174 protein-coding genes and 5 pseudogenes (2 of these 179 running past the window's edge) are annotated in these 230,686 nt (G+C 65.4%); 75 read left to right on the top strand and 104 right to left on the bottom strand.

What is annotated here, in order from left to right:
• The 5 genes and pseudogenes from ACQP1T_RS17205 to ACQP1T_RS17185 all read left to right on the top strand — a co-directional run.
• On the top strand, positions 1 to 8,945 hold the 3' portion of the coding sequence (locus ACQP1T_RS17205; RefSeq protein WP_433761467.1) for an amino acid adenylation domain-containing protein. 7,582 nt of this gene lie to the left of the window's left edge; 8,945 of the gene's 16,527 nt are visible here — the last part of the coding sequence; the start codon falls outside the window, past its left edge; the stop codon is at positions 8,943 to 8,945.
• 228 nt (positions 8,946 to 9,173) lie between these two features.
• Entirely contained in the window at positions 9,174 to 11,120 is a 1,947-nt protein-coding gene (locus ACQP1T_RS17200; protein ID WP_433761465.1) for a glycoside hydrolase family 15 protein, read from the top strand.
• Positions 11,121 to 11,415: 295 nt separating this feature from the next.
• On the top strand, positions 11,416 to 12,396 hold the full coding sequence (locus tag ACQP1T_RS17195) for a hypothetical protein (RefSeq protein WP_433761463.1): 981 nt from the start codon (positions 11,416 to 11,418) through the stop codon (positions 12,394 to 12,396).
• A 374-nt stretch (positions 12,397 to 12,770) separates the two neighbouring features.
• Positions 12,771 to 13,199, top strand: coding sequence for a hypothetical protein (locus ACQP1T_RS17190; protein ID WP_433761461.1), 429 nt, complete (start codon positions 12,771 to 12,773; stop codon positions 13,197 to 13,199).
• A gap of 150 nt (positions 13,200 to 13,349) precedes the next feature.
• Positions 13,350 to 17,666 (top strand): annotated as a pseudogene (locus tag ACQP1T_RS17185) (HAD-IC family P-type ATPase); the annotation flags it as partial.
• Here the strand turns inward: ACQP1T_RS17185 and ACQP1T_RS17180 are convergent.
• A pseudogene (locus ACQP1T_RS17180) lies at positions 17,558 to 17,818 on the bottom strand (hypothetical protein); the annotation flags it as partial. The pseudogenes ACQP1T_RS17185 and ACQP1T_RS17180 overlap by 109 nt on opposite strands.
• Here ACQP1T_RS17180 and ACQP1T_RS17175 point away from each other — a divergent pair.
• Complete coding sequence (locus ACQP1T_RS17175; protein WP_433761459.1) at positions 17,702 to 17,968, top strand: hypothetical protein; 267 nt, start codon at positions 17,702 to 17,704, stop codon at positions 17,966 to 17,968. The pseudogene ACQP1T_RS17180 and the gene ACQP1T_RS17175 sit on opposite strands and share 117 nt — an antisense overlap.
• A 70-nt stretch (positions 17,969 to 18,038) precedes the next feature.
• Here the strand turns inward: ACQP1T_RS17175 and ACQP1T_RS17170 are convergent, their stop codons facing one another.
• Positions 18,039 to 19,091: an endonuclease/exonuclease/phosphatase family protein gene (locus ACQP1T_RS17170; protein ID WP_433761458.1), complete on the bottom strand. Its 1,053-nt coding sequence runs from the start codon at positions 19,089 to 19,091 to the stop codon at positions 18,039 to 18,041.
• A gap of 319 nt (positions 19,092 to 19,410) precedes the next feature.
• Here ACQP1T_RS17170 and ACQP1T_RS17165 point away from each other — a divergent pair, with 319 nt between their 5' ends.
• Positions 19,411 to 19,815: a hypothetical protein gene (locus ACQP1T_RS17165; RefSeq protein WP_433761456.1), complete on the top strand. Its 405-nt coding sequence runs from the start codon at positions 19,411 to 19,413 to the stop codon at positions 19,813 to 19,815.
• A gap of 75 nt (positions 19,816 to 19,890) precedes the next feature.
• Here ACQP1T_RS17165 and ACQP1T_RS17160 read toward each other — a convergent pair whose 3' ends face one another.
• The 5 genes from ACQP1T_RS17160 to ACQP1T_RS17140 form a co-directional block, all read right to left on the bottom strand.
• On the bottom strand, positions 19,891 to 20,337 hold the full coding sequence (locus ACQP1T_RS17160; protein WP_433761455.1) for a hypothetical protein: 447 nt from the start codon (positions 20,335 to 20,337) through the stop codon (positions 19,891 to 19,893).
• Between the two features lie 21 nt (positions 20,338 to 20,358).
• Positions 20,359 to 20,736: a hypothetical protein gene (locus tag ACQP1T_RS17155; protein ID WP_433761453.1), complete on the bottom strand. Its 378-nt coding sequence runs from the start codon at positions 20,734 to 20,736 to the stop codon at positions 20,359 to 20,361.
• A 176-nt stretch (positions 20,737 to 20,912) separates the two neighbouring features.
• Positions 20,913 to 21,107 carry a hypothetical protein gene (locus ACQP1T_RS17150; RefSeq protein ID WP_433761452.1) on the bottom strand — a complete coding sequence of 65 codons (195 nt, stop codon included), beginning with the start codon at positions 21,105 to 21,107 and terminating at the stop codon, positions 20,913 to 20,915.
• A gap of 440 nt (positions 21,108 to 21,547) precedes the next feature.
• Positions 21,548 to 22,843: a cation:proton antiporter gene (locus ACQP1T_RS17145; protein WP_433761450.1), complete on the bottom strand. Its 1,296-nt coding sequence runs from the start codon at positions 22,841 to 22,843 to the stop codon at positions 21,548 to 21,550.
• A gap of 4 nt (positions 22,844 to 22,847) precedes the next feature.
• Positions 22,848 to 23,330 carry a cation:proton antiporter regulatory subunit gene (locus ACQP1T_RS17140; protein WP_433761449.1) on the bottom strand — a complete coding sequence of 161 codons (483 nt, stop codon included), beginning with the start codon at positions 23,328 to 23,330 and terminating at the stop codon, positions 22,848 to 22,850.
• Positions 23,331 to 24,026: 696 nt separating this feature from the next.
• Here ACQP1T_RS17140 and tal point away from each other — a divergent pair.
• The 8 genes from tal (at position 24,027) to ACQP1T_RS17100 (ending at position 31,043) form a co-directional block, all read left to right on the top strand.
• Positions 24,027 to 25,142, top strand: a complete 1,116-nt coding sequence (gene tal, locus ACQP1T_RS17135) for a transaldolase (protein ID WP_433761448.1) — start codon at positions 24,027 to 24,029, stop codon at positions 25,140 to 25,142.
• Between the two features lie 124 nt (positions 25,143 to 25,266).
• Positions 25,267 to 25,551: a hypothetical protein gene (locus tag ACQP1T_RS17130; RefSeq protein WP_433761446.1), complete on the top strand. Its 285-nt coding sequence runs from the start codon at positions 25,267 to 25,269 to the stop codon at positions 25,549 to 25,551.
• A gap of 79 nt (positions 25,552 to 25,630) precedes the next feature.
• The gene (locus tag ACQP1T_RS17125; protein ID WP_433761444.1) at positions 25,631 to 27,154 is read left to right on the top strand and encodes a PucR family transcriptional regulator; all 1,524 of its coding nucleotides are present in this window, start codon (positions 25,631 to 25,633) and stop codon (positions 27,152 to 27,154) included.
• A gap of 364 nt (positions 27,155 to 27,518) precedes the next feature.
• Positions 27,519 to 28,037 carry a GreA/GreB family elongation factor gene (locus ACQP1T_RS17120; protein WP_433761443.1) on the top strand — a complete coding sequence of 173 codons (519 nt, stop codon included), beginning with the start codon at positions 27,519 to 27,521 and terminating at the stop codon, positions 28,035 to 28,037.
• A gap of 15 nt (positions 28,038 to 28,052) precedes the next feature.
• On the top strand, positions 28,053 to 28,640 hold the full coding sequence (locus ACQP1T_RS17115; protein ID WP_433761441.1) for a CBS domain-containing protein: 588 nt from the start codon (positions 28,053 to 28,055) through the stop codon (positions 28,638 to 28,640).
• A 305-nt stretch (positions 28,641 to 28,945) separates the two neighbouring features.
• Positions 28,946 to 29,389 carry a TraR/DksA family transcriptional regulator gene (locus tag ACQP1T_RS17110; protein ID WP_433761440.1) on the top strand — a complete coding sequence of 148 codons (444 nt, stop codon included), beginning with the start codon at positions 28,946 to 28,948 and terminating at the stop codon, positions 29,387 to 29,389.
• 708 nt (positions 29,390 to 30,097) lie between these two features.
• Positions 30,098 to 30,304: a LuxR C-terminal-related transcriptional regulator gene (locus ACQP1T_RS17105; RefSeq protein WP_433762233.1), complete on the top strand. Its 207-nt coding sequence runs from the start codon at positions 30,098 to 30,100 to the stop codon at positions 30,302 to 30,304.
• The gene (locus tag ACQP1T_RS17100) at positions 30,279 to 31,043 is read left to right on the top strand and encodes a hypothetical protein (protein ID WP_433761438.1); all 765 of its coding nucleotides are present in this window, start codon (positions 30,279 to 30,281) and stop codon (positions 31,041 to 31,043) included. Before ACQP1T_RS17105 ends, ACQP1T_RS17100 begins: the two co-directional genes overlap by 26 nt.
• Before the next feature lie 318 nt (positions 31,044 to 31,361).
• Here the strand turns inward: ACQP1T_RS17100 and ACQP1T_RS17095 are convergent, their stop codons facing one another.
• On the bottom strand, positions 31,362 to 31,892 hold the full coding sequence (locus ACQP1T_RS17095; protein ID WP_433761437.1) for a dihydrofolate reductase family protein: 531 nt from the start codon (positions 31,890 to 31,892) through the stop codon (positions 31,362 to 31,364).
• Positions 31,893 to 32,120: 228 nt separating this feature from the next.
• Between ACQP1T_RS17095 and ACQP1T_RS17090 the strand changes: the two are divergent.
• Positions 32,121 to 32,758, top strand: a pseudogene (locus ACQP1T_RS17090) (IS5 family transposase); the annotation flags it as partial.
• Positions 32,759 to 33,951: 1,193 nt separating this feature from the next.
• On the opposite strand, the gene ACQP1T_RS17085 reads toward ACQP1T_RS17090, so the two are convergent.
• The 11 genes and pseudogenes from ACQP1T_RS17085 to ACQP1T_RS17035 form a co-directional block, all read right to left on the bottom strand.
• Positions 33,952 to 34,590, bottom strand: coding sequence for an NAD(P)-dependent oxidoreductase (locus tag ACQP1T_RS17085; protein ID WP_433761435.1), 639 nt, complete (start codon positions 34,588 to 34,590; stop codon positions 33,952 to 33,954).
• Positions 34,591 to 34,754: 164 nt separating this feature from the next.
• The gene (locus tag ACQP1T_RS17080; RefSeq protein ID WP_433761433.1) at positions 34,755 to 36,155 is read right to left on the bottom strand and encodes an MFS transporter; all 1,401 of its coding nucleotides are present in this window, start codon (positions 36,153 to 36,155) and stop codon (positions 34,755 to 34,757) included.
• 204 nt (positions 36,156 to 36,359) lie between these two features.
• Positions 36,360 to 36,527 carry a hypothetical protein gene (locus ACQP1T_RS17075; RefSeq protein ID WP_433761431.1) on the bottom strand — a complete coding sequence of 56 codons (168 nt, stop codon included), beginning with the start codon at positions 36,525 to 36,527 and terminating at the stop codon, positions 36,360 to 36,362.
• 408 nt (positions 36,528 to 36,935) lie between these two features.
• Positions 36,936 to 37,889, bottom strand: a complete 954-nt coding sequence (locus ACQP1T_RS17070) for a sigma-70 family RNA polymerase sigma factor (protein WP_433761430.1) — start codon at positions 37,887 to 37,889, stop codon at positions 36,936 to 36,938.
• A gap of 199 nt (positions 37,890 to 38,088) precedes the next feature.
• On the bottom strand, positions 38,089 to 38,796 hold the full coding sequence (locus ACQP1T_RS17065; protein WP_433761428.1) for a hypothetical protein: 708 nt from the start codon (positions 38,794 to 38,796) through the stop codon (positions 38,089 to 38,091).
• A 63-nt stretch (positions 38,797 to 38,859) separates the two neighbouring features.
• A complete protein-coding gene (locus ACQP1T_RS17060) occupies positions 38,860 to 39,654 on the bottom strand; it encodes an SDR family NAD(P)-dependent oxidoreductase (protein ID WP_433761426.1) in 795 nt (264 codons plus the stop codon).
• Positions 39,655 to 39,759: 105 nt separating this feature from the next.
• Entirely contained in the window at positions 39,760 to 40,518 is a 759-nt protein-coding gene (locus ACQP1T_RS17055; protein WP_433761425.1) for an SDR family oxidoreductase, read from the bottom strand.
• Between the two features lie 118 nt (positions 40,519 to 40,636).
• Positions 40,637 to 41,197 (bottom strand): TIGR03086 family metal-binding protein, encoded by a 561-nt coding sequence (locus ACQP1T_RS17050; RefSeq protein ID WP_433761423.1) that lies wholly within the window; start codon positions 41,195 to 41,197, stop codon positions 40,637 to 40,639.
• Positions 41,179 to 42,207 (bottom strand): sigma-70 family RNA polymerase sigma factor, encoded by a 1,029-nt coding sequence (locus tag ACQP1T_RS17045; protein ID WP_433761422.1) that lies wholly within the window; start codon positions 42,205 to 42,207, stop codon positions 41,179 to 41,181. Before ACQP1T_RS17045 ends, ACQP1T_RS17050 begins: the two co-directional genes overlap by 19 nt.
• Positions 42,208 to 42,588: 381 nt before the next feature.
• Positions 42,589 to 43,206, bottom strand: coding sequence for a DUF6461 domain-containing protein (locus ACQP1T_RS17040; protein WP_433762232.1), 618 nt, complete (start codon positions 43,204 to 43,206; stop codon positions 42,589 to 42,591).
• A 93-nt stretch (positions 43,207 to 43,299) separates the two neighbouring features.
• Positions 43,300 to 43,485, bottom strand: a pseudogene (locus tag ACQP1T_RS17035) (ATP-binding protein); the annotation flags it as partial.
• A gap of 294 nt (positions 43,486 to 43,779) precedes the next feature.
• Between ACQP1T_RS17035 and ACQP1T_RS17030 the strand changes: the two are divergent.
• A complete protein-coding gene (locus tag ACQP1T_RS17030; protein ID WP_433761421.1) occupies positions 43,780 to 44,124 on the top strand; it encodes a hypothetical protein in 345 nt (114 codons plus the stop codon).
• Between the two features lie 730 nt (positions 44,125 to 44,854).
• On the opposite strand, the gene ACQP1T_RS17025 is transcribed toward ACQP1T_RS17030, so the two are convergent.
• Complete coding sequence (locus ACQP1T_RS17025; RefSeq protein WP_433761419.1) at positions 44,855 to 45,931, bottom strand: hypothetical protein; 1,077 nt, start codon at positions 45,929 to 45,931, stop codon at positions 44,855 to 44,857.
• Positions 45,932 to 46,059: 128 nt separating this feature from the next.
• On the opposite strand from ACQP1T_RS17025, the gene ACQP1T_RS17020 reads away from it, so the two are divergent.
• Positions 46,060 to 46,422 carry a nuclear transport factor 2 family protein gene (locus tag ACQP1T_RS17020; protein ID WP_433761418.1) on the top strand — a complete coding sequence of 121 codons (363 nt, stop codon included), beginning with the start codon at positions 46,060 to 46,062 and terminating at the stop codon, positions 46,420 to 46,422.
• A gap of 784 nt (positions 46,423 to 47,206) precedes the next feature.
• Positions 47,207 to 48,478, top strand: a complete 1,272-nt coding sequence (locus ACQP1T_RS17015) for an SGNH/GDSL hydrolase family protein (protein WP_433761417.1) — start codon at positions 47,207 to 47,209, stop codon at positions 48,476 to 48,478.
• 51 nt (positions 48,479 to 48,529) lie between these two features.
• Here ACQP1T_RS17015 and ACQP1T_RS17010 read toward each other — a convergent pair whose 3' ends face one another.
• The 3 genes from ACQP1T_RS17010 to ACQP1T_RS17000 form a co-directional block, all read right to left on the bottom strand.
• Positions 48,530 to 48,787, bottom strand: coding sequence for a hypothetical protein (locus ACQP1T_RS17010; protein WP_433761415.1), 258 nt, complete (start codon positions 48,785 to 48,787; stop codon positions 48,530 to 48,532).
• Positions 48,788 to 49,050: 263 nt separating this feature from the next.
• Positions 49,051 to 49,575, bottom strand: a complete 525-nt coding sequence (locus ACQP1T_RS17005) for a hypothetical protein (protein WP_433761414.1) — start codon at positions 49,573 to 49,575, stop codon at positions 49,051 to 49,053.
• 537 nt (positions 49,576 to 50,112) lie between these two features.
• The gene (locus ACQP1T_RS17000) at positions 50,113 to 51,027 is read right to left on the bottom strand and encodes a LysR family transcriptional regulator (RefSeq protein ID WP_433761413.1); all 915 of its coding nucleotides are present in this window, start codon (positions 51,025 to 51,027) and stop codon (positions 50,113 to 50,115) included.
• A 128-nt stretch (positions 51,028 to 51,155) separates the two neighbouring features.
• Here ACQP1T_RS17000 and ACQP1T_RS16995 point away from each other — a divergent pair, with 128 nt between their 5' ends.
• Both ACQP1T_RS16995 and ACQP1T_RS16990 read left to right on the top strand, forming a co-directional pair.
• Positions 51,156 to 51,932, top strand: a complete 777-nt coding sequence (locus ACQP1T_RS16995) for an SDR family oxidoreductase (protein ID WP_433761412.1) — start codon at positions 51,156 to 51,158, stop codon at positions 51,930 to 51,932.
• A gap of 115 nt (positions 51,933 to 52,047) precedes the next feature.
• The gene (locus ACQP1T_RS16990; protein WP_433761410.1) at positions 52,048 to 53,238 is read left to right on the top strand and encodes an MFS transporter; all 1,191 of its coding nucleotides are present in this window, start codon (positions 52,048 to 52,050) and stop codon (positions 53,236 to 53,238) included.
• Positions 53,239 to 53,892: 654 nt separating this feature from the next.
• On the opposite strand, the gene ACQP1T_RS16985 is transcribed toward ACQP1T_RS16990, so the two are convergent.
• Complete coding sequence (locus tag ACQP1T_RS16985; protein WP_433761409.1) at positions 53,893 to 54,174, bottom strand: hypothetical protein; 282 nt, start codon at positions 54,172 to 54,174, stop codon at positions 53,893 to 53,895.
• An 8-nt stretch (positions 54,175 to 54,182) separates the two neighbouring features.
• Here ACQP1T_RS16985 and ACQP1T_RS16980 point away from each other — a divergent pair, with 8 nt between their 5' ends.
• Positions 54,183 to 54,932, top strand: a complete 750-nt coding sequence (locus ACQP1T_RS16980; RefSeq protein ID WP_433762231.1) for an alpha/beta fold hydrolase — start codon at positions 54,183 to 54,185, stop codon at positions 54,930 to 54,932.
• 107 nt (positions 54,933 to 55,039) lie between these two features.
• Here the strand turns inward: ACQP1T_RS16980 and ACQP1T_RS16975 are convergent, their stop codons facing one another.
• Together ACQP1T_RS16975 and ACQP1T_RS16970 are read right to left on the bottom strand one after the other, a co-directional pair.
• Positions 55,040 to 55,552, bottom strand: coding sequence for a hypothetical protein (locus ACQP1T_RS16975; protein WP_433761408.1), 513 nt, complete (start codon positions 55,550 to 55,552; stop codon positions 55,040 to 55,042).
• 230 nt (positions 55,553 to 55,782) lie between these two features.
• Positions 55,783 to 57,366, bottom strand: a complete 1,584-nt coding sequence (locus ACQP1T_RS16970) for a GAF domain-containing protein (RefSeq protein WP_433761407.1) — start codon at positions 57,364 to 57,366, stop codon at positions 55,783 to 55,785.
• A 296-nt stretch (positions 57,367 to 57,662) separates the two neighbouring features.
• Here ACQP1T_RS16970 and ACQP1T_RS16965 point away from each other — a divergent pair, with 296 nt between their 5' ends.
• Positions 57,663 to 58,181 (top strand): Dps family protein, encoded by a 519-nt coding sequence (locus ACQP1T_RS16965; protein WP_433761404.1) that lies wholly within the window; start codon positions 57,663 to 57,665, stop codon positions 58,179 to 58,181.
• Between the two features lie 112 nt (positions 58,182 to 58,293).
• The gene (locus ACQP1T_RS16960; protein ID WP_433761402.1) at positions 58,294 to 58,710 is read left to right on the top strand and encodes a response regulator; all 417 of its coding nucleotides are present in this window, start codon (positions 58,294 to 58,296) and stop codon (positions 58,708 to 58,710) included.
• Here the strand turns inward: ACQP1T_RS16960 and ACQP1T_RS16955 are convergent.
• The 5 genes and pseudogenes from ACQP1T_RS16955 to ACQP1T_RS16935 form a co-directional block, all read right to left on the bottom strand.
• Positions 58,688 to 59,335, bottom strand: coding sequence for a response regulator (locus tag ACQP1T_RS16955; RefSeq protein ID WP_433761400.1), 648 nt, complete (start codon positions 59,333 to 59,335; stop codon positions 58,688 to 58,690). The two genes, ACQP1T_RS16960 and ACQP1T_RS16955, sit on opposite strands and share 23 nt — an antisense overlap.
• Positions 59,336 to 59,805: 470 nt before the next feature.
• The gene (locus ACQP1T_RS16950; protein WP_433761399.1) at positions 59,806 to 60,027 is read right to left on the bottom strand and encodes a hypothetical protein; all 222 of its coding nucleotides are present in this window, start codon (positions 60,025 to 60,027) and stop codon (positions 59,806 to 59,808) included.
• 256 nt (positions 60,028 to 60,283) lie between these two features.
• Positions 60,284 to 60,486: pseudogene (locus ACQP1T_RS16945) on the bottom strand (IS3 family transposase); the annotation flags it as partial.
• Between the two features lie 27 nt (positions 60,487 to 60,513).
• Positions 60,514 to 61,491: an NAD(P)H-dependent flavin oxidoreductase gene (locus ACQP1T_RS16940; protein WP_433761397.1), complete on the bottom strand. Its 978-nt coding sequence runs from the start codon at positions 61,489 to 61,491 to the stop codon at positions 60,514 to 60,516.
• A gap of 510 nt (positions 61,492 to 62,001) precedes the next feature.
• Positions 62,002 to 62,865: a mycofactocin-coupled SDR family oxidoreductase gene (locus ACQP1T_RS16935; protein WP_433761395.1), complete on the bottom strand. Its 864-nt coding sequence runs from the start codon at positions 62,863 to 62,865 to the stop codon at positions 62,002 to 62,004.
• Positions 62,866 to 63,216: 351 nt separating this feature from the next.
• Here ACQP1T_RS16935 and ACQP1T_RS16930 point away from each other — a divergent pair, with 351 nt between their 5' ends.
• The 5 genes from ACQP1T_RS16930 to ACQP1T_RS16910 are packed head-to-tail and all read left to right on the top strand — an operon-like array spanning position 63,217 to position 65,791.
• Positions 63,217 to 64,365 carry an amidohydrolase family protein gene (locus tag ACQP1T_RS16930; protein ID WP_433761393.1) on the top strand — a complete coding sequence of 383 codons (1,149 nt, stop codon included), beginning with the start codon at positions 63,217 to 63,219 and terminating at the stop codon, positions 64,363 to 64,365.
• Complete coding sequence (locus tag ACQP1T_RS16925; protein ID WP_433761390.1) at positions 64,362 to 64,571, top strand: hypothetical protein; 210 nt, start codon at positions 64,362 to 64,364, stop codon at positions 64,569 to 64,571. The genes ACQP1T_RS16930 and ACQP1T_RS16925 overlap by 4 nt, the downstream gene beginning before the upstream one ends.
• A gap of 58 nt (positions 64,572 to 64,629) precedes the next feature.
• Positions 64,630 to 65,442, top strand: a complete 813-nt coding sequence (locus ACQP1T_RS16920; RefSeq protein ID WP_433761387.1) for a mycofactocin-coupled SDR family oxidoreductase — start codon at positions 64,630 to 64,632, stop codon at positions 65,440 to 65,442.
• Positions 65,439 to 65,606, top strand: a complete 168-nt coding sequence (locus ACQP1T_RS16915) for a hypothetical protein (RefSeq protein ID WP_433761385.1) — start codon at positions 65,439 to 65,441, stop codon at positions 65,604 to 65,606. The genes ACQP1T_RS16920 and ACQP1T_RS16915 overlap by 4 nt, the downstream gene beginning before the upstream one ends.
• Entirely contained in the window at positions 65,603 to 65,791 is a 189-nt protein-coding gene (locus ACQP1T_RS16910) for a ferredoxin (RefSeq protein ID WP_433761383.1), read from the top strand. The genes ACQP1T_RS16915 and ACQP1T_RS16910 overlap by 4 nt, the downstream gene beginning before the upstream one ends.
• A gap of 356 nt (positions 65,792 to 66,147) precedes the next feature.
• Here the strand turns inward: ACQP1T_RS16910 and ACQP1T_RS16905 are convergent, their stop codons facing one another.
• Genes ACQP1T_RS16905 through ACQP1T_RS16895 form a run of 3 tightly spaced genes read right to left on the bottom strand, consistent with a single transcriptional unit; the run spans position 66,148 to position 69,309 of the window.
• A complete protein-coding gene (locus ACQP1T_RS16905; RefSeq protein ID WP_433761381.1) occupies positions 66,148 to 67,353 on the bottom strand; it encodes an acyl-CoA dehydrogenase family protein in 1,206 nt (401 codons plus the stop codon).
• A gap of 29 nt (positions 67,354 to 67,382) precedes the next feature.
• Positions 67,383 to 68,150, bottom strand: coding sequence for an SDR family NAD(P)-dependent oxidoreductase (locus ACQP1T_RS16900; protein ID WP_433761379.1), 768 nt, complete (start codon positions 68,148 to 68,150; stop codon positions 67,383 to 67,385).
• Positions 68,151 to 68,160: 10 nt separating this feature from the next.
• Positions 68,161 to 69,309: an acyl-CoA dehydrogenase family protein gene (locus tag ACQP1T_RS16895; RefSeq protein ID WP_433761377.1), complete on the bottom strand. Its 1,149-nt coding sequence runs from the start codon at positions 69,307 to 69,309 to the stop codon at positions 68,161 to 68,163.
• A 154-nt stretch (positions 69,310 to 69,463) separates the two neighbouring features.
• On the opposite strand from ACQP1T_RS16895, the gene ACQP1T_RS16890 reads away from it, so the two are divergent.
• The 4 genes from ACQP1T_RS16890 to ACQP1T_RS16875 are packed head-to-tail and all read left to right on the top strand — an operon-like array spanning position 69,464 to position 74,243.
• On the top strand, positions 69,464 to 70,228 hold the full coding sequence (locus ACQP1T_RS16890; protein WP_433761375.1) for a crotonase/enoyl-CoA hydratase family protein: 765 nt from the start codon (positions 69,464 to 69,466) through the stop codon (positions 70,226 to 70,228).
• Positions 70,228 to 71,412 carry a CaiB/BaiF CoA transferase family protein gene (locus ACQP1T_RS16885; protein ID WP_433761373.1) on the top strand — a complete coding sequence of 395 codons (1,185 nt, stop codon included), beginning with the start codon at positions 70,228 to 70,230 and terminating at the stop codon, positions 71,410 to 71,412. The genes ACQP1T_RS16890 and ACQP1T_RS16885 overlap by 1 nt, the downstream gene beginning before the upstream one ends.
• Positions 71,413 to 71,423: 11 nt before the next feature.
• Positions 71,424 to 72,569, top strand: a complete 1,146-nt coding sequence (locus ACQP1T_RS16880; RefSeq protein ID WP_433762230.1) for a thiolase family protein — start codon at positions 71,424 to 71,426, stop codon at positions 72,567 to 72,569.
• 12 nt (positions 72,570 to 72,581) lie between these two features.
• A complete protein-coding gene (locus ACQP1T_RS16875; protein ID WP_433761372.1) occupies positions 72,582 to 74,243 on the top strand; it encodes a thiolase C-terminal domain-containing protein in 1,662 nt (553 codons plus the stop codon).
• 224 nt (positions 74,244 to 74,467) lie between these two features.
• Here the strand turns inward: ACQP1T_RS16875 and ACQP1T_RS16870 are convergent, their stop codons facing one another.
• Positions 74,468 to 75,667 carry an acyl-CoA dehydrogenase family protein gene (locus ACQP1T_RS16870; RefSeq protein ID WP_433761370.1) on the bottom strand — a complete coding sequence of 400 codons (1,200 nt, stop codon included), beginning with the start codon at positions 75,665 to 75,667 and terminating at the stop codon, positions 74,468 to 74,470.
• Positions 75,668 to 75,813: 146 nt separating this feature from the next.
• On the opposite strand from ACQP1T_RS16870, the gene ACQP1T_RS16865 reads away from it, so the two are divergent.
• Positions 75,814 to 76,221, top strand: coding sequence for an SDR family oxidoreductase (locus tag ACQP1T_RS16865; RefSeq protein WP_433761368.1), 408 nt, complete (start codon positions 75,814 to 75,816; stop codon positions 76,219 to 76,221).
• A 176-nt stretch (positions 76,222 to 76,397) separates the two neighbouring features.
• Positions 76,398 to 77,894, top strand: coding sequence for a FadR/GntR family transcriptional regulator (locus ACQP1T_RS16860; protein WP_433761366.1), 1,497 nt, complete (start codon positions 76,398 to 76,400; stop codon positions 77,892 to 77,894).
• Between the two features lie 195 nt (positions 77,895 to 78,089).
• On the opposite strand, the gene ACQP1T_RS16855 is transcribed toward ACQP1T_RS16860, so the two are convergent.
• The 4 genes from ACQP1T_RS16855 to ACQP1T_RS16840 form a co-directional block, all read right to left on the bottom strand.
• A complete protein-coding gene (locus tag ACQP1T_RS16855) occupies positions 78,090 to 79,343 on the bottom strand; it encodes an FAS1-like dehydratase domain-containing protein (RefSeq protein ID WP_433761364.1) in 1,254 nt (417 codons plus the stop codon).
• Positions 79,344 to 79,365: 22 nt separating this feature from the next.
• Positions 79,366 to 80,862: a class I adenylate-forming enzyme family protein gene (locus ACQP1T_RS16850; protein WP_433761363.1), complete on the bottom strand. Its 1,497-nt coding sequence runs from the start codon at positions 80,860 to 80,862 to the stop codon at positions 79,366 to 79,368.
• A gap of 759 nt (positions 80,863 to 81,621) precedes the next feature.
• Positions 81,622 to 82,737 carry an acyl-CoA dehydrogenase family protein gene (locus ACQP1T_RS16845; RefSeq protein ID WP_433761361.1) on the bottom strand — a complete coding sequence of 372 codons (1,116 nt, stop codon included), beginning with the start codon at positions 82,735 to 82,737 and terminating at the stop codon, positions 81,622 to 81,624.
• Positions 82,738 to 83,094: 357 nt separating this feature from the next.
• Positions 83,095 to 84,327, bottom strand: a complete 1,233-nt coding sequence (locus ACQP1T_RS16840) for a CaiB/BaiF CoA transferase family protein (protein WP_433761359.1) — start codon at positions 84,325 to 84,327, stop codon at positions 83,095 to 83,097.
• Between the two features lie 387 nt (positions 84,328 to 84,714).
• On the opposite strand from ACQP1T_RS16840, the gene ACQP1T_RS16835 reads away from it, so the two are divergent.
• The 4 genes from ACQP1T_RS16835 (at position 84,715) to hsaA (ending at position 89,519) form a co-directional block, all read left to right on the top strand.
• Positions 84,715 to 85,488: an enoyl-CoA hydratase/isomerase family protein gene (locus tag ACQP1T_RS16835; protein WP_433761357.1), complete on the top strand. Its 774-nt coding sequence runs from the start codon at positions 84,715 to 84,717 to the stop codon at positions 85,486 to 85,488.
• A 38-nt stretch (positions 85,489 to 85,526) separates the two neighbouring features.
• Positions 85,527 to 86,519, top strand: a complete 993-nt coding sequence (locus tag ACQP1T_RS16830; protein ID WP_433761355.1) for an LLM class flavin-dependent oxidoreductase — start codon at positions 85,527 to 85,529, stop codon at positions 86,517 to 86,519.
• Between the two features lie 281 nt (positions 86,520 to 86,800).
• On the top strand, positions 86,801 to 88,279 hold the full coding sequence (locus ACQP1T_RS16825) for an aldehyde dehydrogenase family protein (RefSeq protein WP_433761354.1): 1,479 nt from the start codon (positions 86,801 to 86,803) through the stop codon (positions 88,277 to 88,279).
• 79 nt (positions 88,280 to 88,358) lie between these two features.
• Positions 88,359 to 89,519: a 3-hydroxy-9,10-secoandrosta-1,3,5(10)-triene-9,17-dione monooxygenase oxygenase subunit gene (gene hsaA / locus ACQP1T_RS16820; protein ID WP_433761352.1), complete on the top strand. Its 1,161-nt coding sequence runs from the start codon at positions 88,359 to 88,361 to the stop codon at positions 89,517 to 89,519.
• Between the two features lie 18 nt (positions 89,520 to 89,537).
• Here hsaA and ACQP1T_RS16815 read toward each other — a convergent pair whose 3' ends face one another.
• The 6 genes from ACQP1T_RS16815 to ACQP1T_RS16790 form a co-directional block, all read right to left on the bottom strand.
• Entirely contained in the window at positions 89,538 to 90,077 is a 540-nt protein-coding gene (locus ACQP1T_RS16815; protein WP_433761350.1) for a flavin reductase family protein, read from the bottom strand.
• Positions 90,078 to 90,206: 129 nt separating this feature from the next.
• Positions 90,207 to 91,109 carry an IclR family transcriptional regulator gene (locus ACQP1T_RS16810; RefSeq protein ID WP_433761349.1) on the bottom strand — a complete coding sequence of 301 codons (903 nt, stop codon included), beginning with the start codon at positions 91,107 to 91,109 and terminating at the stop codon, positions 90,207 to 90,209.
• A gap of 80 nt (positions 91,110 to 91,189) precedes the next feature.
• Complete coding sequence (locus tag ACQP1T_RS16805; protein WP_433761347.1) at positions 91,190 to 92,017, bottom strand: NAD(P)-dependent oxidoreductase; 828 nt, start codon at positions 92,015 to 92,017, stop codon at positions 91,190 to 91,192.
• Positions 92,014 to 93,501 (bottom strand): class I adenylate-forming enzyme family protein, encoded by a 1,488-nt coding sequence (locus tag ACQP1T_RS16800; protein WP_433761345.1) that lies wholly within the window; start codon positions 93,499 to 93,501, stop codon positions 92,014 to 92,016. The genes ACQP1T_RS16805 and ACQP1T_RS16800 overlap by 4 nt, the downstream gene beginning before the upstream one ends.
• A gap of 39 nt (positions 93,502 to 93,540) precedes the next feature.
• Positions 93,541 to 94,734: a cytochrome P450 gene (locus ACQP1T_RS16795; protein ID WP_433761344.1), complete on the bottom strand. Its 1,194-nt coding sequence runs from the start codon at positions 94,732 to 94,734 to the stop codon at positions 93,541 to 93,543.
• A gap of 11 nt (positions 94,735 to 94,745) precedes the next feature.
• Entirely contained in the window at positions 94,746 to 95,741 is a 996-nt protein-coding gene (locus tag ACQP1T_RS16790; protein ID WP_433761342.1) for a VOC family protein, read from the bottom strand.
• A 353-nt stretch (positions 95,742 to 96,094) separates the two neighbouring features.
• Here ACQP1T_RS16790 and ACQP1T_RS16785 point away from each other — a divergent pair, with 353 nt between their 5' ends.
• The 3 genes from ACQP1T_RS16785 to ACQP1T_RS16775 all read left to right on the top strand — a co-directional run bounded on the left by ACQP1T_RS16785 (position 96,095) and on the right by ACQP1T_RS16775 (position 98,737).
• The gene (locus ACQP1T_RS16785; RefSeq protein ID WP_433761340.1) at positions 96,095 to 97,705 is read left to right on the top strand and encodes an FAD-dependent oxidoreductase; all 1,611 of its coding nucleotides are present in this window, start codon (positions 96,095 to 96,097) and stop codon (positions 97,703 to 97,705) included.
• A 30-nt stretch (positions 97,706 to 97,735) separates the two neighbouring features.
• On the top strand, positions 97,736 to 98,095 hold the full coding sequence (locus tag ACQP1T_RS16780; protein WP_433761338.1) for a hypothetical protein: 360 nt from the start codon (positions 97,736 to 97,738) through the stop codon (positions 98,093 to 98,095).
• Between the two features lie 123 nt (positions 98,096 to 98,218).
• Positions 98,219 to 98,737, top strand: coding sequence for a helix-turn-helix domain-containing protein (locus tag ACQP1T_RS16775; RefSeq protein ID WP_433761336.1), 519 nt, complete (start codon positions 98,219 to 98,221; stop codon positions 98,735 to 98,737).
• Positions 98,738 to 99,103: 366 nt separating this feature from the next.
• On the opposite strand, the gene ACQP1T_RS16770 is transcribed toward ACQP1T_RS16775, so the two are convergent.
• The 12 genes from ACQP1T_RS16770 to ACQP1T_RS16715 all read right to left on the bottom strand — a co-directional run bounded on the left by ACQP1T_RS16770 (position 99,104) and on the right by ACQP1T_RS16715 (position 112,564).
• A complete protein-coding gene (locus ACQP1T_RS16770; RefSeq protein ID WP_433761335.1) occupies positions 99,104 to 99,415 on the bottom strand; it encodes a hypothetical protein in 312 nt (103 codons plus the stop codon).
• A 12-nt stretch (positions 99,416 to 99,427) separates the two neighbouring features.
• Positions 99,428 to 100,882 carry a class I adenylate-forming enzyme family protein gene (locus tag ACQP1T_RS16765; protein ID WP_433761334.1) on the bottom strand — a complete coding sequence of 485 codons (1,455 nt, stop codon included), beginning with the start codon at positions 100,880 to 100,882 and terminating at the stop codon, positions 99,428 to 99,430.
• Positions 100,883 to 100,972: 90 nt separating this feature from the next.
• Positions 100,973 to 102,646: an FAD-binding protein gene (locus ACQP1T_RS16760; RefSeq protein ID WP_433761333.1), complete on the bottom strand. Its 1,674-nt coding sequence runs from the start codon at positions 102,644 to 102,646 to the stop codon at positions 100,973 to 100,975.
• Complete coding sequence (locus ACQP1T_RS16755; RefSeq protein ID WP_433761332.1) at positions 102,646 to 105,048, bottom strand: CaiB/BaiF CoA transferase family protein; 2,403 nt, start codon at positions 105,046 to 105,048, stop codon at positions 102,646 to 102,648. Before ACQP1T_RS16755 ends, ACQP1T_RS16760 begins: the two co-directional genes overlap by 1 nt.
• A 3-nt stretch (positions 105,049 to 105,051) precedes the next feature.
• The gene (locus ACQP1T_RS16750) at positions 105,052 to 106,008 is read right to left on the bottom strand and encodes an enoyl-CoA hydratase/isomerase family protein (RefSeq protein WP_433761331.1); all 957 of its coding nucleotides are present in this window, start codon (positions 106,006 to 106,008) and stop codon (positions 105,052 to 105,054) included.
• Positions 106,001 to 107,155, bottom strand: coding sequence for a M24 family metallopeptidase (locus ACQP1T_RS16745; RefSeq protein ID WP_433761329.1), 1,155 nt, complete (start codon positions 107,153 to 107,155; stop codon positions 106,001 to 106,003). Before ACQP1T_RS16745 ends, ACQP1T_RS16750 begins: the two co-directional genes overlap by 8 nt.
• Positions 107,145 to 108,380: a M24 family metallopeptidase gene (locus ACQP1T_RS16740; protein ID WP_433761327.1), complete on the bottom strand. Its 1,236-nt coding sequence runs from the start codon at positions 108,378 to 108,380 to the stop codon at positions 107,145 to 107,147. Before ACQP1T_RS16740 ends, ACQP1T_RS16745 begins: the two co-directional genes overlap by 11 nt.
• Complete coding sequence (locus ACQP1T_RS16735) at positions 108,377 to 109,549, bottom strand: amidohydrolase family protein (protein ID WP_433762229.1); 1,173 nt, start codon at positions 109,547 to 109,549, stop codon at positions 108,377 to 108,379. The genes ACQP1T_RS16740 and ACQP1T_RS16735 overlap by 4 nt, the downstream gene beginning before the upstream one ends.
• 31 nt (positions 109,550 to 109,580) lie before the next feature.
• Positions 109,581 to 110,819, bottom strand: coding sequence for a cytochrome P450 (locus ACQP1T_RS16730; protein WP_433761326.1), 1,239 nt, complete (start codon positions 110,817 to 110,819; stop codon positions 109,581 to 109,583).
• A 9-nt stretch (positions 110,820 to 110,828) separates the two neighbouring features.
• Positions 110,829 to 111,023, bottom strand: coding sequence for a ferredoxin (locus tag ACQP1T_RS16725; protein WP_433761324.1), 195 nt, complete (start codon positions 111,021 to 111,023; stop codon positions 110,829 to 110,831).
• Positions 111,020 to 111,829, bottom strand: coding sequence for an SDR family NAD(P)-dependent oxidoreductase (locus ACQP1T_RS16720; protein WP_433761322.1), 810 nt, complete (start codon positions 111,827 to 111,829; stop codon positions 111,020 to 111,022). The genes ACQP1T_RS16725 and ACQP1T_RS16720 overlap by 4 nt, the downstream gene beginning before the upstream one ends.
• A 222-nt stretch (positions 111,830 to 112,051) precedes the next feature.
• Complete coding sequence (locus ACQP1T_RS16715) at positions 112,052 to 112,564, bottom strand: hypothetical protein (RefSeq protein WP_433761321.1); 513 nt, start codon at positions 112,562 to 112,564, stop codon at positions 112,052 to 112,054.
• Positions 112,565 to 112,870: 306 nt separating this feature from the next.
• On the opposite strand from ACQP1T_RS16715, the gene ACQP1T_RS16710 reads away from it, so the two are divergent.
• A complete protein-coding gene (locus ACQP1T_RS16710) occupies positions 112,871 to 114,490 on the top strand; it encodes an MFS transporter (protein WP_433761319.1) in 1,620 nt (539 codons plus the stop codon).
• Positions 114,491 to 114,958: 468 nt separating this feature from the next.
• Entirely contained in the window at positions 114,959 to 116,554 is a 1,596-nt protein-coding gene (locus tag ACQP1T_RS16705) for a GMC oxidoreductase (protein WP_433761318.1), read from the top strand.
• Between the two features lie 166 nt (positions 116,555 to 116,720).
• Here the strand turns inward: ACQP1T_RS16705 and ACQP1T_RS16700 are convergent, their stop codons facing one another.
• Complete coding sequence (locus tag ACQP1T_RS16700) at positions 116,721 to 117,893, bottom strand: thiolase family protein (RefSeq protein ID WP_433761316.1); 1,173 nt, start codon at positions 117,891 to 117,893, stop codon at positions 116,721 to 116,723.
• 131 nt (positions 117,894 to 118,024) lie between these two features.
• On the opposite strand from ACQP1T_RS16700, the gene ACQP1T_RS16695 reads away from it, so the two are divergent.
• Together ACQP1T_RS16695 and ACQP1T_RS16690 are read left to right on the top strand one after the other, a co-directional pair.
• Positions 118,025 to 119,143, top strand: a complete 1,119-nt coding sequence (locus ACQP1T_RS16695; protein ID WP_433761315.1) for an acyl-CoA dehydrogenase family protein — start codon at positions 118,025 to 118,027, stop codon at positions 119,141 to 119,143.
• Positions 119,144 to 119,158: 15 nt separating this feature from the next.
• On the top strand, positions 119,159 to 119,929 hold the full coding sequence (locus ACQP1T_RS16690; RefSeq protein WP_433761313.1) for an SDR family NAD(P)-dependent oxidoreductase: 771 nt from the start codon (positions 119,159 to 119,161) through the stop codon (positions 119,927 to 119,929).
• Between the two features lie 79 nt (positions 119,930 to 120,008).
• Here ACQP1T_RS16690 and ACQP1T_RS16685 read toward each other — a convergent pair whose 3' ends face one another.
• From ACQP1T_RS16685 to ACQP1T_RS16660, 6 genes are all read right to left on the bottom strand, one after another.
• Positions 120,009 to 120,752 carry a hypothetical protein gene (locus ACQP1T_RS16685; protein WP_433761312.1) on the bottom strand — a complete coding sequence of 248 codons (744 nt, stop codon included), beginning with the start codon at positions 120,750 to 120,752 and terminating at the stop codon, positions 120,009 to 120,011.
• 392 nt (positions 120,753 to 121,144) lie between these two features.
• The gene (locus ACQP1T_RS16680; RefSeq protein ID WP_433761310.1) at positions 121,145 to 121,693 is read right to left on the bottom strand and encodes a flavin reductase family protein; all 549 of its coding nucleotides are present in this window, start codon (positions 121,691 to 121,693) and stop codon (positions 121,145 to 121,147) included.
• 25 nt (positions 121,694 to 121,718) lie between these two features.
• Positions 121,719 to 122,900 (bottom strand): hydroxylase, encoded by a 1,182-nt coding sequence (locus ACQP1T_RS16675; RefSeq protein WP_433761308.1) that lies wholly within the window; start codon positions 122,898 to 122,900, stop codon positions 121,719 to 121,721.
• A 164-nt stretch (positions 122,901 to 123,064) separates the two neighbouring features.
• Positions 123,065 to 123,910, bottom strand: coding sequence for an alpha/beta fold hydrolase (locus ACQP1T_RS16670; protein ID WP_433761307.1), 846 nt, complete (start codon positions 123,908 to 123,910; stop codon positions 123,065 to 123,067).
• Positions 123,907 to 124,908, bottom strand: a complete 1,002-nt coding sequence (locus ACQP1T_RS16665) for a VOC family protein (RefSeq protein ID WP_433761305.1) — start codon at positions 124,906 to 124,908, stop codon at positions 123,907 to 123,909. Before ACQP1T_RS16665 ends, ACQP1T_RS16670 begins: the two co-directional genes overlap by 4 nt.
• 312 nt (positions 124,909 to 125,220) lie before the next feature.
• Positions 125,221 to 125,727, bottom strand: a complete 507-nt coding sequence (locus tag ACQP1T_RS16660) for a DoxX family protein (RefSeq protein ID WP_433761303.1) — start codon at positions 125,725 to 125,727, stop codon at positions 125,221 to 125,223.
• 666 nt (positions 125,728 to 126,393) lie between these two features.
• Between ACQP1T_RS16660 and mftA the strand changes: the two genes are divergently transcribed.
• On the top strand, positions 126,394 to 126,438 hold the full coding sequence (mftA, locus tag ACQP1T_RS16655) for a mycofactocin precursor MftA (protein ID WP_433762228.1): 45 nt from the start codon (positions 126,394 to 126,396) through the stop codon (positions 126,436 to 126,438).
• Here the strand turns inward: mftA and ACQP1T_RS16650 are convergent.
• Genes ACQP1T_RS16650 through ACQP1T_RS16640 form a run of 3 tightly spaced genes read right to left on the bottom strand, consistent with a single transcriptional unit; the run spans position 126,432 to position 130,808 of the window.
• Positions 126,432 to 127,817 carry an amidohydrolase family protein gene (locus ACQP1T_RS16650; RefSeq protein ID WP_433761302.1) on the bottom strand — a complete coding sequence of 462 codons (1,386 nt, stop codon included), beginning with the start codon at positions 127,815 to 127,817 and terminating at the stop codon, positions 126,432 to 126,434. The genes mftA and ACQP1T_RS16650 overlap by 7 nt on opposite strands.
• 15 nt (positions 127,818 to 127,832) lie before the next feature.
• A complete protein-coding gene (locus tag ACQP1T_RS16645; RefSeq protein WP_433761301.1) occupies positions 127,833 to 129,725 on the bottom strand; it encodes a CoA transferase in 1,893 nt (630 codons plus the stop codon).
• A gap of 27 nt (positions 129,726 to 129,752) precedes the next feature.
• Positions 129,753 to 130,808: an enoyl-CoA hydratase/isomerase family protein gene (locus ACQP1T_RS16640; protein ID WP_433761300.1), complete on the bottom strand. Its 1,056-nt coding sequence runs from the start codon at positions 130,806 to 130,808 to the stop codon at positions 129,753 to 129,755.
• A 122-nt stretch (positions 130,809 to 130,930) separates the two neighbouring features.
• On the opposite strand from ACQP1T_RS16640, the gene ACQP1T_RS16635 reads away from it, so the two are divergent.
• The 3 genes from ACQP1T_RS16635 to ACQP1T_RS16625 all read left to right on the top strand — a co-directional run bounded on the left by ACQP1T_RS16635 (position 130,931) and on the right by ACQP1T_RS16625 (position 135,793).
• A complete protein-coding gene (locus ACQP1T_RS16635) occupies positions 130,931 to 131,707 on the top strand; it encodes an enoyl-CoA hydratase (protein WP_433761299.1) in 777 nt (258 codons plus the stop codon).
• 563 nt (positions 131,708 to 132,270) lie between these two features.
• The gene (locus ACQP1T_RS16630; RefSeq protein ID WP_433761297.1) at positions 132,271 to 133,899 is read left to right on the top strand and encodes an FAD-dependent oxidoreductase; all 1,629 of its coding nucleotides are present in this window, start codon (positions 132,271 to 132,273) and stop codon (positions 133,897 to 133,899) included.
• Positions 133,900 to 134,344: 445 nt separating this feature from the next.
• Positions 134,345 to 135,793 carry an aldehyde dehydrogenase family protein gene (locus ACQP1T_RS16625; protein ID WP_433761295.1) on the top strand — a complete coding sequence of 483 codons (1,449 nt, stop codon included), beginning with the start codon at positions 134,345 to 134,347 and terminating at the stop codon, positions 135,791 to 135,793.
• 145 nt (positions 135,794 to 135,938) lie between these two features.
• On the opposite strand, the gene ACQP1T_RS16620 is transcribed toward ACQP1T_RS16625, so the two are convergent.
• The 14 genes from ACQP1T_RS16620 to ACQP1T_RS16555 all read right to left on the bottom strand — a co-directional run bounded on the left by ACQP1T_RS16620 (position 135,939) and on the right by ACQP1T_RS16555 (position 149,998).
• Positions 135,939 to 136,943, bottom strand: a complete 1,005-nt coding sequence (locus ACQP1T_RS16620) for a LacI family DNA-binding transcriptional regulator (RefSeq protein ID WP_433761294.1) — start codon at positions 136,941 to 136,943, stop codon at positions 135,939 to 135,941.
• Between the two features lie 4 nt (positions 136,944 to 136,947).
• Positions 136,948 to 137,961 carry an NAD-dependent epimerase/dehydratase family protein gene (locus tag ACQP1T_RS16615; protein ID WP_433761293.1) on the bottom strand — a complete coding sequence of 338 codons (1,014 nt, stop codon included), beginning with the start codon at positions 137,959 to 137,961 and terminating at the stop codon, positions 136,948 to 136,950.
• Positions 137,962 to 137,975: 14 nt separating this feature from the next.
• Positions 137,976 to 138,812, bottom strand: coding sequence for a mycofactocin-coupled SDR family oxidoreductase (locus tag ACQP1T_RS16610; protein WP_433761291.1), 837 nt, complete (start codon positions 138,810 to 138,812; stop codon positions 137,976 to 137,978).
• Positions 138,813 to 138,844: 32 nt separating this feature from the next.
• Positions 138,845 to 140,047, bottom strand: a complete 1,203-nt coding sequence (locus ACQP1T_RS16605; RefSeq protein ID WP_433761288.1) for a cytochrome P450 — start codon at positions 140,045 to 140,047, stop codon at positions 138,845 to 138,847.
• Between the two features lie 67 nt (positions 140,048 to 140,114).
• Positions 140,115 to 140,873, bottom strand: a complete 759-nt coding sequence (locus ACQP1T_RS16600; protein WP_433761287.1) for a hypothetical protein — start codon at positions 140,871 to 140,873, stop codon at positions 140,115 to 140,117.
• Between the two features lie 38 nt (positions 140,874 to 140,911).
• Positions 140,912 to 142,174 (bottom strand): MlaD family protein, encoded by a 1,263-nt coding sequence (locus ACQP1T_RS16595; RefSeq protein WP_433761285.1) that lies wholly within the window; start codon positions 142,172 to 142,174, stop codon positions 140,912 to 140,914.
• The gene (locus ACQP1T_RS16590) at positions 142,171 to 143,292 is read right to left on the bottom strand and encodes an MlaD family protein (RefSeq protein ID WP_433761282.1); all 1,122 of its coding nucleotides are present in this window, start codon (positions 143,290 to 143,292) and stop codon (positions 142,171 to 142,173) included. Before ACQP1T_RS16590 ends, ACQP1T_RS16595 begins: the two co-directional genes overlap by 4 nt.
• A 16-nt stretch (positions 143,293 to 143,308) precedes the next feature.
• Positions 143,309 to 144,424, bottom strand: coding sequence for an MCE family protein (locus ACQP1T_RS16585; RefSeq protein WP_433761280.1), 1,116 nt, complete (start codon positions 144,422 to 144,424; stop codon positions 143,309 to 143,311).
• The gene (locus ACQP1T_RS16580) at positions 144,421 to 145,473 is read right to left on the bottom strand and encodes an MCE family protein (protein ID WP_433761278.1); all 1,053 of its coding nucleotides are present in this window, start codon (positions 145,471 to 145,473) and stop codon (positions 144,421 to 144,423) included. The genes ACQP1T_RS16585 and ACQP1T_RS16580 overlap by 4 nt, the downstream gene beginning before the upstream one ends.
• A gap of 7 nt (positions 145,474 to 145,480) precedes the next feature.
• A complete protein-coding gene (locus ACQP1T_RS16575) occupies positions 145,481 to 146,518 on the bottom strand; it encodes an MCE family protein (RefSeq protein ID WP_433761276.1) in 1,038 nt (345 codons plus the stop codon).
• Positions 146,515 to 147,822, bottom strand: a complete 1,308-nt coding sequence (locus tag ACQP1T_RS16570; protein ID WP_433761274.1) for an MlaD family protein — start codon at positions 147,820 to 147,822, stop codon at positions 146,515 to 146,517. Before ACQP1T_RS16570 ends, ACQP1T_RS16575 begins: the two co-directional genes overlap by 4 nt.
• Positions 147,823 to 147,825: 3 nt before the next feature.
• On the bottom strand, positions 147,826 to 148,680 hold the full coding sequence (locus ACQP1T_RS16565) for an ABC transporter permease (protein WP_433761272.1): 855 nt from the start codon (positions 148,678 to 148,680) through the stop codon (positions 147,826 to 147,828).
• Positions 148,680 to 149,537, bottom strand: a complete 858-nt coding sequence (locus tag ACQP1T_RS16560) for an MlaE family ABC transporter permease (RefSeq protein ID WP_433761271.1) — start codon at positions 149,535 to 149,537, stop codon at positions 148,680 to 148,682. The genes ACQP1T_RS16565 and ACQP1T_RS16560 overlap by 1 nt, the downstream gene beginning before the upstream one ends.
• A gap of 26 nt (positions 149,538 to 149,563) precedes the next feature.
• Positions 149,564 to 149,998 (bottom strand): nuclear transport factor 2 family protein, encoded by a 435-nt coding sequence (locus ACQP1T_RS16555; protein WP_433761269.1) that lies wholly within the window; start codon positions 149,996 to 149,998, stop codon positions 149,564 to 149,566.
• Positions 149,999 to 150,116: 118 nt separating this feature from the next.
• Between ACQP1T_RS16555 and ACQP1T_RS16550 the strand changes: the two genes are divergently transcribed.
• Positions 150,117 to 150,983: an IclR family transcriptional regulator gene (locus ACQP1T_RS16550; protein WP_433761267.1), complete on the top strand. Its 867-nt coding sequence runs from the start codon at positions 150,117 to 150,119 to the stop codon at positions 150,981 to 150,983.
• Between the two features lie 16 nt (positions 150,984 to 150,999).
• Here ACQP1T_RS16550 and ACQP1T_RS16545 read toward each other — a convergent pair whose 3' ends face one another.
• Positions 151,000 to 151,548, bottom strand: coding sequence for a nuclear transport factor 2 family protein (locus ACQP1T_RS16545; RefSeq protein WP_433761266.1), 549 nt, complete (start codon positions 151,546 to 151,548; stop codon positions 151,000 to 151,002).
• Complete coding sequence (locus ACQP1T_RS16540; protein WP_433761264.1) at positions 151,545 to 151,970, bottom strand: nuclear transport factor 2 family protein; 426 nt, start codon at positions 151,968 to 151,970, stop codon at positions 151,545 to 151,547. Before ACQP1T_RS16540 ends, ACQP1T_RS16545 begins: the two co-directional genes overlap by 4 nt.
• 866 nt (positions 151,971 to 152,836) lie before the next feature.
• Between ACQP1T_RS16540 and ACQP1T_RS16535 the strand changes: the two genes are divergently transcribed.
• From ACQP1T_RS16535 to ACQP1T_RS16515, 5 genes are all read left to right on the top strand, one after another.
• Positions 152,837 to 153,235, top strand: a complete 399-nt coding sequence (locus ACQP1T_RS16535) for a nuclear transport factor 2 family protein (protein WP_433761263.1) — start codon at positions 152,837 to 152,839, stop codon at positions 153,233 to 153,235.
• Complete coding sequence (locus ACQP1T_RS16530) at positions 153,232 to 153,828, top strand: nuclear transport factor 2 family protein (RefSeq protein WP_433761261.1); 597 nt, start codon at positions 153,232 to 153,234, stop codon at positions 153,826 to 153,828. The genes ACQP1T_RS16535 and ACQP1T_RS16530 overlap by 4 nt, the downstream gene beginning before the upstream one ends.
• A gap of 86 nt (positions 153,829 to 153,914) precedes the next feature.
• The gene (locus tag ACQP1T_RS16525; RefSeq protein WP_433761259.1) at positions 153,915 to 154,949 is read left to right on the top strand and encodes an NAD(P)H-dependent amine dehydrogenase family protein; all 1,035 of its coding nucleotides are present in this window, start codon (positions 153,915 to 153,917) and stop codon (positions 154,947 to 154,949) included.
• A 143-nt stretch (positions 154,950 to 155,092) separates the two neighbouring features.
• Positions 155,093 to 158,386, top strand: coding sequence for a protein kinase domain-containing protein (locus ACQP1T_RS16520; RefSeq protein WP_433761258.1), 3,294 nt, complete (start codon positions 155,093 to 155,095; stop codon positions 158,384 to 158,386).
• A gap of 696 nt (positions 158,387 to 159,082) precedes the next feature.
• Positions 159,083 to 159,664, top strand: coding sequence for a nuclear transport factor 2 family protein (locus ACQP1T_RS16515; RefSeq protein WP_433761256.1), 582 nt, complete (start codon positions 159,083 to 159,085; stop codon positions 159,662 to 159,664).
• Between the two features lie 98 nt (positions 159,665 to 159,762).
• On the opposite strand, the gene ACQP1T_RS16510 is transcribed toward ACQP1T_RS16515, so the two are convergent.
• Positions 159,763 to 162,372, bottom strand: coding sequence for a discoidin domain-containing protein (locus ACQP1T_RS16510; protein WP_433761254.1), 2,610 nt, complete (start codon positions 162,370 to 162,372; stop codon positions 159,763 to 159,765).
• A gap of 239 nt (positions 162,373 to 162,611) precedes the next feature.
• Between ACQP1T_RS16510 and ACQP1T_RS16505 the strand changes: the two genes are divergently transcribed.
• From ACQP1T_RS16505 to ACQP1T_RS16495, 3 genes are all read left to right on the top strand, one after another.
• Positions 162,612 to 163,289: a bifunctional DNA primase/polymerase gene (locus tag ACQP1T_RS16505; protein ID WP_433761252.1), complete on the top strand. Its 678-nt coding sequence runs from the start codon at positions 162,612 to 162,614 to the stop codon at positions 163,287 to 163,289.
• 603 nt (positions 163,290 to 163,892) lie between these two features.
• On the top strand, positions 163,893 to 164,474 hold the full coding sequence (locus ACQP1T_RS16500) for a nuclear transport factor 2 family protein (protein WP_433761250.1): 582 nt from the start codon (positions 163,893 to 163,895) through the stop codon (positions 164,472 to 164,474).
• Between the two features lie 466 nt (positions 164,475 to 164,940).
• Complete coding sequence (locus tag ACQP1T_RS16495) at positions 164,941 to 165,231, top strand: tyrosine-type recombinase/integrase (RefSeq protein ID WP_433761249.1); 291 nt, start codon at positions 164,941 to 164,943, stop codon at positions 165,229 to 165,231.
• Positions 165,232 to 165,501: 270 nt separating this feature from the next.
• Here the strand turns inward: ACQP1T_RS16495 and ACQP1T_RS16490 are convergent, their stop codons facing one another.
• The 6 genes from ACQP1T_RS16490 to ACQP1T_RS16465 form a co-directional block, all read right to left on the bottom strand.
• Positions 165,502 to 166,452 (bottom strand): helix-turn-helix transcriptional regulator, encoded by a 951-nt coding sequence (locus ACQP1T_RS16490; RefSeq protein ID WP_433761247.1) that lies wholly within the window; start codon positions 166,450 to 166,452, stop codon positions 165,502 to 165,504.
• A 117-nt stretch (positions 166,453 to 166,569) separates the two neighbouring features.
• Complete coding sequence (locus tag ACQP1T_RS16485) at positions 166,570 to 171,336, bottom strand: alpha/beta hydrolase (protein WP_433761245.1); 4,767 nt, start codon at positions 171,334 to 171,336, stop codon at positions 166,570 to 166,572.
• A 359-nt stretch (positions 171,337 to 171,695) separates the two neighbouring features.
• Positions 171,696 to 172,145, bottom strand: a complete 450-nt coding sequence (locus ACQP1T_RS16480; protein ID WP_433761244.1) for a hypothetical protein — start codon at positions 172,143 to 172,145, stop codon at positions 171,696 to 171,698.
• A gap of 290 nt (positions 172,146 to 172,435) precedes the next feature.
• Positions 172,436 to 190,378, bottom strand: coding sequence for a helix-turn-helix domain-containing protein (locus ACQP1T_RS16475; protein WP_433761243.1), 17,943 nt, complete (start codon positions 190,376 to 190,378; stop codon positions 172,436 to 172,438).
• A gap of 9 nt (positions 190,379 to 190,387) precedes the next feature.
• Positions 190,388 to 191,932, bottom strand: coding sequence for a hypothetical protein (locus tag ACQP1T_RS16470; protein ID WP_433761241.1), 1,545 nt, complete (start codon positions 191,930 to 191,932; stop codon positions 190,388 to 190,390).
• A 17-nt stretch (positions 191,933 to 191,949) separates the two neighbouring features.
• Positions 191,950 to 193,344 (bottom strand): hypothetical protein, encoded by a 1,395-nt coding sequence (locus tag ACQP1T_RS16465; protein ID WP_433761239.1) that lies wholly within the window; start codon positions 193,342 to 193,344, stop codon positions 191,950 to 191,952.
• 775 nt (positions 193,345 to 194,119) lie between these two features.
• Between ACQP1T_RS16465 and ACQP1T_RS16460 the strand changes: the two genes are divergently transcribed.
• From ACQP1T_RS16460 to ACQP1T_RS16445, 4 genes are all read left to right on the top strand, one after another.
• Positions 194,120 to 195,400, top strand: a complete 1,281-nt coding sequence (locus tag ACQP1T_RS16460; RefSeq protein ID WP_433761237.1) for a family 2 encapsulin nanocompartment cargo protein terpene cyclase — start codon at positions 194,120 to 194,122, stop codon at positions 195,398 to 195,400.
• 281 nt (positions 195,401 to 195,681) lie between these two features.
• Positions 195,682 to 196,575 (top strand): hypothetical protein, encoded by an 894-nt coding sequence (locus ACQP1T_RS16455; RefSeq protein WP_433761236.1) that lies wholly within the window; start codon positions 195,682 to 195,684, stop codon positions 196,573 to 196,575.
• Between the two features lie 182 nt (positions 196,576 to 196,757).
• Entirely contained in the window at positions 196,758 to 197,105 is a 348-nt protein-coding gene (imm45, locus tag ACQP1T_RS16450) for an Imm45 family immunity protein (protein ID WP_433761235.1), read from the top strand.
• Positions 197,106 to 198,420: 1,315 nt separating this feature from the next.
• The gene (locus tag ACQP1T_RS16445; protein WP_433761233.1) at positions 198,421 to 199,347 is read left to right on the top strand and encodes a hypothetical protein; all 927 of its coding nucleotides are present in this window, start codon (positions 198,421 to 198,423) and stop codon (positions 199,345 to 199,347) included.
• Positions 199,348 to 199,823: 476 nt separating this feature from the next.
• On the opposite strand, the gene ACQP1T_RS16440 is transcribed toward ACQP1T_RS16445, so the two are convergent.
• The 3 genes from ACQP1T_RS16440 to ACQP1T_RS16430 form a co-directional block, all read right to left on the bottom strand.
• On the bottom strand, positions 199,824 to 202,106 hold the full coding sequence (locus ACQP1T_RS16440) for a glycosyl hydrolase family 65 protein (RefSeq protein WP_433761231.1): 2,283 nt from the start codon (positions 202,104 to 202,106) through the stop codon (positions 199,824 to 199,826).
• 191 nt (positions 202,107 to 202,297) lie between these two features.
• Positions 202,298 to 203,341, bottom strand: coding sequence for an L-glyceraldehyde 3-phosphate reductase (gene mgrA, locus ACQP1T_RS16435; RefSeq protein WP_433761230.1), 1,044 nt, complete (start codon positions 203,339 to 203,341; stop codon positions 202,298 to 202,300).
• Between the two features lie 365 nt (positions 203,342 to 203,706).
• Positions 203,707 to 203,904 carry a hypothetical protein gene (locus tag ACQP1T_RS16430; RefSeq protein WP_433761229.1) on the bottom strand — a complete coding sequence of 66 codons (198 nt, stop codon included), beginning with the start codon at positions 203,902 to 203,904 and terminating at the stop codon, positions 203,707 to 203,709.
• Between the two features lie 320 nt (positions 203,905 to 204,224).
• Here ACQP1T_RS16430 and ACQP1T_RS16425 point away from each other — a divergent pair, with 320 nt between their 5' ends.
• Both ACQP1T_RS16425 and ACQP1T_RS16420 read left to right on the top strand, forming a co-directional pair.
• Positions 204,225 to 205,337, top strand: a complete 1,113-nt coding sequence (locus ACQP1T_RS16425) for a glycosyltransferase (protein WP_433761228.1) — start codon at positions 204,225 to 204,227, stop codon at positions 205,335 to 205,337.
• 215 nt (positions 205,338 to 205,552) lie between these two features.
• Entirely contained in the window at positions 205,553 to 205,726 is a 174-nt protein-coding gene (locus ACQP1T_RS16420; protein ID WP_433761226.1) for a hypothetical protein, read from the top strand.
• Positions 205,727 to 206,044: 318 nt separating this feature from the next.
• On the opposite strand, the gene ACQP1T_RS16415 is transcribed toward ACQP1T_RS16420, so the two are convergent.
• Together ACQP1T_RS16415 and ACQP1T_RS16410 are read right to left on the bottom strand one after the other, a co-directional pair.
• Positions 206,045 to 206,446, bottom strand: a complete 402-nt coding sequence (locus ACQP1T_RS16415) for a helix-turn-helix domain-containing protein (RefSeq protein WP_433761225.1) — start codon at positions 206,444 to 206,446, stop codon at positions 206,045 to 206,047.
• A 137-nt stretch (positions 206,447 to 206,583) separates the two neighbouring features.
• The gene (locus ACQP1T_RS16410; RefSeq protein WP_433761223.1) at positions 206,584 to 207,138 is read right to left on the bottom strand and encodes a hemerythrin domain-containing protein; all 555 of its coding nucleotides are present in this window, start codon (positions 207,136 to 207,138) and stop codon (positions 206,584 to 206,586) included.
• A gap of 119 nt (positions 207,139 to 207,257) precedes the next feature.
• Between ACQP1T_RS16410 and ACQP1T_RS16405 the strand changes: the two genes are divergently transcribed.
• Complete coding sequence (locus ACQP1T_RS16405) at positions 207,258 to 208,718, top strand: aminotransferase class I/II-fold pyridoxal phosphate-dependent enzyme (protein WP_433761221.1); 1,461 nt, start codon at positions 207,258 to 207,260, stop codon at positions 208,716 to 208,718.
• A gap of 9 nt (positions 208,719 to 208,727) precedes the next feature.
• On the opposite strand, the gene ACQP1T_RS16400 is transcribed toward ACQP1T_RS16405, so the two are convergent.
• Positions 208,728 to 210,197 carry a bifunctional phosphatase PAP2/diacylglycerol kinase family protein gene (locus ACQP1T_RS16400; RefSeq protein ID WP_433761219.1) on the bottom strand — a complete coding sequence of 490 codons (1,470 nt, stop codon included), beginning with the start codon at positions 210,195 to 210,197 and terminating at the stop codon, positions 208,728 to 208,730.
• A 190-nt stretch (positions 210,198 to 210,387) separates the two neighbouring features.
• Between ACQP1T_RS16400 and ACQP1T_RS16395 the strand changes: the two genes are divergently transcribed.
• From ACQP1T_RS16395 to ACQP1T_RS16385, 3 genes are read left to right on the top strand one after another with little or no spacing between them, the layout of a single operon-like run.
• Positions 210,388 to 211,866 (top strand): flavin-containing monooxygenase, encoded by a 1,479-nt coding sequence (locus ACQP1T_RS16395; RefSeq protein ID WP_433761218.1) that lies wholly within the window; start codon positions 210,388 to 210,390, stop codon positions 211,864 to 211,866.
• Positions 211,863 to 212,738 (top strand): SDR family oxidoreductase, encoded by an 876-nt coding sequence (locus ACQP1T_RS16390; RefSeq protein WP_433761215.1) that lies wholly within the window; start codon positions 211,863 to 211,865, stop codon positions 212,736 to 212,738. Before ACQP1T_RS16395 ends, ACQP1T_RS16390 begins: the two co-directional genes overlap by 4 nt.
• Before the next feature lie 13 nt (positions 212,739 to 212,751).
• A complete protein-coding gene (locus ACQP1T_RS16385) occupies positions 212,752 to 213,375 on the top strand; it encodes a TetR/AcrR family transcriptional regulator (protein WP_433761213.1) in 624 nt (207 codons plus the stop codon).
• On the opposite strand, the gene car is transcribed toward ACQP1T_RS16385, so the two are convergent.
• The gene (gene car / locus ACQP1T_RS16380; protein WP_433761212.1) at positions 213,376 to 216,855 is read right to left on the bottom strand and encodes a carboxylic acid reductase; all 3,480 of its coding nucleotides are present in this window, start codon (positions 216,853 to 216,855) and stop codon (positions 213,376 to 213,378) included. It abuts the gene before it with no gap.
• 161 nt (positions 216,856 to 217,016) lie between these two features.
• Between car and ACQP1T_RS16375 the strand changes: the two genes are divergently transcribed.
• From ACQP1T_RS16375 to ACQP1T_RS16360, 4 genes are all read left to right on the top strand, one after another.
• Positions 217,017 to 218,468: an MFS transporter gene (locus tag ACQP1T_RS16375; RefSeq protein ID WP_433761210.1), complete on the top strand. Its 1,452-nt coding sequence runs from the start codon at positions 217,017 to 217,019 to the stop codon at positions 218,466 to 218,468.
• 130 nt (positions 218,469 to 218,598) lie between these two features.
• A complete protein-coding gene (locus tag ACQP1T_RS16370; RefSeq protein ID WP_433761209.1) occupies positions 218,599 to 219,669 on the top strand; it encodes an LLM class flavin-dependent oxidoreductase in 1,071 nt (356 codons plus the stop codon).
• Positions 219,669 to 221,030 (top strand): NtaA/DmoA family FMN-dependent monooxygenase, encoded by a 1,362-nt coding sequence (locus tag ACQP1T_RS16365; protein WP_433761207.1) that lies wholly within the window; start codon positions 219,669 to 219,671, stop codon positions 221,028 to 221,030. The genes ACQP1T_RS16370 and ACQP1T_RS16365 overlap by 1 nt, the downstream gene beginning before the upstream one ends.
• Positions 221,031 to 221,136: 106 nt before the next feature.
• A complete protein-coding gene (locus tag ACQP1T_RS16360; protein ID WP_433761205.1) occupies positions 221,137 to 222,735 on the top strand; it encodes a GMC family oxidoreductase in 1,599 nt (532 codons plus the stop codon).
• Between the two features lie 300 nt (positions 222,736 to 223,035).
• Here the strand turns inward: ACQP1T_RS16360 and ACQP1T_RS16355 are convergent, their stop codons facing one another.
• Positions 223,036 to 223,383, bottom strand: coding sequence for a DoxX family protein (locus ACQP1T_RS16355; RefSeq protein WP_433761203.1), 348 nt, complete (start codon positions 223,381 to 223,383; stop codon positions 223,036 to 223,038).
• Positions 223,384 to 223,486: 103 nt separating this feature from the next.
• On the opposite strand from ACQP1T_RS16355, the gene ACQP1T_RS16350 reads away from it, so the two are divergent.
• Positions 223,487 to 224,371, top strand: a complete 885-nt coding sequence (locus tag ACQP1T_RS16350; RefSeq protein WP_433761200.1) for a sigma-70 family RNA polymerase sigma factor — start codon at positions 223,487 to 223,489, stop codon at positions 224,369 to 224,371.
• 283 nt (positions 224,372 to 224,654) lie between these two features.
• On the opposite strand, the gene ilvD is transcribed toward ACQP1T_RS16350, so the two are convergent.
• Both ilvD and ACQP1T_RS16340 read right to left on the bottom strand, forming a co-directional pair.
• A complete protein-coding gene (gene ilvD, locus ACQP1T_RS16345; RefSeq protein ID WP_433761198.1) occupies positions 224,655 to 226,361 on the bottom strand; it encodes a dihydroxy-acid dehydratase in 1,707 nt (568 codons plus the stop codon).
• Between the two features lie 78 nt (positions 226,362 to 226,439).
• Entirely contained in the window at positions 226,440 to 226,790 is a 351-nt protein-coding gene (locus tag ACQP1T_RS16340; RefSeq protein ID WP_433761196.1) for a winged helix-turn-helix transcriptional regulator, read from the bottom strand.
• Positions 226,791 to 226,889: 99 nt separating this feature from the next.
• Here ACQP1T_RS16340 and ACQP1T_RS16335 point away from each other — a divergent pair, with 99 nt between their 5' ends.
• Positions 226,890 to 227,765, top strand: coding sequence for an alpha/beta fold hydrolase (locus ACQP1T_RS16335; protein WP_433761194.1), 876 nt, complete (start codon positions 226,890 to 226,892; stop codon positions 227,763 to 227,765).
• Positions 227,766 to 227,783: 18 nt separating this feature from the next.
• Here ACQP1T_RS16335 and ACQP1T_RS16330 read toward each other — a convergent pair whose 3' ends face one another.
• From ACQP1T_RS16330 to ACQP1T_RS16315, 4 genes are all read right to left on the bottom strand, one after another.
• Positions 227,784 to 228,257 (bottom strand): HAD-IIIC family phosphatase, encoded by a 474-nt coding sequence (locus ACQP1T_RS16330; RefSeq protein ID WP_433761193.1) that lies wholly within the window; start codon positions 228,255 to 228,257, stop codon positions 227,784 to 227,786.
• A gap of 164 nt (positions 228,258 to 228,421) precedes the next feature.
• Positions 228,422 to 229,198: an SDR family NAD(P)-dependent oxidoreductase gene (locus ACQP1T_RS16325; protein WP_433761191.1), complete on the bottom strand. Its 777-nt coding sequence runs from the start codon at positions 229,196 to 229,198 to the stop codon at positions 228,422 to 228,424.
• The gene (locus ACQP1T_RS16320) at positions 229,195 to 230,127 is read right to left on the bottom strand and encodes a diacylglycerol/lipid kinase family protein (RefSeq protein ID WP_433761190.1); all 933 of its coding nucleotides are present in this window, start codon (positions 230,125 to 230,127) and stop codon (positions 229,195 to 229,197) included. The genes ACQP1T_RS16325 and ACQP1T_RS16320 overlap by 4 nt, the downstream gene beginning before the upstream one ends.
• Positions 230,112 to 230,686, bottom strand: partial view of an HAD family hydrolase gene (locus tag ACQP1T_RS16315; protein WP_433761188.1) — the 3' portion only. It continues 148 nt past the right edge of the window; the window shows 575 of its 723 coding nt (coding positions 149-723); its start codon lies off the right edge, out of view — the gene reads right to left on this strand; the stop codon is at positions 230,112 to 230,114. Before ACQP1T_RS16315 ends, ACQP1T_RS16320 begins: the two co-directional genes overlap by 16 nt.

The raw sequence follows: 230,686 nt of genomic DNA, 5'->3' as shown, positions 1-230,686 counted from the left end.
TGACCGATGGTGTGTCGTGGCGCATTCTGATCCCGGATCTGATGCTCGCGTGGGCACAGCGCAGCGCCGGGCAGCCGGTGGCACTGCCCACCGTCGGCACCTCCTTCCGACGCTGGGCGCACGCCTTGGTGGAAGCGGCCGCCACACCGGACCGCGCCGAGGAGCTCGGATATTGGCGGCGGGTGTTGGCGACCCCGGATCCGCTGCTCGGCGCCCGTGCCCTGGACCCGGTCGCCGATACCTTCCAGACCAGGGGTGTGTTCGATATCCGGGTTCCGGTCGAGGTCGCCGATGCGGTGCTCGGCAAGGTTCCCGCGCTGTACCAGGGCGGCGCCAACGACAGTCTGCTCGCCGCGCTCGCGATGGCGGTGCGGTCCTGGCGGGCGCGGCGCGGCGTCGATGCTCCGGTCACTCGGCTGCGGCTCGAGGGGCACGGTCGCGAGGAAGGCGCAGTGCCCGGCGCCGACCTGACCCGCACTGTCGGTTGGTTCACCAGCATCAGTCCGGTGACCATCGACCTGTCCGGGATCGACGCCGAAGCCGCCCTCGCCGGTGGCGAGGCGACCGCCGCGGTGCTGAAATCGGTGAAGGAGCAACTACTTTCGGTGCCGGATCGAGGCATCGGTTTCGGGCTGCTTCGGCAGCTGAATCCGGATACCGCCGACGCGCTTGCCGGTGATCTCGGACAGATCAGCTTCAATTACCTCGGCCGCGTCTCCGCGGGGGCGGTGCCCGACAGCGGGTCGGATGCCGGCTGGTTGCCGACCGCAGATCTGGGACCCGTTGCCGCAGAGCCGAATCCGGACCTGCCGCTGTCCGCGGTGATCGACATCAACACGATCGTCAGCGATACCGCGGACGGCCCGCGGATGGTGGCGTCGTTCGCCTTCGCCGCCGCGATTCTCGACGAGGCGGCGGTCCGGGAGTTGGCCGAGGACTGGCTGACCGCGCTCACCGCGATCGCCGACCACTCGAAGGATCCGGCTGCCGGTGGTCTGACCCCATCGGATGTTCCGCTGGTACGGGTCTCGCAGGTCGAGTTGGACCAGTGGCGGCGGAACTATCCCGGACTGTCGGATGTGCTGCCGCTGTCACCGCTGCAGGGCTCGTTGCGGGTACTCATCGAGCTACTGGACGATTCGGCCGAGGCCTACATCATCCAGCTGGCCGCCCAGCTGACCGGCGAGCTGGATATGGGCCGGTTGCGCCGAGCCGCGCAGACGATTCTGGACCGGCACGCGAACCTGCGGTCGGCCTTCGTCCCCACGGTCGACGGGACGTCGGTGCAGCTGGTGGTGAACGGGGTCGAGGTGCCGTGGCAGGTCGTCGACGGCGTGGCCGAGGCCGAGCTGCCGGAACTGCTGATCGCCGAGCGGCGACGCGGATTCGATCCGGCAGTGGCGCCGCTGCTGCGATTCACGGTGTACACCAATGACTCCGGGCAGCAAAAGCGTAACCACCTCGTGTTGACCGGTCACCACATCCTGCTCGACGGCTGGTCGATGCCGCTGTTGATGAAGGAGCTCCTGGTCCTGTACGCGACCGACGGTGACACGGCGCTGCTCGCACCCGTCCGGCCCTACCGCGACTACCTGCGGTGGCTCGCGCGACAAGACCGGGAGGCCGCGGTGCGCGCCTGGTCGGAGGCGTTGACCGACGCCACCGCGACCATGCTCGCCCCCGAACTGACCTGGCCAGCGGCGGTCGGCGACGGGTTCGGCGTCTGTGAATTCGATCTGTCGACCGCACAGACCTCGGCACTCACCGCCTACGCGGCGACGGCCGAGGTCACCGCCAATACGGTGGTACAGGCGGCGTGGGGTCTGGTCGTCGCCGGTAGCACCGGACGCGACGATGTCGTCTTCGGCGCGACCGTCTCCGGCAGACCGCCGCAGCTCGACGGTATCGGCGACATGATCGGCCTGTTCGTTGATGCCGTCCCGGTACGGATCCGATTCGATCGCGGCACGACGGTGCCTGCCCTGCTGACCGGTTTACAGGCCGAGCAGGCGTCGCTGTTGGATCATCACCACCTCGGATTGGCCGCGATCCAACGCGTAGTCGGTTCGTCCGTATCCACCACGCAAGCTCTGTCGGCTGCCATCCCGCTGTGCTCGCCCACCGCGCCGACTACGCAAGCTCCCGCGATCACCCATGACGAGCTTTTCGACACGATGCTGGTGTTCGAGTCCTACCCCGTCGACGCCGACGGGCTTCAGCAGGCCGGTGGCGCCATCGACGGGTTGCGGATCGAGCAAATGCGCGGGGCCGACTTCACGCACTACCCGATCACCGTTGTGGTCTTCCTCGATACCCGGACGCTGGTGCAGGTGAAATACCGGCGCGATATGGTCGCCGACGAGACGGCGCGGGCCGTGGCCGATCGGCTTCGCCGCGTGCTCGACGATCTGCCGACGAGCCCGGACCGTACCGCGGCCGAGATCGCGCGACTCTGCGACGCCGAATCGGACGACCCGATCACCAGATCTCGATACTGGCGCACGGCCTTGGCAGGCCTGCCCGATCGGCTGGAGCTGCCATCGGACCGCCCGCGCACGGCAGTGCGGTCCGACGTCCGTGGGCAAGTGGAGTTCTCGGTGCCGGACGAGGTACACCTGGGCCTACGACGGCTTGCGCACAAGGCGGGCGTGACATGGACCGCGGTGGTGCGCACGGCATTGGCGGTACTGCTCGCGCGACTATCCGGCTCCGACGACATAGCGATCGGCACGCCGACGCCAGGCGGTCGCCGTGCCGAACTGGTGCTGCGTACCCGCGTGGATCGGGCCGCGCGCTTCGCCGACCTCCTGCCGGAGGCACACCAGCGTGAACTCCAGGGATTCGCGCACGCCGGTATTCCGTTCGACGAGTTGGTCGATCTGGTGGGCGCGCGGCGGTCGCCGGGTCGGCATCCGCTATTCCAGGTGGCTCTGTCGTTCCAGAGTCCGCCGGATGCCGTTGGGGATCTGGCACTGGCGATCTCGACCGCGGATGGCGACTCGGATCGACTGTGCGGCGAGATGTCTTTCGCGCGTGATCTTTTCGATGACGGTACGGCACAGATATTCGCCCGCCGGTTCGTTCGAGTGCTGGCGGCGGTCGTGCACGAGCCAGCGGCGCGGGCAGGCGATCTGCCGCTCTTGGTCGAGGACGAGTACGCGCGGCTCACCGGGATGGGCGGCGGCGCCCCGGCAACCCTCGGGATGCTGCCGGATCTGCTGACCCGGGGAGTCGGTTTCGGGCGTGATCGAGTCGCGGTGCGCGACGCGGGGCGGGCCTATACCTACGGTGAGCTGGACGAGCTGTCGTCGCGGCTGGCGCGCGTACTGATCGATCGAGGTGTCGCGCCGGAGACGGTGGTGGCGCTGGCGATGCGACGTTCCTACGAGATGATCGCCGCGGTATGGGCGGTCGCCAAGGCGGGTGGCGCGTATCTGCCGGTCGATCCGAGCTATCCGGTGGACCGGGTGCGGCACATGGTGGCCGATTCCGGTGCGGTGCTCGGCATTACGGTCGCCGCGCAGACCGGTCTACCCGACACGGTGGAGTGGCTGGTGTTCGACGATCCCGCGATGCTCGCGCGCTGCGCCGCCCACTCGGCGGCCGCGGTGACCGACGCGGACCGTCGTGCGCCGCTGCGCATGTCGCATCCGGCCTATGTGATCTACACGTCGGGGTCCACGGGATCGCCCAAGGGTGTCACCGTCACCCACGCCGGACTCGGTGGACTCGTCGGCCACACCGTCGACATGCTCGGACTCGGGCCGCGACATCGGATGCTGCATGTGTGCTCGCCGAGTTTCGACCAATCGGTCGAGGAGTGGTCCAGCACCTTCTACAGCGGCGCCACCCTGGTGATCGCCGCACCGGATATCGTCGGCGGCACCGACCTGCATGACCTGCTGCGCGGCGAACGGGTGACGCATACGATCATCACCCCGGCGCTGCTGGGCACTGTCGATCCCGCCGGCCTGGACGACTTGCAGGTCGTGTCCGCAGGTGGCGAGGCCACCACCGCCGAACTGCTGGCCAAGTGGCAGCCGGGTCGCCGCTTCATCAACGGATACGGTCCGACCGAGGCGACGATCGGCGCCACCTATACGACTCTGCTTGCGGGACAACGGATAACGATCGGCCGTCCGGTACCAGGCGGGTGGGCAGCGGTGCTCGACGAGCGGTTGCGCCCGGTGCCGGCGGGCGTCACCGGTGAGCTGTATCTGGCGGGCCCGGCACTGGCCCGCGGCTATCACGGCCGTTCCGGCTCGACGTCGGAACGTTTCGTCGCGAATCCGTGGGGTGCGCCGGGCGACCGGATGTACCGGACCGGCGATCTGGTCCGCTGGGTCGAGGTACCGAATGCCGCGGCCACCGATTGGGAGTTGGAGTACCTGGGCCGCACGGACTTCCAAGTGAAGATCCGTGGCTTCCGCATCGAGCTCGGGGAGATCGATGCGGTGCTCGCCGCCCACCCCGACGTCGAATACGCGGTGACGCTCGGGCGCGAAAACCCGAGCGGGACCACGATTCTGGTGTCGTATGTGATGGGCCGGTCGCTGGATACGGACCAATTGGTGCGGTGGGCAGCGCGTAGCCTGCCGTCGCATATGGTTCCCGCGTCGGTCGTGGCGCTCGACGAGATTCCGTTGACCGCGGTCGGCAAGCTGGACCGAAATGCCCTCCCCGAACCGCAATTCGCGGCGCGCACCTACCGCGAACCGTCCACGGTCGCGGAACGGACCGTGGCCGGTGTCTTCGCCGATGTGCTCGGTATCGAGCGGATCGGCGCCGACGACAATTTCTTCGAGCTGGGCGGCAATTCACTGCTCGCCACGCGGGTGACAGCCCGCCTCGGCATGGCGGTGGATGCCCGCGTTCCAGTGCGTGTGCTGTTCGCCGCGCCCACCGTCGCGGGTTGTGCGCGGGAGGTGGCGAAGCTCACCGGTACCGGCAGTCGCCGCGCCCTGGTCGCGGGCGCACGGCCGGAACGTATTCCGCTGTCGCCCGCACAGCAACGGATGTGGTTTCTCAACCAGTTCGATACCGAGTCGACCGCATACAACATTCCCGTCGCGATCCGTTTGACCGGCGAGCTGGATATCGCCGCGCTGGTGCAGGCCTTCACCGATGTCGTTGTGCGCCATGAGATCCTGCGAACCGTTTATCCGCAGCCAGCGGTGGACGACTCGGAGGTAGCGGACCCGGTGCAGGTCATCCTGCCTCCCGCACACTCTGACGTGCCACGGCTGGAGGTCCGGACCGTCGATCCCGTCGAGGTGGAATCGGCTGTGCTGGAACTAATTTCGACGACCTTCGACGTTACTGCCGAGGTGCCCGTGCGGGCCGCGCTGTTCCGGGTCGCGGACGGCGAATTCGTGCTCGCCATGGTCGTCGCCCACATCGCCGGCGACGGCTACTCCGGTGGCCCGCTTACCCGCGATCTTGCCTCGGCATACGCCGCTCGTGCACTGGGGCGGGCCCCGGATTGGTCGCCGCTGGCCGTGCAGTACGCGGATTACACGTTGTGGCAACGTGCTTTGCTCGGTCATGCGGACCAGCCGGGGTCGATGGCCGCCGAGCAGATCACCTACTGGCGCCGGGCCCTTGCCGACCTACCGGATGAGCTGCGGTTGCCGAGAGACCGGCCGCGTCCGGCGGTGCAGTCCTTCGCCGGCGGCCGAGTGGAGTTGCGCATCGATGCGCGCACGCATGCGGCGCTGACGAGGTTGGCACGGGCCGAGGACGCCACGCTGTTCATGGTTGTGCACACCGCGTTGGCGGTGTTGCTGGCTCGCTTGTCGGGCACCGACGATATCGCTATCGGAACACCGATTGCGGGCCGGGGCGAGGCGGTGTTGGACGATCTGATCGGCATGTTCGTCAACACCCTGGTGTTCCGAACCCGAGTGGATGCGAGTGCGAGTTTCACGAACTTGCTTGCGCGGCAACGCGATATCGACGTCCAAGCGTTCGCCCATGCCGATGTGCCGTTCGAGCAATTGGTCGAAGTGCTGAATCCGGTGCGCTCGACGGCGCGGCATCCGCTGTTCCAGGTGGGGCTGTCGTTCCAGAATCTTGCCCCGGCCGGCATGGAGTTGCCGGGCTTGACGCTCACCGAGTTGGCAACGGATCGACAGCTGTCGCAGTTCGACCTGCATGTGATCATGGCCGACAGCTACGACGAGGACGGTGCGCCGAGGGGTATCGGCGGCTTCTTCACCTACGCCGCGGATCTGTTCGACGAGTCGACGGTGCGGAGTTTCGTGGACCGGTTCGTGCGCGTCCTCGATGCCGTGATCGCCGATCCGCACATGCCGGTCGGTACTATCGATCTGCTCGGGGCCGAGGAAAGTACACGGATCCTCACGGTATGGAACGACACCGCGCACCAAGTGAATACGGACACCACGTTGGTGTCGCTGCTCGATGGGACTGTCGCTGCCACACCGGAGTCCACGGCACTCGTCACCACCGACGGTATTCGGATTACCTACGGCGAGCTGGATCGACGCGTGAACAAACTCGCGCGGTATTTGATTTCGCGGGGTGTCGGCCCGGAGTCGCTGGTGGCGTTGGCCATTCGGCGTTCGGTGGATCTGGTCGTCGCGATGTATGCGGTGAGCAAGGCCGGTGGTGTGTATGTGCCGATCGATCCCGATCAACCCGCGCGGCGGACCGAGTACATGCTCGAGACGGCGGCACCGGTTTGTGTGCTGACGAATGCCGATGCGGATTTCGGGACCAGCGCTACGCCGGTGGTGCTGGTGGATCGACTTGACCTGTCCTCGGTGGACACGGCCCCGATCACCGACGCCGAGCGGATCGCGCCGTTACGCGCCGAGCATGCGGCCTATGTGATCTTCACGTCGGGTTCCACGGGTCGCCCGAAGGGGGTCGCGGTCTCACACGGTGCGATTGTCAACCAGTTGCTGTGGAAGACAGCGCAATTCGGATTGACCGTGGATGACGCGGTGTTGTTGAAGACGGCGGCGACGTTCGATCTGTCGGTGTGGGAATTCTGGTCGGCCGCGGTCTGCGGCGGCCGCCTGGTAATCGCAGCACCGGATGGCCACCGCGACCCGGCATACCTGAACGAACTGATGACACGTGCGGGCGTGACCACGCTGCACGCGGTGCCATCGATGCTGGACGCATTGCTGACGGGCCGGCCGCCGGATTCGTTGCGCCGGGTGCTGGCGATCGGTGAGACCCTGCCTGCCGCGCTGGCGCGCCGATTCGCGGCGGCGGCGCCCGATACGTCGCTGTACAACCTGTACGGCCCGACCGAGGCCGCGGTGTCGATCACCAGCCATCGGGTAGGCCGGTCCGATGAACCGGCCGTGCCGATCGGCGGACCGGCGTGGAACAGTCGGGTATACGTCCTGGATTCGCGGTTGCGCCCGGTCCCGGTCGGCGTCGCGGGTGAGTTGTACCTGGCCGGAGAACAGTTGGCGCGGGGCTACTTCGGTCGCGCTGACCTGACGGCAGATCGTTTCGTCGCCAACCCGTTCCAACCGGGTGCCCGGATGTATCGCACCGGCGATCTGGTGGCATGGAACCGCGACGGCGAGCTCGACTATCGAGGCCGTACCGATTTCCAGGTGAAGATCCGTGGCTTCCGAATCGAACTCGGCGAGATCGATGCGGTACTGGCCGCCCATGCGGACGTGGATTTCGCCGTCACGGTCGGCAGGGAGAATTCCGCTGGGGCAACGGTTCTGGTGTCGTACGTGGTGGCCGCCCGGGACCGGATGATCGATCCGGATCGGCTGATCCACTGGGCCGCACGGACTTTGCCGTCGCATATGGTTCCGACGGCGATCGTGGTCCTCGATGGTGTCCCGTTGACCCCGGTCGGCAAACTCGACCGCGCGGCACTGCCCGAACCCGAGCTCGGCACCCGCACCTACCGCGCACCGACGACCGCGCTCGAGACCATGGTCTGCGAAATTTTCGCGGATGTCCTGTGTCTGGATCGCATCGGATTGGATGACAACTTCTTCGAACTGGGCGGCAATTCACTGATCGCGACCAAGCTGACGGCTCGGTTGAGCGAGGCGATGGCCGAAACGATCCCGGTGATGTGGGCGTTCACCGCCCCCACCCCCGCGGGCATCGTCGCGGAATTGCGTGCGCGCGGCACAGAGGGTGCCGGTGCCGACGCGGCATTCGACGTACTGCTGCCACTGCGGACCTCCGGTACCGCCGAGCCGCTGTTCTGCATCCATCCGATCGGGGGCATCGCCTGGTCCTTCGCCGGGCTTGCCGCCCATCTCGAACCGGATCGGCCCATTTACGGACTCCAGTCACCGGCGCTGAGTTCGGCGGACCCACTGCCGGATTCCATCGAGGACTGGGCGCGGCACTACGTCAAGCACGTTCGTGCGGTGCAACCGGAGGGCCCCTACCACCTGCTCGGCTGGTCACTCGGCGGTGTGCTCGCGCATGCCATGGCCGTCCAACTCCAGGACGAAGGGGCGCAGGTGGCGCTGCTGGGCATGATGGACAGTCGGCTACTCGAGACCGCTGCCCGATCGCCCATCGCGGGGATCGAGGTTGCGGTGCCAGAACTGCTCGGTGGACTGCTCGGCGATAAAGCCACGGAATTCGGCCTGGACGAAACGGTGGAGTTGTCTCAACTGGCACAGCGATTGAGCACGCTCCCCGAGCCGTTCGCGTCCTTGGGGGCCGCGCGGATCGAACGGGTCGTGGCCGCGGCAATCGATTCGGCGACGCTCGACGCGGCATATCGTGCGCGCTCCTTCGACGGGGACCTCGTCTACTTCACTGCGGCACACGACGATCCGACGTGTTCGGTCGGCGCCGCGACCTGGACGGCCGCAGTGGCGGGTTCGGTGCACAACTACCCGGTAGCCACCACACACTGGCGGATGACCAGCGATGCGGCGCTCCGGCGTATCGCGGAGGTCCTGCACGAGCGGTTGTGACACGACCACTGATGAGTGGAAGTAGACTCGGACTGTGACGCCCGCCCAGCTTCGGGTCCACTCGACTGTGGTGCGGCTCGGCTCCGTCCATGCGGCGGCCAGAGCTGGGGATGTTCGACGCGGCTGTCTCGACGCACATCGCTCAGCTGCGCAAGGAACTCGACAACCGACTGTCCACCCGCGCGCCCTGCCGGATTTTCCAGCGCCGAGATGACGATGGAGCACCGCATGGACGACGACAGCGAACACACGCCACAACTCACGGCGTTCCCGCGCATCGACGACTACGGTTTCATCTCCGACTGCGAGGTCACCGCACTTATCGCGCCCAGCGGAGCCATCGAATGGATGTGTCTGCCCCGCATCGACTCCCCGAGTGTCTTCGCATCCATACTCGATCGTTCCGCCGGTTCGTTTCGGTTCGGCCCCGCCGACTTCATGGTGCCCACCGATCGCCGCTATGTCCCCGGCACGATGGTCATGGAAACGTGTTGGCGCAGTGGCGAAGGGTGGGCGACCGTTCGCGATGTGCTGCTGGTCGGGCCATGGCGGCACCAGACCCCCGGACGCAGCGCCCATCGCCGAACCCCCACCGACTACGACGCCGAGCACATTCTGCTTCGGACGGTGCACTGCGAGACCGGGCAAATCCAGTTCATGCTCGACTGCCAGCCGTCGTTCGACTACAGCAGGTATCGCGCTCATTGGGAGTACCTCGACAGTTATCACGTCGCGCAGGCCAGCGCCGACGAGATCGATCTGCGGCTGACGCTGAGCACCGACATGCGCTTGGGACTGGAAGGGACGCACGCGCTCGCTCGCACCTTGCTGCAGGCAGGCGACACCCGCTTTTGCGCGCTCTCCTGGGGTAGTTGCGATGGGCCCCGCGCCGCCGACGAGGCCGATGAACGGCTACTGCGGACAATCCACCATTGGCGGCACTGGCTGGCGGGTGGGCGGTTTCCGGACCACCCGTGGGCGGCCCAGCTCACCCGCAGCGCGCTGACTCTGAAGGGACTGACCTTCGCACCCACCGGCGCCATCAGTGCCGCCGCTACCACGTCACTGCCCGAAACCCCAGGCGGAGAACGCAATTGGGACTACCGCTACTCGTGGATACGCGACTCCGCCTTCGCGCTGTGGGGCCTGTACACACTGGGCTTCAGCTGGGAGGCGAACGACTTCTTCTCCTACATCATCAACTTGACCGAAGACGTCCGGGACATGCAGATCGTCTACGGCATCGGTGGCGAAAGCGACCTCACCGAGCAGACTCTCACCCACCTGCGCGGCTACGAAAATGCCAGCCCCGTGCGTATCGGCAACGACGCCTACCGGCAACGCCAGCATGATGTGTGGGGCGCCGCGCTGGACGCGGTCTATCTCTACGCGCGCAACCAAGACCAGATCGACGCCCGAGCATGGCTGGTACTGGGGCGGGCGGTCAAAAGCGCCCTCACCTATTGGCGCGAGCCCGACCATGGCATCTGGGAAGTACGGGGGGAACCACAACACTTCACCTCCAGCAAGGTGATGTGCTGGGTTGCCGCCGATCGCGGCGCTCGGTTGGCCCGCATCCACCAGGACTTCCAACGCGCGCATCGCTGGCAACAGGCCGCGGACGACATACATACCGACATCTGCACCCATGCGGTCGATTCGCGGAAGGTGTTCACCCAGTACTACGGCAGCACGGCGCTGGATGCTTCGACCCTGCTCATCCCGCTGGTTCGTTTCCTGCCTCCAGACGACGAGCGGGTACGCAACACGGTGTTGGCCATCGCCGACGAACTGACCGAGGACGGCCTCGTCTTGCGGTATCGCGTCGATGAAACCGACGATGGCTGCCCAGGGGAAGAAGGGGCATTCACGATCTGTTCGTTCTGGCTGGTCTCGGCGCTCTCGGAGATCGGCGAAAAGACACGAGCCAAACAGCTGTGCGAGAAACTGCTCGCCTACGCCAGCCCCCTCGGCCTCTATGCCGAGGAGATCGACCCCCGAACCGGGCGGCACTGGGGCAACTACCCCCAGGCGTTCACCCACCTCGCCCTGATCAATGCCGTAATGCACGTCATCCAGGACGAACAGGCCATACTGCGGCAGGCACTCGGCGGGGAATCGATCGCCCCACGACTGGACGATGCCTCATTCACACTGGGATACATGCACCGCTGACGCTGGTGCCGTCCACCAGGCTGCTCGACCGGATGCGTTCGACGCGATCTCGCGCCGAGCCGGTTCAGCTGGCGATGCCGATTATTTGCTAGCTTTCATCGCAGTGTCCGACCGACTTCTGGGCAATGATCGAATACATCGTCATGGCAAACGGATAGATTTCAGATTAGCTGGTAATCCTGGTTTTGCACGGCAGCCGCCTGCCGCGACCCGAAATCCGTTCGAGCGTCGCCACAAGTTTGCGCAATGGCCACGGCGCTAGATCGCCGACCTCACAACCGTTAGGAGACCATCCATGCTGCTGTCCAGTTTTCGCCGCGCATTCGCCGTCCCGGCGACCTGCGTCCTTGCCGTGACCGGCATGTACCTGGCCACCGGCTGGGGCAGCCAGCCCGGCGCCGACAGCACAGCGGACAACCATGCTTCGGCGCCTGCCGCGCCGGGACGGTCGGGCTTCACCTTCGCCAGCTCCGGGACGAGCGTTGCCGCCGACCAGGCCGGACATCAATGGGCACCCGCCGCCTCCGCTGCGATCACTCCCGGGATGCAGACCTATACCCACGGCGCGGTCCCATGCACGGCGAACTACGTCTTCGTCGATGACAGCGGCAACGTGTACATCGGCCAGGCTGCCCACTGCGCCACCACGGGACAGGTCATCGATACCAATGGCTGCACCGCCGGTAGCCAGCCCCTGGGAACCCCCGTGAGTTTCAACCCCAACGGCTCACCGATGTTCGGGGCAACGACCACCGCCACCGGTCAACTCGCGTACAGCAGCTGGCTGACCATGCGGGAAACCGGCGAGCAGGACCGCAATACCTGCGCCTACAACGACTTTGCTTTGGTGAAGCTCGCGCCGGAGGATGCCGTCAAAGTCAATCCGAGCCTGCCGCACTGGGGCGGCCCGGTCGGCATCAACACCAACGGAACGAATGCCGGGGACCACCTCTACAGCTACTGGAACTCCATTCTGCGTGGCGGAATCGCCAGCCTGTCCCCTCAGGTCGCGGAAAGCAAGATCGACGATGTCGCCGCCGGTGGCTGGACCCACGCATTCGTCGCGACGATTCCCGGCATCCCGGGCGACAGCGGCAGCGCCTTCCTCGACCACGACGGCTACGCGCTCGGCACACTGTCAACGCTCGCCGTTTCGCTTCCCATCGTCAACAACATCGGTGACATCAGCCGCGAATTGGCCTACGCCCGAGCACATTCCGGCATCTCGGGTCTGCGCCTGGTACTCGGCACCGAACCGTTCACGCCCAACCGTTGAGCGGATCCATTTCGGCCGGCTCGCAGGAACCGCGACAACAATCGCGGTCTTTGTGGCGTCCGCAGCCCCGACCCGTTCCGCAACTGGGACTTTCACGATTCCAAGGGATTTCGAATCGATCAGGGGAAGCCGGTTGCGAAGGGAAGTCAGGCGATCCACGACGCCAGTCGGCAGACACTTCCGCGTTCGGCATCATTTCCCAACTCGACGCCGATGCGAATGCGGTGAGGTTGCCGTCGCATATTGGAAGGCGCCATTTCCCTGTCGGCAGATTTGAAGATATGGAGCCTACCGTCGCACTCTGTCGACTTCTCGGGGAGTAAACTCCGGTTTGCTCGTAAGTGCCTATTCGGTGAACGCGACGGAGTGAATCTATGAACATTTCCGAAGGCGCGATACACATGGTCACCTGGACGGCCGACGCGACAGCGGCTGCGGCCGGGGCGGTGGGCGGGGCCGCCGTCAACGGTGTGATAGGCGGCGTACAGGGCGCCGCGGTCGGCGTGAAGAACGGGCTGAGCAGAGGCAGCCACTCCACACCGGCGGCCGCCCTGACCTTGGCGGCGATCGGCGCCACCGGATTGGTGGACTGGCCTGTTCTACTGGGCGTCGGAGGCGCCGCCCTGGTGGTCCGGCAGCTCGGTCGCCAGCCAGGCAGGTACTCGGCGCCCGATGCTGCCGGTCGTTCCGAACAGCTCGAGCCACCGCCGGACGGCGGTCGAACGCCCGACCGAGGCGACGAAGACATCGCCCCCACACCCCAGAGCGCGGCGCGGACGCGGCGCTCGCCGAGCAAGCGTTAGCTGGCGACGGTGGACCTCAGCCGACTAGTACGTACCTCCGTCGCATTGCCTCTGCGCGCCCTCGGCGCGGGTGTCCGCTCCACTGTGGTCGTCACCACCGCTGGCGTGGAATTCGCGACCTCGCCGGTGCGCGCGATAGCCTCCGACCGAATGGTCGGTGCGATCACCGAAGCCGCGACGGAACTGATCGGCGGTAAGCCCGCCCGGCGCCGTTGGCGCGGCGACAACCGCTGCTGGATCGAAGTACGCGGCCTCTCCGAGCGCGAGCCGGACGACGACATCGGCTCCGCGGTCCTTGCCGCACTGCGCGCGCATCGTGGTGTGCTCTCGGCGAGCCTCAACTACCCGCTGTCGCGCGTCATCGTCGAGGTGGACGAAACGACAACCGTCGACGAGCTGTGCGACGTGGTGGCCGAAGCCGAGAATCGACACCCCGATTCCGGGCATCCGCCGGTAGACCTGCCCGCCGACGGCATCATGCTGGCCTGCAACGTGGTCTCGGCAGCGATGAACACCGCTGGCATGGGTGTCGCGTTGGCTGGCCGGGTGGTCGGTCTGCGGCGATTCCCGGCAGGCCTCAACGCCGTTGTCGCGCTGGTCGATTACCAGCCACGGCTGCGTCGCGCCGCGGAACAGCGCCTCGGCACCGACGCCGCCGATACCGCGATCGCGCTTGCCACGGCGGCCGCGTACACCGTCACCCAATTACCGGCGTCGCTGGGCGTCGATTTGTTCATCCACCTGTCGAAGGCCGCCGAGACCCGCGCCGCGGCGACCATCTGGCAACGCCGCGAGCCCGAGTTCGCGCCGCATGCGGCGTGTATCGACCGTATCCGGCCCGGTGACCGGCCGGCGCCCCTGCCGCCGGGACCGGTTGAGCGCCACGGGGACCGCAGCGGACTGGCGCAGGCGGCTGCCGCACCGACGATCGGCCTTCTCAGCGCCGGCCTCGACGCCGCCGCCACTGCTGTCACGGTCGCCGCGCCCAGAGCAGCCCGAACCAGCCGGGAGTCGTTCGCCACGACACTCGCCCGCGGGCTGGCCGAACGGCACGGCGTGCTGCCCTTGCGGCCTCGCGTGTTCCGGCGCCTCGACCGGGTCGACGCCGTGGTCTTCGACCCTCGAGCACTGTGCTGCGACGAACTGCGGATTGCGCGCATCCGCGACGTGCCCGAGCACGAGCGCACGGCGGTATGGCAGTGGGCCCAGGACCAATTGGACTGCGGCGCATGGCAACCCGGGTGGCAGCCGGTGGCACGAGCGGTGACCGCCAGCGGTAGCGCGGTGCTGGTGCGGTACGCCCATCACCCGCTCGCGGCGGCGGTGCTCGGCGAAGTGCGCCGCAGCGGTGCCGAGGTGGTTTCGGTGGACGTCGACACGCTCGACGATCTGCGCCCGTCGTTCGATGACCTGGATCCGGTGCACGACTCCGTCGACGAAGCGCTCACCAGCACGGTGCACCGGTTGCAGCGGGAGGGCCGCACGGTCGCGGTGGTGTCGCGTTCCGCGGCACAGGCACTGGCCGACGCCGACCTCGCGATCGGTGTCACCGCGGGCGGGCCACCGCCGTGGCATGCCGACGTGCTCGTCGACGACCTGGACAACGTGTGGCGGATCGTGCACGCGTTGCCCGCAGCCCGCAAAGCAAGTGAACGCGGCGTCGAAATCGCCACCGGCGCTTCTCTTTTGGGTGCACTGCTGATGATTCCCGGGGTGCGGAGCCGAGGCTTGGCTCCGGTCACCGCCGGGGCCGCCGCCGGCGCATGGACGGGCTACCGGCTCGCCACCCGAGCGCTGAAGGTGCCACCACCGCCTGCCGCGAGCGTGCACGAGTGGCATGCCATGTCTGTCGAAAAGGTGCGTCGTGTGCTGCCGCAGCCGCGACCGGACCGAGCGCTCGAGCAGTCGCGGCTGGCATCGACTGCCCGCCCCGCGCGTTCGCTCATCGATCCGGCACGCCGGGCGGTATCGGATTTCGCGGGCGCGATGCGCGACGAACTGGCCGACCCGTTGATCCCGGTACTGGCGGTGGGATCGGCGGCAAGCGCAGTGCTCGGCTCGCCCGTCGACGCGATCCTGGTCGGGTCGGTGCTCGCCGGAAACGCGGTCCTGGCAGCCACCCAGCGGATCCGGGCCGAACGGCTGCTGCGACACCTGCTGGCCGCGCAGGACCCCCCGGCCCGTAAATTGCTCGGCGTCGATCGCTACGCGACGGTCCATGCCCTCGACCTGCGCCCCGGGGACGTCATCGAGGTGCGGCCCGGTGAAGTGGTGCCCGCCGACGCGCGGCTCATCCACGCCCTCGACGTGGAAGTCGACGAGTCGTCATTGACCGGGGAGTCGCTGCCGGTGGCCAAGCAGGTCGACGCGACACCGGCCGCGCCCGTCGCCGAGCGGGCCTGCATGCTGTTCGCCACCACGACCGTGGTCGCCGGTACCGCGGTCGCGATCGTCACCACCGTCGGTGCGCAGACGCAGGCGGGCGGCGCCGCGGCGGCCCCGCACCCAGACGGCTCCGCCGCGGGCCTGCAGACCCAGCTCAAAGATCTGACGAACAAGGCGTGGCCGTTCAGCCTCGTCGGCGGCGGATTGGTCACCGCGCTCGGGCTGTTGCGGCGCACCGGACTGCGGCAGGCCGTCAGCAGCGGTGTGGCCGTCAGCGTTGCCGCCGTTCCGGAAGGGCTGCCACTGGTCGCGACGCTGGCCCAACAGGCATCGGCGCGGCGACTGACCCGTGCGGGCGCGCTGGTGCGCAGTCCGCGGTCGGTCGAGGCGCTCGGCCGGGTCGACGTGGTGTGCTTCGACAAGACCGGGACGCTCAGCGAGAACCGGCTGCGCGTGACCAGGGTGTACGCGGCGAACGGATGGTCCGACGACGATGTGCTCGTCCACGCCCTCCGGGCGACGCCGCTGGCCAACGGCGAACCGCACGAACACGCGACCGACCGCGCGGTGGCCGAGGCCGGGCAACACCTGGACCGCGGCGGGTCGGCGGCGCATTTGCCGTTCCGGTCGGGTCGCCCGTTCTCGGCGTCGGTGTGCGGCGAACAGTTGTCGATGAAGGGGGCACCGGAGGTGGTGCTCGCGGCGTGCGCGGACGCCGACGACGAGGTGCAGCGGCAGGTGCGCAAGATGGCCGCCGAGGGGCTGCGGGTAATTGCCGTTGCCACCCGGCAGCTTTCGGCATCGCGGGCGCAATCGATACGTGACGAAGCCGACTTCTTCGCCGAATTGTCCAGCGGTGGACTGCGATTCGCCGGGTTGCTCGGTCTATCGGACACGCCACGCGCGGACGCGACCGAAGTGCTGGCCGAGTTGGCCGACCGCGGCATCGGGGTGCGACTGATCACCGGTGACCACCCCATAACGGCCACCGCGATCGCCGCCGAAGTGGGCCTGCCCCTCGACGACGACCAGGTGATCGACGGGCCCGAATGGGAGGCGCTGTCTCGGCGCGAACAGGAGCAGGCGGTGCAGAGCCGACGGGTGTTCGCCCGGATGTCACCCGAGCACAAGGTGCAGATCGTCGAGACGATCCAGCGGCTGGGTCACGTGTGCGCCATGGTCGGTGACGGCTCCAACGACGCGGCGGCCATCCGCACCGCAACCGTCGGCATCGGCGTTGTATCGCGTGGCAGTGAACCCGCCCGCGGCGCGGCGGACGTCATGCTGCTGGACGGGCGGATCCGCTCGCTGTTGGATGCCATCGATGAAGGTCGGCAACTGTGGCGGCGGGTGCAAGCGGCCGTGGCCGTGCTGCTCGGCGGCAATGCGGGCGAGGTGGCTTTTGCGATCGCTGGCACCGCACTCACCGGCCGGACGCCGCTGAATACCCGCCAATTGCTGCTGGTCAATATCCTCACCGATGCGCTGCCGGCCGCCGCCCTCGCGGTCAGTCCGCCGAGTGCCGCGCTGCGTTATACCGGCCGGGGACCCGACCGAGCCGCGTTGTGGCGGACGGTGGCAGTGCGCGGTGCGACGACTGCCTCCGCCGCGATGAGCGCATGGGTTTTGGCGAGGTTGACCGGTCGGCGGCGGCGCGCGTCGACGGTCGCGCTGGTGGCGTTGGTCGCGACCCAACTGGGACAGACACTCATCGACTCGCACAGTCCGCTGGTGGTGGGCACCGCGGTCGGCTCACTGTTGGTGCTCGGCGCGCTGATCAGCACGCCGGGGGTGAGCCAACTGCTCGGCAGCACGCCGCTGGGTCCGGTCGGCTGGTGCCAGGCGTTGTCGACGGCCGCCGTCGCAACCGCCGTCGCAGCCGTAGCTCCGCGTCTGTTCGCCGCGGGCGGTCGGCACCGGGATGATCAGTCGACGACCTCGATGACGCCCAAGCGCCACAGCACCGCGTACAACTCGCGCAACGGCACGGTCAGCACCTGCGTCAACGCACCCGTCAACGGATCCGAGCCGACACCTGCAGCAGTTCTCATCACGCCATCCACCGTGCGGAACCCAAGCGTCGAATTCGCGAAGACACCATGACCGGAAGGCAACAAATGGTCGAAAATTCGCCTACAAGCCACCGAAACGCCGTCGATCGGGTACTTGCGGCGCAGGGTTTCGCGGTGGACCTGCCGGTGATCGGCCGGGTCCGCCTCCCCCGCCCCGAACACCTGGCGTACTACGGTGCGCTCAGCGCGCTGGCCGCGGCCGAGATCATCGAATGGCCCGTCGCGCTGGCCCTCGCGGCCGGTCATTGGCTGGTGCAGGATCAGCACAATCGCGTCGCCCACGAAATCGGCGAAGCCCTCGAAGACGCTTAGACCAGCCAGCCGGAGTCCGCCCGGGCCCTACGACGTCGACCGGGCGGAGGCGCACACTCCGGCCGTTCAGTCAGTCGACGAGTTGGTATGTCGCGAAGATGCCTTTATGGTCGCTGCCCCACTGTGCTGGCGTGGCGAAGAAGTTGTCCTGGGTTGCTTCTTGCCGTCGGGTACCGCGCACGATGGACCCGCGCGGACCGATGATGCCGACGGCGGACAGCCGCAGCGCGGCACCACGAGCGAAGATGTAGTCGACGCGGTCGCGTTCGTCTGCTTCCGGAGCCCAAGCCAGCTCGGAGACATCCACATCGACATTGTCCGAGGGCCAAGTGAGTCCGGGATGGGTGGCCGGGTCCGGATACATCGACCGATACGCGTCGATGAAACCGGCTTCTTGCAGGCGTCGAGTGGTCTCCCACGCCGACACCACGCCGTTGTGGTCGAACAACGTCACTGTGGCGGGCGTCCAATCCAGCAGGGACGGCTCGTTCAGGTCGCCACCCATGATGACCGATGACCCGTCGGCGATCTCGGCTTGCGCGTCGGCGAGAAAGTCGCTGATGACCTCAGGGCGGCCCGAGGCCGCGTTGACGCGCTGGATCACGGCAGGGTCGGTCACTGGGCCGTGCGGCAGCTTGTTCCACTCGTGCTCGGCGAATTCCCCCGGCGCCGGAACCCCGGGCCCATACCCGCGGGGCAGGTTGCAGGCATACCACCGATACTCCAGATGCGCCGAGTACACGGTGAGGCGCTTTCCGTCGATGTTCAACCGCGCCTTGACCATCCATTGCAGATCGGCGCTGTCCTGAATCGGAAACACCGACAGAATTCCGGTGTCATGCGAGGGGACGGCATCGAACTGGCGCCCCCGCCGCGCCAATTCGGACGCGACGGCCGTGGTCGCTTCGGTGGCCTCCGAGAGCAGCACGACCGAGGCCTGTGTCGAGATGATGAGATCGGTGATCAGCTCAATACCCTTGGAGATCTTGCTGCCGCTGTGCCAGGTATTCAATGCCAGCACCCGGATCTCGCGTACCGCGGGTGCCGCAGCGGCGGAAATCTCCGAACCAGCCTCCAGCGCTCCGCCTGCCCTTGCCGCCCCCAAGTCATCGCTTCGCCTCATCAACCCATCATGGCCTCCATCGAAATGCCAACGATTGCGAGCAGCGTCCGCTGCAGCACGTCCAGGCTCAGACGCGGGCCTACCGGCGATCAGTCCCATTTCCAGCCCGCCGTCACCGCGCAGCGATGCGGATCGTCCGGCCCCCGCACGACGATGCCTGGGGCCACCGGTCACACACTGCGACGTGCTCGGCAGAGCGGTTTTCCCACCCGCGCAAGCCCGGAGGCTGCACCATGGATACATGCGGTACCGCGAGTCCCGCGTGCTCTTCCCGTTGTGTTCAGCGACTCATCCCGCCACACAGGAGGAACCAAGATCCATGACGACTACCCGGAATTGTCGGCGCACCACCTGCGTCGCGACCGTCTTCGCGGCGATCGCGACTGTCCTGGTCGTAACGGCTGCTCCCGCTCTCGCCACAGCGACCATCGACATCTCCCGCGCCGGACCGACCATAGTTCAAGTCACCTACAGCTGCGATAACTCCGACCAAGTGACCAGCATTCAGGCGATGATGGGCGAACCCACCGCTGACGGCCCCTCAGCCCAGGGCATTCAGAACGCCGTCACCTGCGACAACACCCAACACGACACAAGCATCCCGATGACAGAAACCCCCGGCCAGCGACCCGCGGTATCGGATCAAGTCCAGGTACGAGTCGCACTCGTCGACCGCAACAACACCGTTGTATCCGGACAGGCGAAGTTATTCTCGAGGCAATAGGGCCGCGCATGCTTTCGTCATGGCGTCGAAAGCTTCCTTCGCACTGAAGCCGAATCGTTTGCCGTATTGGGAATTTCACTGAATACTCGCTCCCGGTTCAGCATCGGGGTCGTGCGGATCTCGCGCGGCCAGCTGCTGCCACACCACGTCCGCGGCGTGGAACACCTGACAGTCGGAGTGCACGTGCAGCGTCGACCCCAGATTGGCCCCTAGGGCTTCGAAGGCGCACGCCTTGTACTCGACTTCGGTGAATTCCCCTGGCACGAAAAAGATCCCGGTGCGGGTCTCGGTATCGACCGCGATCAGATACCGCAGGTACGCGCCGGTGACCGGCTCGAGGTTCTGCCCCGCCGCGATCCGCGGCGCAAGCGCATTCCGTATGGAGCGACGGCACCGTCCGGTACCCGCAATGGCGCTTCGGCAAGCACGGCGGCAGCCACTACCTCGATGGAGAATCGAGGTAGTGGTCGGCCGCGCCGGACGGTATTTCGGCAGCTCGGATCTGTTTATCCTGAGCAACATTGATCGGAGTGCGAGCAGCGTTCACCCGACGATGTGGGACCAGTCGCTGAAACCAGACATATCAGCAAGGTTGACGAAGTTCCCACTGCCATCGAGTTCACCCGACGCGGCCGTGCGGCTCGCACGGTTGTAGAAGAACAGCCGCCCATCCACCGGCACGATATGGGTCCACTCGCTGAAACCAGACATATCAGCGAGATTGACGAAGTTCCCACTGCCATCGAGTTCACCCGACGCGGCCGTGCGGCTCGCACGGTTGTAGAAGAACAGCCGCCCATCCACCGACACGATATGGGTCCAGCGGCCAAAACCAGACATATCAGCGAGATTGACGAATTTTCCGCTGCCGTCGAGTTCGCCAGAAGCGGCCGTCCGGCTCGAGTCGTTGTAGAAGAACATGATGCCACCACCTGTTATCGGAGCTGATTTGGAAGGTCTCACCATCATCGAAGGCCGCAGGTGGTGCGCCTAGGGTAGTGCGCTACCCCAACTAGATGGAGCCCCATACGCACCGACCGATCCGGACAGTGGCCTGACACCGCGACCGGCAGTGTTCCCCGATCACGTTCAGCGAATTATGTGGAACATCCCATGGTTCTGCCCGGCCGTCGCGCACCGGCCCGGCCGCGCAGTGGGGTGATTGCCTGTGCTGCCTCGAGTTCCAGCACGTCCTCCGTTGAGCCGGCACCGCACACCTGTTCGGCGGCATGGAGTTCGAAACCACCGGCGAACACCGACGACCGGGCCCGCAACCGCTGGTCGACCGGCATGCACAACAGCGCCGGACCTCTTCTAACCCGGGCTTACCCTCCAGTGGTAGTCAGCGCCGCATGGACTCTGGCACAAAGCTTTTGGGGCCCTGCGTGACATAGTCGCTACGCCCGTCCGGCAGCAGATCACTGTCTCACCATCGGCGTTCGCCGCGGCCATCCGCGCGGTCACGCTGGACTCCAGCACGATCTTCGCTACCGCGTTGGTCCGCATGTACGGAACTCGCAAGAATGCATGGCCGCCCTCGTTCGACGGACGCCGCCCATTCCGGCATCATAACGAGCCGCACACCGGCCACCTTCGGCTTGCTCGCAGGCGCCGAGGCATGTGCCGCCGAGCGAATGCCATTGCGTGCGCGATCGGGGTGCCATTCGTAACCCTGGGATGCCTGCCCGTCGGCTGGGTCTTGGACCGGCTGAGATCGACGTGGACCAGTACTTCAACGACTTCGGTCTGGACTCGGTTGACCCGCTACGCCATTCGCGCCCGCCGCCTCATCGAACCGTCCTTCCACCGCGGCACCGGTATCAGGTGCAGCACCCGCACCGCTGGTGTCGGGCATGCGACCGGGTTTGTTGCTACGCCAGGCCATGATCGGTTCCACGACGCGCGCGGCGATGGGCCCCAGCACCGCCATCAGCAGCACATAGGTGGTTGCCATCGCGGCGAACTCGACCGGGACCGCGCCCGCAGTAACCGCCAACCCGGCAATGACGATGGAGAACTCACCGTGTGCGACCAGCGCCGTCCCCGCCCGCGCGCGCCCATAGCGCGACGCCCCAGCACGTTTGGCCGCCCACCAACCGGTGGCCACCTTCGTCGCTGTCGTCACCACCGCCAGCAGACACGCCCACCCCAGCACAGGGGGAATACTCGCCGGGTCGGTGCTCAACCCGAACAGCACGAAGAACAACGCCGCGAACAGATCCCGCAATGGCTCCAGCAGCTTGGTGGCATTGTGCGCGGTCGAGTCCGAGATCGCGATACCGAGCAGGAACGCCCCCACCGCTGCCGACACCTGCACCGCCGAGGCCACACCAGCCACCAGCAACGCCGACCCCAGCAGCTTCAACAGGAGGATCTCCCGGTCCTCGCTGTCGACGACCATCGACACATACTTGCCGTATCGCAGTGCCACCACGAGGACGACGGTGACCGCCGCCAACGCGATCCCCAACGTCTTCAACCCGGCCACGAACCCGACACCGGCCAGCACCGCGGTCAACACCGGCAGATACCCGGCCATGACCAGATCCTCGAACACCAGAATCGACAGAATCGTCGGCGTCTCCCGGTTGCCGAGTCTGCCGAGATCGTTCAATACCTTCGCCACAATGCCCGAGGAGGAGATATAGGTGACTCCGGCCATCGCGACCGCCCCGGTGAAACCCCAGCCCAAAGCGAGTGCGACCAGCACCCCTGGAGTCGCGTTGAGGACTATATCCAGCACACCCGCCGCCCAGGACATGCGCATACCGGTCACCAACTCGCTGGCGCTGTATTCCAGCCCGAGCAGCAGCAACAGCAACACCACACCGATCTCGCTGGCCAAATGGATGAACTCGTCAACCTGGTCCAACTCGACCAACCCGCCGGTGCCGAACACCAACCCGCCGATCAGATACAACGGGATCGGCGACAACCCGATCCGCGCCGCGACCCGCCCCAACAAACCCAACCCGAAAAGCACCGCACCCAGCTGAATCAACGCGAGCGCGGTCTCGTGAGCCACCATCGCCTCAGCCGTCCGTGAGCACTCTGGCAGCAGCCGCTAGACCGTCGGCGGTGCCGACCACAACCAGCACATCACCGGCCGTGAACACGAAGTCCGGCGCCGGCGAGGCGAACGCATGCCCTGCCCGCATCACCGCAACGATGGATGTCTTCGTGCGGGTACGCATCTGGGTCTCACCCAACAGCCGGCCGTCATACACCGATCCGCTGCGCACGGTCATCTGCTTGGTCGTGACCCCGTCCAGGTCGCGGTGCTCTTCCTCCAACTGCGCCACCAACTGCGGGGCACCAAGCAAGTTGGCCAGCAAGGCCGCCTCCCGCGGCGACAACGAGATCTGATCGGTCACATCCGGGTTGTCCGGTTTGCTGACGATCAAATCGATCGTGCCGTCCCGATGATCGATCACCCCCACCCGCCGACGAGATCCCCTCAACGGGAAGTCCTTGCGTACACCGATACCCGGCAAAGGCGTCACCTCAACATTCACCCGACCACCATAACCGGACAAAACGGACAGGCACTCGGGCTCGGTGACCCGTTCGCGCCCTGGGATGCTGGCTGGTGCTCGGCTGGATGCCGATGATCGGTGTACGGAACACCACGGCCGAGGCGCGAGAGGCTGGCACCCGGCCCGGTGGTGCGGGTCCCTGGTCAGGCGGTGCGTGGTACGTACATGATGATGACGAGACCGACCAGGCAGATCAGAGTGGGTCGAGGATGGGCCGGAGTTGACACCTTCTTAAGCGCCTCCGGACTGTGTATCCGTCATTATGGGATTCCGGCAGCGTCCGCGATGGTAAGACCAAAAGGGTTCTCGCCGATTGTCCGCTTCGGACCTGGTCAGCCAGCAGTATCCCAGTAATGCTGAACTGAAGAACTTGACAGGGAACTGTGCTCGTGCCCGCACCGCCAACGCTTGGGAGGCGGCCCGGTCATGGCCTGAGTCGGTTTTCCCGCCGAGAAGTTCACATGGACCGGCGAGGGTGGTGAACCCAAGCGGTATCGCACATTCATGATCCGAATCCCCGCCCCGCCAGCGCTAGGGGCCACCCGCTCTCGATGGCTCTGTCGCAACCACAGACGCTCACGAAATATAGGTGGCCTGCCCGGAGGATCGCGAACGAAACCGCCACCCCTGGTGATGATCTGGCCACCGGCGTAGTCGACAAACCTTTGGAAGGAGATGCTCATGTCCGACCCGTTGACCGCATTGACCGAGGCTGGGGTGTCGATCTGGCTCGACGACCTCAGCCGAGAGCGGCTGACCGACGGCAGCCTGGCTCGCCTGGTCGCTGACCAGCATTTGACCGGGGTGACGACCAACCCGGCCATCTTCGCCAAGGCCATCACCGGCAGCGACACCTACGCCGACCAGATACGACGCTTGGCGCTGCGCCGCGTCGATCTCGACACCGCATTACGGGAGCTGACCACCTATGACGTGCGCTTGGCGTGTGATGTGTTGCGCCCGGTCTACGACGCCACCGACGGGGTCGACGGGCGGGTGTCGATCGAGGTCGATCCACGGCTGGCACACGACACCGAACGCACTGTCGCCGAAGCCCACGCGCTGTGGTGGCTGGTGGACCGGCCCAACCTGTTCGTCAAGATCCCGGCCGCCAAGCAAGGACTACCGGCGATCACCGCCTGCCTAGCCGAGGGCATCGACATCAATGTCACCTTGATGTTCTCGCTGCACCGCTACCGGCAAGTGATCGAAGCATTCCTGGACGGGCTCGAACTCGCCCAAGCGAACGGCCATGACATCGCGCGAGTCCATTCGGTGGCATCGTTTTTCGTGTCCCGCGTGGACATCGAGGTCGACCAGCGGCTCGACAAGATCGGCACCGATCAGGCCGCGGCCCTGCGCGGCGCCGCGGCGATCGCCAACGCGCGGCTGGCGTACCAGCTCTACGAGCAATACTTCGACAGCGACCGCTGGCGGGCGCTGACGGGCTCGGGTGCACATCCGCAACGCCCCTTGTGGGCATCGACCGGGGTGAAGGATCCCCGGTACGACGACACCCGCTACGTCACCGACCTCGTCGCGCCCGGCGTGGTCAACACCATGCCCGAAGCCACCTTGCGCGCGGTCGCTGACCACGGCCACATCCCCCGCGACAGCATCCACGGCACCTACCCGCGGTCCCGGCAGGTGCTCGACGAGCTGGCCGCGCTCGGCATCGACTACGACGACGTCGTCACCACCCTGGAAGACGACGGGGTCGCTAAGTTCGACGCCAGCTGGGACCACCTCGCCACTGAGCTGTCGACCACCCTGACCGCGTCGCTGCGGTGACCGCCACGCCCGCACTCGGTAAGGCAATGATCACCGGTGCCGCTCTGACCGACCTCGCGGACCACTCAGTACGAACCCAACAGCCTCGACACCCGTACCCGACACCGATATGGAGCGCGATCGCATGCCCGAGCACCTCAGTGTCGAACCCGTGATCGACCACGAATACCGCGTCCGCATCGACGACCACGGCGACACCATAGAGTCCCAATTCGTCGTCGACGCCGACGTCCTCGCCGAACTCGGCTTCGACCCCGCCGACGAACAACGTATCGTCGAACACACCGCACGATTCCTCGCCGACCACCAACCCGTCATCGACTTCCCAACCCTGGTTTACCTCGACGAAGTCGCCGCCGCCTACAGCGACTACCCCGACGACCTACGCCGCAGACTCGGCATCCACTGAGAATCCTGGCTACCCCGACTTCCACGAACTCTGTACGCCGCCGGAACCCGCTGCACCGTCGATTCGACAGGAGCCGCTGATGGTGACATTGGACCGGCTGGCGAACGTACTGGGTGGCTACGGGATCCGCCTGCGGTTGGGTTCGGTTCCCCGTTCTACCCCATTGCGCACTGTGGTGATCCACGGCGCTGATGAGGACCCCACGGAAATCGGTGACGTGCTGCTGGGCATCGGGGCACGCTCGGTGTCGGAGCTGATGGACTGGGCGGTGTCGGCGCATGCTGTCGTCGCACTCATCCGTGGGGGCGAGGAGACCGCGGACGAGCCGGAGATCGAGGGTGTTGCGGTAATGGTGGTCGACCCAGAGGTGGCCTGGAGCGAAGCCGCCGCAGTGGTCTACGGGTTGGTGCTGGAAGGACGCGAGACCGAGGCCGGTCGCGGCCCGACCGACTTGTTCGCATTGGCCGACAGTCTGGCCGACGCGGTCGGGGGTGCGGTGACGATCGAGGACCGCCGATCTCGGGTGCTGGCGTATTCGAAGCTCCAGCAGCACCTCGACCCCGCACGGGTCGAGACGATCCTCGGCCGGGAGATGCCGCAGTGGTTGCGGAATGTGTTCGATGCCCGCGGTGTCTTCGCACATTTGGCGGTCTCGGATGAACCGTTGTTCGTTCCCGCGCAGGAAGAACCCGGTGTGACGGGACGGATGGTGGTGGCCATACGGGTGGGTCGGCAACTGCTGGGCTCGGTATGGGTATCGTGCCCAGCACCGCTACAGGGAACTCAACGCGTGGCCTTGGCCGACGGCGCGCGCACGGTGGCCCTGCATCTGTTGCGGTCGAGGGCCAGCGCGGATCTGGAACGTCAGGTGGAATCCGAACTGGTCATCGGCTTGTTGGAGGGCGCCGCGGACGCGGCGACGGTGGCCAGCAGGCTCGGGTTGGCGCTGCAGAGTTTGCGGGCAATCGCGCTGCGCGCACGGATCGCTGACGAGCCGCACGCCGCGCTGCTGCAGGTCTTCGAGCGGGCGACAACCGGATTCGGCTGGTCCCGTTCGAGCCGCAGCGCCCTGGTCGGGGACACCATTTACACCGTGCTGCCGGCCGATCAGGCGGCGACGGCACGTCGCTGGATAACCGAGCTACAGGCGGCATTACCGGCCCAGATGACGGTTTTGGCTGGGATCAGCGGTGTTGCCCAGGCCACGGAATTGGCGTTGGCGCGCCGAGAGGCCGACGAATGCCTAGCTCTGCACGAGACCCGCTCAGCGAAGGTAGCGCCGCCCGCCTATGACGAGTCGTGGGACGAGATCCTGCTGCAACGTTTGCGCACCGCAGGGCTCTCCGGCCGCATCCCAGCACGGGGCCCGGTGTCGGCGTTGCGACGCCACGACCGCGCGAACTCCACTCATTATGTGGCGACGCTGCGTGCCTGGTTACAGGCCCAAGGCGACCCTGCCGAGGCAGCCGCACAGCTGGGCGTGCACGAGAACACCATCCGCAACCGGCTGCGCAAGATGGCAGAAGTGACCAACCTCGGCTTGGACGACCCCCGTAAACGATTGGCGATGATGATCGAACTCGCCGTCACCGACGACGACTGATTGTGCTGTGCCATCGCCACAAATCTCGACACCTCGATTGTCGGATCAGCGCAACCAATCGCCGCTACAGCCAGCCAGTATGGAGTTGACAAAAGCCGCAGGTGGCAGGAGCGAAATGGTCAGTATCGATCGGTCCGATCACCGACCATAGCCCGCCAGTGCTGCTGAAGACACAGCCAGCCACGGATCTGACGCGCCGCGCGAATCCAATCCCATTCGGCACGAGCACCGCGATATCCGTAGGTCCCGGCGACTCCGGCCCGGCCCGACATCAGGGCTTGCGCGTTGTCAGGGGCGGCACCGCCGCCTTGGCCCGCCCCTGACGACAAATCTCCACCCCGGCCTAGAAGGAAGGAAACAAAACATGACCAGCACCGCAGGCATCTGGATGACATCACAAGCCCATGATCGGCTTCAGACCGAATTGCAGGAACTGCTCGCGCAACGCCACATCGAAATGCCCGATGGTGACGACTACGCACGTAACCAGGCTCTGCATTCCGCGCGCCAGCGACGTATCCGCAGGATCCACCATCTGCTCAGCAACGCCCTCATCGGCCAGCATCCGCCCGACGACGGAATCGCTGAGCCCGGCATGGTCTTGACCGTCCGCTATGACGACACCGAACAGGTCGAGACCTTCCTGCTCGCAGCACGGGAAGCCGAAGACAATGAGATGGAGGTCTACTCCACGCAATCTCCACTGGGCAGCGCCATCACCGGCGCGCGACCCGGCGAACGCCGTATCTATCACACACCCGGCGGCGCGATCATGGCGGTGACGCTGCTAGACGCGGTCCCCTACGCGCTGACGGACTCCGGAAAACACGAGGACAGTTCAGCGAGGGATCTGCCCGTTCGTGCCCAGTCGGTAACTAGCTGAACGGAGTTGAAGGGAATGGAGAACATGCGTGTATGCGAGCTCATGCAACGACCGGTCATCGCGGTGCGGCACGACAACACGGCACGAGAGGCGGCGCTGATGCTTGCCGAACTGGGCTACGCGGCACTTCCGGTTCTCGACCAGGACGATCGCCTCATCGGGGTAATCACCAGCGGTGACCTCCTTCGGGCAGGCGAACTCAACGACCCGGTCAGTGCGGTGATGACCACTCCCGCGGTCTCGGTCGCCGACAATGCGGCATTGGCCGAGGCCATGAGCAGACTGGTAACGCATGGACTGCGTAGTCTGCCGGTCGTCGACACCGACGGCTTCGTGATCGGCATGTTCAGCCGCGGCGACGCGTTGCGAATCATGCTCACCCCCGACGACGCACTCGCCGCCGACGCACAGAGCCTCCTCGATCAATACACCGGAGAACGGCGCTGGCATGTCACCGCCGATGAGGGCCACGCCACCATCTCCGGCCGGTTCGCCGACGAATCCGAACGGCGAATCGCGATCGCCCTCACACGGACAGTGCCCGGTATCCGCATCGTGACCATCGCGCGCATACCAGCCGCCGTGGGCGCAGCCGGACACTAACCCGCAACCGCGACAGTCGACGTAAGCGGCGCGACGACCACAGCCCGGCTCGACCACACCGTCGACCGTGCGCACATGTCAGCCCCAGGTCCGCTGTCGAAAACACCAGGGGCGCGAGTGGAGAAATCGGACAAGTGGGGCCCCGCAGTTGTCGCGGACGGACAAGCGCGGCCATTCCATGTAAACGATCCTGGCCTTGTCAGCGAATATTCGAATGGCGCGGAGGTGGTCATACAGGGACCGCTACTAGGGCGACCAATCCCTCCTCACTGGACCACATCGCAAGCCCAACCCAGGAGATCAGAATGGCCCACGCGCACATCGCCTCCGGCGACCGCTTGATCGACCACTTACCCGCGCTGCGAGCGACGCTGAACCAGCAACGCCGCTTCCGCCTGCAGCAGCTGCTCGAACTCGACGCAGAACTCGACGCCACCGCAGCCCCCGCCAACACGGCTGCCATGGCCAGGCGTGAGGTCACCATCAAATTGGCCGACGCAGCACGACAAGCGTTGGCCGACATCGACGAAACCCTTTCGCTGATCACCACAGGACGTTACGGCCGCTGCCGCCGCTGTCACGCCGAGATACCGATCCACCTACTGCAGACCATTCCCACTTCACAATGGTGCCTGGATTGCCAGCAGCATCGCCCTGCACCCGATAGTCCTCGCCCGATGCATCGCACAGTCTTCCGCACACCACAACGGGACGTGTCGGCGGAACGTGACATCCTCGTGTGCCGTTGACGTAACCGCCGACGCCCGGTAGCCGACAAGGCGTGGGCATGTCAGGTTCCTGGCCACCTGTCCGCTAATTGCTCAGGCCACCTGCATCGGTGACCCCGGCAACCTCGGCCACGCGTCAGACCAATAGGCGCCCGGGCAAACTGCGCCATAACGAGGATTCCTCCGCGCCGACGGATCATCACGTTGTGCGAGCTTCAATCGCTACCCGATATCAACTCACGATACTTCGGATCGACGGCAAGCAGCACCGAACACTGTCGAACAGGACCTTGGACATTGTCGACGAAGGGATAGACGAATTTCATTGCAGTCATTGTCAGCTACTTCCCGCATTCGCTGACCGGATCGTATCGGCAGGAAGCGCATGCTAGAGAGGAACTCGCCGTGCCTTGCTGTGTCGTGGTGTGGCGGAGGGCGATCCGATGATTCTCCGGAAGGCGCCGATTCCTTCGCCGTCGCGACCGCTCGTGTATCACGGACAGGCGTACGAGGAGCTCGCCGTGCTAGTCGCAGCCGCCGGTCGTCGCAACGAAGCCCGTAAAGCCCTCGGCGCCGCAATGCGCTGTTCGATCACATTGGCACGCAACGAGACTCGGCTCCGAGTTCGGGATCGACTCCGAGAACACGGCGTTTGGCCCGCCCGCAGGGCCCGATCGGACAGCGGGCGGAACAAGTCCGTCTCACATCCACTGAGCCGCGCCGTCGCCGATCTCGTCGCCGAAGGATGCTAACAGCACGGCGATTGCGAATCGCCTCTCCGTGGCGAAAAGCACCGTCGACAACCACGTTTCGAAGATCCTGGCCAAACTCGAACTCCGCTCTCGCATCCAATTCGCAGGAGTCCTCACGAGTCCGCAGGCTGCTACCAGGAGACCGATACTCTCGCGATATGAGCGACATCACGAACAGCGTTGACGTCCCGGAGTACGCGGACGCCGAGTTGGTCGGAAGTGAGGAGCTCGCCCGCGAACCGGCCTTCTGGCTTACTCACCTGCTGGTGACGATGGGCGATCTCTCGACCGATACAGATGAATACGGCGTCGCGGTGTCCGCGTTCGAGTCAATGCTGGAACGTCTCAGCGACGCCGGGCAACCGTGGCCTGTGTTCCGGGTCGCCTTCGGCGGCGGACACACAGTCTTCGCCATCTATGCCAACTTCGAGGACACGAATACCGTCGAGTTCGTTGTACGCCACCCTAGATGGGACCGTCTCGGGCATCTGGGGCAGTGCGGGCCCGAGTCGGCGGGGCCGGGGCTGTCCTGGACCGAGTTGACCGCCATCGCCACGAGCGTGCCAGAGAACGCGTCTGACGCCGAGGGCCTCGTCGATCCGGCACAGCGCCTCCTGCTTCTCTTGCCCATGCTCGGGGACGCTGGCACGCCAGAGGACGCGTGGGAGGTCGTCGCGCACGCCCTCGTTCGCTGCGGGGTACCAGACGACGTAGCGCCCCGGTTCGCACGCGACCTGCTCGGGACCGACACAGGCGACGGGCATGCCGAACCGTCGTGGACGGTAGCCGGGGACAATCCGGTGCCCGTCTGCTCGTCGCGCTACAGCCCACGCCAGATCCCTATCGCGCTTGGGATCCCCCCGGATCAGGCCCAAGCCTTGGCCGAAGCGCTCCGCGGCGACGGCCCGTCGGGAGCGATCTGAGTAAGCGTGTCTGGGCATCAACCACTTTGGGCTCGTCGGATCACATGGCCAGGCCGCTATGCACCGCTTTACGACTGCTGGCAACATAGCTCGACCGTCACCGGGTGCAGCGTCAGCTTGTGGGGCACCCAACGAAAGGTATGCCCCCGATATGGATCTGATCACAATGGTTTAGCGCCGGTTACGTCCTTGACAGACACCAGTAGTTCCCGCGCTAAGACCGTGTCTTACGTGGTTGTAGCGTCTGATGCTGCGCGCATAAGTCGCCCGGTCGACTTCGTGGGACTCCTTGTATGAAGCGCGGGTGAGTTACCCCTGTCAGTGGTGCGGCAGCACTCGGTAGACGATCTCCACCCCGCCGCCGTCCAACGGACGCGAACTCTCGAATTCCAAACTAGTCTGTGGATTCAGCGAATCGGTCAGGCGCATGCCGTTGCCGACGAAGAACGGCAGAACCACGAGTTCGAGTTTGTCGAGAACACCGAGGGCGCGGTAGGTCTCGATCGTGCCGGGGCCGCCGATGAGATGGACATCGCCGCCGCGATTGGCCGCGCGGATCTTCTCCAGCAGCCGCTGCGGATCGTCGTCGACGGTCACATCGTCGGGAGTGCCCTCGGGCCGGTGCGAGCCGAGCACGAAGACCTCCAGGTCCGGCCAGGGCCAGCGATCGGCGCTCAGCGCGGGTTCGAAGGTGGTGCGACCCATCAGGGCTGCCTCGCAGGTCTTCAGGAATTCGGCGATGCCGTGACTGCCCGGACCGTGCACCGGATCGATGACCTGAGGCGGCCAGCCGTGCGGAGTCGTCACATAGCCGTCAGCGCTCATGCACAGGCGAGCCAGGATTTGCACGAGTTCATCCTTTCGTCGAGTCACAGAAGAGACGGCGCCTGCTGCCGAAATTCATCGGCGGACGCAGAAGAGCCTGACCGGGATCGTTCACCAGATCCTGGACTGTATTCCCAGCCCGACCGAGAGGCGAACACGCTGCCGAGCAGGTCGTCAGCCCAATCGACTGCGTCGAATCCGGTTGTGCTGCATGATCTTCGGCTTGTGACCGACGAGTTGCCGAAACGTCTTGTGCCGGAGCGGTTGTGGGCTCTGGCCGAGCCGTTGCTGCCCGAGTTCACCCCGCGCCCGCAGGGCGGCGGCACCGCACCGGCCGACGAGCGATCGGTGTTCACGGCGGTGGTGTTCGTACTCACCAGCGGCTGCGCGTGGCCGATGTTGCCGCCGTCGTTCGGCGTCACGGTCCCGACCGCGCACCGCCGGTTCAGCGTGTGGACCGAGGCCAGTGTCTGGCACCGGTTACACCGGGGGGTTCTCGATGAACTCGGCAGCCAAGGCTTGATCGACTGGGCGCGGGCGGTAATCGACGCGGCGTCGGTGCGAGCCAAAAGGGGGACCCATGACAGGGCCCAGCCCGGTCGCCCGCGGCAAGACCGGATCGGAGATCCACGTGCTCTCCCGATCGTGCGGGAATCCCCCTGTCCGTGGGCATTTCGGCAGCGAACACCAACGACGCCGAAGCATTGAAACGGCTCGTGAAGGCGATACCCGCTCTGCGATCGCGGCGCGGCCCACGCCGGCGCAGGCCTGGCAACCTGCACGCAGACAAGGCCTACGACACCGCCGACCTGCGACGATGGGTACGCAACCGAGGCATCACGGTCCGGATCGCCCGCAAGGGCATCGAGCCCTCCCAGCGGCTCGGCCGCAGGGGAGCTCAACAGCGATCTCGACCCCCGATTCATCCTGCTCATGAGTACTTGCCGGCCTTCGCGCCCATCGCGCTACCGTCGATCGTCGAGGGCATCTATGGCGAAGATCCCCTCGGGCCCGACTATCGTCGCGAGGTGTTGTCCCAATTGCTCCTCGTCATCTCCGCCCACGGCCTGGGTGCCAACAACGTCCCTTGATGGACCCGTTTTCGTCGCCGTCAGGACGTGTCAATCGGACGGTATGGCGCGAACGCGGATGCGCGCGGCAGCTTTCCGCCGCGACTCGACCTGTATCCCTTCGCGCCGCTGAGCATCGGCCCGTGCTAACGGCCGGACGACGTGACGAAACTCGCTCGATACGGTCGTACCGGAAACCAGAATTGGAAAGGTCTCGAATGCTTGCCTCCGCTTTTTGCAGGGACAGCGGACGATCTGATCGACTTCCTCCCACGACGATTCGACGAGGACGGCACCACCCTGTACGGCTATCCTGAGCACGGTGGCCTCCTCAAAAAGGGGGGTTGCACCGGTGGTGACGTGCCGGTCCTGGCGGCCGCTATCCGGCCTATACCGAGCAGACCGACGAGATGCGTGCGGCCACTGCGGAAATGACCTGGCACAACCTTGCCGAGCTGGTCGAACTGTACGACATCTTCGAACAGGAGGCTCCTGTCCTCGGTGCGTGAGCCGATGCATTCCTGTTCTCCCACGCCACGATTCGCGTCGGTCCGCCGCGGCTGCGGAAGTTTTTCGAGCTCGGCCAACGCCTACGGTACGACCGACGACACCGGTGACGACCCGAAGCCGGTGTTGCTGCGCCTGTTCGGGATCCGCGGAATCCGAATCCGGAGCCGAGTGGCAGCAGGTGCGCGGCCCGAGTGGGTTCCGTCGCATGCTCGACGACACCTTCACCGCGGTGCCCGACAACGCGACTCAGCGAACCATGCCTGGCCGAGCATGTGCCGAAAGAACAAGCCGTAGGCCTGGTGACGGAAGAGCTCCCCGAATGCAACAGCAAATCCGTACCATCGGGTTCGGTCCTACACTGTACGAAAATATGAAAGACAGTCTTCTCCTATGAAAAAGGCTCCCTATTTTGCAGCTGCTTTCCTGGCTGCATCGACTCTGTCGCTGCTTCCCGCAGCTCCCGGGCCGCGTAGGCAGCCCGGGAAGCCGAGATCGGTTTCGTGTCAGTAGGCAACGGTGAACACAGTTCTGTGTCGGGTCGGCTTCTCGATCTCGTCCACGAAGGCGATGGCGTAATCTTCGCCACCGATGTGCGAGTTTCCCTCGGCGTCGACCAGGAGCACATCGTCTCCCACTCGGAAGGTGCCGGTGCGCGTGCCGCGGTTGTCGGCGTTGTAGACGGCCGGCGGGGACAGGCTGAACCAGTCGACGTCGTCCGGGAGTGCGCGCAGCTGCGCCATAACAGCGGCATGGGCGTTGCCGTCCTCCCGGAATTCCTCAGGGAAAAGTGGGGTATCGAGCACTCGTGGCCCGTCGTGCGAGACGCGCAGGTTGCCTGCGCCGCCGACAAGGCTCAGGCGCACCGTATTCTCGGATGCGATCCGGCCCAGTGTCGGAATGTAGTCGGCCAGTCCAGTGCCGTGGGCCTGCAAGGCGACTACCAGGATGTCACTGTCGGATGCGACATCGCGCACGAAATTCTCATCGAACAGCGAACCCGGGCGGACATCCAGATCGCTGCGGCCGGCCAATGGATCTGTATTGCGTGCGACGGCGATGACCCGATGCCCACGAGCCGACGCCTCGGTGGCGACGTTGCCGCCGGAATAACCGGTCGCACCGAATACTGCGATTGTCGTCATTGCACTCATTGAAGAATGGGGATAATTTCTGCCGGGCCTGGCGGTCGCCGAGCCTCCATATGGGTCGAGGATCACCGATCGTGAAACTCATCGGTCGTGCCGAATCCGCAGTTTCGGCTTCGCCTAGCTCTCCTGCTCGCGCCGATCGATCTCCTCGTTCGCGCCTACGATGCGGGCTCTGCGATGGCCATCTGGTCGAGCAGTTCTGCTCTAGCGGGAGGCTTTGCGCGGAAAGCGGTAGCCACGACACCGAGCGCGGCTGCCGCCGCGATGACGCCGTACCCGCCGTGGATGCCGTGAAGGAAACCCGAGTTCGAACCCAACAGCACTGTCGAGGCTGAGGCGATGACGATCGCACCACCCAACTCCCGTGAGGTTTCCACCAGTCCCGATGCCGCGCCGAAGTTGGTGTCGTCGACCTCGGCCAAGGCCCCGATTTGGACGGACGGCGCGAAGAACCCGACGGCCATTCCCGCGGCGATCAATGCGGGCATGACTCGACTGGCGAAGCCCGCGTCCGCAGGCAGGTAGATCAACCATGCCGACGCCCCGACGACGAGCAACGACGCGAGCGCGAGAAGTATCCGGGGACCGACCTTGTTCGCCAACACCGCACCCGTCAATCCGGCGAACACGAAAGCGGTCAGGGTCGTCAGCAGCCACGCGACACCGGTTTTCGTCGGCGAATAACCCAATAGCCGTTGCAGCACAACTGAAGTCAGGAAGACGAAGGCCAGGAAGCTTCCGAATCCGGACGCGGCTGCGAGGTTCGCCTGCACTACCGGCCTATTCTCGAGGAGCGCGCGGGGAACGAGCGGGTTACGCGCGCGCCATTCTGCTAGTCCGAAGACCACCAGCAAGATTGCCGCGACCGCGCCGAAACCCACTGTGGTGCCTCGGGTCCAGCCGTGTTCGACCCCCCGGTTGAGCGCATACAGTCCTGCGAGTAGACCGCCGGTCACCGAGAGGGCGCTGACTGGGTTGAATCCTCCACCGGGATGGGCGATTCGGTTCTCGGGCAACACGAACATCGTCGCCGCCAACAGCACGACGCCGATCGGAATATTGACATAGAAGATCCATGACCATCCGGGTCCGTCGGTGAGGAACCCTCCGGCCAGTACTCCGACCGAGGCCGCGGTGCCCGCGAGGGCGCCGTAGATTCCCAGGGCGTTCTCTCGCTGTTTGCCCTCGTTGAAGGCATCGGCCACGATCCCGAGTGCCGATGGGGTGATCAGTGCTGCGCCGATGCCCTGTGCGATGCGGGCGCCGATCAATTGTCCGCCGGTGCTCGACAGCCCCGCCGTCAGGGAAGCGGCCACGAACAGCAGGAGTCCGGCCTGCAGAGCAAGCCTGCGACCGACGATGTCACCGAGCCGACCCGCCAGCAGTAAGAACCCGCCGAACGGTATGCCATATCCGATGATCACCCACTGCAAGGCGTCCTCGCCGAGCTTCAAATCGACCGCCATCCTGGGCAGCGAAACATTGACGATGGTGAAATCCACCACCGCCATGAACATTGAGGCGCCGGCCAAGGCCAGCACCGCATACGGATTACGCATTTGTCCATTTCCTATGCTTGTCGAATCGCTTGGCGAACACTCTGTCGTCTAGCTGCGGTATGAGCCGACGAGAACGGCGCGTATCGCCGTTGTCGACCCCACCAGTCGGTCGGTGATGCCGTCGTGGAAGGCTGCGAAGGCCGGTGAGTGCAGTCGGCTCGGGTCCGGTATTGCACGACAACTGCTCTGGTCACGGCGATCACCTCATATATAGGTAGAGGCGAACAGTGCCAACAACTCATCGCCGCAAGCGCACGGAATTTCGGCTGTCCCGCCATCCGGCATGTCGACGTCGAGATCGAACCGCGGAACAAGCGCAGCATCTTGGAAGCCGACCATAGGAATGATTCCCGCCGAGCCGATGATCAGCACGTGAATAGTACGAGCGTGCCACCCAGCGGGGTAACCGACCCAAAAGGCCACCGCCGGTTGGACATTCGCGGATATGATCCGCGACGGCGCCCGGCCGCACTCGGTTATCGCCGTCAGTCTGCCGATAATGGCTGCGGCACCGATAACACCATGTGCGTAGTTTTCTTACTAGTGCGATGAACAATTGCGAACCCCGCAAAGGTCGGCGGCGACGCCGAATAGTCGGACTCGTTCTGATTGCTGATTCTGTTTGTCGTCTTGATCAAGTGCGTGACGGTAGATCTGCCGCATCATGAGGTCGGCGGCCTCGGCTGAGCCGAGCATGAGACAGCAGAACAGCCACAGCTGAGTGCCGAGTGACTCAGTCCGTGCGGCGGTGTTTTCTGGTTCGGACATGGTGTTGCTGTGTCAGAGTCCGAATAGTGGAAACAACGATGCGCCGTGGAACGCGACGATCCGGCCGACGCCCTCGGTCGTGAGCGTCAGGACGTGCAGCGCGTGCGGGCGATATGCGCCCTCACCGCCACGAGCGTAGACCGCGAATGCGGGCTGTCCGTTGGCAGAAGCGGCGACCACCGCGACCGGCCCGACCACGCGCATCTGCTTGGCGAGGAAAGCGCGGATAGTATCGCGGCCTTCGAACCAGGTCGTGATCGGCGGCATTTCCCATCGTGCGTCCTCGGTCAACACCGCGACGAGTTGATCGACGTCCGCGGTTTCGAAGGCGGTGACGTATCGGTCGAGCAGGGCCCGCTGCTGTGGCTCGGCGGGTTCGGTCAGCTCGTCCTGGCTGACCGGGGCCTGAGCTCGGGCACGTTGGAGTGCGCTGTTGACAGCTGCTGTCGTCATCTCCAACAGTTCGGCGACCTCGGCGGTACGCCATTGCAGCACGTCGCGGAGAATCAGCACGGCCCTTTGCCGCGGTGGCAGCTGTTGGAGCGCTCCCATCAACGCGAGCCGCATGGTCTGTCGTTCCATCACGACGGTCGCCGGATCGGCCGGTGCGGTCGTGAACAGGAAGTCGGGTATCGGCTGAAGCCACGGCACCTCGCGAGCGGATGGGCCGAGCGCCGCATCCAGGTCTGTCTGGGAGGCACCGAGATCGGCAGGCAGAGGCCTTCGCCTACTCTTTTCCAGCGCTTTGAAACACGCGCGGGTCGCGATGCGGTACAGCCAAGTTCGCAGCGACGATCGTCCTTCGAAGCGGTCGTAGGCACGCCATGCTTCGAGGTAGACGTCTTGCACCACCTCTTCGGCGTCGTCGACCGAGCCGAGCATGCGGTAGCAGTAGGCAAGCAGCTCACGCCGAAACGGCTCGCTCAGCCTTGCGAAATCCTTGTCGCCGGTCTTGGTGTCGGTCATCGTGTGCATAATCCGAAGATCCTGTCGTGGTGTTGTGCTGTAGCCGCCCTAGACGGCCGATAACCGAGGCCGTGGGCGGATCCGATTGGTGGTAGCGACGAGTGGGCGCGACACGGCGCCGACCGGCGTCAGTGGTCGCACTGCGGATCAACCGTGCTCGGGTGGCTCGATGACTCGGTTGTGTCGAAGCAAATGCGGATCAACGGACGGTGATTTCACCCATGTCGATGGCGACCATCACGATTTGGTCCTCGCCCATCGGGGCGTAGGCCCGGCGAGTGGCCGGGATGATGATGCCCTCGACATCGCGGTAGTCGGCGGCATAAAGCTGTGACTCGGTGGTCGGGTCGACCACGTCGATACGGAAGTCGTGCCGACGCAGCAGCCCGTCCGGGCCGAAGCAGAACACCTGCTTGCGGGTATGGGTTTTGATATGGTCGGGAAAGGCCACGCTCAGCCGCCGCCATTCCTCACCGTCGGCCTCGATGGGCGCAATCTCCTCGCAGACGAATCCCGGCCAGGTGAACAGGAACGGCGTATTCAAATACGTCCATAGTGCTTCCCCGGTGAAATACGCGAGATGCAGGTCGTCCCATGGCGTCTGGAATTGGTGGCCGTCGAACGACCGCTCCGGATCGTCACGTGCGTCGATAACAGTGCCGACCGGTTGCTCGAGGACGACCCGGTCGGGCTCGAACACCGACCGTCGGTCTCGACCGAGGAAGTCCATGGTCAGCCGTTCCCGCGTGGTGTCCACCTCGAAGCGGATGTTCTTCAGCACGTCACTGTGTCCCTTGACCTGCCAGACTGCTCCGGTGATTGCGGCGTCGACGCGGATCGCCCGGATCCGATTCCATCGGTCCGAACCACCGTGCGCGGCGACCGCGCTCGCGAGTAGATCGTTCATTGCCTTGCTCCTCTGTGTGTAGGGGCGCCCCGGCCGCTGGTCTGGGGCCGGGGCGTTCTGCGGTCAGTCGACGATGACTCCGCCGGTCAGATTGGCGACGGTTCCGGTCATCGCCGATGCCCGATCGGAGGCCAGAAGCACTGCCGCCTCGGCGAGTTCAGTCAGCTTGGTCAGCTGCTTGCGGTGGGTCATGCTGGATGCGATCTCGGTGAATTGCTGCTTGGTCATGCCCAGTCCGGTGGCATTCAGCCCGAAGACGACGTCGATGACCGGTGTTTCCACCATGCCGGTCGTGCGCAGGCAGATCGCACGGATCCCGTATGGGGCGAGCTCGGCCGACAGCGACCGGTTGAGGCCTTCCAGCGCCGCCCAGCCCACGCTCATGCCGCCCACCATCGGCATGCCCAGGCGGGCCGGTTCCGGCGTGTGCATCATGATCACCCCGGAATTCTGGGAAATCATGTGTCGTGCAGCGGATTTCGCGGTCACGAAGTGTGCCCTGGGGTACGTCGTGATCGGCAGCATGAAGTTGTCGACCGGGAGGTCGATCAGAGGCGCGCCCTGCAGTCCGAGCGGTGAAATTCCGATGGCGTTGAATGACACGTCGATCGTGCCTGCCTGCGCAACCACTGCATCCAGGTGTTCGGTCACCGCCTGCTCGTCCGAGGCATCCACCTGGGCGGTCTCGACCACTCCCCCCGCAGCCGTGATCTCCTTCGCCACTGCGTCGATGACATCGAGTTTTCGCCCGGTCAGGAAAACCCGGGCACCCTCCCGAGCAAAGCTGCGGGCCACGGCGCCACCGACGGCGCCACCTCCGCCATAGATGACGGCATTCTTGTTTTCCAGCAACATCATTCGTTCCTTATCTGGGTGTAACCATGGGGCTTCTGGGTTCAGTTGTCGGACAGTTCGATTCAGCCGCCGCACTCATCTGCAGTCGTGCATGTGGCGCGCAAGTCCTCACGCCACCGGGCGCAGGCCGTGGCCGGTGAGCAGATATTCCTGGTGCGCGTCGACGTTCTCGGTGTCGAGGCCCAGCCGGGTGACTTCGGCGCCGACCAGATCCGGTGTCAGCACCGGCTCGAGATTTTCGACGAATGTCGCGATGTCGATGCCCTGGCGGCGCGCGTAACCGGCGACTCCCGCGCTACCCAGTTGCGTCGTCGGAGTCAACTGGGGCAACACGGTCACGAAGCGGATCCCGAGCCCGGCGCGGCGGGATTCCTCGGCCGCGTATTCGCCCAGGAACCTGATCATCGCCTTGGCGCCGGCGTATCCGCCGCTGAGGGGCGAGCCACGCAGGGCCGCGCCGCTGGACACCGCCACCACCGAACTGCCCGAGGCGAGCGGGGCACGCAGTGCCGCACGAATCCAATGGAATGCGTGCTGGGTGTCGACCTGCCAGTTACGGCTGAACGAGTCCCACGACTGTTCGTGTATCGGCTGTACCGAGGGGGCAGCGCCGGCGTTGAGCACAAGCAGCGACGGCTGATACTGCTCGATCAGGGTGTCGGCGATGTCGGCGTCGGTCGCGTCGGCGGCGAGGGGAACGAAAGCCTCACCCAGGGTCGTGCGTACCTCGGCGAGTGCGTCGGCGCTGCGAGCAACTCCGACAACCTGGTGACCTGCTGTGACCAGCGCGGCCGCGATCGCCGATCCGAAACCGCGGCTGGCGCCGGTGACCACTGCCGTGGCGCGGGGCGTGTGTGATGGGCTCATATGATTGACTCACTTTCGAATATGTCCGATCGAGTTCGGCCCCTGGAATGGCCGGTCGAGGTCACATCCATACAGACCGCCGCGCGAATCAAAAACGGCCGCCACGTCCGAAATACGGCTAGGAGATCGAGCGCCGCCCGAGAAAAGCGATCAATCTGGCGCCTGACGCCGCATGCGAAGGTATCGGCACCGGCGGACCGAACTCGGGATGTCTGTCGGGGCGGATCGTTCGTTCTGCGACGTAGAGCAGGTCGTCGGCGAGTTCGGAGGGAATAGGTGAGGCGCAACCGCGTGCCTGGTTGATGTCCCACCCATGCACTGCGAGTTCGACAGCCCCGACCAGGGCGACCACACCCACGGGGAGCATGCGGTCGGCCAAGGCGACCGTCCCGTCGTTGGAAGCAAGAGCGGCCACCTGTAGCCGATCGAGGCGCGTGCGAAACGCGACCACCGGATCGGTGCCGACGACGTGGACATGGCGCGGATCGAGACCGATGTAACCGGTTCCGAGACCATCGATAAGCGCCTGCACAGAGTCATCGGCATGGCGGAGCAGCCGACGCAGATCCCAGTTCGCGCACGGAGTGCGGCGGGTGAGCAGGTGTGGCGTCAGGCCGGTCGTGGAGTCGATGGCGTAGGTCGTGGCGGCGCGGAGCAGGGCTAGGGCGTCGATGGGCATGGCGCGCCCCTGTTCGGTTCGTTCGCAACCGGCACTCCGCTGTCATCGACGATCGGCGGGAGCCCGAACCAACGAAACAAAGCCGGATCGAGGAACGAGGCAATGTGTGCGATCCCGCCGGTGGTGATCGTCAGAACCTGAATGGCGTGTGCCCGGTAGACGCCATCGGCATCCAGCAGGTACCCCGCCACGGCGGGTTGGCCGTTCGCTCGCGTTGCCACCATGCGAAACGCGCCCGGCAGGCTGAAGACCGTACCCCCGACAAACCACGCGACAGCATCTCGACCACGGAACCAGGTGACGAACGGCGGCATCTCGAACTCGGCATCCTCGCGTAGCAACTCTGCCAGCCCGACGGCGTCGGCATGTTCGAAAGCCGCCATATAGCGCTCCAGCAGGGCGCGCACGGCCGGATCGTCCGGCTCAGCAAGTTGCTCTTCGCGCGGACTTGCCTGCTCGAGCTGATTCCGGGCTCGCCGCAACAGGCCCCTGACCGCGATCGTCGTGGTTCCGAGCAGCTCCGCGACCTCGTCAGCCGACCAGGCCAGCACATCGCGCAAAATGAGGACCGCACGCTGGCGCGGTGGAAGCAACTGCAGTGCGGCGATCAAACCCAGCCTGAGGCTTTCCCGCGACACGACGACCGCCGCGGGATCCGATGTTGCTGCCCATACCTCGCTGTCGGCCAGGGGTTGCAGCCAGTCGATCTCCTGTCGCACCAGCGCCACGGCGGTATCCGCTTGCTCCTGCGGTGCTGCCAGGCCGGAGGGCAGCGGCCGACGTCCGCGGTGCTCGAGCGCTGTCAGGCAGGAGTTGGTGGCTATCCGATACAGCCACGTCCGCAACGAGGAACGGCCCTCGAAATTGTCGTAGGAGCGCCAGGCACGCAGATAGGTTTCCTGCACCAGGTCCTCGGCCTCGTCAGCGGACCCCATCATGCGATAACAGTGCACCAGCAGCTCCCGCCGGAACGGATCAGTACGGACGGCGAAATCGCCCCGATCGGACACCACAGTCGCCTCACTCTCACAGTCGACAACACCTTCCACCGGTACAGACTGCGCGAACCCGGAAAAAGGACCGGTCTATGGCCAAATAGGCGGTTGACGCGCGCGAGTCATCGCCTCCACGCTCGCACTCCCCCGTACCCCTCGTCGTGGCGGCGCGCATTGCGGCTGTCGTGGCCGCGCGGTATCAGCGCTCCACCACACCGCCGTAATGACCGGGGTCAGCGGGAGGCCGGGATGCGTTGTTGTCAGTCCGGCTGAACCCTGACCCACCTAGTCCGGGTTAACCGTGACCTACCGGGGTCCGAACGCACAAAAATGCCGGTTATGTGATGCTTCGTCTGCATCAGACGAAACAATGGCGCGTGTTGGGCGACTCGGCAGCTACTGCGCGGCTGGGGGTAGAAGCCGGCCGCTGAGGACGGGACGGTTGTTGAGGTCATCCAGCGGCAGCCCGACGCCCAGGTTCTCTGCCAGCCTGTAGAACATTCCGAGGACACCCAAGGGGCCGTCCCCCGAGGGGTCGTATTCGTCTTCTTCGAGTCGGGCGCCGAGCGCCTGCATCTCGGTGTCGAAGCGGTGTGGGTCACTGCCGGTCCGGTCGGCTGAGGCGAGGCTGGTGGTGGTGTAGAGGCCGGTGATGAGGCGGCCGTCCTCGGCGTACCAGAACACCTCACCCGGTTTCTCGTTGGCGTGCAGCACCAATGCCGCGGTTCCGATCGAGGCGCGCAGCACCAGGCCGCGGTCTTCGACGCATTTCCAGCTACCGTGCTCCCACGCCCACGCCCAGCTTCCGTAATGCCCTGCGCTGACCACATATCCGCCGTCTGCGTCGAGAAGGTCGCCCAGCTCGTAGCGGAAGTCGTCCGGCCCGCGCACCGCCACCGTGTTCTGGTCGACACCCATCCGCTCCAATAGCTCCCGGGCGTTGATCTGACGCGCGAAGGTGAGGCAGAGCAGCGGCAAATCCCTGTGATACAACCACCCGAGGCCACCGGTCATGGTGTTCACGACGCCCCCGACTCGTTGATCGCGATCAAGGTCGGCAAACACACTCCATGATCATGAACCAGGCGTCGTCATCAGCTGAAGCAATCACAACGGCTGACACTGCCATGAGCCACCGACACCCATGGCCGGGCGGACAAGCCGGTTCCGCGCACCGGGCTGTTGCGGGATGAGTCGGTAGCTGTCGCTTTTCAGGAGATGGCTTCGGCGTGGTGGACCCAGCCGGTCGATCATGGCCGCAGCGACGATGTCGTCTCCGAACACCTCGCCCCAGGCGGGCTGCTGATCACACCTCGTTTTGCAGGGGCGTTCGACGGGCTGGTCAGATGGGAGCCTTGGGTGTCGGATGATGGCACGAATCGAACTCAGTGCGCTGACGATACTGATGTTTGCCCTCTACCTATTCGGTCAGGATCGTGTTGTGTTCGGATCGTCAGCGGATGCCCTGTTCAAGCGGCGGGTGCGCTAGGGGCGACTGTGGGCCAGCCTTCGCCCGGTCAGAGTAAGGAGTTCTGTGTCGGCCGCATTCGGCTAGGAGATTGCTTTCCATAGATGAGGAGAACCGATATGGGACGAGTTGTCCCTCGTTCGTTGACTGCCGCGGTGTGTGTGGGATTGGGCGGTATCGGTGTGGCCGGTCTCGCGCCGACCGCCGCGGCCGCGCCCTCGATCTACGAACCGAGCATCACCCCGTGCAGTCACCTGTTCACGCCCCCGATCGCGCCCGGCCGCCCGGGTGCGAGCACCTATTGGAGCCCGTTCGGCACCGCCGACATCGTCTGCTATGACGACGGTTTGTCGCCGGTGAGTTACTACCAGCGCGACCCGGCGGGGCAGTGGCACGCGATAAACCAACTGCTCCCGGGCAACTACTTCATCAACATCGTCGGCTACGGCCATCTGCCCGCATAGCAGCGGGCGCGACGTGGATCAAGGACGACAGCATCTGGGTTGAGATGCACGACATACCAACGGGATTGAACGGGCTCGAAACGGTGCGGACGAGTCTGGTGGCCGAATCGCGCCCGACATACCCCGCCGCGCCGAAACGGACGGAGTCGTGTACCGAGCAGCCGACGGTAGTGATGGCCACACTGCGGCAATTCTCCACGGGGCGCACGATCCGGACGACACCGCCGACATCGTTGCGCGGCCGGACAATTGCGCAGGCAGTGATTCGCGAAGCAGCCGGTGAAGGGTGGAATCGATATGAACCTGTCTGGTCCGATCAGGGGGGACCGCTCCGAGTTCAGTTGACTGGCAACCAAAGCCGGGACAGTCCCTAGTGTTATGTGGCCACGGTGTGAAAACCGATGGATTTCACAGCCGTTTCCAGCTTTTGCAGCGGCTGGGGTGAGGTGGCAGGTGATGCGGATCAGGAGGGATATGCGGTCTTTTCGTAATGGTGCGCTGGACATCGTGTCCGGGATGGCTTGTCTGTGACTCGCGGCGGAAAGAGGCGGTGTTTCCGCGGTGCCAATTGGCGGCGCTCCGGAGGTGCTGCGGGCGTCCGTGCGGCAGGGGATGGCTCCGGCTACCGACGCTACGCCAGGCACGGCACAGCAATCGGCGGCGATACTCCGCGGCCCGGTTACCTACCGAAACGTTGCCTGATGCGGCGATCTATGCGTGCCGGCGCGACTCAGAGGTGTCGAGTCCCCCACTGCACGAGCTTCTCGACAGGAATGTTCCATGCCCGCACCGCGGAGTTGGGAACGAACGTCGTGATTTCTGGAATTCCCTCGAGCTCCGGGACAGTGGCGAGGAAGTGGAGGTATCTGCCATCTTCGAGCCGGATCCAGAAGGGTTGCTCCTGCCAGTCGGGCAAAGGTTCGGACAACCACCATTCGGGCTCATCGGCGAGCCACGGTTCCAGCCGATCCTCGACTTGGGTGAAAGAGACTCCGGTGAGCCAGTCTCGCTGCGGCTGATCCATGACGTAACCGTCGATGACGGAGAAGCAGAGAACCGGCCAGTCTTCGAACTCGCTTTCCCGGCACTGCTCGCCCAGCCCACGTATGCCGAAATCATGCACCTCGCGATTCGGATTGCCTGCAACCAAGCTGACGTAGCCGGCGTCGATAGTCTGGCCGTCGGCGCCGAACGCACTCAAGGCAGCCTCCACCGCTGCGACGAACCTGTTGTACTCGTCGAGTGTGAAGTATTCACACCAGCCAGGGACTGCATCGCGCGGGGCGGGTGGGTCCACGCGCGCGGCTTCCCAGCAGATAGCAAGGGTTTCCCGCAGCTGGGCGGCGGATTTCCGGAGGGTGCCCCGTTCTCGATCTCGGACCAGTTGATGCAGAAAGAACTCTAGGATCACACCGTTCGCGAACTCCGCCGGAGCGTTGGGGCGGATGACCGGGGCGCAGTAGGGGTTGAGGTCGTCATCCGCACGATCCTGATAACCCCAGCGGGCCGGCGCGACACGCAACAGGACTTCACCGATGTATCGCAGCGTACCGGTGGTGAACTCCGCGTTGTCCTCGATACCGATGGCCGCCTGGTCCGGATAGCGCGCGAGCACGACCGGTTCCAGCGCGTCCAGGGAGTCGAGGGTGAAGTCGAAAGGAAAGTCCGCGGGCAGGTAGGAACGGCGCCACTGCTGCAACGCACTTCCCATGCCGGCCAGCCATCTGTCCAGAAAGACGCACGCCGACTCGGTCATGTTCTTGCGGTCCTCGGCCATGTACGCCTCGGTTCGGTCATCCTCATGCACGATGTCCATCCTCGCGTACTGCTGGCGGGCTATTTCATGAGCAACGCCGGGACCACCTGCTCGCTGTCTGTAGTAGCCCGCTCACTCGCGGGCATAGTGTCTCGTCAACGAACTGGCAGAGTGAGGGCATGGAGCAGGATCTGAGGATCGCCGAACGACGACTTCAAGCGGCGCAGCTGGCTGGGGATATCCAAACGCTCGATGAGTTGCTCGATGATCGGTTGATTTTCACCTTCGGCGCGGACACCTTCACCAAGGCCGATGATCTCGAGTTGCACCGCACGAAGACTCAGACTCTGACCAAGCTCGAGGAAGAGCAACTGACGGTGCTGGTGGAAGGCACGACCGGAGTTACCTGGTTCCTTGGGATCGTCGAAGGAAACGTTCACGGTTCGCCTTTCGCGGCGAGGATGCGCTACACCCGCACCTGGTCCCACGACGATTCGCTGGGCTGGCGGCTCGTTGCGGCTCACGCTTCAACGGTCGCGTAGCAGCCGGAAGGCGCACATCTGGCGCTCGACGCACCACACGGTTCGCGTATCCGCGAACGCCAGCGTCGGATGCGCACGGTCCGTTGGCATTCAGAGCCCTCGGTCGCTTCGAACCGCACGGGCGTGCCGGTGCATCGCAGGTGACGGCACCGCGACGAATGGCCGCGGTGATACTGCCGCCACCGGTGATAGAAGGGTTGGCGCGATCAAGTCGGGCATGCCGCGACCATATCAATTCATCTGCGTGGCGACCGGTCCGAGAATTGGCCGATGCGGTGGTACTCGTGGGCGTGGGCCTTTCCAGCGTCGTTGCATGCCAGGGCGAGCAGCGCTGAGATGTCCTTCTCTGTCGGTCCGTTCAACGCCGTGTAGAGCGGAGCGGAAATCCTCCGCGCTGCTCAACCCCCATGACCGACTCGTCGCTCTTGGTCGCGGAAACCACTCCTTGTCACACGCTTATCTCGCCGCAGCATGTTGCATCACTTGTCCAGGTGAGGCGGCCGCGCTACCGAGCTCGGTCCCATCGAGGCGCTGCCACGCCACGGTGCCACGTCGGGTTGCGACTTGGTCGCGCTCGATCTCGCTGTCAAGAGGTGCTGCGTTGTGGCTCCGCGCAGTGCGCCAGTCCGACCGCGGGTCGTCGAGCAGGCCACCGCATATAAATGGGACTTGGGTTCCATTAGACGCGTCCTTCTGATACCGTCGCCTGAGTTAATGGAACTCGCGACCCGTTAACATGGCGAGGTTCTCGGATTGCGACCAATCACGAAGTTGAGGGATCGAGATGGGGAAGAGATCACTGAGCGGTGCCGGGGTGCTGGCGGCCGTGGCTGCCCTGGCGGCGGCGACCCTGTCGGCATGTGGCGCCGACCACAGTGGCGCGGCATCGACGGGTGTGGAGCAGTCATGGTCGGCGGCATGGTCGGCGGCGATGCAGCGCCCATCAGCCGGGTTCGGCCCGAACTGGTCCGAAGCAGGGTTCTCCGGACAGACCATCCGCCAAGTTGTGCGGGTCAGCAACGGTGGCGACAAAGCGAGGATCCGCTTATCCAACCGGTTCGGTGCGAGCCCACTCGAAGTTACCGGCGCGACCATCGCCCTTGCCGCCGACGGTGCCGCGACCCGGCCGGATTCGCTGCGGCCGTTGACGTTCGACTCATCCCAGCATCTCGTTATCCCTGCCGGTGCCGAAGTAGCAAGTGACGCAGCGGAATTGCGAGTAGCGCCGCTCGAGTCGGTAACGGTGACACTCTATTTCGCAAACACCACCGGGCCTGCCACCTTCCACTCACAGGCGTGGACCGACACATACCGCGCGGCCGGAGATCACGTGACCGACACCGGCGCGACAGCTTTCGGCGAGCACACGAAATCCTGGTATTACCTGACCGATGTCGAGGTCTCGGATGGTCCGGTCCGGCGAGACACTGTCGTGGCGTTCGGCGACTCGATCACCGATGGTTTCGCCTCGACCTCAGGTGCCAACCGCCGTTATACGGACGCACTCGCCGACCGGCTGGCGGTCGCGGGCAAACAACGGGCCGTGCTGAACGAGGGCATCGGAGGGAACCTGGTGGTCAACGATTCTGCCTGGTACGGCGATCGTGCCGCTACTCGGTTCGAGCGCGATGCCCTCGACAAACCAGGAGTGCGCAGCGTGATCATCCTCGAAGGTGTCAACGACATCGGGTTCAGTGAGACCGATCAGCCAACTTACAAACCCAGCGCGGATATCTCCCCCGACCAGGTCATCGCCGGATACCGTGCGCTGATCGAGAAGGCTCATAACCACGGTATCAAGGTCGTCGGCGCCACAATGCTGCCATTCGGCGACTCGGACCACTACTCCACGCGGTCGGCCGCAAAGCGCCACGCAATCAACGATTGGATCCACAATTCCGGTGCGTTCGACGGAGTCGCGGATTTCGCCACGGCGATTGCTGATCCGGTCGACACGGAGAAGATCGCTGCGATCTACGACAGCGGCGACCACCTCCACCCGAACGACGAGGGGTACCGGGCCATGGCCGCAGCGGTCGATATCGACAGCTTGTGATGACCCCCGTACGGGGCGACAGATGCCGTGGACGCCGGCCGATGTTGAAATTCAGCGCGAACGAACCGGTGTGGGGATCAGCGGATCAGCTATTGGTTGCGATGAGGCGTCGCAGTGCCGCTTGGGCGGGTTGACCCCAAGATCGGGATGCTGGTCACGTAGTAGATCCCGCACCAACTCCGCAGTGATCTCGAACCCGTTGAGCGCCATCGGGGTCCACAGTAGCCAGATATAACGGCTGCGCTTGGAGATTTGGACGACTCGTCCGTACTCCACGTCAACCACGGCGATGTGCTCGCGCAATGCCACACAACAACGAAGCCGCAGGTCGATGACCTGCGGCTTCTTCAGTGAGTGGGCCTAACGCTCCACAACCCGAACCGCTGACGGTCGAAGGGCCGGTGATTCGGATCGTGCCGGTAGGCACTCGGCACGTGAACCCCGCGGCTTAACCTGCTGATCTCGCCGAGTTGTCGGCAACCGGCGCTCCGTTGCCGCATCGGAGACCACCGCGCAACATCCCCAACGCCAGCTCGGGTCGTTCGCTCGGTATGCGGCAAGAGAGGGTGTTGCTAGCCGTGGCAACAGACCCGAACAAGCACTGTGTCGGCGGGCAGTGCCTCCAGATAGTTTTCGATGTCGCCCGGTGGTATCGGGCAGTCGGGTTGGTCCTCACGGGACGTGGTCTCGCCCCAATCCTTATGTCGGCAAATGCCGCTCGACTCGACCCACCAACCGTCCAGGGTGAGTACATCGGGCTCTGACAGGTTGTGCACCGCGACGTTCAGCAAGGACTTCGGGCCGCCCGCGCACTCGCCTCGCTTGGGGGGCAGCACGATGCCGAATTGGTTGGGGCCGTCGTGAATCAGCCGAGGATCGTCCTCATGACCCGGTCGGACGTAGAACCCAGCTCCTTCTCCGCCAACCCGAATCCGCCACGTGTCCCACATATCTCGCTCCGGGAACCCTTGCCGCATCTCGAATGGAGCGAGAGCTCGCGTGATCGCGGCTTCCACGTCATCGATCGCATCCGGCGGCAGACAGATCGTCACCCAGCGTTGCGCCAAACCACATCCCTCCCGCTGTACCGCGCGCATCAGGTTACCTCTCGGAATCGACGAACGCAGATTCCTGACCGCTGTCACCAATCCGCCAGAAGAGTGTCCTGTTCGTAGCCGGCGGCCACCTCGACTCACCCGGCATCGCCCGCGTAACCCCTTCCGGCGATGGCTATGCGCTGGAATACCTCGCACCACCGATCGGCTGATCGAGCCTGTCGGCTCCAGGCCGCGCTCGCGATGGCAGCCGAGGAGGGCGAGCTCGTCCGGAACGCGGTCGAGCCGATCAGGCGCTTCCCGGGCGCGTAGAAGTTGATCAAGGTTGGGGGTTGTTGCTGCAACGGCACTCGGCTGAGTCCGTGCTGGTAGATCTGACTTGTGGTGTTGGATCGCATTGTGGCCGAGTTGGATTCGTTGATTGTCCGGTTCGGTGGCCGGTTCACCCGGTCCGAACCGCGGCGGGCTCGGCCAGCCGCTCCCGATCAGTGCATGGCTCGGAATGAAGCTCTGATACCAGCGGTGTCGGACGAATACATTTGTGTATTGAAATACGGGAACCCGGACTGCGCGTAGCGATCAGACCAGTACGGCCTCGGTATTGCTGATCACCGTGCGAACCTCGGCGATCATGCGGGCGATGAGATGCTGAGGGGCACTGTCGGTCCAGACGATGGCGAGGTCGGATGGAGGCGCGTCGAGGACTGGGCGCCACACCACGGTGGTGACGGGGATCCATCGGCTGAGCGGTTCCGGGGCGAGCCAGATACCTTTGCCGCGCGCGACCATCATCAGGGCATCCTCGACTTTGTCAACCACCGTGCCGCGCAGGGCGGGGGTGCCGTCCGGGCGCGGGTCAGCGAGCCAGTGGCAGAGGTTCTGTTCGGACAGGAAGATGTCGGGACGCAGCACCGGTTCGTCGGACAGTTCGGCGAGGCTCACCGATTCCTGTTGGGCAAGAGGGTGTTTCGGCGAGAGAGCGACCATGCGAGGGTCGCTGCGCACGACCGCGTGCTGAAATCGGTCGTCGCCGAGCGGGAGCCAGATGAATGCAGCGTCGACCTCGCCGGCGACGAGTAGTGTGCGCTCCTGCGGCGGGGTGTGCACGGTGGTCAGGTCGACCTCGAGCCCGGGTACCGCCGCTTCCATGGCATCGGCGACTTCGGTGGCGAACAGGGCTGTCGCGTACGGGCAGCAGGCCAGCCGCAGGCGTCCGAGCCTGCCCCGGTCCGCGGCCCGCACTCGTTCGGTGAGATCGCTCAGGTCGGCCACCACCGTATTGCCGCCCCGCGCGAGCTCCTCGCCGGCGGGCGTGAGTAGGACGCCGCGGGAGGTCCGGACCAGCAGTGTCACTCCGACGGCGCGCTCGAGCTGCTGGATCTGAGTGGACAGGGTCTGCTGGCTGATGTGCAGGCGCGCGGACGCACGCGTGATGTTCAGTTCGGCCGCAACGACGAGAAACGATTGCAGCTGACGGATGTCCAGGTCGATCACACCTGCGACTCTATCTTTCGCATGGCTACCGGATTCGCCGGTGACCGGTACCGAGATCTTTTGTTTCCGCTTTCGCGGCAGAAACAGCAGGCTTGTGGCAACACACCGACTGCTACGAAAGGACTTCGATGCCACGCCTCCCGGCCGACCCGGTACGGCGGCAAAACCGAACCGGCACAAGGGATCTCCTTGGAAAGGTCGCTGTGATCGTCGGCGGCAGCCGCAATCAGGGAGCCGCCTGCGCCGAGTTGTTCGCCGAACGCGGTGCGACCACGGTGATCAGCTACGCCCACGGCGAGCACGCCGCCGCGAGAACCCTGGCCGCGCTCGACGGCTATGGTGTGCGGGCGGAGGCCATCCGATCCGATGCCGTCCAATCCTGTGACGTCAACACCCTTTTCAAAGGTGTCGTCGCCCGCCACGGCCGTCTCGATATTGTCGTGCACGCGGTCGGCGCTTTCCTGCACAAGCCGCTGGCCCAGCACACCGACGTGGACTTCGATCTGCTGATCGACCACAACACCCGCAGCGCCTTCAACACCCTGCGCGCCGCGGCCGACCATCTCGCGGACAACGGCCGATATGTCGTCGTTACCAGCGCGGTCGCCAGCGCCGGACCCGGCCCGTACGGGCTGTACGCGGCGTCCAAGGCAGCGGTGGAACGACTCGTGTCCGCCGCCGCGCACGAACTCGCGGGGCGTGACATCACCGTCAATGCTGTTGCCCCCGGCCCGGTTTCCGACTCCATCTATCCCGGCATCGATGTCCCCGGCCCGCACTCTCGATATGCACGCAGCCGCCTCGGCCAACCCGAGGACGTCGCCGGGGTCATTTCCTGGCTGGTCAGCGATGCTGCCGCATGGATCTCAGGACAAGTCATCCGCGTCGACGGCGGAACCGCCTGAGCTACGAGCGAATCCAGCCCGCACCCCTTCTGCGCTCAATCGGGTTACGCTGCGCGGAAATAATCTCAACATTCATATACTTAATGTAGACATATTCTCGGCAAGGAGTAAGATCATGATCACCGTCGCGACGGCTGATTCGTCCGCCACCGAACGGGTGTCGTTCAAACGCTGGCTCGGCGTAGCGGCGGTAGCCGTCGGCACCTTCTCCGTGGTCACCTCCGAACAGCTCCCAGTCGGGCTGCTCACCTCCGTCAGCGGCGACCTGGACATCTCCGAAGGCACTGCGGGACTGATGGTTACGGTGCCCGGCCTGGTCGCCTCCGCCACCGCGCCGATCCTGCCGGTAGCGATCGGCCGCCTCGATCGACGTCACGTCCTACTCGGCCTCATCACCCTCATGGTCGGCGCCAACCTGCTGTCTGCCTTCGCCCCGAACTTCGCGATCCTGCTCGCGTCCCGCCTGTTGATAGGTATCGCTATCGGCGGATTCTGGTCACTGGCGGCCGGTATCGCCGTACGAATGGTGCCCGACAAATTCGTCCCCAAGGCCACCGCGATCGCCTTCGGCGGAGCCACCGCGGCCAATGTGCTCGGCATCCCGGCCGGCACCCTTATCGGCGAACTCACCGATTGGCGCATCGCGTTCGGTCTACTGGGTGGCCTCGGCATGCTCGTGGTCGTCGGACTGCTCTGGCTGCTGCCCGCCCTGCCCGCCGACACACCTGTGCACCTGCGTACCCTCGCCGATCAGTTCCGCAACCCCATCGTCCGCACCGGCGTGCTCGTCACCTTCCTGCTGGTGAGCGGTCACTTCGCGGCCTTCACCTTCGTCGGCCCGATTGTCGAGTCGCACATTGGAATCGACAAGTCGCTGCTCGGTCCGGTGCTGCTCGCCTTCGGCGTCGCGGGCATCATCGGCAATTTCACTACCGGGGTCGCCACCGGCCGCGATGTCCGCGCCACCATCATCACCATCAGCGTCGCTCTCGCGACGGTGCTGGCCCTGGTCGCCCTCATCGGCGGCAATCCCGTCACCGGAGTCGCCCTGATGATCGTCTGGGGCCTGTCCTTCGGTGGCATCCCGGTCGGCGTCCAGACCTGGATACTGCGCGCTGCCCCCGAATCCGCCGAAGCCGCAACCGCTTTGAACACCTCGGTCTTCAACCTCGCCATCGCCCTTGGCGCACTGTTCGGCGGCATCGTCGCCGACTCCATCGCTCTGACCGCGGTGCTGTGGTTCGGCGCGGCCCTCAGCGTCCTGGCCTCCGTGGCGGTCGTCGCCACCCGCCCCGTCCGCAACTGACCAGCCCACCCATCCACCGCGAGGAGTAGCCCGTGCACACCACGTCCGATCACACCAACCAACCCCAAACCGACACCCGAACCGCCGACACCACCGCCCCGGCGCCGGCCCCCTTTCGCCGCCGACCGAGTTGGCGCACCAACTCCTGCACCGTGCCGCACCCGGCCTCGGCCCGCTGACCCGCTCAGCGCCTGACCTACAGCTCCAGCCCGATCCGAATCCCGGCGCACTGTTCGACAGTGCGCCGGGATTCGACCGTTGATGGACACGCCGCCGCTGGACATCCGCATATCGAATGAAGTGGGCCTGACGCTTCACAACCCGAACACCCTGACGGCCGATGGACCAGAGATTCGGATCAGGGCGGTGTCGGCCAGGGTCGTTCGCTCGGTATGCGCCTGTAAGCGGATGTCCAGTGGGCGTCCTTCCTTGCCCGATTTCCCGCACTGAGACCTCCCTGATCTTGCTGCCGAGCCTTGGCTCAGGTCGACACACCGAGCTTGCGAGCTGGACCGGGACCCAAGATCTGCAAACGTCGTGGGTGACATCAGCGAATCGCTTGCAACAATCGAAGTTTCAGTCCGTGGCGATACCTGGGGCCCGGAGTTCTGAAGCTGTCGGCGTGCCGGGTGCGGCGAACGTGCGGTAGCACTGTCAGCTCGGCGATGCTGGTTTCTCGCCTGGGAAAAGGATCGGGCTGATCAAGTACGGTCTGCGGCCCGGACCGGGGTGGTTCTCCGCGAGGGGTGCGACGAGGTCGCGGAAGCCGGTGAGCATGGTGTCGAGTTCCTCGGGGCTGAGCCAGAGCGTGGCTTGGCGGTAGCCGACCGCGTCGGCGACAGGGTCGGCGTCGGCTTGATCGAGGTAGGCGTTGAACTCGGCGATCAGGACGGCCATGGCGGCCGCGAACCCTTGGCGGTGATCGTGCGGGGTCATCCTGGGTGATGTTCGAATCCGGTGGGGGCGCCGGGCGGACGCTCTGGGATCGAGTGGTGCCGTTACTTGGGGACATCGCGCACACCGTCGCCTACGACAGGGCCGGTCGCGGCCGCAGTGCCAGCGCCGCCGAACCGCAGAGCATCGACGACATGGCGGCCACCCTGGTGGCATTGGTCCAGGCGCTCACGCAGGGGCGGGTGATCCTGGTAGGCCACAGCATGGGTGGGCTGATCGTCCGTCGCGCCGCCGAGACGCTGTCGCCAACTGGGCTCGTCCTCATCGACCCGACACCGGAAGCCGCTCCGAACTACGACAATTGGGCGCCGACCGCGAAGAAGACCGACCGCATCCTCGCCGCGCAGCAGGCACTGAGCCACTTCCCACCGCTCATGCGGATGCTGGCCCGCTCCTATGGGCGCAAGTTCCCCGCCGACAGCTACGCGACCATGCTGGCCGAGGACTTCACTCCAGCCGGTCTCGCCACAACCCGGCATGAAATAGCGGCCGTCGCGGGGGCGATCGACGAATTCCGCCGCCGCCCACCAGAACCGCCGAAATCCGGCGTCATCGTCATCTCGGCGATCCATGCCGCCCGCTACCAGGCTCGCAATCTCGACCTTATCCGCGAATACCAGCACAGATACGCCGAACAGGTCGGCGGGCAATACGAGGATGCCGCCTCCGAGCACATCATCCTCGCCGAGCGACCCGAGCAAGTCGCTGCCGCGGTCCGCCGACTGGTGAACGCCCACTGATCCCGTTGCTGCTCTGGGGCGCCCCCGCGTACGGCCGGGGTTTGAGGGCCGAACGCGTTCGGTTGAGATAGCTATGCTCCCCGCGGCTCCGGCGCCGGAGATCGGTATCAGTACTCCATGAGCGGACCCCTGCTCCACCACGTTGCAGAGCCATCGCGGTGCGGCACACCTGTTCCTTTCTGATGTGACGAGAGGCGACCGAGGAGTTGGTGCAGGGGCATCTGCAGATCGGCGGCTAGGACATTCATGATCCGCAACATGGTTGCGCTGTCGACATCATGAGCGATGAGGATTTTCTCGATAACCATTGCACTGACGACTTGCTTTCGGGTCAGCGACATTTCGGGAAGCCAACTAAGCCGCCACCGCCCCCTGCGGGTTCTGTTGGTCATCTTGGCCGCGAACTCGGTGGATTGTGGGTTCGCGATGCTGAAGTGCGTGACGTGCAGAGCATTGATATGTTCGGCGATCAGTTCGCCAACCGGGCCACCCGGCCATGTCGCAGGTCGGGCCACGAACTCGCTCCCCGCCGCGCCGCCCTCCGTGGTCCGCCCTGCTGGTGCGCGGGTGTGAACTTCGGTGCGTGCTGGGGATATGACGGCTTGTTGGTATACGACCATGTCGAGACTCCTCGTTTGCCTGGTGGGAACCGACATCCAGAATCGTCTGGCCGCATACCCTTTGTCGTCGGCGCTGGCCGCCGTCTATAGGCCCCACCACCGTGACAGTGCGGATACCTGCTAGCTGCAACTCGGCCCGATCGAGCCCGCTGGATCCGGCACCGAACGTAGCCGCTCCGTCGGCGGGACGACTCCACGCCAAGCCCGTGCTGAGCGGTAGAACCGACCGGTCACACAAGATGTGTGCTGTCGTGAACCTCTACTGGGATCGTGATGTACAGCGATGTACCGAGCCCCGTCGGGCTGGTGACGAGTACGTGGCCGCCCAGCGCTTCGATGCGGTCTTTGAGACCGATCAGTCCTGAACCTTTTCTGGAGTCGGCACCGCCGATGCCGTCGTCGCGAATCGACAAACACAGACTGTCGCCCTTCATCGCGGCCCGGACGGACACCTCGGAGGCTTGGGCGTATTTGGCGGCGTTCGTCAGCGCTTCGGCCACCGCGTAGTAGGCGCCGATCTCCACCGAATCCGGCAATCGCCGTTCGACCGCGACATCCAGGTCCACTGGAACCGGGCAGCGGCGGGCCAGCGTCTTCAATGCCGGGACGAGTCCGCCTTTCGACAGGATCGCGGGATGAATTCCGCGCGAGAGTTCCTGGAGATTCTCCGATGCGGCGGCCAGACCGCTCGCGACCCGGGCGATCTGCCCGTTCAGGGCATCGAGTTCGGAGGGCACCGAGTCCTGCAAAGAGCGCAATTCCAATGCGAGAGATACCAGCCGTTGCTGGGCTCCGTCATGCAGATCGCGTTCCAGGCGGCGCCGCGCCTCGTCGCCGGCCGCCACGATCCGGACGCGCGACGCGGTCAGTTCCGCACGCGATTCGGCATTGGCGATCGCCGTCGCGACGAGGTCGGCGAAGTCGGCGACGCGCGCCTCGGTATCCGGTGGCAGCGACCCTGGCTCGGCACTGCCGACGACGGCGGCGCCCCACAGATTGCTCTCGACCACGATCGGCGCCCCCACCCCGCCGCGCAGACCGCGCTCACGGATGCGCGCGGCCGCCGATCCCGGCGAGTCATCGGTGTCGATCCGGGCCGGGCGGCCGCTGGCGCGAATTATGCCGACGATGTTGTCGCCCTCCAGCGACCAGCGCGAACCGACGGGCATCGCCGTATTCTGCGACGGGTCGTCATGAGCCGAGACGAGAGTGGCGGTGCCGTCGGACTCGTAGCGCCACAACGACGCATTGGCGGTGCCGAGCGCGCGGGCCAACTGCTCTGCCACCGTCGAGAAGACCTCGAAGCCGGGCGCGCCACGCGCCACCAGGGTGGCCACCCGCCGCAGCGCGGCCTGCTGTTCGGCCAGCACACCGATCCGGTCGCGGCTCTCCCGCAGGCCGGCTTTGGCGTCCTCGGCTTCGCGGCGGCGTTGCTCGGCTTCGAAGGCCCGGACTCGGGCCAAACCCGCGATGAAGTTCGTACACAATGCCGCCACGAGGAACACGACGACGAGCACACCGTTCTCGAAGCTGAACGACCCGAACTCGTCGCCGGGTCTGGCGCCACCGAAATAGGCCAGGGCGATTGCGCTGACCAGCGAGGTGGCCACCGCAAGGCCCAATCCCCAGACCATGGAGACCACCAGGATGCCGAGCAGATAGACCGGCTCGAACGTCTCACCGGGTGACAGATGCTCCAGGAGGACGATCACAAGCGTCTCCAGCGCGATGACGACCGCGGCGATCACGATCCCCAACCACAGCGGCGGTGTCGCCGGACGCAGCAATGCCGATCGCACATCCCTCGGCGGCATGAACTCAGTATCCTCCCTGGCCACGATCGGACAATCGGGTGGTTGCTCCGGACGAGCCCTGGCCGGTAGCAGGTAGGCGATCTTCCTGGTCGCGGGTGCGGTGAATGGGTGTCAGCGGTGACGACACGAGTTCGTCGAACGGCGAAGCTGATAGCGGACGGGGAACCAAGCGGCAGGTCGAAGCCGATTGCCCGCTCGCGACGACGGCGGCCGAACGCCATGGGCCGCCACCGGCGTTCCTCCGCCGATACCGATTGCCCTGGTCGATCGGGGCCCATCACGAAACGGGAGCAACCATGTCCACCACCTCGATCTTCTCGATCTTTCATGACTCCGCAGTCAGCGCCTCGGGGTTCCGCGCCTCGTCGAGGATGCGCGCGGACCTACAACAGGTCCTTACCGATCTCATCGCATTGCAGTTGCTGGGCAAGCAAGCACGCTGGTACGTCATCGGCCACGATTTCCGCGACCTGCACCTGCAGCTCGACGAAATCGTCGACATCGCGCGCGAGGGCAGCGACACCATCGCCGAGCGGATGTGTGTACTGGACGCCATGCCCGATGGACGGCCCGAGACCGTTGCCGCGACGACACTGCTGAGGGCATTCCCCCGTGGTGAGCAGAGCACCGCCGCGGTGGTCGAGCTGATCTGCGACCGGCTCCGCACCACCGCAGGCACGATGCGCATCGTTCACGACGACGTCGGCGGTGAGGACCCGTCCACGGCGGATCTGCTGTACGACCTCATCGACGACATCGAGAAGCAGTGTTGGGTGTTGAGTTTCGAGAACCGTATGGCCCAGCCGACTCGATGAGCAGCGGCCCAGCCTCCACGATCCGCTGGCGAGGCCGCCGGGACTGTGCCGGTGCGAAAAGTTCCCGTTAGCCGGGATGCGCGCCGGTAGCGCGCTGCCAGACACTCAGGTCATGGTGCCGTCGGCTCAGCGTCTGCGTTGTTTCATCGTGGATGACAACGTCGACTTTCTCGACGCCGGACGCGAACTGCTCGAGCGAGAGGGGATCACCGTCGTCGGCGTGGCGTCGACAAGCGCAGCGGCGATGCGGGGTGTCGCGGAGCTGGAGCCAGACGTGATGCTCGTCGACATCGAGCTCGGCGAGGAGAACGGCTTCGAACTTGCCGAGCGCGTGTACCACCACGGCGGGCCGACGCCGCCGCCGGTGATACTGATCTCGGCCCGTGCCGAGCAGGACATCGCCGATATGGTCGCTGCGAGCAGCGCGGTGGGCTTCCTGGCCAAGTCCGCGCTGTCCTCGGGCGCGATTGGTGCGCTGCTCGCCGCCGAGGACTATGGCAATCCGCTCAGCGAGCATCGAGAAAGGTGACCACCGCGAGGACTCTGCGGTGGTCGTCCCCGGTCTCGGGCAGATCCAGTTTGGTCAAAATACTGCGCACGTGCTTCTCGACCGTGCCCTCGGTGACCCACAGCCGCCGGGCGATGCCGGCATTGGATCGGCCCTCCGCCATGAGCGCGAGCACTTCCCGCTCCCGGGCGCTGAGTACCGCCAGCGGGTCGTCGCGTCGGCGGGCCGATACCAACTCCTGCACCAGAGCGGGGTCGATGACCGATGCGCCCTTGGCGATCCGATGCAGGGTGTCGACGAACTCCTCTACGTCGGTGATCCGGCTCTTGAGCAGATAGCCGATCCGCCGACCTCCGGCCAGCAACTCCATCGCGTCCTCGACATCGGCATGCGCCGACAGGACCAGGATGCCCGTCTCCGGGAGTTCGCCCCGGATCACCCGGGCCGCGTCGAGACCTTCGGTGGTATGCGTCGGTGGCATCCGAATGTCGACCACCACCAGATCCGGAACTTTGTCCCGAACCAGCGCCAAGAGTTGCGCGGCGTCTCCGGCCTGTCCCACCACGTCCAAGCCGCAGCGTGCGAGCAGGCTGGCGACACCTTCGCGAAGCAGGACGTCGTCATCGGCCAGCACTACACGCAACATCCACCTCCGACTTATCAATCCCGAGCATACCGCCAGCAATCGAACGCAAGGCGCGGTTGTCCGAGCGCGCATGCCCACCGGCAATCAACCGGAGTACGACGACCGCTACGGCGCGTCGTGGATTAGGACAACGCTGCCGCGTCTTTGGGAATCGGCAGATGTGCCGCTGGGCTCTCACTGCGGATCGAGGCCAGCACCCGGGATGTGAATCGCCCCGGCGAGTCCGGCGACTCAATGGTGTGGCGAAGGCAGGAAAAACTCCGCCCAAACAAGATCCGGCTATGTCGGCCCCAGAGACGGTGCCGCCGCTTGCAACACAGCAAATCCCCGAAACCAGTCCGGTCCGACGACCGAACCGACGAGCACGATGGAAAACTATCACCTTGCGACTTCGAAACCTCTTGTCGTCGATGAATAGTGCTGGCAGACAAAAGGGTTGGTTGCGTTAGCTAGGTGAGGTACAGGCCGGATCATCCGAAATAATGTGAGCCCACTAAATTATCAGGCAGCAGCACATCAGAAATTCCGGGCTCCGCGCCAACTGTGGCCGCTGCTGGGATGACATGCATTGTGGCAATGAATAACTCAGACAGGTAGATGTCGGCTACGCGGGTGTCGCCGCGTAGCCGTTCCGCGCCTTTTGCCTTTGACAACTTGATAGCCGGATCGGACTCCTCGGTCAGCCGTGTCACCCAGGCTGCGACCGTTCGACGAGTTGACTTCGTCGGACGGTCGCGGGCCGAAACCGTCCTCGTGGATGCCGGGCCTCCAGTCGTCATGCGCCTCGAGCCATTCGGCGTGCAGACGTGTAGTGGGCGCGATCAAGTTCGGGCATGCCGCGACCATATCAATTCATCTGCGTGGCAACCGGTCCGAGAATTGGCCGATGCGGTGAAACTTCGATACTCGATACTAGTGGCGTGGGCCTTTCCAGCAGCGGACCCAGTTGGTGCGTTCCACCAGCCTACCCAGGCATTCGCCGGTGTGTTCGTCGACGATCGAGGTGATCTTCACCGGCCGCCCGTCCTTGGTGGCGTCGAGTTGGAAATCGACACTCACACCCGGTTCGGCGCATCCGCGACCCTCATCGTGACGGTGGGCTCACCGACACGTTTGTGGCGCCGTCGCTGCGGCACCCGCAACCCTCCTCGCGCCACAAGCTTCCTAACGCACCGCCATCATGTATGGACGGGCACGGCCGACAGCCGGGTCCGCGCCGTCTCGTATTCGCCTATGAGGCGTTCGACGACAGCGGCGGCCGGGCGCACCGCGTCGACGTTGCCGATGCCTTGACCGGCACCCCAGACATCGCGCCAGGCCTTCGTATCCTTGGCGCTGCCATCGGCGAAATTCATTGCCGCGGAGTCTGATCCGGGTAGGGCATCGGGGTCGAGTCCGGCGGCGACGATGCTGCCGCGCAGATAGTTGCCGTGCACGCCGGTGAAGAGGTTGCTGTAGACGATGTCCGAGGCACTGGAGTCGACGATCATCTGCTTGTAGTCCGCTGCCGCGTTCGCCTCGTCCGTGGCGATGAACATCGAACCGATATAAGCGAGGTCGGCTCCCGCCACCTGCGCAGCCAATACCGAGTTGCCGTGTGCGATCGATCCGGACAGCACCAGCGGTCCGTCGAACCAGCTCCGGATCTCCTGGATCAAGGCGAACGGCGACTGGGTTCCCGCATGGCCGCCCGCACCCGCCGCCACGGCGATTAGTCCGTCGGCGCCCTTGTCGACGGCCTTGCGGGCGAAGACATTATTGATCACGTCGTGCAGCACAATGCCGCCATAGGCGTGGATGCGGTCGTTGACCTCCGGCCGAGCACCGAGCGAAGTGATCACGATGGGAACGCGGAATTCCTCGACCACCGCGAGATCATGGTCGAGCCGGTCGTTGGTCTTGTGCACGATCAGGTTCACGGCGTACGGCGCGCTCGGCGTCTGCGGATGTTCGGCATCGAATTCGGCCAGCGCCGCGGTGATCCGGGTGAGCCAGTGCCGCAGTTCGGATTCCGGGCGCGCATTGAGTGAGGGGAACGACCCGACTATGCCTGCGGTCGCCTGGGCGATGACCAACTCTGGATTCGACACGATGAACATCGGGGACCCGATAACCGGCAGACGCAGTCGGTCGCGCAGGATGGGCGGCACACTCATGAAATCTCCTCGAAAACGGCCGGTAGTTGGGAATGCACTACTCGGGGCGGCCGCAACGAAATCAGGATACTTTATTGCGGCCGACGTCGTGCCGAACCGTCGGCGACGTCCAGCCGTTCGGTTGCCGCGCAGCAATTCCCCTGGCGCGCAACGTATCCGCCAGCGATGCCGTGGCATCGACGTTCGGGCGAGGACGAGATCGCAAACGCCCTCCTCGGGCGCAGTGCAGCGCGACCCGCCGAGCGCGCCACCCGCGCCGGTCACCATCACAGTCTTGCCTTCGAGCCTCGAACCCATGTCGGGACTCAATTAACTAGAACACTCGGTATGCAAAACCAAACCGCAGTTCTGTCGAGGTCTTTGCGTGCGGACCCGAAAACGCCTAGCGCCGGGTCGGACAACACGCGGTTGTCGAACGCGGCGTTCGGGTTCAGCGCAATGTGATCGCGCCGTACGTGGCACGAGCGTAAATGCGGTGGGTGGGCAGCCGACCACTGCCCACCCACACGGTCAGAAAGTCGGCAGCTGGGGGCGCTTCTTGACGTAACCACCGGCGTCGACGCGCATCTGCATGCCGGTGACCCACCGGGATTCGTCGGAAATCAGATAGAGCACGGCGTCGGCGATATCCTCCGGTTCGACGTAGGGGTTGCCCATGCCGGTGGTCGCGGGGAAGGAGGCCAGGGCGTCCTCGCGCGTCGGATTCTCCAGATCGGGCCGGAACGAGCGGTACATGAGCTCGTTGTTGAGCATGTCGGTGTTGACGTTCGTCGGGTGCACCGCATTGGCCCTGATCTGCCTGGATGCGAGTACGGTCGCGAGATCGTGGATGAAGGCGGCGACGGTGCGCTTGGCAAAGGAGTAACCCAGGCCCCCTGGACCGTTGGCCGGGTTGTCGACGCTCGCCGGAATCAGGGCGGCGATCGATCCGGTCGCGACGATCGAGGCGCCCGCCTTCAGATGCGGCAGGGCGGCCTCGACGGCGTGGACGACGCCATTGAAGTCGACGGTGATGGCATCGATGAACGCCAGTGCACTGTCCTGCGGCCCCAACGGGGCGATACCCGCTTGTGCGACAACGCCATCGAGTCTGCCGAATTCGGCAACACCCTCGGCCACCGCCGCCTTCAGCCCGGCCGGATCGCGCACATCGGCCTTGCGCGCGATGATGCGCCGCCCGAGTTTGTCCACCAAGCGGGCGGTTTCGTCGAGATCGTGCTGACTCGCGAGTGCATAACCGTTGGTGGGGATGTTCTCGCACAGATCGACGGCGATGATGTCGGCGCCCTCCTCCGCGAGCCGCAGCGCGTGTGCGCGCCCCTGGCCACGGGCTGCTCCGGTAATGAAGACGACTTTGTCCTGTACTCGACCCATCGTGGGCTTCCTTCCATCGACTCTCGCGGCGCGGCGGGCCTCTCGAAATGCGGGCGCGGATCTACTCCGGCGCTGCCGTGGATACGGCGCGGCCGCACGATTCCGGCGAGCTGGCGCCACGAGCATAGTGAGTTCAGCCGGAAATGGGTAGACGGAATATTCCCCAACTAGTTGACCGAGGCACAGTTTCCGCTGAGTGGAAAGTAATCAGGTTACACAATAAGCCCAGTGATATAGAGTTTGTGCCAGCACACAGCTGGCTTCGGCTCTGCGCTGCGTATGTCGAGGGCGGAGCAAGCCCCATTGCGGGGACTGCTCCGGCGCGCCGCGATCTGGACGAGGGAGCACAAGATGCCATTGCAGCCATGGATGAAGCTGCTGTCGACCGATGACCACCTGATCGAGCCCCCGCGGCTGTGGGTGGACCGGTTGCCCGCGAAGTACCGGGAGGCGGGGCCGCGGATCGTGGAGCAGGCTCGGGAGGGCTACGCCGCACCCGCGGAGGTGTGGACCTATGAGGACCGGGTGTACCCCTATATCGGGCTGAATGCCGTGGCGGGTAAGGATCCCGAGGAGTTCGGCACCGAGCCGACCCGCTACGACGAGATGATCCCGGGCTGCTATGACCCGAAGGCCAGGCTGCGCGATATGGACCTAGACGGTGTCTGGGGCGCGATGTGCTTTCCCTCGTTCCCGCGCTTCGCGGGCACGGTATTCCTGGAGGGCCAGGACAAGGAACTCGCGCTGCTGTCGGTGCGGGCGTGGAACGACTTTGTGCTCGACGAGTGGTGCACCGCCGGTCCGGCCGACCGGCTCATCCCACTGAGCATTCTGCCGCTGTGGGATGTGCAGGCGTGTGTCGCGGAGATCCACCGGGTCGCCGCCAAGGGTTCGAAAGCGATCTCCTTCCCGGAGAATCCGGCGCCGCTCGGGTTGCCCTCGTTCTACAGCGATCATTGGGATCCGATGTTCTCCGCGCTCGAGGAGACCGATATGCCGCTGTGCTTGCACTTCGGCACCTCGGGCAAACCGCCGAAGACCTCCGAGGAGGCCCCATTCGCGGTGACCATCTCGCTGTTCGGCTGCAACTCCATGTTCGCCACCGCGGACCTGCTGTTCTCGCCGGTGTTCCATCGCCACCCCAAGTTGAAAGTCGGCTTGTCCGAAGGCGGCATCGGCTGGATGCCCTACATGTTGGAGCGGATGGACGGCACCTGGGAGCGGCATCGCTTCTACCAGAACATCAATCAGGACGTTCGGCCGTCGGACCTGTTCAAGAAGCACTTCCACGGCTGCTTCATCGACGACCGGTTCGGCATCGAGGTGCGCCACCACATCGGCGTCGAGCGCATCACCTGGGAATGCGACTACCCGCACTCCGACTCGTACTGGCCCAAGAGCCGTGCCTACGCGGCCGAGGTGCTCGCCGAGGTACCGGACGACGAAGTGCACCAGATGGTCGAACTGAACACCCGTCGGCTCTACAACCTCCCGTCATGAGCCGCAAGCCCGAGTCGGAGCGTTCCGACTGGACAGAACTGGACCTGCTGACCCGCGAGGAGGCCTACGGCCGCCTGCGGGAGGAGATCAGCGAGGTGGAAGCCCGGCTACCTGAACTGGGTGCGGCCGACATCGCCGAGCGTGAGCTGCTCGAATCCCGGCTGCGCGCGCTGCGCGAGGCCGCCGCCGATCTGCTCGGCTCCTGACCGGCCAGATCGGTCAGTCACGCGGAAAGCATTGCACAACAATGGAACTGAGGTTGGTATGGGGCGTGTAGAGGGCAAGGTCGCACTCATCACGGGAGCTGGGCGCGGCCAGGGTCGCTCGCATGCGGTGCGGCTGGCCGAAGAGGGGGCTGCCGTCGTGATCACCGATGTCTGTCAGGAGATCAGCCGGGCGCTGCCCTATCCGCTGGCGACGAAGGAACAGCTGGAGGAGACCGCGAAGCTGGTCGAGGCGGTGGGCGGGCGGTGCGTTACCGTCCAGGCCGATGTGCGCTCGCTCAGCGATATGCGGGCCGCGGTCGATGCGGCGACGGCCGAATTCGGTCGGATCGACACCATTGTCGCCAATGCCGGGGTGATGAGTTCCGGTAGCGCGTGGGAACTGTCCGAAGAGGAATGGGACCTCGTCATGGACGTCAACCTCAAGGGCGTCTGGAATACCGTGCGGGCCGCGGTGCCCGGCATGATCGCCGCGGATGCGGGCGGATCGATCATCATCACCAGCTCGGCCGCGGGTATCCGCGGCCATGTGCCCTACGCCCATTACGTGGCGAGCAAGCACGGGTTGGTCGGCCTGATGAAGGCGCTGTCCAATGAGCTTGCCAAGCATCGGATTCGGGTGAACACCGTACATCCCACCGGTGTCAGCGACACCGGTATGTCGGTCGGCGTGCCGATGGAGGAGCTGACGGAACGTGAGCCACTGTTCGCGCTGGCCGCGATGAATACGCTGCACACCCACGTCGAGCCGCGGGATGTCTCCAATGCCGTGCTGTTCCTCGCTTCCGATGAAGCGCGGTACGTGACGGGACTGCAGTTCACCGTCGACGCCGGGTCGACGACCAAACCATGAGCGCACTCCCGACGATCGGATTTCTGGATGCCGGTCGCATCGGCGAACAGAAGAAGATCGCGGCCGAAGTGGGCGTCGATCTGACGGATCTGCTGACCGTCGCCTACCGCGGGCCGATGAATCTCGGCGAAATCTCTACCCTCGAGAACGGAGTTGTTCGATGAAGATCACTATCGACAGTTCGCTGTGTTCCGGACACGCCCGGTGCGCGGCCGCGGCCCCGGAGTTGTTCGAACTCGATGACGACGGCTACGCCCTGCCTTTCGCAGGTGAGGTGCCCGCACATCTCGAGGATGCCGCGCGCGAGGGTGAGATGGCCTGTCCGGAGCGCGCCATCACCATCGAGTGACATCGTTCTTCCCGAGCAGCCCATGCTCAGTGCCCCGCCGAGAACCTGCCGCAGGTCTCTGGGCGGGGCGTGGTGTTCCCGTACATCCCTGGGCATTGTCGAGATACCCGAGCACCGCCAGTACCCGGCGATGTCCGCTGCGGCAGGCCGAGCTGCCCGCGTCACCATCGCCGATATCGTGGAATCCCGCGCCGACGCCCTCACGGTGACCGCTTCGAAGGGCGCCGCACCACCACGCTGGTGACGCCGCTCAGCTGGCAGTCATATCGAGCACAACCTTCCGGTGGTGCGGCGTTCGACGACATCCGGTCACTTCGCGCATCCACGTCTCGAGAACCGGCAGCGCGCCGCCCTCATCAGGCCCGCCCAACCGACGGCATCGCCGGGTCGCGCGGCAGGCCGAGCACCTGTTCGGCGATCGTATTGCGTTGGATCTCAGCGGTTCCCGCACCGATGGTCGAGGCCCGGGTGCGCAGGAAGCCCCACACCCAGCGGCCACGCTGTACGGCGTGCGGGTCGCGTCGACCGAGCACGCCGTAGGCGCCGAGCATATCGACGGCGAATTCGTGCAGGTCCTGTTCGAAGGTCACGATGAACAGCCGCGATGTGGACGACGCGGGCCCGGGCTCCCCCTTGGCCATGATGTCGGCGATCGTGCGCATGCCCGTCAAACGCATGATCGACACCCGGATCTCGAAGTCCGCCAAGCGATCACGCACCAGCGGGTCCGCGGTCGCCCCGCGCTCATGCGCCAGCTCGATCAGCTCGTCGAGTACGCGCCGATACATCGCGGCCTGATTCATCGCCCCGGCCGCGCGCTCATGCCCCAGGCTGGTGCGCACCAGCGGCCAGCCGCCGTTCTCTGTGCCGATCCGATTGGCGACCGGCACCCGCACATCGCTGAAAAAGATCTCGCAGAAATGCGCGTCGCCGGTGAGGTCGCGCAGCGGGCGCACGCTCACGCCGGGTGCGTGCGCATCGATGAGCAGATAGCTGATCCCCTCCTGCCGCGATCCCGGCGGACCGGTGCGGACAAGGGTGAAGATGATGTCGGCGATATCGGCCGCGCTGTTCCATACCTTCTGCCCGTTGACCACATACTCCGCCTCGGGACCGTCGCCGTCGAGCCGGGCCGAGGTGCGCAGCGCGGGCAGATCCGATCCGGCTCCCGGCTCGGAATACCCCTGCGCCCACACCATATCGCCGCGCAGCATGGGAGCCAGGAAGCGCTGCTTCTGCTCGGCCGTGCCGTATTTGATGATCGTCGGTGCGGCGATGCCGAGGCCGGTCCCCAGCGGACCCGGCACCCGGGCCCGCGCGTACTCCTCCTGGTAGATCACCTGACGGCCGAAACTCAGGTCCATCCCACCGTATTCCCGCGGCCAGCTCGGACCGGCGTATCCGGCGTCGAAAAGCGTTGCCAGCCAAGCCTTCTGCCAGGCCAGTCGCTCGGCCGGATCCTTGGGCCGACGACCGGGATGATGGTCGGTCAGGAAAGCCCGCAGGCGCGCCCGGAACTGCTCATCGGTCTCGACCTGATCCTCGCTGAACGTGAGAGTCACCTGGCTCCTCCATGATTGCGATGCGGCGGTCAGCGCGGGGCCATGCGGATGGCGCCGTCGAGCCGGATGGTCTGGCCGTTGAGGTAGGGGTTCTCCAGCATCTCGATGGCGAGGCGGGCGTAGTCGTCGCCGTCACCGAGGCGCTTGGGATGCGGCACGGTGGCGGCCAGGCTTTCGCGGATGTCATCACGCAGCCGGGCGAGCATGGGGGTGTCCATGATGCCCGGCGCGATGGTGTTCACCCGGATCTGCCAGCTGGCAAGATCCCGGGCCGCGACCAAGGTGATGCCGTGCACGCCCGCCTTGGAGGCGGTGTAGGAGGTCTGTCCGATCTGGCCGTCGAATGCGGCGACCGATGCGGTGAGCACGATGGCGCCGCGGTCGCCGTCGACGATTTCGTTCGCCGCCATGCGGGCGGCGGCCAGGCGCAGCACGTTGTAGGTGCCGATCAGGTTGATCCGCACGACCTCGGCGAAGGTCGCCAGGTCGCCGGGGGTGCGGTCGCGATCGATGATCCGGACCCGGTCGCCGCCACGCCCGGCGCAGTGCACGACGAATCGCAGCGGACCGCTCTTTTCGGCGGCATCGAGAGCGGCGGAGATCTCGGCCTCGTCGGTCACATCCGCGCGAACGAACTGTGCCGAGTCGCCGAGTTCGGCGACGGCCTTGGCGCCCTGCTCCTCGGAGATGTCGGCGAGGACGACGCGGCCACCGCGGTCGATGATCCGACGCGCGGTGGCCAGGCCGAGCCCGGAGGCGCCGCCGGTGACCAGTGCCGAGGAACCGTCGATGTGCATACAAAACTCCTTATAAGCCAAGGGATTTACTGATGATGGTCTTCATGACCTCGCTGGTGCCGCCGTAGATGCGGCTCACCCGGGCGTCGGCGTAGAGCCGGGCGATCGGGGATTCGAGGATGTAGCCGTAGCCACCGTGCAGTTGCAGACAGCGGTCGACCACCCGGCCTTGCATCTCGGTGCAGAACAGCTTGGTCTTGGCCGCGTCGACAGGACTCAACTCGCCCGCGACCAATGCCGTGATGGCCGCATCGAGCATGGTCTGGGCGGCCTCGACCTCGGCGGCGACGGCCGCTAGTTCGAATTTGGTGTTCTGGAAGTGCGCGACCGGCTTACCGAATACCGTCCGGTCCCGCACGTAGGTGATGGTCATTTCCAGCGCGGCCCTGGCCTGCGCGACCGCGCCGACCGAGATGGCCAGCCGCTCCTGCGCCAGATTGCGGCCGAGGTAGGAGAACGCCTCGCCTTCCGCGCCGAGCAAATTCGCGACGGGGACGCGCACATCGGCGAAGGACAGCTCGACAGTGTCCTGCACGGTAAGACCGAGTTTGTCGAGTTTGCGCCCGACGGTGAAGCCCCGCATCCCCTTCTCCACCACCAGCAAGGAAAGGCCCGCGCGGCGATTGTCCGGATCGGTACTGGTACGTGCGACGACGATGACGAGGTCGGCGTGGTAGCCACCGGTAATGAAGGTCTTGGCTCCGTTGAGAACGTAGTGGTCGCCGTCCCGGACCGCCTTGGTCGCGACGCCCGCCAGATCCGAGCCGGTTCCTGGCTCGCTCATCGCGATCGCGGTGTAAAGCTCGCCCGAGGCAAGGCCCGGGAACCAGCGGGACCGTTGCGCGTCGTCGGCCAGGCCGAGGAAGTACGGGACGACGATGTCGAGGTGGGTGCGCAGTCCGCCGAGCGTCACGCCCGCCCGCGCGCACTCCTCCTGGAGCACCACGTTGTAGCGGTAGTCGTCCTGACCGCCGCCACCGAATTCCTCCGGAACGGCGGTACCGATGATGCCGAGCTTGCCCAGCGAGGTGAACAGTTCGCGAGGCACCAGGCCGGTGGTGCGCCACTGCTCGTACTCCGGGACCACCTCGCGGGCGAGGTAGTCGCGGACCAGGAGGCGGAAGTCCTCATGGTCCTGGGTGAACAGCGTCCGGCGCATCCGGTTACCTCCTCGTAGCGACCGCGTCGCGATTGCCATCAAGGGCCGTCGCGGCGAATTCAGTATACGCATTCATTCCGAAAATTAGCCAAATTAAGTATACTGTTCTAGTCGGCGGGGCGGCGCCGATCGACGGCCATGCGAAGGAGAAGATGTGTCGGACGAAGTGCTTGTGGAGCGCCGCGGCGCGGTTCAGGTCATAACGATCAATCGCCCGACGGCGAAGAACGCGCTCAATGCCGGAGTCGCGGCCGGGGTGGCCGCCGCGGTCGACGAGCTCGACCACTCCGACGAGTTATGGGCGGGCGTACTCACCGGCGCCGGGGAAACTTTCTCATCCGGAATGGATTTGAAGGCGTGGCTGCGCGGTGAGAGTCCCGTGATCGAAGGCCGTGGTCTGTGCGGGATCACGATGACGCCCCCGCGCAAACCGCTGATCGCGGCAGTCGAGGGTTGGGCCGTGGCCGGTGGCTTCGAACTGCTGCTGGCCTGCGATCTCGTGGTCGCGACCCGCACCGCGCGTGTCGGTGTGCCCGAGGTGAAGCGCTCACTGGTCGCCCGTGGCGGCGCGGCGCTGCTGCTGCCGCGGCGGGTGCCGTTCGCGATCGCATTGGAGTTGCTGCTGACCGGTGATCCGATCGGCGCCGAGCGGGCGGCCGAGATCGGCCTGGTCAATCGGCTCACCGAGCAGGGCGGTGCACTGGAAGGTGCGCTGGCGCTCGCCGAAACTATTACGGCGAATGGACCTTTGGCCGTCGCGGCGACCAAGCAGATCGCCCGTTCCAGCGCCGACTGGACCCTGGAGGAGGGCTGGGCCAAGCAGGCCGACATCGTACAGCCGGTGTTCTCCTCCGCCGACGCACTCGAAGGCGCCACCGCCTTCGCGGAAAAGAGGGCACCGATCTGGAAAGGTCGCTGATGACCGGCGGACCGCTGGCCGGGTGCCGGGTGGTCGAGCTCGGCGGCATCGGCCCCGGCCCCTTCGCCGGGATGTTCCTCGCCGATCTCGGGGCCGAGGTCGTCCGGGTGGATCGACCGGACCGCGCCGACGAGCCGGACGCGAGCGGACCGACCAATGTGACCGATCGCGGAAAGCGTTCTGTGGTACTCGATCTCAAGCACCCGCGGGGTCCCACCGCACTGCTCGATTTGATCGAACGTGCCGACGTATTGATCGAAGGATTTCGTCCGGGTGTCACCGAGCGCCTCGGTATCGGGCCGCACGAATGCCTGGCTCGCAACCCGCGGCTGGTGTACGGCCGCATGACCGGATGGGGTCAGGACGGCCCGCTGGCCGCCGCGGCCGGGCACGATATCGGGTATATCGCCCTCACGGGGGCGCTGAGTGCGATCGGGACGGCGGGCGGACCACCGCAGATTCCACTCAATCTGGTCGGTGATTTCGGCGGCGGCGGTTGCTATCTGGTGATCGGGGTGCTCGCCGCGCTGTATGCCGTCGAGCGGACCGGCCGCGGCCAAGTCGTCGATGCGGCGATCGTGGACGGCACCGCGCATCTGCTCGCGAGCACCTTCGCCAAACTCGCGCGCGGTGCGTGGACCGACGAGCGCGGGGTCAACCAACTGGATGGTGGTTGGCCGTTCTATTCCGTCTACGAGACCAAAGACGGTCGGCACATGGCGGTCGGTGCGCTGGAGGCGAAGTTTTACCGGCAGCTGATCGAACTGCTCGACCTCGATGTCGATCCGGAACGACAACACGACCGGTCGACCTGGCCGGAGCTGCGAAATATGTTGGCGGAACGGTTCGCCGAACGCACCCGCGACGAATGGGCCCAGCTGTTCGAGGGGACCGACGCCTGCGTCGCACCGGTACTCGGCCTCACCGAGGCGGCAGGCCATCCGCATCTGGCCGCACGCGGGAGTGTGATCACTCGAGACGGTGTGGTGCAACCCGCTGCGGCACCGCGGTTTTCGGCTACCGCGGCGCTACCCGGCGCGACCGCTCCGACCATCGGCGCCGACACCCGCGCGGTGTTCCAGGATTGGGGCATCGGCAACGGCGACGAGCTCGTACACAGCGGTGCAGCCAGGCAGGCAACCAATACCAGACCGGGTCGCCACCGTGCCGACCCGCAGGAATGAGGAGGTCCATGATGAGAGACGCCGTCATCGTCGATGCGGTACGCACGCCGATCGGTAAGCGCAACGGCACGCTCGCGCCGGTGCACGCGGCCGATCTGTCGGCGAAGGTGCTCAACGCGCTGGTGGACCGCAATGGCATCGATCCCGCCATCGTGGAAGACGTGATGTGGGGCTGCGTGACCCAGATCGGCGACCAGTCGAGCAATATCGGCCGATTCGCCGTACTCGCGGCCGGATGGCCGGAACATGTGCCCGGCGTGACGATCAACCGGGCCTGCGGCTCCAGCCAGCAAGCCGTCGACTCTGCGGCGCACGCTGTCATGGCTGGGCAATACGATCTGGTGGTCGCCGGGGGTGTGGAGACGATGAGCCGCGTTCCGCTCGGCTCGCACCGGACCACGGGACAGCCCTACGGTCCGGCGGTGCTGGCCCGCTATGACAACTTCGACTTCAACCAGGGCATCGGCGCGGAGCTGATGGTCGAGCGATGGGGCTTCACCCGCACCCAGCTCGACGAGTTCGCGGCGCAATCGCATGCCAAGGCGGCCGCGGCGATCGACGACGGTGTGTTCGACGACCACATCGTGCCGATCGAGGTCGACGGCACCAAGTTCACCGTGGACGAGGGACTGCGCCGCGGCACAACGGCGGAGAAGTTGGCGGGGCTGAAGCCGTCGTTCAAGCCCGATGGCGTGATCCACGCGGGTAATTCGTCCCAGATCGCCGACGGCGCCGCCGCACTGCTCATCACGACCACCGAACGTGCCCGTGAACTCGGACTCACGCCGATCGCGCGCTATCACTCCGGCGCCGTGAGCGGAGCCGATCCGATCCTGATGTTGACCGGGCCGATTCCGGCGACGGAGAAGGTGCTGCGCAAGGCCGGACTGACCATCGACGATATCGGTGCTTTCGAGGTCAACGAGGCGTTCGCGCCGGTGCCACTGGCCTGGCTCGCCGAAACCGGGGCCGATGCCGACAAGCTCAATCCGCTCGGCGGCGCGATCGGTGTCGGCCACCCGCTCGGCGGTTCGGGTGCCATTCTGATGACGCGGCTGCTGGCGCAGCTGCGCCGCGAGAATCGGCGGTACGGATTGCAGACCATGTGTGAGGGCGGCGGCACTGCCAACGCGACCATTATCGAACTGCTGCACTGAGGAATCCACGTTATGACGCTGTTCGCCCCGGTTCGCCCCCTTCCGCAACAGACACTCGCGAGCGCCGAGTTCTGGCGATCCGGTGCAGACGGCGTACTCAGGATTTCGCACTGCGCCGACTGCGGGCGGTTCTTCCATCCGCCGATGCCGGTGTGTCCGTCGTGCCGCGGGCGCGCGGTGTCGCTCGTGCCGACTTCCGGGAAGGCGGTGGTCGTCGGGTTCAGTGTGAACCACCAGACGTGGTTGCCGAAGTTCCCGCCGCCGTATGTGGTTGCGGTGGTCGCGCTTGCCGAGGACGACCGGGCGCGGCTGACCACCAATATCGTCGGATGCGAGCCGGACGACGTGCACATCGGGATGCGGGTACGCGTCCGGTTCGAACACGTCGATGATGTATACCTTCCGCTGTTCGAGCCGGACCCGAAAACCGAAGCAGCCGAAGGGCCTGGGCCGTTGCCCGAGCCGCGCGAGGTCCGAAATGCGCTGCGGCCCATGGCTTCCACGCGTAAATACGAGGACAAGGTCGCACTCACCGGAGTCGGGCAGTCGCAGGTTGGCCGACGGCTCATGGTCGACCCGATCTCGCTCACCGTCGATGCCTGCCTGGCCGCGGTGGCCGACGCTGGACTCGACCTGAGCGAGATCGACGGACTGTCAACCTATCCGGGACCGGTGCCCGGCGGTTTGAGCGAAGGCGGCATCACGGCTCTCGCGGAAGCGCTGCAACTGACCCCGACCTGGGTCAACGGTGCGCGCGAGGTACCGGGGCAGATCGGCTCGATTACCGCGGCAATGCTCGCGGTCGCGGCCGGGCTGTGTCGGCATGTGCTGTGCTTCCGCACGGTCTGGGAAGCTTCGCACAGCGCGCTGCTGCGGTCGGGCGAATGGCATCCGGACGGTGGCCGTGCGAACGGAATGATGGAGTTTCGGGCCCCATTCGGGGCCATGTCCCCCGCGCAGTGGATCGGCTGCAACGCCTCGCACTACATGCACCGCTATGGTGTCGGACGCGAAGCGCTCGGCGCCATCGCGGTCACGACACGTGCGGGCGCGGTCCGGAACCCGGAAGCGCTCTACCGCGAGCCACTCACCATCGATGACTACTTCGATGCCCGCATGGTGACCACCCCCTTCGGGCTCTACGACTGCGATGTGCCGTGCGACGGCGCGATCGCCGTTGTGGTCTCGGCGATCGAGACCGCAGCCGACCGACCGCGCTCACCGGTGCTGGTCGAGGCCGTCGGCACCGCGATCCTGGAGCGCCTCAGCTGGGACCAGGACACCCTGACCCATACCCCGCAGTCCCGCGGCCCATCGGCCCACCTCTGGACTCGCACCGACCACACCCCCTCCGACGTAGACGTCGCCCTCCTCTACGACGGCTTCACGTTCAACGCCCTGTCCTGGATCGAAGGCCTCGGATTCTGCGGCCCCGGCGAGGCAACCGATTTCATCGCAGGCGGCAAAACCATCGCCCTCGACGGCGCCCTCCCCCTCAACCCCCACGGCGGACAACTCTCGGCGGGTCGCCTACACGGCTACGGTTTCGTCCGCGAAGCAATGCTGCAACTGCGCGAGGAGGCCCACGGCCGTCAGGTCGACAACGCCCAGCTGGCAGTGGTCACCGCAGGCGGCGGCGTCCCTTCCGGAGCAATGCTGTTGAAAAAGGCTTAACGGATTACATTTCGCGCCAGCGCAGTGCTATTTCGTGCTCGCCGCCGTGATCGCGTGGGGCTGATTCGGCCCTTATTCGTTCTGACGCCACCAGGGGAGGATGCGCGGCTACAGCTGACCGTGCGTCCTCCTCACGCAGCACGAAGCGAAAACCACCGGCACGTCCCCCATGCTCGACGGCGTCGCTCACGATCTCGAAATCAGCGGCCGAATCTCGCCCGTTGTCACCGGGATTCTCGGGGTAAACCCAGCCCCCGCTCCGCGATCTGGGTCCGCAGGATCTCGTTGGCACCACCGGCGATGGTGTAGGCACGCGAATACAGGTGCGCGTCCTGCCACCAGCCCGCCGCGACCGCGTCCGGATCGGCCTCGGTCAGCAGTCCGTCCGCGCCCTGTAGCCGCATCCCGAATTCGACCAGGTCGTAATTGAGTTCGCTGAAGAAGATCTTGCCGATCGGGGCGTCGGCGGGCTGTTCGGTGTGGTGCAGCATCCGGGACTGGGCGAGGCCGACCATTGCCGCGTTGACATAGACCCGCGTGGCGAGCTCGCCGATCGCCTGCCGCGTGGCCGAATCCTCGAGTGCGGGCCTGCCGCCGATCGATGTCGCCCTGGCCAGTCGCAACAGATCATCGAGTGCGGCGAACAACTCCACCCCGCGCGCGGCCACGCCGGAGCGCTCGTGCCCGAGGCTGCTCATCGCCACCCGCCAGCCGTCATTCACCCGGCCGATCACATTCGCGACCGGGATCCGGACACCGTCGAGGAATACCTCGTTGAAGTCGGTGGTTCCGGTGATCTCGCGCAGCGGTCGGATGTCGACGCCCGGACTGCGCATATCGAGCGCGAATGCGGTGATGCCCTTGTGTTTCGGCGCATCACGGTCGGTGCGCGCGAGCAGATATCCCATATCAGCGTGCTGCCCGTTGGTGGTCCAGACCTTCTGACCGTCGATGACGAATTCCGCGTCATCGCCTTCGCCCTCGAGCCGCGCCCGCGTCTGCAATGCCGCCAGATCACTGCCCGCTCCCGGCTCACTGAAGAGCTGGCACCATACGTCTTCGCAGGTGCGGATCCGGGGCAGGAAGCGCGCCTTCTGCTCGTCGGTGCCGAAGTCGATCACCGCTGCCGAGGCGAGCGCAGCCGCGCCGATGGGCTGCCAGGTGCGGGCACGGGTGATCTCTTCGACGACGATGAACGGTTCGAGCGGATGCGCGTCGGGGCGACCGCCGTATTCGGCGGGCCAGTTGATGCCGAGGAAGCCCGCCGCGTACAGCTTCGCGGTCCACTCGCGGATCGCGGGCATGAGTTCGGGTTCGGGCGCGCGCACACCGGCGTGGGTCTTTATTCCGGGCGCGTGCTCGGCGACGAATGCGCGCACCTTCTTTCGGAACGCTTCGAGTTCCGGCGTGGACTCCAGCTGCATCGCTTACTCCTCATCGTCTGGCACCACGACCGCGCGATGGGGCCACTCTAACCCGATGCTCAACCAAGCAATCGCACTATTCTTCGCGACATATCTTGATCGGATACCAAAAAGAGTATACTCCTTATCGAAGGAAAGGATCTGCGATGAGCACGACCCTCGAGGACGAGCAGCTAGCGACGGGCCGCCCACTCACTGGCCGCCGCGCCGTGGTATCTGGTGCGGCCACCGGAATTGGCGCCGCCGCCGTTGCCGCATTCCTGGACGCCGGTGCCGATGTCGTCGGCCTGCTTCCTCACACGCCTCCGCCGGATGAGTTGAAGGGGCGTTGCGACTGCCTGTCCTGCGATGCGCGCCACCGCGCTTCCGTCGCCACCGCCTTCGAATCGGCGACCACGATCCTCGGTGGGCTCGATATCCTGCCGAGCGCGTCCGGCGGCTGGCAGCCCAGCTCCCCAGAGACGCTGACCGAGGACGAGTTCGATTTCGTCCTCGACACCAATCTTCGGACCACGGTCCTCACCCATTGGCCGGACCGGGATCGCGCTATATGACCGGCCAGTTGATCTCGGTCAGCGGTGGATTGCAGATGCTGGGCGCGTGACGCTCCGGCGAGTGAGTGGCAAACAGTGGCCCTAATCCCGTCACTCCCCGTACGTCGCGCACACTTTTGGCCGACCGGCCAGTAGACTGAGGATCCGCAAAGTCGGCATTGAGGAGTTGGCCCATAGTGACTGCCGTTGACGTCGAGCCCGCCGACAGCGAGCAGGACTCCGACCTCACCACCGTCGAGAACGGCGCACCGCTCGGCAAACTCGCGGCCCAGATCGCCCATCGTATCGAGGCGGATGTGATGCGCCGCGGTTGGCCGGTCGGCGAATCCCTGGGATCCGAGGTGGACCTGCGCGAACGCTTCGGCGTCAGCCGAGCGGTGCTGCGCGAGGCGGTGCGGCTGGTCGAACATCATCAGGTCGCCAAGATGCGGCGCGGTCCCAATGGCGGCCTGTTCGTCTGCGCTCCCGATGCCGGGCCCGCGACGCGCGCCATGGTGATCTACCTCGAGTACGTCGGCACCAGTGTGTCGGATCTGCTCCAGGCCCGGTTACTGCTCGAGCCGATCGCCGCGGGTCTGGCGGCCGAGCGGATCAGCGAGGAGGGTATCGACACCCTGCGCACCGCCCTCGAATACGAGTCCCACCATGCCGACGAGACAGAGGTTCAGTCGCAGGATCCGCTGCATCCGATGCTCGGCGAATTGTCCGGAAATCCGGTGCTGCACTTGTTCATCGATGTGCTGACCCGCCTCACCGCACGATATGCGCACACCTCACGCCGACTCTCGAAAGCCGAGATACTCAGCTCCAAAGAGACCTCGCGCATCGAGCATCAGGCCATCATCGAGGCCGTCATCGATGGCGACGGCGCACGGGCCCAGACGGATCTGACCGCGCATCTGGAGTCGGTGGCCGCCTGGATCGAGAAGCATCGGGTGCGTCGCGGGCCGCGGGTCGCGGGCAATGTGATCGAACCCGAAAAGGTCGAGGGGCCAAGGGCAAAGCTGGCCGAGGTGGTCGCGGCCAGGATCCACGATGATATCGCCGCGCGCGGCTGGCAGATCGGCATGGTGCTCGGCTCGGAGACCGATATGCTCGCCCGCTACGGGATCAGTCGAGCGGTGCTGCGCGAGGCAGTCCGGCTGCTCGAATACCACGCGGTCGCCCAGATGCGCCGCGGACCCGGCGGTGGACTCGTCGTCACCGAACCCGAACCGCAGGCCAGTATCGACACCATGGCACTGTTCCTCGAGTACCAGGGCGTCACCGCCGACGATCTACGGATCGTCCGCAACGCCATCGAACTCGGCACCCTCGCCCGAGTGACCGCACGCTATGCCGACGGCGACAACGAGGTGGGCCAACGCCTCGCGGCCGCGGTCCGTTGGCCCAGCGAGGGTCCGGCCGACGACCCACGCAAGGCCGACCTGTTCCACACCGAATTGGCCGAACTGGCTGGCAATCCAGTGCTTTCGCTGTTCCTGTCGATCATCACCGAACTGTTCCGTCGCCACGCCGCCGGACACGATCAACCACTGCCCGGCGACACCGCCACCGAACAAGTCGAACACGTGCACCAACGCATCCTCGACGCGATCATCCAGGGCGACGCCGGAATCGCCCGGCACCGAATGCGCCGCCACCTCGACGCACTCACACCCTGGTGGCACTGAGAACCTATTACGGCACCGGGCTTATGCGGCACCTCTCGACGCGCGGAATCGCGATTCCGCCGGGGCCTTGCGCTGAGCCACGTTCGTGGTGTCACGCCGTGGGCGTCGAATGGCCTTGTAGCACTGTGTCGTTCGCCCACGACCGGGAGACCGCCAGCACCGTTGCCAGCGTACGCTCCCGTCGCCGAGGCCGAATCAACCGCCGACGCTGAACCGGGCCAGTTCGTGGGCCACCATGCCGTCGAGATCGGGGGCGGGTGGTGCGGGCAGCTCGACGGGGTGGTCGCGCGTCGGCAGCAGCACGACGGCGGTGCCGGGGGTGGTGATCTCACCGCGCTGGTTCTCGCAGCGCACCTCCAGGTGAATCTCGTTGCGCCCGTCCACCTGTCGCTTGTCGACGACGGTGCCGCGCACCCAGGTGGTGTCGCCGATGTAGTTGAATTTGCGGTGTTCGCAACGCAGCTTCCACAACCAGCCGTCGTCGCCGATCCAGTCGGTGAGCAGATGGCACAGCCAGGTCTCGCGCATGCCGCCGTAGTCATAGGAGTTCGGCAGGCCGAGCTCCTGTGCCCGCGCGGGTTCCCAGTGCAGGCGCTGGACGGTATCCGGAATATTCAACGCATTGGCCGGGTACAGGCCCGGCGCCTTGCGCCGGATATTCGCGGCGATTTTGAACGCTCCAGGCGGGGTGAGCTGCATACCCCAGCCCAGATGCCAGACGACCACATCGGTGGTGGTCAACGGCCCTTTCACCTTGGGCTGCACCACCTCACCGACCGCCACGTCCTCCCAGTAGCGCGGTTCGGCGCCGCGCCGGGCCTCGGCGGCGTACGCCGCGTCGATTTCGGCGAGTTGCGCTGGCGTATAAGGCGTTTGCTCCAGTTTCTCTTTGGCGCGCTTACTCGATGTGTGCCGCTCGGCATTGATCCAGGTACCGCGCCGCACGGCGTGCATCTCACCGGATCCGTTGGTGTACAGGTAATCCTGGGTGACGTGCGCGGTGCGGCCGCCGAAACTGCTGCGCTTGGGCCGCACGCCCACCTGCGTCTGCAGCACCCGGCTGCGGTCGCCGAGACGCAACGGCTGCCACCACTCGAATTCCATTACCGCCTGATAGGAACCCAGTCCGGCGAAGGGGTCGCGCTTCAACAGTGCCTTGGTTTCGGCGTCCGGCTTCGGTGCGGCGTCCTCGCCCATCGTGTACAGAAAGGTCGGCGGCGCGATGAGCGAACCCCAGCGGGAGCCCGCCGCGTACTCCGGGTCGCAGTACAGCGGGTTGTCGTCGCCGTAACCGAATGCGAAGTGGCGCACGCCATCCCAGGTCACCTGGTAGTTGTGCGGCGGGTTGCGCTGTGGATTCGGTATGCCGAGACGGCGGCGGGACCGCTCGATCGCCTGGTCGGTCAGCACGCCGAACTGTTCGGCGGATTTGTCCTCGGTGCTCGTCACAGATCCTCCTCGATCGTTGCGGTCAGGCCGTCGTGCGTTCGGCGAGGCGGGCTCGCACCATATCCAGCAGCTCCACGCGGCTCACCTTGCTCGACGGTGTCCGCGGCAATTCGTCGAGTACGACAATGTGCGCGGGCACCTCATAGGGCATCAGCTGAGTACGGCAGAGCGCGACGAGTTCGGCGACCGCGGGCGGCGTGCGTCCGGGTTCGACCTCGACCGCCGCCACCGGCACCGCGCCGAGCCGCGCATCCGGCAGTCCGGCCACCGCCGCCTCGCGCACCGCGTCGTGCGCTTCCAGCACGCGCTGGACCGTCTCCGGCTGCACCTTGAAACCGCCGCGAATGATGGCGTCATCGGCACGGCCCTCGATCCACAGGAACCCGTCCTCGTCGATCCGGGCCACATCACTGGTACGCACCCACACCGTGCCGCCCTGCGCGGTCTGCTCGGTGCGGACCTCGAGCCGTCCGGTCTGCCCGAACGGCAATTCGGCGCCGTTCTCGTCGGTCACCCGCAGCTCGACGCCGTCCATGGCGCGCCCGGTGCTGCCGACCTTGCGATCCCACCACTGCTCGTGCATCGGCAGTGTCCACCCGGCGACCGCACCGGCGAATTCGGTTGCGCCATAGGTCATCAGGACGCGCAGACCGTATTTCCGAAAGAACGCGTCGGCGAGTTCGGGCGGGCACGGCGCGGTGCCGGAGGTGACCACCTGCAGGCTCGCCAACCGCTGCTGGGGCACATCGGCCTCCAGCACGGTGCGCAGGGCCGCGGGCACCAAACTCACCGCACGCAGCTGGTGGCGTTCCACCGCACGCAGCCACGGCTCCAGGTCGAATTTGGCCATGAGGATCATGCGACGCCCGGTGGCCAGGCAGCCCAGCGCCCGCCACAGTCCGCCGATATGCACCAGCGGCGCGGAAACGAGTGCGGCCGAGCGCGTCAGCAGCCGACCCGGCTTCGGTGTCTGCCCGCCCGCGACGAGAGCATGGTCGAGCTGTCCGACCCGCAGGTGCACCCGCTTCGGTGGGCCGGTCGTGCCGGAGGTGAGCATTTCGACGGCGACACCCGGGTTGGTCGGCGCGTCAGGGGCGGCGGTACCACCTGCCGGATGCAGCGCACCGTCGGTGCCGAGTTCCACGGCGAGACCGTGTTCGGTCACCGCAGCGAGTACGCCCGCACGGGCGAGCGCCTCGGCCCCGACGATTACGATAGGAAGCTCGCAGCGGGCGATATCGGCCGCGAGCCGGGCGGCGGGCTGCAGCGGATTGAGCATCACCACACAGCGCCCGGAGGCGATCACGGCGGCGACCACCGCGACGTGTTCGGGCCGGTTCTCCAGCACCACGCCGACGCGAGCGTCGGCGTGCAGTCCCGCGGCATCGAGCAGTTCGTCGACGGCCCGCGCGGTCTGCTGGACCATGCCCCAACTCCACCAGCGTTCCTCGTGCTCGATCGCCTCGGCATTGGGGGGCGCCTCGGCGAGCAATAGGGACAGTCGGTCGCGAATTCCCATGTGATCAGCCTTTCGGAAGACCGAGCACCTGCTCGGCGAGAACGTCGGTCGGGGTGTTCGACTCCGTGCGATAGCGCCGCATCGGGCCGTTGCTCGGACCATTACGTCCGCACGGAGATCGAGTCCACGAGCTCACCACCCGAATAAGAGTACACTGATTTATTCATTCCGAGCAGATAACCGGGCAGCCGGATAGATCACATCCGTGGCGTGCAGGTGCAGAAATTCGCACCAGATTTCCAATCTGCCACCTGATTCGAGCGTCCGTGGGAACCGCGACACCAGAAAGGAGGGCCGCGGACCTGGTTGCCCGATATTCTAGGCGGCTCATTTCAGGGCACCGATACCGCGCGGCGGTCGGTTGCGCGCGGCCGACCGGGTGGGTCAGCTTGTACCAAGCCTTGCCGATCGCACTGGCCCTGTGCTCGCCGTGCGAACAAGCACGGTCTGTTCGGTAAGCGGATGACCACCAGATCCGATGCGGGACAAGCGCCTCCGGCGCGGAGTAACGCATGCAGCAGCCGCAGTCGGTCCACGCGCGCGGTGTCAGGAAACCGTTCTGGACGAAGCCCCTGGATCTCGGCGGCATAGGACGCTCAATCGACCGCGCCGCCACGCGGGCCCGCCACCCGACGCCTGCATTCCAAGCTTGATGGTGCGCCTGACAGGATCACGGCGATGTCCGCATTCGAGTTACCGGAAGGCCTTGGCAGAGTATGGATTCCAGGCCAGCGCGTCGGCTTCTCCCGGCCCGGCCGCTCAGATACCGACTAGATCGGCCAGCCGCGACCGATGCCAAGCCGGGCTTCCGAACAACTGCTCGGAGGACTTCGCGCGCTTCAGATACAGGTGCGCGCCGTGTTCCCAGGTGTACCCGATACCGCCGTGGATCTGGATGTTCTCCTTTGCCGCATGGGTGCTGACCTGCGAGCAGTACGCCGCCGCCAATGCCGCGGCCGTCGGCAGCTCGGTCGAACCGGCGGCCGCCACGGTCGCGGCATGGTAGGCGGCCGAGCGTGCGGCCTCGACCTCGAGCAGCATGTCCGCACACTTGTGCTTGATGGCCTGGAACGAGCCGATCGGCCGGTCGAACTGAACCCGGATCTTGGCGTATTCGACCGCGGCGTCCAGACATGCCTGTGCCACACCGACCTGCTCGGCGGCCAGCGCGACGACCGCGAGATCGACGACGCCCTGCAGGTACGCCGACGCATCCGCGGGCGGCCTGATCGGTTGCGCCACAGCATCTTTCAGGTCGATCCTGGCCAGTCGGCGGGTCGGATCAAGTGTCTCCAACCGGGTTCTGGTCACCCCGGCCGTAGTTGCGTCCACCGCGTACAGTCCGAGTCCGGCGTCGCCGACCGCCACGACGAGCACCAGATCGGCTTTGTCGCCGTCGACGACGAACATTTTGGTGCCGGACAGCCGCCAAGCCTCCCCCACTCGCATCGCCACAGTGCTGACATCCGCCAGCCGCCACGAGCCGCTCTCCTCGGCCAGCGCCAGTGTCGCGGTCAGCGATCCGTCGGCGATACCGGGCAGCCAGCGCGCCTTGGCCGACTCGTCATCGCAGGTGGAAAGCGCCTGGCCCGCTAATGCCACCGTCGAGAAATAGGGTGCGGGCAGCAGCGCCCACCCCATCTCCTCGAGCACGATGCCCAATTCGACCGGACCGCCACCCGAACCGCCGTACTCCTCCGGCAATGCCAGGCCGTGCAGGCCGAGTTGCTCGGCCATCTGCTTCCACACCGCGGGATCGTGGCCCGGTTCAGTTTCCATCCAGTGCCGCACCGCCGCACTCGGCGATTTATCCGCCAGGAAACGGCGCACGGTAGCGCGGAGTTCTTCCTGCTCCGCCGTGAACGAAAAGGCCATCACCGCGACAACTTCGAGCGCAGGTAGACATCGAAATCCGGCATCTCTGATCCTCTCTGGAAGGGCGCTGTGTTCGCTTCTCCGTGGGCCTGTGGGCGTTACTGCCGCTCCTGTGCCGTGTAGCGGCCTCGTAGTCGTCACGCACATGCCCTGACCCGGCATGTATCGACTCGTCGTGCTGGTCCGATATACCGGCCAGGTCTAATTTCGTGACCTCTTTTGGCATTGTTCGATGCATTCTCACTAGTCATGCCCTGTAACGACTCGCAATTAGGAAACCATTTGACAGCTAGCAAAAGTTCGGGCGCCATCCCCATGTGATGGAAGAGAACATGTTCCCTTCGGCATGCCTGCCGATTACGTGACCGCGCCGTCGATCTTGAGCGCGATCAGCTCCTCCTCGGTGAGACCGATCTCGAGCAGGACCTCGTCGGTGTGTTCGGCGAATTGCGGCGCCCGCGTGAGGGTTACCGGAGTCTCGTCGAACTGGACCGGGTTGGCGACCAGTTCCCGGTCGACGCCATCGGCATCGACCACCGGGACGATCAGATCGTTGGCACGCAGCGACGGATCCTGCCCGACCTCCCACGCGTTCTGCACCGCTGCCCACTGCCCCTCCCCGCTGCCCAGGATCTCGACCCACTCGGCGAAGGGCCCGGCCGCGATGATCTCGGCTACGAGCTCGGCGGCCTGCGCCGCATTGGCCATCAACTTCTCCGTGCTGTCGAACCGCTCGTCGGCGGCCAACTCCTCGCGACCGGCCAGCCTGCAGAACTCGGGCCAGTACCGGCCGGGCTGCAGCATCGACAATTCGAGCCACCGCTGATCGGAGGTGCGGTATGCCCCGATGAGCGGGTTCGAGGCCGAACCGTGCCGCGGCGGCGTATTCACCGGCAGCGGACCACCGTTCATCAATGCGAGATTGACCGTGAACTGCGTCGCCCAGGCACCGACGCCGAGCAGCGAGACGTCGACGACCGACGGTTCCCCGGTCGTCTTGCGCGAGTAGAGCGCGGCGGCGATACCACCGGCAATGGTCATGCCACCGATCGAATCGCCATAGGCGCCCGCGGGCATCCGCGTCATTCGGTCGGCGCCGGGCGGCGTCACCCCGGCCGCGCTGCCGCCGCGCGCCCAGAATGCCGTGCTGTCATAGCCGCCCTTGGTCGCCTCCGCACCGCGCACACCGAAGCCGCTGCCCCGCACGTAGATGATCTCCGGATTGATCGCGCGCACGTCCTCGAGATCGATCCGTAGTTTCGCTCGCGCTTCCGGCAGGAAGTTCGTGAGGAATACGTCGCTGGTTCGGATCAGCTCCTCCAACACCCGGCGCGCGGACGGCTTCTCCAGTGCGAGACCGACACTGCGTTTGCCTCGGTTCGGTCCCTCCATGATCGGGAAGAACGACGACCCGGCACTGTTCGCCTCGTAACCGAGCACCCGGACCAGTCCGCGCTGGGCATCGCCGCGTTCCGCATGTTCGATCTTGATCACGTCGGCGCCCCAGTCCGCAAGCACCGCACCCGCCGCTGGGACGAAGGTGAATTGCGCGACCTCGAGTACGCGCACGCCCTGCATCGGTTTGTGCATCGAACCAGCTCCTCTTAGCGTCGATATTCGAAGAAGAGTATCCGCTATTCATCGCACACCACAAGGTTATGCGGAGTCAGACCACGTCGGCCAACCCTGGTTTCGGTGGCACGATCCAGGCTGCGAGATGCTCGATGTCCGCGGCCTTCGGCACCCGTTCGGTCCACAGAAACTGCTCCATCATGGCGAAGATCGCACAGGCGATCCTCGTACGCCGCCGCACCGCGCGGGCCACCAAGGACCCGCCACCGGCCCCGGTCGTCCAAGTGGTTCGATTCGGAGCGTCACCGGCCCACGTCGAATATCGCCTACAGAACAATTTGTTACACTCTAATTCGGCCGCTCGTCAGAGCGTATTCAGCCGACCACGAACATCGGAGTTTCCGGATGGAGCTGAAAACCGTCCTGTTCGACGTGACCGACCACGTCGCGACGATCACCCTGAACCGACCGGAAGCGATGAACAGCTTCAACCAGGAGATGCTCGAGGACTTCGAGGGCATATGGCAGCGAGTGAAGTTCGATGACGAAATCCGGGTAGTCGTGCTCCGCGGTGCGGGCGAGCGCGCATTCTGCACCGGCATGGACGTCAAACAGGGCTTCGACCGACAGTCCAATGTCTGGTCGCAGACCGATCCCGGCGAGAAGTTGTCGCCCAAGCTCAACCAGGTGTGGAAACCGCTGGTATGCGCGGTGCACGGGATGGCGGCCGGTGGCGCGTTCTACTGGCTCAATGAAGCCGACATCATTATCTGCGCCGAGGACGCGAGCTTCTTCGACCCGCATGTCAGCTACGGATTGACTGCAGCACTGGAGCCGATCGGTCTCGCGCGGCGTATTCCGCTGGGTGAGACATTGCGCATCGCATTGCTCGGCCTGGACGAGCGGCTGTCCCCCGACCGCGCCATGCAGATCGGTCTGGTCAGCGAGATCCTGCCGCGCGATCAGCTCTGGGATCGTGCCGACGAGATCGCCCGCATGATCGCCGCCAAACCCGCGGCCGCGATCCAGGGCACGGTCCGGGCGGTCTGGGAGTCGCTCGACGCCACCCGGACCCAGGCACTGCGCACCGGACTGTCCTATACCCAGATCGGCAACCCCATCGGCAAGGCCGAAGTCGACCGCGCCGCGGTGCCGCGCGGTAAATGGACGCTGCGCTGAACCCAACACCGATCACAGCAGTCCAAGAGGAGAATTCGATGAAGTTCGGCATGCCGTGGCCCGGCCGCGACGTCGGGAGGGAGGCCGAGCAGGCCGGTGTGCAGGCCTTCTGCACCGGGGACTTCGTCGACCACGACGCCTACCTCACCGTGGCCGAGATCGTCGCCAACACCGAAGGCGCGCTGGTCGGCCCGGCCATCGCCTACGCCTTCGCGCGCACCCCGTACGCGCACGCCACCGCCATGCGTCAACTGCACCGCCAGGCGCCGGGTCGATTGTTCCTCGGCCTCGGCACCGCCGCCTTCCGGATCAACCGCGACTGGTTCGGCGTCCCCGCCGATCGCCCCGTCGACCGGATCGCCGAGGCCATCGATGTGGTGCGCACCTGGCTGCATGCGGAAAACGGCGAGAAGATCCAGTACTCGGGTGAGTTCTACTCGATCGACGCCGATGTCCGAGCCCCAGTGCTCGGCCGTCTCGATATCCCGGTGCTGCTCGCCGGATTCAACAGCCGGATGGCCGCCACCGCGGGCCGGGTCGGTGACGGTGTGATCGGACACGGCCTTTTCACCCGCACCTGGTGGAACGACATCGTGCGCCCCGCGGTCGACCGCGGCTCGGCGGGTAGCGGTCGGCATCCACTCGAACACGGTTGGATCATCACCGCGATCGATGACAACGCACCCGAACGCGCGATTGCCGACGCGAAGCGCATGATCGCGTTCTACCTCACCGTAAAGACCTATGACCCCTACGTCGCCCATCACGGCTGGGAACACCCTGTGGCACAACTACGCTCGGCATTCCGCGCGGGCGATACCGACGGCATGGTCGAGGCGGTCACCGACGAAATGCTCGCCGAAATAGCGATTTGCGGGACCACCGCCGACGCCCGTGCGGCCCTCGCGCACCGCGCCGACGCGCTGCCCCGCGATGTCGGCTACTTCGCCCCACCCTCGTATCTGGTGAGTCCCAAACGTCGTGCGGCATATGCCCATTCCAGTCTCGCGCTGATCGGCGCCACATCCTGAGAAATGGCGCCCGCGTTTCGCACGCGGCCGCCCTCGGCGCGATCAGTGCGGCCGACACCGGATGACAGGTGCCGGAAGTCGCTCGATCCTGCGGGGCAGCAGCACGGCGATGGCACGGGCCACCGCGCTGATGCGGCGGGTCACACTTTCCACTCAGCGGCAATTGGATAAACGACTCGGCCAATTCGACTATTCAGTACACTTTTAAGGCGTGGTGTGCGGGTAGCGTCGCAGGTGGGCCTGCCCAGACCGACGCAGATCCGGCAATCAGGAGACCGAAAATGACCACCGCGTACTCGTTCTCGACGCAGCTCTATATCGACGGCCGCCGCACCGACGGTGAATCGGACGAGCTCATCAGCGTGCGCAATCCCGCGACGGAGGAGACGATCGCCTACGTACCGCAGGCCTCGATCCCGGACGTGCGGCGCGCGATCTCGGCCGCGCGCAAGGCATTCGACGAAGGGCCGTGGCCGCGGATGAAGCCCGCGGAGCGGGCAACGGTGCTGCTGCGCATGGCCGAGGAAATGGAGCGCCGCCTGCCCGAGCTCGTCGACGTCAATATCGCCGAGGCGGGTTCGGTCCGCTCGTTGGCCGAAACCCTGCAGACCCGGGTGCCGGTGGCCCACCTGCGCGATATGGCCGAACGCGTCATGCCGAGCTTCGCGTGGGAGCGCCCGATGGAACCCACGATCGCACCGGGTATCGGCATCTCCCAGGGGCAGATCCGGCGCGAGGGCTTCGGGGTCTGCGCATTGATCGCGGCTTATAACTTTCCGTTTTTCCTCAGCATGATGAAGGTGATCCCCGCCTTGGCCGCGGGATGCACCGCCGTGCTGAAGCCCGCACCGACCACTCCGCTGGAATCCCTGTTGATCGGCGACTTCGCCGATGCCGCCGGTCTGCCACCTGGTGTATTGAATATCGTGACCGGCGATATCGACGCGGGCCGGGAGCTGACCACCAATCCCATGGTGGATCTGGTCAGCTTCACCGGATCGGACACCGTCGGGCGGATGGTCTACACCCAGGCCGCAAGCTCGATCAAGAAGGTCGTGCTCGAGCTCGGCGGCAAGTCCGCCAATATCGTTCGCGCCGATGCCGACCTCGACGGTGCGGTCCGGTCCGCACTGATGGGCATCACGGTGCACGCGGGCCAGGGCTGCTCGATCCTGACCCGCACGATCGTGCACGAATCCGTGCACGACGAACTGGTCGCGCGGCTACGCGTCGCGCTCGCCGGTGTCCGGGTCGGCGATCCGGCACAGGAATCCACCACGATGGGTCCGCTGATCACCGAGGCGCAGCGGGACAAGGTAGAGAAGCTGATTCGGGTCGGCGAGGAGGAGGGTGCGCGGATCGTCGCCGGTGGCGGACGCCCAGCTGGGCCGGACAAGGGCTACTTCGTGGAACCGACCCTCTTCGTCGATGTCGACAATTCGATGACGATCGCGCAAACGGAGTTCTTCGGCCCGGTGGGCGTCGTCATTCCGTTCCGCACGGACGACGAGGCGGTCCGCATCGCGAACGACAGCCCTTATGGTCTCGCCGGTGCCGTCTGGAGCGCTGACACCAAGGCCGCCTACGAAATCGCGACGCGCGTGCGCGCGGGCGGTATCGCGATCAACGGCGGTAGCGCGGGGGTCAACCCGCGCTCGCCGTTCGGCGGATACAAGCAGAGCGGAATCGGCAGGGAGTGGGGTGAATTCGGCCTCGACGAATTCCTGCAGACCAAGGCCATCAGCTGGGCCGCCCGCTGATCGGCCGGGCAGTGTCGCCGCCTGTTACGCTCCGCCGTGGAGCCAATCGCGTAGGGGGCGAGGACACGAGAGAACCGGCATGAATGCAGATGTAGCCGCAGCGGTCGGCGAACTGTTGCCAACGCTGGCCGAACGGGCGGCGCTGGTCGACGAGACCGGTGAGATACCGGCGGAGACGATGACCGATTTGATCGGTACGGGCATCTTCCGGCTGCTGCAACCGAAATCGCAGGGTGGGCTGGAGGCCGATCCGCTGGACTTCTACGACGCGGTCCGCACGGTCGCCACCGCGTGCGGCTCCACCGGATGGGTGACCTCGGTACTCGGCTTGGCCCCTTGGCATGTGGCACTTTTCGACGAGCGCGCGCAACGAGATGTGTGGTCGCAGGACCCGGACGCATTGATCTGCTCGTCCTACGCACCGGTCGGCAGATTCGTTCCGGTCGCCGGAGGTTACGAAGTCAGCGGCCATTGGCGCTTCGCCAGCGGCTGCGCGCACTCGTCGTGGGCGCTGCTCGGCGGCACCATCGTGGCCGCGAACGGCCAGCCGGTGGATATGGTCAGCGGGTTGGTGCCATGCGCCGACTATCGGATGTCGAAGGTATGGGACGCGGCCGGACTGCGCGGTGCGGGCAGCGATGATTTGTACGCCGAGCGGATTTTCGTGCCGGAACACCGAGTAACGCGGTTCTACGACATCGCACGGCTGGAGAGTCCGGGACATAAGGCGAATCCCGGCCCGCTCTACCGGATGCCGTACGGCACCATGTACACCTACGCGAACAGCTCGCCGATGGTAGGCATGGCACAGGGTTGCCTCGACGTCTTTCTGAGCCGAATGCGCGACAGTAACCGGCTCAGCTTCGGTGGCGGCAGCATCACCGCGGACCAGCCGACGGCGGCGGCACGCGCCAGCGCGGAAATCGACGCGGCCATGCTGCAGATGAGCCGCAGCCTCCGCGATTTGTACGAGTGCGTTTGTGCGCGACAGGAGATTCCGCTGGAGCTGCGGTTGCGCGCCCGCCGTGACCAGGCGTTGGGTGCCGAACGTGCGTTGACGTCGATCGATCTGGTGTTCGCGGCGACCGGGGGGATGCTGCTGCGCCGTCGCAATCCGATCGAGCGGTCCTGGCGCGACGCGCATATCGCGGGCATCCACGCCACCAACAATGTCGGCACGGCACTGACGATGTACGGGCGCGGCACATTCGGATTGCCGGTCGACGACATGTTGATCTGAGTCCGAATCCGGACCCGGTCACCACCAGCCGACGAGACGATCCATCAGCAGCGTCGCACTGGCGAGATAGTCGCCGTACCCGCCGCGGAAGAAGAGCAGCGGGGTCCGCACCGACTCGATATTGAGATCGCTGACCCGGCCCACAACCAGATGATGGTCACCGATCTCGACCACCTTTTCGAGCGTGCAGTCGACCCATGCCACTATGCCGTCCAGCACCGGATTGCCCAGCGGTGATGATGTCCAGATCACGCCCTCGAACCGGTCCGGCGTGCGAGCCGACAACCGGCGTGAGGTCGGCTCCTGGTTGCCCGCGAGCGCGTTGGCGCAGAATCGACCGGCATCTTGGATCATCGCCAGCGTCGACGAGTTCCGGTTCACCAGGAAAGACACCAAGGGCGGCTCGAGCGAAACCGATGTGAAGGTGCCGACGATCATTCCGTGGGGACGACCGTCGGAGGCTGTGGTGGTAATCGCGACAACACTCGTCGGAAAATGCCCCAGCACGTCGCGGAAGCGCCTGGCGCCCATCGACACCGGATTCGGAAGCGGACTCATAGGGGTCCTCACCTCTCTTGCGGAAGGATCGAGCCGACGGCCGACTGGAACGCAAGTTTGGTCAGGAAACCGGCTGGGCCTCCGGATGTTTCCGCTCAGCGGAAAGGGGCCCAGGTCCGTGCGGGAAACTCAGAACCACTCGCCGCGCTCGCCGAGCGCGAGGATTCGTCCGACGGTTTCGGTGAGTGCTGGCGACTGCGGCTCATCCCGCATCACGACGGGTTCGAAGCGCGCCGAATGTTTGCGCGCGGTGTCGCCCATCAGCTTTTCCGATATCGCGTGCGCGGTATTGGCGACCAGCGGCGCCAGCCGCTCGAGCGGCGCTCGCACGTCGCCGACGAGCGAAATCCCGCCGACCGGCCCCTTGGGACCGCGGACCGCCGCACCGACACAGGCGATGTGCTGGAAGCATTCGCCGCGGTCGAAAGCCAGACCGCGGCGCGCGCGGATGCGAATCAATTCCTGATGCAGGACCTCCAGATCGCCGATGCTGTGTGGGGTCCGCTTGACCAGGGCATCGCGGTACAGATCGTCGATCTGTTCCGGCGACAGCCACGCCAGCATGCTCTTTCCGACGGCCGTGCAGTGTGCGGGCACCCGGTCGCCGACCACGGAAGGCACCTGGACGGCGGCTTTGCCCCCGAACTTATCCAGGTAGTACGCCTCGGCGCCGTCCAGAACGGCAAGGTGCACCACCATTTCCGTGCGCACCGACAGGTTGTGCAGGAGTGGGAACGCCGCTGTCCGCAACGCACCGTGTCCCTCTTCCCGGCCGCCGAACCCGAGCGCCCGTTGACCGAGGCCGTAGTCGCGCCCGTTGCGCTCGAGCCATCGCAGCCGAACCAGTTGTTCCAGGATGCGATGGGTCGTCGAGCGTGGCAGATTAGTGCGCCCGGCGACATCCTCGAGCGAGAGCCGGATCTGCGGGCCACCGAACGAATCCATGATCAGCGTCATCCGCTCCACCATCGATGGTGGAGCCTCGTGTCGTTCGGAGGTGGCGACCGCGTTGTCATTCACCACTGAGGCCATTGGCCAGCCTCCTTCTTGGAGCTCGAACCTCAGGCGCGAGTGTAGCGAAAGACGGCGGCTTTAAGGTGGGGATATCGGAATTAAGTTTCCTCTTTAGGGTCGACATCGCCGATATCGATCGGTCCGCCGCAGGCCGCGGCGAGCAGGGCCGAGAAATCGACGCCGGAATCGGTCAATGCGGCTGCGCAGGCGGCGACGTCCTTGTGCAGAAAGGGTGCGACCGTGGCGGCGAAGGATTCTGATCCGCCACGATCGACGATATAGCGTCCGGCAGTGCTACCCCCGCTGCTGACCGCGAGCGCCTCGAGCATCACACCTTCGTCTATCCCCACACCACGACCCAATGTCAGCCCTTGCAGGGTCAGCTGCGAGACCGCGGCGAACAGCAGGTTGTTGATCAACTTCACCCGCAGCGCCGACCCCCGTCCACCGGTTTCGATGACGGTTCCGGCATAGCAACCGACCACCCGACGCGCGACCGCGACGTGTTCGGGGGTGCCACCGAGGAAGACCACCAACTTCCCCGCGCGCACTGCCTCCGGAGTGCCGCTGAATGTCGCGTCCACGATCGCGGCTGGTCCGGACGGCGCGAACCGGTCCAGGCTGTGCAGCACCTCCGGGGTCCCGGTGGTGTGCGACAGCAGTACCGTGGCCTCGCCCATCGCACCGACAACTTCGGGCAGGAGCGTGGATATCTGCTCGTCGCCGAACAGGCAGCTGACGACGACATCGGCGGCCGCGATGTCGCGGATCCGATCGACCGGCTCCGCGCCGAGTGCCGCCAGCCGGTCTCGTACCTCCGGCCGTCGCGCGTACAGACGGACCCGGTGCCCGGCCGCCAGTAGCCGCTCCACCATCGCCGCACCGATCCGTCCGGCGCCGACGAATCCGATCGTGAGTGCCGTCATGATCGGTTCCGTCGCTCTCGCACGATATCGAGCAGTTCCATCCGGCTCACCTTGCTGGACGGTGTGCGTGGCAGTTCGTCCAGGACCACGACGTGCACCGGTACTTCGTACGGCAGCATATGGGCGCGACAGAGCGCGACGAGTTCCGCGCTGTCGGGAGGTATCAGCCCCGGCTCGGTCTCGATCGCGGCCACCGGCACGTGTCCGAGCCGGGCGTCGGGCAGGCCGACCACCGCGGCCTCGCGCACCGCCGCATGCGACTCCAGCACCCGCTTGACGGTCTCCGGCTGGACCTTGAAACCACCGCGGATGATGGCGTCGTCGGCACGGCCCTCGATCCACAGGAAGCCGTCCACATCGATCCGCGCCAGATCGCTGGTCTGGACCCACTTTTCGGCGCCGGCCGCGGTCTGCTCGGTGCGGACCTCGAGCCGCCCGGTCGTCCAGCTGCCGAGCTCGGCGCCGTCCTCGTCGGTCACTCGCAGCTCGACACCCGGGAAGGCACGCCCGGCGCTACCAGCCTTCAAGTCCCACCATTGTTCGTGCAGGGCCCGTGTCCAGCCTGCCACCGCGCCCGCGAATTCGGTGGCTCCGTAGGTCATCAGCACCGGGATGCCGTAGGTGCGAAAGAACCTGTCCGCCAACTCTTTCGGACACGGCGCGGTTCCGGAGGTGACGACCTGCAGGCTCGCCAGTCGCTGCCGCGACACTCCGGAATCGAGGACGGCCCGCAGCGCGGCGGGTACCAGGCTCACGGCCCGCAACCGATGCCGTTCCACCGCGCTGACCCATGGTTCGAGCACGAACTTGGGCATGAGAATCATCCGCCGACCGGTGGCCAGGCAGGCCAGTGCCCGCCACAGGCCGCCGATGTGCACGAGCGGCGCGTTCACCAGTACCGCGGAGTGCGACAGCAACCGGTCTTCCCGCGCCGTCTGCCCGCCGGAAGTCAGTGCCTGATCCAACTGCTCGGTCCGCAGGTGCACCCGCTTGGGCGCACCGGTCGTGCCCGAGGTGCGCATTTCCACGACGGTCCCCGGATTCGTTACGGCGGCCGCGCGGACCGTGCCGCCCACCCGCCGCACCGAGCCGTCGTCGCGCAGTTCCAGCGCGAAACCAGCCGTCGTGACAGCATCGAATACGCCATCGCGCGCCAGCAGTTCGGATCCGCTCACCACCGCGGGCAGATCACAGGCGATGATATCGGCGGCCAGCCGCGGGGCTGGTTGCAGCGGATCCAGCAGCACGACGCATCGACCGGATGCGATCAGCCCGACGACCGCCGCGACATGTTCGGGCCGGTTCTCCAGGACCACACCGACGCGGGAGCCCGCACCTAAACCGGCCGATTCCAGCGCATCGACGACCGAGCGCGCGGTCGCCTGGATCCGACCCCAGCTCCACCAGATCTCCTCGTGTTCGATCGCTTCGGCGTCGGCCGGAGCCTCGGCAAGCAGCCGGTTCAGCTGGTCGCGAATTCCCACGGGGTCATGCCTTTCGTCTCGTCACTGCCCGGCCGTGGTTCACCATTCGAGGCGCAAGGACATCAGGCCGTACATATTTCCGGTCTGCTCGAGCTGCTGTCCGGGCGCGATCCGGTAGTCCGGAATTCGCTTGTGCCACTCCTGCATCGCGACATTCAGCTCCAGTCGAGCCAGGTGCGAACCCAGGCAGCGGTGCGGCCCCGATCCGAAGGCGATGTGGTTGTTCGTGGCGCGCCCCAGATCTACTTCGTGCGGATTGTCGAACCGGTCGGCGTCCCGGTTGCTCACCGCGAGGGGCAGCATCACCATATCCCCGGATTTCACCGGACAACCGCCGATCTCGGTGTCGCGCGTCGCCTTTCGCGCCGGAATGACGAACGAATAGACCCGCAGCACTTCCTCGACGCCATTGGCGATCAGCGACGGGTCGGCGACAATAGCCGCGCGATCGTCCTGGTGCGCGGCGAAGTGGTACATGGCCCAGCCGATCGCGATGGGGACCGTGTCGAAACCCGCCTGGAACATCAGGATGCAGAACGCGTGCATATCGGCGTCGCTGAGCAGCTCGCCATCGATGCGCCAGGTCATCATGCGCGACAGCAGATCATCGCGCGGGGCCTCACGACGCAGCGCGATCTGTTCTCCGAAATAGGCCGACGCGGCGGTCATCGCGGCGATTTGCCGTCGGTGGTCGGGATCCTCGGCATGCGGCACGTGCAGCATCTCGTGCACCCATTCCAGGAATTGCTCCAGATCCTGCTCGGGCAGGCCCATCAGCCGCATGAAAATCAGGGTCGGGAACCGGCGCGCGAACTCGTCGAGGACGTCCGCACCCCCCTTGGGCAGCAGCCGGTCGATCATATCCGCCGCGATCTTGCGGATCTCCGGCTCGCGGGCGGCGACCCACTTGGGCCCGAACTCGCTGCCCAACAGCCGCCGCCACTTGGTGTGCAGCGGCGGATCCAGCATCTCCGGAATCCACAGGAACTGCGGGTTCGGCTCGAGCACCGTCACCGAGGTGCTGGAGAACGTCCGCCAGTCCTGTAGCGCCTCCTGGATCGCCTGACCATCCGTGATGACCCAATAACCCTGTGCGACAGTGCTTCTGAACGCGGAGTGGGCGCTGGCGAGTCGATCCCACTGCTCATGATGGCTCAGCAGTGGACCGGATAGGCGATTGTCGAAATAGTAGGCGGGCACACCGTCATGGGTGCCCTGGGATTCGAGCGTCATACCGATCCTCCTCACAATCCGGCCGACGGTGTGGTCGACAGGAACGCGCCGCCCGGACCCACATCCAGGGCCTCGCCGTACCACGTCTGGCCCCACTGCAATTCGGGAATCTTCCATTCCAGCGCCTGCCAGTCCGGATCGAAGATGAGGTATCCGCCGGAGTACAGCTCGACCCGGTGACCGGACCCGGGATCATGGATGTAGAGGTACATCGCCTGCCCGATGCCGTGCTTACCCGGACCATGCCCGTAATCGATGTCGAGATCGCGGATCTCGTCCGCGGCCCGCAGGATGTCGTGGAAGTTCTCGATATTGAAGGCCACGTGGTGGAACGCCCCGTTCTTCTCCTCCCCATTCACACCGATCGCGATATCGTGCACCTGCGGGGTCACCGACAGCCACGAGGCCAGGATGGTCTCCGGGAACTGCGGGATCATCGCGAACTCACGGCGCTTGAAACCCAGCGCATCGCGCAACCAGCCTTCGGCCTGGTTCACCGTGCTCGGGCTGCACTGCACGTTCAGATGGTCCAGCCGTCGGACGCCGAAACCACGCCGACGGGAACTGTTACTGAGCAGCTTCGAGCGCAATTCCGGTGGGGCAACCGGCTTTTCGATGTCGTAGTAGAGCTCGAACGGGTGCTCGCTGCCGGGGACAAGGAACCTGATCGCGGTGCCGCGGCCGAGTTCGTGATCGGCGGCCAGCTCCACCGCCTCGATCTCCGCCTCGGTCAGCTGCTTGTGGAACAGCTCGACATCCTGCGGTCGCTTCACCCGGAAGCTGTAGCTGTTCACCCGCGCCTCGTCCTGCTGGGTGAGCACCAGCGAGTGGTGCACCAGTTCCTGGTACCCGCGCAGATATGCCACGCCATCGGATTCGGCGACCACCTCCATGCCCAGCAGGTCCCGGAAGAACCAGATCGAACGCCGCAGATCCGGCGTCCCCAGGTTCAAGCCACCAGCGTGGGCAATCTGCGGGCCGGGATCGTAGTCGTGCGAACCAGCCATGCGAGCTCTCCTTCGAGTCGGAATGTCCTGCTGGCTGGCTAGTTTGCGGAGGAACCCGGCAGCACAGGCCGGACTTTCCGAACACTGGGACGCACCGGATTCCGACCAGCCACCGTGGACTGCTCCCCCACCACGACCGAGGCCATCCCGCTCAGCGGAAACCCGCGCTCGACCCGACATCCTCGGCCGCAGACTCGTCGAATATCCGAATTCCCGTGAACCAGGTCACCCCACCGGCCGTCGCCGTCGCGAACGGCTGCGGCTGATCAGCGAAACACCTTGGTGCGCAAAGGACTCGGCGGCGCCAGCCCGCGCACGGGTCCGGAGCACCTCGATTCGACAAGGAGAACGCAATGCCCGCTGACGAGGAAACCTACGACGTCGTGGTCGTCGGGTCCGGCGGAGGTGGCCTGATCGGCGCCTATGCCGCCGCCGCGCGCGGGCTGCGTACACTCCTGCTGGAGAAGTCCGCGCTGATCGGCGGTACGACCGCGTATTCCGGTGCCGGACTGTGGTTTCCGGGCAGCGCCCCGATCGCGCGCACGGGCGTCGAAGATGATCCCGAGGCCGCCCGCACCTACCTGCGCGACGTTGTCGGCGACAGTTCGCGCGAACACCTGCAGGACGCCTATTTGCGGACCGCGCCCCGGTTGATCGATGAGCTCGAGCAGAACCCGCTGTTCGGGACCTTCGCCTACCAGCCCGTACCCGAATACTTCTACGGACGTCCCGGATCGACCGCCACCGGGCGAACCGTGTTCCCGCAGGAGATCTCGGTCGCCGAGCTCGGGGAACTCGCCACGCTCATCCGCCGGTCCGTGCCCGAAGAACGCTGGGGTATCGAGGAAGGGCCGGTGCTCGTCGGCGGGCGAGCGCTGATCGGCCGTGCGCTGAAAGCATTCCTGGCAACGGGCAACGGCTCCTACCTGCTCGAGACCGCCATGACCGACCTCGTTGTCGAGGACGGCCGGGTCACCGGTGTAGTGGCGGTCAGCGGCGGGGAACGCCGCACATTCCGCGCCACCCGCGGCGTGATCCTGGCGGCGGGCGGCTTCGAACACAACCGTGAGATGCGCGAGCAGTATTCACCCGTACCGCTCACCGGCGAATGGTCCCACGGCGCGCCCGGCAACACCGGTGACGCGATCCTGGCCGGTCGCGCGATCGGCGCGGGCACCGACCTGCTCGACGAGGCCTGGTTCGTCCCGGGGGTCGTACAGCCCGACGGTCGGCCCGTCTTCCATACCGGCACCCGCGGCGGGATCTGGGTCAATGCCGAGGGCGAGCGCTTCATGAACGAGACGCAGCCCTATGACCGTGCCGGGCACGAAATGGCCCGGCTGCAACGCGAAACCGGCATTACGCACAGCACCGCGCACTGGGTATTCGACCAACGACAGCTCGACCGCGACGGCTTCGGAGGCGATCCGGAGCAGCAGGTGCGCCCGGAATGGTTCGAATCCGGCGCCTTGCGCCGCGCCGACACCCTCGAAGAATTGGCCGATCTGATCGGCGTGCCGCCGGAGAGACTGCGCAAGTCGATCGAGGAATTCAACGGCTATGCGAAATCCGGCGTCGACGAGCGTTTCCACCGCGGCGAGGCACCGTGGGATCAGATGTTCCAGTACATCGTCGGTTACCCGGCCGATCCGCGGCAGAACTACGTCGTGCCGCTGGCGACCGACCTCCCCAATCCGCTGCTCATCCCCGTCGACACTCCGCCCTACTATGCCGCCACCGTCGTGCTGTCCGATATCGGAACCAAGGGCGGTCTCGTGACCGACGAGCATGCGCGCGTGCTCCGCTCGGACGCCACGACGATCGAAGGTCTCTACGCGACCGGCAACACCATGGCGGCGATGTCCGGCGGCGCGTACCCCGGCGCGGGAACACCGATCGGTTCGAGCCTCGTCTTCGCGTATCTCGCCGCACTCGACCTCGCCGGGAATACCCAATTGCCTTGAGGCACAGCGTATTGCGATAAGGAGTCGGAAATGGCACCAGTACCCGTGCAGGCGACCTTGTCGGGGAGGTCGTTCCTGACGGCCACCCTCGACAGCGTGCATCGTTGCCCGGCCCGATCCGACTATATCGACCTGCGCTTCTCGACCTCGGCGGGATTCTGGCAGTGGCGCTTTCCCGAACCGCAAGGGCGTCGGCGAGCGGACCGGAGGGGGGCCGTACCACTCGCGCTGACGTTCGGGCGGTACGCCGCCCAGGCCCATATCATTCGAGACAACGCGCTCGGGCCCGCATTGCCGAGTTCCGCGGCGCTGCCGCTGATTCTCGGCGACGCCTACATCCTGATCGAACGCCGACTCATAATTACCGACACGGGTGCGGCAACCGCCTGACTGGGCCAAGCTGCGCCAAGAGGAGGCGGTCAGCCGCGTCAGGCTCCCCTACGGCGGTGACCGGCTGCTAGTGCGTTGCGAACGAGGAGCGCTAACTATAGCGCCATACGCTATAGTTAGCGCATGTCGAGTCAGAGCGATGTGCTGCGCGAGGTGATGCACAGAACGGGCACCACCCAGTCCGAGCTATCGCGGCTGAGCGGTGTCCGCCAATCCAGTATCAGCCAGATGTTGTCCGACAAACTGAATCTGAGCGATGAGCAACTCGAGAGGCTGTTGTCCTGCATGGGTTATCGCCTCGAAATTGTGCGACGTCCCGTCGTCCCTGAGTTGACCCGTTCCGAGCGCCGGTCATGGCTGTTGCACAGTCGGCTCTCGACACACTTGACCCGGCCGAGCCTCCAGTCGTGGCGGCCGCATATCGAACGCAATCTGGAGCGACTGCGTGACGGAGTATCCGGCCAGCCGCACGTACGCAATCTCGATCGCTGGGAGTCGCTGATCAGGCGCGGTGACGTGCCAGGGATCCACCGTGTCCTCACCGGTCTCGATCGCGACTCGATCGAGATGCGCGAAGTCTCCCCGCTGAGTGGTCTGCTCTCGCAAGATGAGCGCGCCGACGTGCTGGGCCTCGCCAGCTGATGCGGCGCGACCAGTTGGAGCATGCCATCCGGACGGCGTGCCAGATCATCGGCCGACCCGAAGTGCCAGAACTTCGTGGCAGCGCTACTGGGAGCCGGGCTCGTCGCCGCGGGCGTGATCGCCGAACGCCTGCCGGCCGTCCCGGATAGCCACAAGCCCGCGGCCGAACGCGCTCTCGGATGGATCGGATCCTGGTTGTAGGAAGATTGGCGATTCGACCGTCGTGCCAGCCAGGTGCACCGACGGAAACCGTTGCAGCAGAGCGCTGCGAGCGATCTGCAGTTCCAGCCGAGCCAACTCAGCGGGCCTGGGTGGACACGCGCCGCGGTGGATGCGGGTTTCGGAGCACCGGGCGGTGCGCGACGGTCAGTCCGATGCCGGGAGGGGTCTGGCTTCCTTGAGCGTCAGCACCTCGCCGTCGATGGCAGGGACACCGGGGCCTGGCTTGGTGCACAACAATTCGACTGTCGCATCGGCGTTGGTGTAACGCTTGCCGATAGCGGTGCCGCCGTCGGAGGTGTGCAAGGTGGTAGTGCCGTTCTTCTCCGCCGCGGAGAGAACTGCGGGGACGCCGCCGATTGTCAGATCGATCGGGGTTGCGGGGACTTTGACGACGATCAGTTCTGTCGAGTCGACTGCGCTGAAGACGCGGGTCCCGGGTTTCAGGGATAGGGGCATGGGTCTACCTCTCTAATGGGCGCTCAGGTCTTCGAGGACGAGTCTGCGGAGGAGTTTTCCGGTGTCGGTGTGCGGCAAGGAGTTTCGGAAGACGATCGTTTCCGGGGTTTTGGAGCCGCGTAGGCGGGATCGGACGAGGGTGCGGAGTTCTTCGTCGGTAGCTACGGCGCCTGCGCGCAGGACTACCGCGGCGGCGAGGGTTTGGCCCCATTCGTCGCTCGGGGGGCCGACTACGCAGGCCTGGGCTACCGCTGGGTGGGATAGCAGGACTTCTTCGATTTCCGCGGGGGCGATGTTCTCGCCGCCTCGGATGATCGTGTCGTCGGCTCTGCCCTCGATGAATAGGTAGCCGTCGGGATCCACGTGACCCTTGTCGCGAGTGCAGAACCAGCCTTCGGCGTCGAGCAGGCTGCCGGTGGCGTATTCGCCGGAGATTTGTTCGCCGCGTAGGAAGATGATGCCCGATTTGCCTGCGGGCAGGGGGCGGCCGTCGTCGTCGCGGATCTCGATCTCGATCGTGGGCAGCACTTGTCCGGCCGAGGACAAGCGGGCTCGGATCATCGGGTCTTCGGAAAGCATTGCGGCACGGTGGTCTTCGGGGCCGAGGACGGCGATGGTCGATGCTGTTTCGGTCAAGCCGTAAGCGTTGACGAAACCGACATCGGGGAAGCGAGTAAGGGCCTCGCGCAGTATGCGTTCGGATACTTTCGCGCCGCCGTATGACAGGGTGCGCAGCGTCGGGAGGTGCGCGCCGTCGGGTGCGACCGCGTCCACGATGCGCGCCAGCATTGTCGGGACCACCATCGCATTGGTCACGGCTTCGGCGCGTACCGTGTCGAGCCAGACCGATGGCTCGAAGGCGCGCAGGTACACCAGACGTCGCCCGGCGAACAGATTCGACAGCATGTTGGCGACGCCCGCGACGTGATAGGGCGGTACTGAAACCAGAACTGCCTCTTCGCTATCGGCGCTGCCGAATTCGACGGCGCTGAGCAGGTAGGCCATGAGGTGGCGGTGCCGCAGTAGTGCCGACTTCGGGGCGGCCGTCGTGCCGCTGGTGTACAGCACGACCGCCACGGCGTCGTCGAACTGCGGCTCCAGTGGTGGTATGTCGGTGGGCAGAGCGGCCAGCCAGTCGTCGAAGACGTGTGCCCGCGCGGTCACTCGCGGTGCGGTGGCCGCGTCCGCCAGCACGATGGCCTGGGGCTGGCGCTCGATCAGCGCGTTGAGCTGGGCGTCGTCCAGTCGATAGTTCACCGGCACGAATGGCACCCCCGCGCACGCTGCTGCCAGTAGCGCCACCGGCAGCAGCGGATGATTCTCGCCCGCATACACGAGCGCGGGAAAATCGCGCAGCGTCACGGCCCCGCCCTTGGCCAGCGCACCGAGTTCGGCACCGGTCACTCGCCGTTCGGCGTCGCCCAACAGGACACGGTCGGCGAAGCCCGACTCGATCATCTCGACCATCGCTGAGAGATGCACGTGTTCAACAACTTTCGGAATGCAGGGTCGACAAGGATTGATACGAGGCGAGCCGTCGTGTTTCCGCACCGGGCACTAGTTCACCTCGCGATCCGAGGAGGCGTGATTCGCCGCCACGTACCCGAACACCGCCGAGGCAGCGATACTCGCTCCCGCACCGAGATACTTGCGTCCCATAACGGAGGCAGTGCAGTTGCCGGTCGCATACAAACCGCTGATCGGCTCCCCATCGGCGTTCAACACCCGGGAGAACTCGTCACAGAGCAGTCCACCGCTGGTACCGATATCTCCGGGGTACAGCGCGGCCGCGTAGAACGGCCCCTTCTCGATCGGTCCCAGGCTCGGATTCGGCTGGTGAGTGCGGTCACCGTAGAACCGCTCATGATCGCCCTCGCCGCGATGAAAGTCCGCATCGACGCCGTTTTCGGCGAACAGATTGAACCGCTCGATCGTCTCCCGGAGCGTATCTGCGGGGAGATCGCATTGGCGCGCAAGATCTTCCAGGGTGTCACCGCGCTTCAGCACACCACCGGTGATCAACTGCTTAGGCGTCCAGCCCGCAGGTGCCATCCCGAACGGATAGCGCGACCGGTGGCGCGAATCAATGATGAGCCAGGACGGAATCGCCGCGCCGCCCTCGCGGTGCCGCGCGTACATCTGCTGACCGGCCTCCTGATACGAGCACGCCTCGTTGAAATATCGAAGGCCCTTCGCATCGACGATGATCGAGCCCGGCTTGCAGCGTTCGGACAGACACATGCCGGGGGTGCCGTCGGGCATGATCCACGATGGCATCCACCACGCCTCGTCCAGCATGTCGGTCGCGGCTCCGAGACCCTCCGCGATCCGGATGGCCTCCCCTGTGTCGCCCGGGTTGGCCGAGGTCCAGTCGGAGCCGACAGGCAGCCCGTCCGAATGCTCCTTGCGCATCGCCTCATTGCGGGCAAAACCGCCTGCGGCGAGTAGGATTCCATCCCTGGCACGCACGCGCACATCCCGGCCGTCGCGATGGATGACGGCACCGACGACCCGACAGTCCTCAACGAGGAGATCCGTGAGCGCGGACTCGGTCCAGATCGGCACCTCGCGCCGCAGCAGCGCGTCGACCAACCGGGCGATCAATGCCGCGCCATTGGCCGCCAATTTCCGTCCACGAATGCGGCCGCCGACAGTGCGCCGCCCGACCCTGGCCATGGTGGCCATGCCGATTCGCGTGCGCATCAGTGACATCGGCGCCGCCTCTGCGGTGTATATCACCATGCCACCGGCGAAGCCGGGCCGGATCCGGTCGCACCACGCCCCGAGCTTCTTCTTGTCGAAGATCTCCGGTTCGATCGATCTGCCCCGGGCGGATCCCCCTTCAATACCCCGGACTCCAGCGTAGTAGTCGCTGTAACCCTCGCAGCGCCGAAACTTCAGGCCCTCGGATTCGAGGAACCCGACCATTTCGATCCCGGAATTGATGTAGGACAGTCTCCGGGCCGGAGACGATGCCGGGCCCGCGTCACCGACGACGGAGTCGAAATAGGCCAGGGCGGTGTCGAGCGAGTCCGACACACCCTCGCGCTGCATGAGTGGATTGTTGGGCAGCCACATCACACCGCCCGACATGCAGGTCGATCCGCCGAGCAGGTCGGATTTCTCCACGACGAGAACATCTTTGCCGAGGGCATGGGCGCGCAGCGCGCCCACAACCCCGGCGCCGCTGCCGACGACCAGGAAGTCGGTCGTATGGTCCCAGCCGCTCATCACTTGCCCCTGCCCATTGCGGGCGCCTGCCCGATGACACCGTCGTTTTCCAATGCGGCGATCTCGGCCGCACTGAGTCCGAGTCCCGCCAACACCTCCTGGTTGTGTTCCCCCAATAACGGCGCGTGACGCGTATGCCACCGTTCGGGACCGTCCGACAGCGTGAACGGCACCGTGCTGTGCCGCACCGTCGGATTCACCGGATGCTCGACGTACTCGTAGAAGCCACGCGACTCGAGCTGCGGCAGTTCGGCGACACGATGCGGCTGCATCACTTTGCCCACCGGAACTCCGGCGTCCCACAGGATTTGGACGATCTCACCGGCACTGCGCTGCCCGCACCACACGGCGAGATTCTTGTCGATGAGATCGTGCTGCTCGCGACGCCCGCTGGCGGTGGATAGCTCGAGCTCCATCGCCCAGTCCGGCCGACCGAGCGCATCGCACAGCGCCGACCATTGCTCATCGGTGGCCACCGCGACCGCGACCCAGGAGTCGTTGCCGCCGTATTCGTCGATATCGGCGGTCCGATACAGGTTCTGCGGCGCCGCCGCCGGACCCCGATTACCGTCGCGCATAAGCAGTTGCCCGTATGCGGAATGCTCGATCACCTGTTCGGCGGCGACATTCATCGCTGCATCCGCCATCGCGGCCTCGACGAGCATGCCATCGCCGGTACGTCGCCGATGCTCCAGTGCGAGCAGCAGTGCGTTGAGGGCGTGCAGACCGGCATTCGGATCGCCGATCGAGTACGGCTCGACCGGGTTCTGGTCGGGATGGCCGGTCAACCAGGTGAGTCCGGACGCATCCTCGATGATGTAGGCGAAGGCCGGATTGTCCCGCCACGGCCCGTCGAGGCCGAATCCCGGCATCCGCACCATGATCGCGTCGGGGCGCAACGCGCGGACCTTCTCGTAGTCGAGCCCTATCTGCTCGAGCACCCGCGGTGTGTAGTTCTCGACGATCACATCGCAGCTCTGGATCAGCCGGTGCAACACCTCGACTCCGCGCTCGCTGCGGAAATCCAGCGTCACGCTCTTCTTGTTGGTGTTCAGGCTCGAGAAGATCGGTGAGCGTTCCCACCATTGGTCCACGTTCAGTGGGATACCGGCGATGAGCCGGGCTCCGTCGGGCCGGGTGGTCGACTCGATGTGAATCACTTCGGCACCGAGCATGGCGAGCAAGTGTGTGCAGGACGGCCCGGCCCAGAATGCGGTCATATCCAGCACGCGAAGGCCCGTGAACGGCAATCCTTTCGCGGTGTCGGAGGCTGCCTGCCGAGGCGCCGGGGGTGCGGCGCGATATTGTTCGCCGTGCTCGTCGAGGCGCGGGGCGGGCCGGAGTGCGGGCGGCTGCTCGGACCCCAGACGGTACGGCGGGCCGGGTTGGGTGTAACCGTCGCGGGGGTTGGCCACGAATGACCCACGCGCCCGGTACTGCTCCATCTCCGCGATGTTCTCGCCATTGGCTACCAGCGAATTCGGAATTCTGAATGCCGTTGCCAGTTCCCGGATTTCCTCGACAGTGTGCTCGGCGAACCATGGGGCGATCTCACTCGCCAGGTCACCTGCCCGCCCGCTGATCGAGAACGGCGCGCTCTCGTCGATCCACTCCGGATGGCCGATCATCGCGCACAGGTCGAACCACTGCTGCGCGGTCCCGCATCCGACGGCAACCATTCCGTCCCGGGCGCTGGCCACACCGGGCACCATGAGCCCTCGTCCGGGACGCATCAGACGGCCGAGCGCCTCGTAAAAGGCGACGGAATAGTAAGTGAGACTGAGGATTTGGGTCTCGAGCATGGACAAGTCGACCAGCTCGCCGACACCGGTGCCAAGCGTGCGCGCTCGCGATGCCAAGGTGCCCGCGGCGGCATATGCCCCGGCAACCCATTCGCCGACTCGACCTCCGACGTGGACCGGAGCACGGTCGGGCGCGCCGCGACCGAGCCCGATGACCCCGCCCGACCACGCCTGCAGCGTGAACTCGGTCGCGGGGCGGTCCTGCCAGGGACCGTGCAGACCGAACGGGGTGATCGAGGTGACCGTCAGATGGGGATGGCGGTCATGGATGGCTTCCGGAGTGAACGACGGGTGTTCGGCGACCCGCGATCCGCGACTCCAGACCACCGTGTCCGCCCCCGCCAACAGCCGGTCCACAAAGTCGATCTCATCCGGATCGGCGACGACGCTGTGCTTGGAGCACGCGAGGAAACCGAACAGCGCGCCGTCGGCACCGGACGGGATTTCGGTATGCGACGCCGACCATGCCCGCAGCCGATCGCCTTCGGGCGCTTCGACTTTCACGACTTTGGCACCAGCATCGGCCAGCAGTTTCGTACAGTAGGCGCCCGCGATTCCACTGGAGAAATCGACGACCACATAACCTTCGAGCGGTTCCACGAGCTAGTCCTTCCGCTCCCGAGCGCGCTTGCTCAGCCGCCATTCCGGCGGGAATTTGCTGTCGTTGTCCTTGACCGCGTTATTGATTCCGCGATTCATGGCCTGGTCGAACATCATGTCGTCGGTGTCGGGCGCCGCGAAGCCGCCGACGGTTTCGAAAAGTCCGCTGATCATGCTGCCCAGGTACTCGCCCTGGTACTGCTTCATGAACTCGAAGAAGGACTTCTGCATGAACACGGTGTCCGTGGGCCGGTTGCTGGCACAGGCCTGTGCGTACTTGTCCACTTCCGCTTCCAGCTGATCGCGCGGGACGACGCTGTTGAGGAAGTTGCACTGGTACATTTCGGCGGCGGTGAACGCCCGACCGGTGAACACCATTTCCTGGAATTTGCGCAGGCCCATGGTCTGCGCCCACCACCACATGCGCGGCGCCCACCCGACGTAGCGGAAGGCCGGATGGCCGAACAGCGCATCGTCGGAGGAAATCACCAGATCCGCGTCGGCCGCTTGGTAGAAGTGCCACCCGTAGCAGTAGCCCTTCACCTCCAGGATGCTGATCTTCTTGAAATCCTGGAGGCTGCGAATGCCGGAGTGCGAGTTGGCATACCACGAGCTGAGCGTCGCGCCGTGCCGGAACGAACCCTGGGGCGGATAGGTGACTTCGTCTGCGCCGATGCGGAATTCGGCGAGCTTGGGCCCCTGATCGGGGCTGGTGTGCGCCGCCATGAACTCCGGCAGGTCGGCACCGGTGCCGAGATCATCGCCCTCGCCACGGATCACGAGCACCTTGACGTCGTCGTCGACACTGGCGCGGTGCAACAGGTCGGCATAGCGCACCCGAGCGGCGATGGTCGGCGCATTGAGGTGGTCGGGCCGATTGAACGTGATCGTCGCGATCTTCGTCTTGGGATCCTTCTCGTAGAGGATGATTTCCTCGGCGGAAAGCGCGGGTTCACTCATCCGCCGCTCCGATCGCGATGCCCGCGTTGCTGTTCCACGACGGACCGGAGGTCAGCACCTCGGGACCGTCGGCGGTGATGAGCACCATCTCCCGTCCGAAGACGGCACCGATGCCCTGCTCCCAGACATAGCCGGTGACGGCGAGCACCATCCCGGGTTCCAGGTGCTCCGCGGCGGCGGTGGCCGGAAGTCGGGGCGACACCACGGGCGCGTCGAATCCCAGACCCAGCGCATGCGCCACCGGCAGTGGCGGGAGCGGTTCGCCCGCAGCCTCATAGGCGCTGAGGAATTCGGTGGCGAGCCGACCCGGTCGGCAGGCGGCGAGCAGGCGGGACCACAGCTGATCCCACCGCTCGTAGAGGGCGGTTGTGCCGTCTTTCGGGGCCCAGGTCGGCCACGTCCGGCCGATCTGGGCGATGTAGCCGTTGCCGATGACACCCGCGGAGAAGGCCACCAGGTCACCGGCCTGCGCGCGCCGGTCACCGGACGCGCGCCGCCACGGGTGATCCGGTGCGGTCACCCAGGCGGCGTCCTGGGTCGCCGGGGTACTCATGCCCCCGGCCGCCATCGCCTGCAACATGACCCCGGTCAGGGTCTTCTCGGTGACCCCGGGCCGCAGTTCGGCGACCGCCGCCGCCAGGCCCGCTTCCGCGATGCGGATCGAATCCCGCAGCACCACAATTTCTTCGGCAGTCTTGATCCGCCGGGCGGCCCGCATGGCCTGTTCACCGTCGACCAGCTCCGCCTGTGGAAATGCCATCGGCAGGAACTGGGAGAACAGCGGGGACAGGGCATCGGTACCCACCCGCTTGGCGGTGGCGGCACCGCCGATCTGGCGCAGCACCCCCACGAGGTTGAGCGGATTCCACATGATCCCGTAGAGGTTTTCGTGCGGAATGTCCTCGGGAACGCCTTCATCCCAGGTGCTCAACAGGTGAATGTCGCCGGTTTCCCGGACCAGGATGCATCCGGGGCCGAACGGCCTGGTCCCGGCGGTCCACAGCTGCGGTGTACCCGTGACATAGCGAATATTGGCCTGCCTGCCCAGTACGAGCAGGTCGAGGTCGTGGGCTTCCATCTGGGCCAGCACGCGCGCCCGTCGCCCGAGACGGAGCGCGCGTTCGTCGGCCAGGATTTCAGTTGCCATAGGGGGCGTAGGTATAGTCGGTCAACGGAATGAAGCCTTCCTCGGTGATCACGATGATCTCCTCGCTGCGGTAGCCCCCGGTGCCGTCTTCCCATACCACCGGTTCCAGAACCAGTACGGTGCCCGGTGCGAGGACGAAGTTCTTGTCGAAGTCTTCGCCCAGATCGGTACCGATCATGGGCATCTCGGCGGGGCCGACGCCGATACCGTGCCCCAGATAGAAGTGCGGCAGCCAGGGCTTTTCGCCGCCATTCGCGTCGATGGCCGCCCTGGCCAGTTCATTCAGCGAGGCGCCGGCGCGGGTCACCGCGAGCACCGCGTCCAGAATCTCGCGCCACCGGGTGAATTGCGCCTGCTGCCTCGGCGTGGGGTCCTGGCCGACCACCCAGGTCCGGCCGAAGTCGGAGCAGTAGCCGCCGTAGCTGATACTCACGTCGGTCCACAGCACATCGCCGCGCGCCAACTCCCGCTCGGTCGTCAACAAGGGCAGCGCCAGATCGTCGTGCACGGTCCATACGCCTGCTTGCTTGCTTTCCGGCATGACCTGCCAGATGGGATCGAGGATATTGGCGGTGGCGCCGAGCTCGAACGCCCGCCGCACGAAGGCCGCCGAGAGGTCGATCTGCCGAATGCCGGGTGCCAGTGCCGCCTGGACATCGACCATCGCGGTGTCGGTGATCCGGCACGCCGTACGAATGCAGGCCAGCTCGTCCTGGGTCTTGACCAATTTGGCCGCGCTGAGCACCAGGGCGGCATCGGTCGGCGGACCGGACGGGAAGATTTTCTGCTCCGCGCGCCGCATCGCTCCGGTGGATTGATCCACGGCCATCCGCGCCCCGCTGGGGACGAGCTCGGCCAGGATCCGCGCGAAATCCGTTACGCCCTCGTCGAATTCGAGATAGACGGGGCCGTGCACATAGTCCGCGGGCAGCTCGGTTTCGGTGGCCGCGCCCTCACGGAAGGGCAGGAACAGATGCGGCCACTCGTCGTCTACCAGGACCACCGCGACCGGGCACTCGATATGCGACAGACCCGCGTCGCCGAGCGGCCAGCTCGCCCCGGTCGCATACATGACGGATTGATCTTCGAGCAGCACCAGCGCATCAACGCCCTGCTCCGCCATCGCGGCCCGCAACCGGGCTCCGGTTTCGCGCCGCATGCGGGCGCGATCCGGTTCGTCCGGAATCCGGACCGACGTCCCTACCGCTGTCGGGGAATTAGTCATTCGATACCCAGGAATTTCTTGATGTTGCCGCTGACGATTTGGGCTGCTTTTTCCGGGCCGACCGCGTCGATTACCAGCTGCAGCGACTTCTCCGAATAGCCGAAAGTGCTTTCGTTGTGGGGGTAGTCGGTGGACCACATCACGTTGTCAACGCCGATCTGGTCGATCAGCTGCAAGCCGAGCGGATCCACCATGAACGCGGCACTCATGTGCTTGTTCCAGTAGTAGCGGACGTCGTGCTTCAGTTTCGGCTCGCACATGTGCAGGTAGGACGCGTACAGATGTTCGCCGTCCTGCAGTGCCGACGGAACCCAGGAGATCCCGCCCTCGAACCAGCCGATCCGAAGTTTCGGATGCCGGTCGAGAATTCCGGAGAAGATGTACCTGGCAAACATCTCTCGGAACGAGTCGACATTGACCATCATCCCGACCACGAGGGTGTTGAACTCGCAGGGAGCCTTGAGCCCGGTCTCCCCGATGTGATGGGAAATGGGCACGCCCGACGCTTCGATCTCGTCCCACACCGGGTCCATCGCCGTACTCGCGTAGTCGATCTGGTTGCCGTCGGCGTCCGTACCCGGGTTGAGCGGCAGCAGGAACGTCTTGAGCCCCAACGACTTCAGCTCTTCCAGCGTCCGGCGTGTACCGGCCGGATCCCACCAGTTGATCAGCCCCGCGGCGTAGAACCGCCCCTTGGAGCGCTCCTGCAGACCCGCCATGTACTGGTTGTAGATCCGGAACAAGCGCTCGCGCATTTCCTTATCGGAATGGAAGAACAGCGCCAAGACGGCGTTCGGAAACGCCAGTTCCTTGTAAACGCCGTCTTCGGCAAGCTGCTGAATACGCGCCTCGAGGTTGCCGCTGGCCGCACCGACGAGGTCGTCGTACTGCATCAGGACGGCACTGAATTCGGGCGGCAGGAACGAATGTCCGGCTGCGCCGACCTGATAGGCACCTTCCTCGTACCAGATCCGCGGCGCCTGAGCCTTCAGCTCCTCGGGAAGATACTGGAAGAAAATATCGTCCGAGAGAGAGATGTGATTATCGGCTGAGAACACCTCCGTCCCCGCGGGCAGACCCACGTCACCGGTGGCGTGCCCCTGCCGGTTCTTCGGCGCGCCGTAGCCCTCGGGTGGGTATAACGAGATGTTCTTCGTCGGGCTTGACATTACTTGCCTCCATGCATCTTGTTGGAATTGGTCACCACTCGACCGGCAGCTCATAGACCCCGAAGGCCAGCCGGTCGTGCTTGAAGTCGATCTGATCGATGGTCGTCGCCAGCCGCAGCGTCGGAATGCGCCGGAACAGCGTCTGGAAGACGATCTGCAGCTCGGCGCGGGCGAGCTGCTGGCCGACGCACTGATGGCGGCCGTGTCCGAATGCCATGTTCTGATTGGCATTCGCCCGGTCGACATCCAGCCGGTCCGGCTCCGGGAAGGTATTCGGATCCCAGTTCGCCGGGGCCAGATCGATGATGATGCCCTCGTCGGCGCGGATCACCTCGCCACCGATTTCGATGTCCTCCATGGCAACTCGCCGCTGCCCGGTGTGGATGATGCTGAGATACCGCAGCAGTTCCTCGATGGCGTTGGCGAGTACCTTCGGATCGTCGGTGTCGCGGATGACCGCCAGCTGTTCGGGATGCTCCAACAGGGCCAGCACGCCGAGGCCGATCATGTTCGAGGTGGTTTCGTGCCCCGCGACCAGCAGGCCGACGCCCTGCATCGCGGCTTCCCATTTGTCGATCTCACCGGCCTTGACCCGCTCGGCTAGATCCGAAACCGCGTCCTCGGCGGGATTCTCGGCCTTGACCTCGGTCAGCTCCGCCAGATAGTTGAGCAAGCCGAGGACATTCTGCTGCGACTCCTCCGCGGTGGTGTACCGGCCCAGTCCGACATCGCTGTGGCGCTGGAAGAATTCGTGGTCGGCGTAGGGGACGCCGAGCAGCTCACTGATGACCAGCGAGGGCATCGGCAGCGCCAGCGCCGAGACGAGATCGGCGGGACGGGGCCCGGCGAGCATGGCGTCGATGTGCTCATCGGTGATCTTCTGGATCACCGGCCGCAATGCCTCGACGCGCTTGAGCGCGAACGGTTTCGTCAGCATGCGCCGGTACCGGGCGTGTTCCTCGAGGTCCCGGTTGAACACCGACGCCGGACGCGAGTGCGACATCGCCTTCATGCCTTCGTTCCAGTGCGGAAATCCGGGGCGGCGGTCGTCGACGCTGACCCGCGGGTCGTAGAAAAGCGACCGCGCTTCGGTGTATCCGGTGACTACCCATGGCTCGCTGCCGTCCCAGATCCGCACTCTGCTGAGCGGTTTCGCAGCGGCCATATCCAGCAGCTGAGGCGGCGGCGCGAAGGGACAGCGCATCGACCGCTCCATCGGATACTGGGGCACGGCGGCGTCGGTCGCGGTTCCGATCGGTGTTTCGGACATGGGTCTCCGTCATTCCTCTATGTGGATGGCACGCGCGGGGCAGGCGGCAGCGGCCTGATGGACGTCGTCGGCCCGATCTGGCCCAGGATGTTCGTTCAGCAGTACGACAACGCCGTCCTCATCGCGTTGGTCGAATACGTCGCCCGCGTACAGCGCGCACTGACCGTTGGCGAGGCATTTGTCTTGTTCGACAATCACTTTCATCGAAGGTCCCTGACTTGGCTCTTCATGCCCGCGACGGTGCCGCCGTCGACCGGCAGGATCGTGCCCGTCACATACGCCGACCGGTCGCTGCCGAAATACAATGCGGCTTCGGCGACATCGCGAGCTTCGCCGTCGCGCCGCAGCGGTTTGTTGTTCCGCATGATCTCGCGAGCCGCGCCGACAAACCTTTCGGCTTCCTCCGCACTCATGTTCGCGACGGCCGAGGCGAGCAGGGAGGTCGGAATGTTTCCGGGGGCGATGCAATTGATTCGGATATCGGCGGCGGCGAATTCCATTGCGGCTGATTTGGTGAAATGTATTACCGCCGCTTTGGATGCGCGATACGACATCACGCTGGCACCGGCCTGAATTCCGCCGATCGAGGAAACATTGATGATCGAGCCGCCGCCGTTGGCGGCCATATGGCGTGCCGCTTCCCGCGTTCCCGCCATCACACCGAGCAGGTTGACACCGAGCACCTGATGGAAATCGGCGAGGTCGTCGTCGAGGAATCCGGCGTGCATCGCACCGGAAATGCCCGCGTTGTTGACCATGATGTGGAGGCCGCCGAATCGCTCGACGGCGGTGGCGACCAGCTGGGTGACCTGCTCGGGATCGGCGACGTCGGTCTTGGTGAACATGACGTCCGCGCCGAGGCGTTCGGCCAGCTGGTCACCGCGATCGGGGTCCCGGTCGGCGATGACGACTCGGGCGCCTTCGATCGCGAACAGCTCGACAATGGCCGCACCGATTCCAGCCGCGCCGCCGGTAACGATGGCGACTTTGTCAGCTAATTCATTCACCACAGCGTGTATGCCTTTCATCGACGGCCGAATGAGCATCGGCGACCCGCTGTCGCCCGATACTCGGCGTGTAATACGAAAAATCTTGGACAACAACGGATCCCATGCAGACTGGTCGAGTTTCACCAGGCGCTGCGCTCAGGGCCGATGCTATTGACCGCACGAATTCGTGTGTCGGGCGTCTCACTCAGTAGAAAGCCGAGTTACCGACCCGTATCGCGGCGATCAGCAGCTGGCCGGAGCGCCGCCCTGTAACTTCAGCAGCCCGCAGTACGTCGCCGCGGCCACCTTCCACTTGCCGTCGACAGTGATGGCCTTGCCCGCCTGATTCGGCAGGGCTGGATTGCCGTTGATCAGGACGGTGTAGGTGACCGAGGCATGCGTGCTGTCGTCGAGTTTCACATTGGACACCGTTGCCGTGGAACCGGCGGCCATCGGACTGCTCGCCTGCGCCGCGAGTGTCGGCGCGAATGTCGAACCGTTCTCCACGAGATCGGCTTTCGTGTCGGCTGGGGTCTTGCCGTCGAAGAATGCGACGAAGGCGTCGGTGATTTCCTTGACCGCCGGGTCGTTCGAATCGGCCCGCGCGGAAGTGGCCTGCGCGGCCGCGGCGCTGGTCGCCGTCGTGGTGGAGCTGGCGGAGTCGTCGTTCGAGCTGGAACAACCGATGACGGTCGCCGAGACCACTGCCATGGCCCCGGCGGTGGCCAGTACCCGACGAACGAACAGATGAGTCATGGTGCGTCCTTGTGGAGGGGGTGTGTTGGAAGACACATGAAAGCCCTCGATGACCCATCGCATATCCGTTGTTCCGCTCAGCGGGCAAAGGATGCTCGTAGCTCATCGGTGCGACAGCGCCGAGTGCCACAACCACTATCGCCGTACCCCGGTCACGACCGCATCACCGAAGGTCGACCCACGGATATGCCCGAGTTTCCGGTGAGTAGGACGAACACGCGGACCACGCACGCGACCTCATATCGTCCGCCGCCAAGAGCACCTCATGTGACTCCCATCTCATCGTTTCTCCCCCTGGAGCGCTCTATGTCCGCTACCACCACTCCGCCACCGGATGAAGTCGAACTCTCCGTCGACACCGGCAGGCTGGAGAACGCTTCGCGACTTCGCATCTACGCGGTACTCGCGCTCATCGTGCTGATGACCGAGGTCGTCCCCGTGCAGTACACGATGATCACCCCGGCACTACACGAGATGAGCGCCACCTTCCCCGACGTCGGGGCCAACATCAACTGGGTGGTCATCTTGATCGGCCTGGTCGGTGCCTCCGCGACACCGCTGCTCGGCAAGATGAGCGACATCTGGGGCAAGAAGCTGCTTTTCGTGGCATGCGGCGTGCTGTTCGTCGTCGGCTCGTTGATCGACGCGGTCACAAGCAACTGGACGTTGTTCCTGATCGGGCGTGGTCTGCAGGCGTTCGCCGTTGCCAGCCAGTTCATTGCCTTCGGCCTGATCCGGGATCTGATGCCGCGACGGTTCGTGGCGACCGCGCTCGGCTTCGTCGGCGCCGGGATCGGTATTGCCGCCGCGATAGCGCCGGTAATCGGCGGTGCCATGCTCGACCACTTCTCCTGGCGGTCGTTGTTCTGGAGCCTGGGCGGTTTCACCGCGGTAATGACGCTGCTCGTCGTGCTCGTGGTTCCGGAATCGAAGCTGCGGGTTCGCGATCGGATCGATCCCATCGGCGCGGTGCTGCTGTCCGTCGGCACCCTGCTGGTTCTGCTCTACCTGGACAATGGTCAGAGCTGGGGCTGGGGCCGAGCGACCAGCATCGCCTGGCTGGTCGGCGGACTCGTGCTACTGGCTCTGTTCTTCGTGGTGGAGACCCGAGTGAGCCGCCCGATAATCGACATGCGACTGCTGTTGAACCCCAAGGTCAGCATGGTGTTGCTGATGTCCTTCTTCGGTGTCGGCATCATCGCGATACAGCCGTTGACGCTGGCGTATATGACCCAGACCCCGAATGCCGACGGGCTGCGTGACCAGGTCGCCCAGGGTGTCGTGGCCAAAGCCCATGAGATGACCGGAGCCACCCTGCCGGTCGACATGGTGAAGGTGGTCCTCGATCCCAGCTACAGCTACGGCAACGGCTTCACCATGCTGCAGTACGCGCTGCACGTCGGACTCTGGGCCGGGCTCGTCGCCGTCATCGCCGGTCCCGTCGGCGGGTGGCTGGCGCACCGATACGGCGCCCGCATACCGGCGATCGCGGGCTTCGCCGTCAACGTGGTCGCGGGCCTGGGCTACATTCTGGTCGACTACAGCTGGGCCACCTATTCGGTGTTCTACGCGCTGTCCGGGATCGGGTTCGGCTTCTTCTACGCCGCCGTGGCCAATCTCGTCGTCGACGCGGTACCGCAGGAACAGCAAGGCATCAGTACCGGCATGCTCGGTGTCACCATCAACCTCGGCACGGCGGTCTCCCTCGCCGTGGTCACCGCCTTGCTCAACAACAACCCGATCAAGGCGAACATCGACGTCATGGGCAACCACGCCGTCCAGCCGATACCGCAGGTGTTCGCCGACAGCGGCTACACCCAGACCTTCTGGCTCGCACTGGGCACCGCTGTGATCGCACTGGTCCTAGCCGTGATCCTGCGGCACGGCCGAGCAGCGGCGCGTGGCGGCGCCGACCACCCCGAATAAGCCACTTCCGCAACACAATCCCCCGCCGACGGCCGTCACCCATCGTGCCCACGTCATGTCGGCGGGCCTGACCTCCCGCGGATGTCGTCAACCCTGCACCCCCCGACATCCGCGGGAGGTCCCTCGACCCCCGCGCGAAATGCACTGCCACGGGACGTGATTCCTCGCGCCGAAGTCCCGCAGGATCGCCGCAGAAGTTCCTCGAGCCCCGCCCGCGGAATCCAATACCGCGCGTGCTGTTATTCGGTGCGCTGAAGTCCCGCAGGATCGCCGCGGGAGTTCCCCGAAACCAGTCCGCGAAATCCACTGCCGTGGGCCGGTATTCCTTCCCCCTCCACATCCCGCGGAATTCGCTGCGGGAGATCCGCCGAAATCCGCGCGCGAAATCCACTGTCGCGCGGATCGGTATTCCTTGCTCTCAACATCCCCGCGGGATCCGATCCCCGCGGTTTGGAGGTCGATCAATCTATGTCCGCATTCACGCGCCGGTCGTTTCTCGGTGGCACCGCCGGTGCCGCAATCGCCTTGGCGGGTACCGGAATTGCCGCCGGTAGCAGCGGCTTCGCGCCAAAGATGAGGACGGTCCCGCTCGTTCGCGAAGACCATCGGGTCATCGTGATCGGCACCGGATTCGGCGGCGGCGTCACCGCGCTGCGGCTAGCCCAGGCCGGAGTTCCGGTGTTGATGTTGGAGCGCGGATTGCGCTGGCCGACAGGTCCGAACGCGGAGACGTTCCCGCATGCCACCTCTCCGGACAAGCGCATTCTCTGGTACGAGTCCGCGCCGGAGTTGTTCGGCAAGCCGGTGGCGTTCGAGCCCTATGCCGGACTGCTCGAGACGGTATCGGGCGACAATATGACAGCGCTGTGCGCCGCCGGTGTCGGCGGCGGATCGCTTGTGTACCAAGGCATGTCGCTGCAACCCTCGCAGGCGGCATTCGCCACGCAGTTCCCGGATGGCCTGGATTGGCCGACGATGAACCGGGTGCACTATCCGCGCGTCGCACAGATGTTGCAGCTCGCGGTCGCCCCTGACGAACTGATCGCCAGTCCGAACTATCAGGCGGTCCGGGTCTTCGAACAGCACGTACGCAAGGCCGGTTTGCCGGTGTCGAAGATTCCGATGCCGATCGACTGGAATTACGCGCTCGCCGAACTCCGTGGCGAGATGAAGCCGTCCTACACCAACGGCGACGGTGCGCTCGGCGTCAACAACGGCGGAAAACACTCCGTCGACGTCACCTATATCGCCGCGGCGGAGGCCACCGGTCGGGTGCAGGTCGAAATACTGCACCACGTCAAAGATGTCGAACGGGCCAAGGACGGACGGTGGACCGTCTACGTCGACCGGACCGACTCCGCAGGCACGGTGCTGGAGAACAAGATCCTCACCGCGGGCACGCTGGTCATGGCCGCCGGAAGCCTCAATACAACCAAACTGCTTGTGCGAGCGAAAGCGAAGGGAAGTATCCCGGATCTGCCGGACGGCCTCGGCACCGGTTGGGGCACTAATGCCGACCGCATCTACACCTGGACCTGCCTGGACAGTGATCTCGGCTACCCGCAGGGCGGACCTGTCGTCTACGGCAGCCTGAACTGGGATGATCCCACGAAAGCGGCCACGGTCATCCAGGCATCGATTCCGCCCGCGGGGATAGATGCGCGAACCACCATGCTGGTCGGCTACGGCGTCAGCAATGCCCGCGGACGCTTCGTCTACGACTCGGGCAAGGACGAGGCCGTGCTGCGCTGGCCCAAGGAGGGGGACGCGGTCATCCAGAACGGCACCATCGGTCCACTGGTTCAGAAGATCGCCGGTCCCGCAGGCATTCTCGTCGATACGAACCTGGCGGCCCCCTCCACCTGGCATCCGCTCGGCGGTGCGAATATGGGCCCGGTATGCGACCTGGAGGGCCGCGTACACGAGCAGCGCGGACTCTATGTTCTCGACGGTGCCCTGATCCCCGGCAATAGCGCGGCCTGCAACCCATCGATGACCATCGCCGCCGTCGCCGAACGCGCACTCGACCACATCGTTGCGCAAGACGTCGGTTCGATCATCTGATCGACGCTGCTGGTCAGCACCCCCGCCAAGACGGTGGGCGCTTTCCGGGAAAGTCACCGAGCGGCTGGGTCAGCGAGGACCTGGCTGATCGAGGGGCTCCAGAAGGCTGGCTGCAATTCCAGTCAGGAATTGATGACCGCGTGCGCCGACAAGACCTGGACCGGGTTCAGAGCGTCAGCACCAGTGCTGAGCCCATGCCGCCGCCCGCGCACATGGCCGCGACCGCAGTACCGCCGCCGCGGCGGTGCAACTCGTGGGCCAGGGTGACCACCATTCGAGTGCCGGTGGTCGCGATCGGGTGCCCGAGGCTGCAACCGCTGCCGAATGGATTGACCCGCTCGGGATTCAGGCCCAACTCCCGCACGGCCGCCACCGTCACCGATGCGAAGGCCTCGTTGATCTCGAACAGATCGACATCGCCGATGCCGATCCCGGCCCGGTCCAATGCCTTTCGGATCGCGTCGATCGGCGCCAGGCCGGTCCGCACCGGATCGACGCCGACACTCGCCCACGACCGAACCGTGGCCAGTGGTGCGAGCCGATGTTCGGCTGCCAGTTCGGAGCTGGCGACGACCACGGCGGCCGCGCCGTCGTTCAATCCACTGGAATTACCGGCGGTAATGGAGAAACCCTCGATCTCCGGGTGCAGCGGCTTCAGCGCCGCGAGTTTCGCCATGCTGGTGCCGCGGCGCGGATGTTCGTCTACGTCGAAGACCGCCACGCCGCCATCTCGATCGGTGACCTTGACCGGGACGATCTCATCGAGGAACTGCCCGGCGTCGATCGCCCGGATGGCCCGCTCATGCGACCCGAGCGCCCAGGCATCCATCTCTTCCCTGGACACCCCCGCCAGCCGCGCGGTATTCCAACCGACGAGCATCGCCATATCGTTATTGGGGGCCTCGGGCGTCGACACATGCGAGGGCGAACTCCACGGGTCTTGCCAGTCGTCGGTGCCCGGAATCCGCCGCCGCGAGACGGGAGCCGTCGAAAATGACTGTGTCCCACCGGCGATCACCGCACGATCCATCCCGGCCAGCACGCTCCCGGCCGCGGTCGCCACGCTGGCCAATCCGGAGGCGCAGTGCCGGTTGTGCGCCAAACCGGGGACATGCGTGAGTCCGGCCTCGATCGCGGCATACCTGGCGATATCGCCGCCACCGGCGATGGATTCGCCGAGCACGACATCATCGATCAGCTCGGGCGGCAGGCCGCTGCGTTGCGCCGCCTCCCGGACAACCACGGTGGCGAGATCGAAGGCGCTGGTATCGCGCAGGGTGCCCTTGCGGGCGGTACCGATGGCGGTACGGCAGGCGGAGAGCAAAACGGCATCAGTCATATAATTCGTTGTACTCTATTACCGCCTCATCTGAAAGATGCGAGGCGAAATGCGTGGTGGATCTCGACTAGAGATGCAAAAAAGGATACCTTGGCAATGACATTTATGTCTTCGGCCTTGGGTGGTGACTGATGAACTTCGAGCTCAGCGACGAGCAGACGATGTTGTGCGCCGCCTCGCGCGACCTGCTGTCGGACCGAGCGCCGATCGAGGCGTTACGCACCTGGATGGAGCGCGACGAAGACGTCGACCCGGAGCTGTGGCAGCTGACCGCGGAGCTCGGCTGGCCCGGCCTTGCCCTGCCCGAGGAGTACGGCGGCGCGGGTCAGGGTCTGGTCGAGCTGACACTCGTCGCCGAAGAGATCGGGCGCGGGCTCGGACGCGGACCGTTCGTATCGACTGCCATCGTCGGCGCCGCGATCGCCGCCGCGGGCCCACCCGCATTGCAGGCCGAGGTGCTGCCCGCACTCGCCGAGGGATCCGGTTGGGCCACTTGGGCTTTCGCGGAACCGCGGGCGCCGTGGACCCTGGACGGGATACATACCGAAGCCCGGAGCGACGGGGATGGGTTCGTCCTGGACGGGGTCAAGACCGCGGTACAGGATGCGGGCGGTGCCCGCTGGCTGCTGGTCACCGCGCGGCATGAAGGCGTTCCGACATCATTTCTCGTCGACCGAAACAGTCCCGGAGTCACCGTGCGACGTCAGAAGGTGCTGGATCTGACGCGCGCGTTCTACGAAGTCCGGCTCGAGCAAGTGCGCGTCCGGGCCCAGCACCACCTCGGGGTCGGCCCAACCGAGGTGCAATGGCTGCTCGATTACGCCTCGATACTGCGCTGCGCCGACGCACTCGGGGCGATGGCGCGCATGCTGGAACTCACTGTCGAATACACCGAGGCCCGGGTGCAGTTCGGGCGGCCGATCGGCACCTTCCAGGCCGTCAAGCACGCCTGCGCCGATATGGCGATGTTCGTCCACGGCGCTCGCGCGGCAACTTACTACGCGGCGATGGCCGCCGAAGCCGATGACGCCACGCGCTCGGCCTGCGTCGCCGCCTCCTACACCTGCTCCGCCGCCGGGGAGGTCACGGCCCGCGCCCTGCAATTGCACGGTGGCATCGGGTTCACCTGGGAGCACGACCTGCATCTCTACCTGCGCCGAGCCGAGACCGACGCCGTCCTCCAAGGCGGCGTCACCATCCATCGCGACCGGCTGTGCACCCTGCTGCAACAGTCTCCGGCATCTGTCTGAGCGAGAAGGAAATTCATGGAAATCAAAGGTAAGAAGGCCGTCGTATTCGGCGGTGCCTCCGGCATGGGCCGGGCCAGTGCCGAATTGCTCGCGGCGCGCGGCGCCGATGTCGCGGTGCTCGACCGCCCCGGTACGGCAGGCGCGGACGTCGCCGCCGCGCTCGGCGCTAGTTTCCATCCCGTCGATATCACCGACTTCGCCGCGACCGAGCAGGCACTCGCCGATGCGGTGGAGTCCCTTGGCGGACTGCATGTCTCGATTACCACCGCGGGCGGCGGCAAGGTCAAGCGCACACTCGGCAAGGACGGTCCACACGACCTCGAGACCTTCCGTCAGGTGCTCGACCTCAATGCCGTCGCGACCTTCAATATCAGCAGGCTCGCCGCGGCGCATATGAGCGGCAACGAACCGGAGGATCCGGAGGACACCGGCGAACGCGGCGTCATCATCAACACCTCCTCGGTCGCGGCCTTCGAAGGTCAGATCGGTCAGGTCGCCTACACCGCCGCCAAGGCCGCCATCGCGGGCATGTGCCTGACCATGGCCCGTGATCTCGGATCCCTCGGCATCCGTGTGCTCGCCATCGCCCCCAGCCTTTTCGACACCGGTGCGACGGTCAAAATCCCGGACGAGACGCGGGCACAGTTGGTCAAGGACGCCGCCTTCCCCAAGCGTCTCGGTCGTCCGCAGGAGTACGCCAAACTCGCCCTCGCCATCATCGACAACCCCATGCTGAACGGCCAGTGCCTGCGGCTGGACGCGGGCCAGCGGTTCGCGCCGAAGTGATCTCACCGGTGAAACACTCCGTCTGACAGCAGGGCTGCCGGTTTCATGCAACCCGCACGAAACCGGCAGCGTCGACAAACTATGCGGTCGCGGGCTCGGCCTCGACGGCATCCTTTTCGGCGAGTTCGGCTTCCTCACCCTTGATCGCCTTCAGCAGTACCAGCGGCGTGGCGACCTTCCAGACGAGGTAGGCGAGCGCCGGAATGCCTTGGGCCAGAATTCCGTTCCACGCGAACGGGCCGGTCTTGGTCAGGAAGACGAAGGCGCCCGAGATGAACAGAACACCCAGGACCATGCTCAGGTGCGCGTACCAACGCGGGAAAACCGGCTTGGATCGCTGGTCGAGATAGGAAGCGAACGCGATCGACCAGACCTGCAGGGCGAAAATGCAGGCGTTGCCCACATACATCAGCCAGAAGATGTCGGTCATCGCGGACAGGACATCGGGGGAATGGCTTTCGGCCCGGTATGCGGCCGCGGCCAGAATCGCCAAGGGGTAGAAGAAACCGGTCGGCGCGACGACGCCGGTGGTCAGCTGGACCATCGAGAGCCAGCCCCAGCCGCCTTCGACCCGCTTCATCTGCATGCTGGTCACGACCACATACGGATATTCGAACGGCACGGTCAGCACCGCGATGGACGCGCAGAGCAGAATTCCGTGCTGATGCTCGACCAGGAAGTCGCGAACCTCATTCGCGGTCATCGTCGGACTCATGGGCGAGAGCAAGTCGCCGATTCCGTAAGCGACCATCAGCGATATGAGGACCAGGAATCCGCTCCACGCCGACCAGCGTTGCAATCTGAAATAGACCGACTTTTTCATCTACGGATCTCCTTCGATCTGTTCACTCGTCGCGAGCAATTCCGTCCCGAGGACGAAAGCTCCACCAGTGTGATGACCCGCACATTCGACCAGCGGCGAACTTCCGCAGAGCGGGACGGCCGAACCGCGGCACCGGCATGCTCGACACCTGTTCCCGTTCAGCGGCAGCCGCGTGCGAAACCGAGGTGTTCCGGCTGGAGTACACGGTGCTCGGGGCAAGGGGCCAACGATGTAGCCGAGGCGATACGCGGGCTGCTGCGGACCTGGCCGAGCGCGCGGCTCGTTCGGTTTGTACGTCGATGAATTTGCTGGCCTGAACAGACGGCGACCCCAATGGCCTGCCCTGCCATTGGGGTCGTCGAATTGCGCACTGCTACAGCGGCATCAGGCGATTACCACCCGACTAGCCGATCGAGTACCAGCGGCGCGCTGGCGAGATAGTCGCCGTACCCGCCGCGGAAGAACAGCAGCGGGGTCCGCACCGACTCCACCCGAAGTTCGTGCACCTGCCCGACGACCAGGACGTGGTCACCGATCTCGACGATCTGTGCAATGGTGCAGTCGACCCACGCGACGACCCCGTTCAATACGGGATTGCCCAACGCGGACCGCTGCCATGTCACGCCCTCGAAGCGGTCGCCGCCCCTAGCCGCCATCCGCCGCGACAGGTGTTCCTGGTTGCCCGCCAACGCATTTGCGCAGAACCGTCCGGTCTCGCGGATGCGTTGGAGGGTCGTGGAAGACGTGTCCACCAGGAACGACACCAAGGGCGGATCGAGCGAGGCGGAGGTGAACGTCCCGACGATGAACCCGTGTGGGCGCTGATCGTCGTCGAGTGTGGTGATCGCGACCACGCTCGTGGGGAAATGGCCGAGCACATTACGGAAGTGGCGCGCATTGATCGCCACTACCGTCTCCTGCGGCGATCGGATCTCGCTCATATCCAGCCTCCCTCCTCCGCTCGGGTCAGACCATCACGATCATCGACGGCGGCAGCTCGAGCCCCATCTTGGCCAGGGAATTCGCGTGATAGGCCGTGCCGGGGACGTGGATCATGTGCTGCAGTGCCATATGCGCGTCGCGCCAGTACCGCTGGATCGGGTTACTCCGCCGACCGGCATTTCCACCAGAGCGCGCGAAGATCTCGTCCAACGCCGAAACCGCCCGCCAGGCACAGCGGACCTGATTGCGCCGGATATCCAACCGGTCCTCGAGTGTGATCGGCTGCCCGGCCTCCAGCTGGTCGTACAGCCGACTGACGCCGTTGATCAACTGAATCCGCGAGGCCTCGATCTCCGAAGCCGCCTCGCCCGCGGCGTAGAGCGTGTACGGATCGTCGCGCACCTGGACACCGGTAACGGCGACCCGGTCGCGCTGTTGGGCCAGGTGCACGGCCAGTCCGCCCTCGCAGATTCCGATGACCGCGGCGGTCAGCCCGAGCGGAAACATGGTGGTGAAGGGCAGCTTGTACACAGGGTCGGTGAGACCGCGCTTCTCGGCCGCCGCACCCTGCATGATCTCGTCCTGGACGATCACCCGGTAGTCGGGCAGGAACGCCCCCTCGATCACGACGTCCTTACTCCCGGTGCCGCACAGGCCGACCACGTCCCAGGAATCGTCGATGATCTTGTAGTCCGCGCGGGGAACGACCACATGCAGCACGGTCGGCGGTCCGGCGGGCTTGCCGGTGCCGTCCCCGAGCAATGCGCCGAGGAAGACCCAGTCGCTGTGGTCGGTGCCCGAGGAGAACGGCCAGCGCCCAGTGAGCCGGTAACCGCCCTCGACCGGATCGGCGACGCCCATCGGCATATAGGGCGAGGCGATCCAGGTGTCCGGGTTCTCGCCCCAAACCTCCTGTGGCAGACGGGGATCCATCTGCGCCATCTCCCACGGATGGACGCCGACGACGCCGCACACCCACCCGGCGGCGGGGTCGTGCTGCGCGACCGCCATCACCGCTTCGGCGAAGTCGCGCGGGTGCGCTTCATAACCACCGAACTCCTTGGGCTGCAGCAGCCGGATCACCCCGGCCGAGCGCAGCAGTTCGGCGGTCTTATCGCTCAGCTTGCCGAGCTTCTCGTTCTCCTCGGCGAGTGCGGCCAGTTCCGGCCCCAGCTCCTCGACACGTTGAACTACTTCGTGTGCCACGACGCACACCTCCTACTTACTGGGAAACTACAGGTGCCGCCGCGACGGCCACCGAAAGTGCCGATCTGGCGAGGGGATTGGCTCATTGTGATTCCTTGGTCCATTCGGTCACCACGGACTTTCCGCTCACTGGAAACACGCATGACGCGTCGGCGTCGGGCGGACTATGCGGCCGACGGTTTGCGGGTGAGAAATTCGATCGCGACCCGCTCGAAATCGGACTTGCGCTCGATCTGCACCCAGTGCCCGCAGCGGGCGAAGGTGTGCAGTTCGACATCGGGCAGCCAGCGGTTCGCGAAGTGCGCCTGGTCGTAGGGCAACATCCGGTCGTCGCGACCCCACAGCATGAGCGTCGGAGTCGTGATGGTGGCGGCCTTGGTCCACAACGGCGTATACGTCTGACGCAACTTCGGATCGAACATCGAACCGAAGATCGCCTTCATCCGGTCGAGCACGCCCTCGGCGGTGGCATTGCGCATACGTTCGTCGATGAGTTCGTCGGTGATCATCGCGGGATTGAACACCATCGCCTTGATCCAGGCGATCATGCGGTCGCGGGTGGGATCGCCGAGGAATTCGAACAATCGCTGAAAGCCCTCGCTGGGGTCGGTCTGGAAGATGCCGACCGAAAGTCCGCCCGAGCCCATGATGGCCATCCGGCGCACCCGTTCGGGATGGAGCGCGGCCAATTCCGCCACCACCGCTCCGCCCATGGAGTTGCCGAGGAACACCGCGGAATCGATGCCGAGGTGATCCATCAGCCGCGCGGTCCACTTCGCCGCGGCCACCGGGTAGATCTCGTCGAGTTCGGGCAGCGCGCTATCGCCGAAGCCCGGCAGATCGGGCGCGATCACCCGGAACTGCTCGCCGAAGACCGGCAGATTGTGCTGAAAGTTCGACCAGGCGCTGACACCGGGCCCCGAACCGTGCAACAGAATCAGCGGCTCGCCCTCCCCCACCTCGTGGTAGTTGACGGTGAGCCCCTCGACATCGGCTGTACGCTGGGTCATTTCAGACCCGCCGATGGTGAGGTGGTGAGGAATCCGGCGCCCGGGCCGACGTCGAGGACATCGCCATACCACGTCTGGCCGTACATCAGCTCAGGCATCTTCCACTCGAGCGCCTGCCAGTCCGGATCCATGATCAGATACCCGCCGGAGTAGAGCTCGACGCGATGACCGGACCCGGGATCATGGATGTAGAGGTACATCGCCTGACCGATGCCGTGCTTGCCAGGACCATGCCCGAAGTCGATCTCGAGGTCGCGGATCTCGTCCGCGGCCCGCAGGATGTCGTGGTAGTTCTCGATATTGAAGGCGATGTGGTGGAACCGTGCCTTCGCGTCCTCGGCGTTCACACCGATCGCGATATCGTGCACCTGCGGGGTCACCGACAGCCAGGACGCGAGGATGGTCTCCGGGAACTGCGGAATCATCGCGAACTCACGGCGCTTGAAGCCCAGCGCTTCGCGCAGCCACTGCTCGGACTGGTTCACCGTGCTCGCGCTGGTCTGCACATTGAGATGGTCGAGGCGGCGCACGCCGAAACCGCGGCGGCGGGAACTGTTGCTGAGCAGCTTCGAGCGCAATTCCGGTGGGGCAACCGGCTTTTCGATGTCGTAGTAGAGCTCGAAGGGATGCTCACTGCCCGGCACCAGGAAGCGGATCGCGGTGCCGCGGCCGAGTTCGTGCCCGGCGGGCAGCTCGATCGACTCGATCTCCTGCTGCTCGAGCTGCTTGTGGAAGAGCTCGACGTCCTGCGGGCGCTGGACCCGGAAGCTGTAGGTGTTCACCGTGGCCTCGGCCTGCTGGGTCAGCACGAGCGAGTGGTGGGTGAGCTCCTGGTAGCCGCGCAGGTAGGCCACGCCGTCGTCGGTCCGCGCGACGACCTCCATGCCGAGCAGATCGCGGAAGAACCCCAGCGAACGCTCCAGGTCCGTCGTGCCGAGATTGATGCCACCGGCATGGGCGATCCGCGGGCCGGGATCGTAGTCGTGGGAAAGAGTCATGCGGGCTCCTTGAAATCGGTTGACGGCCAGGAACGCTAATTCGCGTTGCGCCCGCCACCAGAGAATTTCCGCCCACCGGAAGTCGCGCGGTCCCGCCGGGGAGACGGGGGACTGCTTCCGCACCGCGGAGACCGATCCCGGCCGGAATGGCGCAGGCTCCACACTCGGGAGGTCCACGCCCCGGGTGACCAAATCAGTGGGCGCACGAGATCGCGGTCCGAAAGCAAGGAGATAGTTATGCCCGCTGACGAGGAAACCTACGATGTCGTGGTCGTCGGGCCCGCACCATGGGTGCAGGGCCGCTGAATTCCGTTATTCTGCTTGCGCTTTCGGCCGCCAGCTGACGGCGAGCAGAACCGCCGCGCCGCCGACGCCACCGATTGCCGCGATGGCCAATCCCAGACCGCCATCGAGGGTCGTATCGATGCCGAGCGCGCGATCGAGCGAGGCCTTGCCCGGCCCGATGGCCGCGATACAGGCGGCCACCACAGCGAGTATCAGCACGTACTCGTAGCCGTCCTTGAAGACGAAGAAGCCGTTCTTGCGATGCGCGATGACCGCGGCCACGGCCATACTGCCGACAATGAACGCCGCCGCAGGCGCGGTGAGCAGTCCGGCCGCGAAGGCGATTCCGGCCGCCAACTCCCCCGCACCGCTCAATGTCGCGTGAACGCGGGGCGGCCGCAGCCCCATCGAGGCGAACCAGCCCGCCGTACCGGCCACACCACCCGGGCCGAACAGATGGTTATAGCCGTGCGCTGCCATGGTCAGCCCGACCACCAGTCGGAGTACCAGGATCGCGGCATCGATCATCGTCATGCGAAAAGAGACTCCTCATTGTCGATCCGGCTACGAGGTCCACAGCCGCGCGCAGGGCAGCGGGAGCAGCCCGTCGTCGAGCTCGGAATCAATGTCGACATCGACGCCCAATCCCCGCACGGCCGCCGCGAAACACTCGGCGGCCTGTCTGGCCGCGCGGTACTGGAGCGTCGGGTGTCCGTGAAAATGCACTCTGATACAGCACTCGTCACCGCACGGGCGAGACCGTCGCAGCGATATCGGGTGCCAGTCAGGTTGGCATTCGATCGCCGTCGGTGAACTGTGTCGAGCCATTGCCTTGCCCTCGCCGTGCAACACATCGATGTGTCCACTCCTCGCACCGAGATGCCGGGCGAATGAGCGACAGCCAGATTCAGTGCACTAAATATAATCCTCCCAGCAGACCTGAAACAGGCGAATGTGATCCACGCCACATAGGTTGTCGAGGCTATCGCCTAGCAGTATCGGTGGGCAGTAGCTGCCTCAGAAGTGACAGCGGCGTCCGGCGCAGCGCCGGATCGGTACCGATGAGGGGCACGACGCGGGCTCGATGACAGCTCTGGCGTCGGCCGCCAACCGCGGTAGGCCAAGGTCGGCGTACTGCGCCAACGCCGGAGCCAGCGCCGCGACAAACTCTTCCAAGAGTCCGACCTGCTGATCGCTGACGTGCTGGTAGAGGTCTCGGTCGACGGTATGTGCGGCGTCTACTGACCCGAATACACCAGGTCACCGGCCACGATGGTGGCCGCGACGAGCTCGGCGTCGAGGTGGTGGGCGGCTTGATCCGGGGACACCGACAGCAATGTCAGGTCGGCGACCGCGCCCGGTGCGATCCCGCGCGGTGTGGCGGGGCTCTCGGGTGCGCCGAAGAACAGTGACAGCGCTTTTGGGAGTGACACCGCTTCCGCGGCACGGAATTCCGGCGGCCGATGGACCGCGGCACGCAGCACCGACCACGGATCGGCTGCCCCGAATGGCGCATCGGATCCGGCTGCGACGCCCACCCCGGCATCGAGGAGTGAACGCAGCCGCCACAAATCGGGTTGATCCTCGGCGGGCACCTCGGCGCGGTACTGCTCGGCCCGTTCGACCACGAAATGTGGTTGGGTGACGACCGAGACCCGCTGTCGGCGCAGCCAATCCAACGATTGGTCCGGGATCACCGCACCGTGTTCGATCCGATCCCCCACTCGCACACCGGCCAGCTCCAGTGCCGCCATCGTCAAGATGAATTGCACCCGCGTGACGCAGTGCACCGCGACCGCCCGGCCTGCCGCATGAATCGCGCGCAGTCGATCGACGAATTCGTCGAGCGGCGGGAGATCGAAATCGTCGAGCAGGATCTTGGTCGGTCCCAACGTAAATCTCGTGCCGTCGGGCTCCGACACTTCGGGGGGAGCCATGCAGTGCACCCGCTGGACGATCCGCCCGGCATCGACAGTGTCGGCCAGTTGATCGATGTCGGCCTGCGCGAGTCCCGGAGTCGCATCGGTGAATCCGGTGATGCCCATTGCCGCCGCAGCGGTGCTGACCGCATCCAGATCTATTGTCCGCGAGTCGATTCGGTCCCCCAGCCAGGAGTCCAATCGGCGCAGCCGCCCGGTCGGCCGCCCGGTCTCGTCGCGTTCCACACCCGGTGCGTCATTGCCGTCCAGGCCCACCAGCTCGCATGCCATCGAGTTGAGCTGCCACAGCACACCCGTGCGGTGCTGCACCCGCACGGGACGGTGCGGGACTATCCGGTCCAACACCGCGCGATCGAGGGATCCGGCGACCGACTCGTGGTATCCGGTGCCGCGAATCCACCTGCCGGGCCGCAGCTTTCGATCGGCCTCCCGTAGTCGCGCGGCGAACTCGGGTGCGGTGTGCACCTGCGGCGGGCCCAGTGGAACGGATTCGTAGGTCGCCGCGAGTGAGCGCAGGTGGATGTGGTGGTCGTGCAGTCCGGGCAGCAACCAGCCACCTGCTGCGTTGATCTCATCTTCACCCGGGAGGCGGACCAGCCCGGTAGCGCATTCGGTGATGACACCGCGGTGGGTGCGCACGTCCATCCGGCCCGAGCCGAATACCTCGGCGTCACGAATCAACATGAGGCACAACTCGTTTCATGCCGCATCGCCTATTCGCGGCACTCGCGGACGCAGCACCGGTTGCGAACGACCGTAGTGCGGGCATTCGACAAGCCAATCCGCACCGTCGGCAAGCACTCGATGCGGTCCGTGGGTCAGCGCGGGTGCCGAGGCGAAAGCGGCGGCGGTGGCGCGCATGGACAGGTCGATCAGCTGGCCCCCGCCACCGCGAACGGCGCAGCACACCGCAAGGGCGGCACAGATTCCGGTAAGCGGATCAGCGATGGCGTCACCGCAGAACACCGGCTCGCCCGCCTCCCAGCCGACCAGCCCGCCCGCCACCGCCGCGTCATCACCGAATGCCACCCGCATCGGCTCGGCGCGACCATATCCGGTAAGGCTCAACCAGACCTGCCCGTCGCGATGCACGCGCTCCCCCGGAGCCAGCCCCAGCTGGGCCAGCGCCCGCGGCCGGGACGCCTCGATCACCACATCCGCGGTAGATAACAGCTCCCGCAGCCTCGCCTGCCCCTCGGGCGTATGAAAGTCGACACTGATCTGTTCGTGCCCGGCGTGCAGCCAGTCGAAGAAGCGCGGATCACCCCGACGTGCGCCATCCGGACGTCGGGTGCTCTCCACCTTGACCACCCGCGCGCCTGCGCGCCCGAGCAGGTGGGCACACAGCGGCCCTGCCCACATCGAGGACAGGTCGACGACCACCGCACCATCCAACCGTGCGCCGACGACCGGATCGGCGATTCGACCTGTCTGCCATGGACATTGGGACCGCTCCGGCGTCGCGGACGGGGTGGCTGATGATCCCGCGACGGGGCGCACCGCGTCATCGGGCAAACCAGTGACAGGGGGCGCATCAGCAGGCGCCGCCGCAGAGGGGCGCGCGCCAGCAGGGCGCGCGCCAGCAAGGCGCGCGCCAGCAGGGCGCGCGCCAGCAAGGCCCGCGTCAGCAAGGCCCGCGTCAGCAGGCGGCCCAGCAGCAGCGCCCGCGCCAGCAGGGCCCGCGCCAGCAGGCGGCCCAGCAGCAGCGCCCGCGTCAGCAGGGCCCGCGCCAGCAGGGCCCGCGCCAGCAGGGCCCGCGCCAGCAGGGCGCGCATCAGCAGCAGCGCCCGCGTCAGCAAGGCCCGCGTCAGCAGGCGGCCCAGCAGCAGGGCGCGCGTTAGCAGGGCCCGCGTCAGCAGGCGGCCCAGCAGCAGGGCCCGCGCCAGCAGGGCGCGCATCAGCAGGGCGCGCATCAGCAGGGCGCGCATCAGCGGGAGGCGCGTCAGGAGGGCGCATGGCCGCAGACACCGCACCAGCAGGGCCCACAGCTGCAGGCACCACAGCGTCAAGCGGCGCGGCGGGAGGCGCGTCGGCAGGCGGCGCACCAGCGGGGCTACCAGTGGTGGGGTACGAGTCGACCGGTAGCGCCGCAGCGGGAACGCCGAGCAGTTGCGCTCGGTTGGCGAGGTCGGTTGCGGTCCAGTCACGGGCGGCCGTGGTGAGCGTCTCCCATGGATCCTCGGCCACCGAATCCACCCCCAAGATCGCGGGCACCGAGTCGATATCGTCTCGGCGGCTCAAGGTGATCGCGCACCAGCCGTCCGAGGTTCGCAGCAATCGACCGGCTCCGCCTGCCGTCCGCTGACCGCCGCGTCGCAGGTTCAGGAATCCGGCTCGGCCGGTCAACAGCAGCCCTGGATCGGCTCGGACCTCGGAGCCGATCAGTGCGGTTATTCGCGCCAGCGCCTCGGTGGTCTCGAGGAGCAGTCCATATGCCGCGGCGGGCGAAATGACGGGGACGCCGTCGGGGCGTCCGGTCAGATCCATGGCACCCGATGCGGCCCACGCGAGCGCCGCGCACTCCTGCTGGTTTTCGACCGGGCGCGACAGAACATCAGGCGGGCACAGCGAGCGCACCCAATCCCACACCACTGTCGTAGCCGAGGTATTCGTTTGCGATCACCTCCTCGTCTGTTCCACCACGTCGACCATGCCCCAATCGAGTGCGAGCGTCGCGGCCAGGCGCTGTTCGGTCAGCATCAACCAGGCGGCGCGCCAGCGACCGATCCGTCGCGGCACGCTGACCGTACCGCCCGCCCCCGGCACCAGACCCATCCGCACTTCCGGGAAGGCGAAGTAGGTATCGGGGACAGCGACAACCGTGCCACCGAAGGCAGCCACCTCCGCGCCCGCACCGATGCAGGCGCCGTGCACGCGCACCGTGACCCGCTCCCGGATCCGGTCGATAATCCGCCACGGCGCCCGCTCCAGCCGGACCATGTACGCGGACACCAGATCCGTCGCCGTACCGAATTCGTCCAGATCGCCCCCGCTGCTGAAAACCGATCCGGCCCCGTTGATTTCGACTGCGGTGAGCGTGGAATCGAGGTCGGCCAGGCGCACCGCCTCCAGCAGATCCTCACGCAGCCGCGCGCTGAGGGCGTTGCGGCGCTGCGGGTGATCGAGCGTGATCGTCAGGCGATGCCCGTCGCGGTCCGTCCGAACCAGGGCATGCTCTGGGGGCGCGATGGTGCGCGGCGCGCCACGTTCGGTCAGCCAACGCTCGAATTCGGTGCCGCCGAGGAGCATTGAATACACCGCCGCCTCCGCCGCCAGTGCGGGCACGGTCGGCAACCGCACCGTCTGACGCAGCAGCTGCCCACAAGCGACTGCCGCACGCGGCGAATGCTGCACCGCCGCCCGCAGCAGATTGATCGCGGCATCGATATCATCCACCACAACAGCCTGCGGCAGCGAACTCGCCGCGGCATCGGTGGTGAGGGTGAGCGTCGCCGCCTCCAGCAGCGGCGCGAGGCCGGACGTCACCGGCCCGCGCAGCACCCCGATCACCAGCGGTAGCGCCTGATTCATCCGTTCGGCGGTCCACGCGATTCGCTCCGGTGTTTCCACGCCGAATCCGTCCAGCGGGACCAACACCATGGGCGTTGCCGGAGTTCCGTCCGCGGCGAGGTCCACCGCGAACTCGTCGAAAATATCGATCCCCGAATCCGGCATAACTAAAAACTAACCGAGATGGCCGACTGCATCGACGCCCCGGCGGTGATGGCCGAATCGGGCCGGAAAGAGTATACCTAATCTGTAGCCTGGTTCCGATTCTCGACCCTGGAAGGCCGACAATGACCGATCAGTCCGATGTCCTCGTGGAACGAACCGACACGATCGTGCGGCTGACCCTCAACCGCCCCGAACGACTCAACGCCCTCAATACCGACATGATGAACGAGGCAGCGGCGGTCATCGAGAAGTTCGGCGACGATCCGACGGTTCGGGTCTTCGTCTTGACCGGCAACGGGCGGGCCTTCAGCTCGGGAGCGGACCTTTCCAACTCGGCCAGCAACGGTCCACAGGTCGCGACCCTCGATGCGGCCAACCGATTGATCCGCGCCTTGCGCGACGCACCGCAACCCGTACTCGCCGCGATCAACGGTCCCGCGGTCGGCGTCGGATGTTCCCTGGCCTTGGCCGCCGACATCACCGTCGCCCGCGAATCCGCCTACCTCCTGCTCGCCTTCGCCAATATCGGCCTGATGCCCGATGGCGGCGCCACCGCCATGGTCCCGAATCTGATCGGATACGCCCGCGCCGCCCGCATGGCCATGCTGGCCGAGCGCATTCCCGCAAGGCTGGCAGCTGAATGGGGTCTGATCGGCCAGGTCGTGCCCGACAGCGACTACGATGCCGAAATCGCAAGGCTGACAACCAAACTCGCCGAAGGTCCGACGGCGGCATACACCCGCACCAAGCGCGCGTTCAACGCGATGGCCCTCGCCCACCTGGGCCAGGCACTCGAACTGGAACGCGAAGGCCAGTCCGCTCTCTTCGAAACCGCCGATGTCGCCGAGGGAATCGCGGCGTTCAAAGCCAAACGCACGCCAGGTTTCATCGGACGCTGAGGGTCGTCGGATGCAGTCAGCGGAACCTGTTTCATAGCTTCGCAAACGACCTGTTCATCGCGGGTAGTGTTGCGCGTCAGGCTGGTTCACGGTGCTCGCGCTGGTCTGCACGTTGAGATGATCGAGGCGGCGCACGGCGAACCCGCGCCGGCGCGAGCTGTTGCTCGGCAGCTTCGAGCGCAATTCCTCCGGCGCGCGCGGCTTTTCGACGTCGTAGTACAGCTCGAACGGATGCTCCGCTCCAGGTCCGTCGTGCCGAGATCGATACCACCCGCGTGGGCGATCCGCGGCCCGGGATCGTAATCGTGGGAAAGAATCATGCGAGCTCTCCTTGAAATCGATTGACGGCCAGGAACGCCAATTCGTGTGGTGCCCCGCCACCAGGAGAATTTCCGCCCACTTGGAGGGGCACATTCGCGTCGGCCGGGCGGGGCACTGCTTCCGCACAGCGGAAACCGATCCCGGCCCGATTGCCGCAACCTCCACACTCGGGAAGTCCACGCCCCAGGTGACCCAATGCACTGGGCGCAGGAGATTCGCGGTCTGGAAGCAAGGAGAGAGTTATGCCCGCTGGCGAGGAAACCTACGACGTCGTGGTCGTCGGGTCCGGAGGAGGGCTGGTCGGCGCCTACGCCGCCGCATCTCGTGGCCTGCGCACGCTCGTCATCGAGAAGACCGACCGCTTCGGCGGCACGACCGCCTATTCCGCTGCGGGACTGTGGTTTCCGTGCAGTGCCCCGCTACGACGCGCGGGCATCGAGAACGATGTCGAAACGGTGCGCGGCTACTTGCGCGAGATCGTCGGCGATCCGTCCCGCGAAGCCCTGCAGGACGCCTACCTGCGCACTGGGCCGCAACTGATCGACGAACTCGAGCAAAACCCGTGGTTCGGGACCTTCACCTACGGGCCCGTGCCCGACTACTTTGCGGACAAGCCGGGCGCGACGGCCGCGGGCAACACCATCTACCCAGCCGAGATCGACCCCGCCGAGATCGGTGACCTCGCCCCGCTGATCCGCGACCTGCTTCCCACCGAGCTCTCGGGCGCGGAGACCGGATCCCTGCTCACCGGCGGCCGCGCCCTCATCGCGCGAGCACTGAAGGCATTCCTGGAGACGGGGAACGGCTCCTACAAGCTCGAGACCGCGCTCGAGAGCCTCATCATCGAGGGCGACAGGGTGGTCGGCGTAGAGGCGATCAGCAGGGGCGAGCGAGTCCGGATTCGCGCTACCCGCGGCGTTATCCTCGCCGCCGGTGGATTCGAGCGCAATCGCGAGCTGCGCGAGAAGCACAAGGTCGCCCCGTATCACGGTGACTGGTCCGATGGCGCTCCGGGAAACACCGGCGACGCGCTGCAGGCGGCCGTCGCGATCGGAGCCGCAACCGAGTTGCTGGACCAGGCGTGGTACGTCCCCGGTGTCGTACAGCCCGGCGGACGGCCGGTCTTCCACACGGGGAGCCGCAGCGGCATCTGGGTCAACAGCGCGGGCGAGCGCTTCATGAACGAACTGCTGCCCTACGACCGGGCCGGGCGCGAGATGCTGCGGCTGCACAGGGAGACCGGCGTCGCGCACATCCCATGCCACTGGATCTTCGACCAGCGCCACCTCGACCGCGACAGCTTCGGCGGCGACCCGGCCGTGCCGCCGCGCCCCGAGTGGTTCGAATCGGGTGCGCTGCGCAAGGCCGACACCATCGAGGAGTTGGCCGAGCTCATCTCCGTGCCCGCAGAGAAGCTGCGCAAGTCGATCGAGGAGTTCAACTCCTATGCCGACAAGGGAGTCGACGAGAAGTACCACCGGGGCGAGACCGTGTGGGACCAGATGGCCCAGCACGTCGTCGGATTCCCCGCTGGCCCCGTAATGGTCTACATGAATCCACTCGACAACGGCTACCCGAACCCGCTCGTGGCTCCGATCGACACTCCGCCCTACTACACCGCCACCATCGCCCTTGCCGACATCGGCACCAAGGGAGGCCTGAAGACCGACGAGCACGCCCGCGTACTGCGCGAGGACGGGGAGCCGATCGAGGGCCTGTACGCGAGCGGTAACACAATGGCCGCCATGTCCGGCCGGGTGTACCCGGGCGCAGGCACACCGGTCGGCTCCTCCCTCGTCTTCTCCTATCGCGCGGCACTCGACCTCGCGGGCGGCGCCATGACAGGCGGCTCGCTCCCCGAGATTTCTTGAGCACGAGTGATATTCAGTAGCCTGCGGCTCGGCGGGGAGCACTCACCTCCCGCCCAAGCCCAGGAGCTCCGGGCGGCGAGACACGGCCGGGACCCATATCAGTACCCTCTTCCTTCCAAAACTCTCTGAACCGATCTGTAGCTACCGCCGCAATGCAGCCCACACCGACAATGTCGCCGAGGTGCAGGGGATGCGTCGGTGCCAGCCGCGCAACCGCGATCGATAGGTACTGGACCTGTCCTGGTTAAGCGCTTAAGCTGACACCACAACCGACCATGAGGCTTCGGGACGCAAGGCCATCCCCGAACTAACAGTCGGCGCTGGGTCAAGTCCTGCGGGCGGCAGGCGGCCAGATCTTTCCTGTGCTTCACAGTGCGGGGTTCTCAACAACTGAAGGCATCGAGCTTCTCCGCGTCGGAGCAGCTCAGCGAAAGGATGACAGACATTGAGTAACACCATCGACATCGCTCCTGCGGTCAATAGCCCTAGCTCGGGTATCATTCCGGTCTTCGACCCATCCACCGAGGAGCTGATCGCGGAGGTCGTCGACTCCGACCAGGCGGCCGTCGACGCGGCGGTGGCCCGGGCACGCGAAACATTCGAGTCAGGTGTCTGGCGCAAGCTGCCCGCCGCGCACCGCGCGCAGGTGCTCTTCCGCGCCGCGGACATCATCAGGGCCCGCACCGACGAGCTCGCCGCGATCGAGGCCCGTGACAACGGCATGAACGCGGTGGCCGCGCGTCAGATCATCAAGGTGTCGCTCGAGATGCTGGTGTACTACGCAGGCTGGGTCGGCAAGATCCACGGCGAGTCGAGCAATCTCGTGTCCGACGGACTACTCGGCCACTTCGAGAACTACCACACCTTCACTCAGCTCGAGCCGGTCGGCGTCGTCGGCCTCATCATCCCTTGGAACGGGCCGTTTTTCGTCGCGATGCTCAAGGTCGCGCCCGCCCTCGCGGCGGGCTGCAGCGCTGTCCTCAAACCGGCCGAGGAGACGCCGCTCACCGCGCTGAAACTGGAGGAGATCTTCCGCGAGGCGGGTCTGCCCGACGGCGTCCTGAATGTCATCACCGGCTACGGCGAGACCACAGGTGCGGCGCTCACCGCGCACCCGGACGTCGACAAGATCGCGTTCACCGGGTCGACGGAGGTCGGACGGCTGATCGTCAAGGCGGCAGCAGGCAACCTCAAGCGCCTGACGCTCGAGCTCGGCGGCAAGTCACCGCTGATCATGTTCGACGACGCCAATCTGGACAAGGCGATCATGGGGGCTGGTATGGGCCTGCTCGCCGGTTCGGGCCAGAACTGCTCGTGCACCTCGCGCATCTACGTTCAGCGCGGCATCTACGAACAGGTCGTGGACGGTCTGGCCGCCTTCGCCAAGATGCTGCCGATGGGCGGAAGCGATGATCCCAACTCTGTCCTCGGCCCGCTGATCAGTGAGAAGCAGCGCCAGCGTGTGCAAGGCATCGTGAACGAGGGGGTGGCCGCCGGTGCGCAGGTAGTGACCGGTGGCCGGGTGATGGACCGCCGCGGCTACTTCTATGAGGCGACGATCGTCACGGGCACTACGCCCGATATGCGTCTCATCCGCGAGGAGATCTTCGGGCCGGTCGGCTCGGTGATCCCGTTCGACGATGAGGACGAGGTGATTGCCGCCGCGAACGACACGGAGTACGGGCTGGCTGGTTCCATCTGGACCGAAAATCTCGGCCGCGCCCATCGCGTCGTGAACGAGCTACGCGCCGGCCAGATCTGGGTGAACTCCGCGCTCGCGGCGGACCCATCCATGCCGATCTGCGGTCATAAGCAGTCGGGTTGGGGCGGCGAGCGTGGCAAGAAGGGCATCGAGGCCTACTTCAACATCAAGTCGGTCTACATCGGCCACTGATCCGCGCTTGCTCGATCGGTGACGGTCGGCCTCACCAACCGGCCGTCACCGCCGATTAAGCGCTTAACCATGCCCTGCCCGGAGGCCGCATCGAAGCAGTCCTGCCGCGAGAATTGCCGAGCGGCGATTTGCCGTGCGGCGCGGTCTAGGTCGAGGCACGCACGACGAGCCGAGCGATATCGGTCGGCTCGGGAGCCGACGGCACCGGATACCCCAGTTCGTTGAGGACTGCCGCGATCGCAGCAGTGGCGACCGCGCCAGGATCGAACTCCACCGTTGTCAAGGGCGGCGAACTGAACGCTCCCATAGGATTTGCGTCCACACCGATGACAGCGAGGTCGTCGGGGCAGCGGAGTCCGGCTTCGCGGATGCCGAACAGCACCAGGCCCGCGATCTCATCGCTCTGCGCGCACACGGCGGTCACCCCGTCGCGCACCCACTCGGCCACCACAGCCGCGACATTGTCCGGAGTGACCTCGCCGACGCTGATGGACGGCAGATCGTGCAGACGTGCCGCCCGGGCAACACCCTCGAACCAATAGTCGCCCAGTGCACGCCATTTCGCGATACCGGTGTAGGCGAACGCGATCTTGTGGTGCCCACGCGAGACCAGATGCCCGACACGCAATGCGCCGACCGACAGCAGCGGATCCCCGAGCGCGGGCAGCAGTCCGATCTCGATATGCGGCACCTTCGCCGCCCGCACAGCGGTGCGTACGCGGCTGCTCAGCGGAAACATGCTGACGACGGCGGTCGGATCGAGATTGCCGATGGCATCGACGACCTGTTGATCGTCCTCGGTCTGGAAGATCTGCACCTGCAGCAGCCCGTGGCGGGCGAGTTCGGTGGTCATCCGATTGCCCGCCTCGATCGGCATATCACCGACCGCCACCCGCGGCACCACATACAGCACCACGCCCCCTTTACCGCGGGCCAGATTTCGCGCGGCGACATTCGGCCGATACCCCAACTGCTCGGCGGCGGCGTAGACCGCTTCCCGGGTTCGCGCCGAAATCCGCTTGCCCTCGGCATTGTTCAGGACGTAGCTGACCGTCGCGGTCGAAACATTCGCCAGCCGCGCGACATCGGCGTTCGTCGGCCGCACAATCCTGTCCTCGACGCTCGGCGCGTCACCCTCACGAGCGGCCATGGCCTCATGATGGCACGCCGCGCCCCGCTCCTCCCCGTCGGCGGTGCTCGAAGAACTCCGCGGCGCGGCGGATCGAATTCTCCACCGGCTCGGGCTTCCACCCGAGTTCACGCTCGGCCTTGCCGTGGTCGAGCGGCGACATCAACTCGGCCATGCGCAAACCGACTGTGGCGAAGGGGAGGTCGCGGTTCACCAAACGGGCGGCAAGGTCGTTGGCGCGGGCACCGAGATAGAGCAGTTTCAGGGGTAGGCCGATACGCGGTGCGCGGACGCCTACGGCATCAGCGGCGATCTCATGGACCTCGCGGCCGCTCATGTAGCGGTCGGAAATGATGTACCGCTCGCCCGGGCGACCGCGGCCGCCCGCGAGGACCATCGCACGCGCGGCGTCCTCGATCCCCACTACCTCCGAGGAGAAATCGAAATAGAAGGGGAACCGCCCGGCGGCGACCCGGGCGATCACCGAACCGTGCGGTGTCGGTGCCCAATCACCGGGACCGTAGGTCGTGGAGACGCACATGGCCACTGCCGGGAGGGACTTCTCCCTGGCGTAGCGCATCACGAGATCCTCGGCCGCCACTCTGGCCGCGATGTAGGGGCCGCCGTCGTCCCAATTGTGCGGGTCGTCCTCGGTGACCGGGCGCTGGTTGCTGATGGCCAGCGTTCCGGCGGTACTGGTGAAGACGAATTTGTCCAACCCTGCCGCCGCGGCGGCGTCCAGCACATGCCGCAATCCTTCGACATTGGTGCGGAACAGGGGCGCCGGATCGCGCAACCACATCCGTGCGTCCACGACACAGTAGTAGAGGACGTCACACCCTTTCATCGCCGAGCGCAGTGCGACGTCGTCGAAGACGTCACCGTAAACGCGCTCGACATCGAGGTCGTCGATTCCCAGCGTCGAACTGGAGGGGCGCAACATCACCCGCACGTCCGCGCCGTCGGTTGCCAACCGCCGGGTCACGTGGCTTCCCAAGAACCCGCTGGCCCCGATGACCAGCTTCTTCGACTGTGTCATGGCCGCCGACATACCTACTTCAGCATGCTGCCCGCGTCGATCGGCAAAGGTACGCCGGTCACATAGCGGGATTCCTCCGATGCCAGGTAGAGCACCGCGTTACTGATATCGATCGGATCCACCCACGGCACCGGCAGGGTGTGGAACATCTGGCAGATCGGCTCGAGATCCTTCGGGCCCGGGTTCTCCAAGTCGGGGCGGAACAGCTTGAAAGTTCCCTCGTTCAGCAACATATCCGTGCTGACATGAGTGGGATGCACCGAATTGACCCGAATCGAATGCTGTCCCAACTCGACGGCGAAGGTGCGCATCAAACCGACCACACCGTGCTTGGCCGCCACGTAGTGTCCGACATGCGGGTACGCCTTGAGACCGCCGACCGAGCTGGTGAGGATCACCGAGCCGCCGCGCCCACCCGAGATGATATGCGGCACACCGGCTTTCACCGTCTTCCAGACACCACCCAGGTTGACGCCGATCATGTCGTCCCACAGGTTTTCCTCGAGATCGACCAGCAGACCACCTTCATTGCCGATGCCCGCGTTCGCGATGATGATGTCCAGTCGACCCAACTGCTCGACACCACTGTCCACCGCTGCCTTCAGCGCCGCGAAATCGCGCACATCGACCTCGGCGGTGACCACGCGCCGACCCTCGGCCTTGACGAGATCGGCGGTGGTCGCCAGATCTTCCGGTGTCGACATCGGAAACGGCACGTTGTCGAGCTGTTTGCACACATCGATGGCGATGATGTCGGCGCCCTCCTGCGCCAGCCGCACGGCGTGGCTGCGCCCCTGGCCACGCGCCGCGCCGGTGATGAATGCGACCTTTCCTTCGACCCGTCCGGTCATGATTACCTCTATTCGTTGTGTTGTTCGGTCGGTCAGGATGTAAAGGCGGGCAACGTTTCCCAACCGCGGACGGTCGAGGTGGGCGATAGCTTGGTATTGGCCGTGTCGACCTCCCACTCGGGGAAGCGCGCCAAGATCTCCTCCAGTGCGATCCGGCCTTCCAACCGGGCCAAGGCCGAGCCCATGCAGTAGTGCGTGCCCACGCTGAAGGTCAGGTGTTGGCGGGTGTCGCGATGGATGTCGAAAACGTCACCGTCCGGCGGGAATTGGCGGTGGTCGCGGTTCGCCGCTCCGATGAGCATCATCATGACGCTGCCCTCCGGAACCGTCCGGCCGTGCAATTCGACATCCCTGGTCACATAGCGCGCCACATGCGGTGCGGGTGGCTCGAACCGCAGCAGTTCCTCGACCGCGTTCGGAATGAGCCGCGGATTCTCGACCAATTGACGCCGTTGGTCGGGATGTTCGGCGAGCACCTTGCCCGCCCAACCGATCAGCCTGGTGGTGGTCTCGTTACCGGCACCGGCAACCACGTTCACATAGATCAGCAACTCATCGCGGGTCAGTCGCCGCACGACGCCGTTCTCGTCCTCGAACTCCACATTGAGCAGCTCGGTCATGATGTCGTCGGAGGGATGCTCGGCACGCCAATCGATATAGGCGGAGAAGATCTCGCCGGTGGCCAGTCCCTCGGAGGCGGCCTTCATCGGTTTGCCATCCTCGGTCCGCATCTGATCGTTGGCGAAGTCGCGGATGGCTTCCTGGTCCTCCTCGGGAATGCCCAGCAGCATGCCGATCGTGCGCATCGGCATCTGCGCGCCGATATCGGCGATGAAATCCAGCCGACCGGTACCGACCAACGGATCGAGGCTGCGGACGCAGAACTGGCGAATCTTGTCCTCGAGTTCCCGGATCTTGCGCGGAGTGAACATACGCGACAAGAGCTTTCGGTGGATGTCGTGGACCGGCGGATCCTCGAAGATCAGAATTCCGGGCGGCATCTCGATACCGGCCTTGATCAGCTCGAGGATGGCTCCGCGTGCGGAACTGTAGGTACCCGTATCGAGCAGTCCCGCATTCACATCGGCCCACCGACTGATCGCGTAGAAGTCGTGCTGCTCGTTGTAATAGATGGGCAGCTCTTCGCGGAGCCGCTTGAACATCGGGTAGGGATCGGCATTGAGTTGGATATCGTAAGGGTCGTAGTAGATGTCGTTGATCGCACTGGCGGTCACGGAGATTCACCTCTCCTGCTCGAATTTCGATATGGCATTTTTTAGTTGGGATGGCGGGGCCGACCGCTTACGGCAGTTCGACCTTGCTCGTCAGCCAGCGACCGTCGACGCGGTCCATGGTCATCAAGATGCGGTTGCGGTCGATGCGGGGCGTCGGGTTGGTCACGTTCGTGATCTCGGCGTCGACGAACAGCATGATCACGGCGTGGTCCTCGGCAGCGGACTGCACACTCGCGGCGACGACGTGTCCCTTGCTGACCGACTTGGCCTGCAGCAGCATCGGTTTGAGCTGATCGGCCGACTTGCTGTACATGCTCTTGAATTCCCCGGTCGCCCCGTTCAGGACGGTCGCGAAATCGCTATCGATATGCGAGGAGTCGATGCTGGTCAGGGCTACCGCATAGTCCTGAGCGGCCGCTAACGCCGCCGTGCCCGCGGCTTGGCGATCGTTGCGGGTCTCGAGTTTCCAGCCGAACACCGTCGCGAGTATGGCCGACACCACGACGAGCAGCATCAGTATCCCGGTCAGCGGACGCGGCAGCCATCTGCGCCATGAGCGGCCGGATTTCCCGGAAACCTCGGCGGCGTCCAGGACCGCGACCTCGGCGTCCTCAGCGGCGGCGGCGTCCTCAGCGGCGGCGGCGTCCTCAGCGGCGGCGGCGTCCTCAGCGGCGTCGGACGCTTCCGCGCCGACAACCGGCGACGCCGAATCGTCGCGGCTGACATCTGGTTTCGCGGCCGACACCTGGTCCGACGCCGCACTCTGGCCATCGGACGAGACCGAGTCGTCGACCTTGTCCATTGCCATCACCGAGCTCTTGTTCATCCTTGTCTCCTGTTCACGATCGTCGTTCCCCCGGTGCGCTATCCCCCTTGCACAAATGGGCCGCCGTACGTCTGTGGAACGGAGTACGGCCCGGTCGGTGTCGGGTCGGCGCGCTGCTGCGGATCCACGCCGGGTGGAATGGTCGCCGTGTTGTCGCCGGGCGGCCGGGGCGCGTTCGCCGCCCCGCGTGGCATCAGCGACGGGTCGGTATTCGTACACCGTGCGTGCAGATAGGGTTCCGGGGAATCCGGAATGGTGCCCGGGAGGCGCGGTAGGTCGTAGTCGCAGGCACGCTTCGGGTAGACACTCGCAATGGCCCACACCCCGCCGTCGTGCAGGGCCGAGATGATGGCATCGAGCGTCGAGCCGGTGCGCTGCTGGGGGAAGAAGAATTCTTGCAGCGCGGGCACGTGCACATAGGCCATCTGTGACGTGGTAGTCAGGTTGCCGAGCAGCTGCACCATGGTCGGCGAGTTGTCGGCGATGATCTTGTCCACCGCGCTGAGCACACCCGGTGTGTTGTCGACCAGCGTCTGGTAACCGCCGGTCATCGATCCGACTCCGGCCATCGTCTGTGACAGGTTGGCGGCGGTCGCTTGCAGCCCCGGTGCGACGTCACGCAGCGTGAAGAGCACTGACTTACTGTTGTGCAGTAGCGAAACAGTCTGCGGCAGAACCGAATCCAGGGTCGAAAGCAGGAACAGACCGCCGTCGACGATGGCAGCCAGTTTCTCGGGTGCTGCCGAACTCGCACCGAGTTCACGCACTATCGCCTCGATCTGGGCCGGATCCATCTGTGCCAGTGTGCCGCTCATGCTGGCGAGCATGGTGGCCATCGTGACCGGCGTGGAGGTGTGCTCTTTGCCGACGACGTCACCATCGGCCAGATACGGCCCGTTCTCGGATGAGGGCAGGAAGTCCAGGTATTGTTCGCCAGCAGCCGACAACGAGGCGACCCGAACGTCGCCTACCTTCGGGATCCGCACGCCGGAGCGGATTTCGGCAACGGCGACGACCTTGTCGCCGTCGACGTCCACCGACCGCACGCGTCCTACCCGGACCCCGCGAAGCGTGACGTCCTGCCCGGGCAACAGTCCGCCGGATTGGGTCAGTTCGATCCGCACCTGGTACTGCGACCGGAACGGATCGAGTTGCAGGGAGCCCAACAGTAGGTAGCCGAGCCCCAGGACCAGTACGAGAAGTAGGCCGATGCACGAGGTCAGCAGGCGGTGGCGCGACATTTGCCGCGCCGTGTACACCAGCGCCCGCGCGGGTGGTTCCAGAATTACGGCTGTGTTCATCGGCCCGGCTCGACTTTTTCTCGCAAGCGGTTGAGGGTGTACTCCAGCGACCCGATGAAATTCACCCAATCGGTCGCGTCCGGCATTCTGGAGCCGGAATCGGCCGGAGTATTCGGATCCGGCAGTGCGCCGATCGCGAGCCGGGCGACATCGACATTAACGTGCGCCGACGACGCACTCGTAACCTTCATAATCAGCGGGATCAGTCCGATGAGTGCGTCGAGGTTCGCGTCGGGATTGTTCGCTGCCGTATTCATGCCGTCGGCCAGCAAATTGACCGATTCCATCAGGCTGCGGTCGTTCGTACCGTTCACCGAGGGGTATCGGGCGATCTGCTGGGTGATCCGGTTCACCTGCCCGACCAGATCGATGATGCCGCTGGTGTTATCGCTGATGACCTGCAGAGCCGGTCCAGCGGCGGCGATAACATCGCTGACGTCGGCCCGCTGCGTGGCGATCATCACGCTCAGATCGCCGGTCGCCGCAAGGATTTCGTGGATCCGGTCGGACCGGACCGCGAGATTGTTCACCAATTGTCTGGTCTGTTCGATCATTTCGGCCAGACGATCACCGCGCCCGCCGACAGCCGCTCCGAGGCTGTTGGCCAGGCTTGTGATGTTCTCGATGGCGCCACCGTTGACGAACAGGGCCGCTCTGGTGAGCACTTCCTCAATGGTGGCAGCAGCCGAGGTCGACTGCAGCGGGATGCGCGCGCCGTCGCCCAGATCAGGAGTCGCGGGATCCGACTTGGTGGGCGGCGTGAGTGCGACGAACACGTCCCCCATCGGTGTGGCCGAACGTAATTCGGCAGTGGTCCCGGCGGGCAACCGCACATCGGACTCGATCCGCATAACGACCACGGCCGTGTAGTTTTCGGCCTGCATCGACTCGACCTCACCGATATCGGCGCCATTGAGCCGGACCTTCGCCTTGGCGGGCAGGTTGAGAGCGTTAGCGAAGGTGGCTGTCAAGGAATAGCTATCCCCGCCGATATCTGGTGCCGGTAATGGCAGTTTGTCCAGGGTCACCGAACACGCGGTGGCCGAACAGGCAGCGGTCGATACCGCCACCACCGCGGTCATGCGGAGCAGTCGTTGTCGCGAACCGAATTTCGTCATAATCGAGTCATCTCTGCTATTTCGGCGGTGCGCCCGCCATGACCGCGAGCATCTGGCCGATGCCGAAGTCGGGACCCATATCGCGCGCGGTTCCGGTCGCACATCCGAGCTCCTTCAGCCCCAACAGGTTGCAAACCGCCTTCAGCATCTGGCCGTCGAGGAAGAACTTGTTCAAATCGACCGTGGCGCGCAGTGCGCCGATATTCTGGTCGATCGCGTTGTACGCGTTGTCGGTCACCAGCGGAAAAACGTCGAGAAATTCGGCAAGGTTGTCGTTGTAGTCGGCCATGGATTTGGTGATCGTGTTCGAATTCGAAGCCAGCGCCCGCAGATTGCCTTGATTACGCTGCAACAGATCGGTCATGGCGATGATGATCTGATTCAGTTTCGCCCCGGTGTCCCCGGCTCCTAGATGCTGGTCGGCGAGGATATCGCTGAGTGTCCGCACACCGGAACCGAATTCACGCAATGCCTGATCGTTGCGGGATGCCGCCGCGGTCAAGGCATCGAGATTCTGCACGACCGAGGTCACCGCGGCACGGGTCGCGGCGCCGTTGTCCGGGCCGAGTTGCATTGCGCGCGACAGTTCGCTCATCGCATCGCGCAGACTGTTCCCGTTGCCTGCCACGATCTGTGAGCCGACGTCGAGAAGACCACCGACCGGTCCCTGGCCTTTACCGTCCCCGGCCAGCGAGGTGGACAACTTGTCGGCCATCGCGAGCAGGCTGTCGAATTCCACCGGGGTCCTGGTGCGATCGGCGCTCAGGACGGTGTGGTCGGCAAGCGCCGGACCGTCGCGGTATACCGGAGTGAGTTCTATGTGCCGGTCGGTCAGCACGGAGTCCGACACGACGACCGCCTTGGCGTCGGCCGGAATCTTGACCCATTTGTCGATATCCATCGTGACGTCGACGTGCGTCGCCCGCGCCTGGATATCGACGACCTTGCCGACCCGCATACCGAGTACCGAGACAGCATTGCCGGTGTACAGGCCATTCGCATTCGCGAACTGCGCGGTAACGGTGATCGAAGTATCGGTCAGTCCGCCGAGCGGGCCGCTGGAACATCCGGCGACCACGGCACCGATGAACGCGACGGTCGCCAGCTTCACTCCTCGGATTACGCTACTCATTTGCAGTCCTGGAAATACGGTTGCTGGTTCACTTGTTTCGCATATCCACTCAATGCGCACATGAAGGAATCGATGAAGGCGCCGTCGGGCGCATTGGCCGCCAGTTCCTGGCCGGAACCGGATGCGTTCGCGAACAACCGCCACGGCACCGGCAGGATCTGCAGGATGTTGCGCAACAGATCGTCGTGGTCGGCGATCATTGTCGTCATCTGCGTCAGATCGGTAAGCAGCTGCTGGATTTCCGCGGCGTCGTCCACCGCGATGGGCTTCAACTGTTGGACCAGCGTGGTGGCAGCGTTCAGCAACGCCGCAATGGCCTGTCGCCGAGAGATGATCTGCTCCAAGACATTTCGTCCTTGACCTACCATGGCCGCCAGTTCCGCCTGCTGCTCGTGCAGCACCTCGAGCACCTGATCGGTACCGTTCAGCAGCGAGCCGATCTGAGTGCGCCGATCGGCGATCACCGAGGACAGAGACCTGATATTGCCGAGGATTTCGGGCATCAACGCCGGTGCACCACGCAGTTGCTCGGACAAGGCGTTCATCGTCTGCGCGACTCGATCGGCATCGATGCTGCTGAAGGTTGTGGTGGCATTCTGCAGTGCGGTTTGCAGGTCGTAGGGCACCTCGGTACGAGACAGTGCGATCGAATTGCCGCGCAGGTGCCCCGACCCGGCGGGACGGAGTTCGACATAGCGCGACCCGAGCACCGTCGTCAGTTTGATGGCGGCCCCGGTATCGGACCCCAGCGGTAGACCGCGGCGCAGCTTCATGGTCACCACCACGTGGTCCCCGGCCAGCTGCGTCCCAGTCACGGTACCGACCTGGATACCGGCGAGGGTCACCGCATCGCCGGAGCCGAGACCTGCGGCTTGCGCGAAATCGGCCCGGTAGGTCTGCTCCCCGAGGTGCATCGAATTCACGAATACCGTCACCGCGACCACCGCCGCGACGACGGTGACCGCGACCAGGCCGATGCCCAATTTGCTGCGGTCCTCGAGCGGGCGGCCGCGCATCCGCTGCCATACCGTTTTCAGTCGTCGTATCATCGCTGCCTCACCTGCAGATCGCCGAGTTCTCGACCTTGCCGCCGGGGTTGCTCCCCCCGAGAATCGCCGCGAGCAGCGGATCGAATCCGGGCAGCATGCTCACCTGCACATCGCAGGGGTAGGCGTCCACATAGGCGCCGTTGTCGGTAACGCGGGCCATTCCCTTCAGCAGGAACGGCAAATTGAAACCCAGCTCGGCGAACTTCTGCTTGTTGTCCATGAAGTGCTGGGCGAATCCCGGTTGCCGATCGATGAACGCATTGATCGATGGACTGGCACCGCGCACTACTTCCGCGGCGCGGCCCAGCACACCGGAGATCGAATCGACCTGCTCGAACAGCACATCACGCTGCTGCGCCAGCGCATCGAATATCCGGCGGGTCTGCTGTAGCACCGTCTTCAGGTTGCCGCTCTGCTTCGACATATCACCCAGTACCGCACCGAGATTGTCGATCACCTGTCCCAGCACCTGGTCCGGACCCGCGAATGCCTCTGCGAGCGAGGCAGTTTCGGCGATCAATGTGGTGATCGCGCCATCGTCGCCCTGCAGCGCCCGCACCACCGCCGCACTGATGTTGTCGACCTGTTGCGGATCGAGCATGCTGAACAGCGGCTCGAATCCATTGAGCAGCTTGGAAATATCGAACGACGGCTCGGTGTGCTCGACCGGGATCTGCCCGCCCGGCGGTAAGACCTTCGGATCACCGAATTCCCGCAGCGACAGTCCGATATAGCGCTGGCCGATGAGATTCTGATAGATGACCGACGCCGCCGTATTGCCGTACAGCACTTGGCCGCGCTGGACCTCGAAGGTCACCTTCGCTCGGGTTCCCTCGAGTTCGACGGCTTTTACTCGGCCGACTCGCACCCCGGCCATTCGTACGTCATCGCGCGCATGCAGCCCCGATACGTCGGTGAATATCGCGGAGTACGTGTCGGTCCGCCCGTTGACGTCACGTGACAACGTCACGTACATCGTCCAGGTCAGCACGATCGAGACCACCAGGAAAACGATCAGGCCGAGCAACGGTTTGCGGTAGCTCATCGCGGCTCTCCTGTCGGGGCATCCGGTGCCGGGGTGAGCTTCACGTCGTTGCCCCTGAGTAAGGGGCCGAACAGGATGTCGGCCGCGGTATTGGGCCCGCCGCCGAGAATCGATGCGATCTGCTGCTGCTCCTGGCTGCTACCGATCGGACCGACATTTCCCCCGATCGGGGACGAATAGCTCGCCGGTGCGGCCGCATTCGGGCCGATGATGGTGGGCCCGCCGACCGGGGCCGTGCGGCAACTCGGTCCCTCGAGATCGCCGTAGCGCGGGCAATCGGCGCGTGTGTACTGCCGATGCGGCGTCAGCTCGACGATGACCTTGGCCGTGACGTTCTGATCCGCGGTGTCCCACAGCCCGAGGAACGTCCGGGCCAACCGAGTCTGCGAAGTGGTCATCTGGACGAAATTGCGACTCCCCACGGCAATTGTGCCGACCACCGGGGACAATTTCGCGGTCATGTCGGTGATCGTCGCCGTGTTGTTCTCCAAGGCCGTGCCGACCGTTGTGGAGGTGCTCAGACCGCCCGTCAACAAGGTCGCCAGCTGGTCGCCGCGCTCTGCCACCGCACGCATCGGCCCCACCGCATTGTGCACCGCGCTCATCAGGTCGGGCGCCGAGTTCCGAAGTCCGGCAAGGGCATCCGAAAGCGCACCGAGTGTCGAAGCAGTCCCGTCGGGAGCCATCGCCGCATTGAACGCCTCCGAGATACGGGTCAGTTCGGCACCGGCCCGAATGGCCTCGGCGCCGCGGCCACTGGTGGCGCGTTCGACGATGGCCAAGACCCCAAGCGCCGGATCCGATTCCGACCGCCCCGCGGCGGCGGCGATTCGGCTCAGCGCGGTCAAGGATGTCTGCAGCCGGACCGTATCCAGGCTCTGGTCCTCGGGAATGCGCGCGCCCGCGGGGAGCGGTGCACCGCCGCCCTGGTAGACCAGCTGGACCGACGGCACCGCGAATACGTTGCTCGGCACCACACGTGCGGTCACCGTCGACGGAATCCCATGCAGATATTCAGGTTTCAGATCGATCTGCACGTAATTCGGGCCGCCGTTGCTCGACGGCGTCACGCTGTCGACCTGACCAACCAGGACGCCCTGATACTTCACATCCGATTTCGGCGGCAGGCCGTCACCCACGTTGACGAGAACCGCCGTAACCCGCACCGTCTCCCGGAATGCGCCTTGCGATCTGGCGATCATCAGGGCCGCGGCCGCCGCGACGACCAAGAGAAAGACAGTACCGCGCACAAGCAGCTGCCAGTCGGGCAAGACCTTGCCGTCGGATTCGAACGCAATCGACATCTGTTACCCACTGATCCTCGCGCCAGCGTCGAAGCCCCACAGCGTCATCGTCATCAGCAGATTCACGAAGATCATCGCGGTGATGCTGGCGCGCATCGCACGCCCGGCCGCCACGCCGACCCCTTGCGGACCGCCCGAGGCGTAGAAACCGAAATAGCACTGGATCGTCGTGGTGATGATGACGAAGACGACCGCCTTCGACAGCGAATAGATGATGTCGGTGCCACTGAGCACCAAGCGGAAATAGTGTTCGTAAGTACCCGGCGATTGACCGCCGGACAGACCAACGACGATTTCGACGGCCAGGTAACTGGTCGCGAGGCAGGCCAGGTACAGCGGAATCATCGCCACGATCGAAGCCAGCATCCTCGTCGTGACCAGATACGGGATCGGGCGAATCGCTATCGAGTCGAGGGCGTCGATCTCCTCGGCGATGCGCATGGATCCCAGCTGCGCGGTGAAGCGGCAGCCCGCCTGCGCGGCGAAGGCGATCGAGGACATGATGGGCGCCAGTTCGCGGGTCACCGCCGTCGAGGCGATCATCCCGGTAGCCGGTGCCATGCCCAGCAGTTTCAGTGCGCTGAATCCCTCGATGGCGACGATCGCCCCCGCCGCGGCACCGAGCACGAGAACGACCTGCCCGGTCCCGCCGCCCACGACGATGGAGCCATTTCCCCACGTCACATTCGACAGAATGCGCAGGAACTCCGTGCGATAGTGCCGCAGCACCACCGGAATACCGCCCAGCACACGGCAGAAGAAGGTGACCATGTACCCCAGCCGCATGACCGGAACCGCCACCGTGGTCCCGGCTACTATGACTGGCCGGACTCCTGGCGGGTAATAACGCGACGCCATCAGAGCGTCGTCCTCGGAAAAAGGACGGTGTACAACTCGGTGAATCCCGCATTCACCAGCATGAGCATGATGATCGAGGCGACGACGGCGGCGTTGACGGAATTCGCGACGCCTCCTGGCCCCCCCTTGGTGCTCAGGCCCTTTTCACAGGCGACAACGGTGACGATGACGGCGAACACCACGGCCTTCACCATCGCCAGATAGAGGTCCCCGATCCTGGCGAAAGAGGAGAACGTAGCCAGATAGCTTCCCGAGGTGCCGCCCTGGACGTAGACGTTGAATAGGTATCCGGCCAGAAATCCGACGAAGGAGCTCAGAACCGTCAGGCCGAGCGCGACCACGATGCCCGCGGCCAAGCGGGGCACCACCAGCATCCGCAGCGGCGAGACGCCCATAACCTCCATCGCGTCGATCTCTTCGCGGATCGTTCGCGCTCCGAGGTCCGCGCAGATGGCGGATCCGACGGCAGCGGCCAACAGAATGGCCGTAACCATTGGCGCCGCCTGTCGGATCACCGCCAGGCCCCCCGCGGCACCGGCCAGCGAGGTCGCCCCGACCTGACCGGCCAGCAGGCCGAACAGGATCGACATCGTCGCGCTGATCGGGATCGCCACGGCGATGGTCGGCACGTAGGAGGTCTTGGCCATGAACACTGCCTGCAGCACGAATTCACGGAACGGGAACTTGCCCGTGACGATGTCGAGGAACAGGTATTGGATCGCCCGCACGGCCAGGACGACCTGCCCACCGACGGTTTCCAGGGAGGCACCGGGATGACGGCGCAGATATCCGCGCGCCCATTGCTTGATCTCACCGACCGCGGACCGCTCCGCGGTATCGGTCGAAGTCACCGGCATCGTCGCCCGTGCCATCATGTGTGCCTCTATCTGTCTGTGGTGCCGGACTGTTCGGTGATCAGCCGAGTCAAGGTGAGCGAGGCGAGTTTCCAGTCGTCGCGGCGTCGTACCCAGCGTTCGTGGTAGTGCCCGTACCCGGTCAGTGCCGACCCGTTGTCCCATACGACGCGGTCCTGCATTGCCCAGATGACGCGGGCTTCGTCGCCGCCGGCATCGATCAGCGGCGTGTGAACCTGGTGGGCGGTGCGAGCGCCGGTCAGCGCGGCGCGAATCATCGCGACCGCGTCGTCTCGCCCGGTGATGACAGGGATGCCGATGTTGCTGTGGCTGACGTCCAGTTCGATGTCCGGGGTCATCAGGTCGGTGAGGGCCGCCCAGTCCTGGGTGTCGACGGCCAGGCAGTATCGCGCTTTTGCCTGCGTCAATTCATGGACAGTGATGAGAATGTCCGGTGGGACCATCGATGTTTTCCCTCGGTTTGCGTCGCGAGTCATCCTCAGATATTGTTATCGAGTATTCGATAACATCTATCAGTTATTCGATGGTTCGACCGTAAGGCAGAGCGGAAAGGGAGTCAAGATGCGTGGTGCGATATCGGCACCGACCGCGCGTGTCATCGATGTCGTGGAGTTGCTGGCACGTCGCGGCAACGAGCGGCTCCGCTACAGCGACATCGCACGCGAATTGGACCTGACACTGGCCACCACGCATGCGATCTTGAAGACCCTGTGCGATCGCGGATGGGCTACCCGCGACCCGGCAGGGAAGGCCTACGCACTCGGGCCGGGGCTCGCCGTCGTCGCGGCGGCAGTGAACACACGCCCGTTCGTCGAGGCCGCACGAGCCGCCGCGGTCTCGCTTACCGCCGAATTCGGTTATGCCGCATCGGTAACCGAGAAGGTCGGCGACTCGTTGGTGATTACCGCGTTCGAAGGCGGTGAGCGAGCGTGGCCCGGTGATCGCATTCCCTACGCGCCACCGTTCGGCGCCGTGTTCGCGGCTTGGGATACCGCCGAGGAGCGCCGCGCCTGGATCCAGCGGGCCGCGTCCACGAATACGGCGATCGCCGAACGCCTGAACGACACGCTCAGCCGGATTCGCGACCGCGGATTCGATGTCGACTACACCTCGCCCGCTATCGGGCGAGCCGCGAGCCTCATCGGCACGCTCGACACCGGCACGATCGCACTTCCATCGAATATCCAGGAAACCCTCGACCAGTTGCGCGTGGAATTCACGACACTCGGATTTCCGGACGTCAACTCCGGCCGTCCGTACCCGGTCTCCGCCATCACCGCGCCGGTACTCGACTCGCAAGGGCAAGCGGCGCTGCTGCTCTCGGTCCACCCCCTCGGCGAACTCCCGCCGGAGCAGACCGAAACGATCGGCCAACACCTGATCCGGATGACGACCGCGATCACCGACACCGCCCGGTCGCGGGCCTGACGACGCGGCACGGTCCTCACATGCCGAACATTCTCTCCTCCGCGATCGGGTCGAGGTAGACCCGAGTGAGTTTGGAGCTTTTGATGCGCCAGCGGTCACCGTCGAACTCGTAGGTTTCGTGGTAGTGCCCGAATCCGATGACTCGGATATTGCCGGGAAAGATCAGCAGATCCTGCAGCGCCCACACCCCGGTCGCGGTGCTCGGTGACTGCACCTCGATTTCGGGCATGTGCCCCTGATGGACGGTCCGGGCAGTACCGATGGTGAGCTTCAAATAGGCGATAAAGGCATCGTCGCCGGCCGTGATGATGCCGGCCGAGCCTGTCGTGTCGACTACGACATCGGGCGTTACCTGCTGTTTGAGCAGCTCCCAGTCCTTGGTATCCACCGCCCGGAAATAGCGTGCCTTGACCTGCTTGATCGCGCAGACAGCCGCTACTGCGACTGCGGGGTCCGGCGACGCCGCGGCACCAGGGTCCGCAGACACACGTGCCGCTTCCGCTCCCGCGAGACCCAAGGCGGCGGCTCCGGCGCCGATCATGAAGGTTCGCCGCGTGTACGTCACGACTGATCTTCTTGCAGGCGAGTCGATTTGATGCCCGTGATCACCCATCGGCCATCACGGATCCCGTAGGTGTCATGATCGTGACCGAACGACAGCAAGCGCTTGCCATCCGGCCGGACCAGCAGCACCTGCACCGCCCATGTTCCGGTCGCCGCACCCGCGGCGGTGATCGCGATTTCGGGCATGTGCCCGTGATGGACCGTCACCGCTGTGCCGTAATCACGTTGCAGCGCAGCCACGTAATTCGAAGCGCCCGTGACACTGGTACCACCGAGCGCAGTCGTGTCCACATCGATGTCATCGGCGAGAACGGAGCCGAATATGGACCAGTCCTTGGTATCGAGGCCGCGGAAGTAACGCGCCTTGAGCGACTCGATCGCATTGATCGCCTGCAATGTATCCGGATCCACCGCTGTTCCCACTCTTCCTCGTTATCGACGATCGCGACTGCGGCACCGTCGTGAAGAAATTCCGAGCGGCAGAGCATGCAACGATCTTATCTATTATTCGATAATTCATATCGAATAATCGTCAGAACTCTAGGCTGGCGGCGAAAACGCGTCAAGCCCGCAGACTCACACTTCCGACGTCGACATAGAGCTCGATCACGTCCCGGTACCCGAATCGACTGATCCGAACCGGCACTGTTCCACTCTTGATAACGCCTGGTTACCGCCGTTCCACAACGGCGCCATCGTTGAGACACGGGTCGGGATGGATGCGCTGACGCGGAGGTGCCAACGAATATTCGATGGACGAGTTCGACGAGGCCGCGACACAGCGCGACCTCCCCAAAAGCGGGCCCTAGGGCGGCTGTTCGGACATCCCCACATCCTGCAGGTGCTGCACGTCGACATCACCCCCACCGGCCGCCCCTATATCGTCATACCGTTCTACGCCTGTGGCTCGCTGGAGGGCGTGCTGTGGGGTCGCCATCGATCCGATGACACCCGCTCGGCGTCAGTGACCCGGCGTGCGCAACTCGGCAAGTCGACCGCATTCCGGGTGCCTGCCCGGCTACCCCTGCCCCACAATCGAATTCGCTTACCCACGGACCCGGCGGAGCTGATGCCGAGCGTGAGGTTCAGGCCGTTGGCGGCCTCTAGTCAGTTTGACGCTCTTTGCACTGCCAGCCTAAGATTCTATCAACTATTAGATAGAATTTATCGAATAGTCGATATACGGTAATGGCCTGCCGCTAAATCTCCTTCATGCTGGTGCCGCAGGTCGCTATAGCCCCGACGATCAATCAGGAAGGCGAGTGGGAACAGCGGTGGATCCGCATAGATTGCAGGCGATCAACACGATCGAGTCGCTCAAGGCGCGTTACTTCCGCAGTCTCGACACCAAGGACTGGTCCACATTCGGCTCCGTTCTCGCCGATGACATTGACGTGGACACGACGGCGGTCGGTGGGGACCGTATCCGGGGAGCGTCGAACCACGTGGTCGCGCTCCAAACCGACTACGGCACAACGGTGACCGTCCATCACGGACACATGCCCGAAATCGCGATCACCGCCGCGGGTGCGGCGACCGGAACATGGGCGGTCCAAGTGCAGCTGATCAAGCCGGATGGCAGACGCTTGCTGTCGTTCGGTCACGATCATGACACCTACGGCATTCGCGATGGCCGGTGGGTGATTACAGGCATGAAATCGACTCGCCTGCAGGCAGACCAGTCATGACATACCCGCGGCAAACCTTCATGAGCGAGACCGGCGCGACAACATTCGGTCGGGCTCACGTGGAGCTGGGACATGGGTACGTGGGTCCCGGTGACGCACCGAAGGATCGCGTAGAACTTGCCGCAGCGGTAGCGGCTGTTCACGCGATCAAACAGCTCAAGGCACGCTATTTCCGGGCGATAGATACCAAAGACTGGGAGCTGCTGAAGCAGCAGGTGACGCCCGACGTCGTGATCGACACGACAGCCTCGGCCGGGATCAAGACGACCGGCGCGGACGCCTTCATCGCTTATCTCCAGGCCACCATCGGTCCCGCCCGGACCGTCCATCAGGGGCACATGCCCGAAATCGAGGTGCGGACACCGACCACCGCGACCGGGGTGTGGGCGCTGCAGGATCTTCTGATCTGGCCGGACGATATCCGAGGCAGGGGGTCCGGGCACTATCACGAAACCTACGCACTCGCCGGTGACCGCTGGCTCATCAGCAGCTCCACACTCACTCGGCTCTGCCTCGACCCGATCGTGCAGCAGCGCCTGCTTCAGAACCGGCCACGTCGGTGGCGTATCGGCCGATTGCGCCGGCGTCGATGACTCAGCGCCAACCGCAACGAAAGACGGGCTGTGACATCAGCCATCGAGACGAGGCAAAACCCTTGCCGCACATCGCAATCGAGCAAATGGCGCGGCAATACCGAGTGGTCCAATGGACCACCGGGAATGTCGGCCGCCCCGCCCTGCGAGCTCTCATCGAACACCCGAACCTCACACTGGTTGGGGTCTATGCCCACAATCCGGACAAGGTCGGCACCGATGCGGGCCGCCTGTGTCAACTGCCGACGCCCACCGGGATCACCGCCACCGGCGACGTCGACGAAATCATCCGGCTGGCTGCCGACTGCGTGGTGTACACACCGAGCGTCTTCGATATCGACACCGTCTGCCGACTGCTGGCCACCGGGACGAATATCGTGACCACCGACGGCATATTCCATCATCCGGCCAGCATGGATCAAGCCCTGTACGCACGCGTGGAGGCCGCGTGCTGGTCTGGTGGAACCTCGATTCACAGCACCGGCCACAGTCCCGGCTTCATCACCGAAACCATGCCCATCGCCCTGGGCTCGATCCAACGACGCCTGGACCGGATGGTGATCGACGAATACACCGACCTCACCCTCTCCGAAACACCATGGACGCTGCTCGGTATGGGCTTCGGCATGAGCCAAGGGACATTCGAGCAACACCGCCTGATCCAGGCCCGCCGCGCAATCGGCCCGTCACTGCGCCTGGCCGCCGACGCTTTCGGACCGCCACTCGACGCGATCGACGTCCGCGGCGAATTCGCCACCGCGAACCAGGACGTCCAGGTCGGCGCCGCCGTGTTCCGCAAGGGAACCGTTGTCGCACAACGGATCACAGTCTCCGGCACCCGCCGCGGCCATCCGCTGCTGCAGTTCCGCTCGACGCGCTACTGCAGCACCGACATCGACTCCGACTGGTCACTGCGCCCGACCGGTTGGCATATCTCGGTCGAGGGTGATGCGCCGCTCGAGGTCGACCTGTGGCCGGGGGCAGCGTCGCTCCAGACGAATGCGGCCTCGCCAACCTACGCGGCCAACCGCGCCGTCAACACCGTCCCCTACCTGTGCACCGCACCCCCGGGCATCCGCACCGCCATAGACCTGCCATCCATTGCCGCGGCACTGTGGTGAACGCGTCTCGATAACGTAATCCGTTCCTTCCGATGCGGACCGGCGGACTGTTCACCTTCGTCGGCGATACGCTGGGCATTGTCGAAAGGTGAGCGCATGGCGCCCGGTGTTCGCGTATCTGCCGAGTGGATCGCACGCCGCTGATGACAGCCGATGATCCACTTCGGACCCGCCGCGACGCGGTCACACCCGTCACGGCTGACTTGAACGCGTCCGGTTTCGAGGACGCCGAAGAGGTGGGTCGTGGCGGTTTCGGCGAGGTCTATCGCTGCAGGCAGGTAGCGTTGGACCGCACGGTGGCGGTGAAAGTACTGACCGCCGAGCTCGACGAAGACAACCAGGCACGGTTCTTACGCGAGCAACAGGCGATGGGGCGGCTGACCGGACATCCGAATATCGTCACCGTGCTCGAGGTGGGGGTCACCGCAAGCGGGCGTCCCTATCTGGTGATGCCCTATTACCCGTTGGATTCGCTCGATGCGTGGATCCGTCGGCAGGGCCCTTTGCCGGTGCAGACCGCGTTGTGGATCGGGGTCAAGATCGCGGGTGCGCTGGAGAGCGCGCATCGGCTCGGCATCGTCCATCGCGACGTGAAACCGGGAAACATTCTGCTCACCGATTACGGCGAACCCGCATTGACCGATTTCGGTATCGCCCGCATTGCCAACGGATTCCATACGGCCACCGGCGTCGTGACCGCATCCCCGGCATTCACCGCGCCCGAGGTGCTCGGTGGCGACGACCCGACGTCGGCCGCAGATATCTACGGGCTCGGCTCCACCCTGTTCTGCGCGCTCACCGGGCATGCCGCCTTCGAACGCCGCCGCGGTGAGCAAGTAGTTGCCCAGTTCCTGAGAATCACCAGCCAGCCGGTGCCGGACCTGCGGAACAGCGGCATTCCCGACGACTTGTCCGCGGTGGTGGAATCGGCGATGCATCGGGATCCGCGGCAGCGGCCGTCAGCGGCTGAGGTAGGTGAGGCGATCCGGCAGGTACAGCTGCGCCACGGATACCCGATCGGCGAGATGGCGCTGCACGGGAAACCAACCCCAGAGCCGCTGGATTACACCTCGGCGATGCGGGAATGGGGCCCGCCGCCGACGGCTGCAGGCCGCGGCAGCATCGGCGAGCTGCCGCTGGAGCTGACCAGTTTCGTCGACCGCCGCACCGAAACGACCGAGGTGAAGAATCTACTGTCCACCTACCGCCTGGTGACGTTGGCCGGGATCGGTGGCGTCGGCAAGACCCGGCTGGCGCTGCGCGCGGCGGCGAACGCTCGACGCGATTTCGCCGATGGGATCCGAGTTGTCGAACTGGCCGACGTGCGCGACCCGTCGATGCTGATCGACGTCGTCGCGGCCGCCCTTGGCCTACGGGACGATTCGGCCCGATCGACGCAGGAAGTGCTGGTCCAGTTCCTGCAGTCCCAGGAAACGCTGCTCGTTCTGGACAACTGCGAGCAAGTGTTGGCAGCTGCGGCAGAGCTGGTCGAGACGTTGTTGATGGCTTGTCCGAATCAGCGGATTCTCGTCACCGGCCGCGAGCCGCTCGACATCGCCGGAGAGGCGGTACTTCGGGTGTTGCCGCTGACCGTTCCGGACCCCGACGGTGAACCGACGCTGCGCGGACTGCCCAAATACGATGCCGTGACATTGTTCGCCGAGCGCGCCGCAGCGGTGGTGCCGGGTTTCGAACTCTCCGACGACAATAAGGCGGCGGTGGCGGGTATCTGTTCCCGGCTGGACGGGTTGCCGCTGGCGATCGAACTCGCCGCGGCACGGATGCGCGCCATGTCGCCGCATCAGATCCTGCAGCGGCTCACCGACCGGTACGCGCTGCTCACCCGCGGTAGTCGCACCGCGCCAACCCGGCAACAGACGCTACGCGAGTGTATCGACTGGAGCTACCAGTTGTGCACCCCGGTCGAGCAGCGGTTGTGGGCGCGGCTGACGGTGTTCGCCGGGGGTTTCGAACTCGACGCCGCCGAATACGTGTGCGGTGCCGACCTGGCGCCGGAGCCTCTGCTCGACGCATTGTCCTCCCTGGTGGACAAGTCGATCGTGAACCGGGAGGAAGCCGAGGGCGTCGTGCGCTTCCGGATGCTCGAGACCATGCGCGACTACGGTCGGGAGAAGCTGCAAGAGAGCGGCGAATACCAGGATCTGCGCCGACGACACCGCGACTGGTATGAGCGGTTGGCGTTGGACGCGGAGGCGGGGTGGATCAGCGACCGACAACTCGACTGGCTCGCTCGGCTCGACCGGGAACAGCCGAACTTGCGGGATGCGCTCGAGTTCTGTGTGTCGGACGCGACCGCGGAATCGGCCGAGGCCGGGTTGCGCACCGCCGCCGCGTTGTTCGTGTTCTGGGGCTTCCGAGGGCGGTTCGGTGAAGGCCGACGCTGGCTCGACCGCCTCCTGGCCCACCCGGCCGCGCACTCGATACCCGATCGAGTCAAAGCACTGCATACGAGCACGTACATGGCAGCGGTACAGGGCAACCTGGAATACGCGGCCACCCTCGTCGAGCAGGCCCGCACACTCGCCGAACAAGACCCAGCACCCCCCACCAAGGCGCTGGCCGCATCCGCCGCGGGAGCCTTGGCGCTGTTCTGCGGTGAACTCGATCGGGCGATATCCGCACTCGAACCCACCCTCGCGGTATTCGAATCCAACACTCGAGGACATCTCTATATCTCCACGTTGTCCGACCTCGGTTGGGCCCACGCACTCCAGGGAGATACCGAACGGGCGATGCAGTATCACGAGAAGATACTTTCCATCACCGAAGCGTGCGGTGAATCGTTGTTCCGATCGACAACACTGTGGGGCATCGCCATCGCCGTATGGCAGCACAACGAACGGTCCCGCGCACAAGAGCTACTGCTGAAGTCGCTACGGGTCAACCGGCGCGTGCGCAGCCCCGTCGTCGCGGCACTGGCCATCGAGGGACTGGCCTGGACCGGCGCCGAAGACAATGGTGAACGCGCGGCCATTCTGATGGGGGCCGCCGAACATCTCTTGCGCTCCGCCCCGGGAGTGACAACATTTTTCACGGGGGCGCTATCCGGCTATCACGACGAATGCGAGCGCACGGTGCGTCGGGCACTCGGTGACCGCAGATTCGACGCCGCCTTCCGGCGCGGACAGGCCGTGGGGATGAACGCCGCAGTGGCCTACGCCCTCGAAGAAGCACCAGCCACTAGACGACGCGACCCCGGACTGACATTGACCAAGCGTGAACGCGAGGTCGCCCACCTCGTCGCCCAAGGACTGACCAACAAACAGATCGCCGCGAAACTGGTGCTCTCCCAACGCACCGCACAGCACCACGTCGAACACATCCTGAGCAAACTCGGATTCACCTCCCGTGCACAGATCGCCGCCTGGATCATCGACGAAACCCAGCAAGAAGACTCTCAACCGAACCCTGAGTAAGGTACGTCCGCCGCAATGGCGTGTGTCGCCACAGGTCGGCAAGCATCCGCCGATACGGCATCTCGGTAGCTGGAAATTTCCGGTTACAGCAGACCCAGTACTGTTTAAACGGAGTCGCATGCTATATATTCGAGGCTGGCGCATTTATAGCCTCCCGGCAATCACCCAATGGCATTGGGACAATCAACAGCACGCGGTACTGCCGCCGGTTTACCCGCGCCACTGTGGCGCCTCCCATCGCTTTGTCAAATCCGCCTCCCAGTGAGTGAGATGAAAGCGCATCGATCCGCTCTCGCGGATCGGATCTCGATTTACCTCTTCCGCACGAATTTTATTTCTTCCGCCTTTCCTTTTTCGGTGCTAAAAATATCCCAACGTACGGCACCAGTTATATCCACCTCCTATTACCGAGGTAAATTATTTGGGCTCCTTCGGCTCAGGAACACAGCAATGCACGAAATGAACCACGCGTGCCGCACGCCGAGTGGAGGAAATGCTTCCGAATTCAAAAAGACATCACCAAACGGGTTCCGCACGGACCGAAGCACTCGAGCTGCTCGGCCCGGCAGATCATCCACCGCTGACCACAACTCATTCGAGACATACTCAAAGAGGAGAAGAAATATGTCTGTAGAAAACCATCGTCGAGTCCTGGCCAGACCGGGCGAGCGACGTGTACTGCGCGCCGCTGTCGCGTTGAGCACGGCGACAATGCTCGGTGCCATCGGTCTCTCGAGCGCCAACGCCGAGCCGTGGGCGCCCTCGGCTCCGTCGGTCTTCTCAGCGACCGACTCGGTCGCCGAGATCGAAGCGATCAAGCAGCTCAAGACAAGCTATTTCGCGGACATCGATGCGAAAAACTGGTCCGCGCTGCGCGAACTCCTCGCTCCGGACGTCGTGGTAGACACCACTGGCAGCGGCGGACCTATCCTTGTCGGCCGGGACAATTTCATCGCCTTCCTGAAGCTCACGATCGGTCCCGCCAAAACGCACCATCAGGGCTTCGATCCCGCGATCCAGCTGACGTCCGCGACGACCGCCGAGGGCGACTGGAGGTTGGAGGACATACTCATCTGGGGCGGCACACTCGGGGTGCACGGTTATGGCAACTACCACGATCGCTATGTAAACAGCAACGGCAAGTGGGTAATCAAATACTCCAAACTCACCCGCACCCGCCTGGATCTCATCAACCCTGACGACGGCACGGTAATCCAGGCAGACGTTCCGCTCGAGGAGATCATCGAGAAAGTAAAGGATATCATCGGGCCCTGGTAATCACGGCAAAGGCGGGAGACCAGGCACATGGTCTCCCGCCACGCTGCTTTACGGCGCTTTCCCGGAAATGTCAGAAACACCGATAGCGATAGTCCGTGTCAGTGGGGTGGGCCGGATATTTCCAGTTCTTGGACAGTGGGGTGGATTATGGGATTAAGGCTGGTGATCTGAAGGCGTAGGTAGCGGGCGGTGAGTGCGGTTTGCACTGTGCCTGTTGCGGGGTCTGTGGTGACCGGTGTCCAGGTGTGGTTGTCGGTGGATGCGGTGATTGTGTAGGACGGTGCGCGCTCTGCCCAGCGCGGGAGGATATTGCTGATGGGTTGATCGGTGCCGAGGTCGACGGTGAGGGTTCCTGCGGTGCCCTCGGGTGTCCAACCGGTGGCGAGGCTGCCGTCGACTGCCGCGGCGGCGTATCGGCCCGGTTCCTCGGAGGAGGCGGTAACCGGTGTACAGCGGGCGAGGTTTTCGCCGTGGTCCAGATCCGGTCGCCGAGTCGTGACAGTCAACGGCTGGCCGGCACTGAGCAGGTGGATGCCGGTCGGGGTTTCGACCTGCATCGGGACACCATCGGTGAGGGTGATGGTTGTGTTGTCCGGTCCGAGCTCGGCGTCGAAAGTTCTACCCTGCCAGTGCATTCCATGTATGGCCAAGCCGGATTTCAGTTCCGGCGATAGCAGGGGGTCGATGCGGATCCTATCGCCGCGCAGGCGCAGCCCGAGCAGTCCGTTGGTGAAGGACTGCAGGAATCCACCGGCCGCGGTGACGAACGTGAACGCTGGTGCGCTGATCAGGATTTCCTTGATGCCACCGGTACCGCGCGACTCCGAGAATTGCCCGAACGGTGCTCGCATGAATGACCGCACCGCACGTTCGAGATAGGTTTTGGTCGCACATCCGGGGCGCCCGATCGCCGCGGCGGCAATGGCGTGGATGGAGTCGGTCATCGCTGGGCCGTCGGGATCGGTGCGTTCAGCGTAGTAGTCGAGCATATTAGCCGAAATCTCTTGCGGCATAGGCCATTCCAGTGGATAGATCAGCAGCGCGGCGTCGGCCTGTTTGATCGGGGTGCCCGGATAGCCGTCGTACTGCAGGAAGGTCTGCCGCGCGGGGTCGAATGGTATGCGGAGCCGGTCGGCGATCGTGGTCCATTCGGGTGGGGCGGGTTCGCCGAGGAGATCGGCGGCGTGTGCGGCATTGCGCAGGGCAAGCGCGGCGACAGCGTTGGTATAGGCCCCATCCCGTACGCCATTGCTGTATTCGTCGGGACCAGCAACATTGTTGATGGAGTAGCTGCCGTCCGGATTCGGCGTGACACGCGAGACCCAGAATTCGGCCACGTTCGCCATGACCGGCCAGATGCGGGTGCGTAGATAGTCCTCGTCGCCGGTGGCGAGATAGTACTGCCAGGCGGCCAGGGAGATATCACCCTGCAGATGGATCTGGTTCAGGCAGTGCGGCGGCAGCCAGCTGTGACATTCGGCCAGATCGCCGCGGCTGGCGCTGGTCCACGGATAGAACGCGCCACGGAAACCGAGCAGCCGCGCATTGGCTTGCACCCCGGGCAGTGTCTTGTGCCGGTACTCCACAACCGATTTCGCCAGCTCGGGCGCGAACTGCAGCAGCGTCGGGAACATCCAGGTATCGGCATCCCAGAACACCGCGCCCGCATAGTTGCTGCTGAGCCCCACCGGTGAAATGCTGTTGTCCTGTTCGGAATTCGTGCTCGAATACAGTGAATACAGCGAGCCACGCACCCAAGCCTGGACCTCCGGATTATCTGGTATGACAATGTCGCCGCGCCACAGCGCACGCCACTCCGCAGCCGTGTCGGCGAGCAGCCGCGACCACCCCTTGTCCGCGGCCCGCCGCGCGGCGTCGAACGCCGCAGTCGCGGGATCCGAGGCGGTGAGCGTTGTGTCTACACCGACGAACTTCGTCACCTCGTAGGTTTGCTCCGCCCGCACATCCCACCGCGCATCCCGGCCGATACTCAATTCGAGTGCCGGCGACACCCACTGTGCCGTCGATGCTTTCGTGCGTAACACCGAAGCGACCTCGCCGGTGACCGCGGTGCCATCAGTTCGGAAACCGACACCGATACCGTCCTCGCCGCGCGCACCACCGTCGATCTGCGTCATTCGCCGCGCCCCGGCACCGTCGAGTACATTGCCGACGGTGACCTGACCGGACCAGTGCGGAACCATTGTCAGACGCACCGCCCCGACATGCTGATCCACGCGATCGGTGAGCACCTCGAACACCAGATCGGTGGCCCTGCCGTCCCGTGTCGTCCAAGTGAGGGAGGTGCGTACCAGCCCACACCGCTGGTGCACCCTCTGCGCGAAATTCGTGATCTGCGCCGACGATGTTGCGCCGGAGTACTTCTCGGCGCCGACACCTACAGTGAGGCCAGACCAGTTCGGAAGTGCCGCCGCCACTTCGCGGTCTGCGGCGACACCCGGTGTATGGCCGTACAGTCCGGCCACGAACGCGCCGTCATAGCGGGGCATGTACAGCGGCCAGCCACTCAGCTCGTTCGTCACCGCGTATCCCGTACCACGCGGAGGCACTCGCAACCCGAGATAGCCATTGCCCACGAAAGGATGCCGATCGTAGGCGGCGTCGACCTCGCCGCTCGACGGCGCCCACTCCGGCGCAGCCGCGACCTTGTCACCCGGGCAAATATCCCCCACTGACGTCTCGGACATCTGGTGTATCGCGACCGCAGGAACCCCAACCACCAGCTCTGAGACCACAAGCGTCGCGACAGCGATCCAAGCCCTGGCCCACACGCCGACCCGGCCGAAGCACCTGCCTACCAATGACAACTACTTACCTCTCCATGTGGCGGCTACCGCGAGTACGCCAGCGCCACCGAAAGTGAAGGCGGGATTTATCGACTATTAGATAAATATTGACTAATAATCGATAGAATACTATTTGCGCAGTGGTTGACGGTCAAGACCGCGTTCCTGTTGCGGCTGAGAGGAATTCGTGCCCCGAGACGCACGCCGTGGCGGGTCGGCGCCCCCGGCCGCTGAGGCTTCGCCACGATCCTCGGCTCCACCAGCAGCGCCCTCCGGTCAGGGTTCTGGTGGTAGTGCGTGTGGCCCTGGAGCTGACCAAGCCGCATGAGAATCTGTCCCGGCCCGCACCGCCGACTTTGACCATCGCCACGCCAGCAGGCTGGCACCTCTACTACCGCGCCCCGCACGAGCCGCTGTTGCGATGCACGGTCGCACGCATCGGGCAGGGCATCGATTCCCGCAGGCACGGCGGCTACATCGTCGCTCCCAGATCTCTTACACCGCACGGGGATTACGCCGTGGCCGTGAACCGGGCGGTCGCCGATCTTCCCGACATGCTGCTCCAACGGATCATCGCGCCTCCGCCAACTCCGCCACCCATCGCGGCAAAGTACGCCGAGGGTCGAGTGGCCCGGGGAATCTCACGCCCCGGCTCTCCACATTTCGGTTCGATACACGTCCTAGTCGGAGCAGCGGCGTGCGATCTCGTTGAGTGCGAGGCCGAGTGTTTGTCGTCGATGAGTGCGGTCGCGTCGGCGTGTGGCTGGTGCCGACGCACGTACGATTTGGGGAGTACGCGGGAGGTATTGCCGAGTTAGTCGGCGACCTTGGTTACGTCGAGTCCTGCCGAGATACCCTCGGCGCTAAGACATTTGCGCAAGCTGTGTGATGTGACCCCGTCGGGGAGTCCGAGAGCGGCGGCCAGTCCCCGCCTGCAGTGGCCCATACTTCGAGGTTGCGTGGCCCGCCTTCGTCCAGGAATCAAGCACCCAATCGGTATGTCACCCAAGGACTTCCGTCACGGCACGCGAGACCCGTTGCCTACAATACCGAGATCATTTCAGTGCGAGGGCTGAATCCTATCCTGCTTCGCGATGTCGCTGCGGCACCGTCAAATCGCCTTCCGGTGAGCGGGACGACAACGCGCGAACCCTTTCCGCGGATCGGGTTTCGCTCGGCCTTTCCCGCTTTCCGGACCACCGTCTTCGCTCGGGATTTCCAGCAGTACGTTGCCGCGGCACGCTCGCAACGTCCCTGGCGATGGCGCTCTAGCCGACGCCTTTGACGAGACCGTCGTCGCAAGCAATCGGGGTCGTGCGCGTGCTACTAGAATGAGGAGAAGAAATATGTCCGTAGAAAATCGCGGTCGGTTCCGGGCCGGAGCAGGTGGGTGGAAGCGGTCCGGCATACTGTGCGCCGCTGTGGCGTTCAGCGCGGCGACGATGCTCGGTACCATCGGTATCCCGACCGCCAACGCAGAGTCATCGGGCCCGCTTCCCTCGTGTTATTCGCAACCTGCCGTCTCGGCGCCCGGCATCGAGGCGGTCGAGCAGCTCAAGCAAGACTATTTCCATGACATCGATACCAAGAACTGGTCCGACCTGAGCACACACCTCGCGCCTGACGTCATAGTGGACACCACCGGCAGCGGCGGCCCCATATTTCCCGACAGGGATTCGTTCATCGCCTTCCTGAAACTCACGCTCGGTAGCGCTAATACACACCACCAGGGCTACGACCCGCAAATCAAGATGACGTCCGCGACGACCGCCGCGGGTGAGTGGACGTTGCAGGACGTACTTGTCTGGGGCAATACGTTCGGGGTGCACGGTTACGGCCACTACTGGGATTGCTATACAAACACCGACGGCCACTGGGTGGAACAGTACTCCAAGCTCACCCGTACCCGCATAGATCTGATCAATCCCGACGGCACGGTGATCGAGGCCGACGCTCCGCTCGATGAGGTCGTTCAGAAATTCCACGAAGCTACCGGACTCTAATGAGGTGATCTCACCGACTTTCAGTCGGTTCGGCGGTATTCGAAATGAGGAGGAGTGCGACTTTGACGAGGGTGCCGGTCTTTTCGGGGCTCCACATGAAATGACGCAGGCGCGCCAGCGGCCGACCAGGACGGGCGAAGCCCAGTTCGCCGAGGCAGCGCAGTCCGCCGAGCAGGGCGTTGTAGGGTCGGGCACCGAGCCGGGCTCGACGTCACCGACCACAGCGGCAATCCCGTTGGCGCCGAGAGGTCTCGGCGGTTCTGCTGGCGGGCCTGCTGCCCCACGCCTCCTCTCGCCGCGGCGAATTCGGCCACCGATGGGCACTGCTGCGAGGATTGACCCCGATCCCTGACCGGGCGATTTTCCAACGGCAACACCGGCCGAATCGACGCCGGGCTGCCCACCCCAGCAGCTACCCACCACGTGCTGTCATCGCCGTGCCCGAAGGTCCTCGGCGGCCGCGGTCATGATGCGGTTGTCGCCGGAATTCGGACACACCCTGCGCAACAGCAAGGCCATGCACCTTTACGAGGCAGGTATCCCGCTGCCCTACATCCGCGACATCCTCGGACACGTCGACCTGACCACCACCGAGATCTACGCACGCGCCTCCACCGAGGCCAAACGCAAAGCCCTCGAAGCCGCCTACACCGAAATCGTCACCGACGAGCTACCCGAATGGAACCACGACACCGGACTGCCAACTGGCTCGCCAGCCTCTGATCCGAGCACGCACCACGAACGTTATGCGCGGTGATCAACTCCAAAATCGCTGTCCACCAGGCCAACCGGCCAGCGCTGCACATAACCCGGCGCTGTTCATAAGGCGGCGTGGTATCGCCGAGCCTGTGCAACCTACCTACACCGGTTGGACGACTACGTCGAGAACACGCTCATCCCCGAATACACGAGAGGGACACGAAGAACCCGGAACGCCGAATACGGGCGCATCATCGGTTGGCACGGGCACGCAAACGCGGTGACCGCAACCATCCGGTCCACCGCAGCGCACGCAACGAACCTCCCGCTAACCCGCAGCGGCGTGATACTGCTCGCGATGCTCGATCCAAGGCCGTTGCCGCTCTTCCTCACCCATCGCCAACAACTCACGCAACTTCACCCACGCCACCTCATCAACCGGGGTATAGATCTGCATCCACGCATGCGGCAGCGCAGGCAAACTCATGCTCGTCAAGAACATCTCCAACTCCCCCACCGCCAAATTACGGATCTGCTTCGTCCGACTCGCCGGAACAGCAACATCATTACGAGCCCACAACGACGCGAAAGCCTCACTCTCCGCGCACAACTCAGAGATGAATCCCTCCCACCCCGGATCACCGAGATTCTTCGCATACGAGCCACGCAGATAACCGACCATGCGCCGCAAATCATCCCAATTATGGTGATAGGTATTGCAGCACTCCGGAGTCAAGAACACCCGACGAGCCACATTCCGTTCTCCGTTTACGAAACCCGGGCACAACGCCTCATAGGACTTGTTGTGCGCCAACACGTCATAACGCGGACTCAACACCACCCCCGGCAACGGCTCCAAATGATCCAGAATCACCTGAAGCTCCTCCGGCAGCGCCGTTCCCGCATGCGCGGTCGGCACCGTCGGCACATCCGCCAACCGATACAAATGCGCCTTCTCCGCAGCATCCATCGACAACGTCCGCGCAACCGAATTCAACACCTGCACACTGACATTGATATTTCGCCCCTGTTCCAGCCAGGTGTACCAGGTGATCCCGATTCCGGCGAGTTGTGCGACCTCCTCGCGGCGCAGGCCAGGGGTTCGGCGGCGGGGGCCGGGTGGCAGGCCGACGTCTTCGGGGGTGATCCGCGCGCGGCGCGACTTCAGGAACGCGCCCAATTCGGCGCGGCGCGCCTTGCGTATCGCGCGAACGTCGACGAGATCAGGCCCGCCCGTCGCCCGACCGCCACTCATCGAATCGCTACGCGCTGCTGTCATACAGCGATCATCCTGGATACCGCTAGTGGTATCCAGGTGCTGCCAGTAATAGCTTCGGCGGCAACGCATATCGTGTACGGCGTTGCGCGCTGGGGCCACACCAGCCGCTGCCTCCCATCATCGGCCCGGGAACCCGGACCACGGCGTGGCTCTCGGCGGGCCGTCGTGCGGTGGCGTCGAGCGCGAGAACGCTTCGGGTATCCGGAACCCGCTTTCAGCGACCTCAGCGCGCAGGAGTGCGAGATGCTCGCTGCTTCTGGCCCATATCTCGCCGACGCCGAGTGCGATCGCCGCACGCATCCTGCCGGAACCGGCCACGCCCGATACGGCCAGACGCATGTCAGCCGCGTCGGCTTGCCGCACGAAGCGCTCGGACAGCAGCGGGTACGGCACCGCGATACCGCTTGCCCCGGCACCGCGCACCTCCTCGAGGATGGCGTCGATGTCATTGGTACCCGGCAACACCGCCCGAGCCATCCAACCGGCGGCGCCGCGCATCCCTCTGGTGGCCACCGTCAGCGAGTTGATCATCGCCACGCACCGACAATCCGGTGTCACCTCCGCGGCCGCGGCCAATACCCGCAGGTCGACCGCGTGCAGCTCACCTCGCACGCCGTGCCGCTCCAGCGCGGCCGCGACCTCTCGCACCTGCGCGCGGACCTCCGCATCGGACCAGGCGGGCCCTGCGGGCACCTCCACCGCCAACGCCGCATCCGCGAAGGTCGCCGACCGGCATACGAGGTCGAGGGCGGCCATGTCGGCGGCGGCCCGACCCACCTGCGCGACGACCACGTGCACGCCCAGTGCGAGCGCGTCGGTCAACGCCCGCCCATCATCTGCCAGCCCTCCTGCGCCGAGCTGGATTGCGATCCTGGGTCCCACCCTGGCCGTGTCGGAAGCGTCCGCTGCCGCCATACCAGCATCGACCGGATCCGTCCGTCGTGCACCGAGCGGATCGGTCGCCGCGTGCCCGGCGGTCTCGTCGAGTGCGGCCTCCAATTGCGGCGCACGGCGATCACGGGCGGCGTCGACCACAGCCGCGCGAATGCGATGCATCGCGGTCGGGTTGTCGACGGTGGGCCGATGCTGCTCGGTAGGCACCTCGGCACCACGCCCGGCAAGACACCACGCGGCGTAGCGCAACGACTCCGTGGGCTGTGCGGCACCTACCAATGAATACTGCAGGTACTCGCCATGCCCGTCGTAGGGAGCCAGCGAGTACGGGAAACCGCGTTCGGCACGCACTCGGGTCGCGTTCGTGTCGGTCGCTGGGTCGGTCCCGAGCCCGAGCGGCCCGTCACCGAGCAACCGGCCACGCGCGTCCGGTGAAACGCCACCCAAACCGGTCACCGTATCGTCGGATTGCGCCAGCACCCAAGTGTGGCCGCAACTGGCATCGGTCGCGCTGTCGTAGCGTCGGCCACGCCCGGGCGACCCCACGATCGTGCGGTTGCCGAAAATGTGATCCAGTCGCCCACCCACGGTCGCGTCGGATACGACCGGGGTTCCGTAGCTGTAACCGAGCACGGAAAATCTCGCATTGCTCACCGCGCGCAAGGCCTGCACATCGCGCGCGAACATTCGCCCACCGGCCTCGGCGAGTTCGGGTCTGGCAGCCCACGCTTCCTTGTAGTTGGCAGGGGCTTCGTAGCCGATCCAGCACACCACCGCGACCTTGCTCGCACGATCCGCCCGCACCAACTCCTCGTACAGATTCCGCGCACTCCCCAGCCTGGCCGTTGCCGACTGCAGCCGCGTGTTGACCCCATCCGCGTACCAGACCACGTGTTCGGCGTCCTCGAGTCGACAGTTGCCGATGACGAATGTGCCGGATCCGTTGCCGCCGAACGCGTTCGGGTCCAATGCCACCGTTGACACGATCGGCGCGGGGATGTCGCGGTGCACCGTTACCGAGCGGATGAGTGCCTCGTCGACGGCGTAGAGGTTTCTGAATATCTGGCGCCCCGCCCGCCCGGCTTTCCTGCTGCCTTTCGCATGGATATCGGCGGCAGCGGCATATCGCCGATAATCGTTCGCGTAGTTCGCTACCTCCGACGGAATGCCCGGAGCATTGCCGACGATTTCCGGATACCGCGCCACGACCGCGCGCTGCTCGTCGGGACTCAGTGCGTCCCACCACCGTTTGTTGTCGACTGCAAGCCGACCGGCTCTGGTGAAATCGTCCGGCAGACCTCGATGCAGCAGGACATCGGGACCCGCCTCCCGGCCGCCGCGCTTGTCGATCGCACTTCGGGCCAGCGCACCGTCACCGGCGGTCTCGACCAAGGTGGGCCTACCGGTGTCGGGATCGCGCGGAAGGACAGCACCGTAGACCGAGTCGACCTGCGCGTCGACGTTGCGTTCGATGCAGTCGGTGAAGCGCACCCACGCCTCCTGCGCGTCATCATGGCGCGCGACCAGATCCGGGCGACCGGCCAGAATGCGACTCATATTGTTCAGCGACTCGGTGGCCGCCTTGGTGCGATCGTCGATATAGAGGAGGAATTCGTCATCGATCGGCTTGCCCGCCTCGAACGGCTCCTTCTCGTATCGCTGCGCCTTATCGCGCACATCCTTCAGCACGGAATTGGTAGTGCCCGCATCACCGGTCGGAAACCGACACGCGAACTGCACGCCCGGCAAATCCAGGGCTTTCGCAGGGCTACTCGCCCGCGATGCGATCCCGTAGTACACGTCGGCGGATGATGCGATATCCGCCAGTGCGTCACGCATCGTCGCGAGATTCGACTCGCCACAGACCACCACTGTGTCGACCGTATGCGCGGCCGACTCGTGTGACAGTGCCTTCTTCGCAGACCGACCGCCGTTGCCGTGCACGACCAGCTGCCGTTGCGGCCGAACCGCCGGATGCGACGCTGCGCCGGTGTGCATGTCGGCGGACAGCGCCGCCATATCCCCGGCCAACCGGTGGCCATCAGTGCCGGACCACACCACGACCCGAACCGGGCGATCCGGGTTTTCCCGTACCGCCGCCTCATAGTGGTTGCACGCCAACTGCATTCGCTGATCCAGGCGGCGCAGATCGCCAGCGGTGCCGTCCACATGCCACGCCTCCGACAGGGGATCGGCGCTGCCGACCGAGATGATGAGCGAGCCAGCGGTCGGTCGGTCCGCATCGAACTGCTCGAGCAGTACGGTCGGTATCGGTACTCCGGGAGTCGCGACCGTCGCGGCCCGCTGGCGCGCCCGGATCAACAAGTCCTCGACATTCAGCAGATACTCCCGCATCGCCCGCTCCCGTGCGGTCGGCCGCGCCGAGTCCTCGACCGCTGCTCTCGTTTTCGCGAACGCCCACCGATTGGCCTGGTCGCGCACGTCTCGCGGGAATCCCCCCGCTTTGCCGACGAATTCCGGCCACACCAGCACCAGCGCCCGCAGCTCATCCGCGCTGAGACCTCGCGCGAGCCGCGCGTTCTCGGCTGCGTGCGCCGCACGTTCCTCGACGGCGACCGCGCGGTTCCCGGCCGGTCGCCGCCGCCAGCGATACACCAGATCCTCCGGGCTCGCCCCGGACCCCCACTGCTCACGCAAAACCCGCTCGGCCCGCATACGCAGGTCCGCATCGGGCGGGGTGTAATCGGGCAGCCCAGCACGGGGATCGATCGGCCCGATCAGGTGAAGGTGACCACCGGCTCCGGCACCTTCCGGCCCCTGCGCCTGCACCGGATCGGCTGGCTCGTCACCGCCACCGGGCCGACTACCGATGAATCCGTCAGGCCCGGTGTTTCCTCGCCCGTCGGACCGGAACGGCTCGATCATTTCGCCGCCGGGCGGGAGAAGGGCTTGGGCCAACGCCGTGACCGCCGGGGTGAGGTCCGGAAGGTCTGTCGGGCGGCTGCCGATGTAGCCGCGGGGTCCGACAGTGCTGGTCGCGGGTTCGGCGACCACTCGGCCGTTCAGCTGCCTCTGGATGAGGTTCAGCAACCGGCGACGATGACCGGCATGCAGTTGCCGACACCAGTGTGCGAGCACGTCGCCCGGGTAGAAGCCGGAGTAGGACGGCACCAGCACACGCCACGTGCCCGATGAGTCTTTCCCCACCGTCACACGCGCCGACATGACACCGAGGTCGAGTATTTCGCTGGAACGTTCCGTCAACGGCGCGGGTTGTTCCAGTATCGGCGCGGGGTGGGCGACATCGTCGGGAGCTTGCAGGACGACCCGCCGCAGGGCCGCCAACGCACTGTGCGGCTCGTCGGACTCACTTGTCCGCGGCGGCCTGCACGCCTCCTCGACAGCACGGTCGGTCAGGATGTGGCCGTGGGTCGTCATCGTGTAGAAGGAGTCACTGGAGCCCTTGAACACGCTCGGCGGGAGCCCCCGGATCCACTGCTCGAAGGTCGGCCGCTTCGGTGATCTCCCCGGCTTGGTCCCCGGCTTGTCGAGCGCTCCCGCACTGCACAGACGCAAGTACTCGTCGAGCAGTCGTCCTGGGATGTTTTTGCGGCTCGGGTCGGCATCGTCGGGCTGGAGATGCGCGACGCGCACGTCCCCGTCGCGCCGCACCTCTACGTCGTCGTAGGCAATCCGCAGGCGGCCGCCGTGCCGCGGAATCGTATCCAGTAGGTCCGGGCGTTCGGAGAACAGTTTGCGCAGGACACGGCCGTGCCCGCCCATACTCGCGACGCTCAGGCCGGTGGGATTGCCTCCCCGGTCCAGCTGTACCGCCACCTGTGGGTGTCCGTCGATCGGCAGCGCGCCGCCCGACCGCAGCGCCTCCTCGATCCGCGTACTCGACACGGCGGCATCGACCATCTCGACAAGTCGCGTCGGCGCACCCGCACTACCCTCGGACCGCTCCCACTCGTTGAAAGCGGCGATCAACCGCTGCGTGTCGGGTCGCCGCTGCGCCCATTCAGCCACGCCCGGGAACTCACGACGCCAATTCTTCTTGTTGAACGGCCGCAAGATTTGCGCTTGCCGGCTCGGTGGCACTCGAAGCTCACCGCCGATGGCCGATGGCTGCGTCCACGGCCCGGGTCCGAACTCGACACGTACCGAGTGCGACCAGTTCGCCATTGTTTTGTTGATGTCCGCGATTGTCGTGAGTTCGACCCCGCTGAATCTCGTCTCGCCGCGGCGCGGCTGTGACGGCAGCCAAGAGCAACGGGCGCCGAACGAAAGCACGCAGGCGGAGTCGGCCCCGCGATCGGATGTGCCGTCCGCCACCGCGACATGCATCAACCGCTCGGGTCCGCCCGGCTCATCCGTGCCCAACCACATCACCACGTCACCGCGCTGTGGGCGCGCCTCTGTGTCTCGGTCCGAGAGGAGTTGCCGGCCGTCCGGAACAAGGAGGTCGGCAGTTCATGGATCCAGCGCCGGGAGAAGTCGTCGGGGTCTTCCCAGTTGTAGATCGCGCGGACTTGCTCGCGGCTGAGTGCACCGGCGGCGACGGCGGCGGACACCACCATGTCGATGCAGCTGAGCGGCAGGTCCGGGGCTAGGGCGGGGACTTGTTTGTCACTCGACCAGACCCAGTCGGGGAAGACGCTGTCCGGCTTCAGCTGACACCAGTAGGCCGTATCTCTGCGGGTGAAGTACCCGAGCAAGAACTCCATGACGCGGGACGACGCGGAGACCGCAGATGATTCCGCCGCGACCATCTCGGCCGTTTCTCGATCACTGACACCATCGTGTTCAGCACCGTCCGACTCATCCTCGGTCCGCACCTCGGCATGAGAATCGCCCGCGCCGACGGTCGACGAGCTGCTTCCCCCGAAGGAAGCCGCGTCGGCCGAGGAGGGGGCTGACGAACCCTGCTCCGATATATGCCCGGCCTCGCCGTCGCCGCCAGATACGACATCGGGCCGGACGCCACGCCCGTACTCACTTGCCTGCGGCTCAGCCGTGACTCCGGGACGTTCTGGCACACTGTGGATTCCCACCGCGGCGGCTGTCTCCTCGGCCGAATCGTGCTCGGTTCGGCGACCTGGGGATTCGTCGGACGGTGGACGATGGCCTATGAAACCGGACGGTCGTGCGGGCCCGGATCATCGGCGCCGGGCTCCGCTGCTGCGTCTGGATAGAACCGTTGCAGGAACGCGGTAGCGATGTCCGCCGGTACGGCCAGCACCTCGAGCGCACGCTGTGCTTGCTCCAGGGTGACCTGAAACTCCTTGGTGCGTGGGTTCGTTGCGCGTTCTTTCACCGCCCATTGGGTCAGGCTCAGACCGACGTGGGCGGCCAAGTCCTTCTGAGACATCTTCCTGCGCTTGCGCGCGGCCGCGATCCACGTGTTGGGGTGCGGGAATTCGGGATCGGCCGGACCGGGTAGGTCGTGCAGCGGCACTTTCACGCCCCGGTCGAACGGGGCAAGATTCGTGGCCGAACCTGAACTGTCGGTCGGCCGGGACCATGGAGTGGCACCCGACGGCTCGGGGCGATGGGTGGAATCAGCCGGGTCGGACGCTGCGGCCCGATTGCCCGAGCGTGACCACGGCGTCGGCTGACGATCTTTCTGCGCAGGTTCCTGCTGTTCGGGCCTCTCCGGTGGCTTGGTGCCGATGAAACCACGCGGCCCTTGTTCATATGCCGGTCTGGTGAAAGTCAGCTGATCCGGCGGGTGGTTCGCGATGGACTCAGATGGGCGATCTTCCTCCTGGGCCGAATCACCTGACTGTTCCGATGTCTCGAATCTGCCGAAGTTCTTGGTGATGTATCCGTCGAGTTCCATCCAAGTGGTGGTCAGTTGGATCAGCCGGGCGAACCGCAGATGATCGAGGAGCGCGTTCAGGAGGCGACCCGTGGGGGGTTGCGCCGCCGAGGCGGCGAGGCGTTCGAGTGCCTGCGGTAGATCAAGATCCGCGTCCGCCGCTACGTCGCCGCTGATGGCAGAGCGACCGAGCATGTCGTCGAGATCTCGTGATCGCTGCGTGCGCCTTTCGCCATTCGAGTGGTTGAGTGCGTTGTCCGGTGTTCCTTCGTGTGCCAGTATCGTGGCACGTTGGAGATCGTCTTCCAGCTCGAGACTGCGACCGATCCAAGGACCGAGCGCTGTCAACAGCTGCTGTCCGGCGTTGCTGAGCAGTCGGTCCCATTCGGGCTGGGTGAGCGCGGTCAACCGCCTGTGCAGTAGGTTGAGCACTTCGCTTATCTGTGTCGTCACCAAGCTGGGGTTGGTTCCGGTCAGCGCGGCAATCGTCGCGGCCGAGGATTTCTGGCCGTGCCGCCATGCTTCGATGGCCGCGGCCTCCGCACCGCGGGCGGGTGGCTGTTCGCCGAATTGCCGTGCCGCCGCGCGTAACTCCGCTGCGGCCTCCGCGCGGTTGCGCGCCAATTCAGCGAAACGGCCGTCCGTCTCGGCGGATTCCGATGGCCGACTGCCGATGAATCCACCGGGCCGGTCCGTGCCGGGCGGCCTGATCGTCTCGTCGAACAACGTGGGGGGCTCGTAAGCGACACCGTCGAGCGGAGTGGTCCCCAGCATTCGCACCCGCAGCTGCCCATCGTGCACCTCGACCGCCAGCGCGCCGGTCCTTTTCAGGCCACCCCAGCGTCGTGTTGCCCGCCCGACCGCCGTGGACACCGCCGAACTCACCCGACCCACATCGAAACCCGTTGCCAGCCCGGCCAACTGCGCGGCGTCGACGTGGCCGATGCTGTTTCGATCTCCCCACAGGTGAACCGACCAAGAATCCGTTTCCCCTCTCCGCCCCCGCCACTCGAACGTGCCGAACCCCTTGCCCAACAGCTCCGACTCCAGAGCCCTACGGGCACGGACAATGGTTGTTCCAGACCGCATTCCGCCGACCGTGAAGCCGTCGTCGTTGTCTCTGCTCGATATAGAAACTTTGACGCTGTCGCCACCCGCAGCTGCTAGACCGTAGTTCACCAGCGACGCAGCGACATCGAGCAGTTCGGTGGGCAGCTCTGCCGAAGTGGTGACCAATCCGAGAGAAGTCAGCGACTCCGCCAGCGAAGTACGTACTTGCGGCGCGGGTGTGTCCGGTGCCAACACCGCGGATGAATACCGGGTCGGATCGTTCGAACCAGGTGTGGAATCCGTTGGGCGACTGCCGATGTAGCCGTCGGGCTGGTCTTGCTCGGGAGCTGATCGTTCGAGGTGTCGTTCGAAGGTGTGAACTGCCTGGGCGGTGTCGGGGTGCCATTCGGCACCTTCGGATTCGGCCACCCATCGGTTCATGCGCTGATGGAGCTCGGCGAATACGGGGGCGACTCGGTCGGGATCGAGACCGGGGTCGGGGTCACGATATTGGACGATCGTGCGGTCGCCCTGCTGATATACGGCAACCTCGATATTGCCCGGTTCGTGGCGAAGAGGGCCGAGGATCAACGGCACTCGCACCTCGTCGGCGCTGCATGTTGTTCCGCCGCGAACAGGCTTTATCCAGAAACCGTCGTCGTAGACAGCGAACATCGACTCGATGCTTCCCAGGACGCCGAGCGGCTTCATGGTGAACAGCGCCGACACCGGTGTCGAATCGAGGTGCCACAGTTTGCCTTGGCTCGCGTTATCGAAGGTGGTGTCATCAAGACGGAGCCCGCGACGTGTCAGCGCATCACGCAGTTGGGCGGTACCCATGGGATCGAAGACGCCGTCCACCCCATAGGGACGTACCGGATCGTCCAGCCGTCCGTACCGGTCGGTGAATAATGTGCCCCAGCCAGCCAGATCGACTCCCATAGCCAATATCAAGTGAACCAAGGAATTGTGATGGATCGCGGCCAGGAATCGGCCCCACTGATCCATCACAAAGGAAACACCCTTCGATCCGGTCCGCAGTAACTCTGACGAGGGTCCGGTCGATTTGATGAAATTCCCGTCATGGACAGCGAAAGCCAGAGCTTCGAGAACGGGAAAATAGTCCTCGTCGTAGGCCCCGAGCAAATCCTGGACCGCAATGGGGCGCGCGGTGTAGGTCGGTCGGATCGGTCTCGGTGTCTCGGAGCCGTGCCGGGCGAGAGCACCGAGGTCGAGCACGATTCGCTCGATCATCTGCGGTAGCAGCGGATTGTGGTCGAGGCCCTGCATGGCGCTGGATCGCATAGCGGGAGCGATCGCCCCGTCAGCGGACGCGATTGCCGCGTGGATGTCCATTCGCAGCTGAAGCAGCGACAGCCCTGCCTCGGTGGCCGCCCGGGTCGACCCCAGCCGATCTACCGCCGCCGCGACCGCGTGGTCCAGCTCGCGAAGCCGGTCGATCGCCTGGTCGGTGTCGTGGCTGCGGGTCAGGTAGTACATCGCCGCCCGGTAGGCGTTCGGAATAAATCGACTGGCAACGTCGCCGAAGGTCCGGTCCGAGCCGGTAAGTGCCGCAACGAATTCCGCCGCTTGCACCGGTAGCGAGCGCAGCGACTGGATCACCTCTTGATCCCAGTCATTGTCGCGCCCCGCGACGAGGTATGCGTCGACCAGCCTTGCCCAATCCGAGCCATCGACGAAACGCGCCGCGCCGAGTTCGGCGACTGCGCGCAGTCGCTCCGGGAATCGGGTCAGGATATCGAGATCGTGTCGGTCGGATACCGACCGCGTGTCGGCTACTCGGAGCGCTCCGATTATCTCGAATACATTGCTGGCGGCATCGGCCGCGGCGAGCAACGATCCAGAACCGCCTGCTGCGCTTCGATGCAACTGTTCGATCACCAACGCGGTCTGAACTCGTGCTGCTGCGATGGCTGCTTCGAGCGCGGGTGGTTGTCCACGGTGCAGGTCCGCGATGTATGCAGAAGTCTCGGTCTGGGTCTGGGTGAGGAAGGTTCGCAGGCCGTGGTCGGACAGCTGAGTTGCCCAGTGGGCGAGTTCTTCTCGCGTGGCGCCAACTGCATCAGGCCTGGCGGGTTCGCCGTGCGTGGTGGAATCCTCGACGGGCAGTGCGGCCCCACCCCCTGGCTCCGATGAGGGCCGACTACCGATCAGACCGCCCGGTCCGCGCGGTCGAGTGCGCTGTTCCTGCTGGTCGGGTGCTCCGTCCGGGCGGCCGCTCCGATTCCACGGAGTGCGTTTGATCTGCGGTTTCTCCGCATCACTGGCCGGCGCGTGCCGGTCGGTGACAATCAGCCGTTCGAGGGCAGGAACGGATGGGTTACCCGGCGGCGTTGTGCCGTGTATATCGAGGGTCTCGAACTGCCGCCCATGCTCGGTGGTCAATGGAACGACGAGTCGATCCGTGTACGTCCCGTCCTCGGCCATCCGCCGCTTGATCTCGTCCTGTGCCTGCCGGATCAGCCTTTGGGTACGGTCGTACTCCCCGTAGAGCATGCGAGTGTCGGGGTCCGCTGCGATGCGTTCTGGTAGCTCGATGACGTGCCGGTCGATCCAGGCCTCGTCGTATCCGGCGCGGCGAAAGGCGTCGCGGATCGGCTCGGAAACCGGACGAACGCTTCGTTCCCCAGTGTCGGGGTCGATGATCAGTCGCTCCTCCCGAGACACCTGCAGGTTGCTGTAACAAGGAATGATGTAGGCGTCGTCGAGGGAGTAGGCGTATCTGGGATTCCCGTCCAATGGACGGAACGTGGCGTCGCTGGCCAGATGAGCCTCGTCCGGTGCTGTCGTCTTGGCCTCGTTGCGTATCGGCGTTGTCTTCATGATCGCGCCGAGCGGCATCACGACGATCGCGCCGAGCGGGTCCGGCAGTACAGTGCTGTTTCCGGGTTCGAGTGTGCGGCGGAGTCCGGCGTATCCGACGTACATATTGAAGTTTTCGGTCCCCTGCCAGTCCCCCGGCTTGATGAAATGCACCCCGACGGAATGGGCGGCCGTTGTGTTGATGACCTCGTCGTGTGCGCCGGATCGGATCATGCCCGCTGTGGCGATGGCGTGAATGTTTGGTGTGAAGTGCAGGTATAACGTGTCGGCCTGATCCACGTAGCTGCCGAAATCGGATCGGTACTCCGCCGACTTGTCCACTACTCGGGTGTACAGATCGGAGCTTGCCTCAGGAATGCCCACCATGGTGCGCACGCGGGCGATGGCGTCCGCCAAGGCCCTGACGTTTCTTGCCTCGTGATCCCCGAACACGAATCCTCGCATCGAGCATTCGGCGAATATGCTTACCGCGGACCGTTCGACCATCCTCAGTAGGTCATCAACGATCACGGTGATGCGCCGGGGCGCGGCAATGGCGACTACTGCATCAACTACATCGTCTCTGGTGCGCAGACCTCGGGCGATCTCTGACAGCAACGGTGCCAGCCCGTTGTCCGGCACATCGTGCCATCCAGCGCTCATATCACGACGCGCCGCCGATATTTCGGATCGCATCGAATCGATGTCGTCGAGCAAACCCTGGACCGTCCGGCGCGAACCGTGGTCATCGAACAGCTCTGCCGCGCGGTCGAGCTGCGCTCGGACTCCCCGCTGCAAACGCCGTATCGCGTCGTCGGCTCGGGACGCCTCCACCCGATGCGAATCCAGTTCCGCAAGCCGAACCCGGGCCGCGGTGTGCAACACCTCTGCGTAACGATCTTTCGCACCGGGAAGCAATGCGGCGAATCCACTCTGCTTGACCGGGACTATCTCGGTAATAACTCGAATATCGCTCTCGTCGAGACGTGGCTTCGCGCTGATCGCACGCAGGGTCGCGATCATCTGGTCACGCCGTCCCTCTGGTGTTTCGGCGTATGCGGCCAATCGCTGGTCCAAGAATGCATTCAGCTCATCGCGGACACCGGTCAGAGACACCATGTCTACCGTTCCCGATTCACCGACCAATGTCGCGAGCGCATGCTCCAACTGCCGCACCTGACCGGTGATCCGGTCGACGGCCTGATCGCGTTCGGTCAGTGCATCCGACAGTGCGACAGCATTCTCCTGGGTGAGCAGAAGCTGCTCGGAAACGAGAGCATGCCCCAGCACCTGCTCATCGGTGAGATCCCCCACCTCGACAACCCCGGCGACGTCCTGGTCGGAGCGATCACCCGGATCCGACATCGGCCTGCTGCCGATGTAGCCGTCCATGGAATCGGCGTCCGTACCGCGACTTTCCGGCGCGTCGTGCGACGCCGCCGGGCCGGAGCCAACCTCCGGCGGCCGCAGGGTGCTCACGTAGTGGTGGACAACCCATTGCGGGGTGCCGACAACGGGTCCGTTGATCTCCACATCGAAGAACCCGACCGCAACGGTTTCACGCGGGGCGAGCGTCTCCTTCGTCGTGCTGGTGAAGGCTGCCTCCGGGAGGTGCCGAAGCCACGCGTCATACGGTTCGGCAATCATGCCGTGCCGCCGCAGCGCTTCCCAGGCGTCGTGCAGCACGGATTCGATATTCGCACTGAGGCGCATTCCGGTGGCGTGATCGATCGCGTGCGCGAATTCGTGGACCACATCGTCGTGGTAGGGATGTCCACTGCTCGGGTGATAACCGGTCGCGCTGTCTTCGCTGTCGTCCTCGATGGCCTGTGCTCGGTTGGCGGCCCTGCGCATGTTGAACGTCATCCACTGGGTCCGATCGCGGCCGCCGGGAACGGTCTCAGCGTTGATGTCCGGATCGTCGAGGAAGTCGAAGCGCAGCCCGCGGATGTTGGTCATGAGCCTGCGGAACCTGGGCGTGTAGTGGTACTTCGTGAGCAGTTCGTCCAACGTCTGGAGGATTTCCCGCGCGGCTTCGACGAGCACGAGGGGGTGCTCGAGACCGGCGATCGCAAAGTACGGATGGTTGAGAGTGAACTGTTCCACCAACCGTGCCTTGGCCTGCGCGTCCGCGCTCAACCCGCTGACATGCGAGGTCTCCTCCGTGGTGTGGACAGCGTGCTGCTCGACCCGAGCCAGCGCCGCCAGCGCCCGCTGGTGCGTTTTGTGCAGCAATTTCCGGTGCGTCTCCGGAAGATCGGCCAGCCGCTCCTCCACCAGTTCCCCGACGTAGGACACCTGCTCCCGGATGGCTGTGATGTCTCGCCGTGGGAGGTGGTGGTCTCGCCACACTGCCCTGCCATCGACGCGCTGTACGAACTTCGCGGCGAATGGGCTGGGTCCGCTATCCTCGGCGGTTGTTGCGCCCCGCCCTGCGAGCACAGTGCCGTCCGGCCCGACACTCCAGTGCCGAGTGCTGCGCCTCGTCTCGGTCGCGGCGTCGAACAGCCCGAGTAGATCACCGGGGGCGGCGTCGAGATACCTGCGGTCCAGGGGGCCGAGCGCCGCGGCCAGCTCCCGTTCTTGCTGGCTCAGGTCATCGTGGACCAGTCCCAAGTCGTAGGCTCGGGCTGAGGACTGCGGGAGCACCATGTCCGCCGGTCGGCCGGCGATGAGTTCCCGGTACAGGACCGTGTAGTCGCCGGGCTGCAGACATGTATCGGCAACCGGTGCGCCCATGGCACCTCCGATCGACGATTTCAGCCATTCCACCGTGGCGTTGACTGCGGCATCGTAGGTCTCCCTGACGGCCTGGTAGCCGTTGCCGAAGGTCACCAGTTCGCACTTGACTCCCGGCGCTCCCGGCAACGAATCGGTACGTGCCACCCCGGCGTCGAGACCGTCGTCTATGAGCTCTGCGAACCTCGCGCCAGGAGGAGTGCGTCGCTCGGCCGGTCCGTCGTGATAATCCTCGAGCCCGGCGTTCCGGCGGGCGACCGTGCTGTCCGTGCCGGTTTCGTCGACTCGCGCAGCGCCGTCGATCGGGCCATCCGACGGCCTGCTGCCGATCAAACCTTCGGGACCGTCCGGCCGGTGCGTTGTGGGTTGTGCCGAAAAGACTTCCGGCGGGCGAAGTTTCGTGAGGTACTCATGGATCACCCATTGCGGGGTACCGACGACAATGCCGTTGATCTCCGCGTCGGCGAATCCGACGGCGATGGCCTCGCGTTCTTTGAGTGTGGTCTTGGCCGAGTTGGTGAACGCGTACGACGGCAGGCGGTTGAGCCATTCCGCGTAACTTTCGATCAGGCCGTGCTCTTTCAGCTTCGCGTGAGCATTACGCAGCACGGTGGGGAGGTTCCGGCTGAGTTCCCAACCGGTGGCTTGGTCGATCGCGTGGGCGAATTCGTGGCAGACGTCATCTGCATACGGTTGGCCACTGCTCGGATGTGTTCCGTACTGGAGACGACGGTTGTCATCAGCGCGAGCCTCATCCCGATCGGCCGCGTACTGCAAACTGAATGTCAATTCCGTCCGAACGGTGGAAATCTCGCCATGCGGACCGTGCTTGTCCTGCTCGGGTTCGGCTTCGGCGCGCGACCCGAACAGGAAGTCGATCCGCAGTGTGCGAATGTTGGTCATGAGCTTCTGGAAACCGGGGGTGTACCGGTACCTTCCGAGCAGGTCATCCAGTTTCCCCAGGATTTCCCCGACCGTCGCCACCGGGACGTGCGGACTGTCGAAACCGGCCAGCTCGAGATAAGGGTGGTCGAGCACGAAGTCCTCGACCACCCGAGCCTTGGCCCGTGCTTGGTCATCGAGCCCGGCCATGCGCAGCGGATGCTCGGCATGCCGTGCCAACTCGCGCAGCGCGCGCATCGCCGCCATCTGCGTATCGAGCACTGTCCGCGAGAGCGACCCGGGAAATACCAGCTGTTCCAGCTCGTCCCCGAGGCGGTCCACCTGCAGTCCGATGTCGACGATGTCTTGCCGACCGAGGTGATGGTCCTGCCACACGCTGCGGCCGTCGACATGGCGGACGAAGGCGGCGGCGAAGGGGCTCTTCTTGCCGGTGATGGCCGCGAAGATGCCGAGCATGTCGGACGCACTGGGGTCTCGACGCGCTCCCTCGTACTGGTAATCGCGGTAGAGGACATGATATTCGGGTGGACTCAGGCGCACCTCGGCGATCGGCGCTCCCATGACCCGGCCGATCAGCGCCTTCGCCCACTCCTGCATGGCGTGGTCGGCATAGGCGTAGGTCTCACGGAGGACCTGGACACCGTCATCGAAGGTCATCAGCTCGATCGTGACTCCCGGACGTCCCCGCATCGCCTGGGTTCGCACCACATCGGGTGTCTCCTGGGCCGTGTCGTGATCGATTCCGTGGTCTGTGTCCGCCCGGTCGGGCAACGCTGTCCGTGCGTACTGCACCGGCATCGCGGCGACATCCGGCAACTGCGACGGGAATTCCGCCGACGCACCGTCGGCGTCACGATCGCTCAGTGCCTGCGCTACCGCCGCACGGACGTCCGCCACAGACATGTCGGGTGAGAACACGTTTAGTGGCTGGCCGGGCGCACTGTCCGAAGGACGGTTGCCGATGAAGCTTGTCGGTCCGTCCGATTCGGTATCACGACTGCTGCCGATGCGACCGGCGTCGAGGGGGGCGAGCGGAGTTTCGTCGTCCCGCGGACGACTGCCGATGAGATCGGGAGGATTACCGCGACCACTGTTCGGCGGCGCGGTCTCCGATGTGGCATCCGGATAGAATCGCTGCATGAACACGCTGGCGACTTCGTCCGTGGCTGCCAGGGCTTCGAGCGCGCGCTGCGCCTGCTCCCGAGTGATCTGATACGCCCTGGTCCGGGGGTTAGTGGCACGTTCCCTCGGTGCCCATTGGGTCACGCTCAGGCCGACGTGAGCGGCCAATTCCTTTTGCGACATTTTCCGACGCTTACGCGCGGCCACGAGCCAAGCATTGGGGTGCGGGAATTTCGGATCCGCGGGATCGGGCAGGTTCTCGATTTCCGCTGTGAACGTTTCCCGGAGCACCGCCTCGGCCACGTCAGCCGGGGCATCCAAGGCATCGAGGATGCGCACAACCATTTCGCGGGTCGGCTTGACACCGCGCTCGAATGAACCGATGTATGTGGCCGAACCGGGCACACCCATGCGGGCGGCCAGTTCACTGCGAGATATGCCCCGGGAATTGCGGGCAGCTTCGAGCCATCGACCGAACGGCTTGACCTCGCCAGGGTCCGGCCACACGATCGGTTGCGTCTGCTCCGGAGACGGGCTCTCCTGCTGCCGTGACCACGGAGTGGCCCCGTTGTCGTCGATCTCGTCGCGCCGATCACCATCGCTTACCCCCGGGCGGCTGCCGATGAAATCCGGTGCGGATTCTTCGAAAGTGACGACCACATCATCGGTGTCGGGGTGGAACATGACACCGTCGGACTCGGATACCCACCTGGTCATCCGCTCGTGGAAGGCCTTGAACACCCGCGCAACCTGTTCAGGTTCGGCACCCGGGTCACAGTCGCGGTACTGCACGATGATGTGCTCGCCCGCACGATATACGACTACGTCGAGGTGCCCAGGCGCTCGACGCAATGGACCGAGAGTCAGTGGCACCCGCACCTCATCGGGGCTTTGGGTGATCGTTTCGCTATCGGTCCGCACCCAGAATCCGTCGTCGTACGCGTCGAAGGTCGCCACGATGCTGTTCAGCAGGCCCCACTTGCGCATAGTGAACAGATCCGGCAGCGATGGCAATTCGCCCTGCCACAGCCGACCGAGAGATTCGTTGTTGAAATGGGTGTCGGTAAGGTCGAATCCTCCCCGCATCAGCACATCGCGTAACTGTGTTGTGCACATCGGGTCGGACAGGCCGCCCAATGCGTAGGGATACAGTTGCCCAACCGGGCGGCCGTCCTCGTCGGTGTACACCACGCCCCAGCCGGCCGCCTCGTCCCCCATGGCAGCCAGCACATGCATCAGGTGGGCGTGTTCGCTCTCACCGACCATCCGGCCCCACCGGTCCATGACAAAGGAAATTCCCGCTGTCCCGGTCCGTAGTGGTTCGAAAGACGTACCTTGCACCGTGCGGAACTGTCCGTCGTGCGCGCCGAGCACCCGAGGCTGGAAATTCGAGCCGATAGCTTCCCGGTAGTCGTCATCGGTGAATGGTTCCTCCGACGTCACCGGATGAGCGGTATAGGCGGGCCGAAGAGGTCTCGGTGTTTCCGAGCCGTGGCGGGCCATGGTGTCGAGGTCATCCACAACCCGCGCCACCATTTGCGGCAAGAGCGGGTTCTGCTCGAGCCCGAGAAGTGTGCTGGCCCGCATCTTCGATGCGATGGCGGCGGCCGCGTAGGCCATTGTTTCGTGAATATCGATTCGCAGCTGAAGTAGCGATAAGCCCGCGTCGGTGGCCGGCCGGGACGATCCCAGGCGGTCCATCGCTGCCGCGACCGCGTGATCCACATCGCGCAGCCGGGCCACCGCCTGCTCGACATCTCGGGTTCGGGTCAGGAAGTAAAGTGCCGCGTGGTAGGCATCCGGAATGTACTGCGTGGCCGACGCGCCGAAGTCGCGGTCCGAGCCGGTGAGCGCGCGCGTGAATTCGGCTGCCTTCACTGGCAGCGATCGCAGCGCCCGGATCAGTTCCGAATCCCAGTCGCCGCCACGGTGTTCGGTCAGGAGCGCATCGGCGACTTCTGCCCAATCCGCTGCGTCGACTCCGGCGGCCTGGTCCAGCTCGGCGGCCACTAGTAGTCGCTCCGGGAATCGGGTCAGCAGGTCGAGCAGACCGTCGGGATCATCGGCGAAGGCCGATGGCAGCGCCGCTGTCATCGGGAGCGCTCCGATGATATGGAAGACGGCGGTCGCGGCGTCGGCGGCAGTCCGGGCCTCGGTGATCGACGCTTCAGTACTGCTGTCCGTGAGCCGCTGCCATCGCTCGGTCGCCAAGGCGATCTGTGCTCGTGCCGTCCCGATGGCCATGTTGACCGCGGGTGGTCGACCGCGATGCACGGCTGCCACATGAGCTGACGCTTCGGCCTGCTTTTCGGCGAGGAAACGCTGTAACTCACGATCCGACAGCTGAGCTGCCCAGACTGTGAGTTCCTGGTGCGTGGCACGCACCGGATCCGGCATCGAGGGCTCGTCCCGGGCCGCTGGATCTTCTTCGAAGGACTGCCGAGCGACCGGCTCCGGTGTGTAATCCGGTGGGCGGCTGCCGATACGATTCCCCGGCTTGTCTTGTCCGGTGGGTGTGGGGCGAGGGGTTGGCGTCGCCTTCTTGGTGGATTGCCACGGCACCCCTTTTGCGTCCTCGGCAGTCGCTCCTATCCGATAGAGGTGGGCGAGGCGGTCGGGGAGATTCGTCTGCTTTTGCTTGGCGCGGCGTTCGATGTTGTGGATAAGCCTCCGGGTACTGTCGGCGGCTCGGCGGTTGATGCTCGCGCGGATTTCGGGCTGGTCGACGTATGCGAGGGCCTCCCGCGCGGCGTGCTCGGGTGCCATCGCCTGAATACTCTCGAGAACTTCTTGCCGGATGATCCGATCGTTTTCCTTTATTCGCTGGCGGTACTCCTCATAGCACCGCATGACGAAGCGCTCCGCGTCCGAGGCGACTGCCGGGTCGCAGTCGATACTCCGGACCGATTCGAGAGTCTGCTCCAAAGGATTCCGCCGGGGTTGCTGCGCGGACTGCCTGGACTCGGCCGGGACGGAGCCGTCCGGTGACAAGCCGTCGCCGAGAGGGCGATGGCCGGCGAGTGCGAACTCGTTCCGCCGAAGCGGTGGAGCGCGGCTCGACCACAGCGATGGCGGGGGCGAACTGGGATCCTGGGCGGAGACGACTGGGCGCTGCGTCGTGGACAGCCGGTCGAGGGGTTCGCCCGCACTGTCGAATTCGATTGCGAGGACGTCCCGGTCCGCCTCATCGAGCAGGTCGATGTACGGCTGCTGTTCGCGCTGCCACTGCTCGAACGGGACGGCTTTGTTCAGCAGCGCGCGGGGTTTGGCCAGATCGGCGGGAGTGATCGGAGCCTCGCCCGGGGCGGCCGCTATGTCGAGGACGACCAGGTTCGGCTCGTCGGCCCGTTCACTGTCATTGACCAGCAGCACCAGGTGACTTTCGACTTGCCCCTTGTTCACCCACTTGTAGACCAGTGCCTGGCTACCCCCGGGCCACTGTTTCAGCGATTCGGCGGTCTCGTCCAGCGAAGCGAATGTCCGGAAGGCGCCGCCGAAGGCCCGCTCGGTGTCTTCTTCGTTGTGGCCCCGCAGTGGCATGTCGGCTGGCATGCGGTAGGCGTGCTCATTGTCGGGGTACAGCACCCGCATCATCGTCACGCCGTTGTTGACGCAGCTCTTCGGGCTGCGCTGGTGGATGGCGACGGCGAGGTCGAGCAGAGCGGTGACGGCCAGGAAGGCGGAGGCGGCGAAAACGCGGAGTTCGGTGGCCGGGTCGTCGGCGGTTTCGGTGTCGCCGAGCAGGCGGGCGACCGCGTCGGCGAGCACGTCGCGGGCGGTGGCGGCGTTGACCTCGGTGGCGGGAACGTCCAGCAGGGTCGCCAGCTCGATGCGGGCCGTATCGACGGCGGCGCCGACCTGGCGCACGCCCTCCGCGCCCGCGACCTGGGCGGGTTCCCAGCCGAGTTCGGCGGCGAGCCGGTTACGCTGCGGCCTCAGATGATTCAGCGCTTGCTCGTCGCTGAGGGCGTCCGTCTGCATCACCGTCACGGGCGGGGCGTGGTCGAGGTGCTGGTTCAGTGCTTCCACGGCAGCGGAGGAGATGCCCGCTCGTTCCATGAGTCGGCTCAACGGGTCGTCATCATTGTCGGTGTCGAATACGGCCGCGGCCGCCTGGACCGATGCGGGTATCCCCAGCCACCCGGCCAGCCGCGCGAACCGGTCCCCCGACAGGTGCGGTTGGACGGCGGCAGGCTCGGCGGACACGGCCTCCGTCGGGGCACGGTCCGAATCCGCTCCGGCGTAGCTGGTGGCCGATTCGGTCTGGCCAACACCCGCCGCAGTGTCCGGCCCGGCGTTGGGGAGGCCCGCAGCGATAGTGCTCTGGAGCGAGGTCGCCGAACTGGCTGCGGGATCTCCTGCGGTCGGAGGCGCGTGGGCGAGGTTGGCGCGGCGCATCGCACGCTGCAGATAGGCGCGGTCGGCCGCGTCGTTCTGAAGCGGGGACGTCAGGCTGCGCATCTCCCGCTCGGCCGCGGCGACATCGGCCGCCGTGGCCGCGACCTTCGTCCGTGCCGCACGCACGGCCTCCTCCGGTTGTGCCGCGTTCGTATTGCCCGCCTGCCGGGCAGCTTCGGTGTATTGGGCGGTGGCCTCGGCATGCTTGGCCACCGCGGCCCGATAGTGGGTGATCGCGACCCGCGCACCGTGATGCTGCGCCTCGCTGTAGAGGCGGTCGGACGCGGCGACGCTGAAACAGAAACTGCCGTTGCGGCCGTTGCGGCCCGCGCGCGCCGACCGCTGATGGTCCTCGTCCGGATTGGTCGGCGAACGCCCCAGCATATGCGCGTGCACCCCGCCCAGCTGATTGACCTCGTCGCTGATCGATACGTCGAAACCCCGGCCCAGCATCCCCGTGCCCACGGTCACCGCGCCCCGAGCACCCGCGGTGTCCTTGACCGACAGCAAGTGCTCCTCGGCGGCATTGTTGTCGCGATGCGCGGCGAACCACTGGCCGTCGATCGCAGTGTGTTCCACATCCGCCTTGGTCAGCATCAGCGAGAATTTGCGAGCCAGATCGTTGAACGGGCAGATCACCAGCACCGGCCGCCCCTCGGCCTGCAACTGCTGCACCCGACTCACCGCGTCCCGCAATTTCTCCGGCTCGGTGAGGAATATCCGATCCTGCTCCCCCACCAGTTTCGACCGGCCGAAGTCCTCCACCTTCGCCAGACCACCCTGGACCGGGAAATTCTCCTTGATCTCCGCCGCGGTCCGCTCCAGCGTGCCCGACATCAGATGCAATTTTTCGTACCCGCCGAGGACGTCCTCCACGGTGACCTGTTTCGATCCCTTCCCATCGGAATACACCGGGGCACCGAACATCGCCTCCACCATTTTGTGGCGGCCTCCGAACCACCGGCTCTCGGTGCCGATCTTCGGATCGCTTCGCGGCTTCCCGTACTCGTCGAGAATCTGTACCTTCTTCTCGGCATCGTGTCCGAAGATCTGGAAGTCCCGATTCAGTTTCAACCGGCCTGCCTTGACGTCCAGGAAAGCACGGGCCATCTCGGTTTCCTCGGCGGTGAACTTCCGCCCCGCGTAGCTTTCCCACAACCGGCTGACCGTGTCGAGGCACTGCTCGGGTTGCTCGCGCAGCGACCGCGCCGTCAGCGTCCGTGCCGCCCCGACTTCCTCCGGCGACAGCGCCCGTACCGCCCCGGCCTCCTCCGCCGTCAACGGTCCGTCGTGGAGTGCCTGTTCGAAATGCACCGACAGGTCCTTCGCCGCCGTGATCCTGCTACGCAACACGGCTTTCAAGAAGTCACGCACCCGGTAGACCCCGGCGGCCTCCACCTCAGAGGCGAGCTCCCGCTGCCCTTCGGACTGGTAGTGCACCGTCTGGTTGTGCACCAGCACCGCGTCCGCCTCATCGATGGTCGCGGTCTTCCCCGGCGGCGGCCGGTCGAACAGCTCGGCGGTCGCGCGCTCGTCGTAGGTCATGTAGTACACGGTCGGGCGATCCACCTCACCCGGCGGACTGTGCGGATCCCAACGCGCGACCTCGTATCCGAGACTGCGCAGCATCGGCGCGAATTCCCGGACCCCCTCATTGGCCAGCACCTCGGTCGTAGTGATCACATGATGCACGCGCGCCGACTCACCGCTCGCCAGCTCCACCGGCTCCCCGCGCGACAACTGCCACAACGTATCCAGCGCACCGACCATGGACTTGCCCTGGCCCGTGCCCATCTGACGCATGAACCCGTGCTCGCCGAGCAGGAATGCCTTGATCTGATTCCACCGCGGCGTCATGCCGGTTCCCTCACGCACCGCGTCGATGTACCGCAGCAGCGACTCCACCCGATCGCCCTGCTCCATCGTGTGCCTGCGTTGCTCCCAGGTCTCACCGGACAGTTCTTCCTGTCGCAGCCGGTACAACGCGAGCGCCTTCTTGGCCGCGGCCTTGAACTGCGTCTGCTGCTCGGCGGTAAGGTCCCGCCTGATCGCCGGATCCGCTGACGGCAACCCGGCCAGCTCCTGTGCCAGCGCCTCCGCCGGGTGGTCGGGTCGGTCGTACACGGACGGGCGAGCGTCAGCGGGCACCGCATCCTTGGTGTGCTCCACCGCCGACGGCTCGTGCGCGGGCGGTACATCCACCTGCTTCGGGGCCGTAACCCGGGCCGGGCCCTCACCACCCGCACCATGGCGGCCGGACGCATTGCCCATCTCCACTGGAGAATCGACCTTCGCCGCCCCCGGTCCCGACCGCGGAGCCGCCGACTCGTGCCCAGCCGCACCGTCGCCGGCCGGAGCCGAGGCGCTCCGGCCGACACCGACCGAGTGCGCGTTGCCTTCGCCGTGGCTTGCCGATTGCTGCGGTTTCGAACCGGAGTGGTCATCGCCCGCACCCGCCAGGAGTGCACCAGAAGCCACAACACTCCCAGCCTGCGCACCGTCACCGCCACCGTGCACACCACCACTGGCCTGCGCATTGCCGCCACTGCCAGCACCGTGCCCACCGCCACCGGTTTGGCCATCACCAGCGTGCGCGCCGCCGCCACTACCGGCCTGCCCGCGGTCCCCGGTTCGCGCATCGTTGGCGCCACCGGCCTGCGCGCCACCGCCACGCGCATCGGCACCATCCTGCTGCCCATCACCACCATGCGCACGATCACCGGTCTGCGTAGCGCCACCAGCGCCCTGCACATCCCCGCCGGTCTGCGCACCACCACCGGAGCGCTCATCACCATGGTCTGCTGCTGCGTGGTCGCCTTGCCGCGCAGGCGAATCCGGCTCGCCCGGGCGCCCGTCCGCCGCTGCCCTTTTGTTCGCGTCTTCATCCGGGGCAGGAGCCTGCGCACCCGATCCCGCATCGGCGAGACGCCGCGGCAGATCTCCCGACCCGTCCGGCTCGTGCTGTCGGTCGCCCGTCGCTCCCGGCGAACCCTCCGATACCAAGTGCCCGCCGAGCAGCGCCGTAGCCTGGCCGGGCGCGGCCGAGTTCGCGAGCTGCGGGGTGGTGCCGCCGTTGCCGTCCACCGGAGCGGGGGTCAGCGATTTCGTCTCCTGGGGAGCCCCCGCCAGCCGCATCACGGCATCCTTGCTGAGACTCACCGTGGAAGGATCCGGAGGGACGTAGGCACCGCTGCCGTCGACCACTTCACCGATGGCGGAACCGGGATTCGAGTGGGCCCCGCCGTGCACATCCACGACTCCGGCGAATCCGCCGTTGAGCAGCGACGTCAGGACGTCTTCGGAGTTTTCCGGCCAGCCCGTGATCAATGCCGCCGCGCCCAGACCGGACACCGCGCCCGCGACCCCCTGTACCAGCCCGAGTGCCGCACGGCCGGTCGCCAGAGCGGGAACGACCTTGGGCGCGAACACGCCCGCGCCCATGCCGCCCACCGCACCTCCGGCTCCCGACACTCCTGCGGCCTCGATCGACTTCAGATCGATACCCATCGGGTTCTCGCCGTTCGGGCCCTTGACGGTCGAGATCCGGTCGCCGGACCCGACCTGCATGAGCTGTACCCCGAGATCCACACCCGCGGGCAGCGCGGCGGCCGTACCGACGGCAAGAGCAAACCGGTGCGGCCCCAACGCCGACAATCGTGCCGCCGTCTTCGCCGCGCCCACCTTGTAGGCCTTCTCCAGCCCCGCGCGCATCAGCGCGACCTTGGCACGGCCCTCGACCAGCATCGACTCCACCATGGGAGCCGCCGCAACCTCTCCGGCCGGACCGGCTGCGGCGGCTACCGCCACCATCCTGATGATGCGCCAGGCCAGCTCGATACCGAACACGAACATCACGCACAGTGTTTTCTCCGCATCGTTGGCGGCCGCGTGCGCTTGATCGGCCAACGCCAGCGCTTCCTCCCGCAGCCTGACCGCGCCCTCGCGGTGCAGATGCAAGACCTCGCGCACTCGGTCACCCAGCGCGCCCAGCGAATCCTCTTGCGCCAGTAGCTTTTCCGCGTCCTCGGCATGAGCGTTCATGGCGGCGGCCTTGGCCCGCAGCTCCGCGGCCATCCATCGCATCCCGGACACGTCGGCGCGTGGCAGTTCTCCCCCGAATACCAGCACTACGATCGGGCGCCGCACCCCCGGGGGCAATTCCTCGAACGCTTTGCGCAGCTCCACGACCGGATTCAGCGACCACAAACCGTCCACCGGCACCACCTACCGCGACGTCGCGTCGACCAGCACCGCGTGCAGCGCTCGCGCCTGAACGCTCGCCTCGTCGCCGCGCAACACGACATCGGCGAAGGCGGCGCCGAGGGCCCGGCGCACGTCGAATCCGAGTGCATCCGCGGCGGCCCCGGTCAACTCGGCACGCCAGCGCCGGTAACCGCGGACAACCTCGGCGAGTGGGTTGTTCCGTACCCCCTCCAAACGCAGGTACTCCGCGATCAGAACATGCTGTGCCCGCCTGCTTGCGACACCGCCACCGGCGAAGTCGAGTGCCCGGCCGAATTCGTGGAGCGTCGCCAGGTAGATTTCCAGCGCCGCCGACTCGGCGTCGGACTCCGCCGCCCCGGTCGCTCGCGTCGCGGTCCGCTGGTCGAGGGTGATCGACCGACCGGTACCCCGCGTATCGCGTGGTTCGAGACTCCACCACACCGGCCCCGATTCGGCATCGAGTTCGGCCACTGCGACGACATCGAGCGCGATCACCGGGTAGTCGGTGAGCACCCGGTCCACCGCGGCCGCGAATTCTCGCATGACCGGCACCTGCAAGCCGGGGATATCGAATCCGGTTACCCGTACGTCGTGGTGCTCGGCAAGTGCTCGCGCCAGCCGGCCGATTACGGGATCGATAGCCGGGCGCGCGTCGGCGCGGCGCTGATCCCGCGATCCATCGGCGGGCTTCGGTGCCCGCGGCGAAGACGGCAACCGAGGACTCGACGGTCTCGCCTGGGCAGCGGCGGGGGGTCCTGCCGTTCTGGGCGGCTGCCCGGACCACGGGGTATCCCGCCGTCCCACACCGCCCGGTGAGCCGGCCGCTGCCTGCCGCGCGGCGGGGGTACGGGGTGCGTCCCGGGTGGCGGCCGGGGGGAACACGGAGGGCGGAGGACGGTGACCGGAGTCTCCGGCCGGCTTGCCGGGGTTACCGTTGCCCGGTCCGCCTGCCCCCCGCTTCCCCTCTCGGCCCGCTGACCGATTCGAAGGATCGGTCAAGGGACCGCTCTCCGGCGTGGTGCGTCCCGCGGACGTGTCCGGTGTCCGGGCCCCGCCCGGGGCGGATCGGTCGGTGGGGTCGGCCCGGTCCGTGGGATACGCCGGGGCCCCCTTGGCCGGAAACGTCGTCGCGGGTTCGGACGTCAGTGGCGACTGTCCGCCCGCGGGCGGCGACGTGCCCGGGCTGCCGATCGGCCAAGGCGACGCAGACTCACCGATCGGGTCCGGGTGGTCGGCGGCAGTGCCGACCAGGCTGGCGCCGAGCATGTCCTGTTGTTCGAATTGGCTTGCGGCGTCCACTATTCCGGCTGCCGTGCTGTGCAAGCTCTGCTCCATCGTCCGCAGATGGGCCAGCAACCGGTCGGCATGCGGTTTGAACTCCTTGGCGAACGCGAGACCGAGGTCGTCGTCGCCCCAACTGCCGTCGGCCTGCGCCAGGGAATCGCGCAGTCCCGCATAGGTTTGCCCCACGTGGTCCCCGAGTTCGGCCAGCCGCGCTCCCCGATTTCGCAGCTGGTCCGGATCCAACCGAACTTCATCGTTCACGTCGCGATCCCCTCCGGTCAGGCTCGGCCGTTGCCGCGCAGCCGGAACCGTCGCTCGAAGCCGGAGACGAACATCGACAACGGCACCGACGTTGTCGAGCGCTCTACAACGCCATCGTCGGCCACGTAGAAAACCGCACGGTCCAAAGCGATTTCGCCGGCGGGCACCGGCGAGCGCACCATCCAGCCCACGCTGACGCGATCGGCCCGCAGTGTCGACAACGGGTACCCCGTGGTGTCGTAATCCTTGCTTCGAATGTGATCACGGACGAGGTCGAGCGCAGCCACTTCGCCGATCCCCTCGGCGTGGTTCGCGTCCAGATCCGCGAGCATCAACTGGAACATCGCGCCATCGATGTCGGTGCCGTCATCGTCGCCGAAGACCTGCGCGATCGCCTGGCGAGTCACCGCGCCGGCTTGTGCAGCCGACACCAACAACTCGGCCGCGCCCGACGCACCACCCGAGTGGTCGTCCAGCAGGTTGTCGACGACACCCGCCACAGTGCCGGCCGTCCACACCGCGGGCAGCGCCGACGCGCACTCCGATATCGGCGCGGACTCACCCCGATACCACTGCCCGTCCTCCCACCAGTAACAAAACGACAGCAAACCGGTTGCCGCCCGCGGATTGAGCACCGGATCGGCCACCCAATCCGGCGCTCCCGCAAACAATTCCGGCATTGCCGCACCCGCGTTGTACGCGGCGTCCAGAACCGACGCATCCCACACACCACCCGACAGCACTGCCCGGTCACCGGGCAGTAGGGTCAACGTCGAGCCGCTGCGTCCGGCGCCTTCGAAGATGCCAACCGACGGACCGATCCGCGGCCCCTGCCCCGATCCGACCGCCACGAAGGCTGCCGCCAGCACCGCCCACCGGGCCCACAACACGGCCAGCTCCGGCAGTTCGTTGTCCACGGCCACCGCCCGCGGACCCGCGCTCTGGTCCGCACGCGTCGCAGCGGCGGCGGCGCGCGGCGGCCGCATCCGACGCTCGCCGCGCCCGAGGTAGGCCGCCAGCCACACCGGCAGCCGATCCCGCGGATAACGTTCCAGGTCGGCGAGATAGGCGTCCGGTGCGAACAACTGCTCGCCGGGGAACGGCACCGCACCGTAATCGGCAGCGGCCTCGACACCGTCCGCATCGATGCCCACCAGCCACCGCCACCACGGCCCGCCGTCGGCCTCTGCCGACAGCTGCCGATGCCGACGCACCGCATCCAACACCGCATTCGGTACCGGGCAGCGGAACGACCGGCTACCGTCGTCGACCATCAGCACGGCCGATTCGGCGACCACGGTCATCGCGAACCGCGCCTCCAGTCGCTGCCATCCGGGTGGGGCTACCTCACGCAGTCCGGCCGCGATCCGAGCGGCCAGCCCCGCGAGGTCCTCATCCCCGGTCCGCGGCACAGCACTCTCCGTGTTCCGGGAACGACACGCGCGTCGACACCTCGGAGGCGCCAACGCGCGAGCTCGACCGCGAACAGTTCACGAGCAGTTCCCCCCAATCACCAGGATCGGTATGTCGTCGGATACAGAAGATTTCGCACTTCGCGTCCCGGCGCAACGCCGGCATTTACCAGCCATGGCAAGCCCAACGCTCAGTGAACTCCGTCATAAGGTGCACTCGACGGCACACGGCAACGGCTCCGATAGGCCCAGGATAATCTGAAGCACTTCCGGCAGAGCCATTCCCGCGTTCGCAGTCGGCACGAATTCGGCACGTCGGGCCGTGATCAGTCAGGCATGGCGAAGTCGGGGTTGCGCGAGGACACCTGAAGACGTAGCGGTGAATTCTTCTCCAGGAGCGTGGGTACGGTGGCGTCGCTGCTCGGTCGGTTCGTTCAGCACAGCACCGTTCCGAGATATCAGCTCATTCCATCATTCTCTTGCACTGTCGAACACCGCTATATGCCAAGTGTCGCTTCGCTTCTCGCATCCCGGTCAGTCGGTCAGAGTCACGATAACGGAAGCTCGACCGCACAATGCTGCAAGCTTCATGGGCAGATCCCGTGAGGGGCGGTCGAATGCTCTCACCTCGGCACGAAGGTCCGATGTCGGAGATCGGCGTGTCGAATCCGCCGGAATCACGCAATTGCCTGCGGCACTGGGCGAGACGGCCGATAGTCGTTTTGAGTGCATCGTGCTGTCTGCATCTATGGACCCCTGCGACGGGAGAAGTGCTGTGACAAGTCTCGACAACGACCAGACCAGCCACCGCGACACGGTTAACGACAAGCCGGAACCACCCGGCGAACGACTCACCCACCTTCTGAATGGGCCGCACGGCCTGGGCACCGAACTCGCCGCGCACTTCTCGACGGTGCCCCGGGTCGAGCCCGGACCGGCGGCACCGCCCGCGTTCGGCGCGATGTCGGCCCCCACACTGCCCAGCGCTGGCTTACGGCACCTTCACGGCACTGGAACTCCCCTGGGCGAGAGCGCGTTTCGGATACCGTTGCGGAACGCGACGGCCGAGATCGAGCCCTACCGAGAACTTGCCTGGGGTGACGGTTCCGCGCCGCCACTGTACTGCCCGCCCGCCACCCGGATCGACGACGATCTCGCCGACCGGATCGACGATCGCCTCACCACGTGGGCGGAGTCGATCGGGTTCACCGACGAGGAGCTCGAGAAGCTGCGCCGGACCGGCTACGGACGGCTGGTCATGCTGACCCACACCGATTCCGACGACCCCGACCGACTGCTGGTCCCGGCCCAGATGAACACCGCCTGGTGGATGGCCGACGACTACTACGCCGACGATTCGGCGCTCGGCGCGGACCCGACCCGGCTGCCGCAACGACTCACCTTGGCGATGGCGGCCTTGGATCCGTTGCCCGACGCGGGCGAGTTCACCACTCCGCTGCAGGAGGTGCTGCGGGAAGACAAGGTACTGCGAGCTTTCGGTTCCGCAATCGCGAATCTGCGCGCCCACGCCACCCCCGGGCAGGTGCAGCGCGCCTGCTACGCGACGTTCACGATGTTCGTGTCCTGGACCGCCTACGCCGCATGGCGACATACCGGCGAATCACCTTCCGCGTGGGAATATCTCGCTGCCCGCCAGCACGACACCTTCTACACCTCGATGACCCTGATCGACCCCGTCGCCGGATACGAGCTGCCCGCGAACCTCTTCTACGACGATCGGGTACGGCAGGCCGTGTTCCGCGCGGGCACCGCCGCCGTCCTGGTCAACGACCTGTTCTCGATCAAGAAGGATGCCGCCGACGAAGTGCCCGTCAGCAATATGGTGCTGCAGATCGCCGCCGACCGCGGGTGCTCGCTGGCCGAAGCGACCGAGGTCACCGTCGACCTGCACAACCAGATGGTGCACCAATTCGAAGCCGACCATCGCGCCCTGCGCGCCATCCCCTCCCCCGAGCTCCAGCTGTTCATGCGCGGCGTTCGCGACTGGATGGGCGGCTCGTTCGAATGGCACAACACGAACCCGCGCTACCGCTAGATGATTCGCCGCGCGCCTTGTCGAGCAGGGCGGCCAGGGCGGCCAGGGCGTCGATGGTGTCCTGCTGTGCCATAACGTTTCTCCGTATTTCTTCGAGGCGATCACCCTGATTGGTGATCGTGATGTGCCATACGGACATGGCGATCCCCTTCTGTAGGGAGTGCTGGGTGGGCAACTGGCTGGAACTCGGTGTATCCCAGCCGATTCCAGTGATCGGTCCCTCGGGCACGCCGTGGCTGCGAGACCTCACCGCCTAGCAGGTGGGCATTTAAGATGCATCGATGACTGATCGGGAGCCGAGCCAAGTCGACGCCCCTGGGGACTCCCCGGCGGGAAAACCGGTCGACGTGCCTGTCACCTTCTCGTGGCCACGCGATATCGCATACGTCAATGCAGGCGGGAGCATGGTGGTACGGGCCGTCGGATCGGAGGTGGGGCATGCGCTGCTGATCGAAGTCGACTTCGGCGAGTTTCCCGACCTGCGCGAAATATCTGAGACACAGATGGCAGTCCGGGCGCTACTGCTCGCGCTCGTCGACTACGAGATATCGAAACTTCCTGAGCGACGACCAGATCCAGACTCGGAGACCGCGGAAAAGCTATTGCAGATCATCAACGAGACCGCGGAGGATCACACCGAAGTCGGCGACTTGGTCCGGAAAATCCTGAAAACCCAAGATGCCGATGCCCTGGCCACGGTGGTCTCCGGTCTCGCGGGACGACTTGCCCCACGGATTGAAGCATCGTTGTCGATCTCGAGCAGTGTGACGGTCAACCCGTGGCAAGAGGTCGTTCAAGTTACCGTTCCTGCCGTCACAACAGGTGGATTGATGGCCGCTGCGGCACGCGCCGGGTGGGTCGCACTGCGCAACGTACCGGCGATTCTCGATGTCATCGTGCGGGCAACCACAATCAAGGCCGAGCGAGCGGCCCGGATCGCGGCTTTGGAAGCGGAAGCGTCTATCCACCAGAACGAGGCTCTGCTGGAGATAATCCGAACCTCGACAGAGGCCGCAGCCGCGCGCCGCGCGCTCGATGCGATCTTGGATGTATCACCTGATATCGCCAGAGGTATTCACGTTCAGTCGATTACCGATGAAGAAGCGAACGAACGACGGCATCGCCTGCTACGAGCCGTCAGACAAGACGCGGAGCCCTCCGATAGCCCATCGTGAGCACTATGGCTGCTGGTGTCGGCTGCTATGGGCAGTGGCAAACGGGCCGTCCCCTTTGGCGAAATCGGCCTAGCCGAATGAACCGGCAAACAGGTCCGAACAACTTGGTGACGTAAGATCAATCTCGGAAGTACGAGGCCATGCGCTGAGCAAGCGCGACCACACAGTCAGATTGGACAGCGATGGCGCTCTACATCGACGAAGTGGCAGCTTCGTGGGAACCACTCTGCACGACCGGCGAATCTTACGTGTGTCGAGGGGCGGTCCTGCGCTATCCATCGAATGCTGCTGTTTTCGACCTTATGCTCATCGAGCAGCCGCCGAGACGGTGGGGCCTCATGAGGGTGACCGGCTATAAAGCGGGCATTTTGGCGGTGGTTTTGCCGATTGATGCTCACCATCCCGAGGAACCAGGCATATCGACGGCGTGGCTGCGACAGCACTGGAACCAGTGGGTTCACCTGGATTCACGACCTGAGGATGTGTTCGTCGCAGCAGAGGGCTACCGCGCGGTCCGTCGAGCACAGTGACAGCTCGAAGCAGAAGCACACGATCGACCGCCGCACGTTTTTAATGCCGGGCGCAGACGATGCCCGAGAATCTAAACCCACCGTCGTTTTGCGAGGAATCTCCCACCGAATGTGAATATTCGATTTCGCTCTCGAGGCGAGAATAAATGTCGCTCGACATCCTCGTCGCGTCGTGCCCACTTTTCCGGGTCATCGCCGAATCGTACATCGACGCCGTCCACGGTGATCGTCTCGAAAAGCGATTACCCACATTTGTGCACCAAGCACCCAACCATCGGCGGCCATGTGTATCACCATGGCGGCCGGGCCTCTCGGCGCTGAACCTCGCGGTTCCGCGCGACGATCGGACGGTGGTGAGGGTACGCGCCGGTCTTTGATGCCCACCAGAACCGTTGTTGTGAGCCAGTTCTGATGAGCTCCCCGCGACCAGAAGACGGCGGTGATGCCACCCCTTCCGCATACATCGGCGCCGAAGGGCCGTACTGAGATAGCATTCAACGGATCGATACATCTGGGGGGCCAACCATGATCAAGAGTGTTCTAACCACCACGCTGGCAACAGTTGCCGTAATGGGGACGGTTTTGAGCGGTCCGCCGGCTCATGCCGATTCGGATCTGCCGCATGACTGTTCCACCAGGTTCGTCACATTCGGGGACGGCGAAATCTTCGCTGCGGAAGCCATGTGCACCCGCGGAGAGGGTTATGTCCAAGTAGTGGTCACGTGCAGTGACGGGTACACCTGGCACGGTGGATGGCAGCCTGTTCCTTCTAGCAGCTCTCAGCAGAGCTGCAACGGCTATGACTATGTCGAAGTCGGATACGAAACGAAAGGGCTACAACCCTAGTTGAAGGCGGGTCGGAGGGCGTTCGGCTGGCCCAGCGGATGGGGTGGGGTATTGGAATGGAAAGACGTTCACGACGCCTCGCCGACCACACCAGGCGGTGGCACATATCGTCGGAGGCCGGATCGAACTGTTCTCCCTCGCAGAGGTGCCGATCACTCGATATCGGTATCGCGGCAACGCGATTCCCATCCCTGGCCCCTGGACGATCACGCCTGACAGCAGACACCGTGGAGAGGTGGATGGGCACCTACTTGGGCGGCGACCCGTCCACGCCTGTGCTGGGATGACATCCGGGATCGGCCGGCAGCCGCCTACCTCCGATCCGCTGTTCTGCATCGCAAGGGTGAACAGCGGAAGGCTGGGCCCCGGTCACCGGTGGCGGCAGTGTCACCGCGGCCATTCGTCGCGGTTTATCGCCATCATCGCAGCGATAGCTGCGAACTGAGCACAGCCGGTCAAGAATACAACGATGACGTCAGGGCCATCCGAGTCGTTTCCGCCGGGCGAAGATGCACTGAAGATTCTGCTCGGCTGGTACGCCTCGGAGCGTTCGGACGGTGCCTCGCTGATGACCGCTGGCTTCACGCAAGTCACAGGGATGCTCGCCTACATCGGGGTCGTCACCACACTCATCGGAAAGTCGCCGGCACCAACGCCATTGGTGATAGTCGCCGCGCCCCTGCCCGCGCTACTCCTCCTGGTCTTCTACACGGTCCATAGCTTCAATCAGGGGCTGCGGGCAACTTCTGTCCGCACCCTGGAGCAACTGATCTATCCTGGCTTGGACGAATACGTGTCCAGTCAACCGCTCCCCGATTCGCATAAGGCTCTGCAGGCCAGCAGATTTCATCGAAATATGGACGTCGATCTTCGCAAAGTGGCAATCGGACTCCACGCAACGGAGATTTTCTACAACGCCGGGCATGCGAATCGCTGGCACGCCTCTTTGCTTAATTTTTACTATGCTCTTGCCGCTCTACTGGTCTTGGGATTCACCGGAATTGTCGATGCAGTAGGGATCTATGCCGCCTTCGGGCAATCAGTCGCCCACGATTGGAGGTACATCCAGTGGGCACTCCTTTGGACGGAATTCGGTCTAGGAATCGCAATGATCGTGTTCTTCTTGTGTTTCTGGGTTTCGGGTATGCGGCATCGCAACCGCGCCGAAGACGCAGCCAGAGAGGTCATCGCGAAGGCAGGAAAAACTCCCCCCAAACAAGATCCGGCTATGTCGGCCCCAGAGACGGTGCCGCCGCTTGCAACACAGCAAATCCCCGAAACCCGTCCGGTCCGACGATCGAACCGACGAGCACGATGGAAAACTATCACCTTGCGACTTCGAAACCTCTTGTCGTCGATGAATAGTGCTGGCAGACAAAAGGGTTGGTTGCGTTAGCTAGGTGAGGTACAGGCCGGATCATCCGAAATAATGTGAGCCCACTAAATTATCAGGCAGCAGCACATCAGAAAATTCCGCGACCCGTTTGGAACAAGGTGACGCCAGGATCGGCGACAGCAGCGCCAAGGGATCGGATTCGCTTGTGCGAGTTGTGAGTCCGCTGTTGGCGCCGGTAACCACCGCAACTCGGCCCTGCTGAGCTGGTATGTCTTGCTCCGTCCACACGTTCGCCATATTTCCTCCCAAGGATGCGGTCGGTCTGGTCGGTTCACCCGACGGGCCGGCGGCCGGGTGAGATTCATATCCACACCGTTGCGCGCCCGGGGCAGTTGCGCAAGGTGCGGCAACCGCCGCGCACGGGTGCACGGCATAGCCCCCTCGTGCGACAGCCGTCGCATCTCCAGCGGGCTCGAAGATGCTGCGGCCCTCACGGAACACGACAAGACCGGTTCCGCCGTGCGATGTCTTCCGGATCAGGGACAGGCGCTCCTGGTCGGCAGTGTCAGCGGTGTTCCCGGGCGGACGGTCGCCGGGCCGCCGGGCGTCTCGATGGTGACCGGACCACCCGAAGTGACGTCGACCGACGTACCTTCCGGCCGGATGCGTATGGTCAACCTGCTATCGCGCACCGCAAGGTCGCGCACCGTCATCCCCTCGGGAAACCCGCTGGGCAGCATCGGGTCCAGCCGGGGACCCGTCTCGGCCCACCGCAGCCCGCTCGGTCCGTACAGCAAACCTTGCAAGAATCCGGCCGCACCCGTGACGAAGATCCACGCCGGTTGACCGACCGTGGTCGCACCCGACCGTTCGCCACGCGCCTCGGACTGGAACCCATATGGCGGTCGGACATACGGCTGCACCGATAGATCCAGGAACTGCTGAGTGCGACAGGGATCATACTGCGCGCTGAGGATCGCGCCGGCGCTGTTGCTCATGTTGGGGCCGTCGGGATCGGTGCGGTCGAAGTAGTACGCCAGCGTCGCCTCGGGCGAATAGCCCGGCGCCGCATAGGAGTACGGGTAGCTGATCAGCACCGTGTCGGCCTGCTTGATTTTCGCCCCTTGATACCCGAGATACTCGGCGGGCACCCCCGGCACGATGTCCGGCGGCATCGCCATGTTGGCGGCGATGTCGGCCCACCGCGGGTTCACCGGAAGTCCGGCCAGCTGGGCGGCCGATATCGCGGTGCGCATCGTGGCCATCACTCCGGCGTTGGTGAGCGCGTTGTCCACGGAAAAAGAGACGTACTCGTCGGCGCCCGCTGCGGGTCCGTAGTGGTAGCGGCCATCGGGCAGCTTCGGGCCGACTCGTGCAGCCTGGTAGTTCGCGATGGCCGTGATCACCGGTGCGCCACCGTCACGCAGCCATTGCTCGTCGCCGGTGGCCGAATAGTACTGCCATTGCGCGAGCGCGATCTCGTTCTCCAGATGTTCCTGGACCAATCCGCACACCGCCGGTGATGCGCACTGCTGTGTCGGTCCGTCGTTCCAGGGGTACAGAGCGCCGGTCAGCCCGTAGGCGCGCGCGTTCGCCTCGGCTTGCGGTAGCGCGGCGACGCGGAAATCCACCACGGTGCGGGCCAATTCGGGATAGAGCGCGAGCAGGGTGGGGAAGATCCAGGTCTCGGCGTCCCAATAGGTCAGACCGCCATAGTCGTCGGAGGACAACCCCGCGGGCTGCACGGACCACCGCTGTCCGGCCCGGACGCTGGCCAGCACCGAATACAGTGCGGGCCGGATCCAGTCCCGATAGTCGTCGCGGCCGGGGATCTCGATGGCGGGCTGCCACAAGCTATCCCACTCTGCCGCGTGTTCGGCGTGAGCGGCGGCGAAACCACGCGCCGCGCTGGAGTCGGAGACGTCGGTGGCAATCGCGCGCGGGTCCGCGCCGTCCGTGCAGGAGGCGATTCCCACGAACTTGGTGACGATGTAACTGCGGCCGGCCACGACAGTGCCGTCGAATCGTGTTCCAGCCGTCGACCCGTTCGCCGGTAGCGCGGCGCCGGTCAGCTCATCAGGGGTGGTGACTGTTGATACGAGAAAGGCGGTGCAGTCGGTGCCGTCGGCGCGCACGCCGACCGTGGTCTGCGCCCGGTTCGGATCGGAGACCGCCGTCGTCGGGGTGACCCGGCGCGCGGCGGCCCCGTCGATCAGGTCGGTGACCGTGAGCGGACCCGAGAAGTGCGGGGTGACAGTGAGCTGCTGGACCGCGAGGTTCTGCTGCGCCCGTGACACGAAGGTCCGGTAGGTCAGATCCAGCCGGTGTTCCGCGGCGGGTGTCCAGGTGGCTTCGGTGGTGACGGTGGCATCGCGATAGTTCAGGCGCTGCCGGTAGTGCGTGAGCGTGGCCGGGTCGACGTCGGCCCGGTAGGTTCGGCCCGCGACATCGACGGTCAGGCCCGACCACGCGGGGAGCGCGGCGATCGCCTCCGTGTTGTTCCACGACACGGACTTCCTGGCATAGAAGCCCGCGAGATATGTTCCGGTATAGCGCGGTTCCACTAAGGGGAACGAGGTGCGCACCGAGATGCCGTAGTCCTGATATCCGCCGCCACTCGGCGGGATCATCGCGCCGATGCGCCCGTTGCCCAGGTACGGAGCAGCCCGGAAGTTCTCGGGTTCGAACGTCTCGGAGACCGCCGACCAGTCGTCTCCGACGGCATGCACGTCTTGCGCGGTCGCTACCGCGGACAGTCCGGGCAGCGGCACAAACGCACAGGTCAATAGCACCGCCCCGATACTCGCCACGAGTCGCATCGGGCCGACGGTAGCAGCGGTCACGCGCAGCCGATCGGAACGACACGGCGGCTGCCCCTGCTACTCGGGTAGGGCGCGGTGCAGCAGCCGTTCGATGCGCTCGTGAATCGCCGCAACACGGCGTCCGGCAGGGCCGATGCCGGGTACGCGATCGACGACTCACGTACCCCACTGCACTGCTTCGATCGGTCTCAGAGTGTGCCCTCGCGCGCTGCTCGCCACAGATCGACCGCACCGTCGTCGTCGAGCAGCACATCGATCTCGGCCAGCTCGTCCGCGTCGAGATCGAGATTGTCCAGTGTGGCGACGTTCTGCTCGAGCTGTTGGGTCGAGGACGCGCCGATCACCAGCGAGGTCACGCGTCGGTCGCGCAACGCCCACGCCAACGCCAATTGTGCCAGCGTCTGTCCACGGCGGGCGGCGAGCGCGTCGAGCTTGCGCAACCGCTCGATCATCTCGGCGGTCAGCAACTCGGTTTGAAACGACTTTCCCTGTGTGGCCCGCGATCCCGCCGGCACGCCGTCAAGATATTTCGATGTGAGCAGGCCCTGCGCGAGTGCGGTGAACCCGATGACCCCGAAACCTTCCTCAGCGGCGATGTCCAGCAGCCCTTCGGTCTCGATCCAGCGGTTGAGCATCGAGTACGACGGCTGATGGATGAGCAGCGGGGTGCCGAGCTCCCGCAGGATCCGCGCGATTGTCGCGGAGTTCTCGGCAGTGTACGACGAGATCCCCACGTACAGGGCTTTCCCCTGCCGTACCGCGGTATCCAGTGCCGCCGCGGTCTCCTCCAGCGGAGTTGTCGGGTCGAAACGGTGCGAGTAGAAGATGTCGACGTAGTCCAGGCCCAGCCGACTCAGTGACTGATCGAGCGAGGCCAACACATACTTTCGTGAACCGCCACCCTGTCCATACGGTCCGGGCCACATGTCCCACCCGGCCTTTGTGGAGATGATCAATTCGTCGCGGTAGGCGGCGAGCTCCGCGCGCAGCAAGCGCCCGGCGTTGATCTCGGCCGCCCCATAGGGTGGACCGTAGTTGTTGGCCAGGTCGAAGTGCGTAATTCCGAGATCGAAAGCGCGCAAAGCGATCTCACGCTGGACGTGGTACGGGCGATCGTCACCGAAGTTGTGCCAGAAGCCGAGCGAGAGCAGCGGCAGGTCGAGGCCTGACCTGCCACTGCGGCGATAGCGCATCGTGCCGTCGTAGCGGGCCGGCTCAGCAAGATATGTCATCGGTACTCCTCCGAGACGCGGTCGTCCCGATCTGATCGAACTTCGAGCTAGGTTTCCCCGAATGCCGAGTATGCACGTCGCATTCGGTGATGGTTCAACACCGGGAGTCGGACGGGCCCTAACTGACGACATCGATCTGTGAGTGTCGTACCTCGCATCGGAGTGGATCGGAGGGTTCGCATTCACCCGTATGAGACGGGTATCCGATGGGGCCGTTTCCGGTCGTCAGATACACGGTCCGCAGCATCCAGTTGCTGTGGACCGACAAGGCAGTGGGTGTGAATCTTGTTGTGGTCACACCTGATAACGTGTTGACATTGAACGAAGTGTTTGCGGTACGGCTGACGCCCGGAGAGAAACGTTGCTCACGTGCGCCTTGGTGGTAATTTCCGGCATTTCGACGACGCGGTGTTGTCGGATGGCTCGGGTCGAACGCCCTGCAGCGCCTCATGTCGGAACTGCTCAGCGCACCGGCGGTGCAGGTTCTCGCGCCCCTGGGAATAGGCAATCACCATGATCATGTGGAGGTCGCCGCGGTGGCGGTGCACGCGGTGATCGGTCACGAGGCCGACCGGATGAAGTTTCTACAAGGACTGCAACGCGTTGTCGGAGCTGCGGTGTCGCCAGCAAAGCCCAGGACCAGGTATAGGCGATGGCTCGCCCGGGCCGTCTCGGACATCGACTGCGAGTTGGCGAAAGATTCGCGCAATCACTCGGCACCGTGCCAAGCAGCGGGAGTGAGCGGTATCGACCGGATCACTGAGATCATCCGGCGCTCACAGAGCCGTTGCGGCGCAGACATCCAAAAATCACTGGATCCGGCGCCCGAACCACGCCCCGCCGACACGGTCGGCCCCGCAGTGGCGGCATTCCGATGCGGGTGATGTTCGTAGCGACGCCGCTGATCGGGCATCTGTTCCCGATGATGCCTCTTGCTATGCATCTGCGTGCGCAGGGGCACCAGGTGCTGGTAGCAACCGGTGGCGATGCCGCGACGGCGGTTTCCGCCGATGTCGCGGTTGTCGATGTCGCACCGCGCATCGGACACATCCGTGCGATCGCGGAGGGGTTGGGCTTGCACCCCGTCCTCGCACTGCGATCCGCGGCGGGAATGGCCGACGCTCGCGGCGGCGCCCACGTGTTCGCGGTCACCAACAAACCGATGATCGACAGGCTCATTCGAGTGGCGGGCCGATTCGCACCCGATATCGTGGTACACGAACCCTTCGCGTCGGCCGCGGCCATCGCCGCGGCCCGCCTCGGCGTCCCCACGGTGCTGCACAATATCGCGCTGGACGACGGCACCGTTATTCGACGGGAATTGTTGCGGCTGCTCGGCGGTGCCGACATTCCCGCGAGCACGGCCACCCTGTCGATCGCGCCGCCCAGCATCGTCTCTGTCCCGGGGTGGCCCATGCGATCCATCCCGTATTCGACATCGGGCGCATCCACGCCACGATTCCTCCTCGACTCCCCCCGCCGACCACGCATCGTCGTAACCCGAAGCACCATGCTCGGCGACGGCCCCGACGCGATGCTCCGATCGGTGCTACGAGCCGCGCCCGACGTCGACGCCGATATCGTGATCGTCCGCCCGAATCGAACAGTCATGCGCGCCACCAACCTTCCCGGCAACGTCCGAACAGTCGGGTGGATCGCGCTGCACTCCGTGCTCCCGACCTGCACCGCGATGGTCAACCATGGCGGCGCCGGCTCGGTGTATGCGGCTCTGCGCGCCGGAATCCCACAGCTGGCGACCCCCGCTCCCGGCGACCGCACGTGGAACGCGGTATCGGTGCAGCGCCGCGGAGCGGGTATCGCGGTGCGGGGAAGCACGATCACCGCGACGCACCTGCACACCTTGATCACCGACGCGCACCTCGCCGACGCTGCCCGCGCCGTCGCGGCCGAGATGGCCACCATGCCTGCCATCGACGAGGTCGCAGCCCAAGTCCTCGCATTGGGCCACAACCGGCCGCCCCTCCGACACTCCTGACCGACGACCGGGGGCACCTCGAGGCGATTCAGATCGACAAAAACAAGACGAAGGCGCCGATCCGAGGATTGTCGCGGGGGTCGCGCGACCGGCAACCGACCATGCGAACTTCGGGATCCCGGGCATCAGCAATGGCCTGGCCTTCAGCCCGCTGATGGCCCCGCACCCTGACCAGGACTCCGATAGCCCTCGTCGCCGATGCCAGCGGCATTCTGGTGACCAGTGTGCAGCTCGGCATCGTGGTCGGGATCGCCTGCTTCGGATCGGTATTCCTCGGCCTCGCGGGCAGCACGGCACTCTCGGCCACACATGCGCTGGGCGGCACCGCAATTGCGGAGGGCGTCACGGTATTGGTCTCCGCGGCACTGTCCGCTGGCGCCGCACGATAAGCGCGACAACCGAGCCCGGATTCGCTGGGTGGCGGATCCGGGTCCCAGACCTGGTACGGGACGGTCGCGGTGTATCCGGTTGTGCGGTCCACCAGGACGGTGAGCATCAGTTGCCATAAGCCGGGCAGCGGGACTCGACCGAACCGGAGTTGGCGGGCAACTACTGGGTGGTCATCGACATCGAGGTGCACACCTTCCGAATTCCAGCCCATCAGATCTGCTCGACCGTACCGAAAGTCCGTCTGGCCACGCCGTGAGGCACGAACGCGGCAGCGCTCGGCCTCGACAGACTTCGGACGAGTCCTGTCATATGGGTTATCACCGTCGCGTTGTTTCACCACGTTGCCTGGGGCGGCGGCCCCAGCGGCTCCCCCGACCCTGCGCCCAAAGATGCCGCAACCCGGTCGCATGCGGCTGAAGCTCTTCCGGCAGCGCGGTTCTCGCATGCGCGGTCGGCACCGTCGGCACATCCGCCAACCGATACAAATGCGCCTTCTCCGCAGCATCCATCGACAACGTCCGCGCAACCGAATTCAACACCTGCACACTGACATTGATATTTCGCCCCTGTTCCAGCCAGGTGTACCAGGTGATCCCGATTCCGGCGAGTTGTGCGACCTCCTCGCGGCGCAGGCCAGGGGTTCGGCGGCGGGGGCCGGGTGGCAGGCCGACGTCTTCGGGGGTGATCCGCGCGCGACGCGACTTCAGGAACGCGCCCAATTCGGCGCGGCGCGCCTTGCGTATCGCGCGAACGTCGACGAGATCAGGCCCGCCCGTCGCCCGACCGCCACCGCGCTGCTGTCATACAGCGATCATCCCGGATACCGCTAGTGGTATCCAGGTGTGCCAGTAAAGTTTCAGTGGGAGCGCATGTCGCGCAGGACGTCCCGCGCTCGGTCGAATACGGCCAGCGGCGGGCTGGTCATGAGGTTCGCCAAGCCGGTCTCGCCCGCGTGCGGGTGCGGCCGGGTGGGGGCGAGCCGCTCGGCGGCGCGCACCATTCCGGCCCAGCGTTCGAGCTGGTTCACCGAGAACTGCTTGAGCAGGAAGGGGAATTCCTCGGTCTCCTCATGTGCGGCATGTTCGGCGACCTTATCGGCGAATGCGGCGAGTTTGGCATCGAAATCGGGATGGTCGATACCCATGTCGTACAGTTCGGCCAGCCCGCGCTTCACCGCGTTTTCCTCGGCCAATCTCGGCCCGATGATGTCGTCGGCGCCGAAGGCCGCGCGCCGCGCCACCGCGTGTACGACCTCCTCCTCGGCGGTTTCGTGCACCGCGAGCAGGCGCACCAGCTCGGTGAACAGTTCCCGCTTATCGTCCTGGCCCGATCTCAGCTTGTCGAGTAGGTGCCGGATCTGCTCGTGCTGGGCGGTCAGCAGATCGATCACGTTCTGATCCAGCTTTCCCATCGTGCACCTCATTTCTGCGGCGGGGTATTACACATCTTCCTCCGAAGGCCGACCAGCGCGCCACGGGCAAACTCACCGCCGAGCCGTTTGCCACCTGCGCCCCTGGGTAGGTCGGCGATATGGACCATGCCCGAGCTCCTTTACTCGATGCCCTTGCTGAATACCGTGAGCTGGGACGATACGGTTTCACCCCGCCCGGCCACCGACAGGGCCGCGGCGCGGACGAGCGCGTGCGGCGCATCCTCGGCGCCGAAACCTTCGGTTCGGATGTCCTGGGCAACAGCGGACTCGACGACCGCAAGGCAAGTGGTGGCTATCTGAAGCGGGCCGAGGAGTTGATGGCCGACGCGGTCGGCGCCGACTACGCGTTCTTCTCGACCTGCGGTAGTTCACTATCGGTCAAGGCGGCGATGCTGGCGGTCGCGGGCGGCTCGCCGGGTCTGCTGGTGGCGCGCGACAGCCACAAGTCGATCGTCGCCGGTTTGATCTTCTCCGGTGTGCAACCGCGCTGGATCACCCCGCGCTGGGATGCCGAGCGGCACCTGTCTCATCCGCCGTCGCCGGAGCAGATCCGGGAAACCTGGGAGCGCTATCCGGATGCGGCGGGTGCCTTGATCGTCAGCCCGAGTCCATACGGGACCTGCGCCGATATCCGGGGTATCGCCGAGGTGTGCCATGAGCGCGGCAAACCGCTCATCGTCGATGAGGCATGGGGCGCGCATCTACCGTTCCACGAGGAATTGCCCACGTGGGCAATGGATGCCGGTGCCGATGTCTGTGTGGTCAGCGTGCACAAGATGGGCAGCGGATTCGAGCAGGGTTCGGTCTTCCATCTGCAGGGCGATCTCGTCGAACGCGAGCGCCTGTCGGCGTGCGCGGATCTGTTGATGACCACCAGTCCGAACGTCATGGTGTACGCGGCGTTGGACGGGTGGCGGCGCCAGATGGTCGAGCACGGTCACGAATTGCTCGGCGCCGCACTGAAATTGGCCGGACAATTGCGTGCCGATATCGAGGACATTCCGGGATTGCACGTCCTGGAAGACGAACTGCTCGGCGCCGAGTGCTCGCACGACCTGGACCGGATGCAGGTCCTCATCGATGTCGGCGAGCTCGGGCTGTCCGGCTATCAGTGCGCCGACTGGCTGCGCGAGAACGCACGCATCGACGTCGGCCTCAGCGATCACCGCCGCATTATGGCGACACTGTCGATGGCAGATGACGAGTCCACTACCAGGCGGCTGCTCGACGCACTGCTGTCGCTGAGCGCGGCGGCATCGGAAATCCCCGCGCCGGAACCGATTCGACTGCCCGACCCGCAGGAACTCGAACTCGAAACCACCATGCTCCCCCGCGATGCGTTCTTCGGGCCGGTCGACACGGTCGAGATGACCTCCGCGGCCGGACGCATAGTCGCCGAGCAGCTCACGCCGTATCCGCCCGGCATTCCGGTCGCGGTGCCCGGCGAGCGGTTGAACGAGCCGGTGATCGACTACCTGGTCACCGGGGTGCGCGCCGGAATGGTGGTGCCGGACGCCGCCGACAGTTCGATGCGGACGGTTCGCGTGGTCGCCGACTGACGCACGGCATCAACTCCGCTCGGTCCGGCGCAACAGCGTGAGCGTCGCGGGACGGCTGGTGAAGGTGAAATCGTCTCCGCGGAAATCGACCTCGCCATCGGTGGCAAGAGCGACCGGGCCGTCCTCGACGTGCACGGTCAGCCGGTCGGCGCGACGGTTGACGTAGGTCGCGGAGCGATCGAGGGTGCCGGTGAGGGTGGCCCAGATCAGGCGGGTTCGGGAAAATGGCAGGTCCGCGCGCAGATATCGAATATCGAGAGTGCCGTGGTGCAGCGCGGGGCGCGACATCGGGATCTGATGGGCGGGGCGGTAGTGGCCGTTGCCGACGAACAGCATCCAGATCGCGGTACGGGTGCCGTCGATGGTCGTCGGCAGTGGTTGAGCCCGAAACAGTACGCGCAGCATGGCGATTCCCGCAGCGGGCCATTTGCCGAGACGCGGCTCCCAGCGTTCACGGAGATGGACGAAGTCGGGATAGCCGCCGAGGCTGGCGGTATTGACGAAGGTTCGTGGCTCGAGTCCATCGGATCGCACCTCGGCGGTATCGGTTCGGACCGCGTCGCCCGATTCCAATGCGGCCAGGGTGTGCTCGGGGCATTCCACACCGGTATCGCGGGCGAAATGGTTGAGGGTGCCACCGGCGAATACCGCCAGTGGCAGCCGATATTCGACCGCCGCGGCGGCGACGGCCGAAACCGTTCCGTCGCCGCCGAATACGCCGAGTGCGGCGATATCGTCGCGGGCGACTCGTTCGTCGAGCCGGGCGGTGAGATCATCGGTGATCGTCAAAAACTCTGCGGCGGGCAGGTTTTCGTGTAGTAACCGCAGTTGTTCGGAGTCGGTGCCACCGCCCGCGCCGGTATTGATCACCAACAGGAGCCCGAGTCCATTGTGTATCGGTGTGATTCGTTGATGCGGGCCCAGTTCGGCGGGCTCGTCGTCGCGCTGTGCCCACCAACGCCGGGTGCCGAGGGCGATCGCCGCGCCCATCGCACCGCCCGCGATCACATCGGAGGGCCAATGGACACCGATGTGCACGCGTGAGTAGCCGACGGCCACCGCTATGGGCGCGACAATGACCGCGGCGGCCGGAGATTCCAGGGCGACGCCGGTCGCGAAGGCCGCCGCGGACGCGGAGTGGCCGGATGGGAACGAGGAGGACACCGGCGGTTTCACCAGTCGTCGCACGAATGGTACCGATTCGTCGGGCGGTCGGCGGCGCGGAAACAATGGCTTCGCAATGCCGTTCGCCACCGAACTGGCCAGCGCCACCGAGACCAGCCCACGCACGGCCGCCCGCCGCGGTGCTCGACCACCCATCGACATCAGCGCGGCCACCACCATCCACAACCGACTGTGGTCGGCGCTCATGCTCAGTGTCCGCAGGAACCGATCGGCGGCGGTCGGGCGCACCCGCGCACTGCGCGCCACCAGCCACGTGTCCACGTGCCTCGCGAGCTTCGGTGACTGCCTACGCATGCCCCACAGGCTAACCGGCCAAGCGCGGTCGGCGACCGCACGCGCGCGCTGCGACCGTCGAAACAGTGGTTGACCTGCGGCGATGACATTCGGCCTTGACACTTGACCTGCTGTAAAGGAATCATCTGATTCTATTGGAATCGCCCGATTCCCATGAGCAAGGGCGCGGACTCGTCCGGAGGAGTGCACGATGGATCAGCCGACGACGCGACCCGACCATGTGCCGATCGTTGTCATCGGAGCCGGGTTCGCCGGTATCGGGTTGGCGGTGAAGCTGCGCGAGGCCGGGTTCCGCGACTTCGTCATCCTCGAGCGCGGCGGCGACCTCGGCGGCACCTGGAGCGCCAACACCTACCCGGGCTGTGCGTGCGACGTGCCTTCGATGCTGTATTCGTATTCTTTCGCCCCGAATCCGAATTGGTCGCACCGCTACGGCACCCAGCCGGAGATCCTCGACTACTTGCGCGACGTAGCGAATAAATACGATGTGCCACAACACATTCGGTACGACACCGAGGTACTCGACGCCATATGGGACGAGGCGGCCGGACGGTGGCGCATTCGCACCGGCCAAGGCCCGCTGACCGCCGATGTACTGGTCTCGGCGATCGGACCGTTCAGCGAAGCACAGATCCCCCGCCTGCCCGGCATCGCGAATTTCACCGGTACCCAATTCCATTCCCTGCACTGGGATCACGACCACGAACTGAGCGGTGAGCGGGTCGCGGTGATCGGCACCGGCGCGTCCGCGGTGCAGTTCATTCCCGAGATCCAGCCCATCGTGGAACGGCTCACGGTGTTCCAGCGTTCGGCGCCGTGGATTGTGCCGCGCGTGGATTGGGCGACCAGCACCGTCGAACGCACCCTCTTGCGCCGGATGCCGCTGCTGGGCAAGACCATCCGCGCCGCGTACTTCACCGGCATCGAGGGATTCGGGCTGGTCGGGTTCGTGGACAAGCGGTTCCGTCATCCGTTCGAGGCGCTGGGCCGATTGCAGCTGCGTCGCCAGGTTCCCGATCCGCGACTGCGCCGAAAGCTGACGCCCGACTACATGATCGGCTGCAAACGCGCGATCTTCTCCGACGCCTACTATCCCGCGCTGTCCAAGCCCAATGTCGAGGTGGAGACCGCCGGGATCGCCGAGATCCGGCCGCGGTCGATCGTCACCGTGGACGGCACCGAACACGAGGTCGACACGATCATCTGGGGCACTGGATTCGGTGTGCCACCAAGGATATTCGAGGCCATCCACGACACGGCCGGGCGCACACTCGCACAGCTGTATCGCGAACGCCCACGCAGCTATCTCGGCACCACCGTCACCGGATTTCCGAACTTCTTCACCACCCTCGGCCCGTTCGGCGCGGCGGGGAACCAGTCGGCGATCTTCATGATCGAGGCCCAGATCCGCTATATCGTGGACGCGGTAAAGAATATGCGCGACAACGGACTTCGCCGCATCGAGGTACGACCGCAGGTGCAGCGGGACTTCGTCGAGGAGATGGAGCAGCGCAGCCGCGATACGGTATGGGTCACCGGCGGCTGCCGCAGCTACTACCAGACCGCCGACGGCCAGCACAATGCCGGGCTCTATCCGAACTGGAGTTTCGAATACGCCAGGCGCACTATGCGATTCGATTCCGACGCCTACCTGATCGAGGCATCATGAACTTGCTCCGGCTGCTGCCGACCGATGACACCTTCGACGTGGCGGACAAGGTGGTGGTGATCACCGGCGCCGGACGTGGCATCGGCGCCGAACTGGCGCAGATCCTGCACCGCCGCCGCGCGCGGGTCGTCATGCTCGACCTGGACGAGGCAAGGGTGCGCGCTGCCGCATCGCGTCTGGGGTCCCGCGCGATCGCGCTGCGCGCCGATGTCGCCGACCGCGACAGTATGGTCGCCGCCATCGCGACGGTCCGCGACCGGTTCGGTCGCATCGATCTCGTGATCGCCAATGCCGGAATCACCCCGACTCCCGCCACATTGCGCACGATGGATCCCGCCGATTTCGACCGGGTCATCGGGGTCAACCTGACCGGCGTCTTCAATACCGTGCGGCCGGCGCTCGACGATATCGTCGCCACCCGCGGCCATGTCGTCGTGGTTTCCTCCTGCGCGGCTTTCGCGCCTGGTATGGGCGGGTCCCCCTACATGATCAGCAAGGCCGGTGTGGAGCAGCTGGGCCGGGCGCTGCGGGTCGAACTCGCCGCCTCCGGCGCGACCGCCGGGGTCGCCTATTTCGGCATCGTCGACACCGCCATGACCCACCACACGCTCGATGACGACGAATTCGGTCGCGCGGCCGATGCCATGCTGCCCTGGCCGCTCAATCAGCGCATCAGCCCCGCTCAGGCCGCGCTGGCCGTCGCCGACGGCATCGCCCACCGGGCCCCGCGCACCATCGCACCCCGCGTCTGGGCGCCCTATTCGCTGCTGCGCGGTGCGATCAATGTGCTGATGGACCAGTACCTCAGCACAGACGAACAATTGCGGGTCCTGCTCCGCAAGCTGGAACAACGCGAGTCCAGCGGCACATGACATGATTCAGCCCGTGAGTTCGTCAGCCACCACCTGGCGCGGCAGTACCATGGCCAGCCGCGCCGCCGAGCGCCGCGAGCAACTCGTGCGCGCCGGATTCGCGCTGCTCGGCGGCGAGGGCGCAGGGGCGACCACCATGCGGGCGGTGTGCCGTGAAGCGGGCCTGAGCCTGCGTTACTTCTACGAGAACTTCGCCGACCGCGAAGCCCTGCTCATCGAGATCTACGACCGGACCGCACGCGCGCTCGTCGACGCCGTCACCACCCGACTGGCCGACGCTCCCGCCGACGAAACCGCCCGCGCCCGAGTGGCTTTCGACGCGGCGGCGCAATATTTCGCGGACGATCCGCGCCGCGGACGGATCATGTTCCGGGAAACCCTCGCCGATGACACCCTGCGGGCCCGCGGCGCCGACACACTCCCCGCCTTCGTCACGCTCGTCGCCGCGCAACTCGCACCGCAGCGGGCCGCGCGCTTCATCTCGACGTCGGGCCGGATTCCGCTGCCGGTCAGCGCGATATCCGGCGCGCTGGTCGCGCTGTTCCTCGATTGGCTCGACGGCGATGTCGAGGCCAATCGCGACGAGGTGGTCGATTACGCCACCCGACTCACCATCACCATTCTCGGGCTCGCCTGACTACAGCAGTCCACGCAATCGCAGATCGCTGACGTACTTGTCGATGAGCGCGGGCGTGAGATGCGGAATATCTTGTTCGGCACCGATTTCGGCGGCTTGCACGGCAGCGGCAAAACCCTTTGCCGGGATGGCGGCGCCACGCATCGGCCGACCGGGTCGACTATAGGCGTGCAACAGCGGTAGCACCGACGCCTGTCGCTGTTTCTCCGGGAGGCGGCGCAGCGCGGTTTCGAATCGGCTCAACCATTCCTGATAGTCATCGATCCGCCGGATGGGGTGGCCGGATTCGATGAGCCAGTCGACGAATTCGTCGAGGGAGACGCCGTCGTCGTGGGGATTGAGGACGTCGAAGGTGTGGAAATCGGTGCGGGCCCGTGCGCCGATGGTGGTGATCGCTTCGGCGGTGAAGTCGGCCGGTAGGCCGTCGTAGTGTGCGCGTTCGCGTTTGCCGTCCGCATCGGTTTCGTAGAAGGAGTACGGGGCGATGCCGGTAGCCACCAGGCTCAGCAGTAGTCGGGTGAACATGTCCGGAATGTTGAGTTGCCCGGCGAATCGGCTGTGCGCCAGGATCATATCGGATCGGAAGACGGCGACCGGAAGTCCGCAGAGGTCGTGCGCTTCGCGTAGCAGGACCTCGCCCGCCCATTTGCTGTTGCCGTAGCCGTTGGCGTAGCTGTCGTCGATGGCACGCGTTGGGCTGATTTCGCGGATATCGCCGTCCTCCACGAAGACTGACGGATTGATCTGGGCCGCGACCGCGACGGTGGACAGATACGTGACGGACTTGATGCGCGAGGTGATCGCCAGACGGATGAGTTCAGCGGTACCGACGACATTGGGACCGAACAGCTGGTCGTAGGGCAGCACATGGTTGACCAGCGCGGCAGGGTGCACGATCAGGTCGACGGTGTCGGCCAGCCGATGCCATGTCACATCATCCAGGCCGAGATTCGGCTCGCCGATATCACCCGGCAGCACTTCCAGGCGGCGGGCGGCCAGCTCACGATAGTGCCGCAGCAGCTCCGGATCACCGCTGTCGAAGGCCTCGTCGAGCCTTTTCCGCGCTGCCGCAGCATCTTTGCCGCGGATGATGCAGATGAGTGTGCCGTTCGCCTTATCCAGTCGCTGCAGCCATTCCAAGCAGAGGAAGCGGCCGAGGTAGCCGTTGGCACCCGTCAGCAGGATCGTCTGCGTCTCGGTTGTGTGCGGGAGAGTTGTTGCGTCGGACAGTGTTTGCGCGTCGATGAACTTGTCCAGCGTCAGTTCATCGGCACGGGCGACGGCGTGGTGGGTGTGGACAGCGGCGAAGGTGGGTCGCATCGCGCCGGATCCCTGCGCCGATTCGACGTACTCCGCCAACTCGCGCAACCCGTTGGTCGGACTGACGATAACGCCAACCGGTACCTCGACAGCGAAGATATCGCGCAGCAGATTCGAAAATGACAGCGCGGCAAGGGAATCGCCGCCCAGATCGGTGAAATGCGCATCCGGTCGCAGATCGGTCGGGGCGCAGCCGAGCAAGGCTCGTGCGGCTCGGCTCACGGTTTCCAGAACCGGCAGGTGGGCGGCTTCGCGACGTAGCGCGTGTAATTCGTTCGCCTGACCCGCGGCCAGCTCGGCGTATAACTGCTGTAGCCGCTCGCCATAATGCTCGATCAGCTTGGGACGCAATAACTTACCGATGCCGGAGAGCAGACCGTTTTCCGTGCTGAAGGGTTCGGTTTCGATGATGAAATCGCGCGGGATCTCATATGACTCGAGGTCGGCCTCCTTGGCGATGAGATGCAGCGAATCACCCAGTGCCGCTTTGGGATCGGCGCAGCGCAGCGTCTTCTCGGTCGGGACGATCACCGCGAGCAGGTAGGCGCGCTCACTGCTGCCGTAGACAAAGATCTGCTCGAGCAGCGGGCTGCTGGCATATACCGATTCCAGGCGTGCGACCGCGACGAATTCGCCCTGGGACAGCTTCAGCACATTATTGCGACGGTCGAGGTAAACGAGTTCGTCGGGTCCGAGTTCGGCCACGATGTCACCGGTCCGGTAGAAGCCGTCCGCGTCGAAGATCTCCGCGGTGACCTCGGGACGGTGGTAGTACCCGGGAATCATGGTGGTGGTCTTCAGCAGCAGCTCACCGCGCGGGTGCGGCTGGTCGGTGCCGAAATATCCCAGCTCCGGCACGTCAACCAGCTTGTAGTCGAGCACCGGTGGACGGCGGATGACATTGTCGACCATGACGGCACCGCCCGCCTCGGTCGAACCGTAGCCATCGTGCAGGTCCATCTCGGTGACCGATTCCATGAAGGTTTTCATCTCGGCGGCCAGCGGCGCACTGCCGACGATGGGCGATAGGAATCGGCCGCCCAGGAAGTCCTCGCGCAGTTCGGTTTTCACCGCGCGGTCGAGTTCGGCACGGTCGATACCCGGTTCGGCGCGACGCTCCATTTCGCTCTGATAGCGCTGGAAGACCATATCGCAGACGCGTGGCACGAAGAACATCTCGGTCGGTCGGACGAGGCCGATATCCTCGAAAAGCGTCGATATATCGCTCTTGGCCGTGAAATACGCGGTGCCGCCGCGGGCCAGCACGCCGTAGAGCGATATGCGTCCGGCCATATGGCTCATCGGCATGTAGTTCAGGCCGATCCCTCCGACCTCCGGCTGGGCCAACCACATCGCGGTGACCAACCGGCTGGTGTACATGGCGCCCTTGGGCGTTCCGGTGCTGCCGGAGGTGTAGATCAGCAGCTCCAAGGCATCGTCGTCGGGTACGAACAGTGGTGCGGGCGGCAGGGCACGGCCGCGTTCGAGCACCTGCTCCAGCGATTCCACCACTATCGGGGTGTTCGCCAGGCGGTCGCGGGCGGATTCGAATGCCTCGCGATGATCATCGTCCTCGGGGTGGTAATCGAAGACCACGAGGCATTCCGGCGTTGGCCCGGTGCGGACGCATTCCACTGCGGTAGTGAGGTTTTCGGGGGTCGCGGCGAGGATGCGCGGTTCGGTCTCGGCGATGATCGCCGACAGCTGCTTCGGTGCCGCACCGGCCTGCAGCGGTACGGCAACCGCGCCGAGATACAGACAGGCCAGATCGAGCGTGGCGTAGTCACTGCTGGTGAAGCCGAGCGTTGCGATGAAATCGCCTGCGTTGATGGGGTTTTCGGGATCGTGGTGCCAGGCCGCGGCGATCGCGCCGACCCGCGCCCACAATTCGCCGTAGGTGATGGTCTCGAATTCGGGCCGCAGTCGCAGCGTGCGGCGCCCCGACTCGTCCGTCGTCGGTTCGCAGACTCGATGTCCGAGCGCGGGGCGATCGGCGTAGGCCGCCATGACCGTCGCCGCGATCTGCGCGGGCCGCATTCCGGGTTCTCGGATCGCGGCGAAAGTCTCCGGAATCGGTCGCGCGTCGCGAATGTCCGAATAGGTGGCGTACAGATCGGCAATGCGACTCATGAGCCGTTCCATCCGCGTATCACTCAGCATGGCCAGCCTCCTTCGCAGATTGAAGACGCTTACATCCAGTAATACGTTAGCTTGGCTAAATATTCCAGCTTCCAGCCAAATCAGGCCCGTATCCAGGTGTTGCCAGTACCAGTGTTATCGGACTCCTGTTACTGGTGTCGGACAGGTTGCAAGCTAATCGCATGACTCAGACTTTGCGGCCGGATACCGCCGCGGCCACGTCGGCCGTCGTGGAACCGGCAGTTCAACCTGCCGCACTGGGTGCGCGGCGGACGATTGCGGTGCTCGCGGTGTTGCTCACCGGGCAGTTCATGGCGGTGCTCGATGCGTCGATCGTGAATGTCGCCATTCCTTCTATTCGTACTTCGTTGCATACCAGTGGATCCGCGTTGCAGTTGATCGTCGCGGGGTATGTGATCGCCTACGCCGTACTTCTGGTGACCGGTGCTCGGCTGGGTGATCGGTTCACGCAGCGCCGCACCTTCATAACCGGGCTGGCAATGTTCACCGTTGCCTCGCTGGCCTGCGGGCTGGCGTGGAATGAGTTCTCGCTCATTGTATTCCGGTTCCTGCAGGGAGCGGGGGCCGCGGCGATGATTCCGCAGATCATGACCATGATCCAGCGGAATTTCACCGGCAATGCGCGGGCCAAGGCGCTGAGCGCGTATTCGGCGATCATTTCCGGCGGTATGGTCGTCGGCCAGGTGGCGGGCGGACTGATCGTCAATGCCGATCTGTTCGGCAGCAGCTGGCGCGGTGTATTCCTGGTGAATGTGCCGATCGGTGCGGTGCTGCTGCTGATCGCGCCGCGGGTATTGCCGACGGCCACCGCGCGATTCGATCGGAAGCTGGATCTCGCGGGTCTGACCATGCTCACCGTCTCGGTGCTGCTGCTCGTGCTGCCACTGGTATTGGGACATGAGCAGGAATGGCCGCTGTGGACGTGGATCGCATTGGGAGCCAGCGTGATCGGTGTCGGATTGTTCGTGGCGATCGAGCGGGCGGTCGCGGCACGCGACGGTGAACCGTTGTTCGCGCAACGGGTGCTGACATCGCCGGGCCTGGCGCTCACCGCGGGCACACTGTTCACGATCATGGCGACCTTCGGTGGCTGGATGTTCGTCATGGCGATCCACCTGCAGAGCACTCTCGGCTACACCGCACTGCACGCTGGTCTGCTGTTCATTCCGATGGGCGTGACCTTCGCGCTGGCCAGCCTGAACTGGGAGCGCATCCCACATCGCCTGCACGCCATAATGATTCCGTTCGGGCTGGTGGTCGGCGCGACGACCATGGTGGCGCTGGGCACGATGCTGCGCAATGGCGCCGACTTCGGGCCGCTGCCGCTGGTCGTCTTCGGCATCCAGGGCATCGGGTTCGGCCTCGCCTTCAGCCCGCTGATGACCCGTACCCTGGCCAGGATTCCGATGGCCCTCGCCGCCGATGCCAGTGGCATCCTGGTGACCAGTGTGCAGCTCGGCATCGTGGTCGGTATCGCGTGCTTCGGCTCGGTTTTCCTGGGCCTCGCGGGCAGTACGGTGCTGTCGGCCGCACATGCGTTGGGCGGTACGGCGATTGCGGAGGGTGTCACGGTCTTGATCGCCGCGGCGCTGTCGGCGCGCGCCGCGCGGTAAAAGCGGCAACCGATCCCGGGTTCGCGCAATGGCGAATCCGGGATCGCCGGACGATCGACAGCTGGGCGGATTCGGATCATCGCGACGCAAATCATGGCGGTGCCGGACAAGTTTGACGATCGTCATACCAATGAGCGGAAATGTCTTCGCGGTGGGCATCGAATTGGATGGCGAGGGATATCACCCGGCCGCGTGGCGCCGGGCCGCACATGCGCCCGACCAGTTGCTCACCGGCAATACGCTGCGCAAACGAGTGAGCGCGGCCGAGAATGCCGGTTTCACCCTAGCCACCTTCGACGATTCGATCCTGCCGCCGCCCGCAGGGCATCCGGCGGGCCGAATCGACGGGGTGACGCGGGCTTCGTTCGTCGCGGCAACAACCAGCACCATCGGGTTGGTGGCCACGGTCGCGACCACCTACGCCGAGCCGTTCCACACCTCGTCCCAATTGGCAACGCTCGATTACGCCTCGCGCGGGCGCGGCGGGTGGCTCGCGACCACCGATCCCGCGGCCGCCACCACCTGGGGACGACCGCCGCGCACCACCGAGGCGGAACTCGCACGCGAGCAACGGGATTCGATCGAGGTCGCACGTCGACTGTGGGATTCATGGGAAGACGATGCCGTGGTCCGCGACTATGCGGCGAGCCGATTCCTGGATCGAGACAAGCTGCACTACATCGACTTCAGCGGCGAGACATTCTCGGTGAAAGGTCCGGCGATCGTGCCTCGGCCGCCGCAGGGGCAGGTGGTCGTCTTCGCGCACGACACCGGCGATGCGGATGTCATCCTGGTCACCGGAAGTGATCTCGCTCAGACCCTCGCCGCCGCCGACCGCGCGCGGGCCACCGGCGCACTGGTATTCGCGGAACTCGATGTCGCCCTGGACATTCCGGAAGCGACCGCGGTCGAACGCCTCGCCGAATTAGACACATACCGGACCGCGAATCGCACCGATCGCCTGACGTTCTCGGGTTCCGCCACCGAACTCGTCCGCCTCATCACCGAACTCGCACGCCATGTCGACGGCGTGCGACTGCATCCGGCCGTCATCGACGAAGACCTCCCGGCGCTGGCGCGCTACGTCCTGCCCACACTCTTCCGCGCCGGTGTGACCCACCGCCCGGTGCCGGGTTCGACCCTGCGCGCCAATCTCGGCCTGGAGCGGCCGATCAACCGTTATGCGAAGGATCAGCACTGATGTCCGAGGTCCCTTTTCCGAACGCACAGGTCCATTTCGGCGTCTTCTTCCAGGGCGTCAACCACAGCACCATCTGGTCGGATTCCAGCAGCGGCTCGCAGATCGACTTCGAAACCTTCCGGCGTCTCGTCACCACCGCCGAGCGCGGACTCTTCGACGCATTCTTCCTCGGTGAGGGCCTGCGCCTGCGCGAGCAGAACGGACAGCTGCTCGATACCGATATCGCCGGACGTCCCGACGCCATCGCCCAGCTGGCGGCGCTGGCCGGGATCACCAGCCGGATCGGGCTGGTCGCCACCCAGAACACCACCTACAACGAACCCGCCGATCTCGCCCGACGACTCGCGGGCCTGGATCTGCTGTCCGGCGGCCGCGCGGGCTGGAATGCGGTCACTACCGACAATGCCTGGACCGGTGCGAATTTCCGGCGCGGCGGCTTCCTCGACCACGCGCAACGCTACGAGCGCGCGGGCGAATTCATTCGGACCGCCCGCCAGATCTGGGATGCCTGGGCCGACCACGCGATCGCGACCTCGCGCCACGATACCGACTGGGCCGCACCGGATTCGGTGCGGACCGTGGCCCGCGACAACGAGCACTTCCAGGTCTCGATCACGCCGACCCTGCCGCGCAGCGCCCAGGGCCATCCGGTGATCTTCCAGGCCGGAGATTCACCGGCGGGCCGCGATTTCGCGGCGGCCCATGCCGATGTCATCTTCTCCAGACACGGAACACATTTCGACGCCGCGCTCGCCTTCGCGAACGATATTCGGGCACGCCTGGAACGCGTGGGCCGACCGGCCGATGACGTCAAGATCCTGCCCGGCACGCAGATCGTATTGGCGGAGCGGGAGTCCGAGGTCGAGGAGAAGGCGCGCTGGGTGCTGGAGGGCCAGTTCACCGGGCAGACGGCGCTGTCCCTGGTCGGGCAGGTGTGGGGTCGCGACCTGTCGGATCTCGATCCGGACGGTCCGCTGCCCACGGACGATCCGCGGCCGAGAGTGATTTCGGGTGAGCGCGGCGCACAGCGTGACGGTCACGATCCGGTGGCGATCGCCCGGGAGTGGCGGGCGCTGGCCGAGGCCAAGAATCTGTCGCTGCGCCAGGTCGCCATCGAGACCTCGCAGCGGTCCGGATTCGCCGGGACGCCGAGTCAGGTGGCCGACGAACTCACCCGCTGGGTCCGCAACGGCGCGACTCACGGCTTCAATATCTCGCCATATCTGGTGCCCACCGGACTCGATGAGATCGTCGACTGGTTGATTCCGGAATTGCAGGAGCGCGGCTCATACCGCACCGAGTACACCGGTACCACCCTGCGTGCGCATCTCGGACTGCGCCCGCCGCTGACCAGGCGCTGATAACCAGGTCCGATCCGCGAAAGATGGCCGTTTGCCAGGAAAACCGAACCCGAGACCGCGTCTTACTCGTATGTTTGCCATACGCAGTGCAGATCGGAGTGGGACAGTGCAAGCAGGGGTTAGCGCGGATTATGTGATCGTCGGATCCGGTTCGGCCGGTGCGGTTCTGGCCAACCGGCTCAGCGTCGATCCGAATGTGTCGGTGGTGGTGCTCGAGGCCGGACCGCCGGATAAGAACAAGTACGCCCATATTCCGGCGGCCTTCGCGAAGCTGTTCCGTTCGGAGGTGGATTGGGATTACATCACCGAACCGCAGCCCGAGCTGAAGAATCGGCAGATCTACTGGCCGCGCGGCAAAATGTTCGGCGGCTCGTCATCGATGAACGCGATGATGTGGGTGCGCGGATTCCGTGCCGACTATGACGAGTGGGCCTTGCTGGCCGGGGACGAGTGGGGGTTCTCCGCGGCGGTCGAGCAGTTCCGCAAGATCGAGACCGTCGAGGATGCCCAGTATCCGGATGAGGGCGCGACCGGGCCGCTGCATATTTCGCGGCAGCGCAGTCCGCGCGCGCTGACCGCGGCGTACCTGGCCGCGGTCAAGGAATCCGGGTTCCAGGTGGAGCCGCCGAACCGGCCGCAGCCGGAGGGATTCAGCGAAACCATGGTCACCCAGCGCGGTGGCAGGCGGTGGAGCACCGCCGATGGGTATCTGAAGCCCGCGATGCGTCGTCCGAATCTCACCGTATATGCCGAGGCACTCGCGTCGCGGATCATCTTCGAGCCCGCACCGGACGGGCGACCGCGCGCCACCGGTGTGGAGTATCGCAAGGACGGCGTCACCCAAATGGTGGCCGCCCGGCGCGAGGTGATCCTCTGCGGTGGGGCGATCAATAGCCCACAGCTGCTCATGCTCTCGGGCGTGGGCGATGAGGACGAGCTATCGCGCCATCACATTCCGCTTGTGCACCATGCGCCCGAGGTGGGCGCAAATCTGCAGGACCACCTGGTGGCGGCGCTGGGTTACGGCGTCGAATCCGATTCGCTGTTCGCGGCGGAGAAGCCGCGTCAGCTACTCGATTATCTGATCCGGCACCGCGGCATGCTCACCTCCAATGTCGGTGAGGCCTATGGGTTCATCCGCAGCCGATCCGATCTCGAATTGCCCGACCTGGAGCTGATTTTCGCGCCGGCGCCGTTCTTCTACGAGGGGCTCGAGGATCCGACCGAGCACGGCGTCGTGTTGGCGACAGTGCTGCTGCGCCCGCACAGTCGCGGTCGGATCTCGCTGGGTTCCGCTGATCCCACGGCCAAACCGGTCATCGACCCGCGCTATCTCTCCGATAGCGGCGGCGCGGACCGAGCCGCGATCATGTCCGGTCTACGCGTGTGCGCCGAACTGGCGGCCGCTCCGGCGCTGAAGGCGGTACTCGGGCCGCTGATCTATCCTCCGCAGGCTCCGGCCGAGCTCGAGGCCGCGATGGAACTGACATTGAACGGCTACTCGCACACCCTGTATCACCCGGTCGGCACCTGTCGGATGGGCACCGATGTGGGCAGTGTCGTCACGCCGCGCCTGGAAGTGCGTGGGGTGCAAGGACTCCGCGTCGCGGACGCGTCGGTGATGCCGTTGCTGATCCGCGGGCACACGCATGCGCCGAGTGTGTTCGTCGGTGAGCAGGCGGCTCAGTTCATTCTGCGTGGTTAGCGTGCTGTCGTAGGCGAACATGCTCGATCGGCCGCCATCGGGCATGTTGCCGGTCGGATCCTCAGAATGTGCCGAGCGGACAAGGGAATCTGTCGGCCGGATCTGTGCCGCGAAAATCGGGCCCGAAATGGCATGTGGTGCAATATCGCATCGCATGCGCGTCCGCATAAGATGCTGTGCCGCACCGAATGTCGACCGCCTCGCTGACCGACCGGATGCCCGCCCGACAGCATCCGGCGCGACGACACCGGTGGTCTCCGGTGCGACGGGCTAGATCGCGGCCTGGCGGGCATCGCCGAGTCAGGCGTAGGCGAACAGGGCAAGCGAGGCTGCGGACAGGATCAGGTAGGGCATCGGGTACACGATGTCGGCGTACCACTTGGCGCGGATGACGGTGATTTCTGCGCCGAGAAAGTACAGGACGAGACAGACGGCGGCGATGAGGCCGAGTGGCGGGATCGCCAGACCGATCAAGAGGCCGAGGCCGCCGAGGGCCTTCACGATGGCCAGCGGGTTGAGAGTCCATTGTGGGAGGCCGTAGCCGCGCATCCTCTCGCGCACCTGGTCCGCTTTGACGATATCGAAGCCGGTGGCGACGAAGGCGGCTACGGCGGCGAGGACGGTGACGACGACATATGCGACAGACATGGGAACTACCCTCCGGGTATCTCGGTGCTGCGGGTCTGCGATCGTGGGTGGGGCCTCCGATCGCCCTATCCCCGTGACGGATGCCGACCGCGAAAGGTGACCGATGCACGCACAGGAATTGTTGGCGCGACGATTCGAGACGCACCGTGATCACCTGCATGCGGTCGCCTACCGGATGCTCGGGTCTGCCACCGAAGCCGAGGACGCCGTGCAGGAGGCCTGGCTGCGGCTGGACCGCTCCGACACGAGCGATGTCGAGAATCTGGCGGGTTGGTTGACCACGGTGGTCTCCCGGATCTGCCTCGACATGCTGCGCTCGCGGACCGCGCGGCGCGAGGATCCGATCGATCGGATCGCCGAACTCGGCGACACCGCCTATGACCGCGATCCGGAAAGCGAAGCGGTGCTGATCGATTCGGTCGGACGCGCGCTCCTGGTAGTGCTGGATACCCTCGGTCCCGATGAGCGGGTGGCATTCGTGCTGCACGATATGTTCGCCGTGCCCTTCGATCAGATCGCGCCGATCGTCGGGCGCACCAGCGCCGCCACCAAGAAGCTGGCCAGCCGGGCTCGCACGCGAGCGCGCGGCGATGCGACCGCGTCCACGGCCGAACTCGCGCGGCAGCGGCAGGTGGTGGCCGCCTTCCTCGCCGCCGCTCGCAGCGGAGATCTCGACGCACTGCTCGCGGTCCTCGCGCCCGATGTTGTGCGTACGGCCGATCCGGCCGCGTTGCCCTCGGGTATGGCGCGGGTGGAGCGGGGTGCGCAGGCGGTGGCTCGGGAGACCGTCGTCCTGCGCCGCCGCTCGCAGGTCGCCGTGCTCGCGCTGGTCGATGGCGCGGTCGGCATCATTGTCGCGCCGCGCGGCAAACTGCTACTCGCGCTTGCGGTTACGGTCCAAGGTGACCGAGTCGCTGGCTACGAGGTGATCGCCGATCCGGCCCGCCTGCGGCAACTGGACATCGCCGTCCTTCCTGAACTGCCCTGAGCCAGAGGGTTTCAGGCCGTCACAGATCACGCCGCCCCGAACTTGACCGGGCCACATCAGTCGCGGACGGCACCGAAGGACACCGAGCCCACCAACTTCGAGCACTTGGCGAGCACGCCGCCGAGCATTGCGAAGGTTCCGAGAGCCTCGACACGACCGGGCAGGCCTCTGCTCCTCGCCAGGGCAAGCCGAATGGTCGTTTACGGAATGCCTCCGAACAACTGTATGACTCGCCCCGGCGGTCGATCGGGGCCGACAGCATCAGCGGTCGACGACTCCCGAGTCAGTCGCAGACCGCACCGTAGGAGGCCGAGCCGACCAACTTCGAGTATTTGGCGAGCACGCCGCGGGTGTAGCGGGACGGCAACGGTTTCCAACCTTCGCGACGGCGGTCGAGTTCCTCCGGATCGATGAGAAGGTCGAGGGTGCCCGCGGCGACGTCGAGGCGAATCTGGTCGCCGTCGTGGACGAAGGCGATCGGCCCACCATCGACCGCCTCGGGGGCGACGTGACCGACGCAGAGACCGGTGGTGCCGCCGGAGAAGCGTCCGTCGGTGAGCAGCAGCACGTCCTTGCCGAGGCCCGCACCCTTGATCGCCGCGGTGATCGCGAGCATCTCGCGCATACCGGGACCGCCCTTGGGTCCCTCGTAGCGGATGACCACCACATCGCCCGCGGTGATCGTGCCGTCCTCGAGCGCATCCATCGCCGCTCGCTCACGGTCGAAAACCCGTGCCGTACCGGTGAATACGTCGGAGTCGAAGCCTGCCGACTTGACCACCGCGCCGCCGGGCGCGAGCGATCCGGCGAGGATGGTGATGCCGCCGGTCGGGTGGATGGGAGATGCCATGGCCCGCACCACTTTTCCGTCGGGATCCGGCGGCGCGATGGTGGCGAGGTTTTCCGCGACCGTTCGGCCGGTGACGGTCAGGCAATCGCCGTGCAGGAGTCCGGCGTCGAGCAGTGCCTTCATCATCACCGGCACGCCGCCGATCCGGTCGACATCGGTCATCACATGTCGCCCGAAGGGTTTCACATCGGCGAGGTGCGGCACCCGACGCCCGACGCGCGCGAAATCCTCGAGTGACAGATCGACCTTCGCGTCGTGGGCGATCGCGAGCAGATGCAGTACGGCATTGGTGGAGCCGCCGAACGCCATGACCACCGCGATCGCGTTCTCGAAGGCCTCCTTGGTGAGGATGTCGCCCGTCGTGATCCCCCGCCGCAGCAATTCCATCACCGCCTCGCCGCTGCGCCGCGCGTAACCGTCGCGACGTCGATCGGTCGCGGGCGGCGCCGCACTGCCGGGCAGCGACATACCCAATGCCTCGGCCGCGCTCGCCATGGTGTTGGCGGTGTACATGCCGCCGCAGGCGCCCTCACCCGGACAGATGGCCCGTTCGATGGCATCCACATCCTCGCGGCTCATCAGACCGCGCGAGCAGGCGCCGACCGCCTCGAACGCATCGATGATCGTCACTTCGCGCTCGCTGCCATCGCTGAGTTTCGCGATACCGGGCAGGATCGAGCCCGCGTACAGGAACACACTCGCCAGGTTCAGCCGCGCCGCCGCCATCAGCATGCCGGGCAGGGATTTATCGCATCCGGCCAGCAGCACCGAACCGTCGAGCCGCTCGGCCTGCATCACGGTTTCCACGCTGTCGGCGATCACCTCCCGCGAAACCAGCGAGAAATGCATGCCCTCATGCCCCATGGAAATGCCGTCGGAGACCGAAATGGTTCCGAATTCCATCGGATACCCGCCGCCCGCGAACACCCCCTCCTTGCACGCCTTGGCAAGCCGGTCCAGCGACAGATTGCACGGCGTGATCTCGTTCCACGAGGAGGCAACGCCGATCTGCGACTTGCCCCAGTCGCCGTCGTCCATGCCGACCGCCCGCAGCATGCCGCGCGCGGCCGTCTTCTCCAGACCATCGGTGACATCGCGACTGCGCGGCTTGATATCGGGACCATTCGGATCATTCACCATGGCCACATCATTCCCCGCTCACCTCCCCACCCGCTGCCGACCACGCCGATCGGCCCGGCGATTCAACACCGCGCGGGCTCAGCCGTGCCGATCGATCTCGGCCATATGCTCCTCCGCCCACATGCGCAGTGCCGATAGCGGCACTTCCAGGGAGAGGCCCAGGTCGGTGAGGCGGTAGTGAACGCGGGGTGGGACTGTTGGCTCGACGCGGCGGGCGACGAGGCCGTCTACCGTGAGGCCCTGCAGGGTGACCGAGAGCATTTTCTGGGATACGCCCGGAATGCGTCGCCGAAGTTCGGCAAAACGCAGCTCGCCCGGGGACACCTCGGCCAGCGTCTTGACGATCATGGACACCCATTTGGTGCCGATGCGGTCCAGGAGGCGACGCGTCGGGCAGTCGGGGTCGAACAGATCGCCGCGGGTAGTCACCTGGACCTCACCACCTGTCGTGAAAGTGCCGTCTTCTCAGTGCCACACACGTTACCTACTGTCAGGTGGTAACCAATGGTGACTATCAAGAAGTAGGCAATGTCTTCAGATATCTCGATACGGCGCATCGAAACAAATGGCATCAGCACCGAGGTCGCGATCGCCGGGAACGGCCCGGCCGTGCTACTGCTGCACGGTTTTCCGCACACCTGGCAGCTGTGGCACGCGGTGATCGGACCGCTCGCTCAGCGGTATCGCGTCATCGCGCCGGATCTGCGTGGGCTCGGTGCTGCCACCCGCGCGCCCGACGGCTATGACGCAGATACGCTCGCCGCGGATGCCGAGGGCCTGCTCGACGCGTTGGCGGAGCCCAACGCGACAGTGATCGCGATCGATGCCGGTACACCACCCGCATTCCTTTTGGCCATGCGGCGGCCAGAGCGCGTGCGTCAGCTCGTCCTCATGGAATCACTGTTGGGCGCTCTACCCGGCGCCGAGGACTTCCTCGCGGCTGGCCCACCCTGGTGGTTCGGCTTCCACGCGATACCCGGACTTGCCGAAACCGTACTCGCCGGAAACGAATCCGCCTACATCGATTGGTTTCTCACTACCGGAACCCATGGGCGCGGTATACCCGAAGACATTCGGGACGCCTTCGTCACGACCTACACCGGACGTGAGGCGCTGCGCTGCGCCTTCGCGTACTACCGTGCGATGCCCAAAAGCGCGAGCCAGATCGAACAAGCCGTCGCAACCGGGCGGCTGACCGTGCCGACCATGGCCGTCGGCGCACATCCGGTCGGCGACGCGTTGGCACGGCAACTACGTCCGATCACGGATGACCTTGTCGCCCACGTGATTCCGGACTGTGGACACATCATTCCACTGGACGGCACCACTCACCTGCTCCGCCTGCTCACGGATTTTCTTGCGGCCGATGTCGATTCGATCGACCCAAGCGCCGGTGTCCGCTGACGAAGGCGAGGCGCGGCCCTACCCCCTGACGCTCGCGAACCCCATGGGCGGCGTCGGTGACGGTCCCGTGCGCAGCACCGGGCGGAAGTCGGGCAGTGCGGGCAGCACATCGGCATTGCGGGCGGCGTAGCAGCGCACGCGCGGGAGTGCGCGGGTTACCTCCGCTCGCTCCACCGGTTCGGCATCGATGAACCCGATGGTGTCCAGTTCCAAGCCGAGGGTGTGCGCGATCCGCAACACCGACGCCGATTTGCGGCCCCATCCGATCTCGATGGCCGAGAACATGTCGTAGAGCCCGTGCCGGTAGAGCTTTTTGAGGGTGAGGTCGCGGTCGCTGCGGCTGGCAACGGCGTGCCAGATGCCGCGCTCGCTGAGCTTCAGCAGCGTGCGCAGGGCGGCGGGGCGTGGTGCGCCGCTGGTCGCGTCGCAGACGACACCATCCCAGAGGGTGTTGTCCAATTCCCAGACAAGGCATCTCAGAGCCGGTGCCATCGCCTGCTCCTATCGGTTGGTCATCGCTGCCTCTCCTGCCGTGTCGTCGGCGGATGGGCTACTGCAAACCATCCAGCGAACGGCACGTGCCGGACAAGCCCCCGCTTTCTCGGGATCCCGTACGGCCGAGGTGATACTACCGATACCGCCGGTGAATGCTCCTGTCAAAAGCCGTAATAGCGGCGAACGAGCCGTTCATAGACCCGGGCGGGCGTGAATCGTCGGGTCCAGAACGAGAGCCGAACGTCGCTGCCGCACAGGTAGGTTCGGCGCGGTTCTGATGCTTCCAGGATGGTCCGGACTTTCCTGGCTACCGCCTCCGCGGACTGCCCGTTCGCCAGATATCCGGTGACGCGCGCCAGCACCGAAGTCCGATCGCCCGTGTATGCCTCGATCGGATCCGCGACGCGCGCAGCGGAATCGATGATAGGGGTGACCGTCCACCCCGGCGCGAGCACCGAGACGTGGATACCGAAACCTGCGGTCTCCATCCGCATCGCCTCGCCGAGACGTTCGACGGCGGCCTTGGTGGCCGAGTACCAGCCGCCATAGGGTTCGGCGATCGCGCCCGCACCGGAGCTCACCACGATCACCCGTCCGTGGCCTTGCGCACGCATGACCGGCAGCACTTCGCGCAGCACGCGGTGGGTGCCGATCACATTGGTATCGATAAGTGCGGCGGCCTCGTCCGGATCGGTCTCCTCCACCGAACCGACAATGCCGTAGGCGGCGAAGGTGACCACCGCATCGATGCGGCCGTGTCGTGCGTGCACGGATTTCACCCAACTCCGCACCGCCTCGCTGTCGCGGACATCGACCGCACACACACCCTCGCGCGCGACCTTGTCGCTGCCCTCGACCGTATAGCCGACGCGCGCAAGGTATTCGACGGTCGCCGCGCCCATACCGTTGGCAGCGCCGGTCACCAGGACGACGGTCACAGCGCACACACCTGCAACACGCGGGGCAGCACCTCTAGGCGCGCCGATTCGACAATCGTGATCTCGCCATCCAATTCGAGCGGCGCGGGTGCGGCGGGCCGAAGTTCCACCGCGGTGTCGCGACGGCAGGTGGCGAGTGCGGAGCCCCTGAATCTGCCGCGGTAGAGACCCGCGATGAGCCCCAGAATCCGTGCCCGACCAGCGGCTTCCCAGATATTCACGTCGAACATGCCGTCCACGCGGGTGACCGGTGTGTCGTAATACATGCCACCGGCGAAGTGGACGCTCTTGAGCACACCGACATTGGTGATCGGTGCGGTGTGTACCCAGTCGGATCCGCGCAGTTGGATGGCCAGTGGCTTGTGGGTGGCGATATTGCTCAGCGCGGTGGCGATAATGGCCGCCTCGACATTGCGGGATTTCAGCCAGCCGATGAGCCCGCGCGCATTGTTGAACGAATGGTTGCCTGCCGCAACGAGTCCCATACTCGCATTGAGCAGGAAGTAGCGAACCGTACGGGTGCCGTCCGGGAGCAGCATGCTGGCCTTGCCGACGTCGACGAGTTCGGGCGCGCCGAGCCGGATGGGGATGTCGGCAATGCTGGTTCGCCCCGGTTTGTGGAAGTCGTTGGAGCTGCCGAGACCGATCGCGCCCAGTGCGACCGATTCTGCTCCGTGCCGTGGTCGATCTGTCGTCGGGTCCATGATCGCATTGAGGATCAGGTTGACCATGCCGTCGCCGCCCGCCGCAACGATCACCTCGGGCGGATCCGACTCGAGACTCGCCTGGACCAGCTTCGTCGCTTGTTCTGCGTCACCGGGCATTTCGACGGTCAGATCGCTATTCCGTTCGCGCAGTATCTCTTCTACCGGACGCCACCTCCGCAGCGCCGTCCCGGCATTGGACTGTGGATTCAGGATGACGAGCATGATTCCTCCTCGATACCGAGCCACTCGCGCAGCCGAGGCCAATCCCCCGTACTTACCAGGCCGGAATATTCTTGTGGGACAGCCGACTCCGGCACGTTCACCAAGAAGACGGGAATTCCGATTCGCGCCGCCGGTGCGTCGTTGGCGGCATCGTTGCCGATCATCACGCACTCCCCCGGTTCCGCATCGAGCCGGTCCAGGAGTTCTCGGTAGAACTCGATGCGGGGTTTCGAGCGGCGCATATTCTCGCCACTGGTCCGAAAGGTGAACGCGGACGGGTCATAGCCGCCCCAGCCGAGTCGGGTGGTGACCGTGCTGTCCGGCCACAGCGGGTTGGTCGCGACGACCTGCACGGTGCCCGCTTCTCGGAGCCGGGTCACGGTATCCAATGCCGACGGCTCCGGTGGAAAACAATGTCGCAGGCGCGGAAAACCCTTCTCCGCCAGACTCTTCAGCTGGAACGCCACCGCGTCGGGTTCGACGCCCAGCCGTTCGGCGAGCAGTCGAACCATCAGGTCGGTGTTGGTGTGCTCGGTGTCATTGGCCCGCACCTGCCGCA

The sequence above is a fragment of the Nocardia sp. CA-135398 genome (assembly GCF_050955845.1).
Classification (GTDB): domain Bacteria; phylum Actinomycetota; class Actinomycetes; order Mycobacteriales; family Mycobacteriaceae; genus Nocardia.
This window is presented reverse-complemented; position numbering and strand designations above follow the sequence as displayed.

Coding starts and splice junctions, on each gene's coding strand:
- ACQP1T_RS17200 (WP_433761465.1), top strand. CDS start 9,174: ATGGACGACGACAGCGAACACACGCCACAACTCACGGCGTTCCCGCGC.
- ACQP1T_RS17195 (WP_433761463.1), top strand. CDS start 11,416: ATGCTGCTGTCCAGTTTTCGCCGCGCATTCGCCGTCCCGGCGACCTGC.
- ACQP1T_RS17190 (WP_433761461.1), top strand. CDS start 12,771: ATGAACATTTCCGAAGGCGCGATACACATGGTCACCTGGACGGCCGAC.
- ACQP1T_RS17175 (WP_433761459.1), top strand. CDS start 17,702: ATGGTCGAAAATTCGCCTACAAGCCACCGAAACGCCGTCGATCGGGTA.
- ACQP1T_RS17170 (WP_433761458.1), bottom strand. CDS start 19,091: ATGAGGCGAAGCGATGACTTGGGGGCGGCAAGGGCAGGCGGAGCGCTG.
- ACQP1T_RS17165 (WP_433761456.1), top strand. CDS start 19,411: ATGACGACTACCCGGAATTGTCGGCGCACCACCTGCGTCGCGACCGTC.
- ACQP1T_RS17160 (WP_433761455.1), bottom strand. CDS start 20,337: ATGTTGCTCAGGATAAACAGATCCGAGCTGCCGAAATACCGTCCGGCG.
- ACQP1T_RS17155 (WP_433761453.1), bottom strand. CDS start 20,736: ATGTTCTTCTACAACGACTCGAGCCGGACGGCCGCTTCTGGCGAACTC.
- ACQP1T_RS17150 (WP_433761452.1), bottom strand. CDS start 21,107: ATGCCGGTCGACCAGCGGTTGCGGGCCCGGTCGTCGGTGTTCGCCGGT.
- ACQP1T_RS17145 (WP_433761450.1), bottom strand. CDS start 22,843: ATGGTGGCTCACGAGACCGCGCTCGCGTTGATTCAGCTGGGTGCGGTG.
- tal (WP_433761448.1), top strand. CDS start 24,027: ATGCTCATGTCCGACCCGTTGACCGCATTGACCGAGGCTGGGGTGTCG.
- ACQP1T_RS17130 (WP_433761446.1), top strand. CDS start 25,267: ATGCCCGAGCACCTCAGTGTCGAACCCGTGATCGACCACGAATACCGC.
- ACQP1T_RS17125 (WP_433761444.1), top strand. CDS start 25,631: ATGGTGACATTGGACCGGCTGGCGAACGTACTGGGTGGCTACGGGATC.
- ACQP1T_RS17120 (WP_433761443.1), top strand. CDS start 27,519: ATGACCAGCACCGCAGGCATCTGGATGACATCACAAGCCCATGATCGG.
- ACQP1T_RS17115 (WP_433761441.1), top strand. CDS start 28,053: ATGGAGAACATGCGTGTATGCGAGCTCATGCAACGACCGGTCATCGCG.
- ACQP1T_RS17110 (WP_433761440.1), top strand. CDS start 28,946: ATGGCCCACGCGCACATCGCCTCCGGCGACCGCTTGATCGACCACTTA.
- ACQP1T_RS17100 (WP_433761438.1), top strand. CDS start 30,279: ATGAGCGACATCACGAACAGCGTTGACGTCCCGGAGTACGCGGACGCC.
- ACQP1T_RS17085 (WP_433761435.1), bottom strand. CDS start 34,590: ATGACGACAATCGCAGTATTCGGTGCGACCGGTTATTCCGGCGGCAAC.
- ACQP1T_RS17080 (WP_433761433.1), bottom strand. CDS start 36,155: ATGCGTAATCCGTATGCGGTGCTGGCCTTGGCCGGCGCCTCAATGTTC.
- ACQP1T_RS17070 (WP_433761430.1), bottom strand. CDS start 37,889: ATGACCGACACCAAGACCGGCGACAAGGATTTCGCAAGGCTGAGCGAG.
- ACQP1T_RS17065 (WP_433761428.1), bottom strand. CDS start 38,796: ATGAACGATCTACTCGCGAGCGCGGTCGCCGCGCACGGTGGTTCGGAC.
- ACQP1T_RS17060 (WP_433761426.1), bottom strand. CDS start 39,654: ATGATGTTGCTGGAAAACAAGAATGCCGTCATCTATGGCGGAGGTGGC.
- ACQP1T_RS17055 (WP_433761425.1), bottom strand. CDS start 40,518: ATGAGCCCATCACACACGCCCCGCGCCACGGCAGTGGTCACCGGCGCC.
- ACQP1T_RS17050 (WP_433761423.1), bottom strand. CDS start 41,197: ATGCCCATCGACGCCCTAGCCCTGCTCCGCGCCGCCACGACCTACGCC.
- ACQP1T_RS17040 (WP_433762232.1), bottom strand. CDS start 43,206: ATGACCGGTGGCCTCGGGTGGTTGTATCACAGGGATTTGCCGCTGCTC.
- ACQP1T_RS17030 (WP_433761421.1), top strand. CDS start 43,780: ATGGGACGAGTTGTCCCTCGTTCGTTGACTGCCGCGGTGTGTGTGGGA.
- ACQP1T_RS17020 (WP_433761418.1), top strand. CDS start 46,060: ATGGAGCAGGATCTGAGGATCGCCGAACGACGACTTCAAGCGGCGCAG.
- ACQP1T_RS17015 (WP_433761417.1), top strand. CDS start 47,207: ATGGGGAAGAGATCACTGAGCGGTGCCGGGGTGCTGGCGGCCGTGGCT.
- ACQP1T_RS17005 (WP_433761414.1), bottom strand. CDS start 49,575: ATGCGCGCGGTACAGCGGGAGGGATGTGGTTTGGCGCAACGCTGGGTG.
- ACQP1T_RS16995 (WP_433761412.1), top strand. CDS start 51,156: ATGCCACGCCTCCCGGCCGACCCGGTACGGCGGCAAAACCGAACCGGC.
- ACQP1T_RS16990 (WP_433761410.1), top strand. CDS start 52,048: ATGATCACCGTCGCGACGGCTGATTCGTCCGCCACCGAACGGGTGTCG.
- ACQP1T_RS16985 (WP_433761409.1), bottom strand. CDS start 54,174: ATGACCCCGCACGATCACCGCCAAGGGTTCGCGGCCGCCATGGCCGTC.
- ACQP1T_RS16980 (WP_433762231.1), top strand. CDS start 54,183: ATGTTCGAATCCGGTGGGGGCGCCGGGCGGACGCTCTGGGATCGAGTG.
- ACQP1T_RS16975 (WP_433761408.1), bottom strand. CDS start 55,552: ATGGTCGTATACCAACAAGCCGTCATATCCCCAGCACGCACCGAAGTT.
- ACQP1T_RS16970 (WP_433761407.1), bottom strand. CDS start 57,366: ATGCCGCCGAGGGATGTGCGATCGGCATTGCTGCGTCCGGCGACACCG.
- ACQP1T_RS16965 (WP_433761404.1), top strand. CDS start 57,663: ATGTCCACCACCTCGATCTTCTCGATCTTTCATGACTCCGCAGTCAGC.
- ACQP1T_RS16960 (WP_433761402.1), top strand. CDS start 58,294: ATGGTGCCGTCGGCTCAGCGTCTGCGTTGTTTCATCGTGGATGACAAC.
- ACQP1T_RS16955 (WP_433761400.1), bottom strand. CDS start 59,335: ATGTTGCGTGTAGTGCTGGCCGATGACGACGTCCTGCTTCGCGAAGGT.
- ACQP1T_RS16940 (WP_433761397.1), bottom strand. CDS start 61,491: ATGAGTGTGCCGCCCATCCTGCGCGACCGACTGCGTCTGCCGGTTATC.
- ACQP1T_RS16935 (WP_433761395.1), bottom strand. CDS start 62,865: ATGGGTCGAGTACAGGACAAAGTCGTCTTCATTACCGGAGCAGCCCGT.
- ACQP1T_RS16930 (WP_433761393.1), top strand. CDS start 63,217: ATGCCATTGCAGCCATGGATGAAGCTGCTGTCGACCGATGACCACCTG.
- ACQP1T_RS16925 (WP_433761390.1), top strand. CDS start 64,362: ATGAGCCGCAAGCCCGAGTCGGAGCGTTCCGACTGGACAGAACTGGAC.
- ACQP1T_RS16920 (WP_433761387.1), top strand. CDS start 64,630: ATGGGGCGTGTAGAGGGCAAGGTCGCACTCATCACGGGAGCTGGGCGC.
- ACQP1T_RS16915 (WP_433761385.1), top strand. CDS start 65,439: ATGAGCGCACTCCCGACGATCGGATTTCTGGATGCCGGTCGCATCGGC.
- ACQP1T_RS16910 (WP_433761383.1), top strand. CDS start 65,603: ATGAAGATCACTATCGACAGTTCGCTGTGTTCCGGACACGCCCGGTGC.
- ACQP1T_RS16900 (WP_433761379.1), bottom strand. CDS start 68,150: ATGCACATCGACGGTTCCTCGGCACTGGTCACCGGCGGCGCCTCCGGG.
- ACQP1T_RS16895 (WP_433761377.1), bottom strand. CDS start 69,309: ATGCGCCGGACGCTGTTCACCCAGGACCATGAGGACTTCCGCCTCCTG.
- ACQP1T_RS16885 (WP_433761373.1), top strand. CDS start 70,228: ATGACCGGCGGACCGCTGGCCGGGTGCCGGGTGGTCGAGCTCGGCGGC.
- ACQP1T_RS16880 (WP_433762230.1), top strand. CDS start 71,424: ATGAGAGACGCCGTCATCGTCGATGCGGTACGCACGCCGATCGGTAAG.
- ACQP1T_RS16875 (WP_433761372.1), top strand. CDS start 72,582: ATGACGCTGTTCGCCCCGGTTCGCCCCCTTCCGCAACAGACACTCGCG.
- ACQP1T_RS16870 (WP_433761370.1), bottom strand. CDS start 75,667: ATGCAGCTGGAGTCCACGCCGGAACTCGAAGCGTTCCGAAAGAAGGTG.
- ACQP1T_RS16865 (WP_433761368.1), top strand. CDS start 75,814: ATGAGCACGACCCTCGAGGACGAGCAGCTAGCGACGGGCCGCCCACTC.
- ACQP1T_RS16850 (WP_433761363.1), bottom strand. CDS start 80,862: ATGGGAATTCGCGACCGACTGTCCCTATTGCTCGCCGAGGCGCCCCCC.
- ACQP1T_RS16845 (WP_433761361.1), bottom strand. CDS start 82,737: ATGGCCTTTTCGTTCACGGCGGAGCAGGAAGAACTCCGCGCTACCGTG.
- ACQP1T_RS16840 (WP_433761359.1), bottom strand. CDS start 84,327: ATGCACAAACCGATGCAGGGCGTGCGCGTACTCGAGGTCGCGCAATTC.
- ACQP1T_RS16835 (WP_433761357.1), top strand. CDS start 84,715: ATGGAGCTGAAAACCGTCCTGTTCGACGTGACCGACCACGTCGCGACG.
- ACQP1T_RS16830 (WP_433761355.1), top strand. CDS start 85,527: ATGAAGTTCGGCATGCCGTGGCCCGGCCGCGACGTCGGGAGGGAGGCC.
- ACQP1T_RS16825 (WP_433761354.1), top strand. CDS start 86,801: ATGACCACCGCGTACTCGTTCTCGACGCAGCTCTATATCGACGGCCGC.
- hsaA (WP_433761352.1), top strand. CDS start 88,359: ATGAATGCAGATGTAGCCGCAGCGGTCGGCGAACTGTTGCCAACGCTG.
- ACQP1T_RS16815 (WP_433761350.1), bottom strand. CDS start 90,077: ATGAGTCCGCTTCCGAATCCGGTGTCGATGGGCGCCAGGCGCTTCCGC.
- ACQP1T_RS16810 (WP_433761349.1), bottom strand. CDS start 91,109: ATGGCCTCAGTGGTGAATGACAACGCGGTCGCCACCTCCGAACGACAC.
- ACQP1T_RS16805 (WP_433761347.1), bottom strand. CDS start 92,017: ATGACGGCACTCACGATCGGATTCGTCGGCGCCGGACGGATCGGTGCG.
- ACQP1T_RS16795 (WP_433761344.1), bottom strand. CDS start 94,734: ATGACGCTCGAATCCCAGGGCACCCATGACGGTGTGCCCGCCTACTAT.
- ACQP1T_RS16790 (WP_433761342.1), bottom strand. CDS start 95,741: ATGGCTGGTTCGCACGACTACGATCCCGGCCCGCAGATTGCCCACGCT.
- ACQP1T_RS16785 (WP_433761340.1), top strand. CDS start 96,095: ATGCCCGCTGACGAGGAAACCTACGACGTCGTGGTCGTCGGGTCCGGC.
- ACQP1T_RS16780 (WP_433761338.1), top strand. CDS start 97,736: ATGGCACCAGTACCCGTGCAGGCGACCTTGTCGGGGAGGTCGTTCCTG.
- ACQP1T_RS16775 (WP_433761336.1), top strand. CDS start 98,219: ATGTCGAGTCAGAGCGATGTGCTGCGCGAGGTGATGCACAGAACGGGC.
- ACQP1T_RS16770 (WP_433761335.1), bottom strand. CDS start 99,415: ATGCCCCTATCCCTGAAACCCGGGACCCGCGTCTTCAGCGCAGTCGAC.
- ACQP1T_RS16765 (WP_433761334.1), bottom strand. CDS start 100,882: ATGGTCGAGATGATCGAGTCGGGCTTCGCCGACCGTGTCCTGTTGGGC.
- ACQP1T_RS16760 (WP_433761333.1), bottom strand. CDS start 102,646: ATGAGCGGCTGGGACCATACGACCGACTTCCTGGTCGTCGGCAGCGGC.
- ACQP1T_RS16750 (WP_433761331.1), bottom strand. CDS start 106,008: ATGAGTGAACCCGCGCTTTCCGCCGAGGAAATCATCCTCTACGAGAAG.
- ACQP1T_RS16745 (WP_433761329.1), bottom strand. CDS start 107,155: ATGGCAACTGAAATCCTGGCCGACGAACGCGCGCTCCGTCTCGGGCGA.
- ACQP1T_RS16740 (WP_433761327.1), bottom strand. CDS start 108,380: ATGACTAATTCCCCGACAGCGGTAGGGACGTCGGTCCGGATTCCGGAC.
- ACQP1T_RS16735 (WP_433762229.1), bottom strand. CDS start 109,549: ATGTCAAGCCCGACGAAGAACATCTCGTTATACCCACCCGAGGGCTAC.
- ACQP1T_RS16730 (WP_433761326.1), bottom strand. CDS start 110,819: ATGTCCGAAACACCGATCGGAACCGCGACCGACGCCGCCGTGCCCCAG.
- ACQP1T_RS16725 (WP_433761324.1), bottom strand. CDS start 111,023: ATGAAAGTGATTGTCGAACAAGACAAATGCCTCGCCAACGGTCAGTGC.
- ACQP1T_RS16715 (WP_433761321.1), bottom strand. CDS start 112,564: ATGACTCATCTGTTCGTTCGTCGGGTACTGGCCACCGCCGGGGCCATG.
- ACQP1T_RS16710 (WP_433761319.1), top strand. CDS start 112,871: ATGTCCGCTACCACCACTCCGCCACCGGATGAAGTCGAACTCTCCGTC.
- ACQP1T_RS16705 (WP_433761318.1), top strand. CDS start 114,959: ATGTCCGCATTCACGCGCCGGTCGTTTCTCGGTGGCACCGCCGGTGCC.
- ACQP1T_RS16700 (WP_433761316.1), bottom strand. CDS start 117,893: ATGACTGATGCCGTTTTGCTCTCCGCCTGCCGTACCGCCATCGGTACC.
- ACQP1T_RS16695 (WP_433761315.1), top strand. CDS start 118,025: ATGAACTTCGAGCTCAGCGACGAGCAGACGATGTTGTGCGCCGCCTCG.
- ACQP1T_RS16690 (WP_433761313.1), top strand. CDS start 119,159: ATGGAAATCAAAGGTAAGAAGGCCGTCGTATTCGGCGGTGCCTCCGGC.
- ACQP1T_RS16685 (WP_433761312.1), bottom strand. CDS start 120,752: ATGAAAAAGTCGGTCTATTTCAGATTGCAACGCTGGTCGGCGTGGAGC.
- ACQP1T_RS16680 (WP_433761310.1), bottom strand. CDS start 121,693: ATGAGCGAGATCCGATCGCCGCAGGAGACGGTAGTGGCGATCAATGCG.
- ACQP1T_RS16670 (WP_433761307.1), bottom strand. CDS start 123,910: ATGACCCAGCGTACAGCCGATGTCGAGGGGCTCACCGTCAACTACCAC.
- ACQP1T_RS16665 (WP_433761305.1), bottom strand. CDS start 124,908: ATGACTCTTTCCCACGACTACGATCCCGGCCCGCGGATCGCCCATGCC.
- ACQP1T_RS16660 (WP_433761303.1), bottom strand. CDS start 125,727: ATGACGATGATCGATGCCGCGATCCTGGTACTCCGACTGGTGGTCGGG.
- ACQP1T_RS16650 (WP_433761302.1), bottom strand. CDS start 127,817: ATGTTGATTCGTGACGCCGAGGTATTCGGCTCGGGCCGGATGGACGTG.
- ACQP1T_RS16640 (WP_433761300.1), bottom strand. CDS start 130,808: ATGCCGGATTCGGGGATCGATATTTTCGACGAGTTCGCGGTGGACCTC.
- ACQP1T_RS16635 (WP_433761299.1), top strand. CDS start 130,931: ATGACCGATCAGTCCGATGTCCTCGTGGAACGAACCGACACGATCGTG.
- ACQP1T_RS16630 (WP_433761297.1), top strand. CDS start 132,271: ATGCCCGCTGGCGAGGAAACCTACGACGTCGTGGTCGTCGGGTCCGGA.
- ACQP1T_RS16620 (WP_433761294.1), bottom strand. CDS start 136,943: ATGGCCGCTCGTGAGGGTGACGCGCCGAGCGTCGAGGACAGGATTGTG.
- ACQP1T_RS16615 (WP_433761293.1), bottom strand. CDS start 137,961: ATGACACAGTCGAAGAAGCTGGTCATCGGGGCCAGCGGGTTCTTGGGA.
- ACQP1T_RS16610 (WP_433761291.1), bottom strand. CDS start 138,812: ATGACCGGACGGGTCGAAGGAAAGGTCGCATTCATCACCGGCGCGGCG.
- ACQP1T_RS16600 (WP_433761287.1), bottom strand. CDS start 140,873: ATGAACAAGAGCTCGGTGATGGCAATGGACAAGGTCGACGACTCGGTC.
- ACQP1T_RS16595 (WP_433761285.1), bottom strand. CDS start 142,174: ATGAACACAGCCGTAATTCTGGAACCACCCGCGCGGGCGCTGGTGTAC.
- ACQP1T_RS16590 (WP_433761282.1), bottom strand. CDS start 143,292: ATGACGAAATTCGGTTCGCGACAACGACTGCTCCGCATGACCGCGGTG.
- ACQP1T_RS16585 (WP_433761280.1), bottom strand. CDS start 144,424: ATGAGTAGCGTAATCCGAGGAGTGAAGCTGGCGACCGTCGCGTTCATC.
- ACQP1T_RS16580 (WP_433761278.1), bottom strand. CDS start 145,473: ATGATACGACGACTGAAAACGGTATGGCAGCGGATGCGCGGCCGCCCG.
- ACQP1T_RS16575 (WP_433761276.1), bottom strand. CDS start 146,518: ATGAGCTACCGCAAACCGTTGCTCGGCCTGATCGTTTTCCTGGTGGTC.
- ACQP1T_RS16570 (WP_433761274.1), bottom strand. CDS start 147,822: ATGTCGATTGCGTTCGAATCCGACGGCAAGGTCTTGCCCGACTGGCAG.
- ACQP1T_RS16565 (WP_433761272.1), bottom strand. CDS start 148,680: ATGGCGTCGCGTTATTACCCGCCAGGAGTCCGGCCAGTCATAGTAGCC.
- ACQP1T_RS16560 (WP_433761271.1), bottom strand. CDS start 149,537: ATGCCGGTGACTTCGACCGATACCGCGGAGCGGTCCGCGGTCGGTGAG.
- ACQP1T_RS16555 (WP_433761269.1), bottom strand. CDS start 149,998: ATGGTCCCACCGGACATTCTCATCACTGTCCATGAATTGACGCAGGCA.
- ACQP1T_RS16550 (WP_433761267.1), top strand. CDS start 150,117: ATGCGTGGTGCGATATCGGCACCGACCGCGCGTGTCATCGATGTCGTG.
- ACQP1T_RS16530 (WP_433761261.1), top strand. CDS start 153,232: ATGACATACCCGCGGCAAACCTTCATGAGCGAGACCGGCGCGACAACA.
- ACQP1T_RS16525 (WP_433761259.1), top strand. CDS start 153,915: ATGGCGCGGCAATACCGAGTGGTCCAATGGACCACCGGGAATGTCGGC.
- ACQP1T_RS16520 (WP_433761258.1), top strand. CDS start 155,093: ATGACAGCCGATGATCCACTTCGGACCCGCCGCGACGCGGTCACACCC.
- ACQP1T_RS16510 (WP_433761254.1), bottom strand. CDS start 162,372: ATGTCCGAGACGTCAGTGGGGGATATTTGCCCGGGTGACAAGGTCGCG.
- ACQP1T_RS16495 (WP_433761249.1), top strand. CDS start 164,941: ATGATGCGGTTGTCGCCGGAATTCGGACACACCCTGCGCAACAGCAAG.
- ACQP1T_RS16490 (WP_433761247.1), bottom strand. CDS start 166,452: ATGACAGCAGCGCGTAGCGATTCGATGAGTGGCGGTCGGGCGACGGGC.
- ACQP1T_RS16455 (WP_433761236.1), top strand. CDS start 195,682: ATGACTGATCGGGAGCCGAGCCAAGTCGACGCCCCTGGGGACTCCCCG.
- imm45 (WP_433761235.1), top strand. CDS start 196,758: ATGGCGCTCTACATCGACGAAGTGGCAGCTTCGTGGGAACCACTCTGC.
- ACQP1T_RS16445 (WP_433761233.1), top strand. CDS start 198,421: ATGACGTCAGGGCCATCCGAGTCGTTTCCGCCGGGCGAAGATGCACTG.
- ACQP1T_RS16440 (WP_433761231.1), bottom strand. CDS start 202,106: ATGCGACTCGTGGCGAGTATCGGGGCGGTGCTATTGACCTGTGCGTTT.
- mgrA (WP_433761230.1), bottom strand. CDS start 203,341: ATGACATATCTTGCTGAGCCGGCCCGCTACGACGGCACGATGCGCTAT.
- ACQP1T_RS16425 (WP_433761228.1), top strand. CDS start 204,225: ATGTTCGTAGCGACGCCGCTGATCGGGCATCTGTTCCCGATGATGCCT.
- ACQP1T_RS16410 (WP_433761223.1), bottom strand. CDS start 207,138: ATGGGAAAGCTGGATCAGAACGTGATCGATCTGCTGACCGCCCAGCAC.
- ACQP1T_RS16405 (WP_433761221.1), top strand. CDS start 207,258: ATGGACCATGCCCGAGCTCCTTTACTCGATGCCCTTGCTGAATACCGT.
- ACQP1T_RS16400 (WP_433761219.1), bottom strand. CDS start 210,197: ATGCGTAGGCAGTCACCGAAGCTCGCGAGGCACGTGGACACGTGGCTG.
- ACQP1T_RS16395 (WP_433761218.1), top strand. CDS start 210,388: ATGGATCAGCCGACGACGCGACCCGACCATGTGCCGATCGTTGTCATC.
- ACQP1T_RS16390 (WP_433761215.1), top strand. CDS start 211,863: ATGAACTTGCTCCGGCTGCTGCCGACCGATGACACCTTCGACGTGGCG.
- car (WP_433761212.1), bottom strand. CDS start 216,855: ATGCTGAGTGATACGCGGATGGAACGGCTCATGAGTCGCATTGCCGAT.
- ACQP1T_RS16375 (WP_433761210.1), top strand. CDS start 217,017: ATGACTCAGACTTTGCGGCCGGATACCGCCGCGGCCACGTCGGCCGTC.
- ACQP1T_RS16370 (WP_433761209.1), top strand. CDS start 218,599: ATGAGCGGAAATGTCTTCGCGGTGGGCATCGAATTGGATGGCGAGGGA.
- ACQP1T_RS16365 (WP_433761207.1), top strand. CDS start 219,669: ATGTCCGAGGTCCCTTTTCCGAACGCACAGGTCCATTTCGGCGTCTTC.
- ACQP1T_RS16355 (WP_433761203.1), bottom strand. CDS start 223,383: ATGTCTGTCGCATATGTCGTCGTCACCGTCCTCGCCGCCGTAGCCGCC.
- ACQP1T_RS16350 (WP_433761200.1), top strand. CDS start 223,487: ATGCACGCACAGGAATTGTTGGCGCGACGATTCGAGACGCACCGTGAT.
- ilvD (WP_433761198.1), bottom strand. CDS start 226,361: ATGGTGAATGATCCGAATGGTCCCGATATCAAGCCGCGCAGTCGCGAT.
- ACQP1T_RS16335 (WP_433761194.1), top strand. CDS start 226,890: ATGTCTTCAGATATCTCGATACGGCGCATCGAAACAAATGGCATCAGC.
- ACQP1T_RS16330 (WP_433761193.1), bottom strand. CDS start 228,257: ATGGCACCGGCTCTGAGATGCCTTGTCTGGGAATTGGACAACACCCTC.
- ACQP1T_RS16320 (WP_433761190.1), bottom strand. CDS start 230,127: ATGCTCGTCATCCTGAATCCACAGTCCAATGCCGGGACGGCGCTGCGG.